Source organism: Enterobacter sp. BIDMC 26, from assembly GCF_000534435.1.
Taxonomy (GTDB): domain Bacteria; phylum Pseudomonadota; class Gammaproteobacteria; order Enterobacterales; family Enterobacteriaceae; genus Enterobacter; species Enterobacter ludwigii.
On sequence record NZ_KI973182.1, the window covers coordinates 3,493,457 to 3,724,142 of the forward strand.

The following is a 230,686-nucleotide window of genomic DNA, read 5'->3' on the forward strand; positions in this document are numbered from 1 at the left end:
GGATGACCATGCTGTGTGTGACGCATGAAATGGGGTTTGCCAGAACCGTGGCCGATCGGGTGATCTTTATGGATCGTGGGGAAATCGTTGAGCAGGCACCGCCGGATGAGTTCTTCGCACATCCTAAATCTGAACGTACACGGGCTTTCCTGTCACAAGTGATCCATTAAGCGTGTCTTAGCCCGGTGGCGCTTCGCTTACCGGGTCTGACTTTTTCCGGGAAACATAACGCAAAAAGGCCATCCTTTCGGATGGCCTCTTCACTTGTTTGATGTCTGGCAGTTCCCTACTCTCACATGGGGAGACCCCACACTACCATCGGCGCTACGGCGTTTCACTTCTGAGTTCGGCATGGGGTCAGGTGGGACCACCGCGCTAAAGCCGCCAGGCAAATTCTGTTAATCTGTATCAGCTGAAAATCGTCTCTCTCACGCCAAAACACCTTCGGCGTTGTAAGGTTAAGCCTCACGGTTCATTAGTATCGGTTAGCTCAACGCATCGCTGCGCTTACACACCCGACCTATCAACGTCGTAGTCTTCAACGTTCCTTCAGGAGACTTAAAGTCTCAGGGAGAACTCATCTCGGGGCAAGTTTCGTGCTTAGATGCTTTCAGCACTTATCTCTTCCGCATTTAGCTACCGGGCAGTGCCATTGGCATGACAACCCGAACACCAGTGATGCGTCCACTCCGGTCCTCTCGTACTAGGAGCAGCCCCCCTCAATTCTCCAGCGCCCACGGCAGATAGGGACCGAACTGTCTCACGACGTTCTAAACCCAGCTCGCGTACCACTTTAAATGGCGAACAGCCATACCCTTGGGACCTACTTCAGCCCCAGGATGTGATGAGCCGACATCGAGGTGCCAAACACCGCCGTCGATATGAACTCTTGGGCGGTATCAGCCTGTTATCCCCGGAGTACCTTTTATCCGTTGAGCGATGGCCCTTCCATTCAGAACCACCGGATCACTATGACCTGCTTTCGCACCTGCTCGAGCCGTCACTCTCGCAGTCAAGCTAGCTTATGCCATTGCACTAACCTCCTGATGTCCGACCAGGATTAGCTAACCTTCGTGCTCCTCCGTTACTCTTTGGGAGGAGACCGCCCCAGTCAAACTACCCACCAGACACTGTCCGCAACCCGGATTACGGGTCTACGTTAGAACACCAGCCATTAAAGGGTGGTATTTCAAGGTTGGCTCCACGCAGACTGGCGTCCACGCTTCAAAGCCTCCCACCTATCCTACACATCAAGGACCAGTGTTCAGTGTCAAGCTATAGTAAAGGTTCACGGGGTCTTTCCGTCTTGCCGCGGGTACACTGCATCTTCACAGCGAGTTCAATTTCACTGAGTCTCGGGTGGAGACAGCCTGGCCATCATTACGCCATTCGTGCAGGTCGGAACTTACCCGACAAGGAATTTCGCTACCTTAGGACCGTTATAGTTACGGCCGCCGTTTACCGGGGCTTCGATCAAGAGCTTCGCGTTACCGCTAACCCCATCAATTAACCTTCCGGCACCGGGCAGGCGTCACACCGTATACGTCCACTTTCGTGTTTGCACAGTGCTGTGTTTTTAATAAACAGTTGCAGCCAGCTGGTATCTTCGACTGATTTCAGCTCCATCCGCAGGGACTTCACCTACATATCAGCGTGCCTTCTCCCGAAGTTACGGCACCATTTTGCCTAGTTCCTTCACCCGAGTTCTCTCAAGCGCCTTGGTATTCTCTACCTGACCACCTGTGTCGGTTTGGGGTACGATTTGATGTTACCTGATGCTTAGAGGCTTTTCCTGGAAGCAGGGCATTTGTTACTTCAGCACCGTAGTGCCTCGTCATCACACCTCAGCGTTAACAAACAACCGGATTTACCTAAAACCTCCGCCTACATGCTTAAACCGGGACAACCGTCGCCCGGCTAACATAGCCTTCTCCGTCCCCCCTTCGCAGTAACACCAAGTACAGGAATATTAACCTGTTTCCCATCGACTACGCCTTTCGGCCTCGCCTTAGGGGTCGACTCACCCTGCCCCGATTAACGTTGGACAGGAACCCTTGGTCTTCCGGCGAGCGGGCTTTTCACCCGCTTTATCGTTACTTATGTCAGCATTCGCACTTCTGATACCTCCAGCACCCCTCACAGGACACCTTCAACGGCTTACAGAACGCTCCCCTACCCAACAACGCATAAGCGTCGCTGCCGCAGCTTCGGTGCATGGTTTAGCCCCGTTACATCTTCCGCGCAGGCCGACTCGACCAGTGAGCTATTACGCTTTCTTTAAATGATGGCTGCTTCTAAGCCAACATCCTGGCTGTCTGTGCCTTCCCACATCGTTTCCCACTTAACCATGACTTTGGGACCTTAGCTGGCGGTCTGGGTTGTTTCCCTCTTCACGACGGACGTTAGCACCCGCCGTGTGTCTCCCGTGATAACATTCTTCGGTATTCGTAGTTTGCATCGGGTTGGTAAGCCGGGATGGCCCCCTAGCCGAAACAGTGCTCTACCCCCGAAGATGAATTCACGAGGCGCTACCTAAATAGCTTTCGGGGAGAACCAGCTATCTCCCGGTTTGATTGGCCTTTCACCCCCAGCCACAAGTCATCCGCTAATTTTTCAACATTAGTCGGTTCGGTCCTCCAGTTAGTGTTACCCAACCTTCAACCTGCCCATGGCTAGATCACCGGGTTTCGGGTCTATACCCTGCAACTTAACGCCCAGTTAAGACTCGGTTTCCCTGCGGCTCCCCTATACGGTTAACCTTGCTACAGAATATAAGTCGCTGACCCATTATACAAAAGGTACGCAGTCACCCCATAAAAGAGGCTCCCACTGCTTGTACGTACACGGTTTCAGGTTCTTTTTCACTCCCCTCGCCGGGGTTCTTTTCGCCTTTCCCTCACGGTACTGGTTCACTATCGGTCAGTCAGGAGTATTTAGCCTTGGAGGATGGTCCCCCCATATTCAGACAGGATACCACGTGTCCCGCCCTACTCTTCGAGTTCACAGCCTGTGTGCTTTCGTGTACGGGACTGTCACCCTGTACCGTGCGACTTTCCAGACGCTTCCACTAACACACAAGCTGATTCAGACTCTGGGCTGCTCCCCGTTCGCTCGCCGCTACTGGGGGAATCTCGGTTGATTTCTTTTCCTCGGGGTACTTAGATGTTTCAGTTCCCCCGGTTCGCCTCGTTAACCTATGTATTCAGTTAACGATAGTGTGACGGATCACACTGGGTTTCCCCATTCGGACATCGCCGGGTCAAAGGTTCATATCACCTCGCCGGCGCTTTTCGCAGATTAGCACGTCCTTCATCGCCTCTGACTGCCAGGGCATCCACCGTGTACGCTTAGTCGCTTAACCTCACAACCCGAAGATGTTTCTTTCGATTCATCATCGACTTGCGAAAATTTGAGAGACTCGAACACACATAACATGTGTGTCGTTTCAATTTTCAGCTTGATCCAGATTTTTAAAGAGCAAATATCTCAAACGTCACCCGAAGATGAGTTTTGAGATATGTCGGCAGGTGACTTTCACTCACGAACCAGCAAGTGGCGTCCCCTAGGGGATTCGAACCCCTGTTACCGCCGTGAAAGGGCGGTGTCCTGGGCCTCTAGACGAAGGGGACACTGAAGTCTCAATCGCAAGACGCCTTGCTATTTACTTTTCATCAGACAATCTGTGTGAGCACTACAAAGGCAGGTTCTTTAAGGTAAGGAGGTGATCCAACCGCAGGTTCCCCTACGGTTACCTTGTTACGACTTCACCCCAGTCATGAATCACAAAGTGGTAAGCGCCCTCCCGAAGGTTAAGCTACCTACTTCTTTTGCAACCCACTCCCATGGTGTGACGGGCGGTGTGTACAAGGCCCGGGAACGTATTCACCGTAGCATTCTGATCTACGATTACTAGCGATTCCGACTTCATGGAGTCGAGTTGCAGACTCCAATCCGGACTACGACGCACTTTATGAGGTCCGCTTGCTCTCGCGAGTTCGCTTCTCTTTGTATGCGCCATTGTAGCACGTGTGTAGCCCTACTCGTAAGGGCCATGATGACTTGACGTCATCCCCACCTTCCTCCAGTTTATCACTGGCAGTCTCCTTTGAGTTCCCGGCCGGACCGCTGGCAACAAAGGATAAGGGTTGCGCTCGTTGCGGGACTTAACCCAACATTTCACAACACGAGCTGACGACAGCCATGCAGCACCTGTCTCAGAGTTCCCGAAGGCACCAAAGCATCTCTGCTAAGTTCTCTGGATGTCAAGAGTAGGTAAGGTTCTTCGCGTTGCATCGAATTAAACCACATGCTCCACCGCTTGTGCGGGCCCCCGTCAATTCATTTGAGTTTTAACCTTGCGGCCGTACTCCCCAGGCGGTCGACTTAACGCGTTAGCTCCGGAAGCCACGCCTCAAGGGCACAACCTCCAAGTCGACATCGTTTACGGCGTGGACTACCAGGGTATCTAATCCTGTTTGCTCCCCACGCTTTCGCACCTGAGCGTCAGTCTTTGTCCAGGGGGCCGCCTTCGCCACCGGTATTCCTCCAGATCTCTACGCATTTCACCGCTACACCTGGAATTCTACCCCCCTCTACAAGACTCTAGCCTGCCAGTTTCGAATGCAGTTCCCAGGTTGAGCCCGGGGATTTCACATCCGACTTGACAGACCGCCTGCGTGCGCTTTACGCCCAGTAATTCCGATTAACGCTTGCACCCTCCGTATTACCGCGGCTGCTGGCACGGAGTTAGCCGGTGCTTCTTCTGCGGGTAACGTCAATTGCTGTGGTTATTAACCACAACACCTTCCTCCCCGCTGAAAGTACTTTACAACCCGAAGGCCTTCTTCATACACGCGGCATGGCTGCATCAGGCTTGCGCCCATTGTGCAATATTCCCCACTGCTGCCTCCCGTAGGAGTCTGGACCGTGTCTCAGTTCCAGTGTGGCTGGTCATCCTCTCAGACCAGCTAGGGATCGTCGCCTAGGTGAGCCGTTACCCCACCTACTAGCTAATCCCATCTGGGCACATCTGATGGCAAGAGGCCCGAAGGTCCCCCTCTTTGGTCTTGCGACGTTATGCGGTATTAGCTACCGTTTCCAGTAGTTATCCCCCTCCATCAGGCAGTTTCCCAGACATTACTCACCCGTCCGCCACTCGTCACCCGAGAGCAAGCTCTCTGTGCTACCGTTCGACTTGCATGTGTTAGGCCTGCCGCCAGCGTTCAATCTGAGCCATGATCAAACTCTTCAATTTAAGTTTGATGCTCGTGAATTAAACTTCGTAATGAATTACGTATGTTCACTCAGAGACTTGGTATTCATTTTTTGTCCGAAGACATTAAGAATCCATGTCACTTTGAGTGCCCACACAGATTGTCTGATAAATTGTTAAAGAGCAGTTGCGACGCGGCTTACAGCTCACCGTCGCGAGGTGGCGTATATTACGCTTTCCTCTTTCAGAGTCAACCCTGAAGTTCAGGATTTTTTCTCTTCAACCAACCGGGTTAACTGTGAAGTGATTCACATCCGCCGTGTCGATGGAGGCGCATTATAGGGATCCCAATTTTTAGCACAAGTACTTTTTGGATCTTTTTTTCCAACTGTCGATTTTCCGCGCTTTTCGCTGAAATCCCACCCAATATGCTTAAATATTGACGCTTTTTGCCTTGCCTCGATCCATTAATATGATCAAGTCTTCTATATAGTGCTCATCGTTCGAGGTAGATATGTCCGCAGTGTTACGTCCTTATAAAGATCTTCTCCCCCAAAAAGGCGATCGCGTGATGATCGATGCCAGCAGCGTGGTCATCGGCGATGTTCGAATGGCCGATGACGTCAGTATCTGGCCGCTCGTCGCCATTCGGGGGGATGTAAACTATGTGGCCATTGGTGCACGCACCAATATTCAGGACGGTAGCGTTCTGCACGTAACCCACAAATCCTCCTATAACCCCCAGGGCAATCCACTCATCATTGGAGAAGATGTCACCGTCGGCCATAAAGTGATGCTTCACGGCTGCACTATTGGTAATCGAGTTCTCGTTGGCATGGGGTCGATTTTGCTGGATGGCGTCATTGTAGAAGATGACGTGATGATTGGCGCAGGCAGCCTTGTTCCCCAGAACAAAAGACTGGAGAGCGGCTATCTCTATTTGGGAAGCCCGGTAAAACAGATCCGCCCCCTGAAGGAGGCAGAGATCGAAGGATTAAAATACTCGGCGAATAACTACGTTAAATGGAAGAATGACTATCTGAGTCAGGATACCCAGACCCAGCCCTGATCGTCTTCCTGCTGATCGCGGATTAAATCGCTGGCTTCCTCTTCAAGATCCCAGCGATTTTCACAAAACACCTCTAACGGGTCTGAACCACCAAAGCGACGCAACAGCGTTTCCCCACGAATGGCGCAGGTAAGTTGCATTCCATGCACCAGCACCGGGAAACAGACCGCCTGTTTACTCTCGTCCCAGCTTTCCCTGTCCGGAAAATGAATTGCCTGATTCACGCCCTGAGCTCCCTTTTCAGCTTTTCAATGACCGGTTCGACCGAAGGCAATACACCGTGCCAGAGCAACACCGCGTGTGCCGCCTGCCCTACCAGCATTCCCAGCCCATCGGCTACGTGTTTTCCGCCGTGCTGTTCACACCAGTTCAAAAAAGGTGTCTTCCCTTTCTGATAGAACATGTCGTAGAAGTAAATATGGGCACTTACCAGCGAAGCAGGGATCGCCGGCACGTCACCACCGATACCGCTGGAGGTGGCGTTGATGATCAGATCAAACTCACGATCGGCAAGTTCATCCAGGGCGACCGCGCTCACGCTGCCGGTATGTGCGAACAACGTAGCCAGCGCTTCTGCCCGCGAGAAGGTCCTGTTTGTAATGGTCACCGCGCAATCCAGTGACAGCAGAGGCAGCAATACTCCCCGCGACGCTCCGCCCGCACCAATCAGCAGAACCCTGAAACCAGGCTTAATAAACGAGAGCCTTTCCAGATCGCTCAGTAATCCAATTCCGTCAGTGTTGTCTCCCAGCAGGCGTCCATCCTCAAGCCGTTTTAAGGTATTCACTGCACCCGCAAGGGAAGCACGCTCGGTGAGTTCATCCGCACGTTCGAAGGCTTCCTCTTTAAACGGTACCGTTACATTCACACCTTTGCCACCCGCGTTGAAGAAACCCTCCAGCGCAGGAATAAATGCATCAACGGGTGCCAGCACGCGGCCATAGGGATGATTTATTTGCAGTTGCTCGGCAAACAGTTGATGGATTAACGGTGACTTGCTGTGCGCTATCGGATTACCAAAAACAGCATAGGTTTCCATTGGATTACCCCTGGCGAAAACGTTCGCCGGTCAAGGCGTCGCGGATTTCAGACGGATTGAGGCGCCCTCCCGTCTCACCAACGGCAACCGGGAAATCATTCCCAAACTGCGCCCGTACTTCGTCGGTTGTGCGGCAAGGTGGCTGCCCGGTCAGATTCGCGCTGGTTGAGACCAGTGGTTTCCCAAAGGCCAGGCAAAGCTCGACCACCAGCGGATGGTCCGTTACGCGCACGGCGAGGGAATCAAAGCGCCCAGTCAACCAGCGCGGCGTTGTCGGCTTCGCCGGGAAAACAAAGGTCACGGGGCCGGGCCATGCTGAGAAAATAGTCTCCCGCTGCTCCGGCGTTAGCATGGAATCATCGATATAAGGCTTAAGCTGCTCATAGTTAGCAGCGATTAAAATAAGCCCTTTTTCGACTGGCCTCTGTTTAAGTGTGAGCAGTCGGCCAACGGCCGTTTCGCTGTCAGGATCGCAACCGACCCCAAAAACAGCTTCAGTTGGATAGGCGATGACTTCTTCATTTTTCAGGACATCCACCGCATGAGCAATGGAGCCTGATGGCAGGTTATTCTTCACTATTTTGATCCGCCGGAACCGGCTTTCCACATTGTTTACTGGCGCAGAAGCGTTTCAAACCTTGCGCCGTTTTTTTCTCTATAAGTAGCGGATAATTGCAATGAGAGCAGACACCCGCTACCGGTTTGAAATTGATAACAAACTGACATTCAGGATAGCGATCGCAGGAATGAAAGGTCTTACCAAAACGAGAACGGCGCTGCACGAGCTGTCCACGCTGGCATTGAGGACAGGCAATAGCCGTTTCATCAGGTTTATCAATTTGTTCTGTATGTTCACATTCAGGATAGTGGCTACAGCCAATAAACATGCCGAAACGACCCTGACGTAGCGCTAACTCGCCGCCGCAAAGAGGGCAAAGCTGTCCCTCCAGAATTTTGACGATATGTCCATCCGCCTGGCTTTTCAGGGGACGGACATAATCACATTCCGGATAGTGGGAACAACCGAGAAACGGGCCGTGTTTCCCGGACCGAATAACAAGTTCAGCCCCGCACTGCGGGCAGGGCTCATTTTTATGCACCGTGAATAGTGCTGATTTGGCCATAACAACTCTTGGTGCTGCACATTGAATTAATGCAGCATACCTTCATTCACTTCAAAGAGTAATTCTTCCATTTGCTGATAGGCATTTTCACAGCCTGGAATATTAAACAGAACCATCAGGATGACCCACTTGAGGTCTTCCAGTTCGAAGTCTGCCGTATCCAGCGCCATAACGCGCTCTATCACCATCTCTCTCGTTTCGAGGTTTAGCACCTGAATCTGCTCAAGGAATAAAATGAATCCCCGGCAGCTCGCGTCCAGCCTTTCACACTCTTCAGCTGTGTAGATGCGCACAGACAATGGGTCAGAAGCTAACTGCATCGGTTCGGCGAGGCCTTCCTGATAATCAGCCAGTTTTTCCAGCCACATCAACGCATTATAGATATCTTCCCGCTCAAACCCCGCATCGGTAAGATCCTGTGTCAATTTGTCCTGATCCACTCGCATTTCTGCTTCGTTATGGATGTAAGTCTCAAACAAATACATCAGTACGTCGAACATGGCTTGCCCTCCTTAATCGGACATAGCCGCCGGGTACAGCTGCGATCCATCCTGCTAACTCCAGTTCGAGTAGCTGTGCTACCGTAACTGGCACAGGTTGGCCGGCACGTTCAGCGACAACGTCAACAGGTGTTACCTCATCTCCTACGTTAGCCAGGAGCTTGGGAAATGGCAATGCCACCTTTCCCTGATCTGATGAATAATGTCGCTTTTCGGGATCTTCCTGCAGCCATTGCAATCCATATTGCAAATTTTCAAGAATGTCCCTGACTTCCGTTACCGGTGTTGCACCCTGCTTTATCAACCAGTGCGGCCCTTCGCATCCCGGGTTTCCAATTGGGCCGGGTAAGGCAAACACGTCTCGCCCCTGCTCAAGCGCGCACCGTGCGGTCACAAGCGAACCGCTGCGTACCGCTGCTTCAACCACGAACACCCCCTGACTTAGCCCGCTGATAATTCGATTACGCCGGGGGAAGTGTCCCGGCCGGGGCTGCGCTGACAGCGGAAACTCAGACACTATCGCGCCACCAGAATCGATAAGCCGCGCAGCCAGCGCCTGATGCCGACGAGGATAAATACTAAAGAGACCGTTACCCAGCACCGCAACGCTACGCCCTTTTGCCGATAGCGCAGCGTTGTGGGCGACACCGTCAATTCCGCAGGCCAGCCCGCTGGTGATCGTTAAACCACTTTGAGAAAGCTGTTCACAGAGAATTTTTCCCCATCGCTCGCCGTACCATGACGGTGCACGGCTGCCAACAACCGCCAGCTGAACTGCATTCAGTACATCAGGGTTGCCTTTAACAAAGACTGCGCCTGGATAATCCGGGATCGTCCGGAGTAAAGGAGGATAAAGAGGATGATCCGCCGTGATCAGATAGTTACCCGGCTGCTCAAGCCAGAGCAGGCTACTTTCCAGCTCACTTTCTCTGAACGCAAAGAACCGTGCAGCCTGTTTGACAGACAGACCGGCGTCTCTGACAACGGGACCATCAATGGTTGTCTGGTTGTGCAATCGTGCTGCCGCTTCCAGCATCACATCGCCATAAAGAGAACCGGTGTGTATTAACCGTAGCCATAACTCAGTCGACGTCATCCTTTCCCCTGCCATAAGCGGCCTCCGCAATCATTGCGATTGGTCACTGATGCTGTCAATCGATGGGGGTTTTGTCTAGAATAGGAGATAATATTCTTATCAACTCCTGAACACGACTCTGGAAATTTATGGCAGTTTTGCAAGTGTTACATATTCCGGACGAGCGCCTTCGCATCGTCGCTGAACCGGTAAAAGAAGTGAATGCAGAAATTCAGCGTATCGTTGATGATATGTTCGATACCATGTACGCCGAAGAAGGTATTGGTCTTGCGGCCACTCAGGTCGACATTCACAAGCGTATCATCGTGATCGACGTATCTGAAAATCGCGATGGCCGCCTGGTGTTAATCAATCCTGAGCTGCTCGAGAAGAGTGGCGAAACAGGTATTGAGGAAGGTTGTCTGTCTATTCCGGAACAGCGTGCTTTAGTGCCGCGTGCCGAAAAAGTGAAAATTCGCGCCCTGGATCGTGACGGCAATCCGTTCGAACTGGAAGCTGACGACCTGCTGGCGATCTGTATTCAGCATGAGATGGATCATCTGGTCGGTAAACTGTTTATCGATTATCTCTCGCCGCTGAAGCAGCAACGAATTCGTCAGAAAGTAGAGAAACTGGATCGTTTGCGTTCTCGCGCATAACGTCCCACCGGATACAAGGATCATCGTGTCTAAATCACTACGTATTATCTTCGCGGGAACCCCTGATTTTGCAGCGCGTCATCTTGACGCGCTGTTATCTTCTGGCCACCAGGTTGTTGGCGTGTTTACCCAACCGGATCGCCCGGCTGGCCGTGGAAAAAAACTGATGCCAGGTCCTGTTAAGGTGCTGGCAGAAGAGCATGGGTTACCTGTTTTCCAGCCAGCATCCTTGCGCCCTCAGGAAAACCAGCAGCTTGTCGCTGACCTGAATGCCGATGTAATGGTGGTGGTGGCTTACGGTTTAATTCTGCCAAAAGCTGTGCTTGATATGCCTCGCCTGGGTTGCATTAACGTGCATGGTTCTTTGCTTCCACGCTGGCGTGGGGCAGCACCTATTCAGCGCTCTTTATGGGCGGGTGATGCTGAAACGGGCGTCACAATCATGAAGATGGATGTAGGTTTAGACACCGGTGACATGCTTTATAAACTGGCCTGCCCCATTACGGCCGAGGATACCAGTGCCACCCTGTATGACAAGCTGGCAGAGCTTGGCCCGCAAGGGCTGATTGAAACCCTCCTGCAGATTGCGAATAATACGGCGAAACCTGAAGTTCAGGATGAAGCGCTGGTCACTTACGCTGAAAAACTGAGTAAAGAAGAAGCCCGGATTGACTGGTCTCTGTCAGCGGCTCAACTTGAACGCTGCATTCGCGCCTTTAATCCATGGCCGATGAGCTGGATGGTTATCGACGAGCAGCCGGTGAAAGTCTGGAAAGCCTCCCTTATTGACGGTCACACAACGGCTGAGCCCGGTACGATTATCGACGCCAGCAAGAACGGTATTCAGGTAGCTACCGCACAAGGGATCCTGAATCTGGAATCGCTACAACCTGCGGGTAAGAAGGCGATGAGCGCACAGGATTTGTTAAATTCTCGTCGCGAATGGTTTATCCCGGGCAATCGCCTTGCCTGACCTCATTTAATTTTAGCGCCCGGTGTTTCCGGGCATTTTTATTTTTACGGTTATGAAAAAACAAAATTTACGCAGTATGGCGGCTCAGGCCGTTGAGCAGGTTGTCGAGCAGGGCCAGTCATTGAGCAATATCCTGCCAGCTTTGCAGCAAAAAGTGTCCGACAAAGACAAAGCCCTGCTTCAGGAGCTCTGTTTTGGCGTCCTGCGCACGCTTTCTCAGCTCGAGTGGCTGGTTAATAAGCTGATGTCACGTCCAATGACCGGCAAGCAGCGCACCGTGCATTATTTGATTATGGTTGGCTTCTATCAGCTTCTTCACACGCGTATCCCGCCTCATGCCGCACTGGCTGAGACAGTGGAAGGTGCCGTTGTGATTAAACGTCCTATGCTGAAAGGGTTGATTAATGGCGTTCTGCGCCAGTTCCAGCGACAGCAGGAAGAGCTTCTGGCTGAGTTCGGGCAAAGTGAAGCACGTTATCTGCATCCTGACTGGCTCCTGAATCGCCTTAAAAAAGCCTGGCCAGAGCAGTGGCAGGCAATTGCCGACGCGAATAATCAGCGTCCGCCGATGTGGTTACGCGTCAACCGTAATCACCATACGCGCGACGCCTGGCTGGCTTTACTGGAAGAGGCTGGAATGAGCGGCTTCACACATGAAGCATATCCTGACGCTGTGCGTTTAGCCTCTCCTGCGCCGGTACATGCTTTACCTGGTTTTGATGAAGGCTGGGTGACCGTACAAGATGCTTCCGCGCAGGGCTGCATGGCCTGGCTGGAACCTAAAAACGGCGAGCACATCCTCGATCTCTGTGCCGCGCCAGGCGGTAAGACGACGCATATTCTGGAAGTGGCCCCTCAGGCAAACGTCATGGCCGTGGATGTCGATGAGCAGCGTCTTTCACGCGTCTATGACAACCTTAAGCGCCTGGGAATGAAAGCGCAGGTTAAGCAAGGCGATGGCCGCAAACCCGCAGAATGGTGTGGTGAAACGCAATTCGATCGCATCTTGCTGGATGCTCCCTGCTCGGCAACCGGCGTTATTCGTCGCCACCCGGATATCAAGTGGTTGCGTCGCGATCGCGATATCAAGGAACTGACCCAACTGCAATCCGACATTCTTGATGCCATTTGGCCACACCTGAAGCCAGGAGGCACGCTGGTCTATGCGACCTGTTCGGTCCTTCCGGAAGAAAACAGTCAGCAGATTGCAGCCTTCCTTAAACGTACCCCGGATGCAGTGCTACACAACACGGGCACGCCTGAACGCCCAGGCCTGCAGAATCTGCCGGCCGCTGAAGAAGGTGATGGCTTCTTTTACGCTAAGCTAATCAAAGAGTGATGTTGAGAACAGGTCACGAGATATGAAGATAATCATTCTGGGTGCCGGACAGGTTGGTGGGACGCTGGCTGAAAACCTTGTTGGCGAAAATAATGACATCACGATTGTCGATACCAATGGCGATCGGCTGCGTGTTTTACAGGACAAATTTGACCTTCGCGTCGTGCAAGGTCATGGCTCGCACCCGCGTGTCCTGCGTGAAGCGGGCGCCGACGATGCTGACATGCTGGTTGCGGTGACCAGTTCTGACGAAACCAACATGGTGGCATGTCAGGTGGCCTATTCGCTGTTCAACACGCCGAACCGGATCGCGCGCATCCGCTCCCCGGACTATGTCCGGGATGCAGAGAAGCTGTTTAATTCCGAAGCGGTCCCTATCGACCATCTTATCGCTCCAGAACAGCTGGTTATCGACAATATCTACCGCCTGATCGAATATCCTGGTGCGCTGCAGGTGGTGAACTTCGCCGAAGGTAAAGTGAGCCTGGCGGTCGTTAAGGCCTATTACGGCGGCCCATTGATCGGTAATGCGCTCTCCACCATGCGTGAGCATATGCCGCATATTGATACCCGCGTTGCAGCCATTTTTCGCCATGACAGACCAATTCGCCCACAGGGTTCAACCATAGTCGAGGCAGGTGATGAAGTCTTCTTCATCGCGGCATCTCAGCATATTCGCGCGGTAATGAGCGAACTGCAGCGTCTCGAAAAACCGTATAAACGCATTATGCTCGTTGGCGGTGGTAATATCGGCGCGGGACTGGCGCACCGGCTGGAAAAAGACTACAGCGTGAAGCTGATCGAGCGCGATCAACAGCGCGCGGCTGAGCTGGCTGAAAAGCTGCAAAACACCATCGTGTTTTATGGTGATGCCTCAGATCAAGAGCTGCTGGCAGAAGAGCATATTGATCAAGTTGATCTGTTTATTGCCGTTACTAACGACGACGAGGCGAACATTATGTCCGCCATGCTCGCCAAACGTATGGGGGCAAAAAAGGTCATGGTGCTTATTCAACGCCGCGCCTACGTTGACCTCGTGCAGGGAAGCGTTATTGATATCGCGATATCACCACAGCAAGCAACCATTTCAGCCCTGCTGAGCCATGTTCGTAAAGCGGATATTGTTGGCGTATCCTCCCTTCGCCGCGGTGTGGCTGAAGCCATTGAAGCCGTTGCTCATGGTGATGAAACCACATCACGCGTTGTGGGCCGCGCTATCGATGAAATTAAACTGCCACCGGGAACAATTATTGGTGCCGTGGTGCGTGGAAACGACGTGATGATTGCGAATGATAATTTACGTATCGAGCAAGGCGACCACGTCATTATGTTCCTTACCGATAAAAAATTTATTACCGACGTCGAACGTTTATTCCAGCCAAGTCCATTCTTCCTGTAATCAATCAGGTGCTTATAAAAGGGCACCTGATTATTAACCCTCTTATTCCCATGCCTTTTATTTTTCATAACGATTAATTATCCCCAATGGAAATTAACTAATCATTTGTTAAACTTATAATCGTCAGTTGGCTCAAGGAGAAGAAAATGAGTTTAGTTAAAGAATTTCGCGAATTTGCGATGCGCGGGAATGTGGTGGATCTGGCAGTGGGTGTCATTATCGGTGCAGCGTTCGGTAAGATCGTTTCATCACTGGTAGCCGACATTATTATGCCTCCCCTCGGACTGTTAATCGGGGGCATTGATTTTAAACAGTTTGCCGTGACGCTTCGGGATGCACAGGGGGATGTCCCTGCCGTTGTTATGCATTATGGCGTTTTCATTCAGAACATATTTGATTTCGTGATCGTGGCGTTCGCCATTTTTATGGCTATCAAGCTTATCAATAAGCTTAACCGTAAAAAGGCTGAAGAACCGACTGCGCCGCCTGCTCCGACAAAAGAAGAAGTGTTATTGACTGAAATTCGCGATCTGTTGAAAGAGCAAAATAACCGCTCTTAATCAGACGTTGAAAAAAGGAAGGCCAGTGGTAAAAAAGCGATTCGCTTGCTTGCCACTGGCCTCCCAGTTACCCCGTTTTGCATGTTTCCCTTTTCGTAAATAACTCCCTTTTCCTTTTTTATTCTTCTCAATACGCTGCCTGAAAAGCGGGTCGTGGAGCAGGGCCTCAATGGCATTGTCCTGAATTTTCCCTTTCGTATGCTGATAGCGGCTCATAATTTCTCCTGAGCATGGTGTATGTCGACGGGAGTCTAGTCCCGCATGAAGTAAAAATCAACAGCCCTGGGTTCCACTGGCCCCCTGTTCAAGGGCTTCAAGAATTGAACAATAAATACTGCTATGAGCTGTACCGCAGCAGGCGTCATTCAACCGTTGCAGAGAACGCTGCATGGTCTGCAGTTCCTGTATACGCGCTTCAACTTCATCAAGCCTTGCCTGTACGATGCTCTTCGACTCCTGGCAAGTATGGTGTTCAGGATCGATGCGGATCGAAAGTAACTCGCGGATCGAGTCCAGCGTGAAACCAAGCTGGCGAGCGTAGCGGATAAACCGTAAGCGCTGCAGGTCATGATCGGTATAGAGTCGAAATCCACCTTCAGTACGAACCTCGTGATCAATCATCTGCTGCTTTTCGTAATAGCGGATAGTGTCCGGCGTTACGTTAGCAAGCCTGGCAAGTTCACCGATACGGTACATGGTTATTCCTCATTGATTTTCTGCATTAGCCTGTCACTGTACTCACCGTGCAAAAAGTCTGTGCTCATTCCGGCCTGACGCATTTTGAGTTCGATGAGAGCCAGTCGACGGCTAATTTCACGGTGGCTGGGATCATCCTTGCGAATCCCTTTCAGCAGGTCAGCCAGTTGCATGGCCTCTTTACGCTGCTCCAGTTCCGGTGGTAAACAACCGGCATTTTTGAGTAAGCGATATCCGGCCCGTAATTCAGGGGCAACATGCGAATCATCATCAAGCACTAACGGCTCACCGCGTCCCGCAAGGTTATCAAATTCGCCTTTTCGCTGAGCATCGCTGATATGGCGTTCTGCCCACTGGTCGAGCAACCACATGAATAACTCCAGAGGATGAACAGAAAAGATACAGATATTGTAGAGAAGTGGGGATTCAGCGGATATAAAAAAACCCGCCGAAGCGGGTTTTTTTACGTTACTACAGATTACTCTGCAGCAGCTTCTGCTTTAGATTCTGAACGATCAACCAGCTCGATGTAAGCCATCGGAGCGTTGTCGCCTGCACGGAAGCCACACTTCAGAATACGAGTGTAACCACCGGCACGGCTCGCGAAACGCGGACCCAGTTCGTTAAACAGTTTTGCCACGATCTCGTTATCACGAGTACGGGCGAATGCCAGACGACGATTTGCAACGCTGTCAGTCTTGGCAAGAGTAATCAGCGGCTCAACTACGCGACGCAGCTCTTTCGCTTTAGGCAGGGTCGTCTTGATGATTTCATGACGAACCAGTGAACCTGCCATGTTGCGGAACATAGCCTGGCGATGGCTGCTGTTGCGGTTCAGTTGACGACCACTCTTACGATGGCGCATGACCTTATCCTTCTCAGTAAAACCTTAACCTGTGATCCGGTTACTCGTCAGCAATGCTTGCTGGTGGCCAGTTTTCCAGGCGCATGCCCAGAGACAGACCACGTGAAGCCAGCACGTCTTTAATCTCGGTAAGAGATTTTTTACCCAGGTTCGGCGTTTTCAGCAACTCAACCTCGGTACGCTGTACCAGATCACCGATATAGTGGATAGCTTCTGCCTTGAGGCAGTTAGCAGAGCGGACAGTCAATTCGAGATCGTCAACAGGGCGCAGCAGGATCGGATCGAATTCTGGTTTCTCTTCTTTCACTTCCGGCTGACGAACATCACGTAAGTCAACGAAAGCTTCCAGTTGTTCTGCCAGGATGGTTGCCGCACGACGAATCGCCTCTTCAGGATCGATTGTGCCGTTGGTTTCCATTTCGATGACCAGCTTGTCCAGGTCGGTACGCTGTTCTACACGCGCTGCTTCAACATTGTAGGCAATACGCTCTACAGGGCTGTAGCATGCGTCGACCAGCAGACGGCCGATTGGGCGCTCATCTTCTTCCGAATGAATTCGGGCAGAAGCCGGCACATAACCACGACCGCGCTGAACTTTGATACGCATGCTAATCGCTGCGTTCTCATCGGTCAGGTGGCAGATCACGTGCTGCGGCTTGACGATTTCAACATCACCGTCGTGGGTGATGTCGGCTGCAGTCACAGGGCCAATGCCAGATTTATTCAGAGTAAGAATAACTTCATCTTTACCCTGAACTCTCACCGCCAGCCCTTTCAGGTTGAGCAGGATTTCAAGGATATCTTCCTGAACGCCTTCTTTGGTGCTGTACTCATGAAGTACACCATCAATCTCAACCTCGGTCACCGCGCAACCCGGCATCGATGAGAGCAGAATACGGCGCAGTGCGTTACCCAGAGTATGGCCAAAGCCACGCTCTAAAGGCTCAAGGGTCACCTTGGCGTGCGTCGAACTCACTTGCTCGATATCTACCAGGCGCGGTTTTAGAAACTCTGTCACAGAACCCTGCATTGTGTCCTCTCTTTGGTACTAAGCTTTACTTGGAGTAAAGCTCGACGATCAGGTGTTCGTTAATGTCCGCAGACAGATCAGAACGTTCTGGCTGACGCTTGAACGTACCTTCCATCTTGCCAGCATCAACTTCCAGCCAGGTTGGCTTTTCACGCTGCTCAGCCAGCTCCAGAGCGGCTTTCACGCGAGATTGCTTTTTCGCTTTCTCACGAATGCTAACAACGTCATTCGCTTTAACCTGATAAGAAGCGATGTTAACAACACGACCGTTTACCATGATTGCTTTATGGCTAACCAACTGGCGTGATTCAGCACGAGTCGCGCCGAAGCCCATACGGTAAACAACGTTGTCCAGACGACCTTCCAGCAGAGCCAGCAGGTTTTCACCTGTGTTGCCTTTCAGACGTGCTGCTTCTTTATAGTAGTTACGGAACTGACGCTCCAGCACACCGTACATACGGCGAACTTTTTGCTTTTCACGCAACTGCACACCATAGTCAGACAGACGCGGTTTACGCGCACCGTGCTGGCCAGGAGCTTGTTCAATTTTACACTTGGTATCGATCGCGCGAACGCCAGACTTAAGGAATAAGTCGGTGCCCTCACGACGGCTCAGCTTGAGCTTAGGACCCAAATATCTTGCCATTTTCTATCTCCAACTAACCTAAAAAACGAGCGTTATACGCGACGTTTTTTCGGCGGACGACAACCGTTATGAGGGATCGGAGTCACATCAGTAATATTCGTGATGCGGAAACCAGCGGCGTTCAGAGCGCGAACAGTAGATTCACGACCCGGACCCGGACCTTTAACCATAACTTCCAGATTCTTGATGCCGTATTCTTTTACGGCTTCTGCGCAACGCTCTGCTGCAACCTGAGCTGCAAACGGAGTGGATTTGCGAGAACCACGGAAACCGGAACCACCGGCTGTTGCCCAACCCAAAGCGTTACCCTGACGATCAGTAATAGTAACGATGGTGTTGTTGAAAGAAGCATGGATATGAGCCACGCCGTCAGAGACTTGTTTTCTTACACGTTTACGTGCACGAACTGGTGCCTTTGCCATTATTCAATCACCCCGATTATTTCTTGATCGGTTTGCGCGGACCCTTACGGGTACGTGCGTTGGTCTTAGTACGCTGACCGCGCACTGGCAGACCACGACGATGACGCAAACCGCGATAGCAACCAAGATCCATCAGGCGCTTGATGCTCATGCTGATTTCACGGCGCAGATCACCTTCAACGACAAATTTGGCAACTTCGTCACGCAGCGTGTCGATTTGTTCTTCAGACAGCTCACTGATCTTAACATCTTCAGCGATACCCGCTGCAGCCAGAATGGCTTTGGAACGGGTCTTGCCGACGCCATAGATCGAAGTTAATGCGATCACAGCATGTTTCTGATCAGGAATGTTAATGCCTGCTATACGGGCCACTATGCACTCCTACTATTTAATATGTACGCACCATGCTGAAAAGCCCGTTTTCAGGATACTCAAATGGAAACGTACAGACATACAAAAGATTGGCTGGCTAATCTAGCCAGCTCAACCCAACTTTGCAAGAAAAATATGCGAAATAATCAGCCTTGGCGCTGTTTATGCTTCGGCTCGGCACTGCAAATCACACGGATGACACCATCACGCTTAACGATTTTGCAGTTACGGCATAATTTCTTGACGGAAGCACGAACTTTCATTTTTACTCTCCGTAACTTCTCAGGCGACCATTTAGCGGCCGTAGCCTTTCAGGTTCGCCTTCTTCAATGCAGACTCATACTGACTGGACATCATCAGAGTTTGCACTTGAGCCATAAAGTCCATAATCACGACAACAACGATAAGCAGTGAGGTCCCACCGAAGTAGAACGGTACCTTCATTGCATCACGCATGAACTCCGGGATCAGGCAGATAAAAGTAATATAAAGCGCACCAACCAAAGTCAGGCGAGTCATTACTTTATCGATATACTTCGCCGTTTGCTCTCCCGGACGAATTCCTGGTACAAATGCACCGGACTTCTTCAGGTTATCTGCTGTTTCACGCGGGTTGAAAACCAACGCCGTGTAGAAGAAACAGAAGAAGATGATCGCAGACGCATAGAGTAACACATAAAGTGGTTGCCCAGGCTGCAAATACAGCGAAATTGTTGTCAGCCAGTTCCAACCAGTACCGCCCCCGAACCATGACGCGATGGTTGCCGGGAACAGAATAATACTGGAAGCGAAGATAGCCGGGATAACCCCCGCCATGTTCACTTTCAGCGGTAAATGTGTGCTCTGTGCAGCATAGACACGACGACCTTGTTGACGCTTAGCGTAGTTCACCACAATGCGGCGTTGACCACGTTCAACGAAGACAACAAAGAACGTCACTGCAAATACTAATACTGCAACCAACAGCAACAGGAGGAAGTGCAGGTCGCCTTGACGCGCTTGCTCGATAGTGTGGGCAATGGCTGGCGGGAGACCCGCAACGATACCAGCGAAGATAATGATTGAGATACCGTTACCGATACCACGCTCAGTAATCTGTTCGCCGAGCCACATCAGGAACATTGTTCCTGTGACCAGACTTACAACAGCGGTGAAATAGAATGCAAAGCCTGGGTTTAATACCAGGCCCTGCATACCAGGCATATTCGGCAGACCGGTAGCAATACCGATCGACTGGAATATTGCCAGCACCAGAGTGCCGTAACGGGTGTACTGGCTTATCTTACGACGTCCAGACTCCCCTTCTTTCTTCAGTTCTGCCAGGGCCGGATGAACGACCGTCAGCAGCTGGATAATAATCGATGCCGAAATATACGGCATGATACCCAGAGCGAAGATAGAAGCACGGCTGAGAGCACCACCAGAGAACATGTTAAACATTTCAATGATGGTGCCTCGCTGTTGCTCAAGCAGTTTGGCAAGTACAGCGGCATCGATACCAGGGATCGGAATAAAAGAGCCAACACGGAACACAATCAGCGCGCCGATAACAAACAGCAGTCTGCGTTTCAGCTCGCCAAATCCACCTTTGGCACTTTGAAAATCTAATCCCGGTTGCTTAGCCATCTGCTACTTATTCCTCAATTTTACCGCCAGCGGCTTCGATAGCAGCACGAGCACCTTTAGTAACACGCAGGCCACGAACAGTTACCGGAGTAGAAACTTCACCAGCCAGGATCACTTTCGCGAACTCGATCTGGATACCGATAATGTTTGCCGCTTTCAGCGTGTTCAGGTCTACAACGCCGCCTTCAACTTTCGCCAGGTCAGACAGACGGATTTCCGCTGTAATCGCTGCTTTGCGAGAAGTGAAGCCGAACTTCGGCAGACGACGGTACAGTGGCATCTGGCCACCCTCGAAACCGCGACGTACGCCACCGCCAGAACGAGAGTTCTGACCTTTGTGACCACGACCACCGGTTTTGCCGAGGCCAGAACCGATACCACGACCCAGGCGTTTACCCGCCTTTTTAGAGCCTTCGGCCGGAGACAGAGTATTTAAACGCATCTCTTACTCCTCAACTTTAACCATGAAGTAAACCGCGTTGACCATACCACGAACAGCGGGAGTATCCTCACGCTCAACGGTATGACCAATACGACGCAGACCCAGGCCAAGCAGCGTTGCCTTGTGTTTCGGCAGACGACCGATTGCACTGCGGGTTTGAGTGATTTTAATAGTCTTTGCCATGGTCAATTACCCCAGAATTTCTTCAACGGATTTACCACGCTTGGCAGCGACCATTTCTGGAGAATTCATATTTTCCAGGCCATCAATAGTTGCACGAACCACGTTAATCGGGTTGGTGGAACCGTATGCTTTAGCCAGAACGTTATGAACCCCAGCAACTTCCAGAACGGCGCGCATTGCACCACCGGCGATGATACCGGTACCTTCTGAAGCTGGCTGCATGAATACACGAGAACCCGTATGAACACCTTTAACTGGGTGCTGCAGGGTACCGTTGTTCAGCGCGACGTTAATCATATTGCGACGGGCTTTTTCCATCGCTTTCTGGATCGCTGCTGGAACTTCACGCGCTTTACCGTAACCAAAACCAACGCGACCGTTACCATCGCCAACTACAGTCAGAGCTGTGAAGGAGAAAATACGACCACCTTTAACGGTTTTAGATACGCGGTTAACCGCGATCAGCTTTTCCTGCAGTTCGCCAGCCTGTTTTTCGATGTGAGCCATCTTACACCTCTACCTTAGAACTGAAGGCCAGCTTCACGGGCAGCATCTGCCAGTGCCTGGACACGACCATGATATTGGAACCCGGAACGGTCAAAGGAAACATTGCTGATGCCTTTTTCCAGAGCGCGTTCTGCAACAGCTTTACCTACAGCTGCAGCGGCGTCTTTGTTACCGGTGTACTTCAATTGCTCTGCAATAGCTTTTTCTACAGTAGAAGCAGCTACCAGAACTTCAGAACCGTTTGGTGCAATGACCTGTGCGTAAATATGACGCGGGGTACGATGTACCACCAGGCGAGTTGCACCCAGCTCTTTGAGCTTGCGGCGTGCGCGGGTCGCACGACGGATACGAGCAGATTTCTTATCCATAGTGTTACCTTACTTCTTCTTAGCCTCTTTGGTACGCACGACTTCGTCGGCGTAACGAACACCCTTGCCTTTATAAGGCTCAGGACGACGGTAGGCGCGCAGATCTGCTGCAACCTGACCGATCAGCTGTTTATCAGCGCCTTTCAGCACGATTTCAGTCTGGGTCGGACATTCTGCAGTGATACCGGCCGGCAGCGGATGCTCAACAGGGTGTGAGAAGCCCAGAGACAGGCCTACTGCATTCCCTTTGATAGCTGCACGATAACCTACACCAACCAGTTGAAGCTTTTTAGTGAAGCCTTCGGTAACACCAACAACCATTGAGTTCAGCAGGGCACGCGCGGTACCAGCCTGAGCCCATCCATCCACGAAACCATCACGTGGACCGAAGGTCAGAGCATTATCTGCATGTTTAACTTCAACAGCTTTGTTGAGGGTACGAGTCAGCTCGCCGTTTTTACCTTTGATCGTAATAACCTGACCGTCGATTTTTACATCAACGCCGGCAGGAATAACGACCGGTGCTTTAGCAACACGAGACATTCTTTCCTCCGATTAGGCTACGTAGCAGATAATTTCGCCACCAAGACCAGCCTGGCGCGCTGCACGATCAGTCATAACACCTTTAGAGGTAGAAACAACTGCGATACCAAGACCAGCCATAACTTTAGGCAGCTCATCTTTTTTCTTATAGATGCGCAGACCTGGGCGGCTGACACGCTGAATGCTTTCTACAACAGCTTTACCCTGGAAATACTTGAGAGTAAGTTCCAGTTCCGGCTTGGTGTCGCCTTCAACTTTAAAATCTTCGATAAAACCTTCTTCCTTCAGCACGTTGGCAATTGCCACTTTCAGCTTGGCGGAAGGCATGGTGACCGCAACTTTGTTCGCGGCCTGACCGTTACGGATACGGGTCAGCATATCCGCGATCGGATCTTGCATGCTCATCTGTCTTTACTCCCGTGATTCAATTGGTAATTACCAGCTAGCCTTTTTCAAGCCTGGTACTTCACCGCGCATGGCGGCTTCACGCAGTTTGATACGGCTCAACCCAAACTTGCCCACATAACCATGTGGACGACCTGTTTGACGACAGCGGTTACGCTGACGAGACGGGCTGGAATCACGCGGCAGAGACTGCAGCTTGAGAACCGCATTCCAACGATCTTCGTCGGAAGCGTTCACATCAGAAATGATCGCTTTCAGTTCAGCGCGTTTAGCGAAGAATTTATCAGCTAAAGCTACGCGTTTTACTTCGCGTGCTTTCATTGATTGCTTAGCCATTCAGTAACCCTACCTTACTTGCGGAACGGGAAGTCAAAGGCAGCCAGCAGAGCACGGCCTTCTTCATCAGATTTCGCAGTAGTGGTAATGGTAATATCCAAACCACGCACGCGGTCGACTTTATCGTAGTCGATCTCTGGGAAGATGATCTGCTCACGGACACCCATGCTGTAGTTACCACGACCGTCGAAAGACTTAGCGGACAAGCCACGGAAGTCACGGATACGTGGTACAGCAATAGTGATCAGGCGCTCAAAGAACTCCCACATGCGTTCGCCACGCAGAGTTACTTTACAGCCGATCGGATAGCCCTGACGGATTTTGAAGCCTGCAACAGATTTGCGTGCTTTGGTGATCAGCGGTTTTTGACCGGAGATTGCTGTCAGGTCAGCTGCTGCGTTATCCAGCAGTTTCTTGTCAGCGATCGCTTCACCAACACCCATGTTCAGGGTGATCTTCTCGACCCGAGGGACTTGCATGACAGAATTGTAGTTAAACTCAGTCATGAGTTTGTTAACTACTTCGTCTTTGTAGTAATCATGCAGTTTCGCCATCGTACTACTCCAAATTACTTGATAGTTTCGCTGTTAGACTTGAAGAAACGGACTTTTTTCCCGTCTTCGAATCTAAAGCCTACACGGTCAGCCTTGCCGGTTGCCGCATTGAAGATTGCAACGTTAGAAACCTGAATAGCAGCTTCTTTTTCAACGATGCCGCCTGGTTGGTTCAGTGCCGGAACCGGCTTCTGATGTTTCTTAACCAGGTTGATACCTTCAACAATGACCTTGCCGGAAGACAGGACATTTTTTACTTTACCGCGTTTACCTTTATCTTTACCGGTTAACACGATAACTTCGTCATCACGACGGATTTTCGCTGCCATGATTCGCTCCTTAGAGTACTTCTGGTGCCAGAGAGATAATTTTCATGAACTTTTCAGTACGAAGTTCACGAGTTACCGGCCCAAAGATACGCGTGCCGATTGGCTGCTCACTGTTATTGTTCAAAATAACGCATGCATTACCATCGAAGCGAATGACAGAACCGTCAGGGCGACGAACACCCTTCTTGGTGCGCACCACTACCGCTTTCAGCACATCACCTTTTTTGACCTTACCACGTGGAATTGCTTCTTTGATGGTGATCTTGATGATGTCGCCTACGCCTGCGTAGCGACGGTGCGAGCCACCCAGAACCTTGATACACATTACGCGACGTGCACCGGAGTTGTCGGCGACGTTCAGCATAGTCTGTTCTTGGATCATTTTAGTGCTCCGCTAATGTCAACTACTACCTGAGACTCTAAAATCAGAGCCGTTAAAAAGCCCCATATCGAGGGCGCGGCATTATAACACCGCTTCTACAATATGGGTAGAAAAAATAAACGGCTCATCGCTGAGCCGTTTATTCGTATTGAGAATGCGTACTCTATTACAGAACCGCTTTCTCTACAACGCGAACCAGCGTCCAGGACTTAGTCTTGGACAGTGGACGGCATTCACGGATTTCAACCTTGTCGCCGATACCACATTCGTTGTTCTCGTCATGTACGTGCAGTTTGGTCGTACGTTTGATGAATTTACCGTAGATCGGGTGTTTCACAATACGTTCGATAGCTACAACGATGGATTTCTCCATTTTGTCGCTAACAACACGACCTTGCAGAGTACGGATTTTATCGGTCATTACGCACCCGCCTTCTGAGTCAGTAAAGTCTTAACGCGCGCAACATTGCGACGCACTTGCTTCAGCAGGTGAGTCTGTTGCAGCTGGCCACTTGCAGCCTGCATACGCAGGTTGAACTGCTCACGCAGCAGGTTCAGCAGCTCAGCGTTCAGCTCTTCAACGCTTTTTTCACGCAGCTCTTTTGCTTTCATTACATCACCGTCTTAGTTACAAAGGTGGTTTTGATAGGCAGTTTCGCTGCTGCCAGGCCGAAGGCTTCACGGGCCAGCTCTTCCGGAACGCCGTCCATTTCATAAAGGACTTTGCCCGGTTGGATCAAGGCAACCCAGTACTCCACGTTACCTTTACCTTTACCCATACGAACTTCCAGCGGCTTCTCGGTGATCGGTTTGTCCGGGAATACACGGATCCAGATCTTACCTTGACGCTTAACTGCACGGGTCATTGCACGACGTGCTGCTTCGATCTGACGTGCAGTCAGACGACCACGGCCAACAGCTTTCAGACCGAAAGTGCCGAAGCTAACATCCGTACCCTGCGCCAGACCACGGTTGCGGCCTTTGTGCACTTTACGGAATTTTGTACGCTTTGGTTGTAACATCAGCGACGCTCCTTATTTACGGCCTTTACGCTGCTGCTTTTTAGGTTGAGCAGCCGGTTTTTCCGGTTGTTCAACAGCAGCCATACCACCCAGGATCTCACCTTTGAAGATCCATACCTTAACGCCGATTACACCGTAAGTGGTGTGCGCTTCAGAGGTGTTGTAGTCGATGTCAGCACGCAGAGTGTGCAGCGGTACGCGACCTTCGCGGTACCATTCGGTACGTGCGATTTCCGCGCCGCCCAGACGGCCGCTAACTTCAACTTTGATACCCTTAGCGCCCAGACGCATTGCGTTCTGTACAGCACGCTTCATAGCACGACGGAACATAACACGACGTTCCAGCTGTGAAGTGATGCTGTCAGCAACCAATTTAGCGTCCAGTTCAGGCTTACGAACTTCAGCGATATTGATCTGTGCAGGAACGCCAGCGATATCCGCTACGACCTTGCGCAGTTTTTCTACGTCTTCGCCTTTCTTACCGATAACGATGCCAGGACGAGCAGTGTGAATGGTTACACGAATGCTCTTAGCTGGACGCTCGATAACGATACGAGATACAGACGCTTTAGCCAGTTCCTTAGTCAGGTACTGACGTACTTTAAAATCGCTGTCCAGGTTGTCAGCGAATTCTTTGGTGTTCGCAAACCAGGTAGAGTTCCATGGTTTTACAATACCCAGGCGAATACCATTAGGATGTACTTTCTGACCCATTGCTAGTCTCCAGAGTCTCAGCGATCGGACACAACCACAGTAATGTGGCTGGTGCGCTTCAGGATGCGATCTGCACGACCTTTCGCACGCGGCATAATGCGCTTCATGCTTGGGCCTTCATCTACGAAAATTTTCGCGACTTTCAGATCGTCGATGTCAGCGCCATCGTTGTGTTCAGCGTTAGCAATGGCAGATTCCAGTACTTTCTTGACCAATACCGCAGCTTTCTTGTTGGTATAGGTCAGGATGTCCAGGGCCTGCGACACTTTCTTACCGCGAATCAGGTCAGCAACAAGGCGAACCTTCTGAGCAGAAGAACGAGCATGGCGATGTTGAGCTAAAGTTTCCATCTCTTCCTCCTACCTTATTTCTTCTTCGCTTTTTTATCAGCAGCGTGGCCGCGATAAGTACGAGTCGGTGCGAATTCACCCAGTTTGTGACCAACCATTTCGTCGGTAACAAAGACTGGAACGTGCTGACGACCATTATGGACAGCGATGGTCAAACCGATCATGTTAGGAAAGATCGTTGAACGACGGGACCAAGTGCGCAGGGGCTTCTTGTCTCCGCTTTCCACCGCTTTCTCTACCTTCTTCAGCAAGTGCAGGTCAATAAAAGGACCTTTCTTGAGAGAACGTGGCATGGCTTATCCTCTAAAATTATTTGCTACGGCGACGTACGATAAATTTATCAGTACGCTTGTTGCTGCGGGTCTTCTTACCTTTGGTCTGAACGCCCCACGGAGTTACCGGGTGCTTACCAAAGTTACGACCTTCACCACCACCATGTGGGTGGTCTACTGGGTTCATCGCAGTACCGCGAACGGTAGGACGAACACCACGCCAGCGTGCAGCACCAGCTTTACCCAGAACGCGCAGCATATGCTCAGCATTGCCAACTTCGCCCAGAGTAGCGCGGCAATCTGCTTCGACTTTACGCATTTCACCAGAACGCAGACGCAGGGTGACATAAGCACCGTCACGAGCAACGATCTGAACGTAAGTACCCGCGGAACGCGCCAGCTGACCGCCTTTACCTGGTTTCATTTCTACGTTATGAACGGTAGAACCAACCGGGATATTGCGCATCGGCAGGGTGTTGCCTGCTTTGATTGCAGCATCAACGCCAGACTGAATCTGGTCGCCAGCTTTCAGGCCTTTAGGGGCCAGGATGTAACGGCGTTCACCGTCTTTGTACAGAACCAGCGCGATGTTCGCGGAACGGTTCGGATCGTACTCAAGACGTTCAACAACTGCTGGGATACCGTCTTTGTTGCGTTTGAAGTCAACAATACGATAAGCCTGCTTGTGGCCACCACCGATGTGACGAGTGGTGATACGGCCATTGTTGTTACGACCACCGGATTTGCTGTTTTTTTCCAGCAACGGAGCAAAAGGTTTGCCCTTGTGCAGCTCAGGGTTAACCACTTTAACTACGTGGCGACGACCCGGAGATGTCGGTTTACATTTAACAACTGCCATTGTATTACTCCTCCGACTTACTCAGCGCCGCCAACGAAGTCCAGGTTCTGGCCTTCTTTAAGGGTGACGTAAGCTTTTTTCCAGTCGCTACGACGACCGATACGCTGTCCGTGACGTTTAACTTTCCCTTTAACAACCAGGGTGTTAACGACTTCGACTTCGACTTCAAACAGTTTCTGCACAGCAGCTTTGATCTCTGCTTTGGTCGCGTCTTTAGCAACTTTGAGAACGATGGTGTTTGTTTTTTCCATCGCAGTAGACGCTTTTTCAGAAACGTGCGGTGCGCGAAGCACCTTCAGCAGACGTTCTTCACGAATCATGCCAGCATCTCCTCAACTTGCTTAACAGCATCAGCAGTCATTACGACTTTGTCGAAGGCGATCAGGCTAACCGGGTCGATACCAGTCGCATCGCGTACGTCAACCTTGTGCAGGTTACGTGCGGCCAGGAACAGGTTCTCGTCCAGCTCACCGGTGATGATCAGCACATCTTCCAGAGCCATGTCTTTCAGTTTCTGTGCCAGCAGCTTAGTTTTAGGCGCTTCTACAGAGAACTTCTCGACAACGATCAGACGATCCTGACGTACCAGTTCGGACAGAATGCTTTTCAGCGCGCCGCGGTACATCTTTTTGTTAACTTTTTGACTGTGGTCCTGTGGACGCGCAGCGAAGGTCACGCCACCTGAACGCCAGATCGGGCTCTTGATAGAACCTGAACGCGCACGGCCGGTACCTTTCTGGCGCCATGGCTTTTTGCCAGAACCAGTTACTTCAGCACGAGTCTTCTGAGCACGAGTACCCTGACGAGCACCAGCTGCATAAGCAACAACAACCTGGTGAACCAGCGCTTCGTTGAAATCACGACCGAAGGTAGTTTCGGAAACAGTCAGCGCGCTCTGCGCGTCTTTCAATACTAATTCCATTGCTATCCCCTTACGCCTTCACAGCTGGTTTAACGATCAGGTCGCTACCGGTAGCACCCGGAACAGCACCCTTAACCAGCAGCAGGTTGCGCTCAGCGTCAACACGTACTACGTCCAGGCTCTGAACGGTTACACGTTCGTTACCCAGCTGACCTGCCATTTTCTTGCCTTTGAACACTTTGCCCGGAGTCTGGTTCTGACCGATAGAACCCGGAACGCGGTGAGACAAGGAGTTACCGTGAGTAGCGTCCTGGGTACGGAAGTTCCAGCGCTTAACGGTACCAGCAAAACCTTTACCTTTAGAGGTACCGGTTACGTCAACTTTTTTAACGTCAGCAAACAGCTCAACGCTAATGTCTTGACCTACGGTGAACTCTTCGCCTTCAGCAAGACGGAATTCCCACAGACCACGGCCAGCTTCAACGCCAGCTTTAGCGAAGTGACCCGCTTCTGGTTTGGTTACACGGTTAGCTTTTTTAGCACCGGTGGTAACCTGAACAGCGCGGTAGCCATCGTTAGCCAGATCTTTAACCTGAGTAACGCGGTTTGCTTCAACTTCGATTACGGTTACTGGGATAGAAACGCCATCTTCAGTGAAGATGCGGGTCATTCCCACTTTTTTACCGACTAAACCAATCATTGTTTCAACCTCTCAATCGCTCGATGACCTGATTAACCCAGGCTGATCTGCACGTCTACACCGGCAGCCAGATCCAGACGCATCAGAGCATCAACGGTTTTCTCAGTTGGCTCAACGATGTCAACCAGACGCTTGTGAGTGCGGATTTCGTACTGATCACGCGCATCTTTGTTAACGTGCGGAGAGATCAGAACGGTAAAGCGCTCTTTGCGGGTCGGCAGCGGGATCGGACCACGGACTTGCGCACCAGTGCGCTTAGCAGTCTCGACGATTTCCGCGGTTGATTGATCGATCAGACGATGATCAAACGCTTTAAGGCGGATACGGATTCTTTGGTTCTGCATGAGACCAGAGCTCCAATTATTTTATAAACGAAAATGATTACTCCTCAAACCCATTACGATTGATGGGAGAGTGTAACCGTTCTTACGTAGCTCCCCGATTGGGAGCATTGTTGAGTAACAAAATTAGCTACTCCGGTTCAGATTGAACCCGCCGTCAACTACGACAAGCCCGCGCATTATACGTAAATCTGAGCAAGACGCAAGTGCCGTTTAGAAATTAAGCGCCAAAGACATGCGATGCGTAGGGCATTCCATTATTTGCAGCAACCTGTCTGCTTTCATCTCTTCTTATGAACCCCTCACGCAATTCCTGTGTTCGGACGTTGATGGCCTTGCATCATGAGAAGAGTATGCACCAAACATCTTTGAGGCTTTGCGTATGCTGACTCCCCTCCCCTTTCTGCTCGTTTACTTCACACTCTCCGGTTTACTGGTACGTGAAGATATTCGTGCCGGCCTTCTCCCGGATAAATACCTCTGTCCCCTCTTATGGACCGGCCTGCTCTTCCAGCGTTGCCTTCATCCTGACTTTCTTTCGAACGCAGTGACTGGCGCGATGGCAGGGTATGTGAGCTTTGCGATTATCTACTGGGGCTACCGGTTTCTGACTGGACGTGAAGGGATGGGCTATGGCGATGTGAAATATCTTTCGGCACTGGGGGCGTGGCACGGTTGGCACATATTGCCCGCACTGGTGTTAACCGCCGCATTGGTGGCGCTTCTTTACCAGCTCATTCTCTCTTTACCGGCTCCTGATAAACAGGCATTAAAAAACCCACTGCCTTTTGGGCCATTTCTGGCGGCAGCGGGTTTAAGCGTTGGCTGGCAGACGCTGTTTAGTCAGCCACTTTAATCTGGGATTGAAGATAATTCTGCAGACCAATTTTACTGATGAGATCCAGCTCAGTTTCAAGCCAGTCGATGTGCCCTTCTTCATCGGCCAGAATCTGGATCATCATATCGCGGCTGACGTAGTCATGAACACTGTCCGCATAGGCAATGGCTTCGCGGAGATCTTTTGCGCCTTCAAGCTCGAGCCTGAGGTCGGACCGAAGCATCTCTTCAACATCTTCACCGATGCCGAGTTTGCCGAGATCCTGCAGGTTAGGAATGCCTTCAAGGAATAAAATACGCTCGATGTATTTATCGGCATGTTTCATCTCATCGATGGATTCGTGGTATTCAACATCGTTGAGGCGCATCAGGCCCCAGTTTTTGAACATTCTCGCATGGAGAAAATACTGATTGATCGCGACAAGCTCATTTCCCAATAATTTATTGAGATAACTTATGATTTTAACATCACCTTTCATTATATAGTCCCTCCGCTTCCACTCATTGAAGCGTAGATCGGGCTACAGGGATGTCAAAAAAAAGATGGGCGCTTACGCAATCTCTTTGTATTCCGGGATCTGCATCAATTCGTCCTGCATGATCTCACGTGCAGCACGTACACATTTACCGCATTGATTTCCCACTGGAACAAATTTGCGAAGCTGCTGGAAGGACTGTGGCTGAAACTGGCGAACGGCCTGACGTATTTTTTTGTCACTTACACCATTACATAAACAAACGTACATAAAGACTCCCGTTCAAAATATGCGCAAAGTGTAAGTGAGAATGGTTATGATTACAATAGCACAAACACCCGTATACGGGGCGGGAGAGGACGAAAAATGCGAAAATTTGTGACAGACACATAACGGCAGAAAACAAAAAAGGACGCCGAAGCGTCCTTTTTTAATTCAGGGATAAGTAATTAGCCCAGAACTTTAGCAACAACGCCCGCGCCAACGGTACGGCCGCCTTCACGGATTGCGAAACGCAGACCGTCGTCCATCGCGATTGGGTGGATCAGAGTCACAACCATCTTGATGTTGTCGCCTGGCATTACCATCTCAACGCCTTCTGGCAGTTCGATGGTACCGGTCACGTCAGTTGTACGGAAGTAGAACTGTGGACGGTAGCCTTTGAAGAACGGAGTATGACGGCCGCCTTCGTCTTTGGACAGGATATACACTTCAGATTCGAACTTGGTGTGTGGCTTGATTGAGCCTGGCTTAGCCAGTACCTGACCACGTTCGATTTCTTCACGTTTGATACCACGCAGCAGAACACCTACGTTCTCACCAGCACGGCCTTCGTCCAGCAGTTTGCGGAACATTTCAACGCCAGTACAGGTAGACTTAGCAGTCTCTTTGATACCAACGATTTCAACTTCTTCGCCAACTTTGATGATACCGCGCTCAACACGACCGGTAACAACGGTACCACGACCGGAGATGGAGAATACGTCTTCGATTGGCAGCAGGAACGGCTTGTCGATCGCACGCTCTGGTTCTGGGATGTAAGAATCCAGGAAGCCAGCCAGTTCGATGATTTTCGCTTCCCACTCAGCGTCGCCTTCCAGCGCTTTCAGCGCGGAACCACGAACGATTGGAGTGTCGTCGCCTGGGAAATCGTACTGAGACAGCAGTTCACGAACTTCCATCTCTACCAGTTCCAGCAGCTCTTCGTCATCAACCATGTCACATTTGTTCAGGAACACGATGATGTAAGGAACGCCTACCTGACGACCCAGCAGGATGTGCTCACGAGTCTGAGGCATTGGGCCGTCAGTCGCAGCAACAACCAGGATCGCGCCGTCCATCTGCGCAGCACCGGTGATCATGTTTTTAACATAGTCGGCGTGGCCTGGGCAGTCTACGTGTGCGTAGTGGCGAGTCGGGGTGTCATATTCAACGTGAGAAGTGTTGATGGTGATACCACGCGCTTTTTCTTCTGGTGCGTTATCGATCTGGTCGAATGCACGAGCAGCACCGCCGTAGGTTTTAGCCAGAACGGTAGTGATTGCAGCGGTCAGGGTAGTTTTACCATGGTCAACGTGGCCGATAGTACCAACGTTGACGTGCGGTTTTGTACGTTCAAATTTTTCTTTAGACACGGCTATATTCCTTACTATAGTGCTCTCCCCTTCGGAGAGAGCACGGGACTTAGGTTTTAATCCTGTGGATTACTTACCACGGGCTTCGATAACGGCCTGAGCAACGTTGTTAGGCGCATCATCATACTTCAGGAATTCCATGGTGTATGATGCACGACCTTTGGTCAGAGAACGCAGCTGAGTTGCATATCCGAACATTTCAGACAGCGGAACTTCAGCATGGATCTTAACGCCAGTTACTTCGGATTCCTGACCGCGCAGCATACCGCGACGACGGCTCAAGTCACCGATAACGTCACCGGTGTTCTCTTCAGGAGTCTCTACTTCAACCTTCATGATTGGCTCAAGCAGAACTGGTTTTGCTTTCTTAAAGCCTTCTTTAAAGGCAATAGACGCAGCCAGTTTAAACGCCAGTTCAGAGGAGTCAACGTCGTGGTAAGAACCGAAGTGCAGACGGACACCCATGTCAACAACCGGATAGCCAGCCAGAGGGCCCGCTTTCAGCTGTTCCTGGATACCTTTATCAACGGCTGGGATGTATTCGCCAGGAATTACACCACCTTTGATGTCGTTGATGAACTCGTAACCTTTAGGGTTAGAGCCCGGCTCCAGTGGGTACATGTCGATCACAACGTGACCGTACTGACCGCGACCACCAGACTGCTTAGCGTGTTTACCTTCAACATCGGTAACTTTCGCACGAATCGCTTCGCGGTAAGCAACCTGAGGTTTACCCACGTTCGCTTCAACGTTGAATTCACGCTTCATACGGTCAACGATGATGTCCAGGTGCAGTTCACCCATACCAGCGATGATGGTCTGGTTAGATTCTTCATCAGTCCATACGCGGAATGATGGGTCTTCTTTCGCCAGACGGCCCAGAGCCAGACCCATTTTTTCCTGGTCAGCTTTGGTTTTTGGTTCAACCGCGATGGAGATTACCGGCTCAGGGAATTCCATACGCTCCAGAATGATCGGGTGATCCGGGTCACACAGGGTGTCACCAGTAGTCACGTCTTTCAGACCGATTGCTGCAGCGATGTCGCCCGCACGAACTTCTTTGATCTCTTCACGTTTGTTAGCGTGCATCTGTACGATACGGCCAAAACGTTCACGCGCCGTTTTCACGGAGTTCAGGATGGTGTCACCGGAGTTAACCACACCAGAGTAAACGCGGAAGAAGGTCAGGTTACCCACGAATGGGTCGGTAGCAATTTTGAACGCCAGTGCAGAGAACGGCTCTTCGTCGCTTGCGTGACGTTCAGCCGGAGTATCTTTACCGTCGTCCAGGATGCCGTTGATCGCAGGAACGTCAACCGGGGATGGCAGGTAATCAATTACCGCATCCAGCATCGCCTGAACACCTTTGTTCTTGAATGCAGAACCACAGGTTACCAGGATGATTTCGTTGTTCAGAACACGCTGACGCAGAGCTTTTTTGATCTCTTCTTCAGTCAGTTCTTCACCACCCAGGTATTTCTCCATCAGCTCTTCAGAAGCTTCAGCAGCGGATTCGATCAGGTTCTGGTGCCATTCGTCAGCCAGGTCCTGCATCTCAGCTGGGATATCTTCGTATTCGAAGGTAACGCCCTGGTCTGCATCGTTCCAGTTGATGGCTTTCATTTTCACCAGGTCGATAACGCCGGTGAAGCCTTCTTCAGCACCAATTGCCAGCTGCAGCGGAACAGGGTTCGCGCCCAGACGGGATTTGATCTGACCAACAACTTTCAGGAAGTTAGCACCCATACGGTCCATTTTGTTAACGAACGCGATGCGTGGAACTTTATATTTGTTCGCCTGACGCCATACGGTCTCAGACTGTGGCTGAACACCACCAACTGCGCAATAAACCATTACCGCGCCGTCAAGAACACGCATGGAACGTTCTACTTCGATGGTGAAGTCAACGTGCCCTGGGGTGTCGATGATGTTAACGCGATGCGGTTCGTACTGCTTAGCCATACCTGACCAGAATGCAGTAGTCGCTGCGGAGGTGATAGTAATACCACGCTCCTGCTCCTGTTCCATCCAGTCCATGGTGGCTGCGCCGTCATGAACTTCACCGATTTTATGGTTTACACCGGTGTAGAACAGAATACGTTCGGTAGTAGTGGTCTTACCGGCGTCGATGTGCGCACTGATACCAATGTTACGGTAACGTGCGATGGGTGTTGTACGAGCCATTTGATTCCTCGTTTGTTTCTTTAGGCGTTCAGTTAAGTAACCCAGGACGGGCAGCTTCGCTGAAGCGCCCGCCTGGTGACTAATACTCCGAAGGGATTACCAACGGTAGTGTGCGAACGCCTTGTTGGCTTCTGCCATACGGTGAACGTCTTCACGTTTCTTAACTGCAGTACCTTTGTTTTCTGCAGCATCAGAAAGTTCGTTCGCCAGACGCAGAGCCATGGATTTATCACCGCGTTTACGAGCAGCTTCAACGATCCAACGCATTGCCAGAGCATTACGACGAACCGGACGAACTTCAACTGGAACCTGATAAGTAGAACCACCAACGCGGCGAGACTTAACTTCTACAGTCGGGCGCACGTTGTCGAGAGCGACTTCGAAAGCTTCCAGTTCATTTTTACCAGAGCGCTGAGCCAGGGTCTCCAGCGCGCTGTATACGATTGCTTCTGCAGTAGATTTTTTACCATCTACCATCAGGATATTTACAAATTTTGCCAGCAGTTCTGATCCGAATTTCGGATCTGGAAGAATTTTACGCTGACCAATGACGCGACGACGTGGCATGGGAATACTCCGTTGTTAATTCAGGATTGTCCAAAACTCTACGAGTTTAGTTTGACATTAAGATAAATCAGTTTGGCCTTACTTAACGGAGAACCATTAAGCCTTAGGACGCTTCACGCCGTACTTGGAGCGAGCCTGCTTACGGTCTTTAACACCTGAGCAGTCCAGCGCACCACGAACGGTGTGGTAACGAACACCCGGAAGGTCTTTAACACGACCGCCACGGATCAGGATCACGGAGTGCTCCTGCAGGTTGTGACCTTCACCACCGATGTAGGAAGTCACTTCGAAACCGTTAGTCAAACGCACACGGCATACTTTACGCAGTGCGGAGTTTGGTTTTTTAGGAGTGGTGGTATATACACGAGTACATACGCCACGTTTCTGCGGGCAGGCTTCCAGTGCAGGCACGTTGCTTTTTGCAACTTTGCGCGCACGTGGTTTGCGTACCAGCTGGTTAACTGTTGCCATTAAATAGCTCCTGGTTTTAGCTTTTGCTTCGTAAACACGTAATAAAACGACCTCATACAATATGAGGACGCGAAATTTTAGGGCTACGTCGAAAAGGTGTCAAGAAATATACAGCGATCTCGGATCACCAGTTCATTTGACTGGCGTGCGTCACAGTAAGATTGACGAAATCAGTATAGCCAACCACGTCAATTTTGGCTGAAATTTGACCAGAAAGACCTCGCGCCTCAAGATCGTCTTTCAGCGCAGAGACGGATATGGGGGCATTGCTGAGAATTTCAACGAAACGACTCCCTTCAAGCGCAGCCAGTACGCCATCCTGAATCAGCAGCAGGTCATCACCTTCGCGCAGCATGCTCAGTAATGCGTCGATATCACAATGCCACGGTGAACGGCTCAGGGTATGGAGCATGTCAGCCTCAGAAATTCAGAACAGTGTCGTAATGGGAAAGTTGGTCGCGCAGCGCGTCGGCCGGGAGGAGTGTTACATCCAGCACGAAAGACGTCTTATTGCTCAGACCGCGCGCAGCCAGAGAATCAGCGCAGACAAAAAAGGTTTCAATGTCGTAAAGCGGCAGCACTTTAAAGGTCGCGATGTAATCCCGCGCCAGAATAGCCTGCGGCTGCTGGCCTGCCAGAAGCTGAAACACGCCATCCCCTAAAAAGAAGACACCGATGTCTTCGGTCAGCGCTGATGTTGCGAGCAACGCATCCAGCCCTTCTCTGCCGGACGCACTACCGTGCGGAGCAGATGAAAAAACAAACGCCACGCGTTTCATCAGAATTGCACCACTCTGTCGCAGGTTAACGCAGCCTGTGCCAGTGCGCCCAGACCGCTCAACGAAAACCCCGGCTGCAGGTTGGCCCCTGGCAAGCCAAGACGTTCAGCTTCGGTGGCATCGGTCACGCCGCGACGCAGGGCTGCCGCCACGCAGATATGCAGCGCAACCCCCCTTGTCTCGTTCAGCGTCTGCCAGGCGCGCACCAGATCAAATTCATCGCTGGCCGGTGAGGTAAACTGGTTGGCGTTATACACCCCTTCCCGATAAAAGAAGACGCTCACCAGCTCATGTCCGGCAGCCAGTAACGCATGCGCAAACTGCAGCGCGCTGCTGGCCTGCTGAGTACCATATGCCGGGCCTGTCACCATCAGCGAAAAACGCATTACTTGTCTTGCCCCTGGAAATCACCGCTTTTGAACTGGCGGATGTAGAGGTAGACCGTATGCTTGGAAATGTTCAGGCGATCGGCCACCTGGTTAATGGCGTCTTTGATGTCAAAAATCCCTTTCTCATAGAGATTCAGCACGATCTGACGATTCTTGGCGTTGTTCGATACGTTGCGATCGGCATTCACCTCTTCGATAGTGAACTCAAGCGTCTGCGTCACCAGATCTTCAACCGAGGAGGCAAAGTTAACTGAGGAGCCAACGTCCGGCGTTTCAGGCGGTATGAAAGTGCTCATGATTTGCGAGAACGGCACATCAAGGTTCATGTTGATGCACAACAGACCGATCACGCGATGCTCGCGATTTCGAATCGCGATGGTTTCTGATTTCATCAGTACGCCGCTTTTGGCGCGGGTGAAATAACATTTGGAGACGCTGCTGTCCGCGCCGGTCATGTCATGCAGCATACGCAATGCAAGGTCGGTGATTGGCGAACCAATTTTACGGCCAGTATGCTCACCATTAGCAATGCGGATGGCGGAACACTTAAGATCTTGCAGGGAGTGCAATACGATTTCGCAGTGGGACCCAATGAGCATCGCTAACCCGTCCACTACCGCCTCGTAGGATTTCAGAATATCGAAGTCGGTCTGGTCGAAAGGACGTTGATCCAGTAAATCAAGTTCACTGGTTTCGTTGGTTAAAAGCGACCTGGACATGAAAAAAACACTCCTTTTCAGGAGCCTGTCGTTAGGTTTTCAGGGCAGGCTCATTATCTACACGGACAACTAAATTAATACAGCGTGCATAACGCTTTCCAGTGTTAATTATATCTGCCCCACAATAAAAAAAACCGCCGCCTTAAAGGCGGCGGTTTTCATTCCATTACTTCTTCGCGTCTGTCGCAGCTTTCTGTTCTGCCTGCGCTTCTGGTTTCGCATCAGCTTTCGGCGCTGGTTTGATGTCCAGCAGCTCTACGTCAAAGACCAGGGTAGAGTTAGCAGGGATACCTGGAACGCCGGTTTTGCCATATGCCAGATCCGGTGGAATAACCAGTTTGATCTTGCCACCTTTCTTGATGTTTTTCAGACCTTCAGTCCAGCCTGGGATCACACCATCCAGACGGAAGGAGAGAGGCTCACCACGGGTGTAAGAGTTATCGAACTCTTTACCGTCGATCAGCGTACCTTTGTAGTTAACCACGACAGTATCGCTGTCTTTAGGCGCATCACCGGTACCTTCTTTCTCAACTTTGTACACCAGACCCGTAGAGGAGGTTTTCACGCCCTTCTCTTTAGCAAAGGTATCGCGGTAGGCTTTGCCTTTCGCTTCGTTGTCTTTTGCATCCGCTTCCATCTTAGTCTGAGCGGCACCTTTCACACGTGCTTCGAACGCCTGCAGAGTCTGTTCAATTTCCTGGTCAGACAGTTTGCTCTTATCTGCAAATGCGTCCTGAACGCCCGCGATCAGCTGAGCTTTGTCCAGTTTAATGCCCAGTTTCTCTTGTTCTTTCAGAGAGTTTTCCATGTAACGACCCAGAGATGCGCCAAGTGCGTAGGCGGATTTCTGGTCGTCATTTTTGAACGCCGCTTTGCTGTCTGCAGTTGCAGCAGGCTTCGCAGCAGTATCAGCAGCGAAGGACAGCGGCGCGTTCAGCGCAACAGCCATCGTCGTCGCCAGCAGCGTTACTTTAAACAGTGATTTCATCCATATCTCCAGGGCCTGGGGACTCTCACCCCAGCGTTAAACGTAAATGAGTTACGTACTATAAAACGTTGCGGAAGAAATCTACAGACAGACTCTCCCGATTCTCGCCACTTTTCAGACTATTTTTGTTTAAATAAGTTTCTTGCCAAGGGGATAGATACTGAACTTAAGGATAAACTCAGTTAAACTTCGCCGCCGCTGGCCGATTGTGGTTAATGAGATACAACGAGGTGAATGATGAAGGACACAATGTTAGAAGCGAGAATGGCTGAGCTGGAAAGCCGCCTGGCTTTTCAGGACATCACCATCGAAGAGCTAAACCAGACCGTGACCGCACATGAACTGGAAATGGCGAAACTGCGGGATCTCATGCGCCTGCTGACGGACAAACTGAAGGCCACACAGCCGTCACATATTGCCTCTCAGTCAGAAGAGACGCCACCACCTCATTATTGAGGCGTAAAAAAAGCGGGATTATTATCCCGCTTTTTTATTTTCCGCATAACGGAATTAGTGGCAACCGCAGCCGCCGTTACCGCAACCACCTTTACCGTGGTCGTGACCATGGTCGTGATCGTGGCCGTGACCACCGCAGCAGCCGTCGTGGCCGTGATCGTGGTCATGGTCGTGACCGTGCGCACCGTGAACGTGGCCATGAGCCAGCTCTTCTTCGGTCGCTTCACGGATCGCAACAACTTCTACGTTGAATTTCAGGTTCTGGCCAGCCAGCATGTGGTTGCCGTCAACCACAACGTGGTCGTCTTCCACTTCAGTGATTTCAACAGGAACCGGACCCTGGTCAGTTTCCGCCAGGAAGCGCATGCCAACCTGCAGTTCGTCAACGCCCATGAACACGTCTTTAGGAACGCGCTGCACCAGGTTGTCGTCGTACTGACCGTAAGCGTCGTTCGCGCCAACAGCAACGTCGAATTTGTCGCCAACGTCGTGACCTTCCAGCGCGTTTTCCAGGCCGGAAATCAGGGAACCGTGACCATGCAGGTAGTCAAGCGGCGCACTCACCGGAGACTCATCAACCAACACACCGTCTTCTGTACGTACCTGATAGGCCAGGCTGACCACCAGGTCTTTTGCTACTTTCATGATATCTCCTGAGCAAGGGAAAATTGCTGGCGCAGATTGTAGCGGAAATCTGCACCCGTGTACCCTTTAGCTTAAAAAAACTCAGGGCATATCGCTAGTCCGGATGAAAAATCCCGATAACTTGCTCTTCTTTGCGAACATGATCGCGGGCTTCTTTATCCGCCTCGCGCATCTGATGACCGCACTTAACACACTCTACGACATCAATATTATTTTCCCGCCACATCGCCAGCGTATCTTGCGCCTGGCAGCTCGGGCATTTTGCGCCCGCAATAAAGCGTTTACGTACAGCCATCTTTCGTTACCCTTTATTCAAATTCATCCCAGCCATCGAGCTGGCGTCGTTCCTGTTGCATCTCTCGCTGGAAAATCTCTTCCAGCTCCCGACGCGCTTCCCGCACGCGGGAGATCTGCGCCGTATCAGAGTGTACCGGCATTAATTCGCGCAGCATTCGCATGTCCAGCCGGCGAAAATGCATCTGGGCCCGCTGAGCCTGATGAGGATGCATGCCCAGCGAAATCAGCGCTTTACGTCCCAACTCCAGCGCACTGGAAAATGTCTCACGGGAGAAGTGTTTCACACCTGCCTGCAGCAGTTCGTGCGCTTCAACACGTCCACGCGCACGCGCCAGAATATGCAGATGCGGGAAATGCTGCTGGCACAGTTCCACCAGTTTCATCGTATCTTCCGGATCGTTGCAGGTAATCACGATGGATTCTGCCGCTTCTGCTCCCGCTGAACGCAACAGTTCGAGCTGGGTCGCGTCGCCGTAGTAAACCTTGTAGCCGTATTTACGCATCAGGTTCACCGCGCTGATATCGCGCTCCAGCACCGTAATGCGCATTTTGTTCGCCATCAGCAGACGTCCAATCACCTGCCCAAAGCGGCCAAAGCCCACCACAATCACCTGCGGCTTATCATCCTCCACCCACGGCATCTCATCTTCATCCTCTGTCGGATTTAAGCGCCGTGAGAGCAGCTTATCCACCAGCCTGATGAGCAGCGGGGTGGTCATCATCGACAGCGTGACCGTTACCAGCAGCAGCGCCATCTGATCGTCTTTAAACAGCTTCTGGGAGGAGGCGGTGGAGAACAGCACGAACGCGAACTCTCCGCCCTGACTTAAGACGCTGGCAAACTGCATGCGCTCGGAACTGCGCAGCCCGTATATCCGTGCCATGACGTACAGCACCAGCGTTTTTACCGCCACCAGCACAACAACGCTCATCACCACCCACAGCAAATGGGTATAGAGCACGCCCAGGTTGAGCGCCATTCCCACCGAAATAAAGAACAGCCCTAACAGCAGCCCTTTAAACGGATCGATAGCCGTTTCCAGTTCGTGACGATATTCGCTTTCGGCAAGGAGCACCCCGGCGATAAACGTACCGAGCGCCATCGACAGCCCCAGCGCGTCCATAAACAATGCCGAGCCAAGCACCAGCAGCAGCGTCGCGGCAGTAAACACCTCGCGCACGCCAGAGGCGGCAATAAAACGAAACACCGGCCGCAGCAGGAAACGTCCGCCAATCAGCATGCCGGCGAAGGCCAGCACCTTCATGGAGATTTTGACCCAGTCAAAATGATCGTCACCAGAGCCTGCCAGTAACGGCACCAGTGCCAGCGCCGGGATCACGGCCAGGTCCTGAAACAGCAGTACCGAAAAGCCCAGCTGTCCTGCCTCGTTGCGGTTCATCCCTTTGTCACGCATTAACTGCAGCGCCATCGCTGTCGACGACATCGCAAGACCTATTCCGCCGATCACCGCCGCCTGCCACGAGAAGTTGGTCAGCATTAACAGCCCAGCCAGAATCGCGGCACTGAACAAGACCTGCGCCGCCCCCACGCCAAATATCGATCGCCGGAGCTGCCACAGTTTTGACGGGTTCAGTTCGAGGCCAATGATGAACATCAGGAACACCACGCCCAGTTCAGAGAAGTGGAGTATTTCATCCACATCGCTGATGAATCCCAGCCCCCAGGGGCCAATGGCGATCCCGGCCAGCAGGTAGCCCAGCACCGCGCCAATGCCCAGCCGGGCGGCCAGCGGAACCGCCACCACTGCGGCAAATAAAAACAGCACGCCGGCCAGGAGTAAATTCGATCCTTCCATTAGCGACCTCCCGCCGATATCGGTGATGCCAGCCAATCGCCATACGCTCTGGCGTGGCTCGCCAGCGCTTCAGGCTTCTGGCGACGCGCCCAGTAGACAATAATCGGGCTCATCCAGTGCATGCGGCACATCGCGGCCGTCAGCTCAAACGGCCGCAGGATATCGCTCATGGGATAACGGTTAAGACCGTCGTGGCGGTAAGCGCTCTCTGGCTCACCGGTCGTAATGACACTGCGCCAGTACTTTCCCGCCAGCTGGTTGCCCCCTACCCCGCTGGAGAACCCCCGGCTCAGCACACGGTCCAGCCACTCTTTCAGCAGTGCCGGACAGCTATAGGTATAAAGCGGATGCTGGAACACAATCACGTCATGCTGACGCAGCAGTTCCTGCTCGTAAGGAATATCAATAAAGAAATCAGGATAGTGCGCGTAGAGATCGTGCACCGTCACATTGCTGAGCTGAGTAGCCGGCTTAAGCAGAACCCGGTTTGCCACCGAGTCCTGAGATTCCGGATGGGCATACAGCAGCAGCACTTTCGCTGTCTGAGACATCACTCCCCTCCCGGTTCTGTTTCTGTTTTTGTGTATCGTCGTTGTTTTGGGCTACCATGGCGGCCCGGTGCGGAAAATGGCCCACACCTTACATTATCATAATGACAAATTAACATAGTCGGAACATACGGCGCTTCTATGATTGTTTTCTCCTCGTTACAAATTCGCCGCGGCGTGCGCGTCCTGCTGGATAACGCCTCCGCCACCATCAATCCCGGTCAAAAAGTGGGTCTGGTCGGCAAAAACGGCTGCGGAAAATCGACCCTGCTTGCGCTGCTGAAAAACGAGATTAGCGCTGACGGCGGTAACTTTACCTATCCGGGCAACTGGCAGCTTGCCTGGGTAAATCAGGAGACGCCTGCCCTGAGCGAACCCGCTCTCGACTATGTTATCGACGGCGATCGTGAATACCGTAAGCTGGAAGCTGAACTGAACGCCGCCAACGAGCGTAATGACGGTCATGCTATCGCCACCGTCCACGGTAAGCTGGACGCCATCGACGCATGGACCATTCGCTCCCGCGCCTCCAGCCTGCTGCACGGTCTGGGTTTCAGCAACGAACAGCTTGAACGCCCCGTCAGCGACTTCTCCGGCGGCTGGCGTATGCGCCTTAACCTGGCGCAGGCACTGATTTGCCGTTCCGACCTGCTGCTGCTTGATGAACCCACTAACCACCTCGATCTCGATGCGGTTATTTGGCTGGAGAAGTGGCTCAAGAGCTATCAGGGCACTCTGATTCTGATCTCCCACGACCGCGACTTCCTCGACCCGGTGGTGGATAAAATCATTCATATCGAACAGCAAAGCCTGTTTGAATACACCGGCAACTACAGCTCATTCGAGCGCCAGCGCGCGACGCGCCTTGCTCAACAGCAGGCGATGTACGAAAGCCAGCAGCAGCGCGTGGCGCATCTGCAAAGCTTTGTTGACCGCTTCAAGGCTAAAGCCTCTAAAGCCAAGCAGGCCCAGAGCCGCATCAAGATGCTGGAGCGCATGGAGATGATCGCCCCGGCGCACGTCGATAACCCGTTCCACTTCAGTTTTCGCGAGCCCGAGAGCCTGCCGAACCCACTGCTGAAGATGGAAAAGGTGAGCGCTGGCTACGGCGATCGCATTATTCTCGACTCCATCAAGCTCAACCTGGTGCCGGGTTCACGTATTGGTCTGCTGGGGCGTAACGGCGCCGGTAAATCGACGCTGATTAAACTGCTGGCGGGCGAGCTTAACCCGGTCAGCGGCGAGATCGGCCTGGCAAAAGGCATTAAGCTTGGCTACTTCGCCCAGCATCAGCTGGAATTCTTACGCGCGGATGAATCGCCCATCCAGCACCTCGCGCGACTGGCGCCGCAGGAGATGGAGCAGAAGCTGCGCGATTACCTTGGCGGCTTTGGCTTCCAGGGCGATAAAGTCACCGAAAACACCGAACGTTTCTCCGGCGGCGAAAAAGCGCGTCTGGTGCTGGCGCTCATCGTCTGGCAACGCCCGAACCTGCTGCTGCTCGATGAACCTACAAACCACCTCGATCTCGACATGCGTCAGGCGCTGACCGAAGCGTTAATTGAGTTTGAAGGCGCGCTGGTTGTCGTCTCGCACGATCGTCACCTGATCCGCTCCACAACGGACGATCTCTATTTAGTGCACGATGGCAAAGTCGAGCCGTTCGATGGCGATCTGGAAGACTACCAGCAGTGGCTGACGGACGTGCAGAAGCAGGAAAACCAGCCGGACGACTCGTCGAAAGATAACGCCAACAGCGCCCAGGCGCGTAAAGACCAGAAGCGCCGTGAAGCGGAACTGCGTACTCAGACCCAGCCGCTGCGTAAAGAGATTGCCCGTCTCGAAAAGGAGATGGAGAAACTTAACGCTCTGCTGGCTACCGTTGAAGAGAAGCTGGGCGACAGCGGTCTGTATGACCAGAGCCGTAAGGCGGAACTGACCGACTGCCTGCAGACACAGGCGAAGACGAAATCCAGCCTCGAAGCGTGCGAGATGGCGTGGCTGGACGCCCAGGAACAGCTGGAAGCCATGCTGCAGGCCGACTAAATCCCCGGGAGGGTTATGAGTTTCGATATCACGAGCGACATTACATTTCGTAAACTCAGCATCTTCATGACCTTTATGGAGAAGGGCAATATCGCCCGTACCGCCGAAGCGCTTGGCCTGAGCGGCGTTAGCGTGCACCGCGCGCTGCATACTCTCGAAGAAAATGTGCGCTGCCCGCTCTTTACGCACAAAGGTCGCAATCTCATTGCGCTGCCTTCGGCCTGGACGCTGCTGGAATATTGTCAGGAAGTAATGCAGGTAATGGCGCGCGGGCTGGAAGAAGCGCGCAAAACGGCCGGCGTTGGCCAGGGACGACTGCGCGTCGGCACACTCTACTCGCTGACGCTGGAAACCGTGCCACGCCTGATTATGGGGATGAAACTGCGCCGTCCGGACCTGGAGATGGACCTGACGATGGGCTCTAACGAGACCCTGTTGCGTATGCTGGACGACGGTTTGCTCGACGCCATCCTCATCTCTATTTCCGAAAGCGATATCGACCGCAACAGTCTGGAAGTGCTCCCCCTGTTCCATGACGACATTTTTCTTGCCGCACCGGCCTCTGCCACGCTGAACACCAGCGGGCCTGCCGACTTACGTGATTACAAAGAGCAGAAGTTTGTCGCGCTGTCGGAAGGGTTTGCCACCTACGCCGGGTTTCAGGAGGCGTTTCATATTGCCGGTTTCGAACCGGAAATCGTCACCCGCGTAAATGACATTTTCTCGATGCTGAGTCTGGTGCAGGCGGGCGTGGGCTTTACGCTCATGCCAGGCAGAATGAAGAAAGTGTATGAGAACTCAGTACAGCTACTGAAGCTGGCCCAGCCGTATCAAATGCAGCAGTTGATTGCCATTGTGTTTGCCCGCAACCGCGAGCAAGACCCCAGCCTGCGGGCACTGGCAGCCGAAGGGCGAATGTATGCCCGCAGTATCGCCACCGACCCTGCGCAGACCCTACCGCTGTAGCCGCTTAGCCAGGTGTACCGCCACGTCAACACCACTGCGCTCCAGCGAAACTGACTCCCCTTCCCAGGCCGCCTGACGCGTCAGGCAGGTCAGTACTCCGCCAGGTGGCATTTCAATCGCCAGCCGAGCTTCACGCTCGTTGGCAGAAATCACCGCTTCCTGCCAGCGCACCGTGCGCGCCATATTCATCGCCAGATCGTCCGCGATTTTCTCAGGCGTCCAGAGCACGCGTCCTGTACTGCCGCTCAGGTAAGCACAGCGCGGGGGTGTGAGCGTGACGGATGTGAACGCCTCCACCAGCTTGTGCGCCGGCTCCGCCAGCAGTTCGCAATGGGAAGGCACGCTGACGGTCAGCCGATGCGCCTTATTAGCCCCTTTTGCCAGCGCGCGTTTCGCCACCTGCGCCATCCCCTCATCGGTGCCGGCGATCACAATCTGTGTTTCCGCGTTCAAATTGGCGATATACGTTCCGGTGCCTTCCAGCAACGCTTCAACCTGAGGCAGGGTCAGCCCCATTATCGCGGTCAGGCCATAACCGTGCGGATAGGCTTGCTCCATGAGATCGCCACGCAGCGCGACCAGCTTCAACGCGTCGGCAAATTCCAGCGCTCCGGCAATGACCGCGGCCGGATACGCGCCAATAGACAGACCGCTGACGATATCCGGTGCCACGCCGCGTTGTTCAAGCTCACGCGCCCAGGCAACACCGGCAATTAACAACGAAAGCTGAACGGCTCGCGTGTGGGTTAACGCTGCCGCGGTATCCAGCGTATCGACTTCGCCACCCAATACCTCGCGGGCCTGCTCCAGCGTTGTGCCAGGCAGGTTTTGCAGCATACCGACATGCTGGGTGCCCTGCCCTGGAAAGGTAAACAGTATTTTCATCACTCCTCCCTGTGCCACGGGTCCGCCACCAGGCGCGGCCCACGGCGGGTCTTCAGCAACGTTTTGCCGTCGCGCAGCCACTCCGTCAGCGCAAAGCCGCCTTCAGGGGTGTCGACCTGGGTGTCTGCCCGACATAACGCGCGGCTGAGCTGTGACGCCCAGACACGCAAAGCGTCAGCCGTCAGAGGCTGAGGGGCTCGCACCAGCAGATCGAGATCGCTGTCGGCATGAATGACCGGGATACCGGTCGCCAGGGCGTAGCCCGTGCTGCCCGTAATTCCCCACGTCCACGGCCATGCCTGCTGAGAAAGTTGCAACGCCACCTGCACCGGTGGCTGAGTCACAAACGGTGAACGCAGAAGATCGGCGGTCACGCTCAACGCCTCGGGTGAGACCACCCGCACGACGTTGTCTGGCTTCACCCAACCGGCCGCCCGCTGGTCGCGGCGTAAACCGCGTACGCCAACGGGAATACGGCCAGCGTTATCAACATCACGCCGCACGACCACCGGCAAACCGGTATGCCATACCGCATCCACCCAGTCGTCAGTGATGCCTTCCAGCGCGTCACGCGCGTTAAGCCAGATGAGGTCGTGAGGGCGTAATGTTGTGGTCATGATTACATTCCTGAAGTCAGCGAGATAAACAGCGGCAGCGACAGGATACACAGTACCGAGCTTAACAGCAGCACCGCTTCCGCATCCGGAGACTGCACGCCAAAGCGGTTACCGAACACCACGCCGAAGAAACCGGCTGAGAGCGCAATCATCAGAATAGCGGTGATCGCCACGGAGCCGTGCAGACCGAAGATCAGAACGATACCCCAGGCAATCGCAGGCTGGATCAGCAGCTTGGCTACGGTTGAGGTAATCACCATGGTGTTGATCTGCAGCTTACGCGCAGAGAGGATCACCCCGGTCAGGAACAGCGCGGCAGCCGTTGCAGAAAGGCCCAGTGGCTTAATGGCGGCCAGAACAAGTTCAGGCATTTTGATGCCGATAGCAGACAAAATCACACCCAGCAGGGGACCCATCACAATCGGTTTTTTAATCGAGCGCCACATCAGCACCGGCAGCATCGAGAGCGTTGAACCGGAGTTATTGCCTTCGGCACGCGCTTTTTCACGTTCCAGAATCAGCAGGCAGAACGGCGTCATCAGTACCGAACCACAGGCGATAGAGACCGCCACGGACAGTGAGGTTGAAGAGCTCTCACCCAGCACGCTGCCCAGAATCGGCAAGCCAAGCGCGGCATAGTTTGGCAGCGCAACCGTCAGCGTAAGCACGGCGGCATCCTGTGGGGATTTTTTAAAGACGCTGGTCGCGAGGAAGTAAATGGCCGCGTAGGTTATCCACATCGCCAGGGTCAGCACCAGAATCAGCGGCGACTGGGCTACGATGCCGGTCCACGGGGTTTGCACCGTGGCGCTGAACAGCGCGGCAGGCAAAGCAAAATCCATGACGAAAATATTGAGCAGGGAGACATTTTTGTTATCGACCATCTTTGCCTTACCGGCCCAGAATCCCAGCAGCATGATGACGAAAATCGGTGCAAGAGCATGAACAATTACGTAAGTCATAATTCACCTGTAGTAAAAAAGTTTAAGCACTGGCGCGATGATTATTATTTTCAGGATGCAGGTTCCCGCGCGGACGTAACGGTTACGTCCGCGGGGAGTGCATCTGGCAGGTCTCTTTTTACTTACCAGCTTGCCCGCATGCGTTCGCGTACGAGGGCAGAGCTGCGGCGATTGTCAGCACCGAGACGGTTTTTCAGGGTGTTGTCCTGACGAGCGTCATGGATGGCCTGTTGCAGCGTGGTTTTCACCTGCGTCAGATCGTTTTCAGAAGGGGCATCCGGGTTGCTGATGTCCAGCAGGTTGGAAAGCAGCCCCAGTGTGGCGTAGTTGCTGATGTCATAGGCCATTGGCGGGATCGTTGCCGCCAGTTTTTCCAGCGCATCCACGGTACGTAGCGTAATACGCGCCGCAGACTCTTTACCCATGGCATGGATCAGCACGCCTTTATCGTTAAAGGCAATCAGGCGGTTTGCCTGGTACCCGTGCGCCAGAAACGCACCGGACATCGCTTTACCAACGATAAGCCCAATCACCGGATGACCGGCCAGACGCGCGTTAGCATAGGCCGCCGCCGCGCCGGCCAACGCCTGGTGAATACCAAATGCCTCTTCACGACGGCCATAGGCCTGGCTTGGCACGTCAATCACCGCCACGATCGGGCGCTTCACGGCGCTGTTGGCATCGGCGGCAACGGTTTCGCTCACCACTTTCGCCAGCGTCCAGCCTTCCAGCAGACCGACTTCCCCTTTCGCCGCGCGCGGGAAGTGGTTGTTGGCATCCGGTACCACGGCAACAAAACGTACCGTTTCACCGTTAAGTTCACCATCGGCCGCCTGTACGGACGGGCATAACCCTTCCAGGCGTCTGGCGTTCGGCGCGAGCGTTTGCAGCCAGAGTTCGCCACGGCTTACTGAGTTAGTCATCATTTCACCTCCCGGGCAAAGAGCGCTTTAATCTGTTCGGCATCGGCCTGTTTGCGGGTGTCGAAATTCGTCAGACGGTTCAGGTAATCGTCATAGTTATCGGTGCGATGTTTCGCAGGCACGCCTTTGGCAATCGCGTCGTTCATCGCCGCTTTCACCGCATTCACGCCATCGCCAACCAGCGCATCCACCAGGCCGCTTTCATAGCGGACTTCGCCACCGGTCATGCTCCAGATAAACGGACGGTCGCGGGAGTCATACTCTTCAATCCCCGCTTCCTGCTCGATAACCTGAGGACCATTCAGACCGAGACGCGCTTCGCGGGTGACAATCAGGTAACTGCACAGTGCAGCAGCGATAGACATCCCACCGAAGCAGCCCACGGTCCCGGCCACAATCCCGACCACCGGGGTGTAACGGCGCAGGTCAACAATTGCCGCATGAATATCGGCAATGGCCGCCAGGCCAAGGTTGGCTTCCTGCAGGCGCACGCCGCCGGTTTCGAGACACAGTACCGCCTGCGTCGGGATCCCGTTGCGGTTATCTTCTGCCGCCAGCTCCAGCGCGGCCGCCATTTTGGCGCCAGACACTTCGCCCATACTGCCGCCCTGGAACGCACCTTCGATCGCCACCACTACCGCAGGCTGGCCGTTGAGGGTGCCTTTGGCGACCACCATGCCGTCATCGGCCTGAGGAACGATGCCCTGCGGCCCCAGCCACGGGGAGATAATGCCTTCAAAAGGATCCAGCAGTTCGCGATAGCTCCCGTCGTCCAGCAATGCCTGCGCACGCTGGCGAGCTTTTAATTCAATAAAACTCCGATCATCACGCATGGCTCACCCCTTCAAAAACCTGTTCGATACGAATGCGTGCCACCCCCGGCGTCGCGCCAAAGTCGTGGATCGTCAGTTTTCCTGCAGGCAGGCTGCTGACGGTGTGCAGGCGGTTGAACAACGCCTCCCAGCGACCGCGGCTGTTGTCGACGGACGTGGTGATATCAATGGTTAACGTCTGGCCCGGTTCGGCGGCAAACAACACCTCCATATCCCCGGAACCAACAACCCCTGCGAGCGCTTTGCCGCTTAACGCGCGGCTCGCTGGCATGGTTAATGTGATTTTTTCCATAACATCCTCTTAATGCTTTGAATAAGGCGTTTCGATGCGATCGAGAAACAGCGTGGCGGCAAGCAGGTCGGCTGCTCCGCCCGGTGAGGCATTGAGTGCCAGCATGTGGCGGTCTAACCTCGCCAGCGCCATCTGGCCTGCGGATGTCGCGCATCCTCCGGCACTCAGCACCGCACGCGCACCGTTCTGCATGGCCTCCAGCCCCGCCATCCCGGCGCGCGACAGCACGCAGGTGTCGGTAAGCGACGTCATGATGGCCATCAGCGCATCGAGCCTTGCGTACGTTTCGCTGCTGCCGTTAAGACGGCTCAGACGAAGCCGCGGCAGAGCACGCTGCATCACGTGTGGAAATGCCTGCTGAGCCTCTTCACGTGCGCCCGGAACCCGGTAGCGGCGCGTGGCGCGTAGCCCTTTGCTGAACACTTTCGGCGCCACGTCATCGGGCAGTTTCGCCAGCTGTGCCGCGGTATTCGCTACCGCCTGCGCGCTGGCATCGCCACCGAGCATCGCCACGGCACTGACCAGCAGCCCCAGCGCCCAAATCGCGCCGCGGTGGGTATTTACACCGTCGGTAGCCGCCATCATCTGCTGCTCACCTTCACGGCCGAGCCGCCCTATGGTTTGCCTGAGCGCAATATCCGCCGGACGCTGCCAGCTGTGTTGCGCCAGCGCCTGAAACGTGGGGGTCAGGCTGCGCGCGGAACGCTCCATCAACGCGAGCGACAGATCGTGGTGCGCGCCGTTCCCCCGACTGTCCACCAGACCGGGTTTCGGGCTTAACTGTGCTTCGTCAATCAGACACTGCGTGGCGGTTCGCGCCAGCCATTCGGCACCGCCTTCAACCTGAATCTGGGGCAGAAGTTTCATTACCAGCTCCGGAATTTCGCAGGTGGGTTGTAAAGACCGCCAGACCATTCAACCAGGTCTGACACGCTGCCTGCTGCCAGCAGAGAACGGGTGGCATCGGTGCGGCGAATCCCCATATCTTCCGGGTAAACCACTTTGCCGCTCTGGCGCAACTGCGCCACACGTTTGGCATCGACGCCCAGACCGATATCGGTGATCCCCGCGACGGCCGCAACCATCGCCCGGCGCTCTTCCAGACTTTCTGCGCGATAGAGGTAAGCAATCCCCTCTTCCGTAAGCACATGTGTAACGTCGTCGCCGTAGATCATGACCGGAGCCAGAGGCATCCCGGACGCTTTCGCAACGTCAACAGCATCGAGTTTTTCCACAAAGGTCGGTTTCACGCCTGCCTGGAAGGTTTCCACCATCTGGACGACGAGTTTTTTACCGCGCTGCATCGGATCAGGTTCGGTGATCATGTTCAGCCAGGCCGGGGTGGCATGACGACGACCATGCGGGTCATGGCCCATGTTTGGCGCACCGCCGAAACCAGAGAGACGACCACGGGTCACGGTTGAGGAGTTGGCATACCCGTCAACCTGCAGGGTTGACCCGATGAACATATCAACGGCGTACTGGCCTGCCAGCTGACAGAAAGCGCGGTTGGAACGCATAGAGCCGTCGGCACCGGTAAAGAAGATATCCGGACGTGCACGAATGTACTCTTCCATCCCCAGCTCACCGCCGAAGCAGTGCACGCTTTCCACCCAGCCGCTTTCAATCGCCGGGATCAGGGTTGGGTGCGGGTTAAGGGTCCAGTGTTTACAGATTTTGCCTTTCAGGCCGAGCTGTTCACCGTAGGTCGGCAGCAGCAGTTCAATCGCCGCGGTATTGAAACCAATCCCGTGGTTCAGGGATTGCACCTGATGTTCCGCATAAATGCCCTTAATGGCCATCATCGCCATCAGGATATGTTCCTGTTTGATGAGACGCGGGTCGCGGGTAAACAGCGGTTCGATAAAGAACGGTTTGTCGGCCACCACCACGAAGTCAATCCAGGAGCCGGGAATATCAACGCGCGGCAGGTCGCATTCGTCGTCCACCAGCTCATTCACCTGTGCGATGACAATGCCGTCATGGAATGCAGCCGCTTCCACCAGCGCGGGGGTATCTTCGGTGCTTGCGCCGGTATAAAGATTACCTTTTCGGTCCGCTTTAAAGCCGGCAATCAGCGCCACGTTTGGCGAGAGATCCACGTACAGACGTGAATAGAGTTCTATGTAGGTATGGATAGCGCCAATTTCGAGCTGACCATCTTCCAGCAGCTGCGAGATGCGCAGGCTCTGGGTACCGGAGAAGGAGAAGTCCAGCTTGCGGGCGATACCTTTCTCAAAGATATCCAGATGCTCGCTACGGCCCACGCTTGGCATAATCATGTGCAGGTCATGCACGATTTGCGGGTTCACTTCAGCCAGCGAGCGTGAAAGGAAATCGGCCTGCTTCTGGTTATTACCTTCCAGAACGACTTTGTCGCCAGGCGCGATCAGTTTTTCCAGCATGGCGACAAGATCGCCGGTTGGCAGTACCTTGCCCTGCACCGGTACGGAGGCCAGACGACGCGCTTTCTCGGTGCGTCGTGTGTTCCATTGCCGGGTGGGTGTTTGCCCAGATAACATTATTAACCTCCTGATTCAGCACATCATTCTGATTTGCTTAACGTTGAGTAAAGTGTGCGCCGTGGCGAGGAAGTCATCAATTAAGCGCAGGGCGGAATCATTAGCCTGAGAGTAATAATCAAGGTAAATATTTGTGATCGAGATCAGTTCATGTTTCGGAAAACCAGGCTAAACGGGGTACAATTCGGAAAGAACAGAAAATAACTGACAAGAATTAGCATCGCCGTTATGAGCCAAATCATTCCATCAGACTTCGACATCATCGCCGAAGACAGCACCGAGTTCGTGCCCATGCGCGGCGTAGCCAATTGCCATCTGCAGACCATGCTGCCGCGACTCATCCGCCGTAAGGTTCAGTTCACGCCGCACTGGCAACGGCTGGACTTACCGGACGGTGACTTTCTGGACCTGGCATGGAGCGAAGAGCCAGAACAGGCGCGCCACAAGCCGCGTCTGGTGGTTTTTCACGGTCTGGAAGGCAGTCTGCACAGTCCCTATGCACACGGGCTCATCCAGGCAGCCAAAGCGCGGGGCTGGCTCGGCGTGGTGATGCACTTTCGCGGCTGTAGCGGCGAACCGAATCGCCAGAAGCGCATCTATCACTCGGGTGAAACCGAAGACGGCACCTGGTTTTTACACTGGTTACGGGAAAACTTTGGTACCGTCCCGACGGCAGCCGTGGGCTACTCGCTGGGTGGCAATATGCTGGCGTGCCTGCTGGCAAAAGAGGGCGACACCGTGCCGCTGGATGCGGCCGTCATTGTCTCCGCGCCCTTTATGCTGGAGCAGTGCAGCTACCATATGGAGAAAGGCTTTTCCCGGGTCTATCAGCGTTACCTGCTCAACCTGCTGAAAGCCAACGCGGCGCGCAAGCTGAAAGCCTATCCGGATACGCTGCCGGTGAGCCTGCGTCAGTTGAAAAAGGTCCGTCGCATCCGCGAATTCGACGATCTGATCACCGCCAAAATTCACGGTTTTGCCGATGCGATTGACTACTATCGTCAGTGCAGTGCCATGCCGCTGCTCAGCAAGATCACGCAACCGACGCTTATCATTCATGCCAAAGATGACCCGTTTATGGATCATCACTCTATCCCCGCGCAGGAATTTCTGCCTGCCAACGTTCACTATCAGCTGACAGAGCATGGTGGTCACGTGGGGTTCATCGGTGGAACGTTGCGTCGCCCGAAAATGTGGCTGGAGTCGCGTATTCCTGACTGGCTTACCCCTTATCTGGACGGTGCAAAATGATTATTCCATGGCAGGACCTCTCCCCCGAAACGCTCGATAATCTGATTGAAAGCTTTGTCTTGCGCGAAGGTACCGATTATGGTGAACATGAACGTTCGCTTGAGCAAAAGGTCAACGATGTGAAGCGCCAGCTCAAAAGCGGCGACGTGGTGCTGGTATGGTCTGAACTGCATGAGACGGTCAATATCATGCCCCGCAACGCGTTTCATGGCTGATCTTTAAACCTTTCCAGTCAGGGAGTTGCTATGTCTGCCAGACATCCGGTTATTGCCGTTACGGGTTCGAGTGGTGCGGGAACCACCACGACCAGCCTCGCTTTTCGTAAGATTTTCGCCCAACTGAATCTCCGTGCGGCGGAGGTCGAAGGCGATAGCTTTCACCGCTACACGCGCCCGGAGATGGATATGGCTATCCGCAAGGCGCGCGATCTGGGTAAACACATCAGCTACTTCGGCCCGGAGGCCAATGACTTCGGCCTGCTGGAGCAAACCTTTCAGGAGTACGGCCAGAGCGGCAAGGGGCAGTCACGCAAATATCTGCACACCTACGATGAAGCCGTTCCCTGGAACCAGGTGCCAGGGACCTTTACCCCCTGGCAACCGCTGCCGGAACCGACCGACGTCCTGTTTTACGAAGGGTTGCACGGTGGCGTGGTGACGCCGCAGCATGACGTGGCGCGTCACGTGGATCTGCTGGTTGGCGTGGTGCCCATCGTGAATCTTGAATGGATCCAGAAGCTGACACGTGACATCAGCGAGCGCGGCCATTCACGCGAGGCGGTGATGGATTCCGTCGTGCGCTCCATGGAAGACTACATTACTTATCTGACGCCGCAGTTCTCCCGCACGCATATCAACTTCCAGCGCGTACCGACAGTCGATACCTCTAACCCGTTCGCGGCCAAAAGTATCCCGTCGCTGGATGAGAGCTTTGTGGTTATCCATTTCCGCAATCTCGACGGCATTGATTACCCCTGGCTGCTGGCGATGCTGCAGGGCTCGTTTATTTCGCACATGAATACGTTAGTGGTTCCGGGCGGAAAAATGGGGCTGGCAATGGAATTAATTATGATGCCGCTGGTGCAGCGGTTGATAGAAGGGAAGAAAATCGCCTGATGATTTCCCTCTCCGCGTGGGAGAGGGCTTCGGTGAGGGCATCGGGGTGAACGATGCCCCCCAATATCAGGCGTCGATCACTTCATACGAATGCGTAATTTTTACCGCTTTCTCGAGCATTAAGGCGACCGAGCAGTATTTCTCCGCTGAAAGATCGACCGCGCGTGAGACCGCCGCGTCTTTCAGTTCTTTCCCGCTGACGATGAAATGCAGGTTAATGTGGGTAAACAGGCGTGGTGCCTCTTCGCGGCGTTCTGAGGTGAGTTTTACTTCGCAGTCGGTCACATCGTGACGGCCTTTTTGCAGGATCGACACCACATCAATTGCGCTGCATCCACCTGCTGCCATCAGCACCATTTCCATTGGGCTTGGTGCTTTATCGCCGGAGTTACCATCCATCAAAATCTGGTGTCCTGAAGCGGACTCGCCCAGGAACGTTAAACCTTCAACCCATTTCACACGCGCTTGCATATTCACTCACTCCAACGTTGCATTTTTGGTGATAGATTACGCGTGCGTTACATTTCTCGCAATGGAAGGCGACCTGCGTCATGCTGAAGCGAGACACCAGGAGACACGCGGCGAAAGCTATGCTAAAACACTCAGGATGCTACAGTAATACATTGACGTTACACATGTATGCAGAGGACATCAAACTTTACTGGCTGCGAAACGTTACGATAGCCGACTTCCCAGGGTATGGGTAAGAATTCGATTGCAACCCCAGAGTCCGGATGCATCTTATGACTCTGGTGACAGCTTATAACAGAGGATAACAGCGCATGGTGCTTGGCAAACCGCAAACAGACCCGACTCTCGAATGGTTCTTGTCTCATTGCCACATTCATAAGTACCCATCGAAGAGCACGCTGATTCACCAGGGTGAAAAAGCGGAAACGTTGTATTACATCGTCAAAGGCTCGGTGGCAGTGCTGATCAAAGATGAAGAAGGGAAAGAGATGATCCTTTCTTATCTGAACCAGGGCGATTTCATCGGTGAACTGGGCCTGTTTGAAGAAGGCCAGGAACGTAGCGCCTGGGTTCGTGCAAAGACAGCATGTGAAGTGGCTGAAATTTCCTACAAGAAATTCCGTCAGTTGATTCAGGTTAACCCTGACATCCTGATGCGTCTTTCTTCGCAGATGGCGCGCCGTCTGCAGGTGACATCTGAGAAAGTGGGTAACCTCGCCTTCCTGGACGTGACCGGCCGTATCGCTCAGACCCTGCTGAATCTGGCGAAACAACCCGATGCGATGACTCACCCTGATGGCATGCAAATTAAAATTACCCGTCAGGAAATCGGTCAGATTGTCGGTTGCTCCCGTGAAACAGTGGGCCGTATTCTGAAAATGCTGGAAGATCAGAACCTGATCTCCGCACACGGTAAAACCATCGTGGTTTACGGAACGCGTTAATTCCGCTCAAACGGCGTGCCATCGCAAGCGCAAGGTGTCACGCCGTTTTTGTCTCTATTCCCCATGTGGCGCAGGCTGATTTATCACCCGGAAGTTAACTACGCACTGCGACAAACGCTGGTGTTGTGCCTTCCTGTGGCCGTAGGCCTGATTCTGGGCCATCTTCAGCAAGGTCTGCTCTTCTCTCTCGTTCCCGCCTGCTGCAACATTGCCGGTCTGGATACGCCGCATAAGCGCTTTTTCAAACGGCTGATCGTGGGCGGCTCGCTGTTTGCGGGCTGTAGCCTCGCCGTGCAGCTTTTGCTGGCCCGCGATATCCCGCTGCCGCTGATCCTCACCGTCCTGGCGATGACCCTGGGCGTAACCGCTGAAATCAGCTCACTGCACGCGCGTTTGCTTCCCGCGTCGCTGATTGCCGCCATCTTCACGCTGAGCCTTGCGGGCAACATGCCGGTGTGGGAGCCGCTGCTGATCTACGCCCTCGGTACGCTGTGGTACGGGCTGTTTAACTGGTTTTGGTTCTGGCTGTGGCGGGAACAGCCGCTGCGGGAATCCCTGAGCCTGCTCTACGTGCAGCTGGCGGATTACTGTGAAGCCAAATACACCTTGCTCACCCAGCATACCGATCCAGAAAAATCACTGCCGCCGCTGCTGACGCGTCAGCAAAAGGTGGTGGACCTGATAAGCCAGTGTTATCAGCAGCTGCATATGCTCGCCGCCAATAAGAACCACGAATATAAACGGCTGCTGCGCGTCTTCCAGGTGGGGCTGGACTTACAGGAGCATATCTCCGTGAGCCTGCACCAGCCGCAGGAGGTGCAAAAACTGGTCGAGCGCAGCCATGCCGAAGCGGTGATCCGCTGGAACGCACAAACCGTCTCCGCGCGCCTTCGGGTGCTGGCTGACGACATTCTGTATCACCGCTACCCCACGCGCTTTAACATGGACAAACAGCTCGGCGCGCTGGAGAAGATTGCCCGTCAGCATGAAGACAACCCGGTGGGCCAGTTTGCCGCCTGGCACTTCAGCCGTATCGCCCGCGTGTTACGAACCCAGCGTCCGCTTTATCCGCGCGACCTGATGGCCGACAAACAAAAACGCCTGCCGCTGCTGCCGGCGCTCAGAAGCTACCTCTCCCTTAAATCATCTGCCCTGCGCAACGCCGCGCGAATTAGCGTGATGCTGAGCATTGCCAGCCTGATGGGCATGGCGCTGCATCTGCCCAAACCGTACTGGATTTTAATGACCATCCTGTTTGTCACCCAGAACGGCTATGGCGCGACGCGGGTGCGCATTCTGCACCGGGCAGGCGGAACGATGGCGGGGCTGATCATTGCGGGCGTTACGCTGCACTTTCACGTGCCGGAAGGCTATACGCTGGCAGGGATGCTGGTGATCACGATGGTGAGCTACCTGATCATCCGCAAAAACTACGGCTGGGCGATGGTGGGCTTTACGGTAACGGCGGTGTATACCCTTCAGTTGCTCACGCTCAACGGCGAGCAGTTTATTATCGCCAGGCTGGTCGATACCCTGATTGGCTGCCTGATTGCCTTTGGCGGCATGGTCTGGCTGTGGCCTCAGTGGCAAAGCGGGCTGCTCAGACAGAACGCCCACGATGCGCTGGAGGCCGACCAGCAGGCCATTCGCCTGATCCTGAGTGACGACCCGCAGCCCTCCCCGCTGGCGTATCAGCGGATGAAGGTCAACCAGGCGCATAACGCCCTGTTTAACTCGCTGAATCAGGCAATGCAGGAGCCCGGCTTTAACTCGCACTATCTGGCGGACATGAAGCTCTGGGTGACGCACAGCCAGTTTATCGTTGAGCACATCAACGCCATGACCACGCTGGCGCGGGAACATACGATGCTGACGCCCGATCTGGCGCAGCGCTACCTGCAGTCGTGTGAGATTGCCCTGCAGCGGTGTCAGCAGCGACTCGAGTATGACGCGCCTGGCGAGTCAGGGGATTCGAACATTCTGGAGGCGCCAGAGACGCTCACCCACGGGCCAATGAGTACCCTGGAGCAGCATCTGCAGCGCGTTCTCGGGCATCTGAACACCATGCACACCATTTCGTCGGTAGCATGGCGTCAGCGCCCTCACCACGGGATATGGTTAACCCGTCGCTTAACGCGAACGGAGTCTTAAGCGTTTACGATCTTAGCGACCGCCGCGGCAAAACGGTTTAATCCGTCTTCAATGTCCTGATTTTCGACCACCAGCGACGGCGCAAAGCGCATCACGTCCGGCCCGGCATTGAGCACCATCACCCCTTCATGGGCGGCGGCGTGCAGGAAATCGCGCGCGCGGCCTTTGTACTGTGGCTTCAGCTCCGCGCCGATCAGTAACCCCATCCCGCGGATCTCGCTGAAGACGTCATACTGGTCATCAACCTGCTGCAAATGCTTCACGAAAAGCTCACGCTTCGCGTTGACGCCGCTCAGAACCTCAGGGGTATTGATAATGTCGAACGCGGCACCCGCGACGGCACTCGCCAGCGGGTTGCCGCCGTATGTGGAGCCGTGGGAACCCACGTGGAACGCGGAGGCAATCTCCTGCGTCGTTAATACCGCACTGACCGGGAAGCCGCCGCCGAGCGCTTTGGCGCTGGTCAGAATATCCGGCGTCACGCCGTAATGCATGTAGGCAAACAGGGAGCCGGTACGGCCCATCCCGCACTGCACTTCATCAAATACCAGCAGCGCCTGATGCTCATCGCACAGGTCGCGCAGCCCTTTCAGGAACTCAGGCGTGGCAGCCGTTACGCCGCCCTCTCCCTGGATCGGCTCCACCACCACCGCACAGGTGTGGTCATCCATTACCGCTTTTACCGCATGCAGATCGTTAAACGGCACATGGATAATATCGGCCGGTTTTGGTCCAAAACCGTCGGAATACTTTGGCTGTCCACCGACGGAAACGGTAAACAGCGAGCGACCGTGGAAGGCGTTGTGGAAAGCAATGATTTTGGTTTTGTACGGGCTGTGGCGCGTGGAGGCATAGTAGCGCGCCAGTTTGAAGGCGGTTTCGTTCGCTTCGGTACCGGAGTTCATAAACAGCACGCGTTCGGCGAAAGTCGCGCTGATTAACTTGCGGCCCAGACGCAGCGCCGGTTCGTTGGTAAAGACGTTGCTGGTATGCCACAGGGTTTCCCCCTGGGTTTTCAGCGCCTCCACCAGCACAGGATGGCAATGACCCAGCGCCGTCACCGCAATCCCACCGGCGAAATCAACATACTCTTTCCCCTGCTGATCCCAGACTCGGCTGCCTTTCCCTTTTACCGGGATAAACTCAGCCGGTGCATAAATCGGCAGAATGACTTCATCGAATGTCGCGCGGGTAATTGCAGATTGTTCAGTTGCCATGTCGTGTCCATCCATTTTATGTCACAGTGATTGTGAAAATATAATCACAAAATATGCATAAAAAATCACAGCAAGGCAACCACTATTCAACGATTGAGGAAATTTGCCAGCAGCTGGTGTCCCTGCTCGCTGAGGATACTCTCCGGGTGGAATTGCACCCCTTCGAGGTCCCATTCACGATGTCGGATCCCCATGATCTCCCGGGTATCGCTCCAGGCGGTAATCTCAAAGCATTCCGGCAGCGTTGACGGGTCAATGACCAGCGAATGGTAGCGCGTCACGGTAAGCGGATTATTAAGCCCCATAAACACGCCCGTGCCGGTATGGGTCACCGGCGCGGTTTTGCCATGCATCACTTTGGCGGCGCGCACAATGGTGGCACCAAACACCTGCCCAATGGCCTGGTGGCCCAGGCAGACGCCAAGAATGGGCAGCTTACCGGCGTAATGATGAATGACATCCAGCGAAATGCCCGATTCCGACGGCGTGCAGGGCCCCGGCGAGATAACGATTTTCTGCGGGGCAAGCGCGTCGATTTCGGCCAGGCTGATGTCGTCGTTGCGGCGGACCACCACCTCTGCACCCAGTTCACAAAAATACTGGTAAAGGTTCCAGGTGAAGGAATCGTAGTTATCAATCAGCAGAATCATGGCGGCTCCAGAAAAACGTGCCGCCCTATTCTACTCAGTTTCCCGCGCTTCGCTCACTACTTTGGCAAAGATGGCGTTTAGGGCCGTTAAATCGCCCATTGCGCCGCTCTGGTTGGCCGCCGCCCATTTGCCCGGGTCGATATCTTTCCAGCTCAGCTGATAGCCTGCATGGATGGCGAGCTGTTCGAAGAAGATCCGCTGAGCGATACCGTTGCCAATCCGGAAGGGATGGAGCACGTTGATCTCACAGTAGTAGTGACTCAGGCGGGCCACAAACTCCTCTTTCTGCAGACCGTTGAGATACCCCTCTTCCTCGAGATCCTGCATCAGGACATTGCCCTCTTTCTCGATGTAGGCGAAGTGGCAGAAGCGGGTGTCGCCCTGATAAATATCGATTTCGCGGATATCGCCCGCCCAGTCAAAAATATCCTGATAAAGGTGGCGGTGGATTGCACAGAGATGCGGCAACCCCGGCGCCGACGGGCCTAAGCCGAGCGTCGCCACCCGCAGCGCGGTGATCTCATAGGATGCCTTTGCAAGACGGTCAGCCTGGCGGATATTCAGACGGTTACGCATCACATTCAGACCCGGGTAGAGATACGGGTCACGATCGTCACCGATTTTATCGCTCATAGTGCCTCCTGAGTTCTTCAAGACGGCTTTGCGCATCCTGGGCGTTTAGCGTAACGAGCGGGCTATCAACCCCCTCAAGGCGGCGGCTGGCCTGGAAATTACTGTTTCGCTGCTGCTCCCAGAGACGGGATTTTTGCTTATCGGTGAGTTTTTTCACTTAACGCCTCCCTGAAGATGTCCGTGTGCCACAAGTATAAGCAGCAAAACGCGCTTTCGCAGGGAGGGGAGCGAAACACGGGCGAGAAGCGCCCGTGTCAAAGAAGGTTACGGCAGAACTTTTGCAGAGAGGATCACAACCGGTTTCGTCGGCACATTCTGGTACGGGCCAACGTCATGGGACTGCACCTGAGAAATCTTGTCAGCCACATCCATCCCTTTCACCACTTTACCGAAGACCGCGTAACCGAAGTCGCGCTGGCCGTGGTCGAGGAAGGCGTTATCCGCCACGTTGATAAAGAACTGGCTGGTGGCGCTGTCTTTATCTGCCGTACGCGCCATAGAGATGGTACCGCGGGTGTTGCGCAGGCCGTTATCCGCTTCGTTTTTAATCGGTGCGTTAGGCTGCTTTTGCTGCATTTGCTCGTTAAAACCACCGCCCTGCACCATAAAGCCCGGGATCACACGGTGGAATGTGGTGCCGTTATAGAAACCGTTATTCACGTAGTCGAGGAAGTTTTTCACAGAAACCGGAGCTTTCTGGCTATTCAGTTCCAGCTCAATATTCCCGGCGGAGGTGGTCAGCAGAACGTGAGGGTCTCCTTTGGCTGCCAGCGCAGCAGGGGAAACGGCAGAAAGAGCAAACACAGCTGCGACAGCCGCCAGCGTTGATTTGAGCATGAGAATTCCTTAACAAAGCGCAGTATAAAAAGCGAATGGCTTGATTCTAAAGAGCAGTATGAACGGAGACCAGCCTTTTACCTAATTTTACGAAATTGAAACAGTTGTAACCACGCAAACGATTGGTTATGACGCCCATTAATGTGATCTGAATCACATAAAAACCTGCAATAGTGTTCGAATTTCTCTTAAAAGATATGAATGGATCACTTTAATGTCTAAAATCTGCCCGCTCTCAGCGCCCCTCGGGCGCTTTTCTTTTCCTGAACAGGCCAGACATGACTAACAGCAATCGTATCAAGCTCACATGGATCAGCTTCTTCTCCTACGCCCTGACCGGCGCGTTGGTGATCGTCACCGGGATGGTGATGGGTAATATCGCAGACTACTTCCAGCTGCCCGTTTCCAGCATGAGTAACACCTTTACCTTCCTCAACGCCGGGATCCTGATCTCCATTTTCCTGAATGCCTGGCTGATGGAAATTGTTCCACTGAAAACGCAGCTGCGTTTTGGTTTCGTGCTGATGGTCGCCGCGGTAGCGGGTTTAATGGTGAGCCACAGCATCGCCCTGTTCTCTGCCGCCATGTTTGTGCTGGGTCTGGTGAGCGGTATTACGATGTCCATCGGTACGTTCCTGATTACCCATATGTATGAAGGTCGTCAGCGTGGCGCACGTCTGCTGTTTACCGACTCCTTCTTCAGCATGGCGGGGATGATTTTCCCGATGGTAGCGGCCGTTCTGCTGGCACGCAGCATTGAGTGGTACTGGGTTTATGCCTGTATCGGTCTGGTCTACGTGGCAATCTTTATTCTGACCTTCGGCTGTGAATTCCCGGTTCTGGGCAAAAAAGCGCAATCCACGGACGAGCCGGTCGCGAAAGAGAAATGGGGTATCGGCGTACTGTTCCTCTCCGTTGCCGCACTGTGCTACATCCTCGGTCAGCTGGGCTTTATCTCCTGGGTACCGGAATACGCCAAAGGCCTGGGCATGAGTCTGAACGACGCGGGTAAACTGGTGAGCGATTTCTGGATGTCTTACATGTTCGGCATGTGGGCGTTTAGCTTCATCCTGCGCTTCTTCGACCTGCAGCGCATTCTGACTGTGCTGGCAGGCATGGCAACCGTGCTGATGTACTTGTTCATTAACGGTTCACCGGAGCATATGCCGTGGTTCATCCTGACCCTGGGCTTCTTCTCCAGTGCGATTTACACCTCTATCATTACGCTGGGCTCTCTGCAGACCAAAGTAGCGTCACCGAAACTGGTGAACTTCGTGCTGACCTGCGGCACCATCGGCACCATGTTGACCTTCGTGGTCACCGGCCCGATCGTCGCCCACAGCGGACCGCTGGCCGCGCTGCATACCGCTAACGGTTTGTACGCGGTGGTGTTTGTGATGTGCCTGGTTCTGGGCTTTGTGACCCGCCACCGTCAGCATAATACGGCAGCGGCGTCCCACTGATCCCCTACGCCCCTTTGCGCTCAGCGAAGGGGCTGTTTTTCGTGAAGATGTGCTCTTCCGCAACGTCGTCCATTTTGATCCACGTCTGCGCAAGCTGCGTCGTAGCAATCACTCGCCCCTCCCGAATCGACCAGCGCGCCGGCACCTGGCAGCGCACCGCTTCAAACCCGCTCTCCGCAGGCAGCACGATCAGGTTAGCCAGATTTCCCGTTTCGATACCGTAATCCGTCAGGCCAAAGGTTCGGGCGCTGTTGTGGGTTATCAGGTTCAAACCGTTGTCAATTTGAGAATACCCCATCATCTGACACACATGCAGCCCCATATGCAGTACCTGCAGCATATTGCCGGTGCCAAGCGGGTACCACGGGTCGAAGACATCATCATGCCCGAAACAGACGTTGATCCCCGCCTCCAGCAGCTCCTTCACTCGGGTAATCCCGCGTCGTTTGGGATAATCGTCAAAGCGCCCCTGTAAATGGATATTCACCAGTGGATTGGCGACAAAGTTGATGCCTGACATCTTCAGCAGGCGGAAAAGCCGCGAGGTGTATGCCCCGTTATAGGAGTGCATCGCCGTGGTATGGCTGGCTGTGACCCGCGGGCCCATCCCGGATTCATAAGCCAGGGTGGCCACCGTTTCCAGAAATCGGGACTGCTCATCGTCAATTTCATCGCAGTGGATATCCAGCGGACGGTCATATTTCTTCGCCAGTTCAAAGGCAATGTGCAGCGATTGCACGCCATACTCGCGGGTGAATTCAAAATGCGGGATTGCCCCGACCACATCGGCACCCAGCTTCAACGCCTCCTCAAGGAGCGCCGCGCCGTCCGGGTAAGAAAGGATGCCTTCCTGCGGGAACGCCACGATTTGCAGCGTGATCCACGGCGCAACCTCCTGCTTCACCTCCAGCATGGCCTTCAGGGCGGTGAGCGTCGGGTCAGAGACGTCCACGTGGGTACGCACAAACTGAATACCGTTAGCTATTTGCCCTTTCAGCGTCTTCCAGGCGCGCGCTTTTACATCTTCATGGCTAAGCAGTGCCTTACGCTCCGCCCAGCGCTCAATGCCTTCAAACAGCGTACCGGACTGGTTCCAGCTCGGCTCGCCTGCCGTCTGGGTGGTATCAAGGTGGATATGCGGTTCTATAAACGGGGGGATGGCAAGGCCGCCACGCGCGTTTAAGATTCTTACGTTTTCGTCTTCGGTATCGCCCATCGGCGTTATGCCACCAAAACGACCCTGCTCAATGGCGATTTGCCACAGCCCTTCGCGACCCGGTAAGCGAACATTCTGAATAAGCCCAAGCGGTGTTGTAGACATGCCTTTCCCCTGAAAAACGCGGCTGAAATTTGGGAGTACGCATTTTTGACAACGCGCCCCTTAATTTGTACACAAAATCGGCGACCTCGAAAAGCCAGCGATTTCCACAACTTATAAAAATCCTGACAAATCAGTCATATACCACCTAAGGAGTAGGCGAAGGCGTATTTGATTTGCATCAATAAGTGCCCCTGCTGAATCGTTAAGGTAGGCAGTAATAGAAAAGAAATCGAGGCAAAAATGAGCAAAGTCAGACTCGCTATCATCGGTAACGGCATGGTCGGCCACCGCTTTATTGAGGATCTTCTCGATAAAGCCGATGCTAACCAGTTCGATATTACCGTGTTCTGTGAAGAACCCCGCAAGGCGTACGACCGTGTGCACTTGTCTTCCTACTTCTCCCATCATACCGCTGAAGAGCTCTCTCTGGTGCGCGATGGTTTCTACGAGAAGCATGGCGTGAAAGTGCTGGTGGGCGAACGCGCTATCACCATCAACCGTCAGGAAAAAGTGATCCACTCCAGCGCCGGACGTACGGTTTTTTACGACAAGCTGATCATGGCGACTGGCTCGTACCCGTGGATCCCGCCGATCAAAGGCTCGGAAACGCAGGATTGCTTCGTTTATCGTACCATCGAAGATCTCAATGCGATCGAATCATGTGCCCGCCGCAGTAAACGTGGCGCTGTGGTCGGGGGGGGGCTGCTGGGTCTGGAAGCCGCCGGTGCGCTGAAAAACCTCGGTGTTGAAACCCACGTCATCGAATTTGCCCCGATGCTGATGGCAGAGCAGCTTGACCACATGGGTGGTGACCAGCTGCGCCGTAAAATCGAAAGCATGGGCGTGAAGGTTCACACCAGCAAAAATACCAAAGAGATTGTGCAGGAAGGCACCGAAGCGCGGAAAACCATGCGCTTTGCCGATGGCAGCGAACTGGAAGTGGACTTTATCGTCTTCTCTACCGGTATTCGCCCGCGCGACAAGCTGGCCACCCAGTGTGGTCTGGCCGTCGCTCAGCGCGGCGGGATCATGATTAACGATACCTGCCAGACCTCCGACCCGGATATCTACGCCATCGGCGAATGCGCCAGCTGGAACAACCGCGTGTACGGTCTGGTCGCGCCTGGCTACAAAATGGCGCAGGTTGCCGTTGACCATATTCTCGGCAACCAGAACGCCTTCGAAGGGGCTGACCTGAGCGCCAAGCTGAAACTGCTGGGCGTAGACGTAGGCGGTATTGGCGATGCGCATGGCCGCACGCCGGGCGCACGCAGCTATGTTTACCTCGATGAAAGCAAAGAGGTGTACAAACGTCTTATCGTCAGTCAGGACAACAAAACCCTGCTCGGCGCGGTGCTGGTGGGCGATACCAGCGACTACGGTAACCTGCTTCAGTTGGTCTTGAACGCCATCGAACTGCCGGAAAACCCGGACGCGCTGATCCTTCCGGCGCATGCGTCCAGCGGTAAGCCGTCCATCGGCGTGGATAAACTGCCCGACAGCGCGCAGATTTGCTCCTGTTTCGATGTGACCAAAGGCATGCTGATTTCGGCCATCAATAAAGGCTGCCATACCGTCGCGGCCCTAAAGGCAGAAACCAAAGCCGGTACCGGCTGCGGTGGGTGTATCCCGTTGGTCACACAGGTTCTGAACGCAGAACTGGCGAAACAGGGTATCGAAGTCAACAATAACCTGTGCGAGCATTTCGCTTACTCTCGCCAGGAGCTGTACCACCTGATCCGCGTGGAAGGCATCAAATCCTTCGACGAACTGCTGGCGAAACACGGCCAGGGCTATGGCTGTGAAGTGTGTAAACCTACCGTGGGTTCCCTGCTGGCCTCCTGCTGGAACGAGTACGTTCTCAAACCAGAGCACACGCCGCTGCAGGATACCAACGATAACTTCCTGGCGAACATTCAGAAAGACGGGACTTACTCCGTCATCCCACGCTCCGCCGGTGGCGAAATCACCCCGGAAGGGCTGGTCGCCGTTGGCCGTATCGCGCGTGAATTTAACCTGTATACCAAAATCACCGGCTCTCAGCGTATCGGCCTGTTTGGTGCGCAGAAAGATGACCTGCCTGAAATCTGGCGTCAGCTGATTGACGCGGGATTCGAAACCGGCCACGCCTACGCGAAAGCGCTGCGTATGGCAAAAACCTGTGTGGGCAGTACCTGGTGCCGCTACGGCGTAGGCGACAGCGTCGGCTTCGGTGTGGAGCTGGAGAACCGCTACAAAGGCATCCGTACACCGCATAAAATGAAGTTTGGCGTCTCCGGCTGTACCCGCGAATGTGCGGAAGCGCAGGGTAAAGATGTGGGTATCATCGCCACCGAGAAAGGCTGGAACCTGTACGTCTGTGGTAATGGCGGCATGAAACCACGCCATGCAGACCTGCTGGCTGCAGACCTCGACCGCGATACGCTGATTCAGTATCTCGACCGCTTTATGATGTTCTACATCCGTACCGCCGATAAGCTGACCCGTACCGCGTCCTGGCTCGATAACTTGGAAGGCGGCATCGAGTACCTGAAATCGGTCATCATTGACGACAAACTGGGCCTGAACGACCATCTGGAAGCGGAAATGGCGCGCCTGCGCGAGGCGGTGATCTGCGAGTGGACTGAAACCGTCAACACCCCGGCGGCGCAGACTCGCTTCAGACACTTTATCAACAGCACCCAGCGCGACCCGAATGTGCAGGTTGTGGCAGAACGCGAGCAGCATCGTCCGGCGACACCTTATGAACGTATTCCGGTGACTCTGGTGGAGGAAAACGCATGAGCCAGTGGGTAAACATCTGCAACATTAACGACATTCTGCCTGCCACCGGGGTCTGTGCCCTGCTGGGTAACGAGCAGGTCGCGATATTCCGCCCTCGCCATGATGAACAGGTTTTTGCCATCAGCAATATCGACCCGTTCTTTGAGGCCAGCGTCCTGTCCCGGGGATTAATCGCAGAGCATCAGGGTGAACTCTGGGTTGCCAGCCCGTTGAAGAAACAGCGTTTTCGTTTACGCGACGGGTATTGCATGGAAGATAAGCATTATTCCGTGAAGCCCTACGATGTCCGCGTGAAGGACGGTAAGGTGCAGCTGAAAGGCTAATCTCTCGCCTTTTCAATATGAAAAGCTTATGACCCCTTATGGGTAACGGCAGGAAAAACCGTATGTTCTGTACGATTCCTGCTGTTATCCTGACCTCAATTTCTTACCCCCTCCTTGAATGCTGTGAGGTAATGTCGTGGACCACCTGCCGATTTTCTGTCAATTACGCCATCGCGACTGTCTGCTTGTAGGCGGCGGCGATGTGGCTGAACGCAAAGCGCGCTTGCTGTTAGAAGCAGGAGCCCGACTCACCGTTAACGCCCTGGCCTTCGCCCCGCAGTTTGAGGCCTGGGAAAAAGAAGGGATGCTCACGCTGGTGCAGGGGGGGTTTAATGAATCCCTGCTTGATACCTGCTGGCTGACCATAGCCGCCACGGATGACGATGAAGTGAATCAGCGCGTCAGCGACGCCTGTGAAGCGCGCCGCATCTTCTGTAACGTGGTGGATGCCCCGAAGGAAGCCAGCTTTATCATGCCGTCGATCATTGACCGTTCGCCGCTGATGATTGCGGTATCGTCCGGCGGCCGCTCTCCCGTCCTGGCCCGCCTGCTGCGGGAAAAACTGGAAGCCATCCTGCCGCAGCATCTTGGCCAGATTGCCCACTATGCCGGACAGCTGCGTTCACGGGTTAAGCAAACCTTCGCGACCGTGGGTGAACGCCGTCGCTTCTGGGAAAAATTCTTTGTGAATGACAGGCTGGCCCAGTCGCTGGCGAATCAGGATCATAAAGCGGTGGAAGAGACGACGGCGCAGTTGCTCTGCGAGCCGTTGGATCATCGTGGTGAAGTGGTGCTGGTGGGTGCCGGCCCGGGCGATGCCGGTTTGCTGACGCTGAAAGGGCTGCAGCAGATCCAGCAGGCGGATATTGTGGTTTATGACCGTCTGGTCTCCGATGAGATAATGAACCTGGTCCGCCGCGATGCTGACCGCGTATTTGTCGGTAAACGTGCCGGGTACCACTGTGTGCCGCAGGAGGAGATTAACCAGATCCTGCTGCGCGAAGCGCAAAAAGGAAAACGCGTGGTGCGCCTCAAGGGTGGCGATCCGTTTATCTTTGGTCGCGGCGGTGAAGAGCTGGAAACGTTGTGCAACGCGGGCATTCCGTTTTCCGTGGTGCCGGGCATCACGGCAGCTTCCGGCTGCTCAGCTTACTCGGGCATTCCGCTAACCCACCGTGACTATGCCCAGAGCGTACGCCTGGTGACGGGACACCTGAAAACCGGCAGTGAGCTGGACTGGCATAACCTGGCCGCCGAAAAACAGACGCTGGTGTTCTATATGGGGTTAAACCAGGCCGCGACCATTCAGGCCAAACTGCTTGAGCACGGCATGGAAGAGGATATGTCCGTCGCGCTGGTGGAAAACGGCACGTCCATTAAGCAGCGCGTGGTGAACGGCGTGCTGACACAGTTAGGTGAGCTGGCACAGCAGGTTGAAAGCCCGGCGCTGATTATTGTCGGACGCGTGGTGGAGCTGCGCGATAAACTGAACTGGTTCTCGAATCACTAACGCATATTCCCCCTTCCCGGAGTAGTCCTTATGCGGACTACTCCCCTCTTACCGCTCCCGATAACATACCGCCCGCGAAATGGAATTTTTTCATTTATTCCCTCACGTTAGATCCAATTTTCGTTTTTTCAGACAAGGAATGCGTATGTTTAAACTGGCAAAAACCGCCGTTCTGGTAGGCATGTTATCGACTCTGACCGCCTGCACCGGTCACGTTCAAAATACCAAAAATAATTGCAGCTATGATTACCTGCTGCACCCGGCAATTTCCATTTCGAAGATCATCGGTGGCTGCGGCCCGGCCGCACAGCAGTAAGCGTTTTTCAGGCGTAAAAAAACCGGGAATTTCCCGGTTTTTTGTCTGGCTCAGCGCGTTTTTTGTCGGGGAGCACTCATGCTTACCCGACAAAACAGGGTTATGGTTTACCCACAAACCCAATCGCCTGGTACACCGCCTTAAGGGTTTCAGACGCGCGGGCACTGGCTTTTTCCGCGCCCTCTTTCATCACTTTCTGCAGGAAAGCTTCGTCGTTACGGTAGCGGTGATAACGCTCCTGCAGCTCGGTCAGCATGCCGGAAACGGCATCCGCCACTTCCCCTTTCAGGTGACCATACATCTTGCCTTCGAAGTGTTGTTCCAGCTCAGGAATGCTCTGCCCCGTCACACCGGAGAGGATATCCAGCAGGTTGGAGACGCCCGCTTTGTTCTGCACGTCGTAACGCACAACAGGTGGCTCATCGGAGTCGGTCACCGCACGCTTGAGCTTTTTAACGACCGATTTCGGGTCTTCCAGCAGGCCGATAACGTTGTTGCGGTTATCGTCAGACTTGGACATCTTCTTGGTTGGCTCCAGCAGCGACATCACTCGTGCGCCGGATTTTGGAATGAACGGCTCAGGCACTTTGAACACGTCGCCATACAGCGCGTTAAAGCGCTGGGCGATATCGCGGCTCAGTTCCAGATGCTGTTTCTGATCTTCGCCAACCGGCACCTGGTTGGTCTGGTACAGCAGAATGTCTGCTGCCATCAGTACCGGGTAATCAAACAGACCGGCGTTGATGTTTTCTGAGTAGCGCGCGGATTTATCCTTGAACTGCGTCATGCGGCTCAGTTCGCCGAAGTAGGTGTAGCAGTTCAGCGCCCAGCCCAGCTGCGCATGCTCTGGAACGTGAGACTGAACGAAAATGGTGCTCTTCTCAGGATCAATTCCGCAGGCCAGATACAGCGCCAGGGTGTCCAGGGTGGCCTTACGCAGCTTCTCAGGATCCTGACGTGCAGTGATAGCATGCAGATCCACGATGCAGTAAATGCAATGGTAATCATCCTGCATGCTGACCCACTGACGTAACGCACCCATGTAGTTACCAATGGTCAATTCACCTGACGGCTGTGCGCCACTAAAAACGATGGGCTTAGTCATTATTCAATTCCTGATTATCACTGTGCGAAAGCCCGAGTGCGGGCAACAAATCTTTGAAGTGGTCGAACACGACGTCCGGCTCACTCAGCGTGATGGCCTCACCGTAGTTGTAGCCATAGGTTAATCCCACTGAAGGACAACCCGCCGCTCTGGCAGCCAGAATATCATTGCGGGAATCACCGACAAAGAGCAGCTCCGCGGGCGTTAAGGATAATTTTCCTGCCACCAGCAGTAACGGTTCCGGATGCGGCTTTTTGTTCTGCACATCATCACCGCCAACAATGACGGAAAAATACTTCGCGATATCCAGCGCTTCCAGCAGAGGGGCGACAAAAGGTGTCGGTTTGTTTGTCACCAGCCCCAGCGGAATGCCGTTGGCATGAAGCGCACTCAGCGTTTCTGCGACATCCGGGAACAGGAAACTGCCCTCTTCGACCGTCTCTTCATAGAAACGATTGAACAATTTACGCAGGATACGCAGCTGTTCTTCCTGCGGGATATCCGCATGATCCACGCTCGGTTTACCCTGTGCGGAACGCTGGGACACACGCTCCTGGCGGGCCCATGTCAACGCGCGCTCCATCAGGACATCGGCGCCATTGCCAATCCACGTGATGACACGCTCTTCGCCCGCAACGGGCAATTCAAGAGCATACAGCGCCTGGTCTACGGCGCTGGTTAAGCCCGGCGCGCTGTCGACCAGCGTGCCGTCGAGGTCAAATGCGATACCCCGGGTTGCCTGCAATTTATCCATGACTTACCTTCGCCAGTTCACGGCGCATTTCATCAATGACTTTTTTGTAATCCGGTTGGTCGAAAATCGCTGAACCTGCAACGAACATATCCGCGCCCGCTGCCGCAATTTCACCAATGTTATTCACTTTTACACCACCGTCGACTTCCAGACGAATGTCGTAACCTGACTCATCAATACGACGGCGCACTTCACGCAGTTTATCCAGCGTATGAGGGATAAACGACTGACCGCCAAAGCCCGGGTTAACGGACATCAGCAAAATGACATCCAGCTTATCCATCACATGGTCGAGATAGCTCAGCGGCGTAGCCGGGTTGAAAACCAGACCCGCTTTACAGCCATTCTCTTTGATGAGCTGCAGCGTGCGATCCACATGTTCAGACGCTTCAGGGTGGAAGGTGATGATACTGGCTCCCGCAGCGGCAAAATCAGGCACGATACGGTCAACAGGCTTCACCATCAGATGGACATCAATCGGCGCGGTAATACCGTAGTTACGCAGCGCTTTAAGCACCATCGGGCCAATGGTCAGATTAGGAACGTAGTGGTTATCCATAACGTCGAAATGGACGACATCCGCGCCCGCCGCGAGTGCTTTTGCAGTGTCTTCACCCAGGCGGGCAAAATCGGCCGACAGAATTGAGGGAGCAATCAAAAACTGTTTCATCCGCATCTCCTTGAAATGTGTTTACCGGCGGGCAAAACGGCTCAGGGGCGATAAAGCGCCAGGAGTTCGTCCACCTTTTTACGTGTGCCGCCGTTGCTGCTTATGCTACGCCGCACTTTGACCTGAAAATGCTTCGCGGCTTTGTACCATTCGCGCGTATCAGGGGTATCGTGATTCGAAATTAACACCGGAATTCTTTTGCTGACCAGCTTTTCCGCCATCTCCGCCAGACGGGCCTGCTCGGCCGGACTGAAGCTGTTGGTGTGATAAGCGGTGAAATTTGCCGTCGCAGACAGCGGTGCGTAAGGCGGGTCGCAATAGACCACCGAGTTTACGCCTGCCAGCTCCATGCACTCTTCATAGGAGAGGCAGTGGAATTCGGCATTCTGCGCTTTTTTAGCAAAGTGATACAACTCATCCTGTGGGAAATACGGACGCTTATAACGGCCAAACGGCACGTTAAATTCACCACGAAGATTATACCGGCACAGACCGTTGTAGCCGTGTCGATTGAGATAGAGGAACAACAGCGCCCGACGGAACGGATCCTGACTCTGATTAAATTCAGTGCGGAACTGGTAGTAAACGTCCGGATTATTGTGCTCGGGTGTAAACAGCTTCCGAGCCTCTTCCACGTACTCGTCGGTCTGCAGCTTGACGATGTTGTAGAGGCTGATGAGGTCGCTGTTGATATCCGCCAGGATATAACGAGAAAAATCGGTATTCAGGAATACCGATCCAGCGCCCACAAAGGGCTCGATAAGACACTCGCCTTTCGGCAGGTGCTTTTTAATATCATCGAGCAGGGGGTATTTCCCCCCTGCCCATTTCAGAAAAGCGCGATTTTTTTTCATGCTGACTAACTGATTACACCTTCTCCGGCTGTGGAGAAAGCTCCGACAGCATCCTGCGCTTTAAACATTACTTCAGATCAGCCTGAACCTGATGAATTGGCTTAGCCCATGGGTTTTTCGCCTGAACGTCGGCTGGCAGCGTTGCGACAGCACGTTTCGCTTCATCTTTTGAAGCATAAACGCCACTTACCAGCACGTACCACGGCTGACCATTACGGGTCGTCTGATAAACCACATAGTTTTTCAGATTTGTTTTCTTCGCCCAACCGTTGAGGTTGTCATAGTTAGACGAACTGCTCAGCTGCAGCGTGTAATTGCTGGACGGGGCTGACTTCAGCGAACCGACGTTACCTGCAGTCTTGCCTGCTGCGGCGCTGGTTGTTGCCGTCGCTGCAGGTGCAGTTGCAGTAGGTGCAGTGGCAGCCGGTGCCGTGGTGGTCGCCGTTGCTTTCGGTGCAGTCTGCGTAACCGGTGCTTTTGCCGGTTCGCTCACCGTGGCCGTTTCAGTACGTTTTGTCTGAGCCGGCGCTTTCACTTCAGGCGCTTTGACGACTGCCTGAGGTTTGGTTTCACGCTTAGGTTCAATCACAGCCTGCTTACGTTCAGGACGGGTCGCAGGTTGCGTCTGGCGCGGTTTGGTTTCGGTTGCAGCCGTCTGCGGCTGAGCGTTACCACCGCGGATTGGCGCAACGGTCGCAGGTTCAGTTGGCAGCGTAGAGTTAACCACGGCATTGTCCACCTGCGCCTGATTTTGCGGCTGCGTCAGGGCATTGTTCAGGTCGCCCTGAACTTCTACACGCTGCTGGCCTTCCGGCGTGGCAGGTGCCTGACCCTGTGCGGGGGTAGAAGAAACTGGCGGCAGAGAAACATCCTGCGGCTGTGTTGTATTTCCGGCAGTCTGCTCGGCGGAGGTGGTACCCGGCGCTGGCTGCGCACCATTCGCCTGATCGGTCGCATCGTTACCAGAGAGGCTGATGCTCTTCTCAGTGGATGCCGCTTGCTCACCGGAAGGGGTCGAAGGCGCTTTTAGCGCAGAACCAATACCGACAATCAGCAGCACGAGCACCAGAACGCCGAGTCCCATCATGATGTACTGGCGGGAGGCGGGTTTCTGCGCAGCGGCTTTTTTACGTTTACGTGGGCGACGCTCTACAGGCTCTTCGTCCATTGAATCTTCTTCGGACTCATAACCCTCTTCTTCTTCTCGCTCATCACGCGCGTTGCGGCTACGCGAAGGGCGACGATCGTCTGCATCCAGATCAACATCGTCAAAGTTGATCTGCGGCTCGTTATCACGTTCTGAAGATTGACGAGAACGACCAGTACGACGATCGCTGGGATCGGGTTTCAGCTCGTCTTCTGGTTTGAATTCATCCATTTAACACCCCACTCAAAGGCTTATGCCAACGACTTTGCATTTCGCCTGAAGCTAAACGACCACCTGTAACAGTGGCCTGACCTTTCTAGTTGTTACGCCTGCTGACAGTCAGCAATAGCGCCAAGAACCACATCATGCGGCACTCCGCCGCGTACTTCACTCTTCCCTATTGCAAGCGGGAGTACAAGACGCATCTCACCTGCCAATACTTTTTTATCGCGCATCATGTGGGGTAAATACGCTTGTGCCGACATCTCTTTCGGCCCGGTTACCGGCAAGCCCGCACGCCCAAGCAGCGTGATGATGCGTGCCGTCTCTTCCGGTTTAAACTGCCCCAGACGTTCAGAAGTGCGGGCAGCCATTACCATTCCGGCAGCGACTGCTTCACCGTGAAGCCAGTTACCGTAACCCATTTCGGCTTCAATCGCGTGACCAAACGTATGCCCAAGATTCAGTAAAGCACGTAAGCCCGTTTCACGCTCGTCTGCAGCGACAACTTCCGCTTTCAGCTCACAACAACGACGAATGCAGTAAGCCAGTGTCGCCTCATCCAGGCGCAGCAACGCATCCATATTCTCTTCCAGCCAGTCAAAGAACTCGCCATCCAGAATAATGCCGTATTTGATCACTTCAGCCAGGCCAGAAGCCAGCTCGCGTTTCGGTAGGGTTTTCAGACAGTCGAGATCCACCACCACCGATGCCGGCTGGTAGAACGCGCCAATCATATTTTTACCGAGCGGATGGTTAACGGCCGTTTTGCCGCCGACAGAAGAGTCGACCTGAGACAGTAACGTGGTAGGGATTTGAATAAAACGCACACCACGTTGATAACTTGCAGCCGCAAAGCCCGTCAGATCGCCCACAACACCGCCGCCCAGGGCAAGCAGTGTTGTATCGCGACCATGCGGTTTTTGCAGCAATGCGGTAAAGACGGTATCCAGTACCGCCAGGCTTTTATACTGCTCGCCATCGGGCAGAATCACACTGTCGACTTTAACGCCCGCCTGTTCAAGCAGGTGGCGAACGCGGTCGAGATAAAGCGGAGCCAGCGTCTCATTGGTGACCAGCATCGCCTGATCACCCGCTTTCAGTGGTAAAAAGGAAGCTGGGTCGTTAAACAAACCAGCCGCGATGGTGATTGGGTAACTACGTTCCCCGAGAGTAACTGTAATCCTCTCCATGACGCGACATCCACCTTTAATGCTTTTACCCGCAGGCGATTGTATATAAAGCCAGAATCAGTTGCTTTCCAGCATATGAATAATCTGGTTTGCAACCACTTTAGCGCTCTGATCGTCAGTACGAATGGTCACATCAGCAATCTCTTCGTACAGCGGATTGCGTTCATCGGCCAACGCTTCCAGAACTTCGCGTGGTGGCGTTTCAACCTGCAGCAGCGGGCGCTTTTTATCGCGCTGCGTACGTGCCAGCTGTTTTTCGATGGTCGTCTCGAGATAGACCACTACGCCACGGGCGGAGAGACGGTTGCGGGTTTCGCGAGATTTGACAGAGCCACCGCCTGTTGCCAGAACAATGCCCTGCTTTTCCGTGAGTTCGTTGATCACTTTTTCTTCTCGGTCACGGAAACCTTCTTCGCCTTCTACGTCGAAAACCCAGCCCACATCAGCTCCGGTTCGTTTCTCAATCTCTTGATCAGAATCGTAAAATTCCATATTGAGTTGTTGAGCTAACTGACGCCCAATAGTGCTTTTGCCGGCACCCATAGGCCCAACCAGAAAGATATTGCGTTTCTCTGCCATTTTATCGGTACTACTAAGACTATTCGTTAATGGTAATCCCCGCTTCGCAGACACCCGGCGTAGCAGGACATGAACTGAAACCTCATATGCAATAGAGCGAGAGTCAGACTAAAAATTATCTCAATACTCCGGCTTGTTTGGCAACTGATTAAATCACCGCACCAGACGCATAAGGCAATAAGACGTAAGTCCAACTCAAATCGGTACTCCTTGTATGCTAATTCATGCCCCACGTCAAACATCTGCAACAATCTGAATGCAAAATCATTGGGAGGATCGTGACTCTTCAGCGAATACCGACCAGTCGTGGTGTAATAAACACCACTAACTCCCGTCGTTCATTGTCCTTTCCGTCATGGCGAAAAAGCTGTCCAAGCCACGGGATGTTGCCCAGGCCGGGCACGCGATCGCTTCCAGTTTTATTCTTTTGCGAAAAAATTCCGCCCAGCGCCAGCGTTTCTCCACTTTTTACTTCCACCTGGGTTTCAATTTCTTGTTTATCGATGGCGAGCGTTTCACCATCGGCCTGCTGCAGCACCTGTCCTGGCATATTTTCACTGATGTGCAGCTTCAGGCGTACGCGACCGCCGGGCAGCACCACCGGCGTCACCTCCATGCCTAACACCGCCTCTTTGAATTCCACGGAGGTCGCCCCGCTGTCACCGCTGGAGACCTGATATGGGATCTCACTGCCCTGCTTAATACTGGCCGGTTGCATATGCGAAGCCAGCAGTCGTGGGCTGGCGATGATATCGACCTGCTGCTTTTGCTCCAGCGCCGACAACTCCAGATCCAGCAGCCTGCCGTTAATCCGCCCAATATTAAAACCCACATGGGTGGTGGCGTTTGCCACGGACAAATCGCTGCCAAGCGTTGTGAGTTGCCCGACCTTGCCCGCCTCCGTTGCGTCGGCGAGATTCCACTTCACCCCCAGCTCACGCAGGCTTTTTTCATTGATGGTCACGATATGCGCCGCCAGTTCCACCTGCTCGACAGGGATATCCATCTGCGTCGCCCAGTGCTGCAGCGTATCAAGCACCGCCTGGTTATCCCGTATCAGCAGACGGTTGGTGCGTTTGTCGACAGACAAACTCCCCTTTGGACTGAGCAGTTTTTCCGCCGCTTTTTGCAGCTCCCCGGCGTCAGCGTAAGAAAAAGGTATGCTGTGCGAGACCAGCGGCGCATCAAGCTGTCGGCGTGTCCGCTCCTGCTCTTTGCGTTCCAGCTGTTCACGCTGCCAGCCTGCGGTGTGAACATAAAAAATGCCCCCTTCTTCATGCAGAACAAGCCCGGCGCAGCTGACGACCGTCTGTAGCGCCTGTCGCCAGGGGACGCGTGTCAGATTGAGCGACAGCGTGCCGCTGACATCTGGCGATACCACCAGATTACGGTTCTCCTGCGCGACCAGCGCCTGTAGCACCTGCACCACCGGTACCTCATCCACCACCAGCGTGACCGGCTTTGGCGCGGCGGCCCACAGCGGATGACTGAACGCCAGCAGCCACAGCGTTATCCTTATGTTCATTCCTTTTCGTTCCTTCTCGTTGCCATGTCCATTGTCTGGGTTCACATGCATCCCCCACATCGACGACCAGTTCCCTTTCATTGAGGGCCGTTACCCGCCAGCCCACCGGGAGGCGCTGTTGCGGTGTCAGGCGATGCCAGCGCTTTTGCCCGTCCTGTAAAATGCCAATGTCCTGCGTGCTGCCCACCATCCCGTGGTAATGCCACTGCGCCAGTTGCCCTACCGCACAAGGGTCATCCGGCGGGCGAAAAGGATCCCGCATCCCGGTCACTAACAGGGCAAAACACACCAGCAGGCAACGCGCGCTAGTTCGCATGCGGCTCCTCCAGCTCCACCCGCAGGCGTAATGCCGAACCCTGTGCAGAGAGAGCAAAGGCGGCAACCTGAACATCCCGCTGCGCCAGCCGGGTGAAAACAGTCGGGATGGCCTGCCATTCAGCATCCAGCGTCAGTTCCCCTCCGTTTTGCAACGGCTTCCAGTGAACCAGTCTTGTGCCCGCCCCCTGAAACTCGAGTGGCGAAAAAGGCGTCATTACCGTGGCTTCACGGGGTGCGTGACGCCGCGGCACCTGACTGGCGGCGGGCCATAGCGAGACATTAGCCTGTGCGGCCTCGCTGACCTGCCGCTGAAGTTCAGCCACCTGCTTTGTTACCGGTCGAAGCACCATGCCCCACGTCGTACTCCCCAGAAAGAGAACGCTCAGACACCAGCACAGCACCCGCCATCGGGGGCTACTTTCGCACCAGCGTTCGAACAAGGTTTCCACGCATTAGCCCTCGCTTCGCAGATGAAAGGTGAACATCCAGCGCCCCTGGTCATCCTGCTGTAATTCCCCCGTCGGCCCCGCGGTAAACCCCGCCATCTTTCCGAGCCCATCCCGCAGAGCAGAGAGCGCGGGGAGTGTTGTGGCATATCCGGTTAACATCAGTGAAGGGGGCTGATAGCGCAGTTCGGTCAGCCAGACCTGGGATGGCATCATCCCGGCAAAGGACTCCAGCACCGGCTGCCAGGCGCGTCGTTGAGGCGCTGGCACAGGCGTTGGCGTCTCTGTGCCTGACCTTGTACGAGACACCAGCGCCTGCTGCACGGACTGCATGCCCGCCAGTTGAATATGCAGCGCACGCGACATCACGAGAGGGTTCATCCGCAGGCTGAAAACCCCCATCAGTATCAGCAGCCACGTAGCGACAAACAGTACGCCCCAGAATCGCAGGCAGCGCACGCGTCGCTGCCGCCGCCACGGCAGAAAGTTCGTCATGCTCATTCCGGCACCTCACTCATGGCCAGCGCCAGCGCGACGGTATAATCAGCGCCGCACGCCGGCAGAGGAGCATGGCAACGAACCAGGGCGTCCCAGGGGTCTCTCTGGCTATCAAAGAGGGCAATGTCCTGCGGCGTGAGGGCCAGCAGTGCCGCGAGATCGGCCACGTTTTCCGCTTCCGTGGTAAAACGCCGTCCCCACTGATGGCGCATCGCCCACAGCCACTGATGCCCATCCCGCCAGGCGACACACTGCGCCGGCGCTACCGCAGGGAGAAGGTTCGCCAGCGCACTGGCATCCGGGGTGATCGTCACGAGCCGTAAACGCAACATCTTTGCCAGCGTCAGCAGGGGGTGAATTTCGTTGTTTTGTGCCGCGGTGACATGGAATGTATTGCTGAACGTATCCTGCGCATAATCAAAACAGAGCGTGTCAGCAGCCATCTCCAGTTCACGCGCGAGCGTCGCCCCCAGCCAGGAGAGCTGTTCGCTGTCGCGCAGCGCCACGCCCGGACGGGGGAGCGATCGTTGCAGCGTGCGGGCCGCCGGAAATGAGAGAAACACCCGGTGGGAGTGTGGCAACGTTTTCCGCCAGTCGCGCAGGGCGTCAACCAGTTGTTCAGGCTGGCAAATTTTGCCATCCCGGATAATCCCGTCGGCCAGAGTGATAGCCCACCAGCGGCACAAACGCCAGCCCGACCGCTCCCGGGCCAGCGCTACTATCTGTACCCTATCCTGTTGAATATGAACGCCTGTTTGCCATGTTTTGAAAGCCATGCTTCACGATCTCCTTATCGCCCGTCAGGTGACGGCTATATCAATGAATCAGGCTTGCCTTTATACTACCGCGCGATTGTTTAGAAACTGCCCAAGTGAAACCAAATGGGAAATCTCCGGTGAAGTTCGTAAAGTATTTATTAATCCTTGCAGTCTGTTGCATTCTGCTGGGAGCAGGCTCGATTTATGGTTTGTACAAATATATTGAGCCGCAGCTGCCTGATGTCGCTACGCTTCGCGATGTGCGACTCCAGATCCCGATGCAGGTCTACAGCGCCGATGGCGAGTTAATGGCGCAGTACGGCGAAAAGCGTCGTATCCCGCTGACCTTAAATCAAATTCCGCCCGTGATGGTCAAAGCCTTTATCGCTACCGAGGACAGCCGTTTTTACGAGCACCACGGTGTCGATCCGGTGGGGATTTTCCGTGCTGCAAGTATTGCGCTGTTCTCCGGTCATGCCTCTCAGGGGGCAAGTACCATTACACAGCAGCTGGCGCGTAACTTCTTCCTTAGCCCAGAAAAGACCCTGACCCGTAAGATCAAAGAGGTGTTCCTTGCGATCCGTATAGAGCAGTTGTTGAGCAAAGACGAGATCCTTGAGCTGTACCTCAATAAAATCTACCTCGGCTACCGCGCCTACGGTGTTGGTGCGGCCGCGCAGGTGTACTTTGGTAAACCTGTCGAGCAGCTGACGTTAAGCGAAATGGCGACCATTGCCGGTCTGCCTAAAGCGCCATCGACATTCAACCCGCTCTACTCGCTTGAACGCGCTACGGCGCGTCGTAACGTCGTCCTGTCACGTATGCTGAGCGAAGGCTATATCAGCCAGAGCGAGTACGAACAGGCGCGCAACGATGTCATCGATGCCAACTATCATGCGCCGGAGATTGCCTTCTCTGCCCCTTATCTCACCGAAATGGTGCGTCAGGAGATGGTGAGCCGCTACGGCGATAAAGCCTACGAAGATGGCTACCGCGTTTACACCACCGTGACCCGCAACGTTCAACAGGCGGCTCAGGAAGCGGTGCGTAACAACGTAATGGATTACGACATGCGCCACGGTTATCGCGGCCCGTCAAATGTGCTGTGGAAAGTCGGCGAAAGCGCCTGGGACAGCAAAAAAATCACCAGTACGCTGAAAGCGCTGCCCACCTATGGCCCGCTCCTTCCCGCTGTGGTGACTCAGGCCGATCCGCAGGAAGCGGTGGCAACGCTGGCGGATGGAACGTCTGTCTCCCTGCGTATGGACGGGATCCGTTGGGCTCGCCCGTACCGCTCAGACACCCTGCAAGGCCCGACGCCGCGTAAAGTGACGGATGTCGTCCAGACCGGACAGCAAATCTGGGTACGCAAGGTGGGTGACAGCTGGTGGCTGGCGCAGGTGCCAGACGTTAACTCGGCCCTGGTGTCCATCAATCCGCAGAACGGAGCCGTGCTGGCCCTGGTCGGTGGGTTCGATTTCAACCAGAGCAAATTTAACCGCGCCACCCAGGCGTTGCGTCAGGTTGGCTCTAACATCAAGCCGTTCCTCTACACCGCAGCCATGGATAAGGGACTGACTCTCGCCAGTATCCTGAACGACGTGCCTATCTCCCGCTGGGATGCTGGTGCCGGTTCTGACTGGCAGCCGAAGAACTCACCGGCGGAATATTCAGGCCCTATTCGTCTTCGTCAGGGTCTTGGGCAGTCGAAAAACGTGGTGATGGTGCGCGCAATGCGTGCGATGGGTGTCGACTATGCCGCGGAATATCTGCAACGCTTCGGTTTCCCGGCTCAGAACATCGTGCGCACCGAATCGCTGGCGTTAGGGTCTGCGTCCTTTACGCCGCTTCAGGTGGCGCGGGGGTACTCGGTGATGGCTAACGGCGGCTTCCTGATTGACCCGTACTTCATCAGTAAAATCGAGAACGACCAGGGTGGCGTGCTGTTTGAAGCGAAGCCGAAAATTGCCTGCCCTGACTGCGATATTCCGGTCATTTACGGCAATACGCCAAAATCTGAGGTGATTGAAAACAAGGACATGGAAGACGTTGCCGTGTCTCAGGAGCAGACGAACCCTGTGTTGCCGCAGCCGCAGCTGGAACAGGCTAACCAGTCGCTGGTAGCGCAGAGCGGGGCGCAGGAGTATGCACCGCATGTCATTAACACGCCGCTGTCGTTCCTGATAAAGAGCGCGCTGAACACCAACATCTTCGGCGAACCTGGCTGGCAAGGGACCGGCTGGCGGGCAGGACGTGATTTACAACGCCATGATATCGGCGGTAAAACGGGGACAACAAACAGCTCGAAAGATGCGTGGTTCTCCGGTTACGGCCCGGGCGTGGTGACGTCAGTCTGGATCGGTTTTGACGATCATCGCCGTGATTTAGGCCGCACCACGGCTTCAGGCGCGATTAAAGATCAGATTTCTGGCTACGAAGGCGGCGCGAAGAGTGCGCAACCGGCCTGGGATGCCTATATGAAATCCGTGCTGGAAGGCGTTCCGGAACAACCGCTGACGCCACCACCGGGCGTGGTTACCGTCAATATCGACCGCAGCACCGGGCAGCTCGCCAATGGCGGCAATAGCCGTGCAGAGTATTTCATCGAGGGCACGCAGCCGACCACACAGGCGGTGCATGAGGTGGGTACAGAAATCATTGATAACGGCGAAACGCACGAGTTGTTCTAACGGGCAACGTAAAAACGGCAACCTCCGGTTGCCGTTTTTTTTGTTCTCTCACACGTTGCGGACATCAGGCTGTTATAACCGCCCCTGCCCCTTCAGCCATTCGCGTACCAGGAACAGCGCGCTCACGTTGCGGGCCTCGTTAAAGTCAGGGTCTTCGAGCAGGTCCATCATATGGGCCAGCGGCCAGCGAACCTGTGGCAGTGGCTCCGGCTCGTCCCCCTCCAGCGATTCTGGATAGAGGTCCTCAGCAACCACAATGTTCATTTTGCTGGAAAAATAGGAGGGTGCCATGCTCAGTTTTTTCAGGAACGTCAGTTCGTTCGCGCCAAAACCGACCTCTTCTTTCAGCTCGCGATTGGCCGCCTCAAAGACCGTTTCACCCGGATCGATGAGCCCTTTCGAGAACCCAAGTTCGTAAGATTCGGTTCCCACGGCATACTCGCGGATTAAGATCAGATGGTCGTCGACGACAGGAACAATCATCACCGCTTCGCGCGAAGAAGGGCGCATACGTTCGTAAACGCGACGCACACCGTTGCTGAACTCCAGATCCACACTTTCGACATTAAACAGGCGCGATTTTGCGACTGTTTCAACATTCAGAATGGTGGGTTTTTGTAGTGGTTTGCTCATCGTGATGGGGTCTTAGCAGTGGGAACTGGCTTTATTGTGCGATACGCCGCACGGTTTCGGCAATGTCAATTGTTCTGTATTTACATTTATGCAACGTAACAGGAATCAATCCTCAATTCAAAACAAATGTCAAGAGGTTGAAATGTTTCCAGGAATTTGCTGATATCGCGCCATAACAGGCTTTGCTATCATCATCGGTCACTGGGATGCGCTTCAGAATGCTCAAGTTCGACTCCATACTTGCCGATAGCCAACCACAGACTCTCATTCAATGTTAAAGGTGCTACTGACTACACCTGTAAGAAGATAAGTAAGATGGGGAAAGCATGAGCACCATTTTGATTGTTCTCGCTGCTATGCTGGCCGGCGCATTGGTTGCAGGGTGGGTATACAGGCGTCGCGTAAGGCGTCGTTACCGGCTGCCCTTTTTAAACGCCTTTGCCGGTGCGACGACGCGTAAACTGACGCAAGAAGAGCGCGATGCAGTAGAAAACTATCTCGAAACACTGAACCGTTCTCAGTTAACACCTGGGCCGACGGGGGCAACTGCTGCGCCGGTGGCGCTCAAGTTAAATGCGCAAAGTGACACAGTGCTCAGTGTGACGCGCTCCATCACCCGCTATGGCATCACCACAGACGATCCCAATAAATGGCGCTATTACCTGGATTCGGTTGAAGTGCATCTGCCCCCGTCCTGGGAGCAGTACATTAATGACGAAAACAGCGTAGAGCTGATCCATACCGATTCGTTGCCGCTGGTTATCTCACTCAACGGCCATACGTTGAATGAATATCTTCAGGAAGCCCCGCGTTTTGCGCTGGAACGCGCAAGCTCAACGCAGGCCTCCATTCGTGGCGAAGAGACAGAGCAGATCGAGCTGCTGAACATTCGCCAGGAGACGCATGAAGAGTACGCCCTGAGCCGCCCTGACGGGATTCGCGAAGCGATTCTGATCGTGGCCGCGTTCCTGCTCTTTTTCATCTGCCTGCTGACGCCGGATGTGTTTGTCCCCTGGCTGGCTGGCGGTGCGGTACTGTTGCTGGCAGCCGGGCTGTGGGGGCTCTTTGCCCCGCCGGCAAAAACCTCGCTACGTGAGATCCACTGCCTGCGCGGTACTCCTAAGCGCTGGGGTCTGTTCGGTGAGAGTGACCAGGAGCACCTCAATAATATCTCGCTCGGTATTATCGATCTTATCTACCCGCGCCACTGGCAGCCGTGGATTGCCCAGGATTTAGGTCAGAAAACCGATATCGATATCTACCTTGACCGCCATGTGGTGCGCCAGGGGCGCTTTTTATCCCTGCATGATGAAGTAAAAAATTTCCCGCTTCAGCACTGGTTACGCAGTGCGGTCATTGCCGGGGGGGCAGCGCTGGTCTTTATCATGCTTCTGCTGTTTGTCCCGCTGGATATGCCCATTAAATTTACCCTGTCATGGATAAAAGGGGCGCAAACCATTGAGGCAACCAGCGTCAACCAGCTGGACGAAGCTGGCGTGCGGGTCGGTGATACGCTGCGCCTGAAGGGCACCGGGATGTGTAACATTCATACGCCTGGCGCATGGAATACGCGTCAGAGCTCGCCGTTCATGCCGTTCGATTGCTCGCAAATTATCTGGAATGACGCGCCACCGCTGCCGCTGCCTGAATCTGAGGTTGTTAATAAAGCCACGTCGCTTACCCAGACGGTCAACCGCCAGCTGCACCCGAAACCCGATGACGACTCACGCGTGAGCCCTGCCCTGCGCTCGGCCATTCAGAAATCGGGGATGGTGCTTCTGGACGACTTTGGTGACATCGTTCTGAAAACACAGGATTTGTGTTCCGCTCAGGACGAATGCGTACGTCTCAAAAACGCCCTTGTGAACCTGGGTAACAGTAAAGACTGGGATTCGCTGGTGAAACGCGCGGAAGCGGGCCGGCTGGATGGCGTTAACGTGCTGCTGCGTCCGGTCAGCGCCGAGTCGCTGGATAATCTGGTCGCCACGTCAACCGCACCCTTCGTGATGCGCGAAACCACCCGCGCGGCGCAGGCGCTGAACAGCCCGGCACCGGGCGGCTTTGTGATCGTCAGTGATGAAGGGAGCGACCTGGTCGATCAGCCATACCCGCAGGTCGCACTTTATGACTACCCGGCTCAGGAACAGTGGGGCCAGTTCCAGCGCCTGGCGCAGATGCTGATGCAGACGCCGTTTAGCGCTGAAGGGATTGTGACGAGTATCTTTACCGATGCCAACGGCACGCGCCACATCGGCCTGCACCGCATGCCGGACAGCGCAGGCCTGTGGCGCTACATCGGCACCTCGCTGCTGATGATTGCGATGCTGGTATGCATTTGCTGGAACGGTTTTATGGCGCTGCGTCGCTATCAGCGCTCACGCACCAGGCTTGCCGACATCCAGCAGTATTACGAAAATTGCCTTAACCCTAAGCTGATCCCCTCCTCTGAGAGCCTGATCTGATAACGTCGATGCGCGACAAGATGTGCTACCCTGTCGCGCACGTTTCTTCAGGCTGGAGTTCCCCCTTATGCATCTTGATATCGCCTGGCAGGAGGTTGATACCGTTCTGCTGGATATGGACGGCACGCTGCTCGATCTCGCCTTTGATAACTATTTCTGGCAAAAGCTGGTTCCGGAAACCTATGGTGAACAGCAGGGGATCTCCCCGGCAGAAGCGCAGGAATTCATTCGTTCGCAATATAGCGCGGTGCAGCATACGCTAAACTGGTACTGTCTTGACTACTGGAGCGAGCGCCTCGGTTTGGATATTTGTGCCATGACCACCGCCCAGGGCCCGCGCGCCGTACTGCGTGAGGATACCGTGCCTTTTCTGGATGCGCTGAAAGCGAGCGGCAAGCGCCGTATCTTGCTGACCAACGCCCATCCTCACAATCTGGCCGTGAAGCTGGAGCATACGGGTCTTGCTTCGCACCTTGATTTATTACTTTCCACCCACACATTTGGTTATCCGAAAGAGGATCAGCGGTTGTGGCATGCGGTGGCGGAAGAGACCGGTTTGCAGCCGGAACGCACGCTGTTTATTGATGACAGCGAGCCTATTCTGGATTCCGCGGCCAGGTTTGGCATTCGCTATTGTCTGGGCGTTACCAATCCTGACTCTGGCCTGGCTGAAAAAAGCTATCTGCGCTATCCGGGGCTGAACGACTATCGCCAGATGATCCCCTCACTGACCGTGAAGGAGAGGCCATGAAAGAAAAACCCTCTGAAGGGGTAAGACTGGATAAATGGCTGTGGGCGGCCCGTTTTTATAAAACGCGCGCCCTTGCCCGCGACATGATCGACGGCGGTAAAGTGCATTACAACGGCCAGCGCAGCAAACCGAGCAAGCTGGTCGAACTGAATGCCACCTTAACGCTGCGTCAGGGCAACGATGAACGTACCGTGGTGATTAAAGCCATTACTGAACAACGACGGCCCGCAACCGAAGCCGTACTGCTGTATGAAGAGACGGCTGAGAGCATTGAAAAACGCGAGAAGACCGCGCTGGCGCGCAAAATGAATGCGCTGACAATGCCCCACCCGGACCGGCGTCCGGATAAAAAAGAGCGCCGCGATCTGATGAAATTTAAACACGGTGAGACCGAGTAACCCTCACCTGCACGAGAGACTATTATGGCCCAACACGACCAATTACACCGCTATCTGTTTGAACAATTCGCCGTGCGCGGCGAGCTGGTCACCGTATCCGAAACCTGGAAACAGATTCTGGAAAACCACAACTACCCGCTGCCGGTGAAAACCCTGTTGGGCGAACTGCTGGTTGCCACCAGCCTGCTGACTGCCACCCTGAAATTTGCCGGGGATATCACCGTGCAGTTGCAGGGTGATGGCCCTATGACCCTGGCGGTCATCAACGGTAATAACCAGCAGCAGATGCGCGGTGTGGCGCGCGTACAGGGCGATGTTCCTGAAAACGCGGACCTGAAAACGCTGGTGGGTAATGGCTATCTGGTCATCACCATCTCCCCGGAGGAAGGTGAGCGCTATCAGGGCGTGGTTGGCCTCGAAGGCGATACGCTGGCGGCCTGCCTGGAAGATTACTTCATGCGTTCTGAACAGCTGCCGACGCGTCTGTTCATCCGCACCGGTGAAGTAGACGGTCAGCCTGCTGCTGGCGGTATGCTGCTGCAGGTTCTGCCTGCGCAGGACGCTCAGACCAACGACTTCGAGCACCTCGCGACCCTGACGGAAACCGTCAAAGCAGAAGAGCTGTTCACCCTGTCGGCGACCGATGTCCTGTGGCGTCTTTATCACGAAGAAGAAGTGACGGTTTACGACCCACAGTCGGTGGAATTTAAGTGCACCTGTTCACGTGAACGCTGCGCTGGCGCGCTGAAGACGCTGCCGGATGAAGAGATCGACAGCATCATGGCGGAAGACGGCGAAATCGATATGCACTGTGACTACTGCGGTACGCACTACGTGTTCAATTCGATGGATATTGCTGAGATCCGCAACAACGCCTCCCCGGCGGATCCTCAGGTCCACTAAGCAAAGCCTGCCCTCACCTTGCCCTCTCCCTTTTGCGAGAGGGCAAGGTGCAAAAAAGCCCTCTCTGGCTGAATCGTTTTTAACACTGTAACTCTTACGTAATTTTCTTACGTGTATGCGATTACATTCACATTCCTTCCGATAAAATCACCAGCCATTAACCTTTTCGGAACATTTTCCCCAACCAAAAAGCGATTCCTGCGATAATCCGCCTGCCCTGTGACTGGAGTCGCAGCGTTTTCCGTTAGTAAGGGTTTTGTCCAGATGCGTAAATCTATGAGCCCCGTCGCGGTTAACAACCTCACAAAAACCCTACAATTTCAGACAGTACATATTGGCTAAGGAGCAGTGATATGCGTGTTACTGGTTTAACCCCGCAAGATCTCAAGGCTTATGGTATTCACGACGTCCAGGAAATCGTCTACAACCCCGATTACGATACGCTGTATCAGGAAGAGCTCAATCCAGCACTGGAAGGATACGAGCGAGGTGTGTTGACTAACCTTGGTGCTATCGCCGTCGATACCGGTATCTTTACCGGTCGTTCGCCGAAAGATAAATACATCGTCCGAGACGAGACCACCCGCGACACACTGTGGTGGGCTGATAAAGGCAAAGGGAAGAACGATAACAAACCGCTCTCTCCGGAAACCTGGCAGCATCTGAAAGGGCTCGTTACCCATCAACTTTCCGGCAAGCGTCTGTTTATCGTTGATGCTTTCTGCGGCGCTAACGCCGATACCCGCCTTTCCGTGCGGTTTATCACTGAAGTGGCCTGGCAGGCGCATTTCGTGAAAAACATGTTTATTCGTCCTGACGACAAAGAGCTGCAGGATTTCACCCCTGACTTCATCGTGATGAACGGGGCGAAATGCACGAACCCACAGTGGAAAGAGCAGGGTCTTAACTCCGAAAACTTCATCGCCTTTAACCTGACCGAGCGTATTCAGCTGATCGGCGGTACCTGGTACGGCGGCGAAATGAAGAAAGGGATGTTCTCGGTGATGAACTACCTGCTGCCGCTGCGCGGTATCGCCTCCATGCACTGTTCGGCAAACGTCGGTGAAAAAGGGGATGTGGCGGTGTTCTTCGGCCTGTCCGGCACCGGTAAAACCACCCTTTCTACCGATCCGAAACGTCGTCTGATTGGCGATGACGAGCACGGCTGGGATGATGACGGCGTGTTTAACTTCGAAGGGGGCTGCTACGCGAAGACCATTCGCCTGTCTGAAGAAGCGGAGCCAGATATCTTCCATGCCATCCGCCGCGATGCGCTGCTGGAAAACGTCACCGTGCGTGCCGATGGAACGATCGACTTCGACGATGCTTCGAAAACCGAAAACACCCGCGTGTCTTACCCTATCTACCACATCGACAACATCGTGAAGCCGGTGTCAAAAGCGGGCCACGCGACGAAGGTGATTTTCCTGACGGCAGATGCGTTCGGCGTGTTGCCTCCGGTGTCCCGCCTGAGCGCCAGCCAGACGCAGTACCACTTCCTGTCTGGTTTTACCGCCAAACTGGCCGGTACCGAACGCGGCGTGACGGAGCCAACGCCAACCTTCTCCGCCTGCTTCGGCGCAGCGTTCCTGTCGCTGCACCCGACGCAGTACGCGGAAGTGCTGGTCAAACGCATGCAGGCGTCCGGTGCGCAGGCGTACCTGGTGAATACCGGCTGGAACGGCACCGGCAAACGTATCTCCATCAAAGATACCCGCGCCATTATCGACGCCATTCTGGATGGTTCACTCGATAACGCCGAAACCTTCACGCTGCCGATGTTTGATCTGGCAATCCCGACGGCGCTGCCGGGCGTAGAGACCCGTATTCTCGACCCACGCAATACCTACGGCTCACCGGAGCAGTGGCGTGAGAAAGCAGAATCGCTGGCGAAACTGTTTATTGAGAACTTCGAGAAGTATACCGATACCCCGGCAGGTGAAGCGCTGGTGAGTGCGGGTCCGAAGCTGTAACAGCTGACACGACCTGCAAAAAAAAGGGTGGCTTTTGCCACCCTTTTTTAACTCTCTCTCACCTGCCCGCGCGTCACCGGCACCGGTAACCATGCGCGAATGCTTAAACCGCCCCGCTCACTGGTCCCAATCTCCAGCAAGCCGTTATGGTTATCCACAATACGCTGCACAATCGCCAGGCCTAAGCCGGTTCCGCTGGTACTGCGCGCGCTATCGCCCCGCACAAACGGCTGGAACAGATGCTTACGCTGCTCTGGCTTAATGCCCGGACCGTCATCTTCCACCTGGAACCAGGCGCGGTTGAGCTCAGATCCGCTGCTGACTTTAATCCAGCCATTGCCATAACGGGCCGCGTTAACCACCATATTGGCCACCGCACGTTTAATGGAAAGCGGGTGCATCCGCACCTGAATTTCACCGGCCTGCAGGTCGGTATCGATTTCCCGCTCGTAGCCGCTTTCCGCCGCGACCACTTCACCGAGTACCGCATTCAGATCGGCCATCTCCATCGGCATCTCCTGCCCGGTACGCAGGTAGTCAATGAACTGCTCGATAATGGCGTTACACTCTTCGATGTCCTTGTTAATGGACTCCGCAAGATAACCATCCTCTTCGCCCATCATCTCCGTCGCCAGACGGATACGCGTGAGCGGCGTGCGCAGGTCATGACTCACGCCCGCCATCAGCAGCGTACGGTCGTCTGCCAGCTGCTTCACGCCGGCCGCCATATGGTTAAAGGCCCGCGTCACGGAACGTACTTCTGAGGCGCCGTACTCACGCAGTGGCGGAGGAATAATCCCTTTACCGACCTGCAGCGCAGCGTGCTCCAGGTCGACCAGCGGTCGGTTCTGTATACGAATAAACAGCCACGCGCCGCCTATCGCCAGCAGCATAATGGCAAGGGTGTAGCGGAACAGCGGTGAGAAGTCACCCTGGTGAATTTCGGTCAGCGGGACGCGCACCCAGATATTGGGTGACAGCCAGGTTTTCAGCCAGACGACCGGCGAGCTTTTGTTGACCTCAACGCGCACTTCCGTCGGGCCACCTAACTGCTGCGCCATCTGCTGACTGAGGAACTCATAATGCTGCGCCCAGCGCAGGCCAGCGTCTTCTGCCGCTTCGTTGGAGTAAAGCGAAATACCCAGCTCACGGTAGATTTCACGGCGAAACGCCGGGGGAACAACTAACTGCGTGCCGTCCTCCAGTTGCAGTTTATCGGTCATCAGCATACGCACTTCGTATGCCAGAACCTTATTGAACTGCTGGAGGCTCGGCAGGATCGCAAAGTTCAGCACCACCAGATAGGTTGTCACCAGGCTGACGAACAGCAGGGTGACAATCAGTAACAGCGTACGGGCAAATGAGCTTCGCGGAGAGAAGCGCATTCGCCTCATGCTTTAGCGCCGTCCGGGACAAACACGTAGCCCAGACCCCATACGGTCTGAATATAACGAGGATGCGCCGGATCTTCTTCCACCATGCGGCGCAGACGGGAGATCTGCACGTCAATGGAACGTTCCATTGCGGAGTATTCACGGCCGCGCGCCAGGTTCATCAGCTTGTCACGTGAAAGCGGCTCACGCGGGTGGCTGACCAGCGCTTTCAGCACCGCGAACTCACCGCTGGTGAGCGGCATAGGTTCATCTTCACGGAACATCTCACGGGTACCGAGATTCAGCTTGAACTTACCAAACGCAATCACCGCTTCTTCCTGCGACGGTGCGCCAGGCAGTTCGTTCGCCTGACGGCGCAGCACGGCGCGAATACGGGCCAGCAGTTCACGCGGGTTGAACGGTTTTGGAATGTAGTCGTCAGCACCGATTTCCAGACCAACGATGCGGTCAACCTCTTCCCCTTTCGCCGTCACCATGATGATCGGCATAGGGTTGCTCTGGCTACGCAGACGGCGGCAGATGGAAAGCCCGTCTTCACCAGGCAGCATCAGGTCGAGTACCATAAGATGGAATGATTCGCGGGTCAGCAGACGGTCCATCTGCTCAGCGTTGGCCACGCTACGAACCTGGAAGCCCTGCTCGGTCAGATAACGCTCAAGCAGCGCACGCAGGCGCATGTCGTCATCCACGACCAGAATTTTGTAGTTCTCTTGCATTGTGTGTACTCCCAAAGGTTCGGATAGACTAATAACAGCGTATTCTAAAAAAGTGCACGTGTTCGACCAGCTAATTCTGGTATAAATTCTAGTCGAAATTGTTACAAAGCATATTTAACAGCAGCTTATCTGCACATTTCATCACATAAATCATTATTAACGTTGTCTGTTAGACTACGTGATACGTAATGTGCGCAAAGAATGCAATGATGTCGAGTCTTAAGGTCACCCCATGAAAACGCCCCTGATCACCCGCGAAGGGTATGAGAAACTCAAAAAAGAGATGGATTACCTGTGGCGCGAAGAGCGTCCTGAAGTGACCAAGAAAGTGACCTGGGCCGCAAGCCTGGGCGATCGCAGTGAAAATGCTGACTACCAGTACAACAAAAAACGGTTACGTGAAATCGACCGCCGGGTCCGCTATCTGACCAAATGCCTTGAGAACCTCAAAATAGTGGATTACTCCCCACAGCAGGAAGGCAAAGTGTTTTTCGGCGCGTGGGTCGAGATTGAGAACGACGATGGTGACACCCTGCGTTTTCGTATCGTCGGCTATGACGAAATTTTTGGTCGTAAGGATTACATCTCTATCGACTCACCAATGGCCCGTGCGCTGCTGAAAAAGGAAGTGGGCGATTTGGCCGTCGTGCAGACCCCTGGCGGCGAAGCCAGCTGGTACGTCAACGAAATTACGTACGTTAAATAGTCCGAGAGCGCCCTCCGCGGCTGGCATTTTGCCGTGTCAGCCCGTATAACTATCCCCTGATTTTTTCGACTCAACAGATGATAAAGCCATGATGAAAGATTCGCTCTGCCGCATTATTGCGGGTGAACTTCAGGCCAGAGCCGAACAGGTAGAAGCTGCCGTTCGCCTGCTTGATGAAGGGAACACCGTGCCGTTTATTGCACGTTATCGTAAGGAAGTCACCGGCGGTCTGGATGACACGCAGCTGCGTAACCTGGAGACCCGTCTCGGTTACCTGCGCGAACTGGAAGACCGTCGTCAGGCGATCCTCAAATCCATCGGCGAACAGGGAAAACTGACCAGCGATCTGGAAACCGCAATCAACGGCACCCTGAGCAAAACCGAACTCGAAGACCTTTATCTGCCGTATAAACCGAAGCGCCGCACCCGTGGACAGATTGCCATTGAGGCAGGCCTGGAGCCGCTGGCCGAACTGCTGTGGAACGAACCGTCCCACGACCCGGAAACCGAAGCCGCGAAGTTTATCGATGCCGATAAAGGGGTCGCAGACACCAAAGCCGCACTCGACGGCGCGCGCTACATTCTGATGGAGCGCTTCTCCGAAGATGCCGCCCTGCTCGCGAAAGTGCGTGACTATCTGTGGAAAAACGCCCACATCGTCTCTACCGTGGTCAGCGGGAAAGAGGAAGAAGGCGCCAAGTTCCGCGATTATTTCGATCATCACGAACCCATCTCTACCACCCCTTCACACCGCGCGCTGGCGATGTTCCGCGGCCGCAACGAAGGCGTGCTCCAGCTCTCCCTGAATGCCGACCCGCAGTTTGACGAGCCACCAAAAGAGAGCCACTGCGAGCAGATCATTATCGACCACCTCGGCCTGCGCCTGAACAACGCGCCGGCAGACAGCTGGCGCAAAGGCGTGGTGAGCTGGACGTGGCGCATCAAGGTGCTAATGCACCTCGAAACCGAACTGATGGGCACCGTGCGTGAACGCGCCGAAGACGAAGCAATCAACGTCTTCGCCCGTAACCTGCACGACCTGCTGATGGCCGCACCTGCCGGCCTGCGCGCCACCATGGGTCTCGATCCGGGTCTGCGTACCGGCGTAAAGGTGGCCGTGGTTGACGGTACCGGCAAGCTGGTGGCTACCGATACCATTTATCCGCATACCGGCCAGGCGGCGAAGGCTGCCGTCGTGGTTGCGGCGCTGTGCGAGAAATACAACGTGGAGCTGGTAGCCATCGGCAACGGTACGGCCTCCCGTGAAACCGAGCGTTTCTACCTCGACGTGCAGAAACAGTTCCCGAAAGTCACCGCACAGAAAGTGATTGTCAGCGAGGCGGGTGCTTCCGTTTATTCGGCGTCTGAACTGGCCGCCCTGGAGTTCCCGGACCTGGACGTTTCCCTGCGCGGTGCAGTTTCTATCGCCCGCCGTCTGCAGGATCCGCTGGCGGAGCTGGTTAAGATCGACCCGAAATCCATCGGCGTCGGCCAGTATCAGCATGACGTGAGCCAGACTCAGCTGGCCCGTAAGCTGGATGCGGTCGTGGAAGACTGCGTAAACGCCGTCGGCGTTGACCTGAACACGGCCTCTGTTCCCCTGCTGACCCGCGTGGCGGGCTTAACCCGCATGATGGCGCAAAACATCGTTGCCTGGCGTGATGAGAACGGCCAGTTCCAGAACCGCCAGCAGTTGCTGAAGGTGAGCCGTCTGGGGCCAAAAGCGTTTGAGCAGTGCGCGGGCTTCCTGCGCATCAACCACGGCGATAACCCGCTGGATGCCTCAACCGTTCACCCGGAAGCGTACCCGGTAGTGGAACGCATTCTGGCCGCAACCCAGCAGGCGCTGAAAGACCTGATGGGCGACAGCAGCGCGCTGCGTAACCTGAAGGCGGTCGATTTTACCGACGAGCAGTTCGGGGTGCCGACGGTCACGGACATCATCAAAGAGCTGGAAAAACCGGGCCGCGATCCGCGTCCTGAGTTTAAAACCGCGACCTTCGCCGACGGCGTTGAAACCATGAATGACCTGCTTCCAGGCATGGTACTCGAAGGGGCGGTCACTAACGTCACCAACTTTGGCGCGTTTGTCGATATCGGCGTGCACCAGGACGGTCTGGTCCACATCTCTTCCCTTGCCGATAAATTCGTTGAAGATCCGCATACCGTGGTCAAAGCGGGCGACATTGTGAAGGTGAAGGTGATGGAAGTGGATCTGCAGCGTAAGCGTATCGCCCTGACGATGCGTCTGGACGAGCAGCCAGGTGAAACCAACGCGCGCCGCGGCAGTAACGGCGGCGGTCGCGAGCAGCAGCGCCCGGCCGCAAAAGCGGCGAAGCCACGCGGACGTGACGCCCAGCCTGCGGGCAACAGCGCCATGATGGATGCACTGGCGGCAGCAATGGGTAAGAAACGCTAACCGCATAAAAAAGGCCCGGTGATACGTCACTCATCGGGCCGTTATCCCGCCGAAATTAATTGTAAAATATGAAACCGGTTGTATATCTATATTTCAACCATCAGTGATCACACTATTAACAAATAAGCCTTTCCTCTCCCTGCCGCAGAATCAGTAAATATTGAGCAAGGTCAAACAGGCCGTAAATTAATACCGCAAACAACATTCCGTCACAGTTTTATTATTGCTGATAAAAACTATTCTCATTATCATCCCATAGTAGATATTTTAACCTCTCGTGGAATCAGGCATTATGCAATTCACTCCAGACAGTGCATGGAAAATTACCGGTTTTACCCACGAAATTAGCCCGGCCTATCGACAAAAGCTGCTGTCGCTGGGCATGCTGCCCGGCTCGTCATTTCAGGTCGTGCGCGTCGCCCCGTTAGGTGATCCGGTGCATATCGAAACCCGACGCGTAAATCTGGTATTGCGTAAAAAAGATCTCGCATTAATAGAAGTCGAAGCCTTATCCCGATAACAAGCCAGCGGTTTCAGTGAGTCCAGAAAAATGAAAAAATTAACTATTGGCTTAATTGGCAATCCTAATTCCGGCAAGACAACGCTATTTAACCAGCTCACGGGTGCGCGCCAGCGCGTCGGTAACTGGGCTGGCGTAACGGTTGAACGTAAAGAAGGCCTGTTCTCAACAACAGATCACCAGGTCACGCTGGTTGACCTGCCCGGCACGTACTCCTTAACCACGATCTCCTCGCAAACTTCGCTCGATGAGCAGATTGCCTGCCACTATATTCTTAGCGGCGACGCGGATCTGCTCATCAACGTGGTTGATGCCTCAAACCTTGAGCGTAACCTCTACCTGACGCTGCAGCTGCTGGAGCTGGGCATTCCCTGCATCGTGGCGCTCAACATGCTCGACATTGCAGAGAAACAGAAACTGCGTATCGACGTCGATGCCCTCTCCGCACGGCTGGGGTGCCCGGTCGTTCCGCTGGTGTCGACGCGCGCCCGCGGTATTGATGCCCTGAAACTGGCTATCGATCGCCACGCGGGAAATCGTAACGTTGAGCTGGTGCACTACGCCCAGCCGCTCCTGCGCGAAGCGGATCTGCTGGCGCAAGAGATGGACAAAAGCATGCCCGCGAAACAGCGCCTGTGGCTCGGCCTGCAAATGCTGGAAGGGGATATCTACAGCCGCGCCTATGCTGGTCATGCGGCAGATAAACTGGACGTGGTCCTCGCCCGTCTGAGCGACGAGCTGGATGACCCGGCCCTGCATATCGCTGATGCTCGCTATCAGGCCATCGCCGCGATTTGCGACGTGGTCAGTAACGCCCTGACGGCGGAACCGAGCCGCTTCACCGCTGCCGTAGATAAGGTTGTGCTTAACCGCTTCCTCGGTTTGCCGGTCTTCTTGCTGGTGATGTACCTGATGTTCTTGCTCGCCATTAACATTGGTGGCGCACTCCAGCCGATTTTCGATGCCGGTTCCGTTGCTATCTTTGTTCATGGCATTCAGTGGGTGGGTTACACCCTGCATTTCCCGGAATGGCTGACCATCTTCCTTGCCCAGGGGATTGGCGGTGGTATCAACACCGTACTGCCTCTGGTGCCGCAAATCGGCATGATGTATCTGTTCCTCTCCTTCCTTGAGGATTCCGGTTACATGGCGCGCGCCGCCTTCGTCATGGATCGCCTGATGCAGGCGCTCGGTCTGCCGGGCAAATCCTTCGTGCCGCTGATCGTGGGCTTCGGCTGTAACGTGCCCTCGGTTATGGGTGCCCGTACGCTGGATGCGCCGCGTGAACGTCTGATGACCATCATGATGGCACCGTTTATGTCCTGCGGTGCGCGACTGGCTATCTTCGCGGTCTTTGCCGCGGCCTTCTTTGGGCAGCAGGGGGCGCTGGCGGTCTTCTCGCTGTACGTGCTGGGTATCGTCATGGCCATTCTCACGGGGCTGATGCTGAAACACACCATCATGCGCGGCGAAGCGTCGCCGTTCGTTATGGAACTGCCGGTCTACCACGTCCCCCATCTTAAAAGCCTGGTGATCCAGACCTGGCAGCGCCTGAAAGGCTTCGTCCTGCGTGCCGGTAAAGTGATTGTTATCGTGAGTATTTTCCTGAGCGCGCTGAACAGCTTCACCCTGAGCGGACAGGCTGCGGATAACATCAACGACTCCGCCCTCGCCTCCGTCAGCCGCGTCATAACCCCGGTCTTCAAACCGATCGGCGTCCATGACGATAACTGGCAGGCGACCGTCGGTCTGTTCACCGGCGCGATGGCGAAAGAGGTGGTCGTCGGGACCCTGAATTCGCTCTACACCGCGGAGAACATCCAGGAGCAAGCGTTCAATCCGGCAGAGTTTCATCTCGGTAACGAACTGCTGGGCGCCGTCGAAGAGACATGGCAGAGCCTGAAAGACACCTTCAGCCTGAGCGTGCTGGCGAACCCTATTGAGGCCAGTAAAGGTGACGGCGAAATGGCAACGGGTGCCATGGGCGTGATGAGCGAGAAATTTGGTAGCGCCTCTGCGGCCTACAGCTACCTCATCTTTGTTCTGCTCTATATTCCGTGCATCTCCGTCATGGGTGCGATTGCCCGCGAGTCCAGCCGTGGCTGGATGGGCTTCTCCATTCTGTGGGGGCTCAACATCGCTTACTCGCTGGCGACGCTCTTTTATCAGACCGTTAACTTTAGCCAGCACCCGCGGTATAGCCTGGTGTGCATCCTGGCGGTTGTGCTGTTTAACGTGCTCGTTCTCGGCCTGCTACGCCGGGCACGCAGCCGGGTTGATATCAACCTGCTGGCAAACCGCAAAACGGCTGCCACCTGCTGCAACAGCCCGGCGGGCGACTGTCACTAAGGGGTAAGCCATGGCATCGTTGATTCAGGTACGTGACCTGCTGGCGTTACAAGGGCGAATGGAGGCGAAACAGCTAAGCCTCACCCTGCATACGCCGCAGCCGATGATCGATGCCATGCTGGAAAGACTGGAAGCCATGGGAAAAGCTGTGCGTATTCAGGAAGAGGCGGAGGGCTGCCTGTCCGGCAGTTGTAAAAGCTGCCCGGAAGGAAAAGCCTGCCTCAGAGAGTGGTGGGCACTGCGCGCATAAAGCCGGGCATCGCTGCCCGGCATTAACGTATTACTTATAGACGTCCGCCGTTGCGCGCACGTTTTTGGTCTGTTTTTCGGCACTGGTGACGACGTAGTACTTCCCACCCAGCTCATCCGCTTTCTTAGACAGCTCTCTTTTAGCGTCCATCGGAGCGGTCGTGTCAGACGTAGAAATCTCACCAACTTTGGTCAGATTCATCCCGGCAACTTTATCTTTTTCCAGCTCTTGTGCCGCAAAGGCGCCAAATGAAAGTGACCCAATAACCAGAGAAGTGACGATACCTGTAACAAGTTTCATAGCCTGACTCTCCATAGGATTGTTGTTTTGATTATCGTAGGCAGAACAACCGCAACGACATCTGGAGTATGGTTGCGGTGTGAAACTTTTTCCAGGCTGGATAGAAAATAATCAGTCTAAACGTTGACTTAACGCAACGAGCGCTGAACAAAACTCCGCCGGATGAGAGATAAACGGCGCATGCGCGGCTTTGTTTATCACCAGAGACTCACTTTGTGGCCAGAGTGAATCCAGCACTGGAACCACTTTGCGCGGCACCAGCCCGTCGAGGTAGCCGTAGATACGCAGGTGCGGCATCGCCAGCGCGGCCAGCGGCTCACGCAAATCGACGGTTTTGAGGATCTCAAGCCCCCCGTTAAGCACCTCAACGTCCGGCATCGGCAGGGAAAGCACGGTCTGCTTCAGCGCTCTGGCATCCTGACGCGCGGTGTCGGTTCCCATTGTCTGCAGGGCCAGGAAACGCTCAACGGTCCGCTGGAAGTCTTCGCTCAACTGTTTCTGGAACCCGGCCAGCACATCCGGTTTTATGCCCGGCCAGTCGTCCTTTGCACTGAAGCACGGTGACGAGGCTACCGTGACCAGCGCACGCACGCGCTCGGGATGGGTCAACGCAATCTGGCTCGCCACCAGTCCGCCCAGGCTCCAGCCCAGCCAGATGGCGTATTGCGGCGCAGCGTCCAGCACCTGCTGCGCCATCTCCTCAACCGACATTGCCCTAAAGCCGCGACTGCGGCCAAAACCCGGTAAATCCACCAGATGCAGGGTAAATTGCGAGGCGAGTTCCCCGGTTATGCAATTCCATACTTCGGCATTCAGGCCCCATCCGTGCAGCAGCACAAGATGGCAATTTCCCGTCCCTACGGTCTGCCACCACAGCGTCTTCATCAGTTACTGTTCTCTTTTTTCACATGGAGGTTGCACATGTTAACAGTGCCTGGCTTGTGCTGGCTATGCCGGATGCCGCTTGCCCTCAGCGCATGGGGCGTCTGCTCCGTTTGCACCCGCTCGCTGAAAAGGCAGGCGATGACGTGTCCGCAGTGTGGGCTAGCGGCCACCGGGCGAGACGTTCCCTGCGGCCGCTGCCTGAAAAAAGCGCCGCCGTGGTGTGCCCTGGTGGCTGTGGATGATTATGTTGCGCCGTTAAGCGGCCTTATACATGCGCTGAAGTTTGCCGGCCAGAGTGTGCTGGCGCGTCCCCTCGCCCGCCTGTTACTGCTGGCCGTTTTACAGGCGCGACGCACCCGCGGCCTGCCGAACATCGACATGGTGGTTAACGTGCCTTTATACCGTCGCCGACACTGGCGACGCGGCTACAACCAAAGTGACTTGCTTTGCCGCCCGCTCGCGCGATGGCTCGGTTGCCGGTACGACGCCCGTGCGCTCAAACGCGTCCATAATACGGCCATCCAGCATCAGCTCACGGCCCGACTTCGCAAAAGGAACCTCAAAAATGCCTTTCGTCTTGAATTCCCGGTCAAAGGCCTCCATATCGCGATTGTGGATGATGTCGTCACCACAGGCAGTACCGTTGCTGAACTTTCCCGACTGCTTTTGCAAAGCGGCGCCGCGTCGGTTCAGGTATGGTGTCTGTGCCGTACCTTGTAGCCCTTCTTCAATGGGCGTATGATTATACCCAGGTAATTTAGTCAACTATTAGGCCAAAGCTATGATCCGTATTTCCGATTCTGCACAAGCGCACTTTGCCAAACTGCTGGCAAATCAGGAAGAAGGGACGCAGATCCGCGTGTTTGTGATCAATCCAGGCACTCCGAATGCAGAATGTGGTGTCTCTTATTGTCCTCCGGACGCAGTGGAAGCGACTGACACTGCCCTTAAATTTGAACAGCTCACGGCTTACGTTGATGAGCTGAGCGCACCGTATCTTGAAGATGCGGAGATCGACTTCGTCACCGATCAGCTGGGTTCTCAGCTGACCCTGAAAGCGCCAAACGCCAAAATGCGTAAAGTGTCTGACGATGCCCCACTGATGGAGCGCGTCGAGTACCTGCTGCAGTCTCAGATCAACCCACAGCTGGCGGGCCACGGCGGGCGTGTTTCCCTGATGGAAATCACTGAAGACGGCCTGGCGATCCTGCAGTTCGGCGGCGGCTGTAACGGTTGTTCAATGGTTGATGTCACGCTGAAAGAAGGGATCGAGAAGCAGCTGCTGAACGAATTCCCGGAACTGAAAGGTGTGCGCGATCTGACCGAACACCAGCGCGGCGAGCACTCTTACTACTAAGCGTCCGCCTGCTTTTGCCCGGTGGCGCTATGCTTACCGGGCCTGCTTTCCCCTCCCTGCCTTGCCTCCCCATATGTTGACCTGCGTCTCATAATTCAAATTTAGCCCCCCAGGGTGATTCTCAACCACGACATGTTACCCGTATCATTCTCGTGGGCACTAAGCACCTTCATAACAGCCGACTAAACTTAATAGTTTCCAAGGCAACAGTATTAGTGCCGTTAACACTCTGTTCCCAGTTGGGACAATCGGAATTTGTCGTTGAAACAATGACGTTACCCATAACAATTCAAAGGCCAGGTAAATCATGCCATTAGTCATCGTTGCTATCGGTGTTGTGTTATTACTGCTCTTGATGATCCGGTTCAAAATGAACGGGTTTATCGCTCTGGTTCTGGTGGCACTTGCAGTCGGTCTGATGCAAGGGATGCCGCTGGTGAAAGTCATCAGCTCCATTAAAGCCGGTGTCGGCGGCACGCTCGGTAGCCTGGCACTGATCATGGGCTTTGGCGCTATGCTCGGCAAAATGCTGGCGGACTGTGGGGGCGCCCAGCGTATTGCCACCACGCTGATTGCCAAATTTGGTAAGAAGAATATTCAGTGGGCGGTCGTGTTAACCGGGTTTACCGTCGGTTTCGCACTGTTCTATGAAGTGGGCTTCGTCCTGATGCTGCCACTGGTGTTCACCATCGCAGCGGCAGCGAACATTCCACTGCTGTATGTCGGTGTACCGATGGCCGCCGCGCTGTCCGTTACGCACGGTTTCCTGCCACCACACCCGGGTCCAACCGCGATCGCCACCATCTTCCATGCCGATATGGGTAAAACCCTGCTGTTCGGTACGATTCTGGCAATCCCGACGGTGATCCTGGCCGGCCCGGTTTATGCCCGCTTCCTGAAAGGGATTGATAAGCCTATCCCGGAAGGTCTGTACAGCGCGAAAACCTTCACGGAAGAAGAGATGCCTGGTTTTGGCGTCAGCGTCTGGACCTCTCTGGTACCGGTCATCCTGATGGCGATGCGTGCCGTGGCGGAAATGATCCTGCCAAAAGGCCACCCGTTCCTGTCCGTTGCCGAGTTCCTGGGCGACCCGGTGATGGCGACGCTGATTGCGGTGCTGATTGCGATGTTCACCTTCGGCCTGAACCGTGGTCGTTCGATGGATCAGATTAACGACACGCTGACCTCTTCCATCAAAATCATTGCCATGATGCTGCTGATTATCGGTGGTGGCGGTGCGTTCAAGCAGGTGCTGGTCGACAGCGGCGTGGATAAATACATCGCGGCCATGATGCATGAAACCAATGTATCACCGCTGCTGATGGCGTGGTCTATCGCTGCGGTGCTGCGTATCGCGCTCGGCTCTGCAACCGTTGCAGCAATCACCGCCGGTGGTATCGTTGCGCCGCTGATTGCGACGACGGGCGTGAGCCCTGAGCTGATGGTTATCGCGGTAGGTTCCGGTAGCGTGATTTTCTCTCACGTGAACGATCCGGGCTTCTGGCTGTTCAAGGAATATTTCAACCTGACTATCGGTGAAACCATCAAGTCCTGGTCTGCACTGGAAACCATTATTTCGGTATGTGGTCTGGTCGGGGTTCTGCTGTTGAACATGGTTATCTGATATCAAAAAGCCGGGTAGCTTGCGCTTACCCGGCTTTCTTCTCTCTGTGAGACTACCGCGTTTTACCCACCGCTTTTCTGCGCTTATCCAAATCCTTAATCAGCCTGTTCACCCCGTCATCGGCAAACATCTTCTCAAGCGTGATGGACAATTTGCGACGCCAGTTCTTGTACTGATAGCTGGTACCCGGAATGTTCACCGGCTCCGCCATATCAATCCAGTCTTCCGGCTGCAGACCCAGCAGGGCACTGTTGCTGTCGGCGATATAGCGCTGCAATCCGCGGTTGAGCGTAGGCGTCATCGACATCAGTGATGCCTTATGCCCGGCGCGTTTCGGCAGGCAGCCATGCTTGTGTAACGCATCAAGCAACCCTTGCTTCGCCAGCTCGCGATCCTGATACAGCCCACGTAAGACCTCTTCATCCGGATACAGACCCAGCGTTTTACCGAGCGTCAGATCGCCGCTTTCCCAGTAGCCACGAAGCGTAGGAAGGTCATGCGTCGTCGCGACTGCCATTGACTGTTCAGGGTACGCTTTCGGCGCGCGGAAGGTTTTCTCATGGTCGTTTTCAAAATAGAGCACTTTATAGGAGTAAACACCGCTGTCGCGGAGCTTACTGACAATCTCAACCGGCACGGTACCGAGATCTTCGCCGATCACCATGCACTGATGACGTTTACTCTCCAGCGCCAGGATCGAGAGCAGATCGTCAACCGGATACTGTACATACGCGCCGTGGTCAGCCGTTTCACCATAAGGGATCCACCACAGACGCAGGACGGACATCACGTGGTCAATTCGCAGCGCGCCGCAATTTTGCATGTTGGCGCGCAGCAGGTCGATAAACGGCTCGTAAGCCCGCGCAGCCATGACGTGCGGATCCATCGGCGGCAAGCCCCAGTTCTGGCCGAGCGGGCCAAGAATATCCGGCGGTGCGCCCACGGAGGCCTTCAGGCAATAAAGCTCGCGGTCACACCAGGTTTCCGCCCCGCCTTCCGCCACGCCAACGGCCAGATCGCGGTACAGGCCGATCGGCATTTTATAGCCCTGGCTCACCTGCCAGCAGGCGGCAAACTGGCTGTAAGCCAGCCACTGCAGCCAGAGGAAGAAATCCACCTCGTCAGCATATTTTTTGCAGAACGCCTGCACTTCGGGCGTATCGACAGATTGATACGCTTCCGGCCATACCGGCCAGCCCCAGCGCATTTCGTCCTCTTTTACCTGATAAGCATGCAATGCATCGAACGCCGCCTGCCAGTAAAGGCTCTCGCCTTCCTGAGCTACAAACTGGCGGAAAGCCGACATCTGCTCGTCATCACGCTGCGAAAAACCTTTCCACGCCAGACGTAACGCGGCCATTTTCAGTGCGGTTACGGTGGCATAGTCTACCCAGTCCGTCTCGCGCGCCTGCTTCAGCGCCTGCTGAGTGGTCGCGAGGTTCCACCACGCCTGCGCCTCTTTGCTGCTTTTGAAATCGTCTAAGGCATTCACGTCAATGTAAATCACGTTCAGCCAGCGACGGGATGACGGGCTGTACGGACTGGCACTTTCCGGGTTCGCCGGATAGAGCGCATGAATGGGGTTGAGGCCGATAAACGCACCGCCGCGCTCGCCCACATCCGCCAGCATCTTTTTCAGGTCGCCAAAATCGCCGATACCCCAGTTGCTGTCAGAGCGCAGCGTGTAGAGCTGCACGCAGGCCCCCCACAGCTTTTTACCCTCGAGCAACGCCTGCGGCTCATAGCAGCGTTTTGGCGCAACAATCACCCGACAATGAAAACGCTGGTCGTCCTGCGTGAGGGTTAACGTGTGATAGCCCTCCGGCAGTTTTGCCGGAAGGTTAAGCGCTTTGCCACCGGTGGCGTGGCCTTTGTGCTGTTGCCCCTCTTCGGTCGTGAGCAGCCAGCTAAATTCGCCGCGCCCGTTTACCGTAAGCGGCATCTTTTTACCGGCGGTAAACACCTTCACGTTCGGCACCGGAGCAACCGACGCTTTCGCGTCGGTCTTGTGCATGGCATCCAGCAAACGTCTTTTGGTGTCGGCGCCAATAGACTGTGGTTTGCCGTGAGCATTAATGTAACTGAGGCTGATCCCCGCCGCCTGCGCGGCACTGTCCAGACGTTTACTCTCCATCGCGCTTCCTTAGCGTTTTGCCTGCCAGATACGAGCCTGATAATCACGGATTGAGCGGTCAGAACTGAACATCCCGCAGCGGGCGGTGTTCAGAATGCACGCCCGGGTCCACGCTTCCTGGTCGCGATACAGCACGTCGACCTGTTTTTGCGCGTCCACATAGGCCGTAAAGTCCGCCATGACCAGATACGGGTCACCGCCGTGTTTGTCCATGCTGTGCAGCATCTGGTCAAAGGCATGTTTATCGCCATCGCTGTACTTGCCGCTTTCCAGCTCTTTCAGAACCGCATCAAGAACTTTGTCTTTCTTACGCCATTTCACCGGGTCGTAACCTTTGGCTTTGAGGGCTTTCACTTCTTCGACGGTATGGCCGAAGATAAAGATGTTCTCTTCCCCCACCTTTTCGGCGATCTCGACGTTCGCGCCGTCGAGCGTACCGACGGTCAGCGCACCGTTCAGCGCCAGCTTCATGTTGCCGGTACCGGAAGCTTCTTTCCCTGCCGTGGAGATCTGCTCGGAGATATCCGCCGCCGGGATCAGCATCTCAGCTGCAGAGACGCAGTAGTCCGGCAGGAACACCACCTTCAGCTTGTCACCCACTTTCGGATCGTTATTGATGGCCGCGGCCACTTTATTAATGGCGAGGATAATGTTTTTCGCCAGGTAGTAGCCCGGTGCGGCTTTCGCCCCAAACAGGAACACGCGCGGTACGCGGTCAGCCTGCGGGTTCTCGCGGATCTCTTTATACAGCGCCAGAATATGCAACAGGTTCAGGTGCTGGCGTTTGTACTCATGCAGACGTTTGATCTGAATATCGAAAATGGCGTTCGGGTTGATCTCAATCCCGGTACGCGCTTTGACAAAATGCGCCAGACGCACTTTGTTTTCGAGCTTAATGGCGCGGTACTGCTCGCGGAATGCCGCGTCGTCGGCATACTTTTCCAGATTGATAAGCTGGTCCAGATCGTTGGCCCACTCTTTCTTCAGGGTTTTGTCCAGCAGGCCAGCCAGCAGCGGGTTGCACTGCTTAATCCAGCGACGCGGCGTGATGCCGTTAGTCACGTTATGGAATTTGGTCGGCCACAGCTGGTGGTATTCCGGGAACAGGTCTTTCACCACCAGATCCGAGTGCAGCGCCGCCACACCGTTCACCGCAAAACCGCTTACCACGCACATGTTCGCCATGCGCACCTGTTTGTCATGTACCACAGCCAGCTTCGCCCACACCGCTTTGTCGCCCGGCCAGGTTTTATCCACTTGCTTTTTAAACGCGTCGTTAATCTTGTTGATGATCTGCATATGACGCGGCAGCAGGGCTTTCACCAGCTTCTCATCCCAGCACTCCAGCGCTTCAGGCATCAGGGTGTGGTTGGTGTAGGCAAACGTACGGCTGGTGATCGCCCACGCGTCATCCCAGCTCAGCTGGTGCTCGTCAATCAGCACGCGCAGCAGTTCAGGAATCGCAATTGTCGGGTGCGTATCGTTAAGCTGGATCACTTCGAAGTCCGGCAGCTGCGCCAGCTTGCGGCCCGCCAGGTGATGACGACGCAGAATATCCGCAATGGAACAGGCACACTGGAAGTACTGCTGCAACAGACGCAGTTTCTTGCCCGCCAGATGGTTGTCGTTCGGGTAAAGGACTTTGGTCAGTTTCTCGGCGTCGATCCCCTGCTGCTCGGCACGCAGGAAATCGCCGTCGTTGAATTTGGTCAGGTTGAAGGGATGAGCATGCTTTGCCTGCCACAGACGCAGCGGTTGCGCCACGCCGTTACGGTAGCCCAGCACCGGCAGATCCCAGGCTTCGCCGGTCAGGGTAAACGCAGGCTCCCACAGCCCCTGCTTCGTGACTTTACCACCAATGCCCACCTGCACATCAAGCTGTGCATTGTGGCGGAACCAGGGGTAAGTATTGCGGTGCCAGTCATCCGGCGCTTCCATCTGATGACCATCAGCAAACGACTGACGGAACAGGCCGTACTGGTAGTTCAAACCGTAGCCAATGGCCGACTGACCGACGGTGGCCATCGAGTCAAGGAAACAGGCCGCCAGACGTCCCAGACCACCGTTACCCAGCGCCGGGTCAATCTCTTCTTCCAGCAGGTCGGTCAGGTTAATGTCATGCTCTTTCAGCACATCACCCACCTCCTGATACCAGCCGAGGTTCAGCAGGTTGTTACCTGTCAGACGGCCAATCAGGAACTCCATTGAGATGTAGTTAACGTGGCGCTGGTCTTTCGCCGGTTTTGCCAACGGTTGAGCATCCAGCTGCTCCGCGAGCGCACCGCTCACTGCCTGCCACCACTGGTGAGGCGTCATCTCGTTTGCAGCGTGAAGGCCAAAACGCTGCCACTGACGCGTCAGGGCAGCCTGGAATTGAGCTTTGTTAAAGGTAGGCTGTGACATAGGGAATTGGCATCCTGTAGAGAGAAAACACATGTTGGCGCTAGTGTGCCAGGCTCATTTCGCCTCTTCCTCATCCCGCAGGGGATTAGGCAGGGAGGAGTAGCGGGGATGAGCATAAAAGTGTGATCAAGGCCACTCTGAGAGCATAGTGCGAGTGTGCCAGGAAGAAAAAAAGATAACCGGGGAGAATGTCAAAAAAATGAAATACAGTTTCGGATGAAATTAATCCGCGCCGAAATGATTACTTACGCAGAATAATATTTCTGCAATGGGGCCTTACCTAAGGGGATTATTAATCTCACTCAACTTTACCCGAACTTTATTAAATTTGACGTCACTATACCTTTCTGAAACCAGTTTCAGCGTAACCGTGTGACACTGGGACAAGCCAGCGCTGACGCGGTGTTAAAGCCATTCTGGAAAAGTTCCGGTACTCGCCTGAATGTTTTGTGACAGAGTGCAAATTCAGAGCCACAAAACCCAGACATAACTTGCAATAGTTCTCTTTCTGGCCGACCTTATAGCTATTAATTACGAAGCGCAAAAAAAATAAATTCTCTCGTTCCCCACAGTGAAGTGAAAACTATGTTGATTCCGTCTAAATTAAGTCGCCCGGTTCGTCTTGACCATACAGTGGTCCGCGAGCGTCTGCTGGCTAAACTTTCCGGCGCGCATAATTTCCGACTGGCGCTGGTTACGAGCCCTGCAGGTTATGGAAAAACAACGCTCATTTCGCAATGGGCCGCAGGTAAGAGCGACCTTGGCTGGTACTCCCTTGATGAGGGCGATAACCAGCAAGAGCGTTTTGCCAGCTATCTGATTGCTGCCATTCAGCAGGCAACCAACGGACACTGCGTCGCCAGTGAGGTCATGGTGCAAAAGCGCCAGTACGCCAGCCTGTCTTCCCTTTTCTCACAGCTGTTTATCGAACTGGCCGAATGGCATCGCCCGCTGTACGTGGTGATTGATGATTATCATCTCATCACTAACCCGGTTATCCATGAATCGATGCGTTTCTTCCTGCGTCATCAGCCGGAAAACCTGACCCTGGTCGTGCTGTCGCGTAACCTGCCACAACTGGGCATTGCCAACCTGCGCGTGCGCGATCAGCTACTGGAAGTCGGCAGCCAGCAGCTGGCCTTTACCCATCAGGAAGCCAAACAGTTCTTTGACTGTCGACTGAACTCGCCAATTGAGGCCTCCGAAAGCAGCCGCCTGTGTGATGATGTCGCCGGCTGGGCGACGGCGCTGCAGCTGATTGCTCTCTCTGCCCGGCAAAATAACAGCCCGACGCACCAGTCTGCGCGTCGCCTGGCGGGGATTAACGCGAGCCATCTTTCTGATTATCTCGTCGACGAAGTGCTGAACAGCGTTGATCCGTCGACCCGAAATTTCCTGCTCAAAAGTTCTCTGCTGCGTTCCATGAACGACGCGCTGATCGTGCGCGTGACCGGCTGTGAAAACGGTCAGCTGCAGCTGGAAGAGATTGAACGCCAGGGCCTGTTCCTGACCCGAATGGACGATCCCGGTGAGTGGTTCAGCTATCACCCACTGTTCGGCAGCTTCCTGCGCCAGCGCTGTCAGTGGGAGCTTGCGACGGAACTGCCGGAAATCCATCGCGCCGCCGCCGAAAGCTGGATGGCGCAAGGTTTCCCGAGCGAGGCGATTCACCACGCGCTTGCCGCCGGTGATGCCGGCATGCTGCGCGATATCCTCCTTAACCACGCATGGGGCTTGTTTAACCACAGCGAGCTGACGTTGCTTGAAGAGTCACTGAAAGCCCTGCCGTGGGAGAGCCTGCTGGAGAATCCGCGCCTGGTGCTGCTGCAGGCCTGGCTGATGCAGAGCCAGCATCGCTACAGTGAAGTAAATACCCTGCTGGCACGTGCCGAGCAGGAGATGGAAAGCGATATGGATGCCACCCTGCACGGCGAATTCAACGCCCTGCGAGCGCAGGTGGCGATTAACGACGGTGATCCGGAAGAGGCAGAGCGCCTGGCGATGGTTGCGCTGGATGAACTGCCGCTGGCCAATTTCTACAGCCGTATTGTGGCCACCTCGGTACACGGTGAAGTTCTGCACTGCAAAGGCGAGCTGACGCGCTCCCTTTCGCTCATGCAACAAACTGAACAGATGGCCCGCCGCCACGATGTCTGGCATTACGCGCTGTGGAGCCTGATCCAGCAAAGTGAAATTTTGTTTGCGCAGGGGTTCCTGCAGGCCGCCTGGGAAAATCAGGAAAAGGCCTTCCAGCTGATTCGTGAGCAGCATCTGGAACAGCTGCCGATGCACGAGTTCCTGCTGCGCATTCGTGCACAGCTTCTTTGGGCATGGTCGCGTCTGGATGAAGCGGAAAGCTGCGCCCGTCAGGGTGTGGACGTTCTCTCCAGCTTCCAGCCACAGCAGCAATTGCAGTGTCTGGCGCTGCTGGTCCAGTGCTCGCTGGCGCGTGGCGATCTTGATAACGCCCGCAACCACCTTAACCGTCTGGAAAACCTGCTCGGTAACGGTCAGTACCACAGCGACTGGGTGTCCAACGCCGATAAGGTGCGGGTGATTTACTGGCAGATGACCGGCGACAAAAAATCCGCCGCCAACTGGTTACGTCAGACCCCTAAACCGGAATTTGCCAACAACCACTTCCTGCAGAGCCAGTGGCGCAACATTGCCCGCGTCCAGATCCTGCTCGGTGAATTAGACCCTGCCGAAATCGTGCTGGAAGAGCTTAATGAAAACGCCCGCAGCCTGCGTCTGATGAGCGATCTCAACCGCAACCTGCTTCTGCTGAACCAGCTTTACTGGCAGGCGGGCCGCAAAAACGATGCCCAGCGCGTCCTGCTGGAAGCGCTGCAGCTGGCGAACCGCACCGGGTTTATCAGCCACTTTGTCATTGAAGGTGAAGTGATGGCCCAGCAGCTGCGACAGTTGATTCAACTCAATACGCTGCCAGAGCTGGATCAGCATCGTGCCCAGCGTATTCTGCGCGAGATTAACCAGCACCATCGCCATAAGTTTGCGCACTTTGATGAGAACTTCGTGGAACGTCTGCTGAACCATCCGGAAGTACCGGAACTGATCCGCACCAGCCCGCTCACTCAGCGCGAATGGCAGGTGCTGGGGCTGATCTACTCAGGCTACAGCAACGAGCAGATCGCCGGTGAACTGGCGGTGGCGGCGACGACCATCAAAACCCATATCCGCAATCTCTATCAGAAGCTGGGCGTCGCCCATCGTCAGGATGCGGTGCAGCATGCACAGCAGCTGCTGAAGATGATGGGGTACGGCGTGTAATTCCGGTGCGCGTGGGTGCCCTCACCCGGGCCTGTTTTGCAGAAACTAAAAACGGCAACCTTCGGTTGCCGTTTTGCTTTTACGTCAGCACAGTTCCAGCTGCAGATTATTATCCTTAATCACCTGCATCACGCCTGCCGGCGGCATCACGTCGGTATAAACCGCATCAACCATGCTGATGCTGCCCATATTCACCATCGCGTTACGGCCAAACTTGGAGTGGTCCACCACGAGCATAACGTGGCGTGAATTCTCAATAATCGCGCGCTTGGTGCGGACTTCATGATAATCAAACTCCAGCAGGGAGCCATCGCTGTCGATACCGCTGATCCCGAGAATGCCGAAATCGAGACGGAACTGAGAGATAAAGTCGAGCGTCGCTTCACCGATGATGCCGCCGTCGCGGCTGCGTAACTCGCCGCCCGCAAGAATGATGCGGAAATCGTCTTTCTGCATCAGGGTATTCGCGACATTCAGGTTATTGGTCACGACGCGCAGGTTTTCATGATCCAGCAGCGCATGGGCGACCGCTTCCGGCGTGGTGCCGATATCAATAAACAGCGTCGCCCCGTTAGGGATCTGGCTGGCGACTTTCCGCGCAATGCGCTCTTTCTCCGCCGTTTGCGTGGCTTTACGGTCATGCCATGAGGTATTGACCGAGCTGGACGGCAGCGCCGCCCCGCCGTGGTGGCGCAGAATACGGTTTTGATCGGCAAGGTCGTTCAGGTCACGACGAATGGTCTGCGGGCTGACGGCAAACTGCTCGACCAGCTCTTCGGTGCTGACATATCCCTGTTTTTTAACCAGTTCGATAATGGCGTCATGACGTTGTGTTTGTTTCATCAATTATCCCTGAGAATTATGTTCGTTTTCGCGCATGGAGCGTGTCGGCAAACGCCATCGCCAGCCCAACGGCCAGCCCGGTGACGTGTGCACCATTGGCGATAGACATACCAAACAGATCAAACCATCCGGCAATTAGCCATATTAACGCAAAGGTTATTAACCCGCGTTGCAGATAGATGCCACTTTCAGGATCGCGCTCACCTCTGAGCCAGACATAGCCCATCAGGGCATACACAACACCTGATAATCCGCCAAACCACGGGCCGCTGAATTTGTGCTGCACATAGCCACTCAACAGGGCACTGATGACGGTGATCACAATCAGCTTCCCGCTGCCAAGACGCTTCTCGACGGCACCGCCAAGGTACCACCACCACAGCAGGTTAAAGAGAATATGCATCACCGAGAAGTGCATCAGCGCGTGGGTAAAATAGCGCCAGACGTCAACGTCCAGTGAAGGGTCATAGGGCCATGCCAGGGCGATCATGACGCTCTGGTCGCCGACCACGTTCATCATAATGAACACGATAATGCAGGCCGCCATCAGCAGCAGCGTAAACGGACCCGCGCGTTCGCGCACGGTGGCAAAGAAGGGAAAACGACGATAGTGCAGCCCGCTGCCCGTCTGGCCTGATTGCCAGCTTGCGGCCAGATAGCGCGGGTCGCCAGGGTTCTCAAGGAATCGCGCCAGCTCCTCATTTACCCTCGCGGCCTGGCTCTCGTCGGCCAGCCACACATCGGTCTGATGATGTTGCTGGATGGTCAGAATAACGCCCTGCGTCGCCATATAGTCGACAAACGCCTGGGCGACGCGCGGGTTGGTAAAAGAGGTGATCATCAACATGGGCAGCCGTCGCTTATTTCCACACAAAAGGGGACAGTATAGCGGTATCAGCGCTCAAACGCGTATTCAACTTCTGCCGGGAAATGACGATGCCAGGCATCGAAGCCGCCATCGACGCTGTAAACCGCATCGTAGCCCTGCTGAAGCAGGTACTGCGCTGCACCTTTACTGCTGTTGCCGTGGTAGCACATGACCATCACCGGCGTGTCGAAATCGTTATCGCGCATAAACGCGCCCAGGGAGTCGTTGGTCAGGTGGAACGCGCCTGGCGTGTGGCCCATCGCAAAGCTCTGTGGATCGCGGATGTCCACCAGCACAGCCGTTCCCTGGTGCATTTTCTGATGGGCTTCTTCTACGTTAATACATTCAAACTGATCCATGGTGCTCTCATCTTATATTCAGGTGTGGTGCGCTTCCTCTCACCCCCCACTCTCTCCTGAAGTGAGAAGGATGGGCGAGGGCATCAAGCGGCACTATTTTACCCCGTAGTGTACGTCCTGGCGGCGGGTAAACGCCATTATGTTATCCATATCACTCTAAATTGTTTTTTTGATGTTACCAAAAGCACGTTCCTTTGCTATTATGAGCGATATCGAACATTTCTGAGCTTTAACGAAAGTGCGTGAGGGTGTTATGGAAACCAAAGATCTGATTGTGATAGGCGGTGGCATCAACGGTGCCGGGATTGCGGCCGATGCTGCAGGACGCGGTTTATCCGTGCTGATGCTGGAAGCTAACGATCTCGCCTGCGCGACCTCGTCCGCCAGCTCCAAACTGATCCACGGTGGCCTGCGCTACCTGGAACACTACGAATTCCGCCTGGTCAGCGAAGCCCTGGCCGAACGTGAAGTGCTGCTGAAAATGGCCCCGCATCTGGCGATTCCGATGCGCTTTCGCCTGCCCCACCGCCCGCATCTGCGTCCGGCGTGGATGATTCGAATCGGTCTGTTTATGTACGATCATCTGGGCAAACGTACCAACCTGCCAGGATCGACCGGTTTGCGTTTTGGCTCAGAATCGGTCCTTAAACCTGAAATCGTGCGCGGATTCGAATATTCCGACTGCTGGGTAGACGATGCGCGTCTGGTCCTTGCCAATGCGCAGATGGTGGTGAAAAAGGGCGGCGAGGTGAAAACCCGCACCCGCGCCACGGCTGCCCGTCGTGAAAACGGCCTGTGGATTGTTGAAGCGGAAGACGTGGATACCGGCGAGAAGTTCAGCTGGAAAGCGCGCGGCCTGGTGAACGCCACCGGGCCGTGGGTGAAACAGTTCTTTGATGAGGGAATGCACCTGCCTTCGCCGTACGGCATCCGCCTGATCAAAGGCAGCCACATTGTCGTGCCACGCGTGCATACCCAGAAGCAGGCCTATATCCTGCAAAACGAAGATAAACGTATCGTGTTTGTGATCCCGTGGATGGACGAGTTCTCCATCATCGGCACCACCGACGTGGAGTACAAAGGCGATCCGAAAAATGTCGAGATCGACGAAAGTGAAGTCAGCTACCTGCTGAAAGTGTATAACGCGCACTTCAAAAAACAGCTGGCACGCGATGACGTGGTCTGGACTTACTCCGGCGTGCGTCCGCTGTGTGATGACGAATCGGACTCACCGCAGGCTATCACCCGCGATTATACGCTGGATATTCATGACGTGGACGGCCAGGCACCGCTGCTGTCGGTCTTTGGCGGCAAGCTCACTACCTATCGTAAGCTGGCCGAACACGCGCTGGAAAAACTGGTGCCGTACTACAAAGGCATTGGCCCGGCCTGGACTAAAGGTGCCGTATTGCCTGGCGGCGATATCGGGGATAACCGCGATGATTATGCCGCGAAACTGCGCCGTCGCTACCCGTTCATCACCGAAGGGATGGCGCGTCACTACGCCCGTACCTACGGCAGTAATACGGAATGGATCCTGGGTGAAGCCAAAACGCTTGCCGACCTGGGTGAACATTTCGGTCACGAACTTTACGAAGCCGAACTGCGCTATCTGGTTGAAAACGAGTGGGTGCGCCGCCTGGATGATGCCATCTGGCGTCGTACCAAAGAAGGGATGTGGCTGGATGCCGAGCAGCAGTCGCGCGTGGCGCAGTGGCTGGCGCAGAACGCGGGAAAGCGTGAGCTGTCATTAGCATCATGATGTAAAAAAGCCCGGTGGCGTTACGCTTCCCGGGCCTGCAGATCGCATAAGCCGGGTCAGGCGAAGCCGCCACCCGGCTCTGTTTTTTTATAACCGCACGGGATCGATATGCCAGATAGTTTCAGCGTATTCTTTGATAGTACGGTCTGATGAGAAATAGCCCATATTGGCGATGTTATGCATCGCGGCGCTGGTCCACTTCTCCTGCTGACGGTACAACTCGTCCACGTTGTCCTGGCAGTCGACATAGCTGCGATAATCCGCCAGCACCTGATAGTGGTCACCAAAGTTAATCAGTGAATCGACCAGATCGCGATAGCGGCTCGGCTCTTCAGGGTTAAACACGCCGGTGGCGATTTGCGTCAACACCTGGCGCAGCTCTTCATCTTCTTCGTAGTACTCGCGCGGCGAGTAGCCCTTCCTGCGAAGCGCCTCCACCTCCTCCGTCGTGTTACCGAAGATAAAGATATTCTCTGCCCCGACATGCTCCAGCATCTCAACGTTCGCACCATCCAGCGTACCGATGGTCAGTGCGCCATTCAGGGCAAACTTCATATTACTGGTGCCGGAGGCTTCCGTACCGGCCGTGGAAATCTGCTCAGACAGGTCCGCCGCAGGAATGATCAGCTGCGCCAGACTCACACTGTAGTTCGGGACAAAGACCACCTTCAGCTTGTCACCGATATCCGGATCGTTGTTGACCACCTTCGCCACATCATTGATGAGATGAATAATGTGCTTCGCCATGTAGTATGCCGACGCCGCCTTACCGGCAAAGATTTTCACCCGTGGCACCCAGTCGGCCGTTGGGTCGGCTTTGATGCGATTGTAGTGCGTGATCACGTGCAGCACGTTCATAAGCTGTCGCTTGTACTCATGGATACGCTTGATTTGCACATCAAACAACGCTTTCGGGTTGGCCACCACGTTCAGGTGCAGCGCAAGATACACCGACAGCCGCTTCTTGTTCAGAAGCTTGGCTTCACGCACGGCTTTGTTCACCGCCGGGAAATCCAGGTGCTGTTCAAGCTCGCCCAGCTGACTCAAATCGGTACGCCAGGTGCGGCCAATATGTTCGTCCAGGACGTCGGAGAGCGGCTGGTTAGCCAGCGCCAGCCAGCGACGCGGGGTAACACCGTTCGTCACGTTGCAAAAACGCGTCGGGAAGATCTTCGCGAAATCAGCAAACAGCGACTGCACCATCAGGTTCGAGTGCAGTCCGGAAACCCCGTTCACCTTGTGGCTGATCACCACCGCCAGCCAGGCCATACGCACGCGGCGACCGTTGGATTCATCAATGATTGAAGCCCGGCTCAGCAGGCCAGTATCGTTCGGATACTGCTCCTGCAGCGTCTTCAGGAAGTAGTCGTTAATCTCAAAGATAATCTGCAGATGGCGCGGCAAAATTTTACCGAGCATGTCGACCGGCCAGGTTTCCAGCGCTTCGCTCATCAGGGTGTGGTTGGTGTACGAGAAGACCTGGCAGGTCACTTCAAACGCATCATCCCAGCTGAATTTGTGCTCGTCGATCAGCAGACGCATAAGCTCGGGGATCGAAAGCACCGGGTGGGTGTCGTTGAGGTGAATGGCGGTTTTTTCCGCCAGGTTACTGTAGGTTTTGTGCAGCTGATAGTGACGGCTCAGGATGTCCTGAATCGTCGCGGACACAAGGAAATACTCCTGACGCAGACGCAGTTCGCGTCCGGAATAGGTCGAGTCATCCGGATAAAGCACGCGGGAGACGTTTTCAGAGTGGTTTTTATCTTCCACCGCCGCAAAATAGTCGCCCTGGTTGAATTTACCGAGGTTGATTTCGCTACTGGCCTGGGCGCTCCACAGGCGCAGGGTGTTGGTGGCATCGGTGTCGTAGCCGGGGATAATCTGGTCATAGGCCACGGCCAGGATCTCTTCCGTCTCAACCCAGCGGGATTTTTTTCCCTCCTGCTGAATACGGCCACCAAAGCGCACTTTGTAGCGCGTGTTGTGTCGTTTGAATTCCCACGGGTTGCCGTACTCAAGCCAGTAGTCCGGAGACTCTTTCTGTCGGCCTTCCACAATGTTCTGCTTGAACATGCCGTAGTCGTAGCGAATCCCGTAGCCGCGGCCCGGCAGGGCCAGCGTCGCCAGCGAGTCCAGGAAACAGGCGGCCAGACGCCCCAGGCCGCCGTTACCGAGGCCCGGGTCGTTCTCTTCGTCAATCAGCTCTTCTAAATCTAACCCCATCTCTTCCAGTGCGGTTTTGACGTCGTCATAGATACCGAGCGACAACAGCGCATTGGACAGCGTGCGGCCAATCAAAAATTCCATCGACAGGTAATAAACCTGCCGCGTTTCCTGCGAGAGCTGGGCGCGGTTAGAGCGCAGCCAGCGTTCCACTAAGCGGTCACGCACGGCAAACAGCGTGGCGTTCAGCCACTCGTGTTTGTTGGCGATGACCGGGTCTTTCCCGATGGTGAACATCAGCTTATAGGCGATAGAGTGCTTTAACGCCTCAACGCTGAGCGTGGGTGAAGAATAGCTAAAAGGAGCATTCATATCAGTAACTTCGCCTCGTTACATCAAGCGTTGATAAAGGTCGCGGTATGACTGCGCCGCAACGTGCCAGCCAAAGTCCAGAGACATCGCCTGACGCTGAACGTAACGCCACAGAGATGGACGGGACCACAAGACGAAAGCACGCCGAATCGCCCGCAGCAGCGACCAGGCATTACTGTCCTCAAAGACAAACCCGCTGGCGATACCGTCCGCAAGGTTTTCCAGAGAACTGTCCGATACGGTATCCGCCAGCCCGCCGGTACGACGTACCAGCGGCAGCGTGCCGTATTTCAGGCCATAGAGCTGCGTCAGGCCACACGGTTCGAAACGACTCGGCACCAGAATGACGTCAGCACCGCCCATAATCCGGTGCGAAAACGCTTCGTGATAGCCAATCTGCACCCCTACCTGCCCGGGGTGTTCCGCCGCTGCCGCAAGGAAACCTTCCTGCAGCACCGGGTCGCCGGCACCGAGCAGCGCCAGTTGTCCCCCCTGCTCCAGTAAGCCCGGCAGCGCCTCCAGCACTAAATCCAGCCCTTTCTGGCTGGTCAGACGGCTGACGACCGCGAACAGCGGCACTTTATCGTTCACCTTCAGCCCCATCGCAATCTGCAGCTGGCGTTTGTTTTCCGCTTTGTCTTCCACGGAATCGCGGCCATAGCGTGCCGCCAGCAGAAGATCGGTCTCCGGATTCCAGATCTGCTCATCAACGCCGTTGAGGATCCCCGACAGGCGGCCCTCACGATGGCGCTGTCGCAGCAACCCTTCCAGACCGTTACCAAACTCCGGCTGGGTAATTTCCCGGGCGTAGGTCGGGCTCACGGCCGTAATGTGATCGGCGTAGTAGATGCCGGCTTTCAGGAACGAAATCTGCCCGTTAAACTCCAGCCCGTGCATGTTATAGAACGACCATGGCAGATCGATGTCATTCATGTGATGGGCATAGTACATGCCCTGATACGCCAGGTTGTGAACGGTAAAGACCGATTTCGCCGGGTGGCCGCGCGCCGCCAGATACGCCGGTGCAAGCCCGGCGTGCCAGTCGTGAGCGTGTACCACATTCGGGCGCCAGAACGGATCCAGCCCGGTTGCCATTTCAGCACCGACCCAGCCGAGCAGTGCGAAACGCAGCACGTTGTCGGTATAGGCGAACAGGTTCGTATCGTGATACGGGCTACCCGGTCGATCGTATAAATGCGGCGCATCAATCAGGTAAATGCCTACGCCATTGTAATGTCCAAACAGCAGGGTGATGCGTCCGGCGAAGGTTTCACGACGAGTGACCACCTTTGCATCTGGAATACCACGCCGGATATCCGGAAAAGCGGGCAACAGAACTCGGGTATCTACACCCCCGGCGATTTGCGCCGCAGGCAATGCGCCAAGAACATCCGCCAGACCGCCCGTTTTTAACAACGGGAACATCTCAGAACATACATGTAAAACCTGCATTATCGCTCCTGTTTGACCTGCAGCTTCCGCAACATTTCCCGTGTTACTAACACGATCCCCTCTTCCGAACGGTAGAAACGACGCGCGTCTTCTTCCGCATTTTCACCAATCACCATGCCTTCAGGTATGACGCAGGCACGGTCGATAACGCAACGGCGCAGACGGCATGAGCGTCCGACCCAGACATCCGGCAGCAGTACCGCCGAATCGATATTACAGAATGAGTTCACGCGCACGCGGGGGAACAGCACCGACTGCACCACCACCGATCCCGAGATAATGCATCCGCCGGACACCAGCGAGTTCAGCGTCATGCCGTGACTGCCGGAGCGGTCCTGAACGAATTTCGCCGGCGGCAGCGATTCCATGTGGGTACGGATTGGCCAGTTCTGGTCGTACATATCCAGTTCAGGCGTCACCGACGCGAGATCGAGGTTTGCCTTCCAGTAGGCCTCCAGCGTTCCGACGTCGCGCCAGTAAGGTTCAGCATTCGGATCAGACTGCACGCAGGACAACGGGAAGGGATGTGCATACGCCATGCCAGCTTTGGTAATTTTCGGAATGATATCTTTGCCGAAGTCGTGGCTGGAGTTTTCGTCTTTGTCGTCTTCTTCCAGCAGCGCGTAAAGATAATCGGCATCAAAGACATAGATCCCCATGCTGGCGAGCGATTTGGTATCGTCCCCTGGCATTGTCGGTGGGTTCGCCGGTTTTTCGACAAAATCGATAATCTTGTCGTCGGCGTCGACGTGCATCACCCCAAATGCCGTCGCCTCAGCAACAGGCACGGGCAGGCATGCCACGGTGCAACGCGCCCCTTTTTCGACGTGGTCGATGAGCATGTGGGAGTAGTCTTGCTTGTAGATATGATCGCCCGCGAGGATCACGATGTATTCCGCGTTATAACGACGAATAATGTCGAGGTTTTGCGTCACCGCATCCGCCGTCCCGCGATACCAGTTCTCACCGTGAACGCGCTGCTGGGCAGGCAGAAGATCGACAAACTCATTCATCTCTTCACTGAAGAATGACCAGCCGCGCTGGATGTGCTGCACCAGAGTATGCGACTGATACTGCGTAATGACGCCAATGCGGCGAATGCCTGAGTTCAGGCAGTTGGAGAGCGCAAAGTCGATAATACGGAACTTACCACCAAAGTGGACGGCAGGTTTGGCGCGTTTGATGGTCAAATCTTTCAGACGAGTACCACGCCCGCCTGCGAGTATCAGGGCAACAGTTTTTAATGGTAGCTGGCGTGCCAACATTAAGGGATCGTTCTTCTCTAATCTAACCATGACTAACTCCTTTTTTATCATCTTTGGAATACGCACACTCCGTGCGCAGGCCCGTGCCAGACAGCCATTACTACCGGATTATCCGCTCCGGCAAATGGGGGAACAGCGCGCCATTCCCCGTCAGGTAAAACAATCTCAGCGACGTCATCCGTCGCGTTCAGCGTGACCAGCCACCTCTCCGAAAGCAGGATTTGCAGGCGTGGTACGCCGTGTTGCCACTCTTGCGCGCTTAAGGGTTGCGCGTCTTGATTCAGCCAGCGGACATTACCGTCGCCCTCTTCCCACCAGCGATCGGCGGTGAGCGCGGGAATTTGCTGGCGAAGATGGATCAGCGCAGCGGTAAAGTGAATCAACCCGCTGTTCGCTTCACCCCAGTCGAGCCAGGTCAACGTGTTGTCCTGGCAATACGCATTGTTGTTACCATGCTGACTGTGACCATGTTCATCGCCTGCCAGCAGCATCGGCGTGCCCTGCGACAATAACAGCGTTGTCAGCAGCGCATGCACGCTGGCGCGTCGCCGCTCGATAACATCAAGGCTTCCGCCTAACCCTTCTATACCATGATTGAAGCTATGGTTATTGTTAGTGCCATCGCGATTCTCCTCGCCGTTCGCTTCATTGTGTTTCTGATTGAAACAAACGCAGTCCCGGAGCGTAAAACCGTCGTGCGCCGTCAGCAGGTTGATCGTCGCAGACGGTCGTTTGCCATCGCGCTTAAAAAGATCGCTGGACCCGGCAAAGCGTCCGGCGAACTCCCCCAGCGACAGATTCCGTTCCAGCCAGAAGCGGCGCGCGGCATCGCGATAGTGATCGTTCCACTCGGCAAACAGGGGCGGGAAATTCCCGACCTGATACCCCCCTTCACCGATGTCCCACGGCTCGGCAATGAGCTTCACCTGTGACAGCACCGGACAGTTTTTGATCGCTTCAAACAGCGGCGCCTGCTGGCTGAAGGCCGGCGTACGCCCCATAACGGGTGCCAGATCAAAACGAAAACCGTCGACGTGGAACGTGTCCACCCAGTACTTCAGGCATTCATACGCGAAATGCATGACCGCCGGGTGGCTGAGATTGAGCGTGTTACCGCAACCGGTCCAGTTGAAGTAATCGCCATCGTCCCTGATCCAATAATAGCTACGGTTATCAATTCCGCGCATGGAGAGCGTCGGTCCATCGAGATCGCTTTCCGCACTGTGGTTCAGTACCACGTCCAGAATGACCTCAATACCTGCCGCATGAAGCGCCTTTACCGCATCACGAAACTCGTCCTGCGCCTTGTCCGGATGAGCGGCATAGCGGGGTTCGAGCGCAAACATCGCCAGCGGGTTGTAGCCCCAGTAGTTACTGAGCCCCAGCCGCTGCAGACGAGGTTCACTGGCAAAATGCGCGACGGGCAACAGCTCCAGGGCCGTGATCCCGAGGTGCTTGAGGTAGGCAATCATGGTCGGATGACCGAGCGCCTTGTAGGTGCCGCGCATCTCTTTCGGGATCGACGGATGCAGATACGTCAGCCCTTTGACATGCGCCTCGTAGATAACGGTGTTGCCCCACGGCGTGCGCGGCGGGGCATCGTCTTCCCAGTCGTAGAGATCGTTCACCACCACGCTTTTAGGCGCCACGGGGGCGCTGTCGCGGTGGTCGGGTTCACCGTAGCCGACATGGAAAATAGGGTCGTCTTTAAACTCGCCATCCACGCGGTGCGCACACGGATCGATCAGCAGCTTCGCCGGGTTAAACCAGTGCCCCTGCGCAGGTGCCCACGGGCCGTGTACGCGATAGCCGTAGTGCATTCCTGGCCGTCCCCCGGCCAGGTAGCCGTGCCAGGTATCTCCTGTGCGAGACGGCAGGTCGTAACGATGTTCATTACCCTCGCCGTCAAATACGCACAGTTCAACCCGCTCCGCATGGGCAGAAAAGAGCGTGAAATTCACCCCCTTTCCATCAAAACGTGCCCCGAGCGGTTCGGGTTTACCTGCCGTAAGCTGGGTCATTCCCCCTCCCGGATCAGCCAGATGGTACTGAGCGGCGGTAGCGTAAGGCTCAGGGAATTCGGTCGCCCGTGGCTTTCAATGGCATCGCTTTGCACCAGACCACCGTTACCGGCATTGCTGCCGTGGTAGTGCGTGGAATCGGTATTCAGGATTTCACGCCACTTGCCGGCCTGGTTAATCCCGAAGCGATAATGATGGCGCGGTACAGGGGTAAAGTTGCTGGCGACGATAATTTCGTTGCCGGCTTTATCCCGCCGCACAAAGACAAACACCGAGCGCTCATGGTCATCCACCACCAGCCACTCGAAACCGTACGGGTCAAAATCAAGCTCATGCAGGGCTTTGTGGTGACGGTAGGTCAGGTTAAGGTCCCGCACCAGACGCTGTACGCCGTGGTGCCAGTTGTCGCCCCCTTCCAGCAGATGCCAGTCGAGGCTGGTGTCGTGGTTCCACTCGCGCCCCTGGGCGAACTCATTGCCCATAAACAGCAGTTTTTTACCCGGGAAGGCGAACATCCAGCCGTAGTAGGCGCGCAGGTTGGCGAACTTCTGCCATGCATCGCCCGGCATGCGGTCGAGAATGGATTTTTTGCCATGCACCACTTCGTCATGCGACAGCGGCAGCATGAAGTTCTCGGTGTAGTTGTAGAGCAGCCCGAAGGTGAGCTTGTCATGGTGATACTGGCGGTAGACGGGATCCAGCTTCATGTAGTCGAGCGTGTCGTGCATCCACCCCAGGTTCCATTTGTACCAGAACCCCAGTCCGCCGGTTGACGGTGGACGGGAGACGCCAGGGAAGTCGGTGGACTCTTCCGCCATCGTCACCGCACCTTCTACCTGCTCGCCGATAATACGGTTGGTGTTGCGCAGAAACTCAATCGCTTCCAGGTTTTCACGGCCGCCATACTCGTTCGGGATCCACTCGCCTTCTTTGCGGCTGTAGTCGCGGTAGATCATCGACGCCACGGCATCAACGCGCAGGGCATCAATGCCAAAGCGCTCAATCCAGTACAGCGCATTGCCCACGAGGTAGTTTGCCACTTCACGACGACCGTAGTTGTAGATCAGCGTGTTCCAGTCCTGGTGATAGCCTTCGCGCGGGTCGCTGTGCTCGTACAGCTTAGTGCCGTCAAACTCTGAAAGACTAAAATCATCGGACGGGAAATGGCCCGGCACCCAGTCGAGGATCACGTTTAACCCGGCGGCGTGCGCGGCATTGATAAAATAGCGGAAGTCATCGCGCGTGCCGAAGCGACGCGTCGGGGCATACATCCCGGTCGGCTGATAACCCCAGCTTCCGTCGAACGGGTGTTCATTAATTGGCAGCAGCTCAAGGTGGGTAAAACCCATCCATTTCGCGTACGGAACCAGCTGGTCAGCAAGCTCCCGGTAGCTGAGCCAGAAGTTGTTATCGGTATGGCGACGCCAGGAACCGAGATGCACTTCGTAGACGGAAATTGGCGCATCAAAGCGGTTGGCCTGCTTGCGTTCTTCACTCTGGACAACTTTTTCCGGCAGGCCGCAAATCATTGACGCGGTTTCCGGACGCATTTGCGCTTCGAAGGCGTACGGGTCGGACTTAATACGCAGCTTGCCGTGCGCATCGATCATCTCGAATTTATACAGCTGGCCGTTGTGCGCGCCGGGGATAAACAGCTCCCAGATACCGCTTTCACGGCGCAGACGCATCGGGTGACGACGGCCATCCCAGTAGTTGAACTGGCCGACAACGGAGACTCGCTGGGCGTTAGGCGCCCACACGGCAAACCGCGTGCCGGTGATGCCATCCATCGTATCGGCATGGGCACCCAGCGTTTCATAAGGTCGCAGGTGGGTACCTTCAGACAGCAGCCACGCGTCCATCTCCTGTAAAAGAGGCCCAAAACTGTAGGGATCATCGATGAGATTTTGCTGACCATGCCAGATAACGGCAAGCTGATAACGAAAAGGGTTTTTACGACGGGGCATTACGCCCGAAAAGAAGCCACGAGAATCGAGGCATTCCAGATTGCCGACCTTGCGGCCGGTTTTGGGTTCGATAACCCACACTTCTGTGGCATCCGGTAACAGTGCCCGGACTTCCAGCCCGGCCTCGGTACGGTGCATCCCCAGTACGGAAAAGGGGTCGGCAAAATGACCCGCAATAAGCGCATTAATCACGTCTCTATCCACACGATCGGACATGGTATTCATCCTGTTTTTTATGTCGTCCTTTTTTAGCGCCTGGGACGACTTTAATGTGACCTGAACGGGCATCCTCTCAGCCCCGTCCTAACCTCAGGTAAGAAATAACTCTTCCTTAAAGCATAGCCAACGCTCTAAATGACTCCTGATAAAAAATAAGACATATGCGTTTTACTCCATGTAGTACGCGGAAAAGGGGGTGAAAATCACCCCCCGGGGTTTAACAAATTATTACGCCAGCTGGCGCAGCATGCGACGCAGCGGCTCGGCTGCGCCCCACAGAAGCTGGTCGCCGACGGTGAATGCAGAAAGGAACTCCGGCCCCATGTTCAGCTTACGCAGACGACCAACCGGGGTGGTCAGCGTGCCGGTGACGGCAGCCGGGGTCAATTCACGCATGGTGATGTCGCGATCGTTTGGAACCACTTTCGCCCACGGGTTGTGTGCAGCCAGCAGCTCTTCCACGGTCGGAATCGACACATCTTTTTTCAGTTTAATCGTGAAGGCCTGGCTGTGGCAGCGCAGCGCGCCGATACGTACGCACAGACCGTCAACTGGAATGGTGTTCGCGGTATTGAGTATTTTGTTGGTCTCAGCCTGACCTTTCCACTCTTCGCGGGTCTGGCCATTATCCAGCTGTTTGTCGATCCACGGGATCAGACCACCGGCCAGCGGTACACCAAAGTTATCCACCGGCAGCTCGCCGCTGCGGGTCAGCTCGGTGACTTTACGCTCGATATCGAGAATAGCGGAGGCCGGGTTTGCCAGCTCGGTCGCAACGCTGTGGTGCAACTGGCCCATCTGCGTCAGCAGCTCGCGCATATGGCGCGCACCGCCGCCGGACGCGGCCTGGTAAGTCGCCACGGAGACCCACTCCACCAGGTCCTGCGCGAACAGGCCGCCGAGGGACATCAGCATCAGGCTGACGGTGCAGTTACCGCCGACAAAGGTTTTTACGCCGTTGTTCAGGCCGTCGGTGATGACGTCCTGGTTGACCGGGTCGAGAATGATGATGGCATCGTCTTTCATGCGCAGTGAAGACGCCGCATCAATCCAGTAGCCCTGCCAGCCGCTTTCACGCAGCTTTGGATAAATTTCGTTGGTATAATCGCCGCCCTGGCAAGTGACAATAATGTCGAGTGCCTTCAGCGCTTCCAGATCGAAAGCATCCTGCAACGTACCGGTGCTGCCGCCAAAAGAAGGTGCAGCCTGGCCGAGCTGGGAAGTGGAGAAGAAGACCGGGCGGATGGCGTCAAAATCGCGCTCTTCAACCATGCGTTGCATGAGAACAGAGCCGACCATACCGCGCCAGCCGATAAAACCAACGTTTTTCATAGCATTTTTTTCCTGCAGAGGGTGTGTGCTGATTGTGCAAACCAGTATTCAACTGGGATATGCTTCACATTACAAAATGCTGCCAAAGTCGCAAGCGAAATTAATCGATGATGGCTCGCCAATCAGAAATAGCGCTAATCATCATAATAACCATAGAGAGTTTCAGGGATAATTTTAATGAGTGAAATCATATCCGCGGCGGTTTTATTGATCCTGATAATGGATCCTCTGGGCAACCTGCCTATCTTCATGTCGGTGCTGAAGCACACCGAACCCAAACGCCGTCGGGCGATCATGATCCGCGAGCTGCTTATCGCGCTGCTGGTGATGTTCATCTTCCTGTTTGCCGGTGAGAAAATCCTCGCCTTCCTGAATCTGCGTGCCGAAACGGTTTCGATTTCCGGTGGGATTATCCTGTTCCTGATAGCGATTAAGATGATTTTCCCGAGTGCCGAAGGCAGCAGCAGCGGCCTGCCCGCGGGGGAAGAGCCGTTTATTGTGCCGCTGGCGATTCCCCTTGTCGCCGGACCGACGATTCTGGCAACGCTGATGCTGCTGTCGCATCAGTACCCCAATCAGATGAGCCATCTGGTGATTGCCTTGCTGATTGCCTGGGGCGGGACGTTTATCATTCTGCTGCAGTCGTCGTTGTTCCTGCGCCTGCTGGGTGAGAAAGGCGTAAACGCGCTGGAGCGCCTGATGGGGTTGATTCTGGTGATGATGGCGACGCAGATGTTCCTGGACGGGATCCGCGCGTGGATGAAGGGCTAGGTAAAAACAAAAAAGGACAACTCACGTTGTCCTTTTGCTTTTAGCCGGGTTTAACTCAGCAGCGTAAACGCAATCATCCCGACAATGGCACCCGTCGTGCCGAGGATGGTTTCCATCAGCGTCCAGGTTTTCAGGGTTTGCGCTTCGGTCGCACCGGTAAATTTACCGAACAGCCAGAAGCCGGCGTCGTTGACGTGTGACACCACAATCGAACCGCCCGCAATACAGATTGAGAGCGCGGCCATCTGGGCACCGGAGTAGTTAAGCTGTTCAATCACCGGCATCACCAGACCCACGGCGGTTAAACATGCCACCGTCGCAGAGCCCTGGATGATACGCACCGCCGCAGCCAGTACGAAACAGGTCACCGCAATGGGCAGCCCCATGCCGGTCAGGGCTTCGCCCAGCGCCGGACCCACGCCGGAATCCACCAGCACCTGTTTGAACACGCCACCGGCACCGATCACCAGCAGAATGATACCCGCAGGCTGCAGCGCATGGCCGCAGATTTCCATCACTTTGTCTTTCGGCATGCCCTGGCGCATCGCCAGGCCGTACATCGCCACCAGACACGCCACCAGGATCGCGGTGAACGGGTGGCCGATAAACTCAAACCATTCGTACGCGGTAGACCCCACCGGCACGAAACGCGCGGCGATGGTTTTCAGCCCCACCAGCACCAGCGGCAGCAGGATCAGCGCCAGGCTGAAGCCGAAGGACGGCATTTTGCCTTCGCCAAGGTGCGGCTCGGTGACGTCATCCGGAATGTGAAGCTCAACGTAACGGCTGATGAAGTTGCCCCACAGCGGGCCGGCAATAATCATTCCCGGGATTGCCGCACACAGGCCAATCAGGATCATCCAGCCAAAATCGGCGTGCATCTGAGAAGCCAGCAGCATCGGCGCAGGCCCAGGCAGCAGGAACGCCGCCGCAGCCGCCACGCCCGCAAACAGCGGAATCACCAGCTTCACGAGGTTAGTGCCGGTATGGCGCGCCATCGAGAACGCCACGCTAATCAGCAGCACCACGGCCACTTCGAAGAACAGCGGCAGCGCACAAATCAGACCGGCGAGGCCAATCGCGTAGTGCGCACGGCTGTGTCCGAAGGATTTGAGCATTTTGACGGCAATCTGGTCGACTGCGCCCGTCTCATGCAGGATCTTGCCAAACATCGCGCCCAGCGCGACCACAATGGCCAGGAAACCCAGCGTGCCTCCCATCCCTTTTTCCATCGTCGCTGCGATCTTATCGAGCGGCATACCGGAAAAGAGACCTGCACCAATAGACACCACCATTAAGGCAACGAAAGCATGCATACGCGCTTTCATCACTAAAAACAGCAGCAGCAATACGGAACCAACTGCTGTTAAAACTAGCGTTAATGTACTCAAAACTTACTGCCTTTTATTAATGACCTCGATGGTGCTGGCAACAACACCCTCCAGTGACTGATCGATATCAACCACTAAGACGTCTTTCTCATCGTCGCCCGGCTCCTGCAACGCTTCGAACTGCGTCACCAGCATCTGGGTTTTGAAGAAGTGGCCTTTACGCGCCTTCAGACGGCTCTCAATCACCTCGAAATCGCCTTTCAGGTAGATGAAAGAGAGGTTCGGGTTGCCGTCACGCAGCAGGTCGCGGTAGGTTTTTTTCAGCGCGGAGCAGACGATCAGGGAGATCTTGTTGGTACGCTGCATCGCGAACGCGGCGTCATTCAGCGCCTGCAACCACGGTTTGCGGTCGTCATCGTTCAGCGGCTCGCCGGAGGCCATTTTCATGATATTGCTGCGCGGATGGAGGAAGTCGCCATCAAGAAACGCCGCATGAAGTTGATGCGCCACTTCGCTGGCCACGGCAGATTTACCGCTACCGGAAACGCCCATCAGGACGTAAACGTGGTGATCATGATTAGTCGTGCTCAAAGGGTGTCCCTCAGTCAATTGTTACGGGTAACAGTTATCGGTAACATTGTCCTGCTGGGGCAAAAGAGAAGCAATATCCAAACGTGCGCGAAGTGAATAAGTGTGACCCACTTCAAATTTGTCAGCTTAAATAGATCCACCCGGTGACAAGGTGAAACCTAAATCTAACATTTTCGGCGTCACCGTCTCGCCACGTATGCGCGCCAGCAGGCGTTCTGCGCCAATACGGCCCATACGTTCACGCGGTGTCAGGACGCTCGCCAGACGGGGTTCCATCACCTGGCCGATGTCGTGGCCGTGGAAACCGGCAATCGCCATATCTTCGGGGATCTTCAGCCCCAGACGCTGGCATTCGAACGCTGCACCGACCGCAAGGTCATCGTTGGTACAGAAAATACCGTCCAGTTGCGGATACTCGCGTCGTGCCTGACGCATCAGCTCAATACCCGACGTATAGGATGAAGACTGCTCAACCATCACGCTGTACGGTGTTAAACCGGCGTCGAGCATTGCCTGCTCGTATCCCTTCTGTTTGATGATAGTACGTTCATCCAGACGTGCACCCAGGTAGGCAATATGGCGATGGCCGCGGGCAATGATGGCCGCCGTCATCTGGCGCGCCGCTTCGAAGTTATCAAAGCCCACCGCAATATCGAGACACGGCGACTGGCTGTCCATCAGCTCCACCACCGGAATGCCTGCCACTTCAATCATTTTTAGCGTACGGGGGGTGTGAGTACGTTCGGTTAAAATCAGGCCGTCGATGTTCCAGGAGAGCATGGACTCAAGACGTTCTTCTTCCAGTTCCGGCTTGTACCCATAGTGAGCGAGCATGGTCTGATAGCCAAAGGCATCGGTCACGCTTTCAATGCCGCGCAACACTTCGGCAAAAACCTGGTTGGTTAAGGAAGGCAGGAGGACGCCAACCGCGCGGCTGGTCGCATTCGAAAGAATATCGGGGGCGCGGTTAGGGATATACCCCAGTTCATCGAGGGCAGCGGCAATCTTGCCACGCAACGCCACGGAAACCTGTTCCGGGTTACGTAAAAACCGGCTGACCGTCATTTTGGTCACACCGACGCGATCGGCTACATCCTGAAGTACGGGGCGTTTCTTTTTCATCGTCCTGAGAAATCGTAAGTGATAGATTTGCTCAGTTTATCACGGACAAAGCCCATCCTTCCCCTGTCAAAGGGAAGGATGGGCATTTATTTATGATTTATTACACCGGTGGCAGATCAAACAGCAGAATTTCGCTTTCACTGTCGGCATGCACGGACAGTGCCTGCTCATCCCAGATTGCCAGACCATCCGCCGTGGTGGCTTTCGTGCCGTTAATAGACACCTCGCCTTTCACCACCTGGATCCAGACGCGGCGGTTAGCGGCAATCTGATGGACAGACTGTTCGTCTTTTGCCAGCGCCCAGCGGTACAGTTCCATATCCTGGTGCACTTTCAGCGAACCGTCACGCGCATCCGGAGAGAGCACCAGCTGTTTGCCCTGTTTAGCATCAAAGCGGCGCTGTTCGTAGCGCGGGGTGATGCCGGTTTCTTCCGGAATGATCCAGATTTGATACAGGTGCAGTTTTTCCGTTTTGCTTGGGTTGTATTCAGAGTGACGCACCCCGGTACCCGCACTCATAATCTGGAACTCGCCCGCCGGAACCTGCTCTTTGTTGCCCATGCTGTCCTGGTGCTCAACCGCCCCTTCCAGCACATACGTCAGGATTTCCATGTCTTTGTGCGGGTGGGTACCGAAGCCCTGGCCTGCATCAATCACGTCATCGTTAATGACGCGCAGTGCGGAGAAGCCCATAAAGTTCGGGTCGTAGTAGTCAGCAAACGAGAATGAATGCCATGAGTCCAGCCAGCCATGATTCGCGTGACCACGTTCGTTTGCTTTGCGTAAGTAGATCATTGTTTCACCCTCAGTTCGTTTCGATGGAGTAAGTGTGGACGCAAACGGCCTGGGATCATAGAGGGTGAAAATTGACTCCTCTGTTCAAAAATTTAGAACAAGCAAAGAGGAGTCATAATTTCTTATCTGGCGAGGGTTATCGTGGCAGGAGAGGCCTGTTCGAAGGCCCGTTCAAGGAGTTCGAGATTGGTCATAACTTCAGATTCCTTGACGTAATTGGGCGCACCGTTAGTCAGGGTCTCATACAGCGCATCGTAAACGCGGCCATAGTCACCCGCTTCGGGTTTCACGTCCTCTTTAACGGTGATGCCCTCTGCGTTGACGTACTCCAGCACGCCCACGGAGTCATCCGCCGCAAACCCCGGGTCGCCGGGCATAATGTTCGCCTTCAGGCTGGTCTCCTGCTGGTCGATACCGTACTTAATAAACGAGCCTCTGGTGCCATGCACAATAAATTTCGGATAGTCAATTTTCACCAGATGGCTGGTTTTGACGATGGCTTTCAGGTCGCCGTAAAACAGCTGGGCTTCGAAGGTATCGTCCGGGTTGGCTTTATTCCGCAGGCTGCGAATGTCATACGCCACGTGGTCCGGTCGGCCAAACAGGGAGATTACCTGGTCCATGGTGTGCACGCCGAGACCATAGAACGAGCCGTCCTGCGGCAGGCCGGGATGCGTTTCCACTACCGGACGGTAGTAATCAAAGTGGCTTTCAATCTCGACGATGTCACCCAGTTTACCGCTCTCAATCACTTTTTTTGCCGTCAGGAAGCAGCTGTCAAAGCGGCGGTTTTGGTACGGCGTGACGGTCAGCCCTTTGCGCTTCGCCAGGTCAAACAACGTTTTCGCCTCTGTCATTGTCGGGGTAAACGGCTTTTCCACCAGCACGTTTTTGCCCGCCTCCAGCGCGCGTTTTGCGTACTCGAAATGGCTGTCAGCGTGGGTACAGACAATCACCAGTTTGACCTGCGGATCGTTGAGGACCTCATCAAGATCGCAGGTGAAATGAATATGGGAGTACTGGGGAGACTGCTCTTCCGGCTTCGCGCGACGCCGGTAGATATGGGCAACGTGCCAGCTGTCTTTGCGGTTGAGAACATACGGAAGGTGGTAACGCGTGGTGCTTTTGCCAAATCCAATAAATGCGCAATGTAATGTCATGGCTCAGTCCTTTTTAAGGTTACTGAGTGCAACCATAGCGCAAGTTTTGCCCTCACCCCAGCCCTCTTGCACGGGGAGCGGGCGAAAAAAGACAAAAAAAAGCCAGCGAAAAGCTGGCTAAAGTAATACTGGAAGCAATGTGAGCAATGTCGTGCTTTCAGGTTCCCGTAGGGGTCTTCCTGAACGCAGAGCAATAATAATCATTCTCATTCGCACTTGTCCAATCTTTTTTGCAAAAATTAGCAGTTGACTCAAATTTTAATCTCACTGATGTTGGAATGGACGTTTAACTGACTGAGGATGAAGGAATGAGTGAGATTGTGATACGCCATATCGAAGCCCGCGATGCAGAAGCGTTACGTGACATTATGTCGCATCCTGGGGTGTATCACGACACGCTACAACTTCCCCATCCCTCAATGGATATGTGGCATGACCGGGTCGCGACGAAACCGGGAAGACGACATCTCGTCGCCTGTCTGGACCAGCGAGTGGTTGGCCATATGGCACTTGATGTGATGGAAAATCCCCGCCGCAGCCACGTTGCAACGTTCGGCATTAGCGTGGCCGCTGATGTACAGGGACGCGGTGTGGGTCGTGCGCTCATGCGCGAAATGGTCAATCTCTGCGACAACTGGTTGCGCATTGAACGCATTGAGCTCACGGTTTTTGCGGATAACCCTGCGGCACTGGCGCTGTATAAGAAGTTTGGGTTTGAAATCGAAGGGACCGGCAGGAACTTCGCCCTGCGTAACGGCGACTATGTGGACGCGTATTACATGGCGCGGCTGAAGTGATAAATTGCCCGGTAGCGCGACGCTTACCGGGCAACAAAATCAGAACCCCGCCGTCAAATCATCCACCGAACGCGGATCCGAGGCCCCAAACAGCGTGCCGTCCGGGCCGACCATAATGCTCTGGGTGCTGCCCATTGCCTCTTTCAGCGCCACCTTCTGTCCGCGCTGCTCCAGCAGCTTGATGGTATCCGGGCTAAAGCCCTTCTCAACACGCAGCTCATCCGGCAGCCACTGGTGGTGGAAGCGCGGCGCGTTGGTCGCTTCGGCGACGTTCATCCCGAAATCGATACTGTTCACCACCATCTGCAGCACCGTGGTGATAATACGGCTGCCGCCAGGGCTGCCTGTCACCAGCCAGGTTTTACCGTCTTTGACCACGATGGTAGGCGACATGGACGACAGCGGACGCTTCTTCGGCCCGACCGCATTCGCATCCCCGCCTACCAGTCCGTAGACGTTCGGCACGCCCGGTTTGGCCGAGAAGTCATCCATCTCGTTATTGAGCAGAATCCCGCTGTTGCCTGCCACGATGCCTGTACCAAAGGTGGTGTTGAGGGTATAGGTCACCGCCACCGCGTTACCGTCTTTATCCACCACCGAGAAGTGGGTGGTCTGGTTGCTCTCATACGGTGCCAGCTTGCCCGGGCGGATCTCGCTCGACGGTTTGGCCTTGTTGATATCAATCTCATCAGCAATCGATTTGGCATAGGCTTTATTGGTCAGCGCCTGCCACGGCACCTTCACGAAGTCCGGGTCGCCCAGGTATTCTGAACGGTCGGCGTAGGCGCGTTTTTCCGCCTCTGCCATCACCTGCATGGCATCCGCGCTGCCGAAGCCGAACTTGTGCATATCGAAGTTTTCAAGAATGTTGAGGATCTGCACGATGTGAATGCCGCCGGAAGACGGAGGCGGCATCGAGAAAACGTCATAGCCGCGATAGCTTCCGTGAATCGGCTCACGCTCGACGGCCTTGTACTCCGCGAGATCCGCTTTGGTGATAAGCCCACCGTTTTTTTGCATCTCTTCGGCAATCTGGTCGGCAATCGCCCCTTTATAGAACGCATCCGGGCCGTGCTCCGCAATCAGCTCCAGACTTTTCGCCAGGTTCTTTTGCACCAGCTTATCGCCCTTCTTCAGCGGTTCGCCGTCTTTCCAGAAGATAGCCTTGCTGTTTTCGTGATTCGGAATCACTTCGCTGCCATAGGTTTTAAGATCGTCAGCCAGGGCGTCATTCACCACAAAACCTTCGCGGGCGAGCTTAATCGCAGGCTGTACCACTTTGTTGAGCGGCAGGGTGCCATATTTTTCCAGCGCCAGGGAGAAGCCTGCGACGGTGCCCGGCGTACCGGAGGCGAGATGCGAGGTCAGAGATTTTTTGCTGTCCGGGTTGCCTTGATCGTCAAGGAACATATCGCGGGAAGCCTGTCCGGGGGCCATCTCACGGAAGTCGATGGCGGTGGTTTTGCCGTCTTTGGTCCGCAGCATCATAAAGCCGCCGCCGCCCAGGTTCCCCGCCTGCGGATGCGTCACCGCCAGCGCATAGCCCACCGCGACTGCCGCATCCACCGCATTACCGCCCTGCCGGAGAATATCAACGCCCACTTTCGTTGCCAGCGCATCCACCGACGCCACCATACCCTGCGTTGCCCGCACGGGATGAAAAACATCTTCCTCCACGCCGTACGAGACTGGCGGAGCCGCTGGCGGGTTGGCCGCCACGCTAAATGTGCCGCCTGCCATCAGCGCGGCGATCGCTATCCAGCGCAAAAACGTTGGTTTCATCATTATTGTTCTCCAGGTGAAGAGGGCCATATTCCCCGCTTAAGCCTGGTTCACAACTCCTAAAAAATCATCGTCATGGTGAAATCAGGGTAAACTTAAGAGAAGCCTCAAAAGAAGGAGATGACAATGAAACGCTTACTGATTCTTACGGCGCTGCTTCCGTTTGCCGCGCTCGCACAGCCACTCAATACGATGAACAACCCGAACCAGCAGGGCTACGTCATTCCAAGCCAGCAGCGTATGCAAACGGAGATGATGAGCCAGCAGCAACAGCAGAAAGGGATGCTGAACCAGCAGTTGAAAACGCAGACCCAGATGCAGCAGCAAAGCCTGCAAAACCAGATGAACACCAACACCCAGCGCATACAGCAGGGTCAGGTGCGTGAGCAGCCGCTGCCTAACCCGAACGGCGGAATGCTGGGCGGGATGACCTCGTCGGGCAGCGGACAGCAGCATATGCTGCCGTCCCAGTCACCGTCGAATGGCGGGATGCTTAATTCTTCGCAGAACTAAAGTTCGGGCCGATCGCGTCAATCGCATCGGTACAGATACTGTCCACCCCCCAGCGCAGCAGCTCCGCCGCGCGCTGGGGTTTGTTGACGGTATAGACCAGAATATGCAGCCCTGCCTCTTTCAACACGTTTACCCGTGCCTCATCCAGCAGCGCGTGGTTCAGGTGAATCGACACACACCCTAAACGGCTGGTCAGCTCACGCCAGTCATCACGCCACGTGTCGAGCAGCAGTCCGCGCGGCAACGCCGGAACGGACGCCTGCGCCGCCTCCAGGGCATCAATGTCAAACGACGACAGCAGGGGTGGCGTCATGCCCTCCCACAGCTCACGCGCGGCCAGCGCAATGACTTTACCTGTGAGCGGCCCGGTGCCGGTGGTTGGTTTGATTTCGATATTGGCCATCATGCCATGCAGGCGACAGCGGTCGGCCACTTCCGCCAGCAGCGGCAGCGGCTCGCCTTTGAACTCGCTGCTGTACCAGCTTCCGGCGTCGACGTTCAGCAGATCGCGCCACGGCAGGTCTCCCGCCACGCCCCAGCCATTGCTGGTGCGTTCGAGGTTGTCATCATGCAGAAGGAAAATCTCGCCGTCTTTCGATAGCTTGGCGTCGAACTCGATCATCGTGTGACCGTAATGCGCGCCCATATCGATAGCCGCCAGCGTGTTTTCCGGAGCCAGTTTACCGCCGCCCCGGTGGGCGACGATGTGGGGATAAGGCCAGTTACTCATATACGTTGTCCTGTTTCACCGTCGAATACGTGCAGGTGATTTTCCGGCAGATGCAGCCACAGCGTGCTGCCTGCTTTAGGGCGCTCCTGATGGGCCAGACGCACCACCATTTTTTGTTCACCCCAACGTCCGTGCGCCAGGTTGTCAGCCCCCAGCATCTCCAGCGTGTCCATGACCAGCGGCACGCCGCCTTCCGCCTGTGAGGTTAAACCAATATGTTCCGGGCGGATACCGAGCGTCATCTTACGCCCGGCATAGCCACGATAGTACCCGTTTACGGGCAGCGCCATCCCACTTTCCAGCTCAAAATGCGTACCGGCGCTGCTGAGCCGCCCTTCCAGCAGGTTCATCGCCGGGCTGCCAATAAAGCTCGCCACAAAGCGGGAGGCCGGTTTCTCGTATACCTCTACCGGGGTGCCAATCTGCTCGGCGACGCCTTTGTTCATCACCATCACGCGCTGGGCGAGGGTCATCGCTTCCACCTGATCGTGCGTCACATACAGGGAGGTGGTTTTCAGACGACGGTGCAGCTGCTGCAGCTCAAGGCGCATCTGCACGCGCAGCTTGGCATCAAGGTTTGAGAGCGGCTCATCGAACAGAAATACCGCGGGGTCACGCACAATGGCGCGCCCCATCGCCACACGCTGGCGCTGTCCGCCGGACAGTTCACGCGGACGTCGCTTGAGCAGGCCATCCAGCTCCAGAATACGCGCCGCCTCTTTCACGCGCTCATCGATATGGCTTTTGCCCATCCCGCGGATTTTCAGCCCCCAGGCCATGTTCTCTTCCACGCTCATGTGCGGGTAAAGGGCGTAGTTCTGAAACACCATCGCGATGCCCCGGTCCTTCGGCTCCATCTCGGTCACGCGCTGGCGATCGATCCAGATATCGCCGCTGGTCACACGTTCAAGCCCGGCAACCATGCGCAGCAGCGTCGATTTACCGCAGCCTGACGGGCCAACCATCACGATAAATTCCCCGTCCGCCACGTCGAGCGTTAACGGCTGAATGACCTGGGTTTTGTTGTCCCAGCTTTTGGTCACTGCCTGTAATTTTAAACCTGCCATCTTATTTCTCACTGTCCACTAAACCACGCACGAACGCACGCTGCATGGCTAAAACGATAACGACCGGGGGGATAAGGGTGAGCAGCATCGCCGCCATCACCTGATTCCAGAGCGTGGTGCCTTCACCGGTGGCGATCATGCCTTTGATGCCCGCCACGGCGGTGCCAAGATTGACGTCCTGAATAATCAGCAGCGGCCACAGATACTGGTTCCAGCCGTAGATAAAGGTGATGACAAACAGCGCCGCAAGGTTGGTTTTCGACAGCGGCAGCACGATGTCACGGAAGAAGCGCATCGGCGAGGCTCCGTCAATACGCGCGGCCTCAATCAACTCGTCCGGCAGGGTCATAAAGAACTGGCGGAACAGGAAGGTGGCGGTGGCCGAGGCCATCAGCGGCAGGGTTAAACCTGCGTAGCTGTCCAGCATCTTCAGGTTGGCGATCACTTCCACCGTCGGGAAAATACGCACTTCTACCGGCAGCATCAGGGTGATGAAGATCATCCAGAAGAACAGGTTACGCAGGGGAAAGCGGAACCAGACGATGGCGAAAGCCGAGAGCATCGACACCGTGATTTTGCCCACCGTAATACCGAACGCCATGATGAAGCTGTTCAGCATCATCAGCCAGAATGGCGCGCTGTTAGCGCCCACGCCCTGGGTCCAGATGGTTTTCATGTTTTCGAAAAGATGCCCGCCTGGGATCAACGTCATCGGCGTATCAAACACCGCTTTGGTGTCCAGCGTGGCGGCAACGAAGGCCACGTACAGCGGGAACAGAATAACGATGATGCCCAAAATCAGCATGGTGTGGCTGAACATCGTCAGCCCGCGACGGTTCTCGATCATTGGTAGCGCACCTTACTTTCGACATAACGGAACTGCACTACCGTGAGAAGGATGACGAGGAACATCAGCACGACCGACTGGGCGGCGGATGCCGAGAGATCCAGACCGGCAAAGCCTTCGCGATAGATCTTATAGATAAGCGTCGTCGTGGCCTGTACCGGGCCACCGGCCGTAGCGGCGTCGATCACCGGGAAGGTGTCGAAGAAGGCGTAAACCAGGTTGACCACCAGCAGGAAGAAACTCACTGGGGCAATCAGCGGCAGCGACAGCCTAAAGAAACGACGGACCGGCCCTGCACCATCAATCGCCGCGGCTTCAACCAGCGAGCGCGGAATAGACTGCAGCGCAGCAAAGAAGAACAGGAAGTTGTAGCTGATCTGTTTCCACACCGACGCGAAGACCACCAGGAACATCGCCTGACCGCTGTTCTGGGCGTGGTTCCAGTCGTAGCCGAACTCCGCCAGGAAATGGGTAATCAGCCCGCGCCCTGGATTAAACAGGAAGATCCACAGCACGGCGGCGACGGCAGGCGCCACGGCGTAAGGTAGCAGCATCAGCGTCTGATACAGACGGCTGCCGCGCACCACGTAATCCACCAGCGCCGCGAAAAAGAGCGATGCGACAAGACCGCTGACAGTGACCAGCGCGCTGAACTTCATGGTCGTCCAGAAGGCGTCGAGGTAATAGCTGTCATGGAACAGTGCGGTAAAGTTATCCAGCCCGACAAACTGGCTGGAAAGCCCAAACGGATCGACGCTTTGTACCGAGTACCAGAGCGCCTCGCCCGCAGGCCAGATAAAGAAGATAACGGTGATGACCAGCTGCGGCGCGACCAGCAAATACGGCAGCCAGCGCGAACGGAACACCGGACGGGATGAGGACATAGTTTAGCTCAGCGTAGGTAGCCCTCACCCCAGCCCTTCCCGCAGGGCGAGGGACAGGATGAGGGTAAAATGATTAAGACTTTGTTGATTGCTCAAAGCGGCGCAGCAGCTGATTACCGCGCTCTACCGCAGAATCCAGCGCCTGCTGTGGGGTTTTCTTCCCGGTCCACACGCTTTCCAGCTCTTCATCTACGATGGTACGGATCTGCGGCATGTTCCCCAGACGCAGGCCTTTGGTGAACGGCAATGGCGGCTTGTTGAGCATCTGACGCGTCGCGATATCCGCGCCCGGGTTTTTGCTGTAGAAGCCCTGCTCGCGGGTCAGGTCATACGCGGCCGTGGTGATAGGCAGGTAGCCGGTTTTCTGATGCCATTCGGCGGCATTCTCTGGCTTCGCCAGGAAGTCGAGGAACTCGGCCACGCCCTTGTAGGTGCCCTTGTCTTTGCCCTGCATGACCCACAGGCTCGCCCCACCGATGATGGCGTTCTGCGGTGCGCCTTTCACGTCAGCATCGTAAGGCATCATGCCTACGCCGTAGTTGAATTTTGCGTAATGACGGATATCCGCCAGAGAGCCGGAAGAGGCGGTCGTAATCGCACAGTCACCGTTGTAGAACTTCTCGGTGGATTCGTCTTTACGCCCGAAGTAGCTGAAATCGCCCTTCTTGTTGAGATCGGCGAGCAGAGCGATGTGCTTCACCTGCTCTGGCTTGTTGAACTCCAGTACCGCGTCGGTGCCGTCGAAGCCGTTGTTTTTGGTGGCCACCGGCAGGCCGTGCCAGGCGCTGAAGTTTTCAATCTGGATCCAGCCCTGCCAGCCGCTGGCGTAGCCGCACTTCATCCCCGCCGCTTTCAGCTTAGCGGTGTACGCCGCCAGGTCCTGCCAGGTTTTTGGCGGTTGTTCCGGATCTAAACCGGCTTTCTTGAAGGCGTCTTTGTTGTAGTACAGCACCGGCGTGGAGCTGTTAAACGGCTGAGACAACAGATGACCGGTTTTGGAATCGGTGTAGTAACCCGCCACGGTCGGCACGAACTGCGATTCGTCGAAGTTGATACCTGCGTCTTTAAACACTTCGTAGACCGGTTTAATGGCTTTAGAGGCCATCATGGTCGCAGTACCGACTTCGTAAACCTGAAGCAGCGCAGGTGCATTACCGGTACGGAAAGCGGCAATGCCCGCGCTCAGGCTCTGCTCGTAGTTACCTTTGTACACCGGCACAATTTTGTAATCCGGATGGGTGTCGTTGAAACGCTGCGCCAGGGAGTCAACTTCTTTACCCAACTCCCCTTCCATGGAATGCCAGAACGGAATGGTGGTGACAGCCATTGCGTTCGCCGCAAAAGTCAGCCCCATTGCCAGACCCAAAGCTGTGTGTCGTAACGATGTCATTGTCATCTCTCTTATTGTGCCGGATGCGCGATATCACGCGTTTTTATGCTCGCGAGGTAACATGACATGCTCGAATGACAGAAAAATAACTGTTTCTTTACAGTGAGATGACAACAAAACGTCAGGCGGATGATGGTTGTGTGAAGGCGGTTGGGGTAAGTTCGGTGCGGTCTGGTACCCTGCATGAAAAAAGGCAACTGACGTTGCCTTTTTGCTTTTGCTTTTATCTAGCCGCCGAGATAGGCGCTTCGCACCGCTTCGTTTGCCAGCAGCGCGTCGCCGGTATCGGAGAGCACCACGTGGCCGTTTTCCAGCACGTAGCCGCGGTCGGCGAGCTTCAGCGCCTGGTTGGCGTTCTGTTCGACGAGGAAGATGGTCATCCCCTCTTTACGCAGCTGTTCGATGGTGTCGAAGATCTGCTGAATGATGATCGGCGCAAGACCGAGCGACGGTTCATCCAGCAGCAGTAAACGCGGCTGGCTCATCAGCGCGCGACCAATCGCCAGCATCTGCTGTTCACCACCGGACATCGTGCCGGCCCGCTGAATACGGCGCTCCCACAAACGCGGAAACAGCTCATAGACCCATTTGATGCGGGACTGGTACTGGTCGCGGTCGGCAAAGAAGCCGCCCATCGCAAGGTTCTCTTCCACCGTCATTCGTGAGAAGACGCGACGCCCTTCCGGGACAATCGCCACCGCTTCACGCATGATTCTGGCGGTTTGCCAGTCGGTAATATCTTTGCTATCAAAGACAATCCGCCCGCTGGTGGCGCGCGGGTCGCCGCACAGGGTGCCGAGCAGCGTGGTTTTACCCGCACCGTTCGCGCCAATCAGGGTGACGATTTCGCCCTGATTGATATGCAGGCTGACGTCGTGCAGCGCCTGTATCTTGCCGTAGTGAGCATTAACCTTGTCGAACGTTAACATCGCTTTTTCCATCTTATGCCTCACCCAGGTATGCACGGATCACGTCCGGGTTGTTGCGGATCTCTTCCGGCGTCCCGTTTGCCAGCGGCGTGCCCTGGTTCACCACGTAGATACGGTCAGAAATGCCCATCACCAGCTTCATATCATGCTCAATCAGCAGGATGGTGGTGTCGTGATGATCGCGCAGTTCGGCAATCAACTCGTCCAGCTCTTTGGTCTCTTTCGGGTTAAGCCCTGCCGCCGGTTCATCGAGCATCAGGATTTCTGGCTGCGTCACCATGCAGCGCACGATCTCCAGACGACGCTGGTCACCGTAGGCCAGGTTGCTGGCCTGACGGTTCGCATGCTGCAGCAGGCCGATACGGTCGAGCCAGGTGGCGGCGCGGTCGAGCGCTTCATCCTGAGCACGGCGGAAGGCCGGGGTTTTCAGCAGGCCAGAGAAAAGGCCGGTTTTGAGCTGCAGGTGTTGCGCCACCAGCAGGTTCTCTATCACCGTCATCTCGCGGAACAGACGCACGTGCTGGAAGGTTCGCACCACCCCCATGCGGGCAATCTGCTGGCCCGGAAGCCCTTCCAGATGCTGGTCGCGCAGCTTGATGGTGCCACCCGTCGGCTTGTAGAAACCGGTCAGGCAGTTAAAGACCGTGGTTTTCCCCGCGCCGTTAGGGCCAATCAGGGAGACAATCTCTTTCTTGTGCAGATCCAGATTCACGTTGTTGACGGCGAGCAGGCCGCCAAAACGCATCATCAGGCCGTTAACGGATAATAATGGCTGGCTCATGCCTGCTCTCCTTTCGCTTGCCCGTTTTTCAGCTTCAGCTGTGGACGGGTCATCGGCAGCAAGCCCTGCGGACGCCAGATCATCATCAGCACCATCAAACCACCCAGCATCAGCATGCTGTATTCGTTAAAGTCGCGCATCAGCTCACGGGAGACCACCAGCAGAATGGCCGCCAGGATAACGGCAAACTGCGAGCCCATACCGCCGAGCACCACAATCGCCAGTACAAAGGCAGATTCAGCAAAGGTAAACGATTCGGGGCTGACAAAGCCCTGACGCGCGGCAAACAGCGTACCGGCAAAACCGGCAAACGCGGCGCTGATGGTAAACGCAGTCAGCTTGATGCGGGTCGGGTTGAGGCCCAGTGAACGGCAGGCGATTTCATCTTCACGCAGCGCTTCCCACGCACGGCCCAGCGGCATACGCAGCAGACGGTTAATCACGAACAGGGTAAGCACCACCAGCAGCAGCGCCACCAGGTAGAGCCAAATCACCCGGTCGGACGGATCGTACTTCACGCCAAAGAAGTTGCTGAAGGTATCCCAGCCCCCTTCGCGAGCCGTACGGCTGAACTCCAGACCAAAGAAGGTCGGTTTCGGGATCTGGCTGATCCCGTTCGGGCCGCCGGTCACTTCGGTGTTGTTGAGCAGCAGGATACGCACGATTTCGCCGAAGCCTAAAGTCACAATCGCCAGATAGTCACCGCGCAGGCGTAAGACCGGGAAGCCCAGCAGGAAGCCCGCGGCGGCGGAGACCAGGCCCGCCAGCGGCAGACAGGTCCAGAAGCCGAGACCGTAATAGTGGTTCAGCAGCGCGAAGGTATAGGCCCCGATGGCGTAGAAACCACCGTAGCCCAGCACCAGCAGGCCAGACAGCCCCACCACTACGTTCAGGCCCAGACCGAGGATCACGTAGATCATGGTCAGGGTCGCGATATCGACCGTACCGCGAGAGACCACAAACGGCCACGCCACCGCAGCCACCAGCAGCGCCACGAAGAACAGCTTCTGCTTAACTGTTGAGCCGTCGAGAGCCGGCAGAACAAATTTCGGACCGGAGACACTTTTCAGCGTCTTCTGGAACACAGGACGCAGCATCTGGAACAGAAACACAACCGCGGTGCCAATGAATATCCACTGCCAGCGAATGTCGGCGGCGGTATCCACCACCAGTTTTGTGCCGTCCAGCTCTAACTGGACGCCCATAAAGACGCCTGCCAGCACGAAGAACATGGCGGCTGAGAGGAGCGCCATTGCGAAATGCATCGGTTTCATACTTTCTCTACCTCCGGACGACCCAGAATACCGGTAGGCATTACCAGCAGAACCAGAATCAGCAGGGCAAACGACACCACATCTTTATATTCCGTACTCAGATACGCGGAGGAGAGCGCTTCGGCCACGCCCAGGATCAGGCCGCCAATCATCGCGCCAGGAATACTGCCGATACCGCCCAGGACCGCCGCGGTGAAGGCTTTCATCCCGGCCATAAAGCCGATGTACGGGTTGATAACGCCGTAGAATTGCCCCAGCAGGACACCCGCGACCGCCGCCATCGCTGCCCCAATCACAAAGGTCAGGGCGATAACGCGGTCGGTGTTGATGCCAAGCAGGCTCGCCATCTTCAGATCTTCTGCGCAGGCACGGCAGGCGCGTCCCATACGCGAGTAGCGGATAAAGACCGTCAGGGCGAGCATTGCAACGAAGGTCACCACCCAGATCACCAGCTGCATGGTGGTGATAGAGGCAGAGAAGTTCTCGCTGGCACCGACCACCCACTGACCGTTGAACAGGCTTGGCAGCGCCACGTCGCGCGAGCCTTCCGTCAGGCTGACGTAGTTTTGCAGGAAGATCGACATCCCGATGGCGGAGATCAGCGCAATCAGGCGTTTGGAGCTACGCACCGGCCGGTACGCCACGCGTTCAATGCTCCAGCCATAGGCGCTGGCAATCACAATCGCGCCGACAAACCCGGCGGCGACCAGCAGCCAGCTGCTGTCGATACCCATCATCATCAGGGCGGCGATAATCATAAAGGAGACATAGCTACCGATCATGTAGACCTCGCCGTGGGCGAAGTTAATCATGCCGATAATGCCGTAAACCATCGTGTAGCCGATGGCGATCAGCGCGTAGGTGCTTCCCAGCGTGACGCCGTTAAACATCTGCTGCAGGAAATAGAGAAACTGCTCGGACATATGCAAACCTTTTTATACCCGCCCGGCGGTCCGGGCGGTGGGATAATTATTTGGCGACCGAGGACGAACCGTCGGCGTGCCACTTAAAGACACCAAACTCAAATCCCTTCAGATCGCCTTTCTCATCCCAGTTCAGCGGCCCAATCACGGTGTTCGCCCCGTGTGCTTTTAAATCTTTCACCAGATCCAGCGGTTCTTTGCTGCCGGTGCGATCCAGCGCGGTTGCCAGAGACTGCACCGCCGCGTAGGTGATCCAGACGTACGGACCACTTGGATCTTTCTTCTGCGCCTTGAGCGCGTCTACGATAGCCTTGTTCGCAGGATCCTGGTCATAGCGTTTTGGCATCGTCACCAGCATTCCTTCGCCTGCGTCCCCGGCGATGTTCGACAGGGAGGCGTTACCGACGCCTTCTGGCCCCATAAACTGGGTTTTCAGCCCGACCGAACGCGCCTGACGCAGCATCTGACCCATTTCCGGGTAGTAGCCGCCGTAGTAAACAAAATCGATATTCTCTTTTTGCAGACGGGCGATCAGCGCGGAGAAATCTTTCTCGCCAGCGGTGATGCCATCAAAGAAGACGATATTCGCGCCGCCTTTTTTCAGCCCGTCCTGAACGGAACGCGCCAGGCCTTCACCATACTGCTGTTTGTCATGAATAATGGCGATGCGCGTCGGCTTGACGGTGTCGAGGATGTATCGGGCGGCGGTTGGTCCCTGAGACGAGTCCAGACCGGCAGTACGCATGATGTGCTGATAACCGCGCTGAGTCAGTTCAGGGTTGGTTGCGCCCGGGGTAATCATCAGAATGCCTTCGTCTTCGTAGATATCAGACGCAGGCTGGGTGGACGACGAGCACAGGTGGCCAATCACGTACTGGATGCCATCGTTCACGATTTTGTTAGCGACCGCGACGGCCTGTTTGGGATCGCAGGCGTCGTCATATTCCACGCCAACCAGCTTGTCGCCTTTGATGCCGCCTTTGGCGTTGATGTCTTTGATTGCCTGGCGAGCACCGTTGAACTCCATATCCCCCCACTGGGCAACAGGACCGGACATCGCACCCACTACAGCAACCTTAATATCTTCCGCCATGGCTGCATGCGAAATCGCCAATGCAACCATCCCCGCGATTAACGTCTTCGCGTTCCTTTTCATCTCTGAATCCCCATTCGTGATGTCGTGTATATATTTTGTTTTATTATGGTTAAAAAGCATTCTGTACTTTTAATGCACAACGCTATTTTTACCAGCGCCTTTAATGGTTTAGCGCAGTTTTTTCATAAAAACCAGACTAAAATCTCTATTTTTCAGGCGATTAAGCAAAGATAATATTCTGAAATAGGGCAGAGATAAACAAATAAAATTGCAGTTTGCAGCATAAAATAACGGTACAAAGCGCCGAATAATTCACTGCCATTCAGGTTAAAATTCTGCTTATTTTTCGATCCATGTGTTTTCAAACTGCCCTTCGCGCTGCCAAAAAACTAATCACCTGGTGAGCCGGGATAAAAAGAGGAAGCCGCTGAGGGAATAAATTGAGTACACTGCCCCTACTCAATTTGATTTGGACAAGCAGCTAATGAAACTGACTATCGTGCGTCTGGTGACCTTTAGCGACCAGGATCATATCGACCTGGGCAAGATCTGGCCGGAATATTCCCCTTCATCGCTCCGTGTCGATGAGACACACCGCATCTACGCCGCGCGCTTTAACGAGCGTCTGCTCGCCGCGGTTCGCGTGACGCTGAGCGGCACCGAAGGGGCGCTGGACTCACTGCGCGTGCGTGACGTGACCCGTCGTCGCGGTGTGGGGCAGTATTTAATTGAAGAGATAATCCGTGAAAACCCGAACGTTACCTCCTGGTGGATGGCCGACGTGGGCGTGGAAGACCGCGGCGTGATGGCGGCGTTTATGCAGGCGTTAGGGTTTACGGCGCAGGAGAACGGGTGGGAGAAACGTCAGGTTTGCTGAATGCCGCCTGATGCCCTCACCCCGCCCCTCTCCCACAGGAGAGGGTGCAAATACTAAAACGGCAACCGAAAGGTTGCCGTTTGCTTTTATTTGGCGTCGGTCGCCGTTCCGTTAGCATGCCAGTCAAACACGCCGAACTCGAAGCCTTTCAGATCGCCCTTCGCATCCCAGGAAAGCGGACCCATCACGGTATCGACAGAGTTGCCTTTCAGCCAGGTGGCAATCTCAGCCGGATCGGCTGACTGGTTCAGACCCGCCTGCAGAGACTGCAGCGCAGCGTAGGTGGTCCAGACGAACGCGCCGCTTGGATCCTGTTTCTTCGCCTTGATGGCATCTACGATCGGTTTGTTCGCAGGCACCTGGTCGTAGTTCTTCGGTTTGGTCACCAGCAGGCCTTCAGCAGACTCACCGGCGATGTTAGACAGGGAAACGTTCGCAACCCCTTCCGGACCCATAAACTGGGTTTTCAGGCCGGCCGCACGTGCCTGACGCAGGATCTGGCCCATTTCAGGGTGATAGCCACCGTAGTAAACGAAATCAATATTCTCTTTCTTCAGACGCGCCACCAGAGTGGAGAAGTCTTTCTCACCGGCGGTGATACCGTCGAAGAAGACTACATTGGCATTGCCTTTCTTCAGACCATCCTGCACGGCACGCGCCAGACCTTCACCATACTGCTGTTTGTCGTGAACAATCGCGATACGCTTCGGCTTCACGTTGTCCAGAATGTATTTTGCCGCGGTTGGGCCCTGGTCTGAATCCAGACCGGTGGTACGCAGGGTCAGCTTATAGCCACGTGCGGTCAGCTCCGGCGCCGTTGCAGCCGGGGTGATCATCAGAATGCCTTCGTCTTCGTAGATATCAGACGCGGGCTGCGTGGAAGAGGAGCACAGGTGACCGATAACGTATTTGATTCCGTCGTTCACCACTTTGTTCGCCACGGCAACCGCTTGTTTCGGGTCACAGGCATCATCATATTTTACGATCTGCAGTTTTTCGCCCTTGATACCGCCCTTAGCATTAATGTCTGCAACCGCCTGTTCTGCGCCGGTAAATTCCTGGTCGCCGTACTGTGCTACCGGACCGGACATCGCGCCCACGACAGCCACTTTAATATCGGCCTGTGCCATCGTGCTGAATGCCAACGCAATACATCCTGCCAGTAACGCTTTACCCTTCATATTCATCCTGAGATTCCCCATTATTATGGTTATTACGATTGTCGTGATGTTGTTGTGTAGCGCTTTATTTCAGTTATAGGTATGACAGTCGCGCTTTTTCAGCATACTCTGCTAAAACATACCCCATTTTTATGATTTTGGAATAGCTAATTTGAAATGAATATATGATAAGCCCGGCAGGGATCACCGCCGGGCCAGGGCTTTAACGTGTCAGCGACGCGGAGATAATATCCAGCGCTTTACGGAACTGAACTTCGGGGATGGTAAGCGGATAGAGGAAACGGATAACGTTGCCGTACACGCCGCAGCTCAGCAGCAATAGACCTTCCTGCAACGCACGCTCCTGGACCTGACGCGTGAATTCAGGCGACGGCAGCCCGGTTTGCGGGTCGTTAAATTCCACCGCCACCATTGAGCCCTGGGCACGAATATCAGCGATAAACGGACAGTCGCCCTTCGCTTTGTTCAGCACTTCCACCAGATGATGGCCAAGATGCGCCGCGCGCGTGCAGAGATCCTCTTCATCAATCACATCCAGCACGGCATGGGCTGCGGCAATCGCCAGCGGGTTGCCGGCGTAAGTCCCGCCCAGCCCGCCAGGTGCGGGGGCATCCATCACCTCCGCCCGGCCTGAGACCGCCGAGAGCGGCATCCCGCCGGCCAGGCTTTTCGCCATGGTGATCAGATCCGGCTTCACGCAATGGTGTTCCATCGAGAACAGCTTGCCGGTTCGCGCAAAGCCACTTTGCACTTCGTCGGCAATCAGCAAAATTCCGTGCGTATCGCACAGTTCGCGCAGGGCCTGCATAAAATCGGCGGGGGCAATGTTGAATCCCCCCTCCCCCTGAACCGGTTCCAGGATAATGGCCGCCACCTGGTCCGGCGCAATGTCGGCTTTGAAGATGCGTTCGAGGCTTTTTAACGCTTCTGCTGTGCTGACGCCGTACAGATCATTTGGATAGTGTGCGTGATAAACCGATCCGGGAAACGGACCGAAACCGAGTTTGTACGGCGCCACTTTCCCCGTCAACGCCATCGTCATAAAGGTACGGCCGTGGAAGGCACCGCCAAAGGCGATCAGGCCAGGACGACGGGTATACGCGCGGGCAATTTTTACCGCGTTTTCGACCGCCTCTGCTCCCGTAGAGAAGAAAGCCGTTTTGGCAGGCCCATCAACGGGTACACGTTGGTTGATGCGCTCAGCAAGCGCCACATAGCCTTCGTACGGGACAATCTGGTATGCCGTATGGGTAAATGCGTGGAGTTGTTTTTCGATGGCGGCAATGACTTTTGGATGCCGATGGCCGGTATTCAGCACCGCAATCCCGGCGGCGAAGTCGATATACTCGTTACCCTCGACGTCCCACACCGTGGCATTTTCGGCTTTATCGGCGTAGAAGTTACACATCACGCCGATACCGCGCGGCGTCGCCTGCAAACGCCGGTCATTCAGTTCACTGTTTTTCACCCTGTCCCCCTGAGAAATTCACCTGCTTAGCGCATCTGTAAGTGTTTGCCAGGGGGAGGGAATTCGCCAGAGCGGGAGATAAAAAAACAAAACCCCCGAATTTGCATTCGAGGGTTATCGGGGACATCGCGGAAATTACGCTTCGATAGCGGCGCGAAGTTTTTTCATGGCGTTCTTTTCAAGCTGACGCACACGTTCAGCGGAGACGCCGTAGCGGTCGGCCAGCTCCTGCAGCGTGGACTTGTTGTCTTCGTCCAGCCAGCGGGCGCGGATAATATCCTGGCTACGTTCGTCGAGGCCTTCCATTGCTGAAGTCAGCTTGTTCGCGGCCTGATCTTCCCAGTTATCCTCTTCAATGTCGTCAGCAAAGTTAGAGGTTTTATCCTGCAGATACAGAACCGGTGCCATTGGCTGGCTGTCAGAGCCGTCGTCGTCGGAGGACATATCGAAGGTCATGTCCTGCGCGGCCATACGGGATTCCATCTCACGCACGTCTTTGCTGGATACGCCCAGCTCGCGCGCCACCATTTCAACTTCATCCTGATTGAACCAGCCCAGACGCTGCTTGGTTTTACGCAGGTTGAAGAACAGTTTACGTTGCGCTTTTGTCGTGGCGACTTTCACGATACGCCAGTTGCGCAGCACGTATTCATGAATTTCTGCTTTGATCCAGTGCACGGCGAAGGAGACCAGTCGCACACCCACTTCCGGGTTGAAGCGACGTACAGCCTTCATCAGACCGATGTTACCTTCCTGAATCAAGTCCGCCTGCGGCAGGCCATAGCCCGCATAATTACGAGCAATGTGAACAACAAAGCGCAGGTGAGACAGGATCAGCTTTTTCGCTGCTTCCAGATCGCCCTGGTAATGCAGCTTTTCAGCAAGCTCCTTTTCTTCCTCGGCCGTTAACATCGGCCAGGTGTTCGCAGCCCGGATATAAGATTCCAGGTTACCAACAGGGGCTAAAGCTAAAGTTTGCATTTCTTTGGTCATTCATTCCTCTCAATGTTTCTTCTGGTCCAGGCTGTCCCCATCAGGCAACAACCATGCCAAAGCGTTTGAGCCACGAGATTAGCATTCACTCTTTTATCAGACAGTGATTTTATCCACAAGTTCCAGGTGCAACGGTGAATAAATTATGCACAAATTGTGACATGGAGATGATAACAGGGGAAGAGACAACAGGGACGCTTTCCCTGCAGAGCGAACATCTCGGTGCAGGGAAAGATTATATCACGCTTTTATTAGTCGGGAGTAAAGTGACGTAAATGTTGCACGGTTGCCAGCCATGCTGCCACCCAGCCGATCATCGAGCACACCAGCAGCAGTAACAGGCACTCATCGAACCCTAAGCCACTGATATCAAACTTCGTTCCGAAAACCTGCGCCACCTCGGTTACGGCAGAGGACAGCCGCATCACCAAAATTTCTGACAATATCAGTGAAAGAAATGCGCCGGAAAAACCGAGCAATGCGCCGCCGTACAGGAACGGACGCAGGATGAAGCCATCCGTCGCACCAATCAGTTTCTGCACGTTGATGGTGTCGCGACGCGCGAAAATGCTCAGGCGCACGCTGTTACCGATGACGAGGAAGACCGCCGCCACCATCAGCACACCAATCATCGCCGCCACGCGCCCTACCAGCCCGGTCAGCGCAGCAAGACGCGCAAACCAGCTGTCATCCATGCGCACTTCATCAATCCCGTTGATACGGGTGATGCGGTCACGCAGGGTGTTGAGCGAATCGGTCCCCTGGAAATCGAGTTTCGGGATCACCACCGCCACGGCCGGGAGGGGGTTCTCTTCAAGCATGTCCAGCGCACCGCCAAAGCCTGACCAGTTACGGAACTCACCCAGGGCTTCTTCACGAGAGAGATAATTCACTTTCTCTACGCCCTGTTCGGCCTGGATTTGCCCCACAACCTGCGCCGCCGCGTTATCGTCGAGCGCCTTATCCAGATAGACCGTGATCTGCGGAGAAGGATAGTACTGCGACGCCGCCTGGTTAACGTTTTTATAGACCATGTAGCAGACGCTTGGCAGCGTCAGGGAGATGGCAATCACCATCACCGTCAGGAACGTCGCCAGCGGTTTGCTTTTCAGGTCCTGCAGCGCACCGTGGAAGGCATAACGCACCTGCTCGTTGAACACGTTGGTTTTGCGGGAGTTCGGCTTAGGCGCCGCTTTCGCACGCTTTGGCGCATTACGATTGCCGTCACCGCCGCCCTGCGGCTTACGGAAGCGGTCAAACCGGTTTCCGAACTGCCGAATCTGGTTTATTGCATCACGCTTATTCACCGAGGCCTCCGTGCAAATGACCGTCGCTCAGGGTCAGCATGCGGTACGAACGACGGGAAATCAGCCCGATGTCGTGCGTCGCCATCAATACCGTCACCCCAACGCGGTTAAATTCCTCAAACAGACGCAAAATCCCTTCTGACAGGGCGTCGTCCAGGTTACCGGTCGGTTCATCCGCCAGCAGTACCGCAGGTTTGTTCACCACCGCACGGGCAATCCCCACACGCTGCTGTTCACCGCCAGACAGCTGGATCGGGAAGTTCTTCGCTTTGTCCAGCAGCCCGACTTTATCCAGCGCCGCAGAGACGCGACGACGGATATCATCATAGCTGGCACCGGCAATAATCAGCGGAATGGCCACGTTATCGAAAACGGTGCGATCCATCAGCAGGTGGTGGTCCTGGAAAATCATGCCAATCTGACGACGCAGGAACGGCACCTCACGGTTTTTCAGACGGCTAATATCATGGCCGCTGAACCAGATTTTCCCGGCGCTCGGCCGCTCGATCCCACAGATAAGCTTGAGCAGGGTACTTTTCCCCGCGCCGGAATGGCCGGTCAGGAATGCCATCTCGCCTGGCTGCAGGTGGAATGTCACCCCCTGCAGCGCTTGTCTCCCACCGAGATAGGCCTTGCTGACGTGTTCAAAGCGAATCATTGTTAGTCCTCTCGGGCAAATAGTGCCTCAATAAAGTCGTCCGCTTTAAACGGACGTAAATCCTCAATACGCTCGCCCACACCGATGTAACGGATAGGAATATTGAACTGATCGGCCACGGAGAAGATCACCCCGCCTTTCGCGGTGCCGTCCAGTTTGGTCAGCGTGATCCCGGTCAGCCCTACCGCTTCATGGAACAGCTTCGCCTGGCTGATGGCGTTCTGTCCGGTGCTGGCATCAATGGTCAGCATAATTTCATGCGGTGCCTCTTCGTCCAGCTTCTTCATGACGCGGACGATTTTCTTCAACTCTTCCATCAGGTGCGCTTTGTTCTGCAAACGCCCTGCGGTATCGGCAATCAGCACATCCACGTTACGCGACTTCGCCGCCTGAATAGCGTCAAAGATAACGGAGGCGGAATCCGCACCGGTATGCTGCGCAATCACCGGGATGTTGTTACGCTGGCCCCAGACCTGCAGCTGCTCAACCGCCGCCGCACGGAAGGTATCACCTGCCGCCAGCATTACCGATTTGCCCTGCTGCTCAAACTGTCGCGCCAGCTTGCCGATGGTGGTGGTTTTCCCCACACCGTTCACGCCAACCATCAGAATAACAAATGGCGTTTTGCCTTCAATATTAAGCGGTTCGTCAACTTTTGCGAGGATTTCGCCCATCTCGTCTTTCAGCAGACCGTACAGCGCTTCGGCGTCACGCAGCGCCTTGCGGCTCGCCCCTTCGGTCAGACTGGCGATGATCTTACGGGTTGTTTCCACCCCAACGTCGGCGATCAGCAGTTGCTCTTCCAGCTCTTCAAAGAGATCGTCGTCGATCTTCTTGCCGCGGAACAGACTGATAAATCCGGAACCTAAGTTTTCTTTGGTTTTGAGCAGGCTACGCTTCAGGCGGGCGAAGAAACCTTCTTTGGTGGGTTTTTCCTGCTCCTGAGCAACCTCTTCACCCTGCTCTGGTTGCGCTTCCACCGGCACGACGATAACCGCTTCTTCCGCCGCGTCTGCCGCCAGCGCCTGGGCTTCCAGCTCTTCGTCGGTAAGCGCTGGCTCGTCTTGTGCTTCTTCTTCCACCGCCTCAACAATTTCGACGGTTTCTGCCTCGGCCTGCCACTCCTGCGCTGAAACCTCTTCGGCTTTCACCTCTTCCGGCAGCGGCAACGTTTCATGCTCGATAATCGCCTGCGGCGTATCGATAACGTCTTCTACCACAACGGGTTCTGGCTTCTCGCTTTCCTGAACCTGTTCGGTAACTTCCACCACCTCTTCAGCAAAGGCTTCGGTCTCTTCTTTGCTGTGCGCGTGCTCTTCCGCGTCGACAACGGCGGCAGTTTCTACCGGCGTTTCAGGCTGATACTGCTCTTCAACGGCTTGTTGTTCTTCGGTTTTCTGCTCTGTTTCTTGCTCTTTTTCACCGAAGCCCAGCCAGGAAAAGAAGCCACGTTTTTTTTGTTTTGCCATCTGCGACTACACTCCTCGCGGCGCTATATACATGGAAGCTAAAAAAATGATGAAATAGTCTAACACTTTACTTAATTGACATCACCGCCCGCAATCGCAGGCCAATTGTTAACAGAGCTTTCCAGAGATGAAGAAAACCAACCGCGCCCCAGCCGGTCAAATTCGTATTATCGGCGGCCAGTGGCGAGGCCGGAAATTACCGGTGCCGGATAGCCCCGGACTACGCCCAACCACGGACCGCGTACGCGAAACGCTGTTTAACTGGCTGGCCCCCTCAATGGTGGATGCCCACTGCCTGGACTGCTTCGCGGGCAGCGGCGCGCTGGGTCTGGAGGCGCTGTCGCGCTATGCCGCCAGCGCCACGCTGCTGGAAATGGAGCGCGGCGTTGCGCAGACGTTGCAGCAAAATCTGGCAACGCTGAAAGCGACCAACGCCAAAGTAGTGAATACCAACACACTGAGCTTCCTCGCGCAAAAGGGCACGCCGCACAACGTGGTGTTTGTCGACCCGCCGTTCCGCAAGGGGCTGCTGGAGGAGACGTTATCCCTGCTGGAAAACAACGGCTGGCTGGCGGATGACGCGTTAATCTACGTCGAAAGCGAAGTCGAAAATGGTTTACCGCCGGTCCCGGTACACTGGGATCTGCACCGAGAAAAAGTGGCAGGTCAGGTCGCTTATCGTCTGTATCACCGTCAGGCACAAGGAGAATCCAATGCCAGTACTGATTAATGTGGGACGTTTGTTGATGCTGGGCGTCTGGGCATTTCTGCTCCTCAATCTGGTGCACCCGTTCCCGCGCCCGATGAACATCTTTGTGAACGTGGCCTTTATCTTTACCACCTTCATGCACGCCCTGCAGATGGTGATGCTGAAAAACGGCCTGCCAAAAGACGGTCCGCAGATGACCGGCTGGCAGCAGCTGCGCGTGTTTATTTTTGGCGTATTTGAACTGCTGGTGTGGATGAAGAAATTTAAGGCCCAGGCGAAGAAGTAAGGCGCCTCAAGCCTCAGCTGACCCCTCTCCCTGCGGGAGAGGGAACATTACCGATCTGGCGTAAACCCTTCAAACCGCGACCCTTTGTAACTCAGAATCCCTTTTTCTCCCACCGTCAGTTGATGGTACTGCTGCGCCTCCAGACGGTAGGTCATCTCCAGCCCGCCGGTTTCCGGCTTAAAGCTCGCTTCATAGCGCATGGTGGCTCCCGCCGGCGTAACCTGCTGCTGGCGCGAGCGTCGGTCATTGAGGGCTTTCTCGCGTTTATTGCTTACCACCACGCGTTTTTGCATCAACGGCGCGGCATCGTTGTCCGCCTTCTCACGGCGCTGCTGCACGAAACGAAAGGAGGCGGCAATGACGATAATCGCCACCACAATAACGAAAAAAAGCGGCATCTTGCTCATTCAAAAATCCCATCAGATTATACGGAATTCAGGATACCTTGCCTTCCCCGGCATTGCCAAACGCCTGCCCCCATCACTACACTGAATAAGAAACTGATTATTCAGACTCAACAGTTACAGGGAGTTAATATGCTTTGGTCATTTATCGCTGTCTGTTTTTCCGCATGGCTTTACGTCGATGCATCCTATCGCGGCCCTGCCTGGCAGCGATGGTTGTTTAAACCCGTCACGCTGTTGTTACTCCTGCTGCTTGCCTGGCAAGCGCCCATGTTTAACGCCGTCAGCTATCTGGTTCTTGCCGGTCTGTGTGCGTCCCTGATTGGTGATGCCTTAACCCTGCTGCCGCGACAGCGCCTGCTGTATGCCGTTGGGGCATTTTTCCTGTCGCATCTGCTTTATACCATTTACTTCGCCAGCCAGATGACGCTCTCCTTCTTCTGGCCGCTGCCGCTGGTGCTGCTGGTCATTGGCGCGCTGCTGATCGCGGTGATCTGGACGCGTCTGGAAGAGATGCGCTTGCCTGTCTGCACGTTTATCGCCATGACGCTGGTGATGGTATGGCTGGCGGGTGAACTGTGGTTCTTCCGTCCGACGGCACCGGCAATGTCCGCGTTCTTTGGTGCCACGCTGCTGTTACTCGGGAATATCGTCTGGCTGGGCAGCCACTATCGTCGCCGCTTCCGTGCGGATAACGCGATTGCCGCCGCCTGCTACTTTGCCGGGCACTTCCTGATTGTGCGTTCGCTGTATATCTAAATAAGCCTTGACTCTGGAGTCGACTCCAGAGTGTATGCTGCGGTTAATGAGAAAATTATCATTACCGGAGACTGCCATGTCGACTCCAGAAACACCTAAAAAAGTTCCACAATTCTCGGCACTTAAGCTCAGCCCCGTTCCCGCGAAGGACGACTGCTGCTGCGACGGCGCATGCGAAACGCAAAACACGCTGCCGCTCCCGGAAAGCGCAAACCGCTACAGCTGGGTGGTCAACGGTATGGACTGCGCGGCCTGCGCCCGTAAAGTCGAAAACGCGGTAAAACAGGTCCCCGGCGTCAGCCACGTCCAGGTGCTCTTCGCCACCGAGAAGCTGCTGGTCAGCGCCGATAATGACATCAGCACGCTGGTTGAAGCCGCCGTCAGTAAGGCCGGTTACAGCCTGCGCAGCGAAACCGCACCTGTCGAAAAGACGTCAGCCCTGCGAGAAAACCTGCCCATTATCACCCTTGTCATCATGATGGCCCTGAGCTGGGGTCTGGAGCAATTTAACCACCCGTTCGGTAACCTGGCGTTCATCGCCACAACGCTTGTCGGACTGTTCCCGATTGCCCGTCAGGCCGTGCGGCTGATGAAAAGCGGAAGCTGGTTCGCCATCGAAACGCTGATGAGCGTGGCGGCGATCGGCGCGTTGTTTATTGGCGCGACGGCGGAAGCGGCCATGGTGCTGCTGCTGTTCTTAATTGGCGAGCGCCTTGAGGGCTGGGCGGCGAGTCGGGCACGGAAAGGGGTCAGCGCGCTGATGGCGCTGAAACCGGAAACCGCAACGCGGGTGACGGGCAGCGAACGCCAGACGGTGGCTATTAACACGCTGCGCCCGGGTGATGTGATTGAGGTCGCCGCCGGCGGGCGTCTGCCTGCGGACGGTGAACTGCTTACCGCCACGGCGAGTTTCGATGAAAGTGCCCTCACCGGCGAGTCGATTCCGGTTGAACGCTCAGCGGGCGAGAAAGTGCCTGCAGGCGCCACCAGCGTCGATCGTCTGGTGCAACTCACGGTCCTCTCCGGGCCGGGTGAGAGCGCCATCGACCGTATCCTGAAGCTGATTGAAGAGGCCGAGGAGCGTCGCGCACCCGTTGAGCGCTTTATCGATCGCTTCAGCCGGATCTACACCCCCGCCATCATGCTGGTCGCCCTGCTGGTGACAATTATTCCACCGCTGTTCCTGGGCGCAGCCTGGGAAGGCTGGGTTTATAAAGGTCTGACGTTGCTGCTGATTGGTTGCCCGTGCGCGCTGGTGATCTCCACGCCGGCAGCCATTACCTCCGGCCTGGCGGCCGCGGCGCGTCGTGGAGCGCTGATTAAAGGCGGTGCGGCGCTGGAGCAGCTGAGCCAGGTGCAACATATCGCCTTCGATAAAACCGGTACGCTGACGGTGGGTAAACCGCAGGTCACGGGCATTTATCCTCAGGAGGTCAGTGAAAACACGCTGCTCACCCTGGCCGCTGCCGTCGAACAAGGCTCCACCCACCCGCTGGCACAGGCAATAGTCCGCGAAGCGCAGTCGCGTGGGCTGGACATCCCTGCCGCCACCGCACAGCGGGCGCTGGTCGGGTCCGGGATTGAAGCCGACGTTGAAGGGAATAACGTCCTGATCGTTGCCGCGAATACGTTTCCGGCGGCCGGGCTGAGCCAGCCAGTCCAGGCGCTGGAACAGGCCGGGCAAACCGTGGTGATGGTGGTGCAAAACGGCGTGGCGATAGGGATGCTGGCACTGCGTGACACCCTGCGTGACGATGCAAAAGACGCCGTCGCCGCGCTGCATCAACTGGGCGTGCAGGGGGTGATCCTCACCGGGGATAACCCGCGAGCCGCGGCAGCGATTGCCGGTGAGCTGGGGCTGGCGTTTAAAGCCGGGTTATTGCCTGCGGATAAAGTGCGCGCCGTAACGGAACTGAACAACCATGCACCGCTGGCAATGGTGGGTGACGGCATCAACGATGCCCCGGCGATGAAAGCCGCCACCATTGGCATTGCAATGGGCAGCGGCACCGACGTGGCGCTGGAAACCGCCGACGCGGCGCTCACCCACAACCGCCTGACCGGGCTGGCGCAGATGATTGCTCTGGCGCGCGCCACGCGGGCCAATATCCGTCAGAACATCGGGATTGCGCTGGGCCTGAAGGGGATTTTCCTGGTCACCACGCTGCTCGGTATAACCGGCCTGTGGCTGGCGGTGCTGGCGGATACCGGCGCAACGGTACTGGTGACGGCGAACGCGCTCCGCTTATTACGTCGACAATAACACAAGATGCCCTCTCCCACCGGGAGAGGGCGGAAAACGGCGTTACTGCATCCCTAACACGCGCGGCAGCCACAGCGAGATGGCTGGGATGTACGTCACCATCGCCAGCACCACCAGCAGCATGCCGTAAAACGGCAGCATCGCGCGCACCACATGCTCGATTTTCTGTTTACTTACCGCGCTCGCCACAAACAGCACCGAACCGACCGGCGGCGTAATCAGCCCGATCCCCAGGTTCACCATCATGATCATCCCAAAATGCACCGGATCGATGCCCAGCGAATTGGTCACCGGCAACAGCACAGGCGTCAGGATCAGGATGATCGGTGCCATGTCCATTAACGTGCCGATCAGCAGCAGCATGATGTTGAGATACATCAGGATCACGTACTTGTTATCGGAGAGCGAGGTGAAGAACTCGGTGATACGGCTCGGGAGCTGCATGTAGGTCATCACCGCGCCAAACGCCGCCGCAAAGCCAATCAGTATCATCACGATGGTGACGGTTTTCACCGTCCTGCACATCAGCTTCGGCAGCTCGTTCCACTTGTAGTCCCGGTAGATAAACATGGTGACAAAGAACGCCCACAGACAGGCCACGGCAGCGGATTCCGTTGCGGTAAATATCCCGGACAGTATCCCGCCGAGAATAATCACTACAGTCATCAGCCCCCACAGCGCGTCCAGCGTGATTTTCAGCGCCTGCTTAAAGGGAATTTTTTCCCCTTTCGGGTAGCCACGTTTGCGGGCAAAGCCCAGACACATTGCCATCAGGCTTACGCCGAGCAGCAGCCCTGGCAGCACCCCCGCGATAAACAGCGTCGCGATAGAGACCGTTCCGCCTGCCGCGAGGGAATAAATTACCGAGTTGTGGCTGGGCGGGATCAAAATCGCCTGTACCGATCCGCTGGCGGTCACCGCCGCCGCATAATCGCGCGGATAGCCCTTCTTCTCCATCTCCGGGATCATTACGCTGCCAATGGAGGCCGTATCCGCCACCGACGAGCCGGAAATCGCGCCGAAGAACGTGGAGGCCACAATATTCACCAGCGACAGCCCACCGCGAATAAAGCCAACAAACACGTAGGCGAAATTGACCAGCCGTCGGGCAATCCCCCCTTCCGCCATAATCGCACCCGCGAGAATAAAGAAGGGGATCGCCAGCAGCGTGAATTTATTCACCCCGCTGGTTATCTGAATCATCAGCGCCTCGAGGGGTAAATCTATCCACAATGCGCCCGCGACGGCGCTTAGCCCGACGGCAAAGGCCACCGGCATCCCCAGCGCCAGCAAAATGGCGAGGGTGAATAACAAAACAAATGCATCCATTGTTCACCCCTTAACTGTGGTTGCCGATCAGCACGACGGGACGGTTTTCCTGCGAGCCAAACAGCAGGCGCTCAATCACAAACAGGATCAGAACGGCAGAGCCCACCGGCAGCGGCAGATAGCTCTCGCCGGAGGTCATGACCGGAAATTCGGCGACCGGTTGCTCCCAGAGTTCGACGCACAGCCAGTAGCTGTACCAGAACATCAGGCCAGCAATCAGCAGCATCAGCAGATCAACGGCCCGTGCGCAGACGGATTTTAACGGCCCGGGCAGCCGGTCGGTGAGCATATTCACCGCAATGTGCGAACCGGCACGGTAGCTGACCGCCGCGCCGATAAAGGTGAAGGTCACCATGCAGATGATGGCAACCGGCTCCGGCCAGGATTCACCGCGGTTAAGCACATAGCGCGAAAAAATGCCGATGGGGATCACAATCGTCATCACCAGCAGCGAAATGCCCGCCACGGCCATCGCCAGCAGGTAGAGACGGTCCATCCACTTCAGATAGAGTTCGGACATACGTACTCCGGTTACTTGACGTCAGCGATGGCTTTCATCAGATCCTGATGCTTTTCGCCATACTGGGCGCGCACCGGCTCTGTGGCTTTGATAAATACCGTTTTGTCGATCTCGTGGAACTGCACCCCGCCAGCCTTCATTTTTTCCAGCGCCTGGGCGTTATAGGCTTCCCACAACTTACGTTGTTCAAACTGGGCTTCACGGGCCAGGGTCAGGATCTTTTTCTGCTCGTCGGCGCTGAGTTTGTCCCACTTCACTTTTGAGTAGAGCAGCATTTCCGGGGTGATAAAGTGGCCGCTGAGGGTGTAGTTTTTGGCGACTGGCATATAGTTATGCGCGACATAGGTCGGTGGATTATTCTCCGCGCCGTCAATCACGCCGGTTTGCATTCCGCTGTAAACTTCGCTTACCCCCATTGCCACCGCGTTAGCGCCCATATCTTTCAGCGTCGCCAGCGCCACCGGACTGCCCTGTACGCGGATTTTCTTCCCTTTCAGATCGTCGGGTTTAACAATCGGATCTTTGGTGATCAGGTTGCGGGTGCCGGAGTCCATCCAGCCGAGGAACACCAGTCGTGATTTCGGGTTGGCAGTTAGCTTATCGCCAATTTGCTTGCCGATATCCCCGTCGATCACTTTGTGCATGTGGTCTTCATCGCGGAAAACGTAGGGCAGCGTGAAGACTTCGATATCGGGCAGGATGGCCGCCACCGGCGCCATCGAGACGCGGATCATATCGATCGCCCCCATCTGCGCCTGCTCAATCATCTGTTTTTCATCCCCCAGCACGCCGCCGGGGAAGACCTTAATCTCCAGCTTGCCGTCGGTTTGTTGTTTGAGTTTTTCACCCATTTGCTGAACCGCCACCACGTTCGGGTAGCCTTCAGGGTGCACATCGGCGGCTTTGATGGTTTGCGCAGCGACGGAGCAGGTAAAAGCGGAGAGGCACAGGGCGGCCAGTAACGGCTTGAGGGTCGTTTTCATCGGGTCAACTCCAGGGTAGTGAGATAAGCGTTAAAACAGTGTTTTATTTTTGTACGCTTAAAAACTAGACTACGGCCGGAAAAGCGGGGGTGAAGCGCCTCACAAAAGCGTGAAATTTTGAAACGATGGTTTAGAAAGGTTTTCTCCCTCTCCTTGTGGGAGAGGGTCGGGGTGAGGCCATCAGGCCGCATTTACCCCTTGCGGATCACATACCGGTACGGCAGCGTTTCGGTCTGCTGTGCCACCAGCTCATGTTCCATAAAGGTACAAAAACCGGGAATGTCGCGGGTGGTGGCGGGGTCGTCGGCGATGATCAGCAGCGTCTCACCGGTCTGCATGTTGCGCACGGTTTTACGTACCATCATTACCGGCTCCGGGCAGCGAAGGCCCTGAGCATCAAGGGTGTGGTCTGGGCTGGAAAACAGATCGGTCATGTTCTTCTCGGTCAGGTAAAAACGGCTGTAGTTTACGCCCCATCGTCGGCAATGCAACCAGGTTAACGATTGCGTAAAAACTAACCATTGCAATGTCCGGCCAAAGCAGTATCATGCTGCGGTTTTTATTGGGTTCCCTCACCCCAACGTATAAAAAGGTTACAACATGATGCAGTTTTCTGATTCGCAGCGCGTTAAAGCGTTGTTCTGGCTTTCGCTTTTTCATTTGCTGGTGATTACCTCCAGCAACTATCTGGTGCAACTCCCGATCTCCATCTTTGGTTTTCATACCACGTGGGGCGCGTTCAGTTTCCCGTTTATTTTTCTCGCCACTGATTTGACCGTGCGTATTTTCGGCGCACCGCTGGCTCGCCGCATTATTTTCGCGGTCATGCTGCCGGCGCTGTTCATTTCGTACGTGATCTCTTCCCTGTTTTATATGGGAAGCTGGCAGGGGTTCGAGGCGTTAACGCACTTCAACCTGTTTGTCGCCCGTATCGCCTCCGCCAGCTTTATGGCCTACGCGCTGGGGCAGATCCTCGACGTTCACGTGTTTAACCGCCTGCGTCAAAATCATCGCTGGTGGATGGCACCCACGGCGTCCACGCTGTTTGGCAACGTCAGCGACACGCTGGCCTTCTTCTTTATCGCATTCTGGCGTAGCCCGGACGCATTTATGGCCCAGCACTGGATGGAAATCGCCCTTGTGGACTACTGCTTCAAGGTGCTTATCAGCATTGTGTTCTTCCTGCCGATGTACGGCGTCCTGCTGAATATGCTGCTGAAAAGACTCGCAGATAAATCTGAAATCACAGCATTGCAGGCTGGTTAAGGGTTCGCTTTATCAGTTGTGATAAGATGAGCCAATCAGCCGTTATGGCCGTTTATCGAAAGGAAGAAGTTAATGCGCAATCTGGTTAAATATGTCGGGATTGGCCTGCTGGTTGTGGGCCTTGCAGCCTGTGATAACAGCGACACGAAAACGCCTGCTCAGGGCGCGTCTGCAGAGAGCAACGCCACCGGTCAGCCGGTGAGTCTGCTGGACGGTAAACTCAGTTTCTCTCTGCCGGCAGATATGACTGACCAGAGCGGCAAGCTGGGTACCCAGGCGAACAATATGCACGTTTACTCCGATGCAACCGGGCAGAAAGCCGTTATTGTGATTGTGGGCGACGACACCAGCGAAGACCTGGCCGTCATGACCAAACGTCTGGAAGATCAGCAGCGCAGCCGCGATCCGCAGCTGCAGGTCGTGACCAATAAATCTATCGAACTGAAAGGCCACACGCTGCAACAGCTGGACAGCATCATTTCAGCAAAAGGCCAGACCGCTTACTCTTCCGTGGTGCTTGGCAAGGTCGATAACAAACTGCTGACCCTGCAGATCACTCTGCCGGCGGAAAATCAGCAGAAAGCGCAGACAGCTGCTGAAAACATCATTAACACCATCGTGATCCAGTAATTCTTCACGATGATGACGTGGCCTCCGGTGCCTGCACCGGGGGCCATTTTTTTAGCCGCCATGTCAGCATCAATGCGATAACCACCAGACCCGCCGCGGCAAGATAGATTACCGGTACCCCTGCCCACGCCATCACCAGCCCTGCCAGCGGCCCGGTAATGCCCAGCGACATGTCCATAAACACCGTGTAGGTCGCCAGCGCCGACCCCTGGTTCTGCTGTGGCACGGCTTTTACCGCGACCACGCCGAGTGCCGGGAAGACCAGCGAAAAGCCAGCGCCGGCGAGGAAAACGCCCATTTTCGCCATCCACGGTGCGGTGGCAATCCCGGTCAACACCAGCCCGACAATCTCTACCGCAAAGCAGATCAACGCCACATTCAGTCCCCCCAGACGGTTGATACCGTTCGGGAAGAGCAAACGCGCGCCGACAAACGCACAGCTAAACAGCGTCAGGGCAAAGGCTGCGCCGTCCCAGCCTTTGGCGTCATAGAAGAGAGTAATGAACGTGGCGATCACGCCGAAGCCGGTGGTTGCCAGCGCCAGCGCCATACCATAAGGCCAGACGCGCCCCAGCACCGCCCTGAATGGCAGTGGCTTGCCTTTGCTGGCCTTCACCTTCGGGCGCGGCAGGGCAAACAGAATCGCGAGCAGCGCGACGACCATAATGGTGATAGCCAGCCCGGATAGCCCGCCATAGGCATAACAGATCACCCCCAGCGGTGCGCCCAGCGCCATTGCGCCGTAGGTGACGATACCGTTCCACGAGATCACCCGGCCAATATGGGACGCACCCACCACACCCACGCCCCACAGCGTCGAACCGGTGCCCGCCAGACTTTGTCCGATACCCAGAATCACTCGCCCCAGACAGAGCAGCGCCAGGCTGGCCAGCGGCCAGTGGCTGGTGGTGGCGGCCAGCAGGTAGCCCAGACCACTCAGAAAACAGCCGCAGAGCCCGACAATGACGATGCGCTTTGGCCCAAACAGATCCGCATAGCGCCCGGCATGCGGGCGGCTCAGGAGCGTGGCGAAATACTGCAGGCTGATGACCAGCCCCGCCCAGAATGCGCTAAAACCCATGACGTCATGGACATAGCCCGGCAACACCGCCAGCGGCAGGCCAATCGTCAGATAACTGGCGAAGTTAAAAATCACAACGGAAACAATGCGCAGATTGAGGCGCAATCCGCTCAGCGCCGGTTCGGCGGCATGCTCTGGCATGGGGTTTAACCTGAATTTTTACAACAGTGTTTCACTATTACCACGGCAGGATAAGAAAATCAGCACTGACTTTCAGATTATCGGCTCCAGACGAAGCGGCCACCGGGCACTACACTTAACGGGCTATCACATTAAGGAACCCGCATGATACCGAACCAGTCCGACAAAGCAGGACTTCACATCTTATTAAAACTCGCCTGCCTGGTGGTTATCCTCGCAGGTATCCATGCTGCCGCTGACATCATTGTCCAGCTCCTGCTGGCGCTCTTTTTTGCCATTGTGCTTAATCCGCTGGTGACCTGGTTTTTGCGCCGGGGCATCAGCCGTCCGGTGGCCATTACTATCGTGGTCATCGTGATGATGATTGCCCTGACGGCGCTTTTCGGCGTGCTGGCGGCGTCGCTCAGTGAATTCTCCACCATGCTTCCGCAGTACAACAAAGAGCTGACGCGTAAGATCGTTTCGCTTCAGGAGATGATGCCTTTTCTTAACCTGCATATCTCACCCGAGCGGATGTTACGCCGCATGGATTCAGAGAAGGTCATGACCTACGCCACCACCCTGATGACCGGCCTTTCCGGCGCGATGGCCAGCATCCTGCTGCTGGTGATGACGGTGGTGTTTATGCTGTTCGAGGTCCGCCATGTTCCTTATAAGCTGCGCTTTGCGCTGAATAACCCGCAAATTCATATTGCGGGTTTACACCGGGCCCTGAAGGGCGTGTCCAAATATCTGGCCCTGAAAACGCTGTTAAGCGTCTGGACCGGGGTGATTGTCTGGCTGGGACTGATGCTGATGGGCGTGCAGTTCGCGCTGATGTGGGGCGTACTGGCGTTTCTGCTGAACTACGTACCCAACATCGGCGCGGTGCTTTCCGCCGTGCCGCCGATGATTCAGGCGTTTCTGTTCAATGGCTTTTACGAGTGCATGCTGGTGGGGGCGCTGTTTCTGGTCGTGCATATGGTGCTGGGCAATATCCTTGAGCCGCGCATGATGGGCCACCGTCTCGGAATGTCGACGCTGGTGGTGTTCTTGTCGTTGCTGATCTGGGGATGGCTGCTGGGGCCGGTCGGGATGTTACTGTCAGTCCCGCTGACCAGCGTGTGTAAGATCTGGATGGAAACCACCAAAGGTGGCAGCAAACTGGCGATCCTGTTGGGTCCCGGGCGACCGAAAAGCCGACTGCCGGGATAACGGGTCCCACAGCGCGTAACTGTGCAACACACCGAAAATTACCGCGACGCTCACCGCGCGGTAATTTTCATTTTCGGTAAGGAGGATTTCGCGTTATTTATCCCGCCCTAATAAATGAATCGTCATGCAAATATTTATTTAACGCAAATTACACGGCATATAATTCTCACCCTTTCATTTCAATGCATTACACCTCCCGTCACGTAAAATAAATACCCACTTTTATATCGACAAAAATTATCCTCATTAGCGATAATACCCCGCCAAAATATAATTTTTTAAAATTACTGATTTAAATTGTTATTATTGATACGGAGTTGTTGATGAAAAAGATCATTAAATGGTTTGCTACTGTTGCTGTCGTCGGCGCACTGGCCGGTTGCGCGCGTACCGCCCCAATCGATCAGGTTCACGCTACTGTCAGTACAGGCCACACCGCAGAGCAGGTGAAAACCGCCATTCTGAAAGCAGGCCAGAAGCGCGACTGGATCATGAGCGAAGCGGGCCCGGGCGTAATTAAAGGCCGTCTGCAGGCACGCGACCACTCGGTCGAAATCCGTATTCCTTATTCTGCGACAAGCTATTCAATTAATTACGAAAGCAGTATGAACCTGAAAGCCGCCGACGGTAAAATTCACAAAAACTATAACCGCTGGGTTCATAACCTCGACCACGATATTCAGATGAACCTCTCTGCAGGCGCCGCGCTGTAATATTTTCCTCATGTCGGGCCGACATGGCCCGATAACGTTTTTCTCGGCCTCATAAGGTTACGCACACATGTACGAAAAGGACACCCTCAACGCGCTGGATGCCATTACCGAAGCGCAACGCATCGCTTTTGCGCCGATGCTGTTTCAGACCGCGCGTTGTCTGCGTAATTCGGGCGTGCTTTCCTGGCTGGATAAAAAAGGGAAAACAGGGGCAAGTCTCGAGGAAATAACCGAAAACAGTACCCTGAGCAGTTATAGCGTAAGCGTATTGCTGGATATGGGATTAAGCGGACGGATCGTTACCTGTAAAGAAGGGCGCTATTTCCTGGCAAAGGTGGGCCATTTCTTATTGCATGACACCATGACTCGCGTGAATATGGATTTCACGCAGGATGTTTGTTACCAGGGGTTATTCCATCTGGCCGATGCCCTGCAGGAAGAAAAACCGGCGGGATTATCCGTGTTTGGTAACTGGCCAACCATCTATCCGGCATTATCACAATTACCCGCGCAGACAAAAGAGAGCTGGTTCGCTTTTGATCATTACTATTCTGATGCCGCTTTCGACGCGGCGCTGCCATATATATTCGCAAGCTCGCCGACAAAATTGTACGATGTGGGCGGAAATACGGGTAAATGGGCGTTACGCTGCTGCCGCTATGACGACAATGTTGCCGTGACGATCCTTGACCTGCCACAGCAGATAACGCTGGCGCAGGAAAACATCGAAAAAGCAGGTTTATCTCATCGCATTGGCTTCCATGCTGTCGATATGCTTAGTCATGCGACATTGCCGGGTGAAGCCGATATCTGGTGGATGAGCCAGTTCCTGGATTGTTTCTCTCCGGACCAGATTGTCGCCATGTTGACTCGCGTTGCACAGGTTATGAAGCCCGGCGCGCGACTGTGCATCATGGAACTGTTCTGGGATGCCCAAAAATTTGAAGCCGCCTCATTCAGCCTGAATGCTACCTCGCTTTATTTCACCTGTATGGCGAACGGCAACAGCCGGTTTTACAGTGTAGAGAAATTTTATCACTACCTGGAGCGGGCCGGTTTCCACGTAGAACAGCGGCTGGACAACCTTGGGGTAGGTCATACCCTTTTGATTTGTCAAAAAATTGAACAATAGAGCAGTTGAACTGCCCGGCAGGCTTGCCTGTCTTTTAATGATGGTTTTCCGCGGACGCGCGTAGATGAAATTTTCACTGAACATAATTGACTGGCAGGCAAGAGCGCCAGGCCTGAGCGATGCCGCAGAGTGGCAGGCGTGGTCACGCCAGCACCTTACCCTCGACCCGGCTGCGCCGCTGCCTAAGCTTACCGAACTGCCAATGATGACCGCGCGCCGCCTCAACTCGGGCAGTAAGCTGGCGGTAGACCTCGGACTCACCCTGCTTCGCCGCCACGCGATTGATGCCGTTGTCTATTCCAGCCGTCATGGCGAACTGGAGCGTAATTTCCGCATCCTGCACTCCCTGGCGACCGGTCAGGCCGTCTCGCCGACAGACTTTGCCATGTCCGTGCACAATTCGGCGGTGGGCAACCTGACGATCACTGCGCGACACCCCATCGTCTCGTCTTCTGTTTCTGCCGGGCTGGACACCTTCCAGCAGGCATTATATGAAGTGTTGAGCCTGCTTCAGGCGGGCTATTCCCGCGTCTTGCTGGTCGATTTTGACGGCGCCCTGCCCGATTTTTATCATCCGGGTTTACCGCCGCAGATGCCCACCTGGCCCTACGCGCTGGCCCTGGTGATTGAAGCCGGGAGCACACTGCAGTGTGAAACCCACAGCGGCAGCACGGGTGAAGAACCTCCCCTGCCGCAGAGCCTGATGTTCCTGCAACGTTACCTCCGCGATGAACGGCAGTTTGTGGTTTCAGGCGAACGTCTGCTGTGGCAATGGACACGCGAATGAGCCGCCTGACTGCCCGTATCAACTGGTTATGGCGTCTGATGATGACCGGCTTCTGCTTCGTGCTGTTTGGCACGGGCGGGTTGCTGCTGTCGCTGGTGTGGTTCAATCTGCTGTTGCTGGTTCAGCGCGACCGCGCCAGACGCCGTCGCCTGGCGCGTCGCAGTATCGCGGCCAGCTTCCGCTTTTTCTTACATGTCGCCCGTGGCACCGGGGTACTGGACTATCGCATTCACAATCTTGACGCCCTTCGCGGGGATCGCGGTTGTCTGGTGGTGGCCAATCACCCGACGCTGATTGATTACGTGATCCTGGCGTCCGTCATGCCCGAAACCGACTGTCTGGTGAAAAGTGCGTTGCTTCGCAATCCCTTTGTCAGCGGCGTCATTCGCGCAGCGGATTACCTGATTAACAGCGAAGCGGAAACGCTCCTCAGTGCAAGCCAGCAGCGTCTGGCCCAGGGCGACACGCTGTTAATCTTTCCGGAGGGCACACGAACCCGGTCGGGAGAGGCAATTTCCCTCCAGCGCGGCGCGGCAAATATTGCCGTGCGCTGCCACAGCGACCTGCGCATCGTGGTGATCCACTGCAGCGAACCTCTGCTGGATAAAAAAAGTCACTGGTACGACGTACCGCCCGTAAAACCTGTTTTCACCGTAGATGTTCGCGATCGCGTGAATATCGACGCTTTTTACGATGCGAAGACACAAGAACCGGCACTGGCGGCAAGGCAGTTAAACCGGCATCTGCAGCATCGATTAACATCAGGCCTTCAATCTTTGTCAGGAATTAATGATGCAAGCGCTTCATCTTGAAATTAAAAATCTCATCATCACTACGCTGAATCTGGACGAGCTTACCGCCGAGGATATCGATACCGATGCTGCGCTGTTTGGTGATGGACTGGGCCTCGACTCTATCGACGCCCTCGAACTTGGCCTGGCCGTGAAAAACCAGTATGGCGTGGTGCTGTCTGCCGAAAGCGAAGAGATGCGTCAGCACTTCTTTTCCGTCGCCACGCTGGCTTCTTTTATCAACGCTCAACGCGCCTGAGATGTGATCCGTTATGACTGAACAAGAAACCATTTATCAGGAAGTCTGCGAACTCCTGGCTACGCTGTTTGAACTCGACCCACAGGAAATCACGCCTGAGGCTCGCCTGTACGAAGATCTGGATCTGGACAGTATCGATGCAGTGGACATGATTGTTCACCTGCAGAAGAAAACGGGGACGAAAATCAAACCGGAAACCTTCAAATCTGTCCGTACCGTGCAGGATGTGGTTGACGCTGTCGCTCAGCTTTTGCGCGACGAGTAAACCACCGTGCCTGGAGGACGAGCGTTTCCGGCGATCCCACTCCTGACGGGAGTCGTGTTGCTGGCGTGGCCATTCCTGATTGGATTGGGGCTGACGCACAACGGTCTGCACTGGCTGTTGCCGCTGATGGCCCTGGTGCTGGTGCTGCGTCTGCATCAGGCGCGGCGAAACGCAGGCCCGATGCGGTATGTGGTGCAGTGCATTGCGCTGGCAGGCCTGGCGCTCTGCGCGGCAAGCTATCTGCTGAAAGCGCACCAGTGGCTGCTGCTCTATCCGGTGGTGGTTAATCTCGTGATGCTGGCCGTGTTTGGCGGCTCACTGTGGACAACCATGCCGCTGGTTGAACGGCTGGCACGTCTGCGTGAACCGAATTTGCCTCCGGCGGGTGTGCGATATACCCGTAAGGTGACGCTGGTGTGGTGCGGGTTTTTCCTCGGTAACGGTGCGATAGCCCTGTTTACCGTGCTACACGGCGATATGCATGTCTGGACAGTGTGGAACGGTATGGTGGCTTATTTTCTGATGGGCACGATGATGGCGACAGAGTGGCTGGTGCGTCAACGGGTGATGAAAAAAGAGAAGCTCGATGAATAAACCCCTCCCGCTGGGCCAGTGGTTAAATGCTCCACGCCCTGACGACATGCCGATCGCCTGGCTTGACGATCGCACCTGGACGCTGGGTGAGTTGCGCCACGATGTCACCTTGCTGGTAGAAGCATTGCGACAGCAGGAGGGTGAACGCTGGGCGCTGTGCTTTGAAAACAGCTACCTGTTTATTGTTGCGCTGCTGGCCTCGCTGCATGCCGGTAAAACCCCGGTCATTCCAGGCCATAGCCGGGTCTCTCTGCTCGACGAACAGCAGTCGCTGTTTAGCGGTGTCCTGAGCGATAAGACGCTGGATATTCAGGGAAAGGTCATTGTGGTGACCTCCTCCTCCCAGACCGCGCGCCAATGGGCACCGTTGTCCGTCATTGACGACGCGCGCTTTGTTGAGCTTTTTACCTCGGGCTCCACGGGCACCCCACGCCGGGTCATTAAGCACATCACCAGCCTGGACCGTGAAGCATGCCTGCTGGCGAACCGTTTTGGCGAACGCCTGGCGGGCTGCAGCATTGTGGCCTCGGTCGTACCACAACATCTCTATGGCCTGACGTTCCGCATCATGTTGCCAATGGCGATGGGGCTTCCGCTGCACGCCGCCATGCTTTATTACGCTGAGCAGCTGGCGGCACTCCCTCACGACAGGCAGTACCTTTTTATCAGCAGTCCGGCGTTCCTGAAACGGCTGGATACCGAGCTGACTGCCCCTCCCGTCGTGATGCTGATCTCCGCTGGGGGAATGCTGCCCTGGTGCGATGTCACGGAGACCCATGGCTGGCTTAACGTCTGGCCGGATGAAATCTATGGCAGCACCGAAACCGGGATCCTCGCCTGGCGGCACCGTCAGGCGGACAGCGTACCCTGGTTCGCCTTCCCCGGTGTGGTGTTCCAGAGTGAAGGGGAAATCTGCCGCGTGACCTCCCCGCTCATTCACGAAGCCGCAGGGTTACAGCTGGACGATATCCTGCACTTCGACAGTAACGGTTTTTTTAGCATTGCCGGACGTCGTGGTCGGGTGGTCAAAATCGAAGAAAAGCGTATCTCACTGAACGAGATTGAACGTCGCCTGCTGGAGCTTGAGGGCATATGTGAAGCCGCAGCGTTACCGGTTACCCGCGGAGGTCGTCAGGGTATAGGTGTCCTGCTGGTTCTGGATGAGAAGACCCGTCAGCGCTGGCATCAGCAGGGCAAAAAAACGCAGGAACTGGCCTGGCGCCGCGCCCTGCGGCCCTGGCTTGAGCCGGTCGCCGTCCCCCGCTACTGGCGCATTATCGATGAGATGCCGGTAAACAGTATGAATAAGCGTGTCTATGCGCAGTTACAGGAGTTGTTTCATGAAAATTCATGAAATCGAACGCCACCAGGCACAGCCGCAGCACCTGGAAATCGTTTTGCATATTGACCCCTCCCTGTTCTGGTTCCAGGGGCATTTTGCCGTACAGCCGTTGCTGCCAGGTGTGGCACAGATTGACTGGGTCATGCACTACGCCACCACGCTGCTGGCACCGGGTTACCGTTTTCACAGCATCCAAAATGTGAAATTCCAGGCCCCTCTGCTGCCGGATACCACGGTCACGCTGGTCCTTAACTGGCATGCCGAACGTCAGATACTGACCTTCAGCTACCAGCGCCATGCCGGTGACGATCGCCATACTGCCAGCAGCGGGAAGATTCGCCTGTGTCAGTAACCTTCCGCCCCTGCGTGCTGATCCCGTGCTACAACCATGGCGCGATGATGGCAAAGGTACTGTCGCGGCTGGCGCCGTTCGGCTTGCCCTGCCTGGTGGTCGATGACGGAAGTGACGAGCAGACGCGCCGCATTCTGGAGCGTCTGGCCGCCGGGCAGCCCCAGATTACGCTGGTACGTCTGGCGCAAAACGCAGGTAAAGGTGCCGCGGTCATTAAGGGGCTGGAAGAGTCGGCCCGCGCGGGCTATACCCACGCCGTACAGGTGGATGCCGACGGCCAGCATGCTATTGAGGATATCCCCAAAATGCTGGCTCTGGCTGAGCGTCACCCGGAGGCGCTGATATCTGGCCAGCCCATTTACGATGATTCCATTCCGCGCTCCCGCCTCTACGGTCGCTGGATAACACACGTCTGGGTATGGATTGAAACCCTGTCCCTGCAACTTAAAGACAGCATGTGCGGTTTTCGGGTCTACCCGGTCTCGCCCACGCTGCAGCTGGCCGCACGCGTGCCGCTTGGCAAACGTATGGACTTTGACACCGAAGTGATGGTCCGTCTCTACTGGCAGGGCAATACCAGCTATTTTCTGCCGACCCGCGTTACCTATCCGCCGGACGGGTTATCCCATTTCGACGCGCTCAAAGACAACGTGCGGATCTCGCTGATGCACACCCGGCTGTTCTTCGGCATGCTGCCCCGCATTCCCGCCCTGCTGTTTCGTCGTCGCCGCCAGCACTGGGCGCAGCAGGACGAGGTGAAAGGCCTGTGGGGAATGCGCCTGATGCTGCGCGTCTGGCAGCTGTTTGGCCGCCGGGCCTTTACCGTGCTGCTGTGGCCGGTTATCGCGGTGTACTGGCTTACGGCCCGACCGGCGCGACAGGCTTCACAGCAGTGGACAGCACGAGTGAAGCAGGTGCTGACGCAGCGGAACATGCCTGTTCCGCCACGCCTTAACAGCTTTTTCCATTTTATGCGCTTCGGTAACGCCATGCTGGATAAAGTCGCCAGCTGGCGCGGCGAACTGAAGTTTCATCGTGACGTGGTCTTTGCTCCCGGTGCATATGACGTGCTGGATGCTGACGCATCGCAAGGCAAACTGCTGCTCGCATCGCATCTTGGCGATGTGGAAGCCTGCCGGGCACTGGTTCAGCTGGAAGGCAGCAAAGTCATCAACGCGCTGGTCTTTAGCGATAACGCGCAGCGCTTTAAACAGATCATGACCGAGATGGCACCCCAGGCGGGGGTTAACCTGATGCCCGTGACGGACATTGGGCCGGATACCGCTATCGCCATCAAAGAGAAGCTTGAGCGCGGTGAATGGGTCGCCATTGTGGGCGATCGCATAGCGGTCACGCCACAGCGCGGCGGCGACTGGCGGGTGATCTGGAGTTCGTTTATGGGACAGCCCGCCCCGTTCCCGCAAGGGCCGTTTATTCTCGCCTCCATTCTGCGCTGCCCGGTAGTGCTGATTTACGCCCTGCGTCAGCAGGGTGCGCTCACGATACACTGCGAACCGTTTGCCGACCCGCTGCTTCTGCCACGCGGGGAGCGCCAGCAGGCGCTGCAACAGGCCGTCGATCGCTATGCACAGCGGCTTGAGCATTACGCCTTAATGTCACCGCTCGACTGGTTTAATTTTTTCGATTTCTGGCACCTGCCGGATGCCAAAGAGAAGGAGTAAAGGGTGCTGACCGATCCCCGCTTTACGACCGAAGTAGAAATCACCGTTCCGTTCCACGATGTCGATATGATGGGCGTGGTCTGGCACGGCAACTATTTCCGCTACTTTGAGATTGCCCGCGAGGCGCTGCTCAACCAGTTTAACTACGGCTATCGCCAGATGAAGGCGTCAGGCTATGTCTGGCCGGTAGTCGATACCCGGGTGAAATACCGCGATGCGGTGACCTTTGAGCAGCGCATCCGTGTGCGCGCGCACATCGAAGAGTATGAAAACCGTCTGCGCATCGCCTATCAAATTTTCGACGCGCAAACCGGTAAACGCACCACCACCGGCTATACCATCCAGGTGGCCGTCGAAGAAGCCAGCCGTGAAATGTGCTTTGTCAGCCCGGCTATATTGTTTGAACGAATGGGAGTTACGCCATGAAATGGTTGCCTGTGCTGGCACTGATGATCAGCCCGCTGGTGAGCGCCGTAACGCTGGATGAGCTGCAGCAGCGGTTTACCGGGCAACCTGTCGTGCGCGCGCATTTCGAACAGGTCCGGACGATTAAGGATCTGCCGCAGCCGCTGCGCTCGCAGGGCGAAATGTTGATCGCACGCGACAGCGGCCTTCTGTGGGATCAAAAAGCGCCTTTCCCCATGACGTTGTTGCTGGATGATAAACGGATGATCCAGACGATCAACGGCCAGCCTCCGCAGACCATTACCGCCGACAATAACCCGCAGATGTTCCAGTTCAACCACCTGCTGCGGGCGCTGTTCCAGGCCGACCGCAAGGTGCTGGAAGAGAACTTCCGCATCGATTTTCGCGATCTCGGCGAAGGCCGCTGGTCGCTGGTGCTGACCCCCACAACGACACCGCTGGACAAAATTTTCGCTACCCTCGATCTGGGCGGCGCGACCTACCTTGAGACGATTCGCCTCAACGATAAGCAGGGCGATCGTACCGATATCGTCCTTTCCCGCCACACACTGACGCCCGCCAGCCTGACCGATGACGAACGCCAACGCTTTGCCGCACCGTAAATCCCTGCGCCCGGCGCTGCTGTGGGCGACGGTATGCCTGATTCTGTTGGGTGTGTTGCTGTCGCTGCTGCCCGGCGCGCGCCTGAACAGCAGCGTACTGGCTATGCTGCCGAAGCAGACGCTCGGGGCAATCCCGCCGGCACTCAACGACGCGTTTATGCAGCGTCTTGATCGCCAGCTTGTCTGGCTGGTCAGTCCCGGTAAAGAACCCGATCCGCGGGTGGCGCAGCAGTGGCTGGATCTGTTGAAAAACAGCCATTCGCTCAGGGAGGTTAAAGGCCCGATGGACGCCGCCGGGCAAAAGGCCTGGGGCGAGTTCTTCTGGCAGCATCGCAACGGCCTGATTGATTCGGCCACCCGGGACCGCCTGCAAAACGGCGGTGAGGCGCAGGCGCAGTGGATTTTATCCCAGCTCTACTCGGCCTTTTCCGGCGTGAGTGGCAAAGAGTTGCAAAACGATCCCCTGATGCTGATGCGCGGCTCGCAGCTGGCGCTGGCGCAAAACAGCCAGAAGCTACGGCTGATGGACGGCTGGCTGGTCACCCAGGATGCCAGTGGAAATTACTGGTATATGCTGCACGGTGAGCTGGCGGGCTCATCGTTTGATATGCAGCAAACCCATCAGCTGGTAACCACCCTTACCGCCCTGCAGGAGACGCTGAAAACACGCTTTCCGCAGGCGCAGCTGCTCTCACGCGGTACCGTGTTTTATAGTGATTACGCCAGCCAGCAGGCAAAACGGGACATCTCCACGCTGGGCATCGTCACGATCCTTGGGGTTATCCTGCTCATCCTGGCAGTGTTTCGTTCCCTGAAACCCCTGCTGCTGTGTCTGATTTCCATTGCCACAGGTGCGCTGGCGGGCACGGTGGTGACGCTGCTGCTGTTTGGCGAATTGCATCTGATGACGCTGGTGATGAGCATGAGCATCATCGGAATTTCAGCGGATTACACGCTCTATTACCTCACCGAACGCATGGTGCACGGCGCAGAACATTCCCCGTGGCAAAGCCTGGCCAAAGTGCGTAATGCGCTGCTGCTGGCGCTGCTGACGACCGTTGCCGCCTACCTGATTATGATGCTGGCCCCCTTCCCCGGGATCCGCCAGATGGCGGTGTTTGCCGCGGTGGGGCTGAGCGCCTCCTGCCTGACGGTGATTTTCTGGCATCCCTGGCTGTGCCGTGGTTTGCCGGTGCGTCCGGTTCCGTTTATGGTCCTGATGTTGCGCTGGCTGGCCGCCTGGCGACGCAATAAAAAACTCTCTGTGGGCCTGCCTGTGGCACTGGCGCTGGTCTCGGCTGCCGGGCTTGCCACCCTGAAGGTCAACGACGATATCGCCCAGCTACAGGCGCTGCCCAAAGACATTCTGGCACAGGAGAAAACCATTACCGCCCTGACCGGGCAAGGTGTCGATCAGAAATGGTTTGTGGTGTATGGCGCATCGCCGCAGCAAACGCTGGAACGGCTGGAAGCCTTTACCCCGGCGTTAGCCCAGGCCCAAAAAGCGGGGGATATTACCCGCTGGCGGACCCTGCCCTTAAATTCGCTGGCGCGCCAGAAAAGCGATCTGCTGCTGTTGCAGCAGGCCGCGCCGGCCATAACGAACGCGCTGCGAAACGCGGGGCTAAGCACCGTCACGCCGAATCTGAACGCCATGCCCGTGAGCGTGGAGGCGTGGCTCGCCAGTCCGGCCAGCGAAGGCTGGCGTCTGCTCTGGCTGACCCTGCCTGACGGCGAAAGCGGTGTGTTAGTGCCGGTGGACAACGCCCGCAACAGCGCCGCACTCAGCGAAGTAGCCGCCCGTCATGCGGGCGTCGTCTGGGTCGATCGCAAGGCCAGTTTTGACAGCCTGTTTGCGCTCTACCGCACGCTGTTAACGGGACTCTTGTTTGTCGCGCTGGCGGTGATTGCCTGCGGGGCGATGGTACGCCTCGGCTGGCGAAAAGGGCTTATCAGTCTGGTCCCGTCCGTGCTGTCGCTCAGCTGCGGGCTGGCCGCGCTGGCCGTCACGGGGCATCCGGTAAATCTGTTTTCACTGCTGGCGCTGGTCCTGGTGCTCGGCATTGGCATTAACTACACGCTGTTTTTCGGCAACCCGCGCGGTACGCCGCTGACGTCGATGCTGGCCATCACGCTGGCGATGATGACCACGCTGCTGACGTTAGGCATGCTCGTGTTCAGCGCCACGCAGGCCATCAGCAGCTTCGGTATTGTGCTGGTGAGCGGCATTTTTACCGCCTTCCTGCTGGCGCCGCTGGCGATGCCTGTTAAGAAAGAGAGAAAACGAAAATGAATGCTTTTTACCGCGCAGCCGCGCTGGTCGCGACGCTGCTGCTGGCAGGCTGTAGCCATTCGACCGATACTGAAGGGACACGTCCGCAGGCCTGGCTTCAGCCAGGAACCCGAGTGACGCTGCCGCCGCCCGGTATTACCCCGGCGGTCAGTTCGCAGCAGCTGCTGACCGGAACCTTCAACGGACAAACGCAGTCCCTGCTGGTCATGCTCAACGCGGATGATCACAAAGTGACGCTTGCCGGGCTCTCTTCCGTCGGTATCCGTCTGTTCCTGGCGACTTACGACGACACCGGGATCCACACCGAACAGTCGATCGTTGTGCCGCAGCTGCCTCCCGCCAGCCAGGTACTGGCCGATGTGATGCTCAGCCACTGGCCACTCAGCGCCTGGCAGCCACAACTGCCGAAGGGCTGGACGCTTAAAGACAAGGGCGATCGGCGCGAGCTACGCAATGCCAGCGGCAAGCTGGTGACTGACATTGTCTACCTGCAACGCAAAGGCAAGCGCGTGCCAATCAGCATCGAGCAACACGTCTTTAACTACCACATCACCATTCAATATCTGGGTGACTGAGATGATTTACATTTCTGCTGTTGGCATGGTCAACGCGCTGGGTAACTCGCTGGATGAGATTGCCGCTAACCTGACGGCGGGCGTAGCCCCCGGCATGCATTGTCGGTCCGGCTGGTTGCAGGATGCGCCCGACGCCGTGCTGGGCGGCGTGGAAGGCGAATTGCCGTCCATTCCGGATACCCTGTCCGCGCACCGCACCCGCAATAACCAGCTGCTGCTGGCCGCGCTGGCACAGATTCAGTCCACCGTTGACGACGCGATTGCCCGGGTTGGCCGCGACCGCGTGGCCGTGGTTTTGGGTACCAGCACCTCCGGCCTCGATGAAGGAGATGAGCACGTACGATCAACGCTCAACGGCGAAGCCAGCACCCGGTGGCAGTATCCGCAACAGGAGCTGGGCGATCCGTCCCGCTTTCTGGCTAACTGGTTACAGCTCGAGGGCCCGGCATATACCCTCTCGACCGCCTGCTCCTCCAGCGCGCGGGCAATTATCAGCGGCCGGCGTCTGATTGACGCCGGGCTGGTGGATATTGCCATTGTTGGCGGCGCAGATACCCTGAGCCGGATGCCCGTCAATGGCTTTCACAGTCTGGAATCGCTTTCTCCAACGCTCTGCGAGCCGTTTGGCCGCGACCGTCGGGGTATCACCATTGGTGAAGCCGCTGCGCTGATGGTGTTGAGCCGTGAACCCGCCGGGGTCGCGCTGCTGGGAACAGGCGAGTCCAGCGATGCTTACCATATTTCGGCGCCGCATCCGCAGGGTGAAGGCGCCATTCGCGCCATTACCCAGGCGCTCAATGACGCGGGTCTGCAGCCGGAGGATATTGGCTATATCAACCTGCACGGCACCGCCACACCGCTCAATGACCAGATTGAATCACACGTGGTACACGACCTCTTTGGAGAAAACGTGCCCTGCAGTTCTACCAAACACCTTACCGGCCATACGCTGGGCGCTGCCGGTATCACCGAAGCGGCGTTGAGCTGGCTTATTCTGACGCGTGACCTGCCGTTACCCCCACAGGATTTCGCCCGCTACGCACCGGACGAGACGCTGTCGCCGTGCGGCGTGCTGCACCAGAGTACCGCGCTGAAAAAACCGGTCATTTTATCTAACTCGTTCGCGTTTGGTGGCAACAACGCCAGCATCCTGCTGGGGAGAGTGTCATGAGCTACTTATCACCCGTCGACTATCTGCCGCACGATGCGCCAATGATGCTGCTGGGATCCGTTGAACGCGTCACAGACGATTCCGCCGTATGCCGTGTCGCGGTCAACGGCCAAAGCGTACTGGCGCCCTTTTTGAATGCGGAGGGCGATTTGCCTGGCTGGTACGCGCTCGAACTGATGGCGCAGACCGTTGGCGTCTGGTCAGGCTGGCATCGCCAGCAGAAAGGGCAAGATCATATTGCGCTGGGCATGGTGCTGGGTGCGCGCGAGTTGGTCTGCGCCAGCGGACGTTTCGCAAAAGACGCGACGCTGGACATCACCGTCAGACTGCTGATGCAGGATGAACGCTTCGGCAGTTTTGAATGTACGATCTCCGCAGGAGAGGAGACGCTGGCCACGGGCCGGGTCAATACCTTCCAGCCGAGCGCAGAAGAATTAACATCGCTTTTTAATCAGGGATCTCACGCATGAGTCGTTCCGTACTGGTCACCGGGGCCAGCAAAGGCATTGGTCGTGCCATCGCCTGCCAGCTTGCCGCTGATGGGTTTACCGTAGGCGTACATTACCACCGTGACGCCGCAGGCGCGCAGGCGACGCTGGATACCATCACACAGGCGGGCGGTCAGGGTCGCCTGCTCTCTTTCGATGCAGGTAACCGCGAACAGTGCCGTGACGTGCTGGAGCAGAATATCGAGGCCCACGGCGCATGGTATGGCGTGGTCAGTAATGCCGGTATCACCCGCGACGGTGCGTTTCCGGCCCTCAGCGAAGACGACTGGGACAGCGTCATTCATACCAATCTCGACAGTTTTTATAACGTTATTCAACCCTGCATTATGCCGATGATCGCCACCCGAAAAGGGGGGCGCATTATCACCTTATCCTCCGTGTCCGGCATGATGGGCAACCGCGGTCAGGTGAACTACAGCGCGGCAAAAGCGGGCATTATTGGCGCGACCAAAGCACTGGCAATAGAGCTGGCAAAACGCAACATCACCGTGAACTGCATTGCGCCGGGGCTGATTGATACCGGCATGATTGAAATGGAAGAGGCTGCGCTGAAAGAGGCAATGTCCATCATTCCAATGAAACGGATGGGCCAGGCCGAAGAGGTTGCAGGACTTGCCAGCTATCTGATGTCAGATATTGCAGGCTACGTTACCCGCCAGGTCATTTCCATTAACGGAGGAATGCTATGACGCGTCGCGTGGTGATTACCGGTATGGGTGGCGTTACCGCCTTCGGCGAGGACTGGCAATCCGTTTCCCGCAGGCTGCTGGCGTATGACAACGCGGTACGCAAAATGCCGGAGTGGCAGGTTTACGATGGCCTCCACACCCTGCTGGGCGCGCCGATTGATGATTTCACCCTGCCGGAACACTATACCCGCAAGCGTATTCGCGCCATGGGCCGCGTGTCGTTGATGTCGACCCGCGCCACCGAGCTGGCGCTGGAGCAGGCGGGGCTGATTGGCGAGGCGGTGCTCACGAATGGCCAAACCGGTATCGCCTATGGCTCCTCCACAGGCAGTACCGGGCCGGTCAGCGAATTCGCCACCATGCTCACCGAAAAACACACCCACAACATCACCGGTACGACCTATGTGCAGATGATGCCGCACACGACCGCGGTGAATACCGGCCTGTTCTTTGGCCTTCGGGGTCGCGTTATCCCGACGTCGAGTGCCTGTACGTCGGGCAGTCAGGCCATTGGCTACGCCTGGGAAGCCATTCGTCACGGTTATCAGACCGTGATGGTCGCAGGCGGAGCAGAGGAGCTTTGTCCGTCAGAGGCGGCGGTATTTGACACCTTATTCGCGACCAGCCAGCGCAACGATGCGCCGAAAACCACCCCTTCGCCATTTGATACGCAGCGTGATGGTCTGGTCATTGGGGAAGGCGCAGGCACCCTGATTCTGGAAGAGCTTGAGCATGCCAGAGCACGCGGTGCAACTATCTATGGCGAGATCGTTGGCTTCGCCACCAACTGTGATGCAGCCCATATCACCCAGCCACAACGTGACACCATGCAAATTTGTATGGAGCAGTCGCTGGCGTTAGCAGGGTTAAGCGCGCGGGACATGGGGTACATCTCCGCGCACGGTACCGCCACCGATCGCGGTGATATCGCCGAAAGCCAGGCCACCGCCGCCATCTTTGGCGACAACGTGCCAATTTCGTCGCTGAAGAGCTATTTTGGCCACACGTTAGGCGCCTGTGGGGCACTGGAAGCCTGGATGAGTCTGCAGATGATGCGTGAGGGCTGGTTTGCCCCGACGCTCAATTTAAGACAACCGGATGAGCAATGTGGTGCTTTAGATTATATTATGGGTGAAGCCCGTCAGATTGACTGCGAGTATCTGCAAAGCAATAACTTCGCATTTGGCGGCATCAACACGTCGATAATCATCAAACGCTGGGCGTAACTATGTACCAGTTTATACTGGGAAAGATCTCCACCCTGAGCGCAGACCCGCTGGCGTCGACGCTTGCACATATGGCACCTGCGGGTGCACGAAATGCATCCTGGCTGGCGGGGAGAACCCTGCTCGCCAAAACGCTTTCTCCTTCTCCGTTACCCGAGATCGTCTATGGTGAGCAAGGGAAGCCGACCTTCGTGGATGCGCAGCCCTTCTGGTTTAACCTGAGTCACAGCGGCGATAATATCGCGCTGCTGCTGAGCGACGAAGGCGAAGTGGGGTGTGATATCGAAGTTATCCGCCCACGTGAAAACTGGCAGGCGCTGGCTAACGCCGTCTTCAGCGTGGCGGAACATGCGGAGCTGGAGCGCGAAGACCCGGAGACAAAGCTTTCTGCTTTCTGGGGGATCTGGACGCGTAAAGAGGCCATCGTGAAGCAGCGAGGCGGCAGCGCCTGGCAGATTGTCAGCATCGACAGCACGTCGCAGACGCATTCGGTAAGCCAGCTCCAGTTCGGCTCGCTCAGTCTTGCCGTCTGCACCTCAACGCCTTATACCCTTACCGCCGGGACGATTGCTCACCACGGGATGTCCGTGGCATAAAAATCACCAGCACGCCGAGAATAATCATCCCGACCCCCGCCAGCCCGTGCCAGGAAAAGTGTTCGTTCCAGCCGGGCAACAAAATGGCCGCGGCCCACACCAGAATGTAACTGAGGCTCAGCAAGGCATACGCTTTGCTGAGCGCCATGCGATGCAACGCCAGATACCAGCAGCCCATCGAGGCTATATACCCCATGAGTCCCAGCAGCAGCGCGCCAGTACCGGATGAGAAGTGCCAGAGCGCGGAGACAAACGCATCAAGCTCGCTGACTGGTGGCAGGGCCTGCATGGCATAGCGCAGCAGCAGCTGCGCCGCGCTGACCAGCATTACGCTGCATAACGCCCAGAATGTTCCTCTCACAGGCTTCCTCCGAGGATAACAATGCCGATGATGATGAACCCGACGCCCAGCCAGTGATGCAACGCGACTTTTTCATGCCAGAATGCTTTCGCCGCCAGGGTCACCCAGACAAAATTGAGGCTCAGCATAGGGTAGGCAACGCCGACAGGCAGGCGCTGCAGGACCACCAGCCAGACCAGCATGCCGCTGCCCAGTGCCAGCAATGCCAGGCCCAGCCACAGCATAATATGCGCGCCACGCCGCCCGGCTTTCGCCGGACGGGTGGCCTGCTTCTGACACAACTGCCCTGCGCAGGTCAGCAGGCTTGCCAGTATCAACCAGAGCCAGGTCGTCATTGCGGTAAATACTGCAGCCAGGCCAGACGGCCCTGAATATACAGGCTGTCCGGTTCTGGCAGATGAGCCCGCTTAATATCGTCGTGTTTTGACAACAGGATCACCAGTGACACGCCCCCCTGCTGGCGATGCGTTGCCAGCCACTGCGCAAAATTATCTTTCTCGACAAACCGGTCTTTCACATCCGGGTACGCTAGCCCGTAGCTCAGCTCGCCGCTCTGACCAAACAGAATGATGTCATTACGCTTAAGCTCCCACGCCAGCCCGGAGGCCACGCCAACATTGTTCGCCAGCACAAACCGGCTGCTCTGAAGCGGGTCACGGATGGTATCCACCAGCGACTGTGGCTGTTTGGAATCCACCACCAGGTTAGGAATGGCAAACCCGATCAGCAGCGCCACGCCAGCAGGACACAACGCCGCCAGCCACCAGCGCTGCGCGCTTTGCCGCACGGTAAACCAGCCGACAGCCGCCCAGATGAGAAACGCCAGCACCGCGCAGAAGACTTTATACAGCTCAACGGATGTCCAGACCGGATGCTTAGCAACCCCCCACGGTGAGACCACCAGCGCCGCCACCACGCCAATCACACCAAACGCCAGGTTAATCCCGCCGTTAATGCGTAACGCTCTGGCCCCTTTGTCCGCCGCGATGCAGGCATAGCGCGCCATCAGGATAGCCAGCGGAGCAAAACACGGCAGGATGTAGGTTGGCAGTTTGCCTTTGGCAATGCTGAAGAACAGCAGCGGCATCACGACCCATCCAAGCAGATAAAAGCCACCGCCCGTGTTGTCTCTTTCGCGCCAGCCCAGCCGAAATGCGCCGGGCAACAGCGCCAGCCACGGCAGACTGCCGGCCAGCAGGAACGGCAGGTAGTACCAGAACGGCGCCTTGTGCTGAGCATCGCTCTGGGCAAAGCGCTGAATATGCTCAACCCAGAAGAAGTAGCGCCAGAAATCAGGCTCTCGGTGCGCAATGGCCAGCGCCCAGGGCAGGACGATCAGCACACAGCTCACGATGGCCAGCCAGCCAAAGATCAGCACCTCTTTCCAGCGCTTCTGCGCAATCACCCACGGCAGCACGCCTATCACCGGCACCGCCAGCGCCAGGAATCCTTTGGTCATCACCCCCATGCCGCAGGCAAGCCCGAGCAGCACGTAGCCACCCGCTTTTCCGGCCACGGTTTCAGCCTGCGAGGCCAGCCAGAAGCTGCACATAGCGGCCACCAGCCACAGGGTAATGATGGGATCCAGCACGGCGTACGTACCAATGCCATACACCAGGAACAGGGTCAGGAAGATAAGGCCGGAGAAAATGGCAACGCGCTTATCCCGCCACAGGCGCCACGCCATCCAGATCACCAGCAGAGCCGTCAACCCGGTTGAGAATATGGCGCCGGCGCGCACGGCAAAGTTAGTATGCCCAAACAGCAGTTGCCCGATACTGTTGATCCAGTAGCCCGCAATCGGCTTTTCAAAGTAACGCAGCCCCAGAAAATGCGGGACAATCCAGTCTCCTGACGCCAGCATTTCGCGGCTGATTTCCGCATAGCGCGTTTCATCAGGCTGCCACAGCAGGCGGATATCGATCGGAATGAGGTAGTAAACGATAAACAGTGCGAGAAGCGCTAAGCCATAACGGGCTGCTTTCATGATACCGGACTCACGGTTTGTTGATAGCCAAGCCAGCCTTCCCGGCCAGCCAGTTCATTACGCACAATTTTGCCCACGGGCAGGACGCTAAGATCCTCTGGCAGCAATTCGCTCAATGGACAAAACTGAATGTCCTCCTGAGCGGCTATCGTCAACAGTGCATCGAAATCATGCTGATACGCAATCCCTTCCACTTCTGCGTGGATGGTATAGACGGGCGTACCGGTGTCGCGATGAATGCAGTCCAGAATATAGCGATTGAACCCTCCGGCACTGACCTCGCGCCCAACCACTTCATCCCAGGTGGGAAGCGTGACCGGGATTTGCACCGTCCCCAGGCGATTCTCCCCGATGAGCGGCAAAAAAGGCCCGGTGCCGCGGCAATCACTGTTGTAGCGAAACGCGAAGGGTTCTTTGGCTTTCACCACGCGTTGGTCGGCACGCCATCCCGCCACAGCGGAGCAGCGAATCTTCTGACCGGTGATGGCCTCCAGCTCCAGCATGCCGCGCTCAACTTCACGCGACAGGCGTGGAATATCCCAGACGCCAGCCCAGGCCTGCCAGGCATGGTGATCCCAGGCATGCAGTCCAACCTCATGGTGCTGTGCCGCGTCGCGGATAACGGCTTCATTACCCGCGCCAATGCGCCTGCCGGGCCATGCGGTTCCGGCCAGCAAAATATCCCAGCCGTAGAGAGAGGCTGCGCGTGAGCGCAGCATTTTGAACAGAAATGCCGGTTTAACCAGACGCCATAAATGACGTCCCATATTGTCAGGCCCCACGCTGAAGAAAATGGATGAGCGCACGTTGTGCTTGCTCAGCAGTTCCAGCAGTTTGGGTACGCCGTCACGCGTCCCCCTGAAGGTGTCGACATCAATGCGTAAACCGACTTTTCTCATGAGACCTGTTCCGACAGCTCCACGGTGCGCAGGAAGAAATCGAGCGTTTCATCAATGGTCTGATCCATCTTCACCGTCGGTGTCCAGTTCAGGCAGCGTTTCGCATTACGAATGCTCGGTTTACGGTGCTCAACGTCCTGATAACCTTTACCGTAGTAGCTGCTGCTTTCCACTTCACGGAAACCGGCAAACGGCGGGAAGCGATCGCGTAGCGGATGACGTTCAAAGCTTGCCAGCAGCATCTCAGCCAGCTCGCGAATGCTCGCTTCGTTATCCGGGTTACCGATGTTGATGATCTCTCCGTTGCAGCGACCCTCTTTGTTTTCGATGATGCGGAACAGCGCCTCAATACCGTCGCTGATATCCGTAAAGCAGCGTTTTTGTTTACCGCCTTCGATAAGCTTGATGGGCGAGCCTTCCACCAGGTTCAGGATCAGTTGGGTGATGGCACGTGAGCTGCCGATACGCGCCGCGTTAAGGTTATCCAGACGTGGTCCCATCCAGTTAAACGGACGGAACAGCGTAAAGCGCAGACCCGCTTTCTCGCCGTAGGCCCAGATCACGCGGTCGAGCAGCTGCTTGGAGACGGAATAAATCCAGCGCTGCTTGTTGATCGGCCCGACGACCAGGTTAGAGGTATCTTCGTCGAAGTTTTTGTCAGTACACATGCCGTACACTTCAGAAGTTGACGGGAAAATGATGCGCTTGTCGTATTTCACACAGTCGCGGATGATCTTCAGGTTCTCTTCGAAGTCCAGCTCGAACACGCGCAGCGGGTTACGGGTGTACTCAATCGGCGTGGCAATCGCCACCAGCGGCAGCACCACGTCACATTTTTTAATGTGATATTCAATCCACTCGGAGTGAATGCTGATATCCCCTTCCACAAAGTGGAAACGCGGGTTGTCGAGGAAACGACTGATGGCATCAGCACCGATATCCAGACCATAAATTTCGTAGTTATCGTCTTTCAGCAGACGCTCGGTCAGGTGGTTGCCGATAAAGCCGTTGACGCCGAGGATCAGCACGCGGGTGCGGCGTTTGATGGCCACAACCGGTGCGCTGGTGATCAGTGCGCCAGTGACCAGCCCCAGAGACTGAGCCAGCTGCGCGCCCTGAACATAAACGCCGTTATCGGTTTGCCCGGTAACGATCTCCAGCGCCTGCTCGCCGCAGCTGACAATCAGCGGGGAAGCTGAGACAACGGTGCCCGGTTTGGCGGCAGGAATGTCGTCGCGTACGCGGGATTTCCAGACGATGAATTTACTCACGCCGGCAAAGCTGTACGCCCCCGGCCAGGGGTCGGTAACGGCACGCACCAGGTTGTGCAACTGACGAGCCGGCTTGTTCCAGTCCAGACGGCCATCTTCTGGCCGGCGACGGCCAAAACAGCTCGCCTTGCTCTCATCCTGCGCGGTCTCGCTGAAGGTGCCGTTAAGGATCGCCGGCAACACATCACGTAACAGGCTTTGCGCTACGGTGCAGAGCTTCTGATGAAGCTGCAGCGCAGTTTCATCCGCGTCGATAGCCACGCGCTGCTGCGCGATGATGGCACCGGCATCTGCGCGGTGCACCATACGGTGCAGAGTGACGCCGGTTTCCGTTTCGCCGTTCACCAGCACCCAGTTCAGCGGTGCGCGGCCACGGTAGGCGGGCAGCAAAGAGCCGTGAAGATTAAATGCCCCTTTTGCCGCCAGACTTAAAATCTCATCGCAAATCAGGTTGCGATAATAGAACGAGAAGATGGCATCAGGCGCGAGCGCCCGGATGCGATCCACCCACAGCGGATGGTTGACATCGTCCGGGGCGTAAACCGGAATACCGCGCTCTGCGGCGATACGCGCCACCGAGCCAAAGAAGTTATTCTCTCCGGCCGTGTCCGGATGCGTGAAGATTGCAGCGATTTCATAGCCCGCTTCCAGCAGGGCCAGCGTGCCCGCACACCCCATATCGTGATAGGCAAAGACAACAGCTTTCATGGGTGAATTTCCTCTTGAGATGCTTTGTGTTCCTGGCGGACAACACGTTGAATAAAGTAGCGCGGACGTGCGCGAACATCGTTATAAATACGGCCAATGTATTCCCCGAGCAGGCCCATCCCGACAAACTGGGCGCCGATGAACATAAACAGCACGGCAAAGAGCATGAAGACCCCTTCCGCCGCCCACTGGGGACCGTAGATCAGGCGGAGTAACACCAGCAGCACAGAGAGCGCGAAGCCGAACACGGCAATGATGCTGCCGAAAACGCTCAACAGGCGCAGCGGCGTGGTGGTCAGGCAGGTGATAAGGTCGTACATCAGGTTGATGAGACGCATAAAGCTGTACTTCGACTCCCCGTGCTCGCGCTCGGCGTGCAGTACCGGGATTTCCGTCGCCTTACGGGCAAAGGTATTCGCGAGAATGGGAATAAACGTGCTGCGTTCATGGCAGTGCAGCATGGCGTCGACAATATGGCGGCGGTAGGCGCGCAGCATGCAGCCATAATCGCCCATCGCTTTGCCGGTGGTCCGCTGGATCAGACGGTTGATTGTGCGGGAAGCCAGCTTACGGAACAGGCTGTCCTGACGGTTTTGCCGCACCGTGCCGACCACGTCGTACCCTTCATCGGCCTTTGCAACCAGACGCGGGATCTCTTCCGGCGGGTTTTGCAGATCGGCATCAAGCGTAATAATCAGATCGCCCGTCACGTGGCTGAACCCGGCCATAATGGCGGAGTGCTGGCCGTAGTTACGGTTAAGCAGCACGGCAACAATATGGCTGCCCTCGGCCTGCGCGGCTTCGGTCAGCATCGGCGCGGAATTATCGCTACTGCCATCATCCACCAGCAGTATTTCATAGGCTTTGCCGAGCGTGTCGCAGGCGGCCGTCGTGCGGCTGATCAGTTCGGGCAGGCTCTCCTGTTCGTTGTAAACGGGGATAACCACAGAAACTTTTTGTACAGGCGGTGCGCTGAACATATCAATTTCCTGCAAGCTGATGGAGCGCGATAATGACGCGGGTTGTGTCGTCATGAGTCATGTCCGGGAAAAGGGGGAGAGAACAAATACGCGCGCTATTCCATTCAGAATTCGGGAGCGATACATCAGGAAAACGCTCGCGGTAGTATTTTTGCGTGTGCGCCGCGCGGAAATGCAGGCCGGTGCCAATGCCTTTTTCCTTCAGGGCTGCCATCAGGTTGTCGCGAGAAATCCCGCAGCAGGATTCATCCACGCGAATGATGAACAGGTGCCAGGCGTGGACGTGCGGCCATGAAGGAATACGCAGCGGCTGGAACGGCGTATCGGCAAGCTCGCGAAGATAGCGTTCAGCAATGTCATGACGTCGTGCGTTGGCCTCTTTCAGTTTGCCCAACTGCACCAGCGCCAGCGCGGCGTTGATATCCGCCAGGTTGTATTTGAAGCCGGGCGTGATAACTTCTGCCTGCGGCGCACGACCGTGCGTCTGGCGGTCGTAGGCGTCCACACCCAGGCCGTGGAATTTCAGGCTACGGATCCGCTGCGCCAGTTGCGCATCGTCCGTGACCACTAACCCGCCTTCGGCGCAGGTCATGTTTTTAATGGCGTGGAATGAGAAAATCGCGGTGCCCTGCCAGCCCACGTGACGCGAGTGGTAGTACGTGCCGGCTGCATGCGCCGCATCTTCAATGACCGGAATACCGTGACGTTCCCCGATGGCGCGAATGGCGTCGATATCACACGGCGCGCCGGCATAATGAACCGGAACAATCGCTTTTGTGCGTGGCGTAATGGCGGCGTCGATCGCATCCGGCGTGACCATCAACGTATCCCGGTCCACATCAATCATCACCGGGGTTGCGCCCAGCAGCACAATCATATTCAGTGTGGATACCCAGGTCAGGGAGGGGGTGATCACTTCATCGCCTGGACCAATACCCAGCGCCATCAGCGTGACATGCATTCCCGCGGTCGCTGAGCTGACGGCAATCGCATGTTGATTCCCGGTTAGCTGACAGAATGCCTCTTCAAGCGCCTGATTTTTCGGTCCTGTGGTGATCCAGCCGGAGGTTAATACCTCCTGCAACGCCGCTAATTCCTCGCTACCCATGGACGGCCGGGAAAAAGGCAAAAAATCACTCATCATTAATTTCCTTGAAATAAGAATGGCACGCTTTTGATATTAACCAAATGCCGGCTCGTTTATTTCAACGAACCATAAACTTATATCAAGGTAGCTAACATTTCTTAGGGAAAAATTAAGAAAGACATTCCATTCACTTTACCCAGCCATTAACCACTTGAAATACAAAGAGTTAAATTATTATGAATTATTTATTGTGTGATCAAACTCGACCTTTGCCTGCAATTTTTTAAACCTAACATCAACAAACAAAAAAAATCCCGGCTATTTCTTTTAAAAGAAGAAATAGCCGGGAACTTTTCTTTTTAGTTAATTGTCGCGCTTATTTTAAATTATCAGGAAAGTTTTTTGGTAACTCGCTCGCCGCACAGGCAATAACGCTTTCATTATTCGCGCCACAGTCGCGAACAAAGGTGATCGTCGCAAATTCATCAATGACTTCAGTGGGGTATGCCGGGCCCGCATCACGATACGCATTCATCAATGGAATATGATCGTTCTGGAAGCAGACGGTTTTTTCTGGATTGTTGATCACCCAACGTGGGAAGAAGATGGTGCCGTGGAACAGTTTGTCACCCAGGTTTGCAATCAGGCTCACGTCGGTACCGGTTGGTTCTGTCCAGGAAATTTTATAGATGCTCTCCCCTACGCGAACAATATAAGCCTGCTGATCTTTCACCCAACGGTTCGCCACAATCCCGCTGTGAATACGGTAATCAAGGGTGGTTTCATTTTTGACATAAATCTCGTAGTTCCAGCCATTATCGTAGGTATATACAAGGTGTTTGCCGACGAAGCCGCTTAAGTCATGTTTGTCGAAGGTGTTCATAATGTGCCTCCTTTGCTTTGATGAGACGATCGTACCCCTTCAAAAAATGAATGAATAACGCTATGTTTGAATCAAATTCATCCAAATTTTAGATTAATCATGCATAAGACGACGCTTGAACAATGGTCATTACTGGAAAGAGTGGTCGAGGCAGGCAGCTTTGCCAAAGCAGCGGAAGAGACCAACCGCAGCCAGTCCTCGGTCAGCTATAACCTGTCGCTGCTGCAGGAGCGGCTGGGCGTGGCGCTGCTGGTGCCCGAGGGGCGGCGGGCTGTCTTAACCCCGGCCGGCGAACTCCTGCTCAACCAGGTTAAACCGTTGCTGAAAGCCTTCGCCTATGTTGAGACCCGTGCGGCAAGCCTGCGTAACGGAATGCGCACGCGGTTAGATCTGGTGGTGGACAGCATTTTCCCGCGCCGACGCCTGTTCGCTATTTTGCGTCAGTTCCAGCAGCTGTATCCGCAAACGCAGGTCCGCCTCACCGAAGTGCTGGAAAATAGCCGCACCGATGTCATTAATGATGAAGCCGACGTGATGGTGTTAACCCGCCGCCAGGACATAACCGGTCTTGGCGAATGGCTGATGAATATCGACTTTGTTGCCGTGGCGCATCATCAACATCCCCTCTTTAGCCTCGACGCGCCGCTTAACGACGATATGCTGCGCCCGTGGCCGCTCATTCAGATAGCCGACAGCCAGACCGCCGCGCGTGCGGCCGGCGAGTCGTGGACCTTTTCCACCATTGATGCAGCCATAGAGGCGGTGATGTCCCAGGTCGGCTATGGCTGGCTGCCAGAGGAGCGTATTCAGACCCAGCTTGATCTGGGGGTGCTTAAACGCCTGCCGCTTAGCCATGGCGCACGCCGGGCTACGCCGCTGCACCTGATTGTGAAACGCTCCCTCGGCCCGCTGGATGAACAGGTTGAGACCCTGCTGCGCCTTTTTAGCCAGGAGCCGCCATCCTCACCTGCTACGCTTTAAGGTCCGAACGTTAAACACGATAAGGAGCAGATGATGAAGATCGATTTTACGGGGAAAGTCGCGCTGGTGACCGCCTCTACCGGCGGGATCGGGTTCGCCATAGCCCGAGGGCTGGCTGAAAGCGGTGCGGAAGTGATCATCAATGGCCGTAGCACGGAGTCTGTGAATAAAGGTATCCAGCAGCTACAACAGGTTGTGCCTGGGGTGCAGGTACGCGCCGCAATTGCCGACCTCAGCACGGCTGAAGGGGTGGAATCGCTGCTGAACGTGGCGACCCACGTCGACATCCTGGTCAACAACGCCGGCATTTACGGCCAGCAGGATTTTTATGGCACCGACGATGACACCTGGGAGCGTTACTGGCAGACAAACGTGATGTCCGGCGTACGTATCTCCCGTGCGCTGCTGCCGGGTATGGTGCAGAAAGGCTGGGGACGCGTGGTGTTTATTTCGTCCGAGTCGGCCTGCAATATTCCGGCAGACATGATCCACTATGGCGTGACCAAAACGGCGCAGCTGTCGCTCGCTCGCGGGCTGGCGAAGTTCGTGGCGGGAAGCGGTGTCACGGTGAACAGCGTATTGCCCGGCCCCACCCTTTCAGACGGTTTTGCCGGCATGATGAAAGACGAGATCGAGAGAACCGGCAAATCGCTGGAGGAACTGGCGAAAGAGTTTGTGATGACTCACCGCCCGAGCTCGGTTATCCAGCGTGCCGCGACGGTGGAAGAAGTCGCCAATATGGTGGTGTATGTCTGCTCGCCCCAGGCCTCCGCCACCTCGGGCGCGGCACTGCGCGTCGATGGCGGCGTGGTGGATGACATCATCTGATCCCTCAGACAGAACGGTCTGTGACCCGTCGGGCAGTAATATAGTGCGCCTGCCAGTAGTCATCAGTCAGGGTTGAGACGGTTACGCCCTGGCTGCGTGAGGCATGAATAAACTGGCTATTGCCGATGTACACGCCCACGTGCCTTCGGTCTGGACCGGTCTGAAAGAAAACCAAATCCCCCGCCTTCAGACGGTATTGCGCCACCTTCACGCCGCGATGGATCTGTTCGCCTGTCGTGCGCGGCAGATTAAGGTGCGCCGCATCGCTGAACAGATGCTGCATCAGCGCGGAGCAGTCCACGCCCCGATGTGTGGTCCCGCCCCACTGATAGTGGGTGCCTTTCCACTTCTGGTATTGATCAAGGATCCGGGTACGCAGTGGTCCTGTTTCCTGGTGCAGCAGCGCGGATTTTGCCGGAGAAAGGGCAAGCTCGCGGTTCATTGACAGCATCGACGCCGGCAGTTGAAAACTCAATGCCGAAAACGAAGCCAGACTTAACGAGAGGATTGAAATAAGCGATCTAAACGTCATATCAAAATAGATTCAGTGAGTGAATATTTTCCTTACCGGCGGGGGCCAACGTTCCCCCGAAATAGCGCGCAATGTGGCGATAATATAGACAGCTCGCTTTTCAACCAATTATTATTGAGACCAAAAATGGACTTACTTTCCGATCGCAAGATCGCGAAAAAAATGCTCAAGACAGAAGGACAGACAGGGTAAAGCAGGTAAACTAATCAACAGAATGTGTATTTTAGCTAAGACGTATTTATGACCAATATGATTGCCGACGAGGCCGTGGCCAAATCCAACGTGCTCTCCGTCTTCGACTTTGATGGAACACTGACGCACCACGACAGCTTTATCCCTTTCCTGCGTTTTGCCTTTGGTAAACGTTACTTCGCGGGCCGCCTGGTGCGTATGGCCTTACCCACGCTGCACTGCGTGCGTCGTAAGCTGACGCGCGATGAGCTGAAGGAAGTGCTGATTAAAACGTTCCTGACGGGCGTGGATGAACACTGGCTACGCCAGCAGGCGGAAGCGTTTTGCGAAAAATACTGGGACAAGCTGATGCGCCCTGCCGGCGTACTGGCCGTCGCCGCAGAGGTGAATTCCGGTGCGGAAGTGACCATCTGCTCCGCCTCTCCGGCGCTGGTGCTCCAGCCATGGGCTGACAAGCTGGGGATTAAGCTGATTGGCACACAGCTGGAAGTGAAAGACGGCAAGCTGACCGGGCGTATCACCGGCAACAACTGCCGCTGTGCCCAGAAGGTGGCGAGGCTGGAAAAAGTGTATGGCGATCTGAATAGCTACCACCTGCGCGCGTGGGGCGATACCCGCGGCGACCATGAACTGCTGGCGGCGGCGCAGGATGCACACTGGCGGCACTTCCATCCACCGCGCAAGCGTCGACATTCACCGATTAAGTGTTAGACACTGTCTACCCGAAAACGGCAACCAAAGGTTGCCGTTTTGCTTTTAATGGGCTTCTTTCTTACCCGGGAACATCACGCTGGTGATAATCCCCAGCGCCAGCACGCCAAGCACCACAAACAGGCTTGCCGTGGCACCAATGCTGTAACCGTGGTGCCAGAAGTGATCGGTGGCATTTAATCCGAGCTTGAACGCCACGAAGAACAGCAGCAGCACCACCGCTTTCTCCAGATGCACCAGATACTGCTTCAGCGCTTCCAGCACGAAGTAGAGCGTACGCAAGCCGAGGATGGCGAACATCATTGCGCTGTAAATAATAAGCGGCTCACGGCTGACGGCAATAATGGCCGGCACGGAGTCAAACGCGAACATCACATCAGAGAGTTCCACGACCGCCACGCAAAGCAACAGCGGCGTTGCGTAGCGCTTCGCCTTCTTCACGCGTCCAACCGTTACGTCCTGGTTTTCAGGTTTCTCCAGCTCCGCGTCCACCTCTTTCTGGGTCAGAATAAAGGCATTGCTGCTGATTTTAGGCCAGACAGGATAGAAGCGTTTCACCAGACGGTAAGCCAGATGGCCGGAGTAATCTTCAACCTCGTCACTCTCTTCATTGCGTCTGAGCATCATCACCGCCGTCCAGCCGACGACCAGCGCGAAGATAACCTCGACGTAAGGCCCCAGACTTAACAGGCTGGTACCAATGGCCACAAAGATACCGCGGAAAACAATCGCCCCGAGCACGCCCCAGTAGAGGACACGGTGACGATATTTATCCGGCACGCCGAACCAGGCAAAAATCGCCATCATCACAAACAGGTTATCGACGGAGAGCACCTCTTCCAGCGCGTAACCGGTGAGGAACAGGCTCGCCATCTCTGCGCCGTGGTGAACATACAGGAACCCGGCGAAAGCCATGGCCATCATGACCCAGAAGAGGGACCACATGGCAGCGCTTTTCAGCGAGATCGGTTTATCGTGACGGTGCATAAAGAGGTCGATAAACATCGCCCCGACGGCCATCACTACAAAGACAACAACGGTTTCAGTCGGGAAACCGAGATGAGCAGCAGACATACACAACCCTTTTGGCAGACAAAACACAACACCATGCAAACTGGCGTAAACCAGGAACGGAAAGGGGCAGGCTGTTTACCAGCCTTTAACCCTTAAAGCCGCGGCCTTCCAGGCCCGGCAAAGAGAGGTACTTTACCGCACTCCATGGGGTCGCGCATCTGCCGTTTAGGCGCTCATGCCGCGCAAACGCTGCAGTACGGCCACCAGAACCGCCACTGACCAGCCCACCATCAAGGCGCCGACCAGGCCTTCCACGCCCCCAATCAGCCGCCAGTGCTGAGGCAACGTGACATCGCCGTATCCCACCGTGGCGTAACTGACCAGCGAAAAGTAGAAGCTGGTGTTCCAGTCGTTAAATGCATCAATAACAAAATAAAACCCGGCGAACAGACCGGCTTCAAGAAGATGGGCGAAGATCATGGAGATAACGATCCCGACGTTACGCAAAACCACACGCACCGCAGAGTCGACCTCTAAGTTAATGAATTTTAAAACGCAAAACATCCACAGCGAATGGATGACCACCGTAAGGGTAAGCAAAATAATGATGCTGAGTAGCTGCATGAAAGGTGCTCTGACCGGGAAGAAAAATGACCCCGCGAACGCAGCGGGGCACCTGGAGCTGTCTGGCCTGGTCGAAGCTTAGTGGATCGGAGAAAAAAAGTTGGTGCAATAATTGCGCTGCGTGACTATCACTCTTATAGAGTCTCCTCTTTACGGCTGGTTCGACTGCTGTGAGCGATATATCTGGAGCGCACTATCTGTGAGTCACCTCTTATTTACATCATTTAAACCTTCCATTAACTGGATAAAAAGAACGCGCCGTCGCTATAGTGGTTTTGTTTAATAAAACTCAGTTGTACCTAATAAAACAAAGAACATACCCTGCGAGGACACAATGACAGAACATTTACGTAACGGTGCTACCGCCACCGAGGACATAGAAAGAGAGACGATGCGGAAGGTGATCTGGCGTATTCTCCCGTTTCTGATTGTCAGTTACCTGGTCTCCATTATCGATCGCGGGAATATCGGCATGGCTTCGCTGCAGATGAATGAGGACCTTGGCCTCAGCAAAGCTGCATTTGGCTTCGCCAGCAGTCTTTATTTCGTGGCCTATTTTCTGTTTGAAGTACCCAGCAACCTGGCCATGCAGAAAGTCGGCGCCCGTCTGTGGATCCCGCGCATTATGATCAGTTGGGGCATCGTCTCCATGTGTATGTCCCTGGTGCAGAACACCACGTCGCTCTATATCGTCCGTTTTCTTCTCGGTGCTGCAGAAGCGGGCTTCTTCCCGGGCGTCGTGCTGTATCTGACCTGGTGGATCCCGTCCCGCTACCGCGCACGCATTATTGCGTCCTTTATGGTCGCCATCCCGCTCGCTAACTTCATTGGCTCCCCGCTTTCCGGGTTGATACTGTCACTGGATGGCTGGCTGGGTCTTCGCGGCTGGCATCTGCTGTTCATTATTGAAGGCTTGCCGGCGGTGCTGCTGGGTATTGCAGCCTGGTTTATTCTCCGGGATCGCCCTCATCAGGCGAGCTGGCTTAGCAGTGACCAGAAACAATGGCTGGAAACCACGCTGGAAACCGAGCGCAACCAGCAAAAGAATATCGGACACCAGACCACCTGGCAGTTGCTAAAGCATCGCCAAATCTGGCTGATGGCGCTGATTTACGCGGGTGCATCGTCCGCGGGTACCTCCATCAGCGTCTGGTCTCCTCAACTGCTGAAATCCTTCCATCTCGATAATCTTGAGACAGGTCTGCTTAACGCCATTCCTTACGGTCTGGCATCTGTTCTCATGATTGTATGGGGACGGAATTCCGATCGTACCAACGAACGCCGCTGGCATACCGCACTCACGCTATTCATAATTGCCGCCGGCGTGTTCGCCGCCTTTGTGAGCGTTTCGCTGTCTGCCACGATCGTTATCCTCAGCATTATGCTGATAGGCGCCTATTCAATGAAAGGGCCTTTCTGGGCGCTGGCGTCCGGTTGGATGAGCAGTACCTCAGCGGCGGCGGGACTGGCCGCGATTGGTGCCATCGCAAACCTGATAGGCGGGGCGGTGATGGTAAACGCGTACGGCATTATCAATGAGCGTACGGGCAGCTACACGCTGGCGATGCTTCCTCTGGCCGCGCTGTGCGTGGCCGGGGGGATAGCGGTGCTCATTATGGGCCGACAGGCCCGCAACGCTCAGCTACACGAAAAACAGGTCACGCATTAGCGTTGACAGAAGCGGGACAACTGTCCCGCTTCTGCATTTAAAGATGTTCTTCCGCCGTATCGCTCGTTTCCCCAAAAAACTGCTGACAGAAGAGCTTACTGGCTCCCATTTTCTGCGACAGACGGCTTGCTGCCGCCTTCATCAACTGACCTATCTCCTTCTCACGACGATCTTCCGTCAGCCGTGAGATGGGGCCGGTCAGGGCTAACGCCGCAACCAGCTTGTCGTGAACGCCGAAGACAGGCATCGCAAACGCAGCGGTGTGGGGATCGCGTGCGCCTGACGTGTAGAATGGGAGTTCAGCGTCTCCCTCCGGCAGACTCTCATTGAGCCCCCAATGGCGTAATACCTTACTGATGGCCGAATTATCGAGCGGAAACTGGCTACCGGGAAGATTGCTGTGTCGCAGGCCATGCGACGCTTCAGCGCGAAACAGGCAAAGCCGCTGCCCTCCCTCCAGCACATACCAGCTGGCACTCTCCTGAGACGCCAGGGATAAGGCCTGAAGCTCTGGCTGAACCACTCGGGAAAGATGGAAAGATTGTTCATACAGCTTGCCGAGGTAAAGCAGACGTGGGCCCAGCGCATAATTGCCGTCTTCATGCCTGACGACGTAATTCATCCGTTCAAGAGAATTCATCAAGCGGTAAACCGTGGTTTTGTGATAACCCGATAGCTGTGCCAGCGCGGTCAGCGTCAGGCTCTCATCTCCAGGACGGAAGCAATCCAGTAAAGCCAGCGCTTTTTCAACCGCTACAACGCCTTCATTCCCCATCATTATCTCCTTGTTAGCCCGGCAGTGAGTGTACCTCAAATTTTGTGAGTCACTTCGTGTTTACATCACAAACGCCATCTTGGGTCTGGCTAAAAGGAAAGCAACACCGCTATAGTTGTTTTGCATTGTACACCTGCATTGTACTTAGTAAAACAATATGGAGGCATTCATGTCCGTTACTGAAAAAAAACCGATTAATCGCCAGTTTGATCGCGTTTCTGCCGAGGACGTTCGTCGGGCTGCCGAGTATCAGGCCGCTATTCTGGCCGACGTGGCCGGTCGCCGCGGTACGCTTCATGGCCGCATCAAACCGCTGGCCCCACACATGTCCGTTGCGGGTCCGGCCATCACCGTTGAAGTCCGTCCGGGTGATAATCTGGCGATTCATGCCGCGATGGCGGTGGCGCAGCCCGGCGATGTCCTGATCGTCGATGGCAAAGGCGACCTGAGCTGCGCGCTGCTTGGGGAAATCATGGCCACTCAGGCTCAGGCGAGCGGCATTGCGGGCATTATTATTGACGGCGCTGTACGAGACGCCGATACCTTAAGCAAAGGTCACTACCCTGTCTTTTCTGCCGGTCTGAACCCCTGCGGCCCGACAAAGCTAATTTCTGGTCGGGTTAATCATCCCATTTCAGTCGCCGGGGCGACGGTTCAGGCCGGGGATCTGGTTGTCGCGGATATCGACGGCGTGGTAGTCATCCCGCGCGATGAGGTTCAGGAAGTTATCGCGCTGGCAAAAGGAAAGCTGGAGATGGAGACCCGACGCCTTGCCGCCATCCGTGAAGGCGATTTACGTCCACACTGGCTTGATGACGCGCTGCGTAAGGCAGGTATGTTAGATGACGGGGAGACGCTGTGATGGGGGGCAAAGACGTAGTTCTGGTTACCGGAAGCGACCTGGCGGAGCAGGCCATGGTGATGTTGCAGGGCTTTGAGGTGGTGTTTGCGGGCCGCCAGCCCACAGAAGATGAACTGATCGCGCTGTGTGAACGACACAATCCTGTGGCGATTCTGGTACGTTACGGCAAGATTACCGCGAAAGTCATGGATGCCGCCCCAGCTCTGCAGGTTATTTCCAAGCACGGAAGCGGGATCGATGTGATAGACCAGACGGCAGCGGCCGAGCGCAACATCGCCGTCCGCGCTGCGCCAGGTGCAAACGCGGCGGCAGTGGCTGAACATACCTGGGCGCAGATCCTCGCCTGCGCAAAGTCGGTGGTACCTCTGGACAAGCGCCTGCGAGACGGGCACTGGGATAAGGCAACGCATAAATCCATTGAACTGGAGGGCTTAACATTAGGGCTCATCGGATTGGGTGCTATCGGCTCGCGTGTGGCACATATTGGCCACGCATTCGGCATGAAGGTGCTGGCTTACGATCCCTATGCTAAGTCCATGCCTGCCCTGTGCGAACGCGCAGAAACGCTGAAAGGACTTCTTTCCCGTTCCGATGTCATCTCTTTGCACTGTCCGCTGACCGATGAGAATCGGGGGATGATCAATAGCCAGACGCTCGCACACTGCAAGCGGAACGCAATTCTGGTAAATACGGCACGCGGCGGACTGATCGACGATGAATCGTTACTGGCGGCGCTCAGGGATGGCACGCTGCACAGCGCAGCGCTGGACAGCTTTACCCACGAGCCGCTGACGGCGCCGCACCTCTGGCAGTCCGTAGAAAACGTGGTTATTTCACCGCATATTGGCGGCGTTACCGCAGCGTCATATATCAAGATGGGGACAGTGGCCGCGAGCAATATTCTTGCTGTAACAGACGTAACCACCGTCAGCCCGTAAAACCAACTGTGACGAGTGGCAGTGCTCTTATGTCACTTGTCTTCTGCCAGCGCCTGAGCACACGCCCAGGCACTTGCCCATGCCCACTGGAAATTGTATCCGCCGAGCCAGCCGGTCACATCCATCACCTCACCAATAAAATAGAGCCCCGGCACGTTGCGCGCTTCCATGGTGCGTGAGGAGAGTTCATTCGTGTCGACCCCGCCAAGCGTCACTTCCGCCGTGCGGTAGCCTTCGGTGCCGTTGGGCTGCACCCGCCAGGCTGTCAGCGTCTCAACCAGCACCGCCTGTTCGCGGCTGTTAAGCTGCTTGAGCGACACATCGGGGATCTGCCCCAGCACCTGCAAACATTCCACCAGACGTTTTGGCAACTGCATGGCCAGCGTGTTTTTCAGGCTTTGATTCGGGTGCGCCGCGCGTTGCTCGTTGAGGAAAGCCTCCAGGTCGCAATCGGGTAGCAGGTTAACCGTGACAAACTCCCCCGGCTGCCAGTAGCTGGAGATTTGCAGTACCGCCGGGCCGGAAAGACCACGGTGGGTAAACAGCAGGTTTTCACGGAACACCGTACCGTCTTCAGCCGTAATGACCGACGGAACCGAGACGCCAGAAAGCGTCTGGAGCTGTTCCAGCAGGGGCTTATGCAGGGTGAACGGTACCAGCCCCGCACGGGTGGGCAGCACGTTCAGGCCAAACTGTTCGGCAACCTTGTAGCCGAATGGTGAAGCACCGAGCCCCGGCATGGAGAGGCCACCGCTGGCAATCACCAGGTTATCGGCGCTGACGCTTTCCCCGTTTAACTGCAGCGTGTAGCCCTGCTCATCGCGGGACACCTCCAGCACTTCCGTGCGCAGGCGCATCACCACGCCGCCCTTCTCGCACTCGGCCACCAGCATATCGACAATCTGCTGGGCGGAGTCATCACAGAACAGCTGGCCCAGCGTCTTCTCATGCCATGCGATACCGTGCTTACCCACCAGGTCGATAAAGTCCCACTGGGTGTAACGCGCCAGGGCCGATTTGCAAAAATGACGGTTCTGGCTCAGATAAGCTGCGGGTTCGACATAGAGATTTGTAAAGTTGCAGCGCCCGCCACCGGACATCAGAATTTTACGTCCTGGCTTTTTACCGTTATCCAGCAACAGCACGCGACGACCCGCCTGTCCGGCCATCGCCGCACAAAACATACCCGCCGCACCGGCGCCAATTACCACGGCATCAAACCTTTCCACGTCAAAATCCTCTTCGTTAACTGCCGCGGATTGTAAAGTTTCCTCTGTGGTCACACCAGCGTAATTAACCGAGATATCAGTCATATACTTGAAATATAAAATATATTTCTTTACCTAACGCCAACAAAGCCGAAGTTATATCAAAAAAAAGCTATATTTCACTTTGCCCGCCGCGCATTTGTCCTGGATAATGCGCCGCGTTCATGTCCTCAAAATGGCGTAACGTCCTATGCTACATTTGTTTGCTGGCCTGGATTTACATACCGGGCTTTTATTATTGCTTGCTCTGGTTTTTGTACTGTTTTACGAAGCGATCAACGGCTTCCACGACACTGCAAACGCAGTAGCAACGGTTATCTACACTCGCGCAATGCGATCGCAGCTCGCGGTTGTTATGGCGGCGGTATTTAACTTTTTTGGTGTTCTTCTGGGTGGACTGAGCGTTGCATATGCGATCGTGCATATGTTGCCAACGGATCTGCTTCTCAACGTTAGTTCTGGCCATGGCCTCGCTATGGTGTTCTCAATGCTGCTTGCTGCAATTATCTGGAACCTCGGTACCTGGTATTTCGGCCTGCCTGCATCCAGTTCTCACACCCTCATCGGCGCGATTATCGGTATTGGGTTAACGAATGCCCTCATGACCGGTACCTCGGTTGTTGATGCGTTAAACATCCCGAAAGTGCTGGGAATTTTCGCCTCACTGATTGTCTCCCCTATCGTGGGTCTGGTGGTCGCAGGCGGATTGATTTTCATCCTGCGTCGTTACTGGAGCAATACGAAAAAACGCTCCCGTATTCACCTGACACCGGCAGAGCGTGAGAAGAAAGACGGCAAGAAAAAGCCGCCATTCTGGACGCGGATTGCCCTGATCCTTTCCGCTATCGGCGTTGCCTTCTCTCACGGCGCGAACGACGGTCAGAAAGGCATTGGTCTGGTAATGCTGGTACTGATTGGCGTCGCACCGGCGGGATTCGTGGTTAACATGAACGCCTCCGGTTACGAAATCACCCGTACCCGTGATGCGGTGAACAACGTTGAAATCTACTTCCAGCAACACCCTGAGCTGCTGAAGAAGGCAACCGGCGTTGACCAGTTGATCCCTTCTCCTGAAGCAGGCGCTACCACTGCGCCGGGCGAATTCCACTGCCATCCGGCAAACGCGATTAACGCGCTGGAACGCGCCAAAGGCATGCTGGGTAATATCGAAAGCTACGACAAACTGTCCGTTGAGCAACGTGGTCAACTGCGTCGCATTATGCTGTGCATCTCTGATGTCACGGATAAAGTGGCGAAGTTGCCAGAAGTGAATGCTGACGACCAGCGTCTGCTGAAGAAACTGAAAGGCGATATGCTCAATACTATTGAGTACGCGCCAATCTGGATCATCATGGCTGTCGCACTGGCTCTCGGTATCGGTACGATGATTGGCTGGCGTCGTGTGGCGACCACCATCGGCGAGAAGATCGGTAAGAAAGGCATGACGTATGCGCAGGGTATGTCCGCGCAGATGACGGCGGCGGTTTCAATCGGTCTGGCGAGCTATACCGGTATGCCAGTTTCGACCACCCACGTACTCTCCTCTTCCGTGGCAGGGACCATGATTGTTGACGGCGGCGGTCTGCAACGCAAAACCGTGACCAACATTCTGATGGCCTGGGTATTTACCCTTCCGGCCTCTATCCTGCTGTCGGGTGGGTTGTACTGGATTTCGCTGAAGCTTATCTAATCGGCAGAACGCGATAAAAAAGCGGGTCAGGAAACTGACCCGCTTTTTTTATGCTCAGTGCCAAATCATCAAGGCAATCATGCTGACCACAACCAGACCACACAGGGCGCTGGTTAAAATGAACTGACGGCGAAGACGCTCGCAACGGCGAATAAACTCTTCATCGTGGTGATCGCGATAGCGCTGGTAATAGATATACCCTACCAGACGCATCTGCTTGCTGGGCTGTCCGTGCGAGGTGAAGAACCCTCCACCGTCCACATACTGATAAAGCAACGGATCGCAACCACGAAGTACCACTAACAGCGCACGTAACGATGAGAAGTAGCGCGCCATATTCACTATGCAAACCACGCATAACGCCCAAAACAATGCGACGGTGCTAATCATACATCCTCCCCGGCGTACGCCCACGAAGCAAGGCCTCTGAGCTACCGCACTCCAGTGCCCTGACAGACAGTTCAGTGAAAGAATGAACAAAAGTCGATCCGGTTCGCGTTTTAATATCCGAACGGCTCATTAAATAGTGTAGGAGATCCGTTAATTTTTTTGCCACAAGGTTAATCGTTATCAACACCAAAGCTTGAAAAATATGTTTTACTGGGCCGTAATGAAAGCATCAGACGACGGCTTTTCCATTTAGTCATCGATAACTTAAGGAAGGAGTAACACTATGGCTTACAAACACATTCTCATCGCGGTAGACCTCTCTCCGGAGAGTAAAGTGCTGGTTGATAAAGCGGTATCCATGGCACGCCCTTACAACGCGAAAGTTTCTCTTATCCACGTTGATGTGAATTACTCCGACCTCTATACCGGTCTGATTGACGTCAATCTCGGTGATATGCAGAAACGCATCTCTGAAGAGACACACCACGCCCTGAGCGAACTGTCCACCAACGCGGGCTACCCTATCACCGAAACCTTAAGCGGCAGCGGCGATCTGGGTCAGGTGCTGGTTGATGCGATTAAGAAATACGATATGGATCTGGTCGTTTGTGGTCACCACCAGGACTTCTGGAGCAAGCTGATGTCTTCCGCGCGTCAGCTGATTAACACCGTTCATGTGGATATGCTGATTGTTCCACTGCGGGACGAAGAAGACGAGTAAGTCTGCTTTCCCTCTCCCAAAGGGAGAGGGAACCGTTCGAGCCTCTTTCCAGCGCGGGTTGGGGTGACGGCATCAAACCGCACACCCTAACCTTCCTGTTCCGGCGTCCCCGAATAAATATCAAACCGGTGCCCTTTGGTAACCACCGCATTGGCCGTGGCCACGTCCGCCAGCGGCGGCGCATAGTCCGGACGTTTCACCACCACGCGCTTCGTGGCTAGCTGACGAGCAGGTGTCAGCAAACCATCCGCGTCTAAATCCGGCCCGACCAGCGACTGGAACACCCGCATCTCTTTCTTCACCAGCGCGCTTTTCTGCTTATGCGGGAACATCGGGTCGAGGTAGACCACCTGCGGACGCGGAGTGATATCGGTCAGGGCCGTCAGGCTGGAGGCGTGAATCAACTGCAAGCGTGCCTGCAGCCACGGTCCAATCTCCGGGTCGGCATAGCCGCGCGTCAGCCCGTCGTCGAGCAGCGCGGCCACGACCGGATTGCGCTCCAGCATCCGCACGTGACACCCTACCGAGGCCAGCACAAACGCATCGCGCCCTAAACCCGCCGTGGCATCCACCACGTCAGGAAGATAGCTTCCTTTGACGCCAACCGCTTTGGCAACCGCTTCACCGCGACCGCCGCCGAACTTGCGCCGGTGCGCCATGGCGCCCCCCACAAAATCGACAAATATCCCGCCGAGCCTGGGTTCGTCACGCTTACGTAATTCCAGATGCGCCGGCGTCATCACCAGCGCCATCAGGTTTTCATCATCATGCTCCAGCCCCCAGCGGGCGGCCAGAACAGATAAGGCGCCGTCTCCGGCGCCTGTTTCATCGACTAAACAGATCTTCACGTAACGGTTAGCCTTTAATCCCGTAGTGCTCAAGCATCGCATCCAGCTGCGGCTCGCGGCCACGGAAGCGTTTGAACAGCACCATTGGCTCTTCAGAACCGCCGCGCGTCAGGATGTTATCAAGGAACGACTGGCCGGTTTCACGGTTGAAAATGCCCTCTTCTTCAAAGCGAGAGAACGCATCCGCCGCCAGTACGTCGGCCCACAGGTAGCTGTAATAGCCTGCCGCATAGCCGCCCGCGAAGATATGGCTGAACGCGTGCGGGAAGCGGCCCCAGGTTGGGCCAGGAATAACGGCGACCTGCTTTTTGATCTCGGCCAGCGTCTCGAGGATTTTCGCCCCCTGCTCCGGACTAAACTCGGCGTGCAGACGGAAGTCGAACAGGCCGAACTCCAGCTGGCGCAGGATAAACATCGCCGCCTGGTAGTTTTTCGCCGCCAGCATTTTATCCAGCAGTTCTTTCGGCAGCGGTTCGCCGGTTTCGTAGTGGCCGGAGATGAACGCCAGCGCGTCCGGCTCCCAGCACCAGTTTTCCATAAACTGGCTTGGCAGTTCGACCGCATCCCATGGCACACCGCTGATACCGGCAACGCCTGCGGTTTCGATACGGGTCAGCATATGGTGCAGGCCGTGGCCGAACTCGTGGAACAGGGTAATCACTTCGTCATGGGTAAACAGCGCAGGCTTGCCATTCACCGGACGGTTGAAGTTACAGGTCAGGTACGCCACCGGCTTCTGCAGGGAGCCGTCCGCTTTACGCATCTGCCCGACGCAATCATCCATCCATGCACCGCCGCGTTTGTTCTCGCGAGCATACAGATCCAGGTAGAAGCTCCCGCGCAGCTCGTTCTTCTCGTCATACAGTTCGAAGAAGCGCACGTCCGGATGCCAGACGTCGATGTCGGTACGTTCTTTGGCGGTGATCCCGTAAATGCGTTTAACCACTTCAAACAGACCGTTAACGGCTTTGTTTTCCGGGAAGTAAGGACGCAGTTGCTCATCGCTGATGCTGTAAAGGTGCTGTTTCTGTTTTTCACTGTACCAGGCGATATCCCACGGCTGCAGCTCGTCGACACCGTATTCCGCTTTCGCGAAGGCGCGCAGCTGTGCCAGCTCTTTCTCGCCCTGCGGACGCGCACGTTTCGCCAGGTCAGTCAGGAAATCGAGGACCTGCTGTGGATTTTCCGCCATTTTGGTGGCGAGGGATTTGGAAGCGTAGCTCTCAAAGCCCAGCAGCTGTGCCAGCTCGTGACGCAGCGCGAGGATTTCAGCCATCACCGGGCTGTTATCCCACTTACCGGCATTCGGGCCCTGATCGGAGGCGCGGGTGCTGTACGCACGGTACATCTCCTCGCGCAGCGCCTGATTGTCGCAGTAGGTCATGACCGGCAGGTAGCTCGGGATGTCCAGGGTTAAGAGGAAGCCTTCCTGCTCTTTCGCTTCGGCCTGCGCTTTCGCTTCGGCCTGCGCTTTCGCCGCCGCCAGCGCGCTTTCCGGCATACCGGCCAGCTCGGCTTCGTCGGTAATCAGCTTCGTCCAGCCCATGGTCGCGTCCAGCACGTTGTTGCTGTACTGGTTGCCCAGCTCAGACAGACGGGCCGCAATTTCACCGTAACGGGTCTGTTTCTCTTTCGGCAAACCAATACCGGAGAGTTCGAAATCACGCAGAGCGTTATCGACCGATTTTTTCTGCGCGGTATTGAGTTCGGCATAGTGGTCGCCATCGCGCAGGTCGCGATAGGCTTTGTACAGCCCCTCGTGTTGACCAACCCAAGTGCTGTACTCAGAGAGCAACGGGAGGGTTTGTTCATACGCTTCACGGAGTTCCGGGCTGTTTTTCACTGAATTCAGATGGCTTACCGGGGAGAAGAGGCGTCCCAGCACGTCATCCACTTCGGCCAGCGGCTGACACAGATTTTCCCAGGTGTACGGCGCGCCCTGCGCCACCACGCTTTCTACAGCCGCACGGCAGTTGTCCAGCGCCTGTGTTACGGCTGGAACCACATGCTCAGGGCGGATTTTAGAAAACGGTGGCAACGAAAAAGGCGTCAGTAATGGATTGGTCATAAACGCTGTCCTGTTGAATAAGATGAATGAAGCGCGCATCCGGCGCTGTGCATATGCGATCTAGAATGGGGATAAGTGTAGAGGATTTCAATGCCAGACGTTGCGCTTTCGCGGCAGGATAAACTTTTCTGTATACTGTGGCGATACGCTCTATTTTTGCCCGATGGCGCTACGCTTATCAGGCCTACGTTTACTACCTGGAACACATTCATTCATGCTCAGTTATCGCCACAGCTTTCACGCAGGCAACCACGCCGACGTCCTTAAACACACCGTTCAGAGCCTGATCATTGAATCACTCAAAGAGAAAGATAAACCGTTTCTCTATCTGGACACCCACGCGGGCGCGGGACGTTATCAGCTGAGCGGCGAACATGCCGAACGCACCGGGGAATACCTGGAAGGGATCGCCCGCATCTGGCAGCAGGACGACCTGCCGGCAGAGCTGGAGCCCTACATTGGTGTGGTGAATCATTTTAACCGCAACGGCCAGCTGCGCTACTACCCTGGCTCGCCGTTGATTGCCCGCCAGCTGCTGCGCGAGCAGGACAGCCTTCAGCTGACCGAACTGCACCCAAGCGACTTCCCGCTGCTGCGTTCTGAATTCCAGAAAGACAGCCGCGCCCGTGTGGAAAAGGCGGATGGCTACCAGCAGCTGAAGGCCAAACTGCCGCCGGTATCCCGTCGCGGTCTGGTGCTGATCGACCCGCCTTATGAGATCAAAACCGACTATCAGGCGGTAGTGAGCGGTATTAACGACGGCTACAAACGCTTTGCGACGGGCACCTATGCCCTGTGGTATCCGGTGGTGCTGCGTGCGCAAATTAAACGCATGATCAAAGACCTGGAAGCGACCGGTATCCGCAAAATGCTGCAAATTGAACTGGCCGTGCGCCCGGACAGCGACCAGCGCGGCATGACCGCTTCCGGCATGATTGTGATCAACCCGCCATGGAAGCTCGAAGCGCAGATGAACAACGTGCTGCCGTGGCTGCACAAGACGCTGGTGCCGGCCGGAACGGGCCATGCCACCGTCAGTTGGATCGTGCCGGAGTAATCGCAGTCATCGGTGGAAACTATTGATTTCAGGTATACAATCGCGGCAATTCACGATTAAGGATAAAAGCTATGACTAAGCATTATGACTACATCGCAATCGGCGGCGGCAGCGGCGGCATCGCCTCCATCAACCGCGCGGCCATGTATGGCCAGAAATGTGCGCTGATCGAAGCCAAAGCGCTGGGCGGCACCTGCGTCAACGTGGGTTGTGTACCGAAGAAAGTGATGTGGCATGCGGCCCAGATCCGTGAAGCAATCCATATGTATGGCCCGGATTACGGCTTTGACACCACCATTAATAACTTTGACTGGAACAAGCTGATCGCCAGCCGTACTGCCTATATCGACCGTATTCATACCTCGTACGACAATGTGCTGGGCAAGAACAACGTCGATGTTATTCATGGTTTTGCGCGCTTTGTTGATGCGAAGACGATAGAAGTTAACGGTGAGACGATCACTGCCGATCACATCCTGATCGCGACCGGCGGGCGTCCGAGCCACCCGGATATTCCCGGTGTGGAATACGGTATCGACTCCGACGGTTTCTTCGAGCTGCCTGCTCTGCCAGAACGTGTTGCCGTGGTGGGCGCGGGATACATCGCCGTAGAACTGGCCGGTGTGATTAATGGCCTGGGCGCAGAAACGCACCTGTTCGTGCGTAAACACGCGCCGCTGCGCAACTTTGACCCGCTGATCGTCGATACGCTGGTCGAAGTGATGAATACCGAAGGCCCAACGCTGCACACCCACGCCGTGCCAAAAGCGGTCGTGAAAAATGCAGACGGTAGCCTGACGCTTGAGCTGGAAGATGGCCGTAGCCAGACCGTGGATTGCCTGATCTGGGCGATTGGTCGTGAACCGGCTAACGACAACTTCAACCTGGCGGCGACGGGCGTTAAAACCGATGAGAAAGGGTACATCGCTGTCGATAAATTCCAGAACACCAGTGTTCCGGGCATTTACGCGGTGGGCGATAACACCGGTGCGGTCGAACTGACGCCGGTTGCGGTTGCCGCAGGCCGTCGCCTCTCTGAGCGTCTGTTTAACAACAAACCGGAAGAGCATCTGGACTACAGTAACATTCCGACCGTGGTCTTCAGCCACCCGCCAATCGGCACAGTGGGCTTAACAGAACCTCAGGCGCGCGAGCAGTATGGCGACGACCAGGTGAAAGTGTATAAATCCGCGTTCACCGCGATGTATACCGCCGTCACCTCTCACCGTCAGCCATGCCGCATGAAGCTGGTCTGCGTGGGTCCGGAAGAGAAGATTGTCGGTATCCACGGCATTGGCTTTGGCATGGACGAGATCCTGCAGGGCTTCGCCGTGGCGCTGAAAATGGGTGCCACCAAGAAAGACTTCGATAACACCGTTGCGATCCACCCGACAGCGGCCGAAGAATTTGTCACTATGACACGTTAATTCTGGAAACGTATCTACACACGTTTTTTAACTCTGGAAATCTGGCTGAAAGGCCAGGTTTCTCTTCCAAACAATTGTTATCAAAATCTATCTGTACAATAGGGATACACCTTATTCACAGTTATGTCTTGCTGAGCACGTATTCTTTCTGTACCTTAAAATCGTCAAATTCACCAATTTTAAAGCACCGATATCCTGAAGGGGTCAAATGATGCGCAATCATCTCTCCTCCAATATATACTCGGTCAATATAAGGGCGGGTTTCCTGAATGGCCCTCTGCTCAATCATCATGACTGGAATTATCTCCAGAAGATTACCTTCGAGAATACGGCATTCAGGTTTCACCGCCGTTCCGTACTCTATGACTTCAGATTCGAAATCATGTCTGGAGCGATAGGCAAAAGTTACTGTTTTACCTGTCTCCTCACATATTCCAAATTGGTAGACTGTCGTTGTCAGCAATGAATTTGACGGTATTGCATAGTTATCCTTATACTTCATCCACATATCCCTTAGACAAGCAGGTGTATGATAGTTAAGATTTTGTATTCCCGTGACTACCATCCTCGTCGAAGCCTGAAGTAACCATGCATTAGAAAACCCACCGGCACCAGTGCCAGCAATAATCATTTTTAGGTGAGGGATATATCCTGCCTTTGAGACGAAAGATAACGGCTCCCCTTGATCAGTAACAGCAAGTGTATCAGTTACAATTAAAGCCTGAGTCTCATCTGTATAAAAAATCAATGATGACATTTTTCTATCCTCGAACTGAGTGGTGAAACCTAAATATAAATGCATGTCTGAGACAATGGAGGATAGCGGAATAATGCAGGCAAAGATAGAATGTTTTTTAGAAAAAATCATGAATATATATACCATGTATTATTTATGCATTTCACTATGTCGCTAGTTTTTTATCTATTTGAATCAGAACACATTTCCACATCTGCAATTAAGGACCATAAAGACTTTCCTTACAAAATACTTCCGTCACTACCGAGTTTTTCAACTGAAATAAAACAAATAGAAAAATGCATAAAAATCACATTTTATCCATTTTTTTCACACACCCAACAAAAAACCATTTCATAACACAGTTGCATGTCCTCATCTTATATCCACTGAAAGAAAAACCGTTGTAAAAACACAAAAAAACACATGGGCAAGAAAAAATAAAATCACAACAATTTCAAACAGATGAAAACTGCATATATATAAGTTCGTGATCAATGTCAAAGTATAGCAATTAAAATTATTGCGCCTGATGTCAATAACCCTATATTAATAACAATACATAACTTACTTAATAATTACTTAGATGAGAGTCTGGCATGGCTAAAATCATAAAGGCCTCAAATGTACTTTATGGCGTAAATGCTTCTATATTTAATGATAACATCATTTTTTCGGGAGGAGCCACTTTAGACTGCTTACCTGCAATGTATGATAAAGATGGATGTTTTGTCGACATTGTAAACTTATGGTTTCTGGATCTCAAAACAGTTAGACACCTTGCTGATATAAACTCATCGGTCAGAGCTCTAATGCGGTACTGGTCGTTTCTTGAAGAAGAGAGTTTACAATGGGACCATTTTCCGCCGATAAAAAGGTTAAAACCCACATATTTATTCAGAAATACGAACCTATTATATGCTGTGGAAAGCGGAGAACTTGCCAGCTCTACAGCAAATATCTATATGAGTCATGTCGTCCAGTTCTACATCTGGTCCATCGAAAGTTATCATCTTATTATAAATGATGAAAAATCAGCACCGTTCAAAATTGAATTTGTTAAAAGGCAAAGCAACGATCTACTGGCTCACCTTAGACCGCAGATAGTGGTTCAGACCAGCGATCTTCGTATCCGTATGCCAAGATACGCCACTCCGGTTAAGCGCTTACTGCAGCCTCTAACGAAAGAGCATCTCGTTTTGTTGTCAGAATATCTTCGGACTCAGCCTGTCGAATTAGTTTTAATGGTTCTTCTGGCCACCGAAAGTGGATTACGCCTGAATGAAGTTTGCACTTTTACCCTGAATGCTCTAGCCCAGGCGCGAGCAACAAATGAGATTAAAACCCGCTATCAGATCACTATTGGTCCCTTGAACGGAATTAAAACTAAATTTAAAAAGAAACGAAGCATTGAGATGTCCGTTACTTTATTCGAAATGCTGAAACGCTATGCAATATCTGAAAGACGGCTGAGAAGGTTGAATAAATCACAGTTAATTTTATCAAACCAAGAGAGATTTTCAGAAGAAAATATCCGGCAGGGTCTTGGGCAACCAGCATTTTTCGAACCTCTTTTTATTAGCCAGCAGGGCAACTGTGTAAAACCTCAGGTTCTGAATGCCAGGTGGATCGAACTGCGGAATAAAATAAATCAAAACGCCCCTGGATTCCGGTATCGATTTCATGATCTGCGCAGTACCTACGCTACTTATCGTCTGGACAATTTGTTAAAGTCCGGCCTGAGTGAAGGTGAGGCACTTGACTGTATAATGGGCTGGATGGGGCACAAAAATGAAAGAACCACATTCAGGTACATTGCTTATCTGAGAAAAAATGAAATTCTCAGGTCTACATTTTCACTTCTGGACACTCTTATGGATGCAAGCATTCAGGGAGAGAAAGATGAAATCCTTTAAAAACCCATGGACGGAGGAACTGATTCTTCAGGTTATCACTGGAGGAAATGAAAGAACGATTATTGACTTTAATCGATATAACTACCTTTATTTCCCGGGGACATCCACCATAAAGACAGGCAAGGTCACTCCCGTAGCAAGGTCGCTCAATGCAAAAGATATTTTTATGGCCTTTAAACAATCACAATACTCTTCTGTATCAAAACATACTTTTTTTACTTATTTACGTAAATACATCATTTTTTGTGACCATAATAACATTCCTTTATTTACAGCAAATTCAGTTCAGAAATATGGAGCCTTCCAGGTCAGAAGAACATTAAAAGGAGAAATTAAAAACAGTACATTTACAACCCTTATCTCTGAAACTAAAGGTGTATTCCTACTTCTGGGTTTTTCCGGACGCTGGTTCGAAACTCTTCCTACATTAGGAAGAAATCAGACGGAGTCATGGAAAGCATACAGTGATAAGGATTTAAGAAAACTACTCCCCCTACTGCGAAGTTTCTTTAAACAAACAGCGCAGTGGTTTTTGGAAACACCTGATGCATTGACGCTATCCTTGCGGATCCGGGCACCTGCAAGATTCAGGTGGAAGGGCATAACATACCCTGTGGATTCAGTGGTTTGTAAACTGATTGCCTGTGCCGTATATTTGCTTTCCTATTATACCTGGGCCAACAATTCGGTGCTTTTGTCCCTGCAGAGACCTCAGGGGCCCCAGGCAAATACTGACGCCAACTGGTATCAGATGTCAGCCTTCAAACGAAGAGCCTTCCGGATAGTGACTGTGGAGATTGGTGACCATGCGCAGCTTAATATTCCCAAGTATTCCATGGAGTTCTTTAACACTTTACTCAAAGTATCAACGAAACTGAGCCCGGAACCGGGCAGTCTTTTGTTTCAGGTATATAACGAAAATGGACTATCACCGGTCTCAGCTTCACATCTCAGAGCGTTTAATCTCTACATCGATGATTATTTCCATCTTGTTGATGACAAGAATTGCCGGCTGAGCCCAATAATTTCACGCTTCAGGGCTACGGGCAGCCAGGTTGCTCAGGTACATCATTCCCATATGCACGCAGCCAGGCTATTAGGTAACACTCCGAGCACCGTCAGACGACATTATTCTGAGGGCAATGAATTTGAAAACAATGCCATGATGCAGGATGCACTCCTGATTTTTGCTGACATGGCGGAAAAGGGGATATCCGTTGATACAGCAAAAGAACGACAAAAAGACAAGCTTAATATTCCTGTACTGACCTATGAGAAGATGTTGAAACTTCATAACCGCCCCATGCAACAGGCACACGGGAGTTATTGCAGCAATCCTTATGGCGTACAGGCGCAGAAATTTCACTATCGTGCTGAACGACATAACTTACTTTCTTCAGAAAAATATACATGCTCAGATTTAATGGGTTGCTTCAGCTGTCCTCATCAGGTCATTATCGCTGAACCTGCTGACATATGGTGTTTGCTGAGTTTTAAAGAATGTATAGAGGAAAGCATCTACCGACATGTCGACAAAACACATTTCAATAAAAATTACAGTGGTGTACTTGATACGATAGAAAAAATACTAATCACTATTGATAAGCGGGTTCTGAAAAAAGCTGAAAGAAAATTGGCGGAGGAAGGGCCACACCCTCTTTGGCAGGAGTACACACAACTTTATCCATCAGCTAAAGGGAGGACCCATGAAACTGAATAGTTTTAAAATCCTGTTACCTTCCGATATCACAGATAAGCATTGTCCTGATATCTGTGACGTCGTGATGCTAAACAAACTTAATGAATGGGAGAAATTAAATGATGTGGTCATCTGTTGTGATTCTGGGGGGATAATTCTGTCCCGTTTTGGCGAACCTGTGTGGGAACTTGCCCCCCTGCTATTGACCAAAAACACGCCGCACAGGCGAGTTAACTTCACCTGTTTCATGTCTGAGCCACTCTTATATAAAGAGATAAAACTGATTTGCTACGGTTGGCTATTTACTGAGAACAATCAGTACAGTAGCCCGACAAAAGTATCGACCATTATCAGTCGAACTTCTGGCCTGAAGAAAACGTATGAATTCCTGATGCTGAATAAACTTACCAGCCTGACTGCACTTGAAAATAAGCATATATGGATAAAATATACCAGTTTTCTAAAAGAGCAGAATAAAACAGCTGGGACTCTGGTACACATCCTTAGTGCCCTTCAACAGGCTCAGCAGTTATTTCCCTGGCTAGGACTGGCGCCTTCAACCATTTGTCTCAAACCAACAAAACTGAGCATTAGCTTGTGCCGCCCGGAAGCGACAGAAAGAGAACAGACACTGGCTATTCCTGAATCACTCGCCGATAAACTTTTGCATCATGCTGTCACACTCATCGAAACCGCCTGGACATACAGAAAAATGCTTGGAGAAACTGAGAGATTACTTCAGGAAAATTATGAGGCAGGTTCAAAAATTGTGAAGGAAAAAATACAGTCAGGTAAATGGAAATGGTTAAAATGTGAAGAAAACTCTGCGAGATACAAACATGACCTTGCAAAAGAAACCTTTAATTTTATGCCATTAAGCACCAGAGAAATTCTGACTGGTAATCTGATTGATTATCCCTGTTCATCTGAAACCCTAAATGGGTCCTGGTGGCAGTCACACAGAGCGAATCTGATGACAGCTGGTTTTATCTGCTGTGCCGCCTTTTCTGGCATGCGCGAAAGTGAGTTATACGAATTAACACCTGAAAGTTACTATAGCAGTGTATTTAACGGGAGGACCTTCCATTTCCTGAGAGGAAAAACGCATAAACTGGGTGAAAAGCATACCGAGTGGGTTGTCGCACCTGTTGTAAAAAAAGCTGTCGAACTCATTGCTGATTTGACCTCTCACCTAAGGAACATGCTCAGGCAGCGTGCCCGGACTGTGCGGGAGAAAGAACTCGCTGAATGCCTGTGGTTATCTCAGGGACGACGCTCGACTATCCCCAAACTTATCAGTGGATGGACCTTACGCTTTGATAATTATATCAAACATGTCGGTCTTATTGTTTCTGAAGATGATTATCGCGAATGTCTGCGCACTAACCCTAACAGCACGAATAAAATCAGCAGATTTGTTCAAACTGGGAAATTTTGGCGTCTGACCCCTCATCAGTTCCGGCGTACTCTTGCCTTTTTTACGATAAAAAACAGACTGGGAAATGCCACTGCGATCAAACAGCAATTCAAGCACCTTTATCTGCAGATGGCTGAATGGTATTGCGAAGGCGGATTACCCTCACGCCTCGAACACATTCAGGCAGATACAGAGCTGCAAAATATGATTGATACTGTAAATAATGAACAAATAACAAATAAATACATGGAATGGATGAAAGGCGATCAGTTGCTGGCTGGTAGCTTTGGCAAAGATATTCTTATATTGCGTGAAGACCTTCCAGTCATCTACCGCTCCTGGGAGAGCGTATACAAGTTAGTTAAGGAAAAAAGGTTAACCCTTCATGGCACACTATATGCGTACTGCAAAAATGGGTATGACTGTGATATGGGAGGAGTTATCAACCCAGCATTCTGCGTAAGCTGCAGCTCTCATGGCAGCATAATTGATGAAGAACAATCAGGGTGGTGGAAACAGAAACATACATCACTCACACAATATCTTTCTGCGAATAATGACATATCTGATGCTGTGTTTACTCACTGTATAACTCAAATTCGCGCAGCGGAAAAAGTAATGACTGATTTTGCCATCCCCTTTGATGTCTGGTCTTCCAGAAACGGAAGTCAATACAATGAATAAGCATGACATGACGGTACTTCGACTGGAGACGGCTCTGGAAAGGATTCTGACTGGCAAACCTGTCAGAATCATGGCTGACCGCAAGTTAAGCATCCGGGCGGTTGAAGATGAAGCAGGGCTTGGTAACGGAAGCGCATATTACTACCCTGATATTGTTAACAAAATTAGGTTTGAAAAACATCAGTCAGTGAATCGAATGTCCAGTACAGTCAAGTCCGTTAACTTTAAATGGAAGGAAAAAGCGCTGGAAGCGGAACGACTGAAAAACAGGTTCTCCTGTGAGAACAAGACACTAAAAGAGCTTAACGCCAGCATTGCAGCAAATCAGTACAAACAACTTTCAGCACTAAGGGGAGCACTGGAAAGAATTGCAGAACTGGAGAAAGAGGTCATTTCGTTAAAGGAGGAATTAGTGGAGACAAGACGTTACAATATTAAACCGGTCTGATGGTCAAAACTGACATAACGTACATCCGACCCCATGAAGGCTGGCTGTATCTGCCCGTGGTTGTTGGCCTGTCCTCGCGCGAAGTTATCGACTGGTCAATGCAAGCCCGGAGACAAAAGATATTGTCCTGGATGCACCTTTTGTGTGCTGCAAGGTGACGTAATCCTCAGAGGGGTCCCGGCTCATTCTGAACCAGTAAGTCAGTATACAATCTTGAGTGGCAGTCGATCCTGAAATCACATGAACTTGAGGGCAGCAGGAGTCGTCGTGGTAACTGTCATGACAATGGAGTAGCATGAAGTTTATTCCGACTACTGATAAATCAAAAGCTCTACCGAATGCGGGAATCAGCACGCAATGGTATTTAAAATTACATGGAAATATTTTATAAAATTAAACACAGACATAGTAGTGTTAAAAGATGCCATCGGCAAAATATGAAAATAAAAATCATCAAAAACCTAAAAACATTTTGATTATTCGCGCCATTTCACTCAACGATTAAATTAAATACAACACACTAAAAAGTCATCAAGAAAAATTAACAAGCACTACCAAATGAATATAACCCCTCTAAAAATAATAGCTCTGAACCTTTGACATGATAAATAACCAATTAAATAACGGGTAACTATTTACCCTATAAATTTCGAAGAATACAAACCATCTACCATAAAACCCTTAACTATTTCAGGGCATAGATTAACACTTCAGTCTTTCAAAAGAGCTTCTCTTACAGTGGGGAAAATCTGCATCATCGACAGTTTTATCTCCCCCCTTTAGCATGGCGACAGTATTCTGTTAATATACAAGCATTCTGTCCTTCCGCATCGCTCACACCTGGAACGTTAATGGACAAACACAAAAACCTGTTGATCACGATTATCGTATTTTTAGCATTAACCGGGATGGGAAGTGCCTTTATCCTCTGGTTTGTTTCAGACAGCATGGAAGATGAGATTCAGGCGAGGCTCGGGCGGGCACTTTACAGAATGGATGATGCACTCAGCCATGCAAGTCTTGCGGCACAAAAATCCGATGACCTGACAGGTAAACCCTGCACGGAGGAACTTGTGCTTTCGTTACGACGCATTGTCACTACCATCCCGGATGTCAGAACGGTTAACCTTGTCACCGGGAATAGCATATACTGCACATCCCTCTATGGCCCCACGAACTACCATCTCAGTGACCAGAAATATTTTCGCGGTAACTTACAACTGCTTTCAGGAAATCAGGTTACACCTTCCAGATCTCTCCTCGTATACAGAGTTAACAAAAACAGCCAGAGCATCCTGGTAGGCATTGACGGATATTATCTTGAGAATGCACTGGCTTTATTAAGCATCCCGACACCACTCTATCTGAAAATCGGAGATGTGTGGATGGGAGAAGATGGACTACTGCACCGTACTAGCCCTGGCTGGACTAACAGAACCCGAGTAGCAACATCAGAGATATATGGCATACAAGTTTTCTCTTCCCGGCCTTCCCTCCTGGACAGGGAAGTTATCTGGAATTACGCTCGTGGGGGACCATTAATTGTTGTTATTTTGTCATTCATACTTTCGGCACTCCTTTACAGACTCCTGAACAGACACTCTACGCCAGTTGCCTTACTGGCCAGCGCGATAAATCAGGGGGAATTTGAACCCTGGTTACAACATATCGTAGACAGCAAAACGCTAAACATAGTGGGGTGTGAGGCTCTGGTTCGCTGGAACCACCCAACAATGGGGATAATCCCACCAGATCAGTTTATTCCTCTTGCAGAAACAAGTGGGCTAATCACCAGAATCACTGAGCAGATGTCCGGCCAGGTATCTGATTTCATTAAAAATAACAAGGATGTTTTACCAGAACCTTTCTATTGCCACATAAATGTCAGCGCCTCTGATTTTCAAAACCATGATATCAACGCTATGTGTCTGCGATTTATCGAGAGGATTAACAATCCTGGTATTGTTTTAGTTCTTGAAATAACGGAACGCGATCATATTGATGATGATCCCGTGACCATTGGAATTTGCCATCAACTGCAGCAAGCCGGTGTGATTATTGCTATTGATGATTTCGGAACTGGTAACGCGAACCTGGCATACCTGAAGCGTTTTTCAGCAGGGATTGTAAAAATTGACAAAATGTTCATCACAGGCATTGAAGAAGATGCTTTCTCGGTTCATATCGTAAAAAATCTCATACAGCTATCGACACTGCTCGGGTTTAAGACGATTGCAGAAGGCGTGGAAACGGAAAAACAAGCTGAACAACTTTCAGCTCTGGGCGTGACGTATATGCAGGGGTATTTATTTGGTCGTCCATTGCCTCTGAGCGAGTATAGAAAAGCTCTTGCTGATGCAAAAAAATGCATGCATTCGAAAGGAAAAGGTTAAACAAGGTGGTGCTGCAGGTGTGTGGCGTCGAAGGTGAAACTCTACATATGCCTGCGTGACGATCCTGTCCTGTGTTGCCGCAGCCAGCCATCCTGAAGAGCCGACAAGACATCCTTACTAACATGTAACCCTGCTTAAATGTTATGCCACCTCATGCACATATATCCTGATAGTGCCATCAATTCTTTTCAATGATACCTGAAACAAAACCTGGCTGGAAAGGCATCATCGAATCAGCACCGTATTTCTCAGGATAAACATAACCATCAAAAAAGAATAGATATATTCCATAATTATCAGGAAATACTGTCTCCAAACGCTTATCATGAAAAATCTGATACAGAGCTAAAAATTTTCCGTAGCCCTTTGTGGTTTTTATCCTTCCTTTCAGGAGATATTTCATGCGTGCATCTACCTGCTTATTCATTTTCGTTAGTTTTATATCAACAAAGGCACTGGCTTTTGGAGCAGACATGACTGCAAGCGAGGATTACCAGTCGGTACGTGGTGGGACCGGAAATCCAGACGAAGCAGGACTGTCGCTGCAGGCGACCTGGCTCAGAAATAACGAGACGGGTTACGCACTAGGCGGAGTGGCAGGTTTTGGTATACCTTTAGGTCGTTTTACCATCACACCAGAGAGTGGAATATTGTACCTGAATATGGATCAAGGGGAAGATGGTGTTGCTGTTATCCCCGGAGGAAAAGTAAGTTTTGAGTTAAGTCGTTCCATTTCACTTTTTGGAGAATATTTATACGCACCCGATGAACTTTCAGATAATATTCGAAGCTATCGTGATTATAATGCGGGAGTACGCTATACGATGCTTCGCCCGATCAGTATCGTTGCAGGTTATCGCCATGCAGAATATACCAGTTCAGATTATAGAAATAAAACATTAGCAGAGGGTATATATCTGGGAGGTTCTGTATGGTTTTAAGGTAGCTAATCTTGAAAACAAATTTACCTGTTACCAACGGCATTGGTGAGTTGACAGTATATTTTTTTGAAATGTCTGACACGGTAAGTAACGACGTTATAAGTCGTATGGTATTACGGCAAAGATTACTGAGAATATTTATGCCTTGAATTTACCATACCAGATGCCTGAAGGGCCTCGTTTCTTCTTACGCATGAAGTCATTACCAGGGAGGCAACCGGCCATCACTGGTGCGCAAAATCTTGCACATAACTGAATACAGCCTGCACGAAAGAAGTGCTTAAGTTTTCGTCACAAATGCCTTGAATTATTCCTGGAAATTGCAATATGGAGGAGCCCCTCTGTAGTGGGCTTTTAAATTTTAATTGATGATTATGGCTCCGGTTATGCTTTTCTTCCCCAGCTAATTCAGCCTGGTTTTGATTCAATAAAAAATTGACAAAATTTTGTAAGAACAATTTCCACTGATAAGGATACAGCAGACAGAGTCAAATTGATGGATAGCATTGTAAAATGTCTGAATATAGTCATTGCTGAAGGTATGGAAACAAACGAACAACCGGGATGCCTTCAACGTCTGGGTTGTGATTTTGCAAAAGGATATCACTTTGGACAGACAGCCCCGTTTGTTCTCGAAGAAATTAAAGCAGGCCATACTCTCATTTAAGAAGAGAGTGGATAAAGTAAGCGGGTCTGAATAGCGCTATATTGTTTGCCATCACCTGATCGTCTGTCTGCATTACCTTTTTACCCCTCGCTGCATAACTTAACTATGTTAGCTGGGCTCATCAGTATGCTGCTCTATACCTGGTACAAAATTATTCTCCTGCAAACTTCAATACAGACTCTATACGGATAGTCAGCAGGAGACTTAGCCAGAACAGTGGGTGGATGAGTGTAATGGATCTTCCCGCTTACTCTTTTCCACAGTCCAGCCTGAACAGTGCTCATCCATATCGTCTGACGGAGTGTCTTCGGTACAAATCGTCACCATTTTTCCCGCCTGGCTGGTGAATTTACAAAATTAACGTGTTTTTCTGTCGGTTCTATGTCTGATGAGGATGAAACTGAACTCAAATTGATTTCGACCCCTAGCACAGAAAATACCCTGAACAGGCGTTCAATACTCGCGCTTGCAGGGCTGGCTTCCAGACGAGCATAAGTCTGCTGAGTCACGCCCAGACGTTCAGATACTTCTTTTTGCGTCAGCCCACTAACCTTACGAAAACCAATGAGTAAGGGGCGCAACTGATTAAGTGTTTTCACGGGATAGAACGTTTTCATATTGAGTCCACCGTTGTTTTATTTTATAGCCAGTAAGCTGCATGTAGCGATTAACAGTCTGTAAGCTGTAAAATGAAAATACAGCTTACAGACTGTAAAAGCATCATACATACTTTAGATTGTTAAATGAAACACGGCTCTCAACATTCTCTGACCAGCTGAGCCGAAACCGCAGGTTCTGCTCTCCGAGGAATATTCATGACCGGGTATGGATGTCACCGATCAGAAGTATCATGATTATCTCCAGTGAACCTAGTGATATATGAAGCATTTTTGAAACCCAGACACATGATCCACAACATTTTTCCTGATATAAATTCAGTTCGGGAAAGCACAAATGTGACTGTCAGGTGTGGTCTACTTCGTAAATTTACACTGCAGTTTAAACAACTTAGGATAACTCAGGATGTCTCTACGCTTACAGGCGGAATCTCCGGCCGAGCAGGATCTGTTTCGGGGGAGTAGCCACGAAAATGTAGCCAGAAATATGGCTCAGGTAATTAAAACACCTGATGTTAATATCATTGGTCTGGAGGGAGAGCTAGGTTCAGGAAAATCAACAATATTGCGTTTCCTTCAGAAGGATCTTGAAGATGAGTTTACGTTTATCAACTTTGATGCAGAGCGCTATCATCACGGTTCCACAAAAAAAGCGCTTATCGATGTCATACATAAAGGGATTAGTGAAAAGTGCCCTGCTGCCAGCCAGAAACTCGATGAATTTAAAAATCAGGCGCTGGGTAACATCGTTGAGTACGATAAAAAAGTCAGTAGCCGACTAAGCTGGTTGACGGTAATCTTTATTCTGTTGTCTTTGCTTTCTGTACAGATGCTGCGCTACGTATTACTCGATCTAAATCAGTATTTCTCCAGCCATAAACCCCTGGCTGGATGGTTGTTTCTGGCTGAAATTCTTGCATTTTTTTCCCCAGGGCTTCTGGTGGGTGCACTGGCATGCATGCAATCCACTGACTGGTACAAAAAGAAAGGATATTCGAGTATAGGTGATCTATTCAAACGCAACAGCACCGACAGGATCGAGGAAACCTGGCTGGTTAATAAGGAAGTAGGTGCCATTGAGTTATCAGAGGCTCTCAGAGGGTTTACATCAGCAGAAGTTATACCTCAGGGGATCCGCTTCATTCTGATTATAGATAACCTTGATCGTATCAGTGCAGACAAAGTCAAAGAACTCTGGAGTGATATGGAGCTCATAGCCGGCGCTACGCACGAACATTTCCGTATAGTGGTGCCTTATTCTGCACGGCAGGTTTCAGCATCACTTGCACTGGCGGGATTCAGTGGGCGGGAGTTTATTGCAAAACGCATTCCAGTCAGTTTTCAGGTTCCTCCCCTTATCTCTGCTGGTTGGCAGGAAGCATTAAGGCAGTACTGGAAAGAGACGGTAAGTGCTGACGTTGGACTGGCCTGTCAGGAAGCAACTGTGTTGCTTGAACGCTGGAAACCTGCTGAATATCCACGCATAACACCCAGATTAATGAAGAAATTCGTTAATGATATTCACATTCTGAATCTGACTGTGCCTGAGACAGAAGAACAAAGGCACGTCCTCATAGCGTTGTATCTGTTGGTGGTCAAATATGGGGACAGAGATATTAAAGTGCTATTGCGTGATCCCAGGAAGAATCAGACGGAACCGGGTATCGTTCCGGACGATTTTGATGAACTGTTAACGCTCACTTATATGCAGATATCCAGGATTTTCAATAATGATACTGCCCGGTGGAGTGGTTTTTTGATGGCCATTCATTATCAGTCATCAGTGGAGCTGGCCAGAAGTGAATTGCTTGATACCCCTCTTAAAGAGGCGATAGGGTCTACAAATGGTGCACAACTCCAGGAACTGATCGAAATATGGGGATTCCCCGAAGCCTGGCAGCGCATAGCACCACAGGTGCAGATGCGTGACTGGCTTGTTGCTGTCAGCCAGATGAAAGATAACTACCTGGCTCAGGTACAAGTTCAACTTAACATCGCTTTGCAGATACTTAATCAGAGTTATGCTGTTTCGGCCCGGGAACCTTTTGATGAAGAATTCATTCGTAGTCTGCAGATATTAATGGCATCCGGCAGGATAATGTATGAACCTTTCATCGAAAGGCAGGTAGCTTCGCTTGTCAATCAGCTTGATGAAATACAGGATTATGATAAATGGGATCCTGAAAACACAAGATTGTTGCTGCAGGAAGCCAATTTATACTCTGGCTTCAACAATGAATCCTTACTGGACACAATGAGGATGTATGTGGACGGGATTTTTTACACGGAATTTCTGGCAGACCAGGAAGAACTTTACCCGAATCTGGGGATTGCAGACCTGAATATTGGAAATGACAGCAGGGAGCAGATGTTATCTTATGCTGCAGAGCAGGCAACTGTCGATCTGTTCAGCCCGGGAATCAAGCGTCACATAAAACTGATTTCTAAGGCAGTCCGTACCGTAATAGATGCAGCCGATACTCCTCACGTCAGTGCTTTATTGGCGCAGCTTAAGAATCGGCAGGCTATTGAGGATATTATTCAGTTCAGAAAAATTATCTTCAGCACAGACTGGAACAACAATACGTTACATCAGTACTATCTGAACAATACAGCCACGAGAGGCCTTTACGGGAGTGAATTTGCGGCTCAGGCTATAGCTCACATGGTACTGCATGGTAATTTTAGTGGTATTGATACTTACATTGAGCATCAGAATGAGCCTGCATTTGATGAGGCATTGACCTCCTATCTGTGTTATCTGAAATCATTCGCCTGTATCATCAAAGCCCTCAGGGATACTTCCGCACTGCCATATATACAAAATGCTGTATGCAAAATCGTGAACTCTGATCTTTTGTCTGCGATTCCCTTGATGGCATTTATACAGGGACAATATGATGTCATACGGAATGCGCTTCCGGACGCACTTCCTATGAAATTCGTTACGGACAGACATTACCTCTTCACAGAACAAATCGCTAAGGATGATGTCAGCAAGCTGGGCGAGATTTTTTTACAGGATGCATATCAGACAGGCGAACCGCTGGAAAAGTTACGGTATAAACTACACGGCTTCGTCAGCCATATCTTTGATGATTCAGAACAACTTGTTCATGCTTTCAGTGAGTTACACCCTAACGTACGGTTTATTCTTGAACAAATGCAACAGCAGGGAATTTATATCAGAATGGAGGGCAGTACAGGCATCTTCGCTTCGTGGTTCCGGGATGCAGAACCAGAAGAACTGAAAAAGTGCGGAAGAATTCATTTTCTGTGGTCCTGCCTGGATGAAGCCCAGCGTCAGTTTGTTCTGGATGATTTGCATGATGTCTTGCTCGAAAGGAATGTTCGTCTTGATAACCGTATTGCGATTATAACCTGCTTCCATAATGAACTAGTATTCGTTGAACCAGAGAAAGGCGTTGAACGCAGAACTATCGCAGCATTATTTAATGCGTCTGTGGACAATGAATGCCTTAATCAATGGCTTGATCGTCAATCATTTGCCTTTTCTTCCTGGTCTCCGGAGGATGCCCGAACAGCGGCAACCTGCATTATTAACAACCAGGAGCTTTTCCCGAAAATTTGTGAAACGTCAAAGTTCATCAAAAACAGACTACCATTGGATTTAAATGATACCACCAGGGATGATGACACAATTCAGGTTTGAATGGCTGCAGGTGAGATACAGTAACGTCAACTATAAAGGCTGCAATTGCAGTCTTTATTTATGTTAAAATTCTTAAAAAAATTTACCGAAGGTATGTTAAGGCATTCACTACTGATAACTCAAGGTTTTTTATAAACACTCTGCACTGATATGTTTACGATTATAATTCCTGTATTGCACTGGAACTATAATATGTAATGACCTTACCCTTCTAAAAAAGCCCGTGAATGTCAGCATTCACGGGCGAAGTGGTATCAATGCGCTGTAAGACGTCCATATAGAGCAAAACAGGACAGGACGCATCATTATTATGGCTGGATTCCTGAGGTTATCAACCCGATGACAAAAAACTGACTATATCATATCGCAAACATCGTCAATTAATGCCATATCAGGCCTAAGGTTAGCGCCTGCATCAGTATGCAGGCAAACAGGAAAAAAAGTAGCGTCCTGATACAGACGCTAACCTTAGGCCTGGAGAAACCGAACAGGCACGTAATCATTCTTTATCGGAAAATACCATTGAAGCATTCAGAATGATGAAGCCGGCTCCATTTAGTGATAATAACCACTATACCTGCAAACACAAAATATACTTATGGAATAAAGTCATCCTAAAAATCCCGGCTCAGTGGGAAAGGGTTAAAGCCTGTACTACAAATTCAAAAGGTTTTTTTCAGCACTATATTTTCTCTATGACCTCACAACAGTTCACAAACCGTGTCTGTCTGGCTACCATACACTAACAGAGACCTGTAAAACTTTCGTCTACCATTTACAACTATTCCCAGGGGTAAAATGAACAATGAAGGGAATCGGTCCCTCCTGAAGATCTTTACTTGAAGTCAAAGTTGTTCGCCAGGCAACACAGTTACCGCATACATTGCATTCAGCAGCCCGTTTTAAGGACTGTAGGGCTGTTAAGCCGATTTTCCTGGCACCAGTGGAAATTTACCCTAAGCAGGCAGACCACCAAAACCACCTCAAGAGTAAGCAGTATCTGAAAGAATGAATTAAGTTCTGAATTAATCCATTGAGTAAATATTCATTTTTAGTATATGATTATAGACTAGCGTTTCTGGCGACCATTTCGGGTGGTTTGTTACTGTATTATCGGATATTCGTCAGAAACGCTTTGATGCTGCTATGTACTCGAAAAATTTCCCTCTCGTTATAAACCCTTATCCCTTTGTACTGACAAGGATAATTTAATAATATATCCTTAGCTATCCTAAATAATATTTAATGATGCACAACTCTGTTGAAAAACTCCAGGAAGACTTGCTTCCCGTTGATTAACATCGTGATTTTAGTAATGGCTTGAACAGTAAATGAAGACTGATACACGCGATTGAGCTTTTCAGGGACCGGGGCTGTTTGCGCATTCAGTGACGGGCAAAAACACAGCTGCTGGTGCAGCTTAAAGTATCTACGGTGAACCTAATGGCTTGAAACTCACTTAGGTACGCCCAGATACGGACTGACCATGGAGGCGGCTTCACATAATAACAGTTTTATGCCCTGATTAGCTCGTACAGAGCAATAACGTGAAGGATGTAGCAGTGAGTGCCTACAGACTGTCTAACGGCTCCGGGGGCATTCAAGGACACAAGAATACTAAGAGCCCGAAAGTTTATCCCTCCGGGCACAAAGAAACCTAATTAATACGCTGCTGAAAATTTGTAGTTATAAATTCGTCCGGCAAATTGCAGCACCTACTGTATTGTAGGTAACATAAGAACGATCACCAAGATCTGCAATGCTTGGGTTACTTGGACCATCACCTGAATCACTCTGGCTTGACCAATAGAATGCACTTGTGGAGCTCCCAGTATATCTAAACCCGGAGCCATTATATTTAGGTAATGAGCCCCATTCCCCCCATAGTTTTCCAGTAACTCTTGTACCATCTGTACCAGATACAGCATTTGTTAATTCTGATATTGCCGGCTGCCCACCCCTTGTCGAACAATAGTTCGAGGCCTCACTCCAGCTAACACTACCTCCAGCGCCTGTGCCTGATAAGAACCATTTATTAACTGTTACTGTTTTACTGTACGATGTATTGTTGTTACTTGCTGTTATTTTCACTGACTTATTACTGCCAGAAGGTGTTCCTGTAAACGTGACTACGCCATTGTTATCAATACTTGCCCATGACTGATCCGTGCTCCAGGTGTAGCCGGTGTTGTTAGAAGCATTTCCGGAAATCTGAACCTGGAATTTCGCCTGGCTGAAGCCGGTAGTCGGGAAACCAGAGTCGATGGCAAAATCATAACCGTTAGCCTCCAGCGTTGTCCCCGCCGGGAAAGACTGCTCCTGTGCTTTAACAATTTTCCCTGCTGGCTGTACATTATTACCTATGACTGTGTCATAGCTAGCGGGGTATATAGTCAGTACGAGATATTTTCCCACATCTTCAGCAACTGGAGTGTAAGTTTTTGTCGTTGCAACAACCACACTGCCAGTTCCAATCTGGTCGTTGGCCCTTTTCCACTCGAATCTTGACCTGTCTGGTATTGTTGCGTTTCCTTGATATGTATAAACGGGCGTAATTTCTATTCCCTCTACCGGATTGGCAAAACTAGCATTGATTACTGATGGCAGAAGTTCAGGTGGGCCAAATTTCGCACACACGACCTCATAAGTGTTTGAGTTCAGATTACTTGCAGTGCCTCCGTTGCTCTGGATATAGGCATAAGAATGGTTAGTATCACCGCCCTGAGTGGACCAGGCCACGGTTGACAGCCCCACGCCGTATGTCTGATTTAAATCACTGTTGTTCTCGGCTGCAGGAGCTGAGGTGGCTCTGGTGTAGTTAATGTACAGGTCCTGCAATTCCGAAAGACTCATCAGCCTCTCATTACGGTTTGCACAGTACATGTAGGCATCGCCCCAGCGCATGTTAGCCCCTGAGGAAAAATGATAAAGGCTGTTGAACTCCGTACGTGACGGGAGAACAGGTGCGTTCGTCTGGCTACTTTCCACCATCGCGGCTTTATCAGGGTCAGAAGGGGCCGACTCGGCAGCAGTGATTTGTACCTGCAGAAATTTATTTAGTACCGAGCTGCCGGGAACGAATGTGTTGTCGCCAACAGCTTCACCTGCTGCAGTACCGTCCGCCAGCCAGCGGTAGGCAGACTGGTTTGTATCTTCGGGGATACCGTCCGGGTCAGTGTAAGTATATGTAGCTTCGAGGGTATCTCCCTGGGCAGGGTTCAGGTTTTCAGCTGATTTATTTTTTATGGTTACATTACTGACCGTAGCCGGTCGGCCCTTCACAGTCTCAGTTACATCCTGCACAGAGGCATATGAACCGAAGGCGGTGGCAACAGAGACTGCGATAACACCAAGTCTGAGAGAGGATTTATTGAGCATAAGAATTCTGATTAAAATTGAGAATAATAAAAATGGCTAGATATCATACGGCAATCAATACTGCATTCCGCACACCAATATATGAATAATGGTAGTCAATAAATAATATTGCATTTAATTATTTGATTGAGAGTTACACCTAACCCCATCTTGAAATCCAATGGAAGATGCTAATTCTATGAAAGATTTACCTTTTCACCCCCTTAAAAGGGCATCACTCAGGCAGAATGGTAACAGGAAAATTGCTTACCATGATGATTAATGAAACCAAACACAAGCAAAGCGAGTTGACTTCTATCTGATATCCCATATCTCGCTTGAACCAAGTCCTTACAGGATTCCCACTAGGCTATCTGACGGTTTTCCAGATATGGAAAGTGCCAGATCAGAATCGTATCATCATAAAGAATGTCCATGATTTCAATCTGTGTCAGGTAATGCCAGATCACATAAGCATAGCCTGTCATGGCGATAACACCCGCTCAGTCGCTTATTCGTTCCGCCTCCAGATAATTTCCATGGTCACATTCATTCCTCTGATAAACAGCCTTTACCATAATTTACAATACGCGTGAGTACAAACCAAACTCTAAAATCTATTACCTGCTTTACCGTTCATAGTGGATAAAAAAACGCCTCTCACGGAGGCGTTTTTTACTTGAACCTGAAAGTGTTATGTCCAGGCGGTAAGTAATTTTAATGCGCATGACGGCAGCGAATTTATCCCTTACAGATTACGTTTATGGCTGTGTTGTTGTGTTCATTTCCAGCACTACCTGACTGGAGAGAAACATTGTTTGCTGTGCTGCCGTTAGATGTCCAGCCACTCCCCGTCCAGTACCAAGAGTGACCAGCAGGGAATGACCAACCTAACTTGTTCAAATCACCCCATTCTCCCCAGAGAGTGCCGATACCTCTCGAAGGATTACTCTGGCCTGGCTTGGCTGGAGTCAGAGTATCGAGTGTGGGCAGATATGCGGAGTTTCCCTGACCATTGTAGTATTTGTCTCCACAAGCCCTGGCTGCCTGTACGAGGTCTCTAGCCATGTTTGCATCTTTGAACCACTTAGTGGGATTAATTACCAGTATGGATGGCACACCACCTGCTGCATCCCAGACTTCAAGTGTCGCACTGCCTTTTCCCTTGAGTGTAACATCACCATTTGGTGTAGCCTCAACCACTGAGGGATTCGAGGATACAACATCAATGTATCCGTCATTAATTACAAATTTTGCGCCATTAAATCCTGTAGATGGGAATCCTGAATTAAAAGCATGATAGTAACCATTTACTACCAAATCTGGTGTCGGTGATACCACGCTCCCTGCGACACAAAATTCCGTCCCCGTACTATCATTGGAATCAGAGACAGCCGTTCCGTTTTCTAAATTAACTTTGTTATGGGCTAAACCAGAGGTGCTTGTTCCTGTCCATGCACCATAACTTACCGAACCATAATTCTGGAATCCATAGGCACGAATATTCCCTAAATCCGTCACGATTGATTGTAATTCAGAAAGAGTTGCAGGTCGGTTACGTCCATCAAGATTTGTAGTAGCACAGAATTTTGAGGCTTCATACCACGTAGGGGCACGACCAGAAATATACCATTTAATTGGGCTACGCAAACCAAGAGTTCCTGTTTTGGGAAGCCCGACCATCCCGGAAGATGAGCGAGGGATAATCTCTACACGCAATTCCTCTGTCTGGGTTGAGGATGGATACGTTTCTGAAGCGAAGGCAAAAGTTTTTCCTGTCCCCTTATTCCCCACGATTTTCTCACCTTTCCAGTACCATTGATATGATGTTCCCTCTTCGGGAGCGGCATCTGAGTTGTATGTGTAATTGACCTCAAAGAAGGGACGGCCTTGCGAAGGTTTAAGGATGGTTACATCGCTGATAAGTTCCTGACCGAGAATTTGTTCATTTTTAGTGGCAGTTACTTTTATTCCTTTGACTGTATCGTAGCTGGCGGGAGTAATATCAACACTGATATATTTTCCTCCGTCCTCAGACGTAAGTGTGTATGTTTTCCCTGTAGCTCCGACGATCGGCATGCGTCCATCTGTATTATTAGTGTCATTGCGAAACCATTCAAAGGTTGAGAGATCAGGGATAGTAGTATTTCCACGATAGATATATCGCGCTTCCAGTGTTTGACCTGGAATTCCTGAACCAGTGATATCAATAATGCTAACTGATGGCAGAAGCTCAGGCGGGCCAAATTTCGCGCAGACCACCTCATAAGTGTTTGAGTTCAGATTACTTGCAGTGCTTCCGTTGCTCTGGATATAGGCATAAGAATGGTTAGTATCACCGCCCTGAGTGGACCAGGCCACGGTTGACAGCCCCACGCCGTATGTCTGATTTAAATCACTGTTGTTCTCGGCTGCAGGAGCTGAGGTGGCTCTGGTGTAGTTAATGTACAGGTCCTGCAATTCCGAAAGACTCATCAGCCTCTCATTACGGTTTGCACAGTACATGTAGGCATCGCCCCAGCGCATGTTAGCCCCTGAGGAAAAATGATAAAGGCTGTTGAACTCCGTACGTGACGGGAGAACAGGTGCGTTCGTCTGGCTACTTTCCACCATCGCGGCTTTATCAGGGTCAGAAGGGGCCGACTCGGCAGCAGTGATTTGTACCTGTAGAAATTTATTTAGTACCGAGCTGCCGGGAACGAATGTGTTGTCGCCAACAGCTTCACCTGCTGCAGTACCGTCCGCCAGCCAGCGGTAGGCAGACTGGTTTGTATCTTCGGGGATACCGTCCGGGTCAGTGTATGTATACGTGGTTTCCAGGACATCTCCCTGAGCCGGATTCAGGCCAGAGGCTGACAGGTTTGTAATTTTCGAATCCGAGACAGTTGCAGGGCGCCCTTTCACTGTATCTGTCACGGCCTGAACAGAAGCATATGAGCTAAAAGCTGTGGCAACAGAGACTGCAATAATACTGACTCTGAGGGGGTGATTATTTTGCATAGACCTGACTTTGCTTAAGTTAAATGAAAATATTTTAATACTATACTTTGCCCCACCGACTCTTTTGCCCCCCCCCCCCATATTTTAAATGGAATACCTTTACACCAAAAAAAACAGTTTTTTTTTATTATCTGAATCCTTATGCACAATGCATATATTAATACTGAATATTCGCAAGGCTTACAGCGATATTTCCATCCTGAAGAAATGTAAAAAACGCGCAAAACGAAACGGAACAGCCGGGGTGAAAATTTACGGGATGGAAAAAGCCGCAGCGGAAACCCCTCACCCAGAAACTTGTTTACTTCTTACAATCGCGCCTTTCTGAAACATGCGGGTTATGCCCGCCAGTTGCTCACCTCTGACGCAAATTCGGATGATGCCGCCGCTCTGACGCTGAAGGATGAACTTCTGCATATCCGCGCAGCGAACCTGGAGGCTGCAGAGTGTATTGGGCACCGGAAAACGCAACTGGTCGATGCTAATGCGCAGACGCAGACGCAGACGCAGACGCAGACGCAGACGCAGACGCAGCGAACGATGAAGGCAAATATTGAAAGTGCATACAAGGCAATGGACAAGAACACTGCGCGCATGGAATCGCTGGAAAGCAACCTTGATGCAGAGGATGAAATGGAGGCCGGGATATTGCTTAAGCGGACGACAAAAGGCAGGGGGCTGTTTGAACTGGAGCAGGAAAGAAAGCTTGCCTCACTGGAGGCTGAACGCCGGCCTTTGGTGAACAGAAAGATTCAGGCTGAAACAGAGCGACTGACCCGTCACCGAAAGATAATACACTCATCGTATACACTGCCGCCCTGCAAGGAACCATTCAGTCCACACGCCACTGAATAACAGTCCTGCCGGGAGTAACAAAGGGTATTCCTCTTTTAGCTCGCTTAGCTATATATGGAATGGTGTTATTCCCTATAACGACTGGAATGAAACATGAGGAAAAGTTATTATTCCGCTCGGTAACATTCTTTGCTGACTTTATATTTTGGTGTGGCCCTGGACAAACGGAGGGGATGTCCGGGGCTTTTTTTTTCAGGTCTCCGCTTAGCGTCTGTTTCAGGAAGCTACTTTCTTCCTTATTCACCTTCTGAGCTATTCGGGCGTTAAGCGGAGACATAGCAGTGAGTAGAAGTAAATGAAAACCGTACAATCTCTTTACCGGTCTCAGGCCTCCCCCTTGTTTTAAGCTCTGATGAGTAAGAAGAGATTAAACCCGGCATCTGATTCAGGCAATCAACAAACCGTCACAAATGTAATATATAAAAAGGTAAAATATAAAAATGCTCAACAAAACAGCTCTATTAACTACAGTTTTTGTATTTTCTGGCCCGGTAAGCGCCGGATTATTTGACTCTAACGACTTCAAGTGTGGTAGAGACGATGCAATCAAAGCACTTTCTGATTATATAGAGGATAATGCATCCGGCAAGTTGCAAAGTGACTATCTTACAAAGTCCAGATTCACTTATGACAAACCAATTTCTGCTTATCAAAATATGCTAAATAGTATTGAAGTAGCAGTTAAAAATGTTTCGACCTCTGGAGAAGGAAACTACGGACTGGATTGCAGCGCTGATATATATATTAAAATCCCTCAGGATACCCTGGAGGTAGTGAGTAAGGCTCCAGGGTATTTGCAGTATGTGACTGGAGGATATGGCAAGGTAAGCAATAGTGGCGTAATCTGGAACAATGTAGCCTACAAAGCCAAACTGGCTGACAATAAAAAAGACATTTTGTTTAGTGAGTTCAGTATGGCAGGTGCCGCAGATGCTATGTTCAATATTAGTGTAATAGCTGTAAATAAAGACCAGATTATTAATCTTATTTCGGAGGACTCGCTGAATTCAGCAAAGTCTGCCTATGCCAGAGCCGATCGTGAACTGAACGCAGTATGGAAAGAACTACCCGACTCAGCACAGATTTCCCTGAAAAAAGAACAGATTGCATGGGTTAATAACAAAATAGCTAAATGCGGCAAGCTATCAGATGGTAAAACAGAGTCAGCTAATGTGCAACAACAGGTTAATACTTACAGGTGCCAGGCCAAAATGACTAATGAAAGAATCGCTTATTTAACAGGTAATGAGAACTAATTCTGGGAGTGTTTAATTATCAGCCCGACATTCCAGCGTCTCTCGACTTTCTTACCAACGGAGCAAAACTAATCTATCTCAGATATTGGAACCTAATCCAGGAGTTAATTGCTTCTTTTAATACAGAAGAGCTTATACTCACCTCCCCCGGTCAGGTGTTGTTGGTGGAAACCTCAGCAATACCTGAACAGGAGATCCTGAAGTGTGAACTTAATCCCCCGTAACGACTACCACGGCTCATATCCCTATTTGAGAACTGCGCGAAAATTAAGAACTTGCGCATTTTTCACTTATTCATTCAGGCAATTGATTACCTGAATTGCCTGAATTAAATTGATGCCTATATACAGGGCAGGCTAGCATCTATTACGCAATGAGGATACAGAAAACCTAACATTCTGACCATGTAGGGACACAAATTACACGCCTGTACTTACCTCGTGAGAGCCTGAGATTTAGTAAGTTTTACAGACTGCCTCCTCCATGGGGCGCTATGGTTTTAATGCAGGGTTTAGGCTTTCAGCTGACTTATTTTCATTGTTACATTACTGACCGTAGCTTGCAGGCCTTTCACGGTCTCATGTAGATCGGCTTAGTTATTCATCGACACATACCCTCTTTAATAACTACGCTGTCTTTGCCAACCATCTTTCATGCATATCAGCAAAAACATTTATTACAACACCACAAAAGGAATACAGGCATTCACAAATATGGCAGGCAGACATCCCTTATTTGCCTTATAGTTCGGCGAGACCGAAACATGACATTATTTGCCGGAATACCTTGGCAAAAAAAGGACATAGCCTGATGAGTAATAGCTTTCGGAATGAAACCCCTAAGGCACGCATTAATTTGAAATTAGACTTGCATACCGGTGGGGCAAGTAAAAAGACTGAATTGCCGCTCAAGTTACTGGTTGCCGGTGACTTCAGCAACGGGAAGGAAAATGCATCAATATCTGAACGCAGTAAAATTAATATAAACAAGAATAACATCAACAGTGTTTTTGCTGATTATTCCCCAGACGCTCGGTTCTCTGTCAAAAATACACTTACCGGTATGCTCCCGAACGATATCCCGAAGACATTTACCATTGAACTGGGTTGTTACGGCGGCCTGGAGCCCGCCCGCCCTCAACAAGGAAACCGATGTGTTAAGTACAAGTTTGACTAAAGTCGTCCGCTGGCAGCCCGTTGTGCTGGCGTTCAGCCTGACGGGCTGTGGTGTCATGCAGGGCATCACGGATGGCACCAGAACAACATTCACTGCCATTTTTTACAAAAAGATTAAGGTCCTGTATCTGGATTTTACCGCACGGGAAGTACTGAATCCGGATGCAAGTGAGAGCAGGATGCTGTCTGTACCGGTAATGGTGAGGGTTTATCAACTGAAAGACACGAAAATCTTTGATAAAACAACCTACCTACAACTCCTGAAAAACGGTGAAGCGATTCTCGAGGCAGACCTGCTGACCACCCGCGATAT

General features: G+C 54.1%; 229 protein-coding genes, 1 tRNA gene, 3 rRNA genes and 3 pseudogenes (1 of these 236 only partly in view). 88 read left to right on the forward strand and 148 right to left on the reverse strand.

What is annotated here, in order from left to right; all coding sequences use genetic code 11:
* Positions 1–170: pseudogene (locus L462_RS24560) on the forward strand (amino acid ABC transporter ATP-binding protein); the annotation flags it as partial.
* Positions 171–273: 103 nt separating this feature from the next.
* On the opposite strand, the gene rrf reads toward L462_RS24560, so the two are convergent.
* From rrf to L462_RS06950, 4 genes are all read right to left on the reverse strand, one after another.
* Positions 274–389, reverse strand: a 5S ribosomal RNA gene (gene rrf / locus L462_RS06965).
* Positions 390–454: 65 nt separating this feature from the next.
* Positions 455–3,361: ribosomal RNA gene (locus tag L462_RS06960) — 23S ribosomal RNA — on the reverse strand.
* Positions 3,362–3,553: 192 nt separating this feature from the next.
* A tRNA-Glu gene (locus L462_RS06955) sits at positions 3,554–3,629 on the reverse strand.
* Between the two features lie 85 nt (positions 3,630–3,714).
* Positions 3,715–5,254, reverse strand: a 16S ribosomal RNA gene (locus tag L462_RS06950).
* The 16S, 23S and 5S rRNA genes sit together here with 1 tRNA gene alongside, the layout of an rRNA operon.
* A gap of 472 nt (positions 5,255–5,726) precedes the next feature.
* Here L462_RS06950 and L462_RS06945 point away from each other — a divergent pair.
* The gene (locus L462_RS06945) at positions 5,727–6,281 is read left to right on the forward strand and encodes a gamma carbonic anhydrase family protein (protein WP_032679081.1); all 555 of its coding nucleotides are present in this window, start codon (positions 5,727–5,729) and stop codon (positions 6,279–6,281) included.
* Here the strand turns inward: L462_RS06945 and L462_RS06940 are convergent.
* From L462_RS06940 to dprA, 6 genes are read right to left on the reverse strand one after another with little or no spacing between them, the layout of a single operon-like run.
* Positions 6,257–6,505 (reverse strand): DUF1488 family protein, encoded by a 249-nt coding sequence (locus tag L462_RS06940; protein WP_014171883.1) that lies wholly within the window; start codon positions 6,503–6,505, stop codon positions 6,257–6,259. The genes L462_RS06945 and L462_RS06940 overlap by 25 nt on opposite strands.
* Complete coding sequence (aroE, locus tag L462_RS06935; RefSeq protein ID WP_032679083.1) at positions 6,502–7,320, reverse strand: shikimate dehydrogenase; 819 nt, start codon at positions 7,318–7,320, stop codon at positions 6,502–6,504. The genes L462_RS06940 and aroE overlap by 4 nt, the downstream gene beginning before the upstream one ends.
* Before the next feature lie 4 nt (positions 7,321–7,324).
* A complete protein-coding gene (gene tsaC, locus L462_RS06930) occupies positions 7,325–7,897 on the reverse strand; it encodes an L-threonylcarbamoyladenylate synthase type 1 TsaC (protein ID WP_020882978.1) in 573 nt (190 codons plus the stop codon).
* A complete protein-coding gene (locus L462_RS06925) occupies positions 7,887–8,444 on the reverse strand; it encodes a DNA topoisomerase family protein (RefSeq protein WP_014171886.1) in 558 nt (185 codons plus the stop codon). Before L462_RS06925 ends, tsaC begins: the two co-directional genes overlap by 11 nt.
* A 26-nt stretch (positions 8,445–8,470) precedes the next feature.
* Positions 8,471–8,944, reverse strand: a complete 474-nt coding sequence (gene smg, locus L462_RS06920; protein WP_014171887.1) for a DUF494 family protein Smg — start codon at positions 8,942–8,944, stop codon at positions 8,471–8,473.
* Entirely contained in the window at positions 8,916–10,040 is a 1,125-nt protein-coding gene (gene dprA / locus L462_RS06915) for a DNA-protecting protein DprA (protein ID WP_032679084.1), read from the reverse strand. Before dprA ends, smg begins: the two co-directional genes overlap by 29 nt.
* Positions 10,041–10,168: 128 nt before the next feature.
* Between dprA and def the strand changes: the two genes are divergently transcribed.
* From def to mscL, 5 genes are all read left to right on the forward strand, one after another.
* Entirely contained in the window at positions 10,169–10,678 is a 510-nt protein-coding gene (gene def / locus L462_RS06910; protein ID WP_008503479.1) for a peptide deformylase, read from the forward strand.
* A gap of 25 nt (positions 10,679–10,703) precedes the next feature.
* Complete coding sequence (gene fmt, locus L462_RS06905) at positions 10,704–11,651, forward strand: methionyl-tRNA formyltransferase (protein ID WP_032679085.1); 948 nt, start codon at positions 10,704–10,706, stop codon at positions 11,649–11,651.
* Positions 11,652–11,703: 52 nt separating this feature from the next.
* Entirely contained in the window at positions 11,704–12,990 is a 1,287-nt protein-coding gene (gene rsmB, locus L462_RS06900; RefSeq protein WP_032679086.1) for a 16S rRNA (cytosine(967)-C(5))-methyltransferase RsmB, read from the forward strand.
* Between the two features lie 22 nt (positions 12,991–13,012).
* Positions 13,013–14,389: a Trk system potassium transporter TrkA gene (gene trkA, locus L462_RS06895; protein ID WP_014171891.1), complete on the forward strand. Its 1,377-nt coding sequence runs from the start codon at positions 13,013–13,015 to the stop codon at positions 14,387–14,389.
* A 146-nt stretch (positions 14,390–14,535) separates the two neighbouring features.
* Positions 14,536–14,949, forward strand: a complete 414-nt coding sequence (gene mscL / locus L462_RS06890) for a large-conductance mechanosensitive channel protein MscL (protein ID WP_032679087.1) — start codon at positions 14,536–14,538, stop codon at positions 14,947–14,949.
* Here mscL and L462_RS06885 read toward each other — a convergent pair whose 3' ends face one another.
* The 31 genes from L462_RS06885 to rpsJ all read right to left on the reverse strand — a co-directional run bounded on the left by L462_RS06885 (position 14,950) and on the right by rpsJ (position 29,779).
* Positions 14,950–15,165, reverse strand: coding sequence for an alternative ribosome-rescue factor A (locus L462_RS06885; protein WP_032679088.1), 216 nt, complete (start codon positions 15,163–15,165; stop codon positions 14,950–14,952). It lies immediately after the preceding gene.
* A 57-nt stretch (positions 15,166–15,222) separates the two neighbouring features.
* Positions 15,223–15,645 carry a Zn(2+)-responsive transcriptional regulator gene (zntR, locus tag L462_RS06880; RefSeq protein WP_014171894.1) on the reverse strand — a complete coding sequence of 141 codons (423 nt, stop codon included), beginning with the start codon at positions 15,643–15,645 and terminating at the stop codon, positions 15,223–15,225.
* Between the two features lie 2 nt (positions 15,646–15,647).
* Positions 15,648–16,016: a DnaJ family domain-containing protein gene (locus L462_RS06875; protein WP_014171895.1), complete on the reverse strand. Its 369-nt coding sequence runs from the start codon at positions 16,014–16,016 to the stop codon at positions 15,648–15,650.
* Positions 16,017–16,123: 107 nt separating this feature from the next.
* Positions 16,124–16,510: a 50S ribosomal protein L17 gene (gene rplQ / locus L462_RS06870; RefSeq protein ID WP_001216372.1), complete on the reverse strand. Its 387-nt coding sequence runs from the start codon at positions 16,508–16,510 to the stop codon at positions 16,124–16,126.
* A 40-nt stretch (positions 16,511–16,550) separates the two neighbouring features.
* A complete protein-coding gene (rpoA, locus tag L462_RS06865; RefSeq protein WP_002919219.1) occupies positions 16,551–17,540 on the reverse strand; it encodes a DNA-directed RNA polymerase subunit alpha in 990 nt (329 codons plus the stop codon).
* A 25-nt stretch (positions 17,541–17,565) separates the two neighbouring features.
* Positions 17,566–18,186, reverse strand: coding sequence for a 30S ribosomal protein S4 (gene rpsD / locus L462_RS06860; RefSeq protein ID WP_004868345.1), 621 nt, complete (start codon positions 18,184–18,186; stop codon positions 17,566–17,568).
* A 32-nt stretch (positions 18,187–18,218) separates the two neighbouring features.
* Positions 18,219–18,608: a 30S ribosomal protein S11 gene (rpsK, locus tag L462_RS0123685; protein WP_003863312.1), complete on the reverse strand. Its 390-nt coding sequence runs from the start codon at positions 18,606–18,608 to the stop codon at positions 18,219–18,221.
* Positions 18,609–18,624: 16 nt separating this feature from the next.
* Positions 18,625–18,981: a 30S ribosomal protein S13 gene (rpsM, locus tag L462_RS06855; protein WP_003863308.1), complete on the reverse strand. Its 357-nt coding sequence runs from the start codon at positions 18,979–18,981 to the stop codon at positions 18,625–18,627.
* 146 nt (positions 18,982–19,127) lie between these two features.
* Positions 19,128–19,244 carry a 50S ribosomal protein L36 gene (gene rpmJ, locus L462_RS0123690; RefSeq protein WP_000868187.1) on the reverse strand — a complete coding sequence of 39 codons (117 nt, stop codon included), beginning with the start codon at positions 19,242–19,244 and terminating at the stop codon, positions 19,128–19,130.
* Positions 19,245–19,275: 31 nt separating this feature from the next.
* On the reverse strand, positions 19,276–20,607 hold the full coding sequence (secY, locus tag L462_RS06850; protein ID WP_014171896.1) for a preprotein translocase subunit SecY: 1,332 nt from the start codon (positions 20,605–20,607) through the stop codon (positions 19,276–19,278).
* A gap of 7 nt (positions 20,608–20,614) precedes the next feature.
* Complete coding sequence (gene rplO / locus L462_RS06845; protein ID WP_003863304.1) at positions 20,615–21,049, reverse strand: 50S ribosomal protein L15; 435 nt, start codon at positions 21,047–21,049, stop codon at positions 20,615–20,617.
* 3 nt (positions 21,050–21,052) lie between these two features.
* The gene (gene rpmD / locus L462_RS06840) at positions 21,053–21,232 is read right to left on the reverse strand and encodes a 50S ribosomal protein L30 (protein ID WP_003863301.1); all 180 of its coding nucleotides are present in this window, start codon (positions 21,230–21,232) and stop codon (positions 21,053–21,055) included.
* Positions 21,233–21,238: 6 nt separating this feature from the next.
* On the reverse strand, positions 21,239–21,739 hold the full coding sequence (rpsE, locus tag L462_RS06835; protein WP_003863299.1) for a 30S ribosomal protein S5: 501 nt from the start codon (positions 21,737–21,739) through the stop codon (positions 21,239–21,241).
* A 14-nt stretch (positions 21,740–21,753) separates the two neighbouring features.
* Positions 21,754–22,107 carry a 50S ribosomal protein L18 gene (gene rplR / locus L462_RS06830; RefSeq protein WP_013099023.1) on the reverse strand — a complete coding sequence of 118 codons (354 nt, stop codon included), beginning with the start codon at positions 22,105–22,107 and terminating at the stop codon, positions 21,754–21,756.
* 9 nt (positions 22,108–22,116) lie between these two features.
* Positions 22,117–22,650, reverse strand: a complete 534-nt coding sequence (gene rplF, locus L462_RS06825) for a 50S ribosomal protein L6 (RefSeq protein ID WP_003863296.1) — start codon at positions 22,648–22,650, stop codon at positions 22,117–22,119.
* Between the two features lie 12 nt (positions 22,651–22,662).
* Positions 22,663–23,055, reverse strand: coding sequence for a 30S ribosomal protein S8 (rpsH, locus tag L462_RS06820; protein ID WP_006178918.1), 393 nt, complete (start codon positions 23,053–23,055; stop codon positions 22,663–22,665).
* Between the two features lie 30 nt (positions 23,056–23,085).
* Positions 23,086–23,391 carry a 30S ribosomal protein S14 gene (gene rpsN / locus L462_RS06815; protein ID WP_003863291.1) on the reverse strand — a complete coding sequence of 102 codons (306 nt, stop codon included), beginning with the start codon at positions 23,389–23,391 and terminating at the stop codon, positions 23,086–23,088.
* Between the two features lie 14 nt (positions 23,392–23,405).
* On the reverse strand, positions 23,406–23,945 hold the full coding sequence (rplE, locus tag L462_RS06810; protein ID WP_001096206.1) for a 50S ribosomal protein L5: 540 nt from the start codon (positions 23,943–23,945) through the stop codon (positions 23,406–23,408).
* Positions 23,946–23,959: 14 nt separating this feature from the next.
* Positions 23,960–24,274 (reverse strand): 50S ribosomal protein L24, encoded by a 315-nt coding sequence (gene rplX, locus L462_RS06805; RefSeq protein ID WP_000729185.1) that lies wholly within the window; start codon positions 24,272–24,274, stop codon positions 23,960–23,962.
* A gap of 10 nt (positions 24,275–24,284) precedes the next feature.
* Entirely contained in the window at positions 24,285–24,656 is a 372-nt protein-coding gene (gene rplN, locus L462_RS06800; protein WP_002919748.1) for a 50S ribosomal protein L14, read from the reverse strand.
* A 166-nt stretch (positions 24,657–24,822) separates the two neighbouring features.
* Positions 24,823–25,077: a 30S ribosomal protein S17 gene (rpsQ, locus tag L462_RS06795; protein WP_008503489.1), complete on the reverse strand. Its 255-nt coding sequence runs from the start codon at positions 25,075–25,077 to the stop codon at positions 24,823–24,825.
* A complete protein-coding gene (gene rpmC / locus L462_RS06790) occupies positions 25,077–25,268 on the reverse strand; it encodes a 50S ribosomal protein L29 (protein WP_003863282.1) in 192 nt (63 codons plus the stop codon). Before rpmC ends, rpsQ begins: the two co-directional genes overlap by 1 nt.
* Positions 25,268–25,678 carry a 50S ribosomal protein L16 gene (gene rplP, locus L462_RS06785; protein WP_002919759.1) on the reverse strand — a complete coding sequence of 137 codons (411 nt, stop codon included), beginning with the start codon at positions 25,676–25,678 and terminating at the stop codon, positions 25,268–25,270. Before rplP ends, rpmC begins: the two co-directional genes overlap by 1 nt.
* 12 nt (positions 25,679–25,690) lie before the next feature.
* A complete protein-coding gene (gene rpsC / locus L462_RS06780; RefSeq protein WP_000529945.1) occupies positions 25,691–26,392 on the reverse strand; it encodes a 30S ribosomal protein S3 in 702 nt (233 codons plus the stop codon).
* Between the two features lie 17 nt (positions 26,393–26,409).
* The gene (gene rplV / locus L462_RS06775; protein ID WP_002919773.1) at positions 26,410–26,742 is read right to left on the reverse strand and encodes a 50S ribosomal protein L22; all 333 of its coding nucleotides are present in this window, start codon (positions 26,740–26,742) and stop codon (positions 26,410–26,412) included.
* Between the two features lie 14 nt (positions 26,743–26,756).
* Complete coding sequence (gene rpsS, locus L462_RS06770) at positions 26,757–27,035, reverse strand: 30S ribosomal protein S19 (RefSeq protein ID WP_001138117.1); 279 nt, start codon at positions 27,033–27,035, stop codon at positions 26,757–26,759.
* Between the two features lie 16 nt (positions 27,036–27,051).
* A complete protein-coding gene (gene rplB, locus L462_RS06765) occupies positions 27,052–27,873 on the reverse strand; it encodes a 50S ribosomal protein L2 (RefSeq protein ID WP_000301859.1) in 822 nt (273 codons plus the stop codon).
* A gap of 17 nt (positions 27,874–27,890) precedes the next feature.
* Positions 27,891–28,193 carry a 50S ribosomal protein L23 gene (rplW, locus tag L462_RS06760; RefSeq protein WP_000617546.1) on the reverse strand — a complete coding sequence of 101 codons (303 nt, stop codon included), beginning with the start codon at positions 28,191–28,193 and terminating at the stop codon, positions 27,891–27,893.
* Complete coding sequence (gene rplD / locus L462_RS06755) at positions 28,190–28,795, reverse strand: 50S ribosomal protein L4 (protein ID WP_000424395.1); 606 nt, start codon at positions 28,793–28,795, stop codon at positions 28,190–28,192. The genes rplW and rplD overlap by 4 nt, the downstream gene beginning before the upstream one ends.
* Positions 28,796–28,805: 10 nt before the next feature.
* On the reverse strand, positions 28,806–29,435 hold the full coding sequence (gene rplC, locus L462_RS06750; RefSeq protein WP_006178923.1) for a 50S ribosomal protein L3: 630 nt from the start codon (positions 29,433–29,435) through the stop codon (positions 28,806–28,808).
* 32 nt (positions 29,436–29,467) lie between these two features.
* Positions 29,468–29,779 (reverse strand): 30S ribosomal protein S10, encoded by a 312-nt coding sequence (gene rpsJ / locus L462_RS06745; protein ID WP_001181005.1) that lies wholly within the window; start codon positions 29,777–29,779, stop codon positions 29,468–29,470.
* Between the two features lie 379 nt (positions 29,780–30,158).
* Between rpsJ and L462_RS06740 the strand changes: the two genes are divergently transcribed.
* Positions 30,159–30,632, forward strand: a complete 474-nt coding sequence (locus tag L462_RS06740) for a prepilin peptidase (RefSeq protein WP_032679089.1) — start codon at positions 30,159–30,161, stop codon at positions 30,630–30,632.
* On the opposite strand, the gene bfr is transcribed toward L462_RS06740, so the two are convergent.
* The 11 genes from bfr to fkpA all read right to left on the reverse strand — a co-directional run bounded on the left by bfr (position 30,616) and on the right by fkpA (position 38,820).
* Positions 30,616–31,092, reverse strand: coding sequence for a bacterioferritin (bfr, locus tag L462_RS06735; RefSeq protein WP_014171902.1), 477 nt, complete (start codon positions 31,090–31,092; stop codon positions 30,616–30,618). The genes L462_RS06740 and bfr overlap by 17 nt on opposite strands.
* Before the next feature lie 72 nt (positions 31,093–31,164).
* Entirely contained in the window at positions 31,165–31,359 is a 195-nt protein-coding gene (bfd, locus tag L462_RS06730; RefSeq protein WP_008503493.1) for a bacterioferritin-associated ferredoxin, read from the reverse strand.
* A gap of 179 nt (positions 31,360–31,538) precedes the next feature.
* On the reverse strand, positions 31,539–32,723 hold the full coding sequence (gene tuf, locus L462_RS06725; protein WP_023323999.1) for an elongation factor Tu: 1,185 nt from the start codon (positions 32,721–32,723) through the stop codon (positions 31,539–31,541).
* 69 nt (positions 32,724–32,792) lie between these two features.
* Positions 32,793–34,907, reverse strand: coding sequence for an elongation factor G (gene fusA / locus L462_RS06720; RefSeq protein WP_014171904.1), 2,115 nt, complete (start codon positions 34,905–34,907; stop codon positions 32,793–32,795).
* 96 nt (positions 34,908–35,003) lie between these two features.
* A complete protein-coding gene (gene rpsG, locus L462_RS06715) occupies positions 35,004–35,474 on the reverse strand; it encodes a 30S ribosomal protein S7 (protein ID WP_003861706.1) in 471 nt (156 codons plus the stop codon).
* 96 nt (positions 35,475–35,570) lie between these two features.
* Positions 35,571–35,945 carry a 30S ribosomal protein S12 gene (rpsL, locus tag L462_RS06710; protein ID WP_000246815.1) on the reverse strand — a complete coding sequence of 125 codons (375 nt, stop codon included), beginning with the start codon at positions 35,943–35,945 and terminating at the stop codon, positions 35,571–35,573.
* A 124-nt stretch (positions 35,946–36,069) separates the two neighbouring features.
* Complete coding sequence (gene tusB, locus L462_RS06705) at positions 36,070–36,357, reverse strand: sulfurtransferase complex subunit TusB (protein WP_014171906.1); 288 nt, start codon at positions 36,355–36,357, stop codon at positions 36,070–36,072.
* A 7-nt stretch (positions 36,358–36,364) separates the two neighbouring features.
* Positions 36,365–36,724 carry a sulfurtransferase complex subunit TusC gene (tusC, locus tag L462_RS06700; protein ID WP_032679090.1) on the reverse strand — a complete coding sequence of 120 codons (360 nt, stop codon included), beginning with the start codon at positions 36,722–36,724 and terminating at the stop codon, positions 36,365–36,367.
* Positions 36,724–37,110 carry a sulfurtransferase complex subunit TusD gene (gene tusD / locus L462_RS06695; RefSeq protein WP_014171908.1) on the reverse strand — a complete coding sequence of 129 codons (387 nt, stop codon included), beginning with the start codon at positions 37,108–37,110 and terminating at the stop codon, positions 36,724–36,726. Before tusD ends, tusC begins: the two co-directional genes overlap by 1 nt.
* Entirely contained in the window at positions 37,110–37,832 is a 723-nt protein-coding gene (locus L462_RS06690) for a helix-turn-helix transcriptional regulator (protein WP_014171909.1), read from the reverse strand. The genes tusD and L462_RS06690 overlap by 1 nt, the downstream gene beginning before the upstream one ends.
* A gap of 166 nt (positions 37,833–37,998) precedes the next feature.
* A complete protein-coding gene (gene fkpA / locus L462_RS06685) occupies positions 37,999–38,820 on the reverse strand; it encodes an FKBP-type peptidyl-prolyl cis-trans isomerase (protein WP_014171910.1) in 822 nt (273 codons plus the stop codon).
* 237 nt (positions 38,821–39,057) lie between these two features.
* On the opposite strand from fkpA, the gene L462_RS06680 reads away from it, so the two are divergent.
* Entirely contained in the window at positions 39,058–39,276 is a 219-nt protein-coding gene (locus tag L462_RS06680; protein ID WP_020884603.1) for a protein SlyX, read from the forward strand.
* Positions 39,277–39,330: 54 nt separating this feature from the next.
* Here the strand turns inward: L462_RS06680 and slyD are convergent, their stop codons facing one another.
* From slyD to kefG, 4 genes are all read right to left on the reverse strand, one after another.
* Positions 39,331–39,921: a peptidylprolyl isomerase gene (slyD, locus tag L462_RS06675; RefSeq protein ID WP_014171912.1), complete on the reverse strand. Its 591-nt coding sequence runs from the start codon at positions 39,919–39,921 to the stop codon at positions 39,331–39,333.
* Positions 39,922–40,015: 94 nt separating this feature from the next.
* Positions 40,016–40,216 (reverse strand): YheV family putative zinc ribbon protein, encoded by a 201-nt coding sequence (locus L462_RS06670; protein ID WP_013099038.1) that lies wholly within the window; start codon positions 40,214–40,216, stop codon positions 40,016–40,018.
* A gap of 13 nt (positions 40,217–40,229) precedes the next feature.
* Positions 40,230–42,035, reverse strand: coding sequence for a glutathione-regulated potassium-efflux system protein KefB (gene kefB / locus L462_RS06665; protein WP_020884602.1), 1,806 nt, complete (start codon positions 42,033–42,035; stop codon positions 40,230–40,232).
* Positions 42,035–42,586 carry a glutathione-regulated potassium-efflux system ancillary protein KefG gene (gene kefG / locus L462_RS06660; protein WP_020884601.1) on the reverse strand — a complete coding sequence of 184 codons (552 nt, stop codon included), beginning with the start codon at positions 42,584–42,586 and terminating at the stop codon, positions 42,035–42,037. Before kefG ends, kefB begins: the two co-directional genes overlap by 1 nt.
* Positions 42,587–42,724: 138 nt before the next feature.
* Between kefG and L462_RS06655 the strand changes: the two genes are divergently transcribed.
* Positions 42,725–44,629, forward strand: a complete 1,905-nt coding sequence (locus tag L462_RS06655) for an ABC transporter ATP-binding protein (RefSeq protein ID WP_020884600.1) — start codon at positions 42,725–42,727, stop codon at positions 44,627–44,629.
* A gap of 15 nt (positions 44,630–44,644) precedes the next feature.
* Complete coding sequence (locus L462_RS06650) at positions 44,645–45,595, forward strand: LysR family transcriptional regulator (protein WP_032679092.1); 951 nt, start codon at positions 44,645–44,647, stop codon at positions 45,593–45,595.
* Here the strand turns inward: L462_RS06650 and mdcH are convergent.
* The 8 genes from mdcH to mdcA all read right to left on the reverse strand — a co-directional run bounded on the left by mdcH (position 45,584) and on the right by mdcA (position 52,629).
* Positions 45,584–46,480, reverse strand: coding sequence for a malonate decarboxylase subunit epsilon (gene mdcH / locus L462_RS06645; protein WP_032679093.1), 897 nt, complete (start codon positions 46,478–46,480; stop codon positions 45,584–45,586). The two genes, L462_RS06650 and mdcH, sit on opposite strands and share 12 nt — an antisense overlap.
* Positions 46,480–47,097, reverse strand: coding sequence for a malonate decarboxylase holo-ACP synthase (locus tag L462_RS06640; protein WP_032679094.1), 618 nt, complete (start codon positions 47,095–47,097; stop codon positions 46,480–46,482). The genes mdcH and L462_RS06640 overlap by 1 nt, the downstream gene beginning before the upstream one ends.
* A 2-nt stretch (positions 47,098–47,099) precedes the next feature.
* The gene (locus L462_RS06635; protein ID WP_014171919.1) at positions 47,100–48,059 is read right to left on the reverse strand and encodes an AEC family transporter; all 960 of its coding nucleotides are present in this window, start codon (positions 48,057–48,059) and stop codon (positions 47,100–47,102) included.
* 122 nt (positions 48,060–48,181) lie between these two features.
* Positions 48,182–48,982, reverse strand: a complete 801-nt coding sequence (gene mdcE / locus L462_RS06630; protein ID WP_032670503.1) for a biotin-independent malonate decarboxylase subunit gamma — start codon at positions 48,980–48,982, stop codon at positions 48,182–48,184.
* Entirely contained in the window at positions 48,982–49,815 is an 834-nt protein-coding gene (locus L462_RS06625; protein WP_014171921.1) for a biotin-independent malonate decarboxylase subunit beta, read from the reverse strand. Before L462_RS06625 ends, mdcE begins: the two co-directional genes overlap by 1 nt.
* On the reverse strand, positions 49,808–50,107 hold the full coding sequence (mdcC, locus tag L462_RS06620; RefSeq protein WP_020884595.1) for a malonate decarboxylase acyl carrier protein: 300 nt from the start codon (positions 50,105–50,107) through the stop codon (positions 49,808–49,810). Before mdcC ends, L462_RS06625 begins: the two co-directional genes overlap by 8 nt.
* 9 nt (positions 50,108–50,116) lie before the next feature.
* On the reverse strand, positions 50,117–50,974 hold the full coding sequence (locus tag L462_RS06615; RefSeq protein ID WP_032679095.1) for a triphosphoribosyl-dephospho-CoA synthase: 858 nt from the start codon (positions 50,972–50,974) through the stop codon (positions 50,117–50,119).
* Positions 50,974–52,629, reverse strand: a complete 1,656-nt coding sequence (gene mdcA / locus L462_RS06610; protein WP_014171924.1) for a malonate decarboxylase subunit alpha — start codon at positions 52,627–52,629, stop codon at positions 50,974–50,976. The genes L462_RS06615 and mdcA overlap by 1 nt, the downstream gene beginning before the upstream one ends.
* Before the next feature lie 228 nt (positions 52,630–52,857).
* Between mdcA and L462_RS06605 the strand changes: the two genes are divergently transcribed.
* The 3 genes from L462_RS06605 to L462_RS06595 are packed head-to-tail and all read left to right on the forward strand — an operon-like array spanning position 52,858 to position 54,995.
* Positions 52,858–53,880, forward strand: coding sequence for a hydrolase (locus L462_RS06605; protein WP_014171925.1), 1,023 nt, complete (start codon positions 52,858–52,860; stop codon positions 53,878–53,880).
* Positions 53,877–54,095 (forward strand): YheU family protein, encoded by a 219-nt coding sequence (locus tag L462_RS06600; protein WP_003861664.1) that lies wholly within the window; start codon positions 53,877–53,879, stop codon positions 54,093–54,095. Before L462_RS06605 ends, L462_RS06600 begins: the two co-directional genes overlap by 4 nt.
* Positions 54,096–54,125: 30 nt before the next feature.
* Positions 54,126–54,995: a phosphoribulokinase gene (locus L462_RS06595; RefSeq protein ID WP_014171927.1), complete on the forward strand. Its 870-nt coding sequence runs from the start codon at positions 54,126–54,128 to the stop codon at positions 54,993–54,995.
* Between the two features lie 66 nt (positions 54,996–55,061).
* Here the strand turns inward: L462_RS06595 and L462_RS06590 are convergent, their stop codons facing one another.
* Positions 55,062–55,466, reverse strand: a complete 405-nt coding sequence (locus tag L462_RS06590) for an OsmC family protein (RefSeq protein ID WP_025202873.1) — start codon at positions 55,464–55,466, stop codon at positions 55,062–55,064.
* Between the two features lie 311 nt (positions 55,467–55,777).
* Between L462_RS06590 and crp the strand changes: the two genes are divergently transcribed.
* On the forward strand, positions 55,778–56,410 hold the full coding sequence (crp, locus tag L462_RS06585) for a cAMP-activated global transcriptional regulator CRP (protein ID WP_000242758.1): 633 nt from the start codon (positions 55,778–55,780) through the stop codon (positions 56,408–56,410).
* 63 nt (positions 56,411–56,473) lie between these two features.
* A complete protein-coding gene (locus L462_RS06580) occupies positions 56,474–58,561 on the forward strand; it encodes a YccS/YhfK family putative transporter (RefSeq protein ID WP_020884592.1) in 2,088 nt (695 codons plus the stop codon).
* Here the strand turns inward: L462_RS06580 and L462_RS06575 are convergent.
* From L462_RS06575 to ppiA, 5 genes are all read right to left on the reverse strand, one after another.
* Positions 58,558–59,778, reverse strand: a complete 1,221-nt coding sequence (locus L462_RS06575; protein ID WP_172425379.1) for a bifunctional acetylornithine/succinyldiaminopimelate transaminase — start codon at positions 59,776–59,778, stop codon at positions 58,558–58,560. The genes L462_RS06580 and L462_RS06575 overlap by 4 nt on opposite strands.
* An 86-nt stretch (positions 59,779–59,864) precedes the next feature.
* A complete protein-coding gene (gene pabA / locus L462_RS06570; RefSeq protein WP_032679097.1) occupies positions 59,865–60,428 on the reverse strand; it encodes an aminodeoxychorismate synthase component 2 in 564 nt (187 codons plus the stop codon).
* Positions 60,429–60,458: 30 nt separating this feature from the next.
* Positions 60,459–61,061, reverse strand: a complete 603-nt coding sequence (locus L462_RS06565; protein WP_025202869.1) for a putative adenosine monophosphate-protein transferase Fic — start codon at positions 61,059–61,061, stop codon at positions 60,459–60,461.
* Positions 61,051–61,218, reverse strand: a complete 168-nt coding sequence (locus tag L462_RS24570; protein ID WP_014171935.1) for a YhfG family protein — start codon at positions 61,216–61,218, stop codon at positions 61,051–61,053. Before L462_RS24570 ends, L462_RS06565 begins: the two co-directional genes overlap by 11 nt.
* Before the next feature lie 107 nt (positions 61,219–61,325).
* The gene (ppiA, locus tag L462_RS06560) at positions 61,326–61,898 is read right to left on the reverse strand and encodes a peptidylprolyl isomerase A (RefSeq protein WP_014171936.1); all 573 of its coding nucleotides are present in this window, start codon (positions 61,896–61,898) and stop codon (positions 61,326–61,328) included.
* Positions 61,899–62,176: 278 nt separating this feature from the next.
* Between ppiA and tsgA the strand changes: the two genes are divergently transcribed.
* Positions 62,177–63,361 (forward strand): MFS transporter TsgA, encoded by a 1,185-nt coding sequence (gene tsgA, locus L462_RS06555; RefSeq protein WP_020884588.1) that lies wholly within the window; start codon positions 62,177–62,179, stop codon positions 63,359–63,361.
* 4 nt (positions 63,362–63,365) lie between these two features.
* Here the strand turns inward: tsgA and L462_RS06550 are convergent, their stop codons facing one another.
* Positions 63,366–64,682, reverse strand: a complete 1,317-nt coding sequence (locus L462_RS06550) for a cytosine deaminase (RefSeq protein WP_032679098.1) — start codon at positions 64,680–64,682, stop codon at positions 63,366–63,368.
* 240 nt (positions 64,683–64,922) lie between these two features.
* Between L462_RS06550 and nirB the strand changes: the two genes are divergently transcribed.
* From nirB to L462_RS06530, 4 genes are all read left to right on the forward strand, one after another.
* Complete coding sequence (gene nirB, locus L462_RS06545) at positions 64,923–67,466, forward strand: nitrite reductase large subunit NirB (protein WP_014171939.1); 2,544 nt, start codon at positions 64,923–64,925, stop codon at positions 67,464–67,466.
* Entirely contained in the window at positions 67,463–67,789 is a 327-nt protein-coding gene (gene nirD / locus L462_RS06540; protein WP_032679100.1) for a nitrite reductase small subunit NirD, read from the forward strand. Before nirB ends, nirD begins: the two co-directional genes overlap by 4 nt.
* 136 nt (positions 67,790–67,925) lie before the next feature.
* Positions 67,926–69,299, forward strand: coding sequence for a siroheme synthase CysG (cysG, locus tag L462_RS06535; RefSeq protein ID WP_020884584.1), 1,374 nt, complete (start codon positions 67,926–67,928; stop codon positions 69,297–69,299).
* Positions 69,300–69,444: 145 nt separating this feature from the next.
* Entirely contained in the window at positions 69,445–69,615 is a 171-nt protein-coding gene (locus tag L462_RS06530) for a YhfL family protein (protein ID WP_032679101.1), read from the forward strand.
* 100 nt (positions 69,616–69,715) lie between these two features.
* Here the strand turns inward: L462_RS06530 and trpS are convergent, their stop codons facing one another.
* From trpS to L462_RS06475, 12 genes are all read right to left on the reverse strand, one after another.
* Positions 69,716–70,720, reverse strand: a complete 1,005-nt coding sequence (gene trpS, locus L462_RS06525) for a tryptophan--tRNA ligase (protein WP_014171943.1) — start codon at positions 70,718–70,720, stop codon at positions 69,716–69,718.
* The gene (gph, locus tag L462_RS06520; protein ID WP_020884582.1) at positions 70,713–71,474 is read right to left on the reverse strand and encodes a phosphoglycolate phosphatase; all 762 of its coding nucleotides are present in this window, start codon (positions 71,472–71,474) and stop codon (positions 70,713–70,715) included. Before gph ends, trpS begins: the two co-directional genes overlap by 8 nt.
* Positions 71,467–72,144 carry a ribulose-phosphate 3-epimerase gene (gene rpe, locus L462_RS06515; RefSeq protein ID WP_014885523.1) on the reverse strand — a complete coding sequence of 226 codons (678 nt, stop codon included), beginning with the start codon at positions 72,142–72,144 and terminating at the stop codon, positions 71,467–71,469. The genes gph and rpe overlap by 8 nt, the downstream gene beginning before the upstream one ends.
* A gap of 41 nt (positions 72,145–72,185) precedes the next feature.
* Entirely contained in the window at positions 72,186–72,998 is an 813-nt protein-coding gene (gene dam, locus L462_RS06510) for an adenine-specific DNA-methyltransferase (RefSeq protein WP_032679102.1), read from the reverse strand.
* Positions 72,999–73,065: 67 nt separating this feature from the next.
* On the reverse strand, positions 73,066–74,376 hold the full coding sequence (damX, locus tag L462_RS06505) for a cell division protein DamX (protein WP_032679103.1): 1,311 nt from the start codon (positions 74,374–74,376) through the stop codon (positions 73,066–73,068).
* Positions 74,377–74,468: 92 nt separating this feature from the next.
* Complete coding sequence (gene aroB / locus L462_RS06500; protein WP_032679104.1) at positions 74,469–75,557, reverse strand: 3-dehydroquinate synthase; 1,089 nt, start codon at positions 75,555–75,557, stop codon at positions 74,469–74,471.
* A 57-nt stretch (positions 75,558–75,614) separates the two neighbouring features.
* The gene (gene aroK / locus L462_RS06495) at positions 75,615–76,136 is read right to left on the reverse strand and encodes a shikimate kinase AroK (RefSeq protein ID WP_003861630.1); all 522 of its coding nucleotides are present in this window, start codon (positions 76,134–76,136) and stop codon (positions 75,615–75,617) included.
* Positions 76,137–76,422: 286 nt separating this feature from the next.
* Entirely contained in the window at positions 76,423–77,661 is a 1,239-nt protein-coding gene (hofQ, locus tag L462_RS06490; RefSeq protein ID WP_032679105.1) for a DNA uptake porin HofQ, read from the reverse strand.
* Positions 77,573–77,977, reverse strand: coding sequence for a HofP DNA utilization family protein (locus L462_RS0123700; RefSeq protein WP_032679106.1), 405 nt, complete (start codon positions 77,975–77,977; stop codon positions 77,573–77,575). The genes hofQ and L462_RS0123700 overlap by 89 nt, the downstream gene beginning before the upstream one ends.
* Positions 77,967–78,428, reverse strand: coding sequence for a HofO family protein (locus L462_RS06485; RefSeq protein WP_032679107.1), 462 nt, complete (start codon positions 78,426–78,428; stop codon positions 77,967–77,969). The genes L462_RS0123700 and L462_RS06485 overlap by 11 nt, the downstream gene beginning before the upstream one ends.
* A gap of 3 nt (positions 78,429–78,431) precedes the next feature.
* Positions 78,432–78,926 (reverse strand): PilN domain-containing protein, encoded by a 495-nt coding sequence (locus L462_RS06480; RefSeq protein WP_032679108.1) that lies wholly within the window; start codon positions 78,924–78,926, stop codon positions 78,432–78,434.
* Complete coding sequence (locus L462_RS06475; protein WP_032679109.1) at positions 78,923–79,699, reverse strand: type IV pilus biogenesis protein PilM; 777 nt, start codon at positions 79,697–79,699, stop codon at positions 78,923–78,925. The genes L462_RS06480 and L462_RS06475 overlap by 4 nt, the downstream gene beginning before the upstream one ends.
* A gap of 119 nt (positions 79,700–79,818) precedes the next feature.
* On the opposite strand from L462_RS06475, the gene mrcA reads away from it, so the two are divergent.
* Positions 79,819–82,371, forward strand: a complete 2,553-nt coding sequence (gene mrcA / locus L462_RS06470) for a peptidoglycan glycosyltransferase/peptidoglycan DD-transpeptidase MrcA (RefSeq protein ID WP_020884575.1) — start codon at positions 79,819–79,821, stop codon at positions 82,369–82,371.
* Positions 82,372–82,443: 72 nt separating this feature from the next.
* Here the strand turns inward: mrcA and nudE are convergent, their stop codons facing one another.
* Positions 82,444–83,004 carry an ADP compounds hydrolase NudE gene (gene nudE / locus L462_RS06465; RefSeq protein ID WP_014171956.1) on the reverse strand — a complete coding sequence of 187 codons (561 nt, stop codon included), beginning with the start codon at positions 83,002–83,004 and terminating at the stop codon, positions 82,444–82,446.
* A gap of 326 nt (positions 83,005–83,330) precedes the next feature.
* Here nudE and L462_RS06460 point away from each other — a divergent pair, with 326 nt between their 5' ends.
* From L462_RS06460 to pckA, 5 genes are all read left to right on the forward strand, one after another.
* The gene (locus L462_RS06460) at positions 83,331–85,466 is read left to right on the forward strand and encodes an intracellular growth attenuator family protein (protein WP_032679110.1); all 2,136 of its coding nucleotides are present in this window, start codon (positions 83,331–83,333) and stop codon (positions 85,464–85,466) included.
* 67 nt (positions 85,467–85,533) lie between these two features.
* A complete protein-coding gene (gene yrfG / locus L462_RS06455) occupies positions 85,534–86,217 on the forward strand; it encodes a GMP/IMP nucleotidase (protein ID WP_032679112.1) in 684 nt (227 codons plus the stop codon).
* Positions 86,214–86,615, forward strand: a complete 402-nt coding sequence (gene hslR / locus L462_RS06450) for a ribosome-associated heat shock protein Hsp15 (RefSeq protein ID WP_020884572.1) — start codon at positions 86,214–86,216, stop codon at positions 86,613–86,615. The genes yrfG and hslR overlap by 4 nt, the downstream gene beginning before the upstream one ends.
* Positions 86,616–86,639: 24 nt before the next feature.
* Complete coding sequence (hslO, locus tag L462_RS06445) at positions 86,640–87,518, forward strand: Hsp33 family molecular chaperone HslO (protein ID WP_014171960.1); 879 nt, start codon at positions 86,640–86,642, stop codon at positions 87,516–87,518.
* Positions 87,519–87,871: 353 nt separating this feature from the next.
* Positions 87,872–89,491 carry a phosphoenolpyruvate carboxykinase (ATP) gene (gene pckA, locus L462_RS06440; RefSeq protein ID WP_032679113.1) on the forward strand — a complete coding sequence of 540 codons (1,620 nt, stop codon included), beginning with the start codon at positions 87,872–87,874 and terminating at the stop codon, positions 89,489–89,491.
* A 47-nt stretch (positions 89,492–89,538) separates the two neighbouring features.
* Here the strand turns inward: pckA and envZ are convergent, their stop codons facing one another.
* Both envZ and ompR read right to left on the reverse strand, forming a co-directional pair.
* Complete coding sequence (envZ, locus tag L462_RS06435) at positions 89,539–90,885, reverse strand: two-component system sensor histidine kinase EnvZ (RefSeq protein WP_014171962.1); 1,347 nt, start codon at positions 90,883–90,885, stop codon at positions 89,539–89,541.
* The gene (gene ompR / locus L462_RS06430; RefSeq protein WP_006177890.1) at positions 90,882–91,601 is read right to left on the reverse strand and encodes an osmolarity response regulator transcription factor OmpR; all 720 of its coding nucleotides are present in this window, start codon (positions 91,599–91,601) and stop codon (positions 90,882–90,884) included. Before ompR ends, envZ begins: the two co-directional genes overlap by 4 nt.
* 232 nt (positions 91,602–91,833) lie before the next feature.
* On the opposite strand from ompR, the gene greB reads away from it, so the two are divergent.
* The 5 genes from greB (at position 91,834) to feoC (ending at position 97,845) form a co-directional block, all read left to right on the forward strand.
* On the forward strand, positions 91,834–92,307 hold the full coding sequence (gene greB, locus L462_RS06425) for a transcription elongation factor GreB (protein WP_014171964.1): 474 nt from the start codon (positions 91,834–91,836) through the stop codon (positions 92,305–92,307).
* Positions 92,308–92,395: 88 nt separating this feature from the next.
* On the forward strand, positions 92,396–94,726 hold the full coding sequence (locus tag L462_RS06420) for a Tex family protein (RefSeq protein ID WP_032679114.1): 2,331 nt from the start codon (positions 92,396–92,398) through the stop codon (positions 94,724–94,726).
* 292 nt (positions 94,727–95,018) lie between these two features.
* Positions 95,019–95,246, forward strand: a complete 228-nt coding sequence (gene feoA, locus L462_RS06415) for a ferrous iron transporter A (RefSeq protein WP_020884570.1) — start codon at positions 95,019–95,021, stop codon at positions 95,244–95,246.
* Between the two features lie 30 nt (positions 95,247–95,276).
* Positions 95,277–97,595 (forward strand): Fe(2+) transporter permease subunit FeoB, encoded by a 2,319-nt coding sequence (feoB, locus tag L462_RS06410; protein ID WP_032679115.1) that lies wholly within the window; start codon positions 95,277–95,279, stop codon positions 97,593–97,595.
* Positions 97,596–97,605: 10 nt separating this feature from the next.
* Positions 97,606–97,845, forward strand: coding sequence for a [Fe-S]-dependent transcriptional repressor FeoC (feoC, locus tag L462_RS06405; protein WP_014171968.1), 240 nt, complete (start codon positions 97,606–97,608; stop codon positions 97,843–97,845).
* Positions 97,846–97,875: 30 nt separating this feature from the next.
* Here feoC and L462_RS06400 read toward each other — a convergent pair whose 3' ends face one another.
* Both L462_RS06400 and bioH read right to left on the reverse strand, forming a co-directional pair.
* Positions 97,876–98,145, reverse strand: coding sequence for a YdgH/BhsA/McbA-like domain containing protein (locus L462_RS06400; protein ID WP_020884569.1), 270 nt, complete (start codon positions 98,143–98,145; stop codon positions 97,876–97,878).
* A 111-nt stretch (positions 98,146–98,256) separates the two neighbouring features.
* Positions 98,257–99,030, reverse strand: a complete 774-nt coding sequence (bioH, locus tag L462_RS06395) for a pimeloyl-ACP methyl ester esterase BioH (protein ID WP_032679116.1) — start codon at positions 99,028–99,030, stop codon at positions 98,257–98,259.
* Positions 99,031–99,066: 36 nt separating this feature from the next.
* On the opposite strand from bioH, the gene gntX reads away from it, so the two are divergent.
* From gntX to gntT, 3 genes are all read left to right on the forward strand, one after another.
* Positions 99,067–99,750 (forward strand): DNA utilization protein GntX, encoded by a 684-nt coding sequence (gntX, locus tag L462_RS06390; protein ID WP_032679118.1) that lies wholly within the window; start codon positions 99,067–99,069, stop codon positions 99,748–99,750.
* A 61-nt stretch (positions 99,751–99,811) separates the two neighbouring features.
* On the forward strand, positions 99,812–100,387 hold the full coding sequence (nfuA, locus tag L462_RS06385; RefSeq protein WP_003861601.1) for a Fe-S biogenesis protein NfuA: 576 nt from the start codon (positions 99,812–99,814) through the stop codon (positions 100,385–100,387).
* A gap of 307 nt (positions 100,388–100,694) precedes the next feature.
* A complete protein-coding gene (gntT, locus tag L462_RS06380) occupies positions 100,695–102,011 on the forward strand; it encodes a gluconate transporter (protein WP_014171973.1) in 1,317 nt (438 codons plus the stop codon).
* Positions 102,012–102,063: 52 nt separating this feature from the next.
* Here the strand turns inward: gntT and malQ are convergent, their stop codons facing one another.
* Together malQ and malP are read right to left on the reverse strand one after the other, a co-directional pair.
* Positions 102,064–104,145, reverse strand: coding sequence for a 4-alpha-glucanotransferase (gene malQ / locus L462_RS06375; protein WP_032679120.1), 2,082 nt, complete (start codon positions 104,143–104,145; stop codon positions 102,064–102,066).
* 9 nt (positions 104,146–104,154) lie between these two features.
* Positions 104,155–106,548 (reverse strand): maltodextrin phosphorylase, encoded by a 2,394-nt coding sequence (gene malP / locus L462_RS06370; protein ID WP_032679121.1) that lies wholly within the window; start codon positions 106,546–106,548, stop codon positions 104,155–104,157.
* A gap of 585 nt (positions 106,549–107,133) precedes the next feature.
* On the opposite strand from malP, the gene malT reads away from it, so the two are divergent.
* Entirely contained in the window at positions 107,134–109,839 is a 2,706-nt protein-coding gene (gene malT, locus L462_RS06365) for an HTH-type transcriptional regulator MalT (RefSeq protein WP_032679122.1), read from the forward strand.
* An 84-nt stretch (positions 109,840–109,923) separates the two neighbouring features.
* Here malT and L462_RS06360 read toward each other — a convergent pair whose 3' ends face one another.
* Genes L462_RS06360 through glpE form a run of 3 tightly spaced genes read right to left on the reverse strand, consistent with a single transcriptional unit; the run spans position 109,924 to position 111,909 of the window.
* A complete protein-coding gene (locus tag L462_RS06360; protein ID WP_008503060.1) occupies positions 109,924–110,682 on the reverse strand; it encodes a DeoR/GlpR family transcriptional regulator in 759 nt (252 codons plus the stop codon).
* Between the two features lie 16 nt (positions 110,683–110,698).
* A complete protein-coding gene (glpG, locus tag L462_RS06355) occupies positions 110,699–111,529 on the reverse strand; it encodes a rhomboid family intramembrane serine protease GlpG (RefSeq protein ID WP_032679123.1) in 831 nt (276 codons plus the stop codon).
* A 47-nt stretch (positions 111,530–111,576) separates the two neighbouring features.
* Entirely contained in the window at positions 111,577–111,909 is a 333-nt protein-coding gene (gene glpE / locus L462_RS06350; protein ID WP_020884562.1) for a thiosulfate sulfurtransferase GlpE, read from the reverse strand.
* 253 nt (positions 111,910–112,162) lie between these two features.
* Between glpE and glpD the strand changes: the two genes are divergently transcribed.
* Positions 112,163–113,671 (forward strand): glycerol-3-phosphate dehydrogenase, encoded by a 1,509-nt coding sequence (gene glpD / locus L462_RS06345; protein ID WP_032679125.1) that lies wholly within the window; start codon positions 112,163–112,165, stop codon positions 113,669–113,671.
* Between the two features lie 87 nt (positions 113,672–113,758).
* Here the strand turns inward: glpD and glgP are convergent, their stop codons facing one another.
* The 6 genes from glgP to asd all read right to left on the reverse strand — a co-directional run bounded on the left by glgP (position 113,759) and on the right by asd (position 124,462).
* Positions 113,759–116,206: a glycogen phosphorylase gene (gene glgP / locus L462_RS06340; RefSeq protein ID WP_014171981.1), complete on the reverse strand. Its 2,448-nt coding sequence runs from the start codon at positions 116,204–116,206 to the stop codon at positions 113,759–113,761.
* Positions 116,207–116,224: 18 nt separating this feature from the next.
* Positions 116,225–117,658 carry a glycogen synthase GlgA gene (gene glgA, locus L462_RS06335; protein WP_014171982.1) on the reverse strand — a complete coding sequence of 478 codons (1,434 nt, stop codon included), beginning with the start codon at positions 117,656–117,658 and terminating at the stop codon, positions 116,225–116,227.
* Positions 117,658–118,953 (reverse strand): glucose-1-phosphate adenylyltransferase, encoded by a 1,296-nt coding sequence (glgC, locus tag L462_RS06330; RefSeq protein WP_020884559.1) that lies wholly within the window; start codon positions 118,951–118,953, stop codon positions 117,658–117,660. Before glgC ends, glgA begins: the two co-directional genes overlap by 1 nt.
* Positions 118,954–118,970: 17 nt before the next feature.
* Positions 118,971–120,944: a glycogen debranching protein GlgX gene (gene glgX / locus L462_RS06325; RefSeq protein ID WP_032679126.1), complete on the reverse strand. Its 1,974-nt coding sequence runs from the start codon at positions 120,942–120,944 to the stop codon at positions 118,971–118,973.
* Positions 120,941–123,127 carry a 1,4-alpha-glucan branching enzyme gene (glgB, locus tag L462_RS06320; RefSeq protein ID WP_020884557.1) on the reverse strand — a complete coding sequence of 729 codons (2,187 nt, stop codon included), beginning with the start codon at positions 123,125–123,127 and terminating at the stop codon, positions 120,941–120,943. The genes glgX and glgB overlap by 4 nt, the downstream gene beginning before the upstream one ends.
* Positions 123,128–123,358: 231 nt before the next feature.
* Positions 123,359–124,462 (reverse strand): aspartate-semialdehyde dehydrogenase, encoded by a 1,104-nt coding sequence (gene asd, locus L462_RS06315; RefSeq protein WP_014171986.1) that lies wholly within the window; start codon positions 124,460–124,462, stop codon positions 123,359–123,361.
* A gap of 177 nt (positions 124,463–124,639) precedes the next feature.
* Between asd and yhgN the strand changes: the two genes are divergently transcribed.
* Positions 124,640–125,233: an NAAT family transporter YhgN gene (gene yhgN / locus L462_RS06310; protein ID WP_003861574.1), complete on the forward strand. Its 594-nt coding sequence runs from the start codon at positions 124,640–124,642 to the stop codon at positions 125,231–125,233.
* A 50-nt stretch (positions 125,234–125,283) separates the two neighbouring features.
* Here the strand turns inward: yhgN and gntU are convergent, their stop codons facing one another.
* The 5 genes from gntU to L462_RS06285 all read right to left on the reverse strand — a co-directional run bounded on the left by gntU (position 125,284) and on the right by L462_RS06285 (position 130,233).
* A complete protein-coding gene (gntU, locus tag L462_RS06305) occupies positions 125,284–126,624 on the reverse strand; it encodes a gluconate transporter (protein WP_014171987.1) in 1,341 nt (446 codons plus the stop codon).
* Between the two features lie 3 nt (positions 126,625–126,627).
* Positions 126,628–127,155 (reverse strand): gluconokinase, encoded by a 528-nt coding sequence (gene gntK / locus L462_RS06300; protein WP_032679128.1) that lies wholly within the window; start codon positions 127,153–127,155, stop codon positions 126,628–126,630.
* 126 nt (positions 127,156–127,281) lie between these two features.
* The gene (gene gntR / locus L462_RS06295) at positions 127,282–128,277 is read right to left on the reverse strand and encodes a gluconate operon transcriptional repressor GntR (RefSeq protein ID WP_014171989.1); all 996 of its coding nucleotides are present in this window, start codon (positions 128,275–128,277) and stop codon (positions 127,282–127,284) included.
* A 100-nt stretch (positions 128,278–128,377) separates the two neighbouring features.
* A complete protein-coding gene (locus tag L462_RS06290; protein WP_014171990.1) occupies positions 128,378–129,073 on the reverse strand; it encodes a pirin family protein in 696 nt (231 codons plus the stop codon).
* 122 nt (positions 129,074–129,195) lie between these two features.
* Entirely contained in the window at positions 129,196–130,233 is a 1,038-nt protein-coding gene (locus tag L462_RS06285) for an oxidoreductase (protein WP_032679129.1), read from the reverse strand.
* A gap of 308 nt (positions 130,234–130,541) precedes the next feature.
* Between L462_RS06285 and yhhY the strand changes: the two genes are divergently transcribed.
* Entirely contained in the window at positions 130,542–131,030 is a 489-nt protein-coding gene (gene yhhY, locus L462_RS06280) for an N-acetyltransferase (protein WP_014171992.1), read from the forward strand.
* Between the two features lie 39 nt (positions 131,031–131,069).
* Here yhhY and ggt read toward each other — a convergent pair whose 3' ends face one another.
* A complete protein-coding gene (gene ggt, locus L462_RS06275) occupies positions 131,070–132,812 on the reverse strand; it encodes a gamma-glutamyltransferase (protein WP_032679738.1) in 1,743 nt (580 codons plus the stop codon).
* Between the two features lie 126 nt (positions 132,813–132,938).
* Here ggt and L462_RS06270 point away from each other — a divergent pair, with 126 nt between their 5' ends.
* Positions 132,939–133,325 carry a DUF2756 family protein gene (locus L462_RS06270; RefSeq protein ID WP_020884553.1) on the forward strand — a complete coding sequence of 129 codons (387 nt, stop codon included), beginning with the start codon at positions 132,939–132,941 and terminating at the stop codon, positions 133,323–133,325.
* Here L462_RS06270 and ugpQ read toward each other — a convergent pair.
* The 10 genes from ugpQ to livK all read right to left on the reverse strand — a co-directional run bounded on the left by ugpQ (position 133,306) and on the right by livK (position 143,306).
* A complete protein-coding gene (ugpQ, locus tag L462_RS06265; RefSeq protein WP_032679130.1) occupies positions 133,306–134,055 on the reverse strand; it encodes a glycerophosphodiester phosphodiesterase in 750 nt (249 codons plus the stop codon). The two genes, L462_RS06270 and ugpQ, sit on opposite strands and share 20 nt — an antisense overlap.
* Complete coding sequence (locus L462_RS06260) at positions 134,052–135,122, reverse strand: sn-glycerol-3-phosphate import ATP-binding protein UgpC (protein WP_032679131.1); 1,071 nt, start codon at positions 135,120–135,122, stop codon at positions 134,052–134,054. Before L462_RS06260 ends, ugpQ begins: the two co-directional genes overlap by 4 nt.
* Before the next feature lies 1 nt (position 135,123).
* Positions 135,124–135,969, reverse strand: a complete 846-nt coding sequence (gene ugpE / locus L462_RS06255; protein WP_014171997.1) for a sn-glycerol-3-phosphate ABC transporter permease UgpE — start codon at positions 135,967–135,969, stop codon at positions 135,124–135,126.
* On the reverse strand, positions 135,966–136,853 hold the full coding sequence (ugpA, locus tag L462_RS06250; RefSeq protein ID WP_014171998.1) for a sn-glycerol-3-phosphate ABC transporter permease UgpA: 888 nt from the start codon (positions 136,851–136,853) through the stop codon (positions 135,966–135,968). The genes ugpE and ugpA overlap by 4 nt, the downstream gene beginning before the upstream one ends.
* Before the next feature lie 73 nt (positions 136,854–136,926).
* Complete coding sequence (gene ugpB / locus L462_RS06245) at positions 136,927–138,243, reverse strand: sn-glycerol-3-phosphate ABC transporter substrate-binding protein UgpB (RefSeq protein ID WP_032679132.1); 1,317 nt, start codon at positions 138,241–138,243, stop codon at positions 136,927–136,929.
* 227 nt (positions 138,244–138,470) lie between these two features.
* Positions 138,471–139,184: a high-affinity branched-chain amino acid ABC transporter ATP-binding protein LivF gene (gene livF / locus L462_RS06240; protein WP_032679133.1), complete on the reverse strand. Its 714-nt coding sequence runs from the start codon at positions 139,182–139,184 to the stop codon at positions 138,471–138,473.
* Between the two features lies 1 nt (position 139,185).
* Positions 139,186–139,953, reverse strand: a complete 768-nt coding sequence (livG, locus tag L462_RS06235) for a high-affinity branched-chain amino acid ABC transporter ATP-binding protein LivG (RefSeq protein ID WP_014172002.1) — start codon at positions 139,951–139,953, stop codon at positions 139,186–139,188.
* A complete protein-coding gene (gene livM / locus L462_RS06230) occupies positions 139,950–141,227 on the reverse strand; it encodes a branched chain amino acid ABC transporter permease LivM (RefSeq protein WP_014172003.1) in 1,278 nt (425 codons plus the stop codon). Before livM ends, livG begins: the two co-directional genes overlap by 4 nt.
* The gene (livH, locus tag L462_RS06225) at positions 141,224–142,150 is read right to left on the reverse strand and encodes a high-affinity branched-chain amino acid ABC transporter permease LivH (RefSeq protein ID WP_020884547.1); all 927 of its coding nucleotides are present in this window, start codon (positions 142,148–142,150) and stop codon (positions 141,224–141,226) included. Before livH ends, livM begins: the two co-directional genes overlap by 4 nt.
* Positions 142,151–142,196: 46 nt before the next feature.
* Complete coding sequence (livK, locus tag L462_RS06220) at positions 142,197–143,306, reverse strand: high-affinity branched-chain amino acid ABC transporter substrate-binding protein LivK (RefSeq protein WP_020884546.1); 1,110 nt, start codon at positions 143,304–143,306, stop codon at positions 142,197–142,199.
* Positions 143,307–143,730: 424 nt separating this feature from the next.
* On the opposite strand from livK, the gene panM reads away from it, so the two are divergent.
* Complete coding sequence (gene panM, locus L462_RS06215; protein ID WP_020884545.1) at positions 143,731–144,123, forward strand: aspartate 1-decarboxylase autocleavage activator PanM; 393 nt, start codon at positions 143,731–143,733, stop codon at positions 144,121–144,123.
* Between the two features lie 86 nt (positions 144,124–144,209).
* On the opposite strand, the gene livJ is transcribed toward panM, so the two are convergent.
* The 6 genes from livJ to ftsY form a co-directional block, all read right to left on the reverse strand.
* On the reverse strand, positions 144,210–145,310 hold the full coding sequence (gene livJ / locus L462_RS06210; RefSeq protein ID WP_155964439.1) for a branched chain amino acid ABC transporter substrate-binding protein LivJ: 1,101 nt from the start codon (positions 145,308–145,310) through the stop codon (positions 144,210–144,212).
* A 196-nt stretch (positions 145,311–145,506) separates the two neighbouring features.
* The gene (locus tag L462_RS06205) at positions 145,507–146,772 is read right to left on the reverse strand and encodes a 4-aminobutyrate--2-oxoglutarate transaminase (RefSeq protein ID WP_032679136.1); all 1,266 of its coding nucleotides are present in this window, start codon (positions 146,770–146,772) and stop codon (positions 145,507–145,509) included.
* Between the two features lie 135 nt (positions 146,773–146,907).
* Positions 146,908–147,765: an RNA polymerase sigma factor RpoH gene (gene rpoH / locus L462_RS06200; protein WP_032679137.1), complete on the reverse strand. Its 858-nt coding sequence runs from the start codon at positions 147,763–147,765 to the stop codon at positions 146,908–146,910.
* A gap of 251 nt (positions 147,766–148,016) precedes the next feature.
* Positions 148,017–149,072, reverse strand: coding sequence for a permease-like cell division protein FtsX (gene ftsX / locus L462_RS06195; protein WP_014172012.1), 1,056 nt, complete (start codon positions 149,070–149,072; stop codon positions 148,017–148,019).
* Positions 149,065–149,730, reverse strand: a complete 666-nt coding sequence (gene ftsE, locus L462_RS06190; protein WP_014172013.1) for a cell division ATP-binding protein FtsE — start codon at positions 149,728–149,730, stop codon at positions 149,065–149,067. Before ftsE ends, ftsX begins: the two co-directional genes overlap by 8 nt.
* A gap of 2 nt (positions 149,731–149,732) precedes the next feature.
* Complete coding sequence (gene ftsY / locus L462_RS06185) at positions 149,733–151,199, reverse strand: signal recognition particle-docking protein FtsY (RefSeq protein ID WP_032679140.1); 1,467 nt, start codon at positions 151,197–151,199, stop codon at positions 149,733–149,735.
* 127 nt (positions 151,200–151,326) lie between these two features.
* Between ftsY and rsmD the strand changes: the two genes are divergently transcribed.
* Together rsmD and L462_RS06175 are read left to right on the forward strand one after the other, a co-directional pair.
* Positions 151,327–151,929 carry a 16S rRNA (guanine(966)-N(2))-methyltransferase gene (gene rsmD, locus L462_RS06180; protein ID WP_032679141.1) on the forward strand — a complete coding sequence of 201 codons (603 nt, stop codon included), beginning with the start codon at positions 151,327–151,329 and terminating at the stop codon, positions 151,927–151,929.
* Entirely contained in the window at positions 151,913–152,194 is a 282-nt protein-coding gene (locus tag L462_RS06175; RefSeq protein ID WP_014172016.1) for a DUF1145 family protein, read from the forward strand. The genes rsmD and L462_RS06175 overlap by 17 nt, the downstream gene beginning before the upstream one ends.
* Before the next feature lie 47 nt (positions 152,195–152,241).
* Here the strand turns inward: L462_RS06175 and L462_RS06170 are convergent, their stop codons facing one another.
* Positions 152,242–152,601, reverse strand: a complete 360-nt coding sequence (locus L462_RS06170; RefSeq protein WP_032679142.1) for a DUF2500 domain-containing protein — start codon at positions 152,599–152,601, stop codon at positions 152,242–152,244.
* Between the two features lie 129 nt (positions 152,602–152,730).
* On the opposite strand from L462_RS06170, the gene L462_RS06165 reads away from it, so the two are divergent.
* Both L462_RS06165 and zntA read left to right on the forward strand, forming a co-directional pair.
* Positions 152,731–153,357 (forward strand): lysoplasmalogenase, encoded by a 627-nt coding sequence (locus L462_RS06165; RefSeq protein WP_014172018.1) that lies wholly within the window; start codon positions 152,731–152,733, stop codon positions 153,355–153,357.
* 76 nt (positions 153,358–153,433) lie between these two features.
* Positions 153,434–155,620 carry a Zn(II)/Cd(II)/Pb(II) translocating P-type ATPase ZntA gene (gene zntA / locus L462_RS06160; protein WP_032679143.1) on the forward strand — a complete coding sequence of 729 codons (2,187 nt, stop codon included), beginning with the start codon at positions 153,434–153,436 and terminating at the stop codon, positions 155,618–155,620.
* 42 nt (positions 155,621–155,662) lie between these two features.
* On the opposite strand, the gene L462_RS06155 is transcribed toward zntA, so the two are convergent.
* From L462_RS06155 to tusA, 4 genes are all read right to left on the reverse strand, one after another.
* Entirely contained in the window at positions 155,663–156,949 is a 1,287-nt protein-coding gene (locus tag L462_RS06155; RefSeq protein WP_014172020.1) for a TRAP transporter large permease, read from the reverse strand.
* Positions 156,950–156,959: 10 nt separating this feature from the next.
* Entirely contained in the window at positions 156,960–157,469 is a 510-nt protein-coding gene (locus tag L462_RS06150; protein ID WP_032679144.1) for a TRAP transporter small permease, read from the reverse strand.
* An 11-nt stretch (positions 157,470–157,480) separates the two neighbouring features.
* A complete protein-coding gene (locus L462_RS06145; RefSeq protein WP_032679145.1) occupies positions 157,481–158,452 on the reverse strand; it encodes a TRAP transporter substrate-binding protein in 972 nt (323 codons plus the stop codon).
* Between the two features lie 191 nt (positions 158,453–158,643).
* Complete coding sequence (gene tusA, locus L462_RS06140) at positions 158,644–158,886, reverse strand: sulfurtransferase TusA (RefSeq protein WP_020884537.1); 243 nt, start codon at positions 158,884–158,886, stop codon at positions 158,644–158,646.
* A gap of 166 nt (positions 158,887–159,052) precedes the next feature.
* Between tusA and L462_RS06135 the strand changes: the two genes are divergently transcribed.
* Positions 159,053–159,718, forward strand: coding sequence for a 7-cyano-7-deazaguanine/7-aminomethyl-7-deazaguanine transporter (locus L462_RS06135; RefSeq protein WP_020884536.1), 666 nt, complete (start codon positions 159,053–159,055; stop codon positions 159,716–159,718).
* A 72-nt stretch (positions 159,719–159,790) separates the two neighbouring features.
* Complete coding sequence (locus L462_RS06130) at positions 159,791–160,348, forward strand: DcrB family lipoprotein (RefSeq protein WP_014172025.1); 558 nt, start codon at positions 159,791–159,793, stop codon at positions 160,346–160,348.
* Positions 160,349–160,352: 4 nt separating this feature from the next.
* On the opposite strand, the gene L462_RS06125 is transcribed toward L462_RS06130, so the two are convergent.
* The gene (locus L462_RS06125) at positions 160,353–161,570 is read right to left on the reverse strand and encodes an MFS transporter (RefSeq protein ID WP_032679146.1); all 1,218 of its coding nucleotides are present in this window, start codon (positions 161,568–161,570) and stop codon (positions 160,353–160,355) included.
* A 144-nt stretch (positions 161,571–161,714) separates the two neighbouring features.
* Here L462_RS06125 and L462_RS06120 point away from each other — a divergent pair, with 144 nt between their 5' ends.
* The 20 genes from L462_RS06120 (at position 161,715) to acpT (ending at position 178,768) form a co-directional block, all read left to right on the forward strand.
* Entirely contained in the window at positions 161,715–162,764 is a 1,050-nt protein-coding gene (locus L462_RS06120) for an AI-2E family transporter (protein ID WP_014172027.1), read from the forward strand.
* Positions 162,765–163,087: 323 nt separating this feature from the next.
* On the forward strand, positions 163,088–163,477 hold the full coding sequence (locus L462_RS06115; protein ID WP_032679147.1) for an LptM family lipoprotein: 390 nt from the start codon (positions 163,088–163,090) through the stop codon (positions 163,475–163,477).
* Positions 163,478–163,544: 67 nt separating this feature from the next.
* Positions 163,545–164,609 (forward strand): methyltransferase, encoded by a 1,065-nt coding sequence (locus tag L462_RS06110; RefSeq protein ID WP_032679148.1) that lies wholly within the window; start codon positions 163,545–163,547, stop codon positions 164,607–164,609.
* Positions 164,610–164,673: 64 nt separating this feature from the next.
* Positions 164,674–165,396 carry a beta-ketoacyl synthase chain length factor gene (locus L462_RS06105; protein ID WP_032679149.1) on the forward strand — a complete coding sequence of 241 codons (723 nt, stop codon included), beginning with the start codon at positions 164,674–164,676 and terminating at the stop codon, positions 165,394–165,396.
* Positions 165,393–166,208, forward strand: coding sequence for a lysophospholipid acyltransferase family protein (locus L462_RS06100; protein ID WP_025202835.1), 816 nt, complete (start codon positions 165,393–165,395; stop codon positions 166,206–166,208). Before L462_RS06105 ends, L462_RS06100 begins: the two co-directional genes overlap by 4 nt.
* The gene (locus L462_RS06095) at positions 166,189–166,446 is read left to right on the forward strand and encodes a phosphopantetheine-binding protein (protein ID WP_020884530.1); all 258 of its coding nucleotides are present in this window, start codon (positions 166,189–166,191) and stop codon (positions 166,444–166,446) included. Before L462_RS06100 ends, L462_RS06095 begins: the two co-directional genes overlap by 20 nt.
* Positions 166,447–166,459: 13 nt before the next feature.
* The gene (locus L462_RS06090; RefSeq protein ID WP_014172033.1) at positions 166,460–166,711 is read left to right on the forward strand and encodes an acyl carrier protein; all 252 of its coding nucleotides are present in this window, start codon (positions 166,460–166,462) and stop codon (positions 166,709–166,711) included.
* Positions 166,712–166,717: 6 nt separating this feature from the next.
* Positions 166,718–167,305 carry a COG4648 family protein gene (locus tag L462_RS06085; RefSeq protein ID WP_032679150.1) on the forward strand — a complete coding sequence of 196 codons (588 nt, stop codon included), beginning with the start codon at positions 166,718–166,720 and terminating at the stop codon, positions 167,303–167,305.
* On the forward strand, positions 167,298–168,659 hold the full coding sequence (locus L462_RS06080; RefSeq protein WP_032679151.1) for a class I adenylate-forming enzyme family protein: 1,362 nt from the start codon (positions 167,298–167,300) through the stop codon (positions 168,657–168,659). Before L462_RS06085 ends, L462_RS06080 begins: the two co-directional genes overlap by 8 nt.
* The gene (locus tag L462_RS06075; protein ID WP_032679152.1) at positions 168,646–168,999 is read left to right on the forward strand and encodes an ApeI family dehydratase; all 354 of its coding nucleotides are present in this window, start codon (positions 168,646–168,648) and stop codon (positions 168,997–168,999) included. The genes L462_RS06080 and L462_RS06075 overlap by 14 nt, the downstream gene beginning before the upstream one ends.
* The gene (locus L462_RS06070; RefSeq protein ID WP_032679153.1) at positions 168,990–170,681 is read left to right on the forward strand and encodes a glycosyltransferase family 2 protein; all 1,692 of its coding nucleotides are present in this window, start codon (positions 168,990–168,992) and stop codon (positions 170,679–170,681) included. Before L462_RS06075 ends, L462_RS06070 begins: the two co-directional genes overlap by 10 nt.
* Before the next feature lie 3 nt (positions 170,682–170,684).
* Complete coding sequence (locus L462_RS06065; protein ID WP_014172038.1) at positions 170,685–171,107, forward strand: acyl-CoA thioesterase; 423 nt, start codon at positions 170,685–170,687, stop codon at positions 171,105–171,107.
* Positions 171,104–171,709 (forward strand): outer membrane lipoprotein carrier protein LolA, encoded by a 606-nt coding sequence (locus tag L462_RS06060; RefSeq protein WP_032679154.1) that lies wholly within the window; start codon positions 171,104–171,106, stop codon positions 171,707–171,709. The genes L462_RS06065 and L462_RS06060 overlap by 4 nt, the downstream gene beginning before the upstream one ends.
* The gene (locus L462_RS06055; RefSeq protein ID WP_032679155.1) at positions 171,678–174,002 is read left to right on the forward strand and encodes an MMPL family transporter; all 2,325 of its coding nucleotides are present in this window, start codon (positions 171,678–171,680) and stop codon (positions 174,000–174,002) included. Before L462_RS06060 ends, L462_RS06055 begins: the two co-directional genes overlap by 32 nt.
* A complete protein-coding gene (locus L462_RS06050) occupies positions 173,999–174,577 on the forward strand; it encodes a DUF3261 domain-containing protein (protein ID WP_014172042.1) in 579 nt (192 codons plus the stop codon). The genes L462_RS06055 and L462_RS06050 overlap by 4 nt, the downstream gene beginning before the upstream one ends.
* Position 174,578: 1 nt before the next feature.
* A complete protein-coding gene (locus L462_RS06045) occupies positions 174,579–175,748 on the forward strand; it encodes a beta-ketoacyl-[acyl-carrier-protein] synthase family protein (protein WP_032679156.1) in 1,170 nt (389 codons plus the stop codon).
* Positions 175,745–176,218: a hotdog family protein gene (locus tag L462_RS06040; RefSeq protein ID WP_032679157.1), complete on the forward strand. Its 474-nt coding sequence runs from the start codon at positions 175,745–175,747 to the stop codon at positions 176,216–176,218. Before L462_RS06045 ends, L462_RS06040 begins: the two co-directional genes overlap by 4 nt.
* Entirely contained in the window at positions 176,215–176,946 is a 732-nt protein-coding gene (locus L462_RS06035; RefSeq protein ID WP_020884521.1) for a 3-ketoacyl-ACP reductase FabG2, read from the forward strand. The genes L462_RS06040 and L462_RS06035 overlap by 4 nt, the downstream gene beginning before the upstream one ends.
* A complete protein-coding gene (locus tag L462_RS06030) occupies positions 176,943–178,172 on the forward strand; it encodes a beta-ketoacyl-ACP synthase (RefSeq protein ID WP_020884520.1) in 1,230 nt (409 codons plus the stop codon). The genes L462_RS06035 and L462_RS06030 overlap by 4 nt, the downstream gene beginning before the upstream one ends.
* Before the next feature lie 2 nt (positions 178,173–178,174).
* Entirely contained in the window at positions 178,175–178,768 is a 594-nt protein-coding gene (gene acpT / locus L462_RS06025) for a 4'-phosphopantetheinyl transferase AcpT (protein WP_014172047.1), read from the forward strand.
* On the opposite strand, the gene arnF is transcribed toward acpT, so the two are convergent.
* The 8 genes from arnF to L462_RS05985 form a co-directional block, all read right to left on the reverse strand.
* Entirely contained in the window at positions 178,725–179,129 is a 405-nt protein-coding gene (gene arnF / locus L462_RS06020) for a 4-amino-4-deoxy-L-arabinose-phosphoundecaprenol flippase subunit ArnF (RefSeq protein WP_032679158.1), read from the reverse strand. The two genes, acpT and arnF, sit on opposite strands and share 44 nt — an antisense overlap.
* Positions 179,126–179,464 carry a 4-amino-4-deoxy-L-arabinose-phosphoundecaprenol flippase subunit ArnE gene (gene arnE, locus L462_RS06015; protein ID WP_014172049.1) on the reverse strand — a complete coding sequence of 113 codons (339 nt, stop codon included), beginning with the start codon at positions 179,462–179,464 and terminating at the stop codon, positions 179,126–179,128. Before arnE ends, arnF begins: the two co-directional genes overlap by 4 nt.
* On the reverse strand, positions 179,461–181,116 hold the full coding sequence (arnT, locus tag L462_RS06010; RefSeq protein ID WP_032679159.1) for a lipid IV(A) 4-amino-4-deoxy-L-arabinosyltransferase: 1,656 nt from the start codon (positions 181,114–181,116) through the stop codon (positions 179,461–179,463). The genes arnE and arnT overlap by 4 nt, the downstream gene beginning before the upstream one ends.
* Positions 181,113–182,015 carry a 4-deoxy-4-formamido-L-arabinose-phosphoundecaprenol deformylase gene (arnD, locus tag L462_RS06005; RefSeq protein ID WP_032679160.1) on the reverse strand — a complete coding sequence of 301 codons (903 nt, stop codon included), beginning with the start codon at positions 182,013–182,015 and terminating at the stop codon, positions 181,113–181,115. Before arnD ends, arnT begins: the two co-directional genes overlap by 4 nt.
* Positions 182,012–183,994, reverse strand: coding sequence for a bifunctional UDP-4-amino-4-deoxy-L-arabinose formyltransferase/UDP-glucuronic acid oxidase ArnA (arnA, locus tag L462_RS06000; RefSeq protein WP_014172052.1), 1,983 nt, complete (start codon positions 183,992–183,994; stop codon positions 182,012–182,014). Before arnA ends, arnD begins: the two co-directional genes overlap by 4 nt.
* On the reverse strand, positions 183,991–184,974 hold the full coding sequence (gene arnC, locus L462_RS05995) for an undecaprenyl-phosphate 4-deoxy-4-formamido-L-arabinose transferase (RefSeq protein WP_032679161.1): 984 nt from the start codon (positions 184,972–184,974) through the stop codon (positions 183,991–183,993). The genes arnA and arnC overlap by 4 nt, the downstream gene beginning before the upstream one ends.
* A 1-nt stretch (position 184,975) precedes the next feature.
* Positions 184,976–186,115: a UDP-4-amino-4-deoxy-L-arabinose aminotransferase gene (arnB, locus tag L462_RS05990; RefSeq protein ID WP_032679162.1), complete on the reverse strand. Its 1,140-nt coding sequence runs from the start codon at positions 186,113–186,115 to the stop codon at positions 184,976–184,978.
* Positions 186,116–186,437: 322 nt separating this feature from the next.
* On the reverse strand, positions 186,438–186,944 hold the full coding sequence (locus L462_RS05985; protein WP_020884514.1) for a phenolic acid decarboxylase: 507 nt from the start codon (positions 186,942–186,944) through the stop codon (positions 186,438–186,440).
* Positions 186,945–187,043: 99 nt separating this feature from the next.
* Here L462_RS05985 and L462_RS05980 point away from each other — a divergent pair, with 99 nt between their 5' ends.
* Together L462_RS05980 and L462_RS05975 are read left to right on the forward strand one after the other, a co-directional pair.
* A complete protein-coding gene (locus tag L462_RS05980; protein ID WP_020884513.1) occupies positions 187,044–187,925 on the forward strand; it encodes a LysR family transcriptional regulator in 882 nt (293 codons plus the stop codon).
* 33 nt (positions 187,926–187,958) lie between these two features.
* On the forward strand, positions 187,959–188,753 hold the full coding sequence (locus tag L462_RS05975; RefSeq protein WP_025202822.1) for an SDR family NAD(P)-dependent oxidoreductase: 795 nt from the start codon (positions 187,959–187,961) through the stop codon (positions 188,751–188,753).
* A 4-nt stretch (positions 188,754–188,757) separates the two neighbouring features.
* On the opposite strand, the gene L462_RS05970 is transcribed toward L462_RS05975, so the two are convergent.
* Positions 188,758–189,285, reverse strand: a complete 528-nt coding sequence (locus L462_RS05970) for an NlpC/P60 family protein (RefSeq protein ID WP_020884511.1) — start codon at positions 189,283–189,285, stop codon at positions 188,758–188,760.
* Between the two features lie 240 nt (positions 189,286–189,525).
* On the opposite strand from L462_RS05970, the gene L462_RS05965 reads away from it, so the two are divergent.
* Complete coding sequence (locus L462_RS05965; RefSeq protein ID WP_014172059.1) at positions 189,526–190,188, forward strand: HAD family hydrolase; 663 nt, start codon at positions 189,526–189,528, stop codon at positions 190,186–190,188.
* 45 nt (positions 190,189–190,233) lie between these two features.
* Here the strand turns inward: L462_RS05965 and L462_RS05960 are convergent, their stop codons facing one another.
* A complete protein-coding gene (locus L462_RS05960; protein WP_025202820.1) occupies positions 190,234–191,262 on the reverse strand; it encodes a TerC/Alx family metal homeostasis membrane protein in 1,029 nt (342 codons plus the stop codon).
* A 165-nt stretch (positions 191,263–191,427) separates the two neighbouring features.
* Positions 191,428–191,826: a potassium channel family protein gene (locus tag L462_RS05955; protein WP_020884509.1), complete on the reverse strand. Its 399-nt coding sequence runs from the start codon at positions 191,824–191,826 to the stop codon at positions 191,428–191,430.
* A 334-nt stretch (positions 191,827–192,160) separates the two neighbouring features.
* Between L462_RS05955 and L462_RS05950 the strand changes: the two genes are divergently transcribed.
* Complete coding sequence (locus L462_RS05950; RefSeq protein WP_032679163.1) at positions 192,161–193,495, forward strand: MFS transporter; 1,335 nt, start codon at positions 192,161–192,163, stop codon at positions 193,493–193,495.
* Between the two features lie 37 nt (positions 193,496–193,532).
* On the opposite strand, the gene L462_RS05945 is transcribed toward L462_RS05950, so the two are convergent.
* Positions 193,533–194,270 carry an IclR family transcriptional regulator gene (locus L462_RS05945; RefSeq protein WP_020884507.1) on the reverse strand — a complete coding sequence of 246 codons (738 nt, stop codon included), beginning with the start codon at positions 194,268–194,270 and terminating at the stop codon, positions 193,533–193,535.
* 169 nt (positions 194,271–194,439) lie between these two features.
* On the opposite strand from L462_RS05945, the gene L462_RS05940 reads away from it, so the two are divergent.
* On the forward strand, positions 194,440–195,132 hold the full coding sequence (locus L462_RS05940; protein ID WP_025202818.1) for an RraA family protein: 693 nt from the start codon (positions 194,440–194,442) through the stop codon (positions 195,130–195,132).
* Positions 195,132–196,070, forward strand: coding sequence for an NAD(P)-dependent oxidoreductase (locus L462_RS05935; RefSeq protein ID WP_025202817.1), 939 nt, complete (start codon positions 195,132–195,134; stop codon positions 196,068–196,070). Before L462_RS05940 ends, L462_RS05935 begins: the two co-directional genes overlap by 1 nt.
* Before the next feature lie 32 nt (positions 196,071–196,102).
* On the opposite strand, the gene L462_RS05930 is transcribed toward L462_RS05935, so the two are convergent.
* Positions 196,103–197,299: a BaiN/RdsA family NAD(P)/FAD-dependent oxidoreductase gene (locus L462_RS05930; protein WP_032679739.1), complete on the reverse strand. Its 1,197-nt coding sequence runs from the start codon at positions 197,297–197,299 to the stop codon at positions 196,103–196,105.
* A gap of 229 nt (positions 197,300–197,528) precedes the next feature.
* On the opposite strand from L462_RS05930, the gene pitA reads away from it, so the two are divergent.
* Positions 197,529–199,028 (forward strand): inorganic phosphate transporter PitA, encoded by a 1,500-nt coding sequence (gene pitA, locus L462_RS05925; RefSeq protein WP_014172068.1) that lies wholly within the window; start codon positions 197,529–197,531, stop codon positions 199,026–199,028.
* 54 nt (positions 199,029–199,082) lie between these two features.
* Here the strand turns inward: pitA and uspB are convergent, their stop codons facing one another.
* On the reverse strand, positions 199,083–199,418 hold the full coding sequence (gene uspB / locus L462_RS05920) for a universal stress protein UspB (protein WP_003861224.1): 336 nt from the start codon (positions 199,416–199,418) through the stop codon (positions 199,083–199,085).
* Positions 199,419–199,701: 283 nt separating this feature from the next.
* Here uspB and uspA point away from each other — a divergent pair, with 283 nt between their 5' ends.
* On the forward strand, positions 199,702–200,139 hold the full coding sequence (gene uspA / locus L462_RS05915; protein WP_003861223.1) for a universal stress protein UspA: 438 nt from the start codon (positions 199,702–199,704) through the stop codon (positions 200,137–200,139).
* Positions 200,140–200,225: 86 nt separating this feature from the next.
* Here uspA and rsmJ read toward each other — a convergent pair whose 3' ends face one another.
* Together rsmJ and prlC are read right to left on the reverse strand one after the other, a co-directional pair.
* Entirely contained in the window at positions 200,226–200,987 is a 762-nt protein-coding gene (rsmJ, locus tag L462_RS05910; RefSeq protein ID WP_032679164.1) for a 16S rRNA (guanine(1516)-N(2))-methyltransferase RsmJ, read from the reverse strand.
* Positions 200,988–200,994: 7 nt separating this feature from the next.
* On the reverse strand, positions 200,995–203,055 hold the full coding sequence (gene prlC / locus L462_RS05905) for an oligopeptidase A (protein WP_032679165.1): 2,061 nt from the start codon (positions 203,053–203,055) through the stop codon (positions 200,995–200,997).
* A 214-nt stretch (positions 203,056–203,269) separates the two neighbouring features.
* On the opposite strand from prlC, the gene L462_RS05900 reads away from it, so the two are divergent.
* Both L462_RS05900 and gorA read left to right on the forward strand, forming a co-directional pair.
* Complete coding sequence (locus tag L462_RS05900; protein ID WP_032679166.1) at positions 203,270–204,112, forward strand: 23S rRNA (adenine(2030)-N(6))-methyltransferase RlmJ; 843 nt, start codon at positions 203,270–203,272, stop codon at positions 204,110–204,112.
* Positions 204,113–204,183: 71 nt separating this feature from the next.
* A complete protein-coding gene (gene gorA, locus L462_RS05895) occupies positions 204,184–205,539 on the forward strand; it encodes a glutathione-disulfide reductase (protein ID WP_032679167.1) in 1,356 nt (451 codons plus the stop codon).
* A 121-nt stretch (positions 205,540–205,660) separates the two neighbouring features.
* Here the strand turns inward: gorA and L462_RS05890 are convergent, their stop codons facing one another.
* A complete protein-coding gene (locus L462_RS05890; protein ID WP_032679740.1) occupies positions 205,661–206,296 on the reverse strand; it encodes a hypothetical protein in 636 nt (211 codons plus the stop codon).
* Between the two features lie 578 nt (positions 206,297–206,874).
* On the opposite strand from L462_RS05890, the gene L462_RS05885 reads away from it, so the two are divergent.
* The 5 genes from L462_RS05885 (at position 206,875) to L462_RS05870 (ending at position 214,832) form a co-directional block, all read left to right on the forward strand.
* Entirely contained in the window at positions 206,875–208,191 is a 1,317-nt protein-coding gene (locus L462_RS05885) for a tyrosine-type recombinase/integrase (RefSeq protein ID WP_032679169.1), read from the forward strand.
* Positions 208,178–209,911 carry a hypothetical protein gene (locus tag L462_RS0123730; RefSeq protein ID WP_050595754.1) on the forward strand — a complete coding sequence of 578 codons (1,734 nt, stop codon included), beginning with the start codon at positions 208,178–208,180 and terminating at the stop codon, positions 209,909–209,911. The genes L462_RS05885 and L462_RS0123730 overlap by 14 nt, the downstream gene beginning before the upstream one ends.
* Entirely contained in the window at positions 209,898–211,991 is a 2,094-nt protein-coding gene (locus L462_RS05880; protein WP_050595755.1) for a hypothetical protein, read from the forward strand. Before L462_RS0123730 ends, L462_RS05880 begins: the two co-directional genes overlap by 14 nt.
* The gene (locus L462_RS05875) at positions 211,984–212,439 is read left to right on the forward strand and encodes a hypothetical protein (protein ID WP_032679170.1); all 456 of its coding nucleotides are present in this window, start codon (positions 211,984–211,986) and stop codon (positions 212,437–212,439) included. The genes L462_RS05880 and L462_RS05875 overlap by 8 nt, the downstream gene beginning before the upstream one ends.
* Before the next feature lie 851 nt (positions 212,440–213,290).
* The gene (locus L462_RS05870) at positions 213,291–214,832 is read left to right on the forward strand and encodes an EAL domain-containing protein (protein ID WP_050595756.1); all 1,542 of its coding nucleotides are present in this window, start codon (positions 213,291–213,293) and stop codon (positions 214,830–214,832) included.
* A 178-nt stretch (positions 214,833–215,010) separates the two neighbouring features.
* Here the strand turns inward: L462_RS05870 and L462_RS0123735 are convergent, their stop codons facing one another.
* Complete coding sequence (locus L462_RS0123735) at positions 215,011–215,235, reverse strand: hypothetical protein (protein WP_032679173.1); 225 nt, start codon at positions 215,233–215,235, stop codon at positions 215,011–215,013.
* Between L462_RS0123735 and L462_RS05865 the strand changes: the two genes are divergently transcribed.
* A complete protein-coding gene (locus tag L462_RS05865; protein ID WP_050595757.1) occupies positions 215,234–215,773 on the forward strand; it encodes a YfaZ family outer membrane protein in 540 nt (179 codons plus the stop codon). The two genes, L462_RS0123735 and L462_RS05865, sit on opposite strands and share 2 nt — an antisense overlap.
* Positions 215,774–216,760: 987 nt before the next feature.
* On the opposite strand, the gene L462_RS24590 is transcribed toward L462_RS05865, so the two are convergent.
* Positions 216,761–217,057, reverse strand: a complete 297-nt coding sequence (locus L462_RS24590; protein ID WP_032679174.1) for a helix-turn-helix domain-containing protein — start codon at positions 217,055–217,057, stop codon at positions 216,761–216,763.
* A gap of 406 nt (positions 217,058–217,463) precedes the next feature.
* On the opposite strand from L462_RS24590, the gene L462_RS05855 reads away from it, so the two are divergent.
* Complete coding sequence (locus tag L462_RS05855; RefSeq protein ID WP_032679175.1) at positions 217,464–220,730, forward strand: P-loop NTPase fold protein; 3,267 nt, start codon at positions 217,464–217,466, stop codon at positions 220,728–220,730.
* Positions 220,731–222,416: 1,686 nt separating this feature from the next.
* On the opposite strand, the gene L462_RS05850 is transcribed toward L462_RS05855, so the two are convergent.
* Entirely contained in the window at positions 222,417–224,108 is a 1,692-nt protein-coding gene (locus L462_RS05850) for a hypothetical protein (protein WP_032679176.1), read from the reverse strand.
* Between the two features lie 720 nt (positions 224,109–224,828).
* The gene (locus L462_RS05845; protein WP_155964441.1) at positions 224,829–227,087 is read right to left on the reverse strand and encodes a hypothetical protein; all 2,259 of its coding nucleotides are present in this window, start codon (positions 227,085–227,087) and stop codon (positions 224,829–224,831) included.
* Positions 227,088–227,384: 297 nt separating this feature from the next.
* Here L462_RS05845 and L462_RS24010 point away from each other — a divergent pair, with 297 nt between their 5' ends.
* The 4 genes and pseudogenes from L462_RS24010 to tssJ form a co-directional block, all read left to right on the forward strand.
* Positions 227,385–227,942, forward strand: coding sequence for a hypothetical protein (locus tag L462_RS24010; protein WP_050595758.1), 558 nt, complete (start codon positions 227,385–227,387; stop codon positions 227,940–227,942).
* Positions 227,943–228,382: 440 nt separating this feature from the next.
* Complete coding sequence (locus L462_RS05840; RefSeq protein ID WP_032679178.1) at positions 228,383–229,198, forward strand: lysozyme inhibitor LprI family protein; 816 nt, start codon at positions 228,383–228,385, stop codon at positions 229,196–229,198.
* Between the two features lie 810 nt (positions 229,199–230,008).
* A pseudogene (locus tag L462_RS0123755) lies at positions 230,009–230,260 on the forward strand (type VI secretion system contractile sheath small subunit); the annotation flags it as partial.
* Between the two features lie 91 nt (positions 230,261–230,351).
* Positions 230,352–230,686: pseudogene (gene tssJ / locus L462_RS05835) on the forward strand (type VI secretion system lipoprotein TssJ) (it continues 210 nt past the right edge of the window).

Coding starts and splice junctions, on each gene's coding strand:
- ugpE (WP_014171997.1), bottom strand. CDS start 135,969: ATGATCGAGAACCGTCGCGGGCTGACGATGTTCAGCCACACCATGCTG.
- L462_RS05875 (WP_032679170.1), top strand. CDS start 211,984: ATGAATAAGCATGACATGACGGTACTTCGACTGGAGACGGCTCTGGAA.
- L462_RS06360 (WP_008503060.1), bottom strand. CDS start 110,682: ATGAAACAAACACAACGTCATGACGCCATTATCGAACTGGTTAAAAAA.
- L462_RS05965 (WP_014172059.1), top strand. CDS start 189,526: ATGACCAATATGATTGCCGACGAGGCCGTGGCCAAATCCAACGTGCTC.
- rpmD (WP_003863301.1), bottom strand. CDS start 21,232: ATGGCAAAGACTATTAAAATCACTCAAACCCGCAGTGCAATCGGTCGT.
- livJ (WP_155964439.1), bottom strand. CDS start 145,310: ATGAATATGAAGGGTAAAGCGTTACTGGCAGGATGTATTGCGTTGGCA.
- L462_RS06655 (WP_020884600.1), top strand. CDS start 42,725: ATGATTGTTTTCTCCTCGTTACAAATTCGCCGCGGCGTGCGCGTCCTG.
- livG (WP_014172002.1), bottom strand. CDS start 139,953: ATGAGCCAGCCATTATTATCCGTTAACGGCCTGATGATGCGTTTTGGC.
- def (WP_008503479.1), top strand. CDS start 10,169: ATGGCAGTTTTGCAAGTGTTACATATTCCGGACGAGCGCCTTCGCATC.
- L462_RS06030 (WP_020884520.1), top strand. CDS start 176,943: ATGACGCGTCGCGTGGTGATTACCGGTATGGGTGGCGTTACCGCCTTC.
- rplF (WP_003863296.1), bottom strand. CDS start 22,650: ATGTCTCGTGTTGCTAAAGCACCGGTCGTTATTCCTGCCGGCGTTGAT.
- glgX (WP_032679126.1), bottom strand. CDS start 120,944: ATGACCCAGCTTACGGCAGGTAAACCCGAACCGCTCGGGGCACGTTTT.
- dprA (WP_032679084.1), bottom strand. CDS start 10,040: ATGACGTCGACTGAGTTATGGCTACGGTTAATACACACCGGTTCTCTT.
- arnT (WP_032679159.1), bottom strand. CDS start 181,116: ATGAAAGCAGCCCGTTATGGCTTAGCGCTTCTCGCACTGTTTATCGTT.
- L462_RS24590 (WP_032679174.1), bottom strand. CDS start 217,057: ATGAAAACGTTCTATCCCGTGAAAACACTTAATCAGTTGCGCCCCTTA.
- dam (WP_032679102.1), bottom strand. CDS start 72,998: ATGAAAAAAAATCGCGCTTTTCTGAAATGGGCAGGGGGGAAATACCCC.
- rpmJ (WP_000868187.1), bottom strand. CDS start 19,244: ATGAAAGTTCGTGCTTCCGTCAAGAAATTATGCCGTAACTGCAAAATC.
- yhhY (WP_014171992.1), top strand. CDS start 130,542: ATGAGTGAGATTGTGATACGCCATATCGAAGCCCGCGATGCAGAAGCG.
- L462_RS06060 (WP_032679154.1), top strand. CDS start 171,104: ATGAAATGGTTGCCTGTGCTGGCACTGATGATCAGCCCGCTGGTGAGC.
- L462_RS06565 (WP_025202869.1), bottom strand. CDS start 61,061: ATGAGCGATAAAATCGGTGACGATCGTGACCCGTATCTCTACCCGGGT.
- gorA (WP_032679167.1), top strand. CDS start 204,184: ATGACTAAGCATTATGACTACATCGCAATCGGCGGCGGCAGCGGCGGC.
- ggt (WP_032679738.1), bottom strand. CDS start 132,812: ATGAAACCAACGTTTTTGCGCTGGATAGCGATCGCCGCGCTGATGGCA.
- rplN (WP_002919748.1), bottom strand. CDS start 24,656: ATGATCCAAGAACAGACTATGCTGAACGTCGCCGACAACTCCGGTGCA.
- L462_RS06945 (WP_032679081.1), top strand. CDS start 5,727: ATGTCCGCAGTGTTACGTCCTTATAAAGATCTTCTCCCCCAAAAAGGC.
- rpsD (WP_004868345.1), bottom strand. CDS start 18,186: ATGGCAAGATATTTGGGTCCTAAGCTCAAGCTGAGCCGTCGTGAGGGC.
- L462_RS06100 (WP_025202835.1), top strand. CDS start 165,393: ATGAGCCGCCTGACTGCCCGTATCAACTGGTTATGGCGTCTGATGATG.
- nudE (WP_014171956.1), bottom strand. CDS start 83,004: ATGAGCAAACCACTACAAAAACCCACCATTCTGAATGTTGAAACAGTC.
- L462_RS06635 (WP_014171919.1), bottom strand. CDS start 48,059: ATGACTTACGTAATTGTTCATGCTCTTGCACCGATTTTCGTCATCATG.
- L462_RS05985 (WP_020884514.1), bottom strand. CDS start 186,944: ATGAACACCTTCGACAAACATGACTTAAGCGGCTTCGTCGGCAAACAC.
- tusC (WP_032679090.1), bottom strand. CDS start 36,724: ATGAAACGCGTGGCGTTTGTTTTTTCATCTGCTCCGCACGGTAGTGCG.
- rplC (WP_006178923.1), bottom strand. CDS start 29,435: ATGATTGGTTTAGTCGGTAAAAAAGTGGGAATGACCCGCATCTTCACT.
- damX (WP_032679103.1), bottom strand. CDS start 74,376: ATGGATGAATTCAAACCAGAAGACGAGCTGAAACCCGATCCCAGCGAT.
- L462_RS05945 (WP_020884507.1), bottom strand. CDS start 194,270: ATGGGGAATGAAGGCGTTGTAGCGGTTGAAAAAGCGCTGGCTTTACTG.
- L462_RS06670 (WP_013099038.1), bottom strand. CDS start 40,216: ATGGCTGTACGTAAACGCTTTATTGCGGGCGCAAAATGCCCGAGCTGC.
- L462_RS06420 (WP_032679114.1), top strand. CDS start 92,396: ATGATGAAAGATTCGCTCTGCCGCATTATTGCGGGTGAACTTCAGGCC.
- rpmC (WP_003863282.1), bottom strand. CDS start 25,268: ATGAAAGCAAAAGAGCTGCGTGAAAAAAGCGTTGAAGAGCTGAACGCT.
- L462_RS05890 (WP_032679740.1), bottom strand. CDS start 206,296: ATGTCATCATTGATTTTTTATACAGATGAGACTCAGGCTTTAATTGTA.
- rpsH (WP_006178918.1), bottom strand. CDS start 23,055: ATGAGCATGCAAGATCCGATCGCGGATATGCTGACCCGTATCCGTAAC.
- panM (WP_020884545.1), top strand. CDS start 143,731: ATGAAACTGACTATCGTGCGTCTGGTGACCTTTAGCGACCAGGATCAT.
- L462_RS06135 (WP_020884536.1), top strand. CDS start 159,053: ATGATGCAGTTTTCTGATTCGCAGCGCGTTAAAGCGTTGTTCTGGCTT.
- L462_RS06170 (WP_032679142.1), bottom strand. CDS start 152,601: ATGAGCAAGATGCCGCTTTTTTTCGTTATTGTGGTGGCGATTATCGTC.
- mdcE (WP_032670503.1), bottom strand. CDS start 48,982: ATGACTAACTCAGTAAGCCGTGGCGAACTCTGGCTGCAAACGCTCGCG.
- glgB (WP_020884557.1), bottom strand. CDS start 123,127: ATGTCCGATCGTGTGGATAGAGACGTGATTAATGCGCTTATTGCGGGT.
- rplR (WP_013099023.1), bottom strand. CDS start 22,107: ATGGATAAGAAATCTGCTCGTATCCGTCGTGCGACCCGCGCACGCCGC.
- L462_RS06285 (WP_032679129.1), bottom strand. CDS start 130,233: ATGACATTACATTGCGCATTTATTGGATTTGGCAAAAGCACCACGCGT.
- L462_RS06045 (WP_032679156.1), top strand. CDS start 174,579: ATGATTTACATTTCTGCTGTTGGCATGGTCAACGCGCTGGGTAACTCG.
- L462_RS0123730 (WP_050595754.1), top strand. CDS start 208,178: ATGAAATCCTTTAAAAACCCATGGACGGAGGAACTGATTCTTCAGGTT.
- rpsG (WP_003861706.1), bottom strand. CDS start 35,474: ATGCCACGTCGTCGCGTCATTGGTCAGCGTAAAATTCTTCCAGATCCG.
- L462_RS06640 (WP_032679094.1), bottom strand. CDS start 47,097: ATGACCACAACATTACGCCCTCACGACCTCATCTGGCTTAACGCGCGT.
- tusA (WP_020884537.1), bottom strand. CDS start 158,886: ATGACCGATCTGTTTTCCAGCCCAGACCACACCCTTGATGCTCAGGGC.
- L462_RS06110 (WP_032679148.1), top strand. CDS start 163,545: ATGTACGAAAAGGACACCCTCAACGCGCTGGATGCCATTACCGAAGCG.
- L462_RS06035 (WP_020884521.1), top strand. CDS start 176,215: ATGAGTCGTTCCGTACTGGTCACCGGGGCCAGCAAAGGCATTGGTCGT.
- L462_RS05840 (WP_032679178.1), top strand. CDS start 228,383: ATGCTCAACAAAACAGCTCTATTAACTACAGTTTTTGTATTTTCTGGC.
- L462_RS06155 (WP_014172020.1), bottom strand. CDS start 156,949: ATGGATGCATTTGTTTTGTTATTCACCCTCGCCATTTTGCTGGCGCTG.
- glgC (WP_020884559.1), bottom strand. CDS start 118,953: ATGGTTAGATTAGAGAAGAACGATCCCTTAATGTTGGCACGCCAGCTA.
- feoB (WP_032679115.1), top strand. CDS start 95,277: ATGAAAAAATTAACTATTGGCTTAATTGGCAATCCTAATTCCGGCAAG.
- asd (WP_014171986.1), bottom strand. CDS start 124,462: ATGAAAAACGTTGGTTTTATCGGCTGGCGCGGTATGGTCGGCTCTGTT.
- L462_RS05855 (WP_032679175.1), top strand. CDS start 217,464: ATGTCTCTACGCTTACAGGCGGAATCTCCGGCCGAGCAGGATCTGTTT.
- rplE (WP_001096206.1), bottom strand. CDS start 23,945: ATGGCGAAACTGCATGATTACTACAAAGACGAAGTAGTTAACAAACTC.
- L462_RS05880 (WP_050595755.1), top strand. CDS start 209,898: ATGAAACTGAATAGTTTTAAAATCCTGTTACCTTCCGATATCACAGAT.
- ftsY (WP_032679140.1), bottom strand. CDS start 151,199: ATGGCAAAACAAAAAAAACGTGGCTTCTTTTCCTGGCTGGGCTTCGGT.
- L462_RS06605 (WP_014171925.1), top strand. CDS start 52,858: ATGAGCCAAATCATTCCATCAGACTTCGACATCATCGCCGAAGACAGC.
- ompR (WP_006177890.1), bottom strand. CDS start 91,601: ATGCAAGAGAACTACAAAATTCTGGTCGTGGATGACGACATGCGCCTG.
- rplQ (WP_001216372.1), bottom strand. CDS start 16,510: ATGCGCCATCGTAAGAGTGGTCGTCAACTGAACCGCAACAGCAGCCAT.
- arnB (WP_032679162.1), bottom strand. CDS start 186,115: ATGAGTGATTTTTTGCCTTTTTCCCGGCCGTCCATGGGTAGCGAGGAA.
- L462_RS06680 (WP_020884603.1), top strand. CDS start 39,058: ATGAAGGACACAATGTTAGAAGCGAGAATGGCTGAGCTGGAAAGCCGC.
- nfuA (WP_003861601.1), top strand. CDS start 99,812: ATGATCCGTATTTCCGATTCTGCACAAGCGCACTTTGCCAAACTGCTG.
- mdcC (WP_020884595.1), bottom strand. CDS start 50,107: ATGGAAAAAATCACATTAACCATGCCAGCGAGCCGCGCGTTAAGCGGC.
- acpT (WP_014172047.1), top strand. CDS start 178,175: ATGTACCAGTTTATACTGGGAAAGATCTCCACCCTGAGCGCAGACCCG.
- rplB (WP_000301859.1), bottom strand. CDS start 27,873: ATGGCAGTTGTTAAATGTAAACCGACATCTCCGGGTCGTCGCCACGTA.
- ppiA (WP_014171936.1), bottom strand. CDS start 61,898: ATGCTCAAATCAACGCTGGCGGCTGTCGCAGCTGTGTTTGCTCTTTCT.
- rsmD (WP_032679141.1), top strand. CDS start 151,327: ATGAAGAAAACCAACCGCGCCCCAGCCGGTCAAATTCGTATTATCGGC.
- pabA (WP_032679097.1), bottom strand. CDS start 60,428: ATGATTCTGCTGATTGATAACTACGATTCCTTCACCTGGAACCTTTAC.
- rpe (WP_014885523.1), bottom strand. CDS start 72,144: ATGAAACAGTTTTTGATTGCTCCCTCAATTCTGTCGGCCGATTTTGCC.
- rplV (WP_002919773.1), bottom strand. CDS start 26,742: ATGGAAACTTTAGCTCAACATCGCCATGCTCGTTCTTCTGCTCAGAAG.
- L462_RS06290 (WP_014171990.1), bottom strand. CDS start 129,073: ATGATCTACTTACGCAAAGCAAACGAACGTGGTCACGCGAATCATGGC.
- glpD (WP_032679125.1), top strand. CDS start 112,163: ATGGAAACCAAAGATCTGATTGTGATAGGCGGTGGCATCAACGGTGCC.
- glpG (WP_032679123.1), bottom strand. CDS start 111,529: ATGTTGATGATCACCTCTTTTACCAACCCGCGCGTCGCCCAGGCGTTT.
- ugpQ (WP_032679130.1), bottom strand. CDS start 134,055: ATGAGTAACTGGCCTTATCCCCACATCGTCGCCCACCGGGGCGGCGGT.
- bfd (WP_008503493.1), bottom strand. CDS start 31,359: ATGTACGTTTGTTTATGTAATGGTGTAAGTGACAAAAAAATACGTCAG.
- greB (WP_014171964.1), top strand. CDS start 91,834: ATGAAAACGCCCCTGATCACCCGCGAAGGGTATGAGAAACTCAAAAAA.
- L462_RS05980 (WP_020884513.1), top strand. CDS start 187,044: ATGCATAAGACGACGCTTGAACAATGGTCATTACTGGAAAGAGTGGTC.
- rplP (WP_002919759.1), bottom strand. CDS start 25,678: ATGTTACAACCAAAGCGTACAAAATTCCGTAAAGTGCACAAAGGCCGC.
- arnA (WP_014172052.1), bottom strand. CDS start 183,994: ATGAAAGCTGTTGTCTTTGCCTATCACGATATGGGGTGTGCGGGCACG.
- slyD (WP_014171912.1), bottom strand. CDS start 39,921: ATGAAAGTAGCAAAAGACCTGGTGGTCAGCCTGGCCTATCAGGTACGT.
- glpE (WP_020884562.1), bottom strand. CDS start 111,909: ATGGATCAGTTTGAATGTATTAACGTAGAAGAAGCCCATCAGAAAATG.
- ftsE (WP_014172013.1), bottom strand. CDS start 149,730: ATGATTCGCTTTGAACACGTCAGCAAGGCCTATCTCGGTGGGAGACAA.
- L462_RS05870 (WP_050595756.1), top strand. CDS start 213,291: ATGGACAAACACAAAAACCTGTTGATCACGATTATCGTATTTTTAGCA.
- L462_RS06460 (WP_032679110.1), top strand. CDS start 83,331: ATGAGCACCATTTTGATTGTTCTCGCTGCTATGCTGGCCGGCGCATTG.
- gntR (WP_014171989.1), bottom strand. CDS start 128,277: ATGAAAAAGAAACGCCCCGTACTTCAGGATGTAGCCGATCGCGTCGGT.
- L462_RS06925 (WP_014171886.1), bottom strand. CDS start 8,444: ATGGCCAAATCAGCACTATTCACGGTGCATAAAAATGAGCCCTGCCCG.
- arnE (WP_014172049.1), bottom strand. CDS start 179,464: ATGACGACCTGGCTCTGGTTGATACTGGCAAGCCTGCTGACCTGCGCA.
- L462_RS06150 (WP_032679144.1), bottom strand. CDS start 157,469: ATGTCCGAACTCTATCTGAAGTGGATGGACCGTCTCTACCTGCTGGCG.
- rpoA (WP_002919219.1), bottom strand. CDS start 17,540: ATGCAGGGTTCTGTGACAGAGTTTCTAAAACCGCGCCTGGTAGATATC.
- L462_RS06040 (WP_032679157.1), top strand. CDS start 175,745: ATGAGCTACTTATCACCCGTCGACTATCTGCCGCACGATGCGCCAATG.
- zntR (WP_014171894.1), bottom strand. CDS start 15,645: ATGTACCGTATCGGTGAACTTGCCAGGCTTGCTAACGTAACGCCGGAC.
- L462_RS05845 (WP_155964441.1), bottom strand. CDS start 227,087: ATGCAAAATAATCACCCCCTCAGAGTCAGTATTATTGCAGTCTCTGTT.
- livM (WP_014172003.1), bottom strand. CDS start 141,227: ATGAAACCGATGCATTTCGCAATGGCGCTCCTCTCAGCCGCCATGTTC.
- aroK (WP_003861630.1), bottom strand. CDS start 76,136: ATGGCAGAGAAACGCAATATCTTTCTGGTTGGGCCTATGGGTGCCGGC.
- L462_RS05940 (WP_025202818.1), top strand. CDS start 194,440: ATGTCCGTTACTGAAAAAAAACCGATTAATCGCCAGTTTGATCGCGTT.
- ugpA (WP_014171998.1), bottom strand. CDS start 136,853: ATGTCCTCATCCCGTCCGGTGTTCCGTTCGCGCTGGCTGCCGTATTTG.
- aroE (WP_032679083.1), bottom strand. CDS start 7,320: ATGGAAACCTATGCTGTTTTTGGTAATCCGATAGCGCACAGCAAGTCA.
- rplD (WP_000424395.1), bottom strand. CDS start 28,795: ATGGAATTAGTATTGAAAGACGCGCAGAGCGCGCTGACTGTTTCCGAA.
- nirD (WP_032679100.1), top strand. CDS start 67,463: ATGAGCCAGTGGGTAAACATCTGCAACATTAACGACATTCTGCCTGCC.
- L462_RS05950 (WP_032679163.1), top strand. CDS start 192,161: ATGACAGAACATTTACGTAACGGTGCTACCGCCACCGAGGACATAGAA.
- arnD (WP_032679160.1), bottom strand. CDS start 182,015: ATGAGAAAAGTCGGTTTACGCATTGATGTCGACACCTTCAGGGGGACG.
- L462_RS06055 (WP_032679155.1), top strand. CDS start 171,678: ATGACGAACGCCAACGCTTTGCCGCACCGTAAATCCCTGCGCCCGGCG.
- malT (WP_032679122.1), top strand. CDS start 107,134: ATGTTGATTCCGTCTAAATTAAGTCGCCCGGTTCGTCTTGACCATACA.
- L462_RS05885 (WP_032679169.1), top strand. CDS start 206,875: ATGGCTAAAATCATAAAGGCCTCAAATGTACTTTATGGCGTAAATGCT.
- prlC (WP_032679165.1), bottom strand. CDS start 203,055: ATGACCAATCCATTACTGACGCCTTTTTCGTTGCCACCGTTTTCTAAA.
- hslR (WP_020884572.1), top strand. CDS start 86,214: ATGAAAGAAAAACCCTCTGAAGGGGTAAGACTGGATAAATGGCTGTGG.
- L462_RS05955 (WP_020884509.1), bottom strand. CDS start 191,826: ATGCAGCTACTCAGCATCATTATTTTGCTTACCCTTACGGTGGTCATC.
- L462_RS06145 (WP_032679145.1), bottom strand. CDS start 158,452: ATGAAAACGACCCTCAAGCCGTTACTGGCCGCCCTGTGCCTCTCCGCT.
- feoA (WP_020884570.1), top strand. CDS start 95,019: ATGCAATTCACTCCAGACAGTGCATGGAAAATTACCGGTTTTACCCAC.
- L462_RS06400 (WP_020884569.1), bottom strand. CDS start 98,145: ATGAAACTTGTTACAGGTATCGTCACTTCTCTGGTTATTGGGTCACTT.
- rpsN (WP_003863291.1), bottom strand. CDS start 23,391: ATGGCTAAGCAATCAATGAAAGCACGCGAAGTAAAACGCGTAGCTTTA.
- L462_RS05970 (WP_020884511.1), bottom strand. CDS start 189,285: ATGACGTTTAGATCGCTTATTTCAATCCTCTCGTTAAGTCTGGCTTCG.
- L462_RS06175 (WP_014172016.1), top strand. CDS start 151,913: ATGCCAGTACTGATTAATGTGGGACGTTTGTTGATGCTGGGCGTCTGG.
- rpsK (WP_003863312.1), bottom strand. CDS start 18,608: ATGGCAAAGGCACCAGTTCGTGCACGTAAACGTGTAAGAAAACAAGTC.
- rplW (WP_000617546.1), bottom strand. CDS start 28,193: ATGATTCGTGAAGAACGTCTGCTGAAGGTGCTTCGCGCACCGCACGTT.
- L462_RS05900 (WP_032679166.1), top strand. CDS start 203,270: ATGCTCAGTTATCGCCACAGCTTTCACGCAGGCAACCACGCCGACGTC.
- nirB (WP_014171939.1), top strand. CDS start 64,923: ATGAGCAAAGTCAGACTCGCTATCATCGGTAACGGCATGGTCGGCCAC.
- L462_RS06550 (WP_032679098.1), bottom strand. CDS start 64,682: ATGTCTACAACACCGCTTGGGCTTATTCAGAATGTTCGCTTACCGGGT.
- hslO (WP_014171960.1), top strand. CDS start 86,640: ATGGCCCAACACGACCAATTACACCGCTATCTGTTTGAACAATTCGCC.
- ugpB (WP_032679132.1), bottom strand. CDS start 138,243: ATGACATCGTTACGACACACAGCTTTGGGTCTGGCAATGGGGCTGACT.
- arnC (WP_032679161.1), bottom strand. CDS start 184,974: ATGTTCAGCGCACCGCCTGTACAAAAAGTTTCTGTGGTTATCCCCGTT.
- rpsS (WP_001138117.1), bottom strand. CDS start 27,035: ATGCCACGTTCTCTCAAGAAAGGTCCTTTTATTGACCTGCACTTGCTG.
- fkpA (WP_014171910.1), bottom strand. CDS start 38,820: ATGAAATCACTGTTTAAAGTAACGCTGCTGGCGACGACGATGGCTGTT.
- pckA (WP_032679113.1), top strand. CDS start 87,872: ATGCGTGTTACTGGTTTAACCCCGCAAGATCTCAAGGCTTATGGTATT.
- trkA (WP_014171891.1), top strand. CDS start 13,013: ATGAAGATAATCATTCTGGGTGCCGGACAGGTTGGTGGGACGCTGGCT.
- L462_RS06650 (WP_032679092.1), top strand. CDS start 44,645: ATGAGTTTCGATATCACGAGCGACATTACATTTCGTAAACTCAGCATC.
- tsgA (WP_020884588.1), top strand. CDS start 62,177: ATGACTAACAGCAATCGTATCAAGCTCACATGGATCAGCTTCTTCTCC.
- mdcA (WP_014171924.1), bottom strand. CDS start 52,629: ATGTTATCTGGGCAAACACCCACCCGGCAATGGAACACACGACGCACC.
- L462_RS0123700 (WP_032679106.1), bottom strand. CDS start 77,977: ATGCGAACTAGCGCGCGTTGCCTGCTGGTGTGTTTTGCCCTGTTAGTG.
- secY (WP_014171896.1), bottom strand. CDS start 20,607: ATGGCTAAGCAACCGGGATTAGATTTTCAAAGTGCCAAAGGTGGATTT.
- aroB (WP_032679104.1), bottom strand. CDS start 75,557: ATGGAGAGGATTACAGTTACTCTCGGGGAACGTAGTTACCCAATCACC.
- zntA (WP_032679143.1), top strand. CDS start 153,434: ATGTCGACTCCAGAAACACCTAAAAAAGTTCCACAATTCTCGGCACTT.
- L462_RS05850 (WP_032679176.1), bottom strand. CDS start 224,108: ATGCTCAATAAATCCTCTCTCAGACTTGGTGTTATCGCAGTCTCTGTT.
- yhgN (WP_003861574.1), top strand. CDS start 124,640: ATGAGTGAAATCATATCCGCGGCGGTTTTATTGATCCTGATAATGGAT.
- mscL (WP_032679087.1), top strand. CDS start 14,536: ATGAGTTTAGTTAAAGAATTTCGCGAATTTGCGATGCGCGGGAATGTG.
- L462_RS06615 (WP_032679095.1), bottom strand. CDS start 50,974: ATGAAACTTCTGCCCCAGATTCAGGTTGAAGGCGGTGCCGAATGGCTG.
- L462_RS06270 (WP_020884553.1), top strand. CDS start 132,939: ATGAAACGCTTACTGATTCTTACGGCGCTGCTTCCGTTTGCCGCGCTC.
- bfr (WP_014171902.1), bottom strand. CDS start 31,092: ATGAAAGGTGATGTTAAAATCATAAGTTATCTCAATAAATTATTGGGA.
- L462_RS06625 (WP_014171921.1), bottom strand. CDS start 49,815: ATGCGTGATGATCGGAGTTTTATTGAATTAAAAGCTCGCCAGCGTGCG.
- livK (WP_020884546.1), bottom strand. CDS start 143,306: ATGAAAAGGAACGCGAAGACGTTAATCGCGGGGATGGTTGCATTGGCG.
- bioH (WP_032679116.1), bottom strand. CDS start 99,030: ATGAAGACGCTGTGGTGGCAGACCGTAGGGACGGGAAATTGCCATCTT.
- L462_RS06690 (WP_014171909.1), bottom strand. CDS start 37,832: ATGTCCAGGTCGCTTTTAACCAACGAAACCAGTGAACTTGATTTACTG.
- L462_RS06050 (WP_014172042.1), top strand. CDS start 173,999: ATGAATGCTTTTTACCGCGCAGCCGCGCTGGTCGCGACGCTGCTGCTG.
- L462_RS06260 (WP_032679131.1), bottom strand. CDS start 135,122: ATGGCAGGTTTAAAATTACAGGCAGTGACCAAAAGCTGGGACAACAAA.
- L462_RS06580 (WP_020884592.1), top strand. CDS start 56,474: ATGTGGCGCAGGCTGATTTATCACCCGGAAGTTAACTACGCACTGCGA.
- uspA (WP_003861223.1), top strand. CDS start 199,702: ATGGCTTACAAACACATTCTCATCGCGGTAGACCTCTCTCCGGAGAGT.
- envZ (WP_014171962.1), bottom strand. CDS start 90,885: ATGAGGCGAATGCGCTTCTCTCCGCGAAGCTCATTTGCCCGTACGCTG.
- L462_RS06125 (WP_032679146.1), bottom strand. CDS start 161,570: ATGCCAGAGCATGCCGCCGAACCGGCGCTGAGCGGATTGCGCCTCAAT.
- L462_RS05960 (WP_025202820.1), bottom strand. CDS start 191,262: ATGTCTGCTGCTCATCTCGGTTTCCCGACTGAAACCGTTGTTGTCTTT.
- yrfG (WP_032679112.1), top strand. CDS start 85,534: ATGCATCTTGATATCGCCTGGCAGGAGGTTGATACCGTTCTGCTGGAT.
- L462_RS06075 (WP_032679152.1), top strand. CDS start 168,646: ATGAAAATTCATGAAATCGAACGCCACCAGGCACAGCCGCAGCACCTG.
- L462_RS06090 (WP_014172033.1), top strand. CDS start 166,460: ATGACTGAACAAGAAACCATTTATCAGGAAGTCTGCGAACTCCTGGCT.
- L462_RS06120 (WP_014172027.1), top strand. CDS start 161,715: ATGATACCGAACCAGTCCGACAAAGCAGGACTTCACATCTTATTAAAA.
- mdcH (WP_032679093.1), bottom strand. CDS start 46,480: ATGAAAATACTGTTTACCTTTCCAGGGCAGGGCACCCAGCATGTCGGT.
- rsmB (WP_032679086.1), top strand. CDS start 11,704: ATGAAAAAACAAAATTTACGCAGTATGGCGGCTCAGGCCGTTGAGCAG.
- L462_RS06165 (WP_014172018.1), top strand. CDS start 152,731: ATGCTTTGGTCATTTATCGCTGTCTGTTTTTCCGCATGGCTTTACGTC.
- L462_RS05865 (WP_050595757.1), top strand. CDS start 215,234: ATGCGTGCATCTACCTGCTTATTCATTTTCGTTAGTTTTATATCAACA.
- L462_RS06105 (WP_032679149.1), top strand. CDS start 164,674: ATGAAATTTTCACTGAACATAATTGACTGGCAGGCAAGAGCGCCAGGC.
- L462_RS06095 (WP_020884530.1), top strand. CDS start 166,189: ATGCAAGCGCTTCATCTTGAAATTAAAAATCTCATCATCACTACGCTG.
- livF (WP_032679133.1), bottom strand. CDS start 139,184: ATGGAAAAAGCGATGTTAACGTTCGACAAGGTTAATGCTCACTACGGC.
- L462_RS05935 (WP_025202817.1), top strand. CDS start 195,132: ATGGGGGGCAAAGACGTAGTTCTGGTTACCGGAAGCGACCTGGCGGAG.
- feoC (WP_014171968.1), top strand. CDS start 97,606: ATGGCATCGTTGATTCAGGTACGTGACCTGCTGGCGTTACAAGGGCGA.
- L462_RS06595 (WP_014171927.1), top strand. CDS start 54,126: ATGTCTGCCAGACATCCGGTTATTGCCGTTACGGGTTCGAGTGGTGCG.
- malQ (WP_032679120.1), bottom strand. CDS start 104,145: ATGGAGAGTAAACGTCTGGACAGTGCCGCGCAGGCGGCGGGGATCAGC.
- rpsQ (WP_008503489.1), bottom strand. CDS start 25,077: ATGACCGATAAAATCCGTACTCTGCAAGGTCGTGTTGTTAGCGACAAA.
- L462_RS06530 (WP_032679101.1), top strand. CDS start 69,445: ATGTTTAAACTGGCAAAAACCGCCGTTCTGGTAGGCATGTTATCGACT.
- L462_RS06475 (WP_032679109.1), bottom strand. CDS start 79,699: ATGGCTTTCAAAACATGGCAAACAGGCGTTCATATTCAACAGGATAGG.
- L462_RS06115 (WP_032679147.1), top strand. CDS start 163,088: ATGAAAAAGATCATTAAATGGTTTGCTACTGTTGCTGTCGTCGGCGCA.
- L462_RS06590 (WP_025202873.1), bottom strand. CDS start 55,466: ATGCAAGCGCGTGTGAAATGGGTTGAAGGTTTAACGTTCCTGGGCGAG.
- crp (WP_000242758.1), top strand. CDS start 55,778: ATGGTGCTTGGCAAACCGCAAACAGACCCGACTCTCGAATGGTTCTTG.
- rpsC (WP_000529945.1), bottom strand. CDS start 26,392: ATGGGTCAGAAAGTACATCCTAATGGTATTCGCCTGGGTATTGTAAAA.
- glgP (WP_014171981.1), bottom strand. CDS start 116,206: ATGAATGCTCCTTTTAGCTATTCTTCACCCACGCTCAGCGTTGAGGCG.
- uspB (WP_003861224.1), bottom strand. CDS start 199,418: ATGATTAGCACCGTCGCATTGTTTTGGGCGTTATGCGTGGTTTGCATA.
- tusB (WP_014171906.1), bottom strand. CDS start 36,357: ATGCTCCATACCCTGAGCCGTTCACCGTGGCATTGTGATATCGACGCA.
- L462_RS06480 (WP_032679108.1), bottom strand. CDS start 78,926: ATGAGCATGACGAACTTTCTGCCGTGGCGGCGGCAGCGACGCGTGCGC.
- rpoH (WP_032679137.1), bottom strand. CDS start 147,765: ATGACCAAAGAAATGCAAACTTTAGCTTTAGCCCCTGTTGGTAACCTG.
- pitA (WP_014172068.1), top strand. CDS start 197,529: ATGCTACATTTGTTTGCTGGCCTGGATTTACATACCGGGCTTTTATTA.
- malP (WP_032679121.1), bottom strand. CDS start 106,548: ATGTCACAGCCTACCTTTAACAAAGCTCAATTCCAGGCTGCCCTGACG.
- L462_RS06875 (WP_014171895.1), bottom strand. CDS start 16,016: ATGTGGTTGCTCGACCAGTGGGCAGAACGCCATATCAGCGATGCTCAG.
- livH (WP_020884547.1), bottom strand. CDS start 142,150: ATGTCCGAGCAGTTTCTCTATTTCCTGCAGCAGATGTTTAACGGCGTC.
- gntT (WP_014171973.1), top strand. CDS start 100,695: ATGCCATTAGTCATCGTTGCTATCGGTGTTGTGTTATTACTGCTCTTG.
- trpS (WP_014171943.1), bottom strand. CDS start 70,720: ATGACTAAGCCCATCGTTTTTAGTGGCGCACAGCCGTCAGGTGAATTG.
- glgA (WP_014171982.1), bottom strand. CDS start 117,658: ATGCAGGTTTTACATGTATGTTCTGAGATGTTCCCGTTGTTAAAAACG.
- L462_RS06575 (WP_172425379.1), bottom strand. CDS start 59,778: ATGGCAACTGAACAATCTGCAATTACCCGCGCGACATTCGATGAAGTC.
- smg (WP_014171887.1), bottom strand. CDS start 8,944: ATGTTCGACGTACTGATGTATTTGTTTGAGACTTACATCCATAACGAA.
- fusA (WP_014171904.1), bottom strand. CDS start 34,907: ATGGCTCGTACAACACCCATCGCACGTTACCGTAACATTGGTATCAGT.
- kefG (WP_020884601.1), bottom strand. CDS start 42,586: ATGTCTCAGACAGCGAAAGTGCTGCTGCTGTATGCCCATCCGGAATCT.
- rplX (WP_000729185.1), bottom strand. CDS start 24,274: ATGGCAGCGAAAATCCGTCGTGATGACGAAGTTATCGTGTTAACCGGT.
- L462_RS0123735 (WP_032679173.1), bottom strand. CDS start 215,235: ATGAAATATCTCCTGAAAGGAAGGATAAAAACCACAAAGGGCTACGGA.
- kefB (WP_020884602.1), bottom strand. CDS start 42,035: ATGGAAGGATCGAATTTACTCCTGGCCGGCGTGCTGTTTTTATTTGCC.
- gph (WP_020884582.1), bottom strand. CDS start 71,474: ATGGATAAATTGCAGGCAACCCGGGGTATCGCATTTGACCTCGACGGC.
- rpsL (WP_000246815.1), bottom strand. CDS start 35,945: ATGGCAACAGTTAACCAGCTGGTACGCAAACCACGTGCGCGCAAAGTT.
- L462_RS06740 (WP_032679089.1), top strand. CDS start 30,159: ATGCTGACTCCCCTCCCCTTTCTGCTCGTTTACTTCACACTCTCCGGT.
- L462_RS05975 (WP_025202822.1), top strand. CDS start 187,959: ATGAAGATCGATTTTACGGGGAAAGTCGCGCTGGTGACCGCCTCTACC.
- L462_RS06885 (WP_032679088.1), bottom strand. CDS start 15,165: ATGAGCCGCTATCAGCATACGAAAGGGAAAATTCAGGACAATGCCATT.
- gntX (WP_032679118.1), top strand. CDS start 99,067: ATGTTAACAGTGCCTGGCTTGTGCTGGCTATGCCGGATGCCGCTTGCC.
- rplO (WP_003863304.1), bottom strand. CDS start 21,049: ATGCGTTTAAATACTCTGTCTCCGGCCGAAGGCTCTAAAAAGGCGGGT.
- L462_RS06080 (WP_032679151.1), top strand. CDS start 167,298: ATGAATAAACCCCTCCCGCTGGGCCAGTGGTTAAATGCTCCACGCCCT.
- L462_RS06130 (WP_014172025.1), top strand. CDS start 159,791: ATGCGCAATCTGGTTAAATATGTCGGGATTGGCCTGCTGGTTGTGGGC.
- rpsJ (WP_001181005.1), bottom strand. CDS start 29,779: ATGCAGAACCAAAGAATCCGTATCCGCCTTAAAGCGTTTGATCATCGT.
- L462_RS06600 (WP_003861664.1), top strand. CDS start 53,877: ATGATTATTCCATGGCAGGACCTCTCCCCCGAAACGCTCGATAATCTG.
- rpsE (WP_003863299.1), bottom strand. CDS start 21,739: ATGGCTCACATCGAAAAACAGGCTGGCGAACTGCAGGAAAAGCTGATC.
- hofQ (WP_032679105.1), bottom strand. CDS start 77,661: ATGAACATAAGGATAACGCTGTGGCTGCTGGCGTTCAGTCATCCGCTG.
- tusD (WP_014171908.1), bottom strand. CDS start 37,110: ATGCGTTTTTCGCTGATGGTGACAGGCCCGGCATATGGTACTCAGCAG.